Annotated in this window: 200 protein-coding genes, 6 tRNA genes, 6 pseudogenes and 2 riboswitches (2 of these 214 running past the window's edge); of the genes and pseudogenes, 114 read left to right on the forward strand and 98 right to left on the reverse strand. The window is 70.9% G+C overall.

Features of this window, described 5'->3' with window-relative positions; all coding sequences use genetic code 11:
- Positions 1–524: the 5' portion of an isochorismatase family protein gene (locus tag ACFVYL_RS06140; RefSeq protein WP_389713207.1), read on the reverse strand. Its footprint begins 61 nt before the window's first position; only the first 524 of its 585 coding nucleotides appear in the window; it begins with the start codon at positions 522–524; its stop codon lies off the left edge, out of view.
- Between the two features lie 136 nt (positions 525–660).
- Entirely contained in the window at positions 661–1,989 is a 1,329-nt protein-coding gene (locus tag ACFVYL_RS06145; protein ID WP_389713208.1) for a nicotinate phosphoribosyltransferase, read from the reverse strand.
- A gap of 91 nt (positions 1,990–2,080) precedes the next feature.
- On the opposite strand from ACFVYL_RS06145, the gene clpS reads away from it, so the two are divergent.
- The 10 genes from clpS (at position 2,081) to ACFVYL_RS06195 (ending at position 10,182) form a co-directional block, all read left to right on the forward strand.
- On the forward strand, positions 2,081–2,395 hold the full coding sequence (gene clpS / locus ACFVYL_RS06150) for an ATP-dependent Clp protease adapter ClpS (RefSeq protein ID WP_389713210.1): 315 nt from the start codon (positions 2,081–2,083) through the stop codon (positions 2,393–2,395).
- 43 nt (positions 2,396–2,438) lie between these two features.
- On the forward strand, positions 2,439–3,041 hold the full coding sequence (locus ACFVYL_RS06155; protein WP_389713211.1) for a DUF2017 domain-containing protein: 603 nt from the start codon (positions 2,439–2,441) through the stop codon (positions 3,039–3,041).
- 371 nt (positions 3,042–3,412) lie between these two features.
- Complete coding sequence (locus ACFVYL_RS06160) at positions 3,413–4,894, forward strand: amino acid permease (RefSeq protein WP_389713212.1); 1,482 nt, start codon at positions 3,413–3,415, stop codon at positions 4,892–4,894.
- Positions 4,895–4,999: 105 nt separating this feature from the next.
- Positions 5,000–5,422 carry a Mov34/MPN/PAD-1 family protein gene (locus tag ACFVYL_RS06165; RefSeq protein ID WP_389713213.1) on the forward strand — a complete coding sequence of 141 codons (423 nt, stop codon included), beginning with the start codon at positions 5,000–5,002 and terminating at the stop codon, positions 5,420–5,422.
- A riboswitch (cobalamin riboswitch) is annotated at positions 5,386–5,562 on the forward strand. Its footprint overlaps the gene before it by 37 nt.
- Before the next feature lie 43 nt (positions 5,563–5,605).
- Positions 5,606–6,607, forward strand: a complete 1,002-nt coding sequence (locus ACFVYL_RS06170) for an ABC transporter substrate-binding protein (RefSeq protein WP_389713214.1) — start codon at positions 5,606–5,608, stop codon at positions 6,605–6,607.
- A gap of 182 nt (positions 6,608–6,789) precedes the next feature.
- Entirely contained in the window at positions 6,790–7,800 is a 1,011-nt protein-coding gene (locus tag ACFVYL_RS06175) for a FecCD family ABC transporter permease (RefSeq protein ID WP_389713499.1), read from the forward strand.
- A gap of 41 nt (positions 7,801–7,841) precedes the next feature.
- A complete protein-coding gene (locus ACFVYL_RS06180) occupies positions 7,842–8,639 on the forward strand; it encodes an ABC transporter ATP-binding protein (RefSeq protein WP_389713216.1) in 798 nt (265 codons plus the stop codon).
- A 66-nt stretch (positions 8,640–8,705) separates the two neighbouring features.
- Positions 8,706–8,807, forward strand: a complete 102-nt coding sequence (locus tag ACFVYL_RS06185; RefSeq protein WP_389713218.1) for a putative leader peptide — start codon at positions 8,706–8,708, stop codon at positions 8,805–8,807.
- 130 nt (positions 8,808–8,937) lie between these two features.
- On the forward strand, positions 8,938–9,216 hold the full coding sequence (locus ACFVYL_RS06190; RefSeq protein ID WP_389713219.1) for a MoaD/ThiS family protein: 279 nt from the start codon (positions 8,938–8,940) through the stop codon (positions 9,214–9,216).
- A gap of 12 nt (positions 9,217–9,228) precedes the next feature.
- Positions 9,229–10,182 carry a PLP-dependent cysteine synthase family protein gene (locus ACFVYL_RS06195; RefSeq protein WP_389713220.1) on the forward strand — a complete coding sequence of 318 codons (954 nt, stop codon included), beginning with the start codon at positions 9,229–9,231 and terminating at the stop codon, positions 10,180–10,182.
- 212 nt (positions 10,183–10,394) lie between these two features.
- Here the strand turns inward: ACFVYL_RS06195 and ACFVYL_RS06200 are convergent, their stop codons facing one another.
- Positions 10,395–10,856: a type II toxin-antitoxin system PemK/MazF family toxin gene (locus tag ACFVYL_RS06200; RefSeq protein ID WP_389713222.1), complete on the reverse strand. Its 462-nt coding sequence runs from the start codon at positions 10,854–10,856 to the stop codon at positions 10,395–10,397.
- A gap of 199 nt (positions 10,857–11,055) precedes the next feature.
- On the opposite strand from ACFVYL_RS06200, the gene ACFVYL_RS06205 reads away from it, so the two are divergent.
- Positions 11,056–11,808, forward strand: coding sequence for an MBL fold metallo-hydrolase (locus tag ACFVYL_RS06205; protein ID WP_389713223.1), 753 nt, complete (start codon positions 11,056–11,058; stop codon positions 11,806–11,808).
- 3 nt (positions 11,809–11,811) lie between these two features.
- Here the strand turns inward: ACFVYL_RS06205 and ACFVYL_RS06210 are convergent, their stop codons facing one another.
- The 3 genes from ACFVYL_RS06210 to ACFVYL_RS06220 form a co-directional block, all read right to left on the reverse strand.
- A complete protein-coding gene (locus tag ACFVYL_RS06210; RefSeq protein WP_389713225.1) occupies positions 11,812–12,729 on the reverse strand; it encodes a hypothetical protein in 918 nt (305 codons plus the stop codon).
- Between the two features lie 87 nt (positions 12,730–12,816).
- Positions 12,817–14,094 (reverse strand): PTS transporter subunit EIIC, encoded by a 1,278-nt coding sequence (locus ACFVYL_RS06215; protein WP_389713227.1) that lies wholly within the window; start codon positions 14,092–14,094, stop codon positions 12,817–12,819.
- A 256-nt stretch (positions 14,095–14,350) separates the two neighbouring features.
- A complete protein-coding gene (locus tag ACFVYL_RS06220; protein ID WP_389713228.1) occupies positions 14,351–15,664 on the reverse strand; it encodes a PTS transporter subunit EIIC in 1,314 nt (437 codons plus the stop codon).
- 143 nt (positions 15,665–15,807) lie between these two features.
- Here ACFVYL_RS06220 and ACFVYL_RS06225 point away from each other — a divergent pair, with 143 nt between their 5' ends.
- The 4 genes from ACFVYL_RS06225 to rdgB all read left to right on the forward strand — a co-directional run bounded on the left by ACFVYL_RS06225 (position 15,808) and on the right by rdgB (position 18,366).
- Positions 15,808–16,164, forward strand: coding sequence for a glucose PTS transporter subunit EIIB (locus ACFVYL_RS06225; protein WP_389713229.1), 357 nt, complete (start codon positions 15,808–15,810; stop codon positions 16,162–16,164).
- A 317-nt stretch (positions 16,165–16,481) separates the two neighbouring features.
- Positions 16,482–17,222 (forward strand): ribonuclease PH, encoded by a 741-nt coding sequence (gene rph, locus ACFVYL_RS06230; protein WP_389713231.1) that lies wholly within the window; start codon positions 16,482–16,484, stop codon positions 17,220–17,222.
- A 108-nt stretch (positions 17,223–17,330) separates the two neighbouring features.
- Positions 17,331–17,726: a hypothetical protein gene (locus ACFVYL_RS06235; protein ID WP_389713232.1), complete on the forward strand. Its 396-nt coding sequence runs from the start codon at positions 17,331–17,333 to the stop codon at positions 17,724–17,726.
- A gap of 37 nt (positions 17,727–17,763) precedes the next feature.
- Positions 17,764–18,366, forward strand: a complete 603-nt coding sequence (rdgB, locus tag ACFVYL_RS06240) for an RdgB/HAM1 family non-canonical purine NTP pyrophosphatase (RefSeq protein WP_389713234.1) — start codon at positions 17,764–17,766, stop codon at positions 18,364–18,366.
- Between the two features lie 46 nt (positions 18,367–18,412).
- Here rdgB and ACFVYL_RS06245 read toward each other — a convergent pair.
- The 5 genes from ACFVYL_RS06245 to bcp form a co-directional block, all read right to left on the reverse strand.
- Positions 18,413–18,499 (reverse strand) — tRNA-Leu (locus tag ACFVYL_RS06245).
- A gap of 52 nt (positions 18,500–18,551) precedes the next feature.
- Complete coding sequence (locus ACFVYL_RS06250) at positions 18,552–19,136, reverse strand: HNH endonuclease signature motif containing protein (RefSeq protein WP_389713235.1); 585 nt, start codon at positions 19,134–19,136, stop codon at positions 18,552–18,554.
- Positions 19,073–19,717 carry an HNH endonuclease gene (locus ACFVYL_RS06255; protein WP_389713236.1) on the reverse strand — a complete coding sequence of 215 codons (645 nt, stop codon included), beginning with the start codon at positions 19,715–19,717 and terminating at the stop codon, positions 19,073–19,075. The genes ACFVYL_RS06250 and ACFVYL_RS06255 overlap by 64 nt, the downstream gene beginning before the upstream one ends.
- Before the next feature lie 164 nt (positions 19,718–19,881).
- A complete protein-coding gene (proP, locus tag ACFVYL_RS06260) occupies positions 19,882–21,378 on the reverse strand; it encodes a glycine betaine/L-proline transporter ProP (protein ID WP_389713237.1) in 1,497 nt (498 codons plus the stop codon).
- Positions 21,379–21,505: 127 nt separating this feature from the next.
- Positions 21,506–21,973 (reverse strand): thioredoxin-dependent thiol peroxidase, encoded by a 468-nt coding sequence (gene bcp / locus ACFVYL_RS06265; RefSeq protein ID WP_389713239.1) that lies wholly within the window; start codon positions 21,971–21,973, stop codon positions 21,506–21,508.
- Positions 21,974–22,174: 201 nt separating this feature from the next.
- On the opposite strand from bcp, the gene ACFVYL_RS06270 reads away from it, so the two are divergent.
- The 3 genes from ACFVYL_RS06270 to ACFVYL_RS06280 all read left to right on the forward strand — a co-directional run bounded on the left by ACFVYL_RS06270 (position 22,175) and on the right by ACFVYL_RS06280 (position 23,462).
- Positions 22,175–22,495: a DUF3618 domain-containing protein gene (locus tag ACFVYL_RS06270; RefSeq protein WP_389713240.1), complete on the forward strand. Its 321-nt coding sequence runs from the start codon at positions 22,175–22,177 to the stop codon at positions 22,493–22,495.
- A 66-nt stretch (positions 22,496–22,561) separates the two neighbouring features.
- Positions 22,562–22,906 carry a GroES family chaperonin gene (locus ACFVYL_RS06275; protein ID WP_389713242.1) on the forward strand — a complete coding sequence of 115 codons (345 nt, stop codon included), beginning with the start codon at positions 22,562–22,564 and terminating at the stop codon, positions 22,904–22,906.
- Between the two features lie 123 nt (positions 22,907–23,029).
- Positions 23,030–23,095: riboswitch (guanidine-III (ykkC-III) riboswitch) on the forward strand.
- A 46-nt stretch (positions 23,096–23,141) separates the two neighbouring features.
- Positions 23,142–23,462, forward strand: coding sequence for a DMT family transporter (locus ACFVYL_RS06280; protein WP_389713243.1), 321 nt, complete (start codon positions 23,142–23,144; stop codon positions 23,460–23,462).
- A 25-nt stretch (positions 23,463–23,487) separates the two neighbouring features.
- Here ACFVYL_RS06280 and ACFVYL_RS06285 read toward each other — a convergent pair whose 3' ends face one another.
- Positions 23,488–25,995 (reverse strand): transglycosylase domain-containing protein, encoded by a 2,508-nt coding sequence (locus ACFVYL_RS06285; protein WP_389713245.1) that lies wholly within the window; start codon positions 25,993–25,995, stop codon positions 23,488–23,490.
- A gap of 197 nt (positions 25,996–26,192) precedes the next feature.
- Between ACFVYL_RS06285 and ACFVYL_RS06290 the strand changes: the two genes are divergently transcribed.
- Genes ACFVYL_RS06290 through ACFVYL_RS06305 form a run of 4 tightly spaced genes read left to right on the forward strand, consistent with a single transcriptional unit; the run spans position 26,193 to position 29,508 of the window.
- Positions 26,193–27,014, forward strand: a complete 822-nt coding sequence (locus ACFVYL_RS06290) for an ABC transporter permease (RefSeq protein WP_389713246.1) — start codon at positions 26,193–26,195, stop codon at positions 27,012–27,014.
- Positions 27,007–27,846 (forward strand): ABC transporter permease, encoded by an 840-nt coding sequence (locus ACFVYL_RS06295; RefSeq protein WP_389713247.1) that lies wholly within the window; start codon positions 27,007–27,009, stop codon positions 27,844–27,846. The genes ACFVYL_RS06290 and ACFVYL_RS06295 overlap by 8 nt, the downstream gene beginning before the upstream one ends.
- 6 nt (positions 27,847–27,852) lie before the next feature.
- The gene (locus tag ACFVYL_RS06300) at positions 27,853–28,818 is read left to right on the forward strand and encodes an ATP-binding cassette domain-containing protein (RefSeq protein ID WP_389713248.1); all 966 of its coding nucleotides are present in this window, start codon (positions 27,853–27,855) and stop codon (positions 28,816–28,818) included.
- 9 nt (positions 28,819–28,827) lie between these two features.
- Entirely contained in the window at positions 28,828–29,508 is a 681-nt protein-coding gene (locus ACFVYL_RS06305) for a DUF1707 domain-containing protein (RefSeq protein WP_389713249.1), read from the forward strand.
- 57 nt (positions 29,509–29,565) lie between these two features.
- Here the strand turns inward: ACFVYL_RS06305 and ACFVYL_RS06310 are convergent, their stop codons facing one another.
- Positions 29,566–30,885 carry an SGNH/GDSL hydrolase family protein gene (locus tag ACFVYL_RS06310; protein WP_389713250.1) on the reverse strand — a complete coding sequence of 440 codons (1,320 nt, stop codon included), beginning with the start codon at positions 30,883–30,885 and terminating at the stop codon, positions 29,566–29,568.
- A gap of 326 nt (positions 30,886–31,211) precedes the next feature.
- On the opposite strand from ACFVYL_RS06310, the gene ACFVYL_RS06315 reads away from it, so the two are divergent.
- The 3 genes from ACFVYL_RS06315 to ACFVYL_RS06325 all read left to right on the forward strand — a co-directional run bounded on the left by ACFVYL_RS06315 (position 31,212) and on the right by ACFVYL_RS06325 (position 35,220).
- A complete protein-coding gene (locus tag ACFVYL_RS06315; RefSeq protein WP_389713501.1) occupies positions 31,212–32,579 on the forward strand; it encodes a DUF445 domain-containing protein in 1,368 nt (455 codons plus the stop codon).
- 167 nt (positions 32,580–32,746) lie between these two features.
- On the forward strand, positions 32,747–34,213 hold the full coding sequence (locus tag ACFVYL_RS06320; RefSeq protein WP_389713251.1) for an MFS transporter: 1,467 nt from the start codon (positions 32,747–32,749) through the stop codon (positions 34,211–34,213).
- A 20-nt stretch (positions 34,214–34,233) separates the two neighbouring features.
- Complete coding sequence (locus ACFVYL_RS06325) at positions 34,234–35,220, forward strand: GlxA family transcriptional regulator (protein WP_389713252.1); 987 nt, start codon at positions 34,234–34,236, stop codon at positions 35,218–35,220.
- A gap of 80 nt (positions 35,221–35,300) precedes the next feature.
- Here the strand turns inward: ACFVYL_RS06325 and ACFVYL_RS06330 are convergent, their stop codons facing one another.
- The 4 genes from ACFVYL_RS06330 to ACFVYL_RS06345 form a co-directional block, all read right to left on the reverse strand.
- Positions 35,301–35,603 carry a hypothetical protein gene (locus ACFVYL_RS06330; protein ID WP_384253772.1) on the reverse strand — a complete coding sequence of 101 codons (303 nt, stop codon included), beginning with the start codon at positions 35,601–35,603 and terminating at the stop codon, positions 35,301–35,303.
- 108 nt (positions 35,604–35,711) lie between these two features.
- Positions 35,712–36,224 (reverse strand): nucleoside deaminase, encoded by a 513-nt coding sequence (locus ACFVYL_RS06335; protein ID WP_389713253.1) that lies wholly within the window; start codon positions 36,222–36,224, stop codon positions 35,712–35,714.
- Positions 36,225–36,348: 124 nt separating this feature from the next.
- The gene (locus ACFVYL_RS06340; protein ID WP_389713254.1) at positions 36,349–36,552 is read right to left on the reverse strand and encodes a DUF397 domain-containing protein; all 204 of its coding nucleotides are present in this window, start codon (positions 36,550–36,552) and stop codon (positions 36,349–36,351) included.
- Positions 36,552–37,397: a helix-turn-helix domain-containing protein gene (locus ACFVYL_RS06345; protein WP_384253778.1), complete on the reverse strand. Its 846-nt coding sequence runs from the start codon at positions 37,395–37,397 to the stop codon at positions 36,552–36,554. Before ACFVYL_RS06345 ends, ACFVYL_RS06340 begins: the two co-directional genes overlap by 1 nt.
- 215 nt (positions 37,398–37,612) lie before the next feature.
- On the opposite strand from ACFVYL_RS06345, the gene ACFVYL_RS06350 reads away from it, so the two are divergent.
- Complete coding sequence (locus tag ACFVYL_RS06350; RefSeq protein WP_389713255.1) at positions 37,613–38,245, forward strand: ATP-binding protein; 633 nt, start codon at positions 37,613–37,615, stop codon at positions 38,243–38,245.
- A 28-nt stretch (positions 38,246–38,273) separates the two neighbouring features.
- Here the strand turns inward: ACFVYL_RS06350 and ACFVYL_RS06355 are convergent, their stop codons facing one another.
- Positions 38,274–39,077, reverse strand: coding sequence for a helix-turn-helix domain-containing protein (locus ACFVYL_RS06355; RefSeq protein ID WP_389713257.1), 804 nt, complete (start codon positions 39,075–39,077; stop codon positions 38,274–38,276).
- A gap of 243 nt (positions 39,078–39,320) precedes the next feature.
- Here ACFVYL_RS06355 and ACFVYL_RS06360 point away from each other — a divergent pair, with 243 nt between their 5' ends.
- The 3 genes from ACFVYL_RS06360 (at position 39,321) to ACFVYL_RS06370 (ending at position 43,347) form a co-directional block, all read left to right on the forward strand.
- Entirely contained in the window at positions 39,321–40,004 is a 684-nt protein-coding gene (locus ACFVYL_RS06360) for a hypothetical protein (RefSeq protein ID WP_389713259.1), read from the forward strand.
- A gap of 104 nt (positions 40,005–40,108) precedes the next feature.
- Positions 40,109–41,524: a transcriptional regulator gene (locus ACFVYL_RS06365; RefSeq protein ID WP_389713260.1), complete on the forward strand. Its 1,416-nt coding sequence runs from the start codon at positions 40,109–40,111 to the stop codon at positions 41,522–41,524.
- Positions 41,521–43,347, forward strand: coding sequence for a DEAD/DEAH box helicase (locus ACFVYL_RS06370; RefSeq protein ID WP_389713262.1), 1,827 nt, complete (start codon positions 41,521–41,523; stop codon positions 43,345–43,347). The genes ACFVYL_RS06365 and ACFVYL_RS06370 overlap by 4 nt, the downstream gene beginning before the upstream one ends.
- 112 nt (positions 43,348–43,459) lie before the next feature.
- Here the strand turns inward: ACFVYL_RS06370 and ACFVYL_RS06375 are convergent.
- Positions 43,460–44,416, reverse strand: a pseudogene (locus ACFVYL_RS06375) (DNA cytosine methyltransferase); the annotation flags it as partial.
- Between the two features lie 86 nt (positions 44,417–44,502).
- On the opposite strand from ACFVYL_RS06375, the gene ACFVYL_RS06380 reads away from it, so the two are divergent.
- The gene (locus ACFVYL_RS06380; protein WP_384253793.1) at positions 44,503–45,207 is read left to right on the forward strand and encodes an HNH endonuclease; all 705 of its coding nucleotides are present in this window, start codon (positions 44,503–44,505) and stop codon (positions 45,205–45,207) included.
- A gap of 88 nt (positions 45,208–45,295) precedes the next feature.
- Positions 45,296–46,435 carry a DNA cytosine methyltransferase gene (locus ACFVYL_RS06385; RefSeq protein ID WP_384253797.1) on the forward strand — a complete coding sequence of 380 codons (1,140 nt, stop codon included), beginning with the start codon at positions 45,296–45,298 and terminating at the stop codon, positions 46,433–46,435.
- Here ACFVYL_RS06385 and ACFVYL_RS06390 read toward each other — a convergent pair.
- From ACFVYL_RS06390 to ACFVYL_RS06400, 3 genes are all read right to left on the reverse strand, one after another.
- Positions 46,412–46,816, reverse strand: coding sequence for a very short patch repair endonuclease (locus tag ACFVYL_RS06390; RefSeq protein WP_384253799.1), 405 nt, complete (start codon positions 46,814–46,816; stop codon positions 46,412–46,414). The genes ACFVYL_RS06385 and ACFVYL_RS06390 overlap by 24 nt on opposite strands.
- A gap of 73 nt (positions 46,817–46,889) precedes the next feature.
- A complete protein-coding gene (locus ACFVYL_RS06395) occupies positions 46,890–47,684 on the reverse strand; it encodes an HNH endonuclease (RefSeq protein ID WP_389713264.1) in 795 nt (264 codons plus the stop codon).
- A gap of 199 nt (positions 47,685–47,883) precedes the next feature.
- Entirely contained in the window at positions 47,884–48,912 is a 1,029-nt protein-coding gene (locus ACFVYL_RS06400) for an SEC-C metal-binding domain-containing protein (protein WP_389713265.1), read from the reverse strand.
- Positions 48,913–49,119: 207 nt separating this feature from the next.
- On the opposite strand from ACFVYL_RS06400, the gene ACFVYL_RS06405 reads away from it, so the two are divergent.
- From ACFVYL_RS06405 to ACFVYL_RS06415, 3 genes are read left to right on the forward strand one after another with little or no spacing between them, the layout of a single operon-like run.
- Positions 49,120–49,950: a class E sortase gene (locus ACFVYL_RS06405; RefSeq protein ID WP_389713267.1), complete on the forward strand. Its 831-nt coding sequence runs from the start codon at positions 49,120–49,122 to the stop codon at positions 49,948–49,950.
- A 40-nt stretch (positions 49,951–49,990) separates the two neighbouring features.
- Positions 49,991–50,200, forward strand: a complete 210-nt coding sequence (locus tag ACFVYL_RS06410) for a DUF3311 domain-containing protein (protein ID WP_389713269.1) — start codon at positions 49,991–49,993, stop codon at positions 50,198–50,200.
- On the forward strand, positions 50,197–51,732 hold the full coding sequence (locus ACFVYL_RS06415; RefSeq protein WP_389713270.1) for a sodium:solute symporter: 1,536 nt from the start codon (positions 50,197–50,199) through the stop codon (positions 51,730–51,732). The genes ACFVYL_RS06410 and ACFVYL_RS06415 overlap by 4 nt, the downstream gene beginning before the upstream one ends.
- Here the strand turns inward: ACFVYL_RS06415 and ACFVYL_RS06420 are convergent.
- Positions 51,698–53,155, reverse strand: coding sequence for an MFS transporter (locus tag ACFVYL_RS06420; protein ID WP_389713272.1), 1,458 nt, complete (start codon positions 53,153–53,155; stop codon positions 51,698–51,700). The two genes, ACFVYL_RS06415 and ACFVYL_RS06420, sit on opposite strands and share 35 nt — an antisense overlap.
- A 108-nt stretch (positions 53,156–53,263) precedes the next feature.
- On the opposite strand from ACFVYL_RS06420, the gene ACFVYL_RS06425 reads away from it, so the two are divergent.
- The 4 genes from ACFVYL_RS06425 (at position 53,264) to ACFVYL_RS06440 (ending at position 56,255) form a co-directional block, all read left to right on the forward strand.
- Positions 53,264–53,794 (forward strand): winged helix-turn-helix transcriptional regulator, encoded by a 531-nt coding sequence (locus tag ACFVYL_RS06425; RefSeq protein ID WP_389713273.1) that lies wholly within the window; start codon positions 53,264–53,266, stop codon positions 53,792–53,794.
- Between the two features lie 98 nt (positions 53,795–53,892).
- Complete coding sequence (locus tag ACFVYL_RS06430) at positions 53,893–54,252, forward strand: DUF6412 domain-containing protein (RefSeq protein WP_389713274.1); 360 nt, start codon at positions 53,893–53,895, stop codon at positions 54,250–54,252.
- Positions 54,253–54,456: 204 nt separating this feature from the next.
- Positions 54,457–55,224: a YidC/Oxa1 family membrane protein insertase gene (locus ACFVYL_RS06435; RefSeq protein ID WP_389713276.1), complete on the forward strand. Its 768-nt coding sequence runs from the start codon at positions 54,457–54,459 to the stop codon at positions 55,222–55,224.
- Positions 55,225–55,397: 173 nt separating this feature from the next.
- The gene (locus ACFVYL_RS06440; protein ID WP_389713278.1) at positions 55,398–56,255 is read left to right on the forward strand and encodes a fumarylacetoacetate hydrolase family protein; all 858 of its coding nucleotides are present in this window, start codon (positions 55,398–55,400) and stop codon (positions 56,253–56,255) included.
- Positions 56,256–56,478: 223 nt separating this feature from the next.
- On the opposite strand, the gene ACFVYL_RS06445 is transcribed toward ACFVYL_RS06440, so the two are convergent.
- Together ACFVYL_RS06445 and ACFVYL_RS06450 are read right to left on the reverse strand one after the other, a co-directional pair.
- Positions 56,479–56,946, reverse strand: a complete 468-nt coding sequence (locus ACFVYL_RS06445) for a heme-degrading domain-containing protein (protein WP_389713280.1) — start codon at positions 56,944–56,946, stop codon at positions 56,479–56,481.
- A 20-nt stretch (positions 56,947–56,966) separates the two neighbouring features.
- Positions 56,967–58,058, reverse strand: coding sequence for a Gfo/Idh/MocA family oxidoreductase (locus ACFVYL_RS06450; protein ID WP_389713281.1), 1,092 nt, complete (start codon positions 58,056–58,058; stop codon positions 56,967–56,969).
- Positions 58,059–58,114: 56 nt separating this feature from the next.
- Here ACFVYL_RS06450 and ACFVYL_RS06455 point away from each other — a divergent pair, with 56 nt between their 5' ends.
- Complete coding sequence (locus ACFVYL_RS06455) at positions 58,115–59,260, forward strand: ROK family protein (RefSeq protein WP_389713283.1); 1,146 nt, start codon at positions 58,115–58,117, stop codon at positions 59,258–59,260.
- On the opposite strand, the gene ACFVYL_RS06460 is transcribed toward ACFVYL_RS06455, so the two are convergent.
- The gene (locus tag ACFVYL_RS06460; protein WP_389713285.1) at positions 59,220–59,672 is read right to left on the reverse strand and encodes an Lrp/AsnC family transcriptional regulator; all 453 of its coding nucleotides are present in this window, start codon (positions 59,670–59,672) and stop codon (positions 59,220–59,222) included. The genes ACFVYL_RS06455 and ACFVYL_RS06460 overlap by 41 nt on opposite strands.
- Positions 59,673–59,807: 135 nt before the next feature.
- Between ACFVYL_RS06460 and ACFVYL_RS06465 the strand changes: the two genes are divergently transcribed.
- On the forward strand, positions 59,808–60,470 hold the full coding sequence (locus tag ACFVYL_RS06465) for a LysE family translocator (protein ID WP_389713286.1): 663 nt from the start codon (positions 59,808–59,810) through the stop codon (positions 60,468–60,470).
- A 65-nt stretch (positions 60,471–60,535) separates the two neighbouring features.
- Here ACFVYL_RS06465 and ACFVYL_RS06470 read toward each other — a convergent pair whose 3' ends face one another.
- On the reverse strand, positions 60,536–60,712 hold the full coding sequence (locus ACFVYL_RS06470) for a TetR/AcrR family transcriptional regulator C-terminal ligand-binding domain-containing protein (RefSeq protein ID WP_389713288.1): 177 nt from the start codon (positions 60,710–60,712) through the stop codon (positions 60,536–60,538).
- 39 nt (positions 60,713–60,751) lie between these two features.
- Here ACFVYL_RS06470 and ACFVYL_RS06475 point away from each other — a divergent pair, with 39 nt between their 5' ends.
- The 12 genes from ACFVYL_RS06475 to ACFVYL_RS06530 all read left to right on the forward strand — a co-directional run bounded on the left by ACFVYL_RS06475 (position 60,752) and on the right by ACFVYL_RS06530 (position 71,020).
- A complete protein-coding gene (locus tag ACFVYL_RS06475; RefSeq protein ID WP_389713290.1) occupies positions 60,752–61,012 on the forward strand; it encodes a hypothetical protein in 261 nt (86 codons plus the stop codon).
- 287 nt (positions 61,013–61,299) lie between these two features.
- Positions 61,300–62,094 carry a hypothetical protein gene (locus tag ACFVYL_RS06480; RefSeq protein ID WP_389713292.1) on the forward strand — a complete coding sequence of 265 codons (795 nt, stop codon included), beginning with the start codon at positions 61,300–61,302 and terminating at the stop codon, positions 62,092–62,094.
- A 190-nt stretch (positions 62,095–62,284) separates the two neighbouring features.
- Positions 62,285–63,031 carry a GntR family transcriptional regulator gene (locus tag ACFVYL_RS06485; RefSeq protein WP_389713502.1) on the forward strand — a complete coding sequence of 249 codons (747 nt, stop codon included), beginning with the start codon at positions 62,285–62,287 and terminating at the stop codon, positions 63,029–63,031.
- 132 nt (positions 63,032–63,163) lie between these two features.
- Positions 63,164–64,288: a TIGR03364 family FAD-dependent oxidoreductase gene (locus ACFVYL_RS06490; protein WP_389713293.1), complete on the forward strand. Its 1,125-nt coding sequence runs from the start codon at positions 63,164–63,166 to the stop codon at positions 64,286–64,288.
- Entirely contained in the window at positions 64,282–65,013 is a 732-nt protein-coding gene (locus tag ACFVYL_RS06495) for an HAD family hydrolase (protein ID WP_389713295.1), read from the forward strand. The genes ACFVYL_RS06490 and ACFVYL_RS06495 overlap by 7 nt, the downstream gene beginning before the upstream one ends.
- The gene (locus tag ACFVYL_RS06500; RefSeq protein WP_389713297.1) at positions 65,013–66,065 is read left to right on the forward strand and encodes an ABC transporter ATP-binding protein; all 1,053 of its coding nucleotides are present in this window, start codon (positions 65,013–65,015) and stop codon (positions 66,063–66,065) included. Before ACFVYL_RS06495 ends, ACFVYL_RS06500 begins: the two co-directional genes overlap by 1 nt.
- Positions 66,058–66,909, forward strand: coding sequence for a 2-aminoethylphosphonate ABC transporter permease subunit (locus ACFVYL_RS06505; RefSeq protein ID WP_389713299.1), 852 nt, complete (start codon positions 66,058–66,060; stop codon positions 66,907–66,909). Before ACFVYL_RS06500 ends, ACFVYL_RS06505 begins: the two co-directional genes overlap by 8 nt.
- A complete protein-coding gene (locus tag ACFVYL_RS06510) occupies positions 66,896–67,693 on the forward strand; it encodes an ABC transporter permease (protein ID WP_389713300.1) in 798 nt (265 codons plus the stop codon). Before ACFVYL_RS06505 ends, ACFVYL_RS06510 begins: the two co-directional genes overlap by 14 nt.
- Positions 67,694–67,714: 21 nt before the next feature.
- Positions 67,715–68,803, forward strand: coding sequence for a 2-aminoethylphosphonate ABC transporter substrate-binding protein (locus tag ACFVYL_RS06515; RefSeq protein WP_389713302.1), 1,089 nt, complete (start codon positions 67,715–67,717; stop codon positions 68,801–68,803).
- A 103-nt stretch (positions 68,804–68,906) separates the two neighbouring features.
- Positions 68,907–69,686, forward strand: a complete 780-nt coding sequence (locus ACFVYL_RS06520; protein ID WP_389713303.1) for an HAD-IIA family hydrolase — start codon at positions 68,907–68,909, stop codon at positions 69,684–69,686.
- A 94-nt stretch (positions 69,687–69,780) separates the two neighbouring features.
- A complete protein-coding gene (locus tag ACFVYL_RS06525) occupies positions 69,781–70,341 on the forward strand; it encodes a hypothetical protein (protein WP_389713305.1) in 561 nt (186 codons plus the stop codon).
- A 16-nt stretch (positions 70,342–70,357) separates the two neighbouring features.
- Positions 70,358–71,020 (forward strand): class F sortase, encoded by a 663-nt coding sequence (locus ACFVYL_RS06530; RefSeq protein WP_389713307.1) that lies wholly within the window; start codon positions 70,358–70,360, stop codon positions 71,018–71,020.
- A gap of 295 nt (positions 71,021–71,315) precedes the next feature.
- Here the strand turns inward: ACFVYL_RS06530 and ACFVYL_RS06535 are convergent, their stop codons facing one another.
- A complete protein-coding gene (locus ACFVYL_RS06535; protein ID WP_389713308.1) occupies positions 71,316–72,068 on the reverse strand; it encodes an ANTAR domain-containing protein in 753 nt (250 codons plus the stop codon).
- A 157-nt stretch (positions 72,069–72,225) separates the two neighbouring features.
- On the opposite strand from ACFVYL_RS06535, the gene ACFVYL_RS06540 reads away from it, so the two are divergent.
- Positions 72,226–73,257, forward strand: coding sequence for a glycoside hydrolase family 6 protein (locus ACFVYL_RS06540; RefSeq protein WP_389713309.1), 1,032 nt, complete (start codon positions 72,226–72,228; stop codon positions 73,255–73,257).
- A 137-nt stretch (positions 73,258–73,394) separates the two neighbouring features.
- On the opposite strand, the gene ACFVYL_RS06545 is transcribed toward ACFVYL_RS06540, so the two are convergent.
- From ACFVYL_RS06545 to ACFVYL_RS06560, 4 genes are all read right to left on the reverse strand, one after another.
- Positions 73,395–75,332: a galactose oxidase-like domain-containing protein gene (locus ACFVYL_RS06545; RefSeq protein WP_389713311.1), complete on the reverse strand. Its 1,938-nt coding sequence runs from the start codon at positions 75,330–75,332 to the stop codon at positions 73,395–73,397.
- Entirely contained in the window at positions 75,329–77,284 is a 1,956-nt protein-coding gene (locus tag ACFVYL_RS06550; RefSeq protein WP_389713312.1) for a glycosyltransferase family 2 protein, read from the reverse strand. Before ACFVYL_RS06550 ends, ACFVYL_RS06545 begins: the two co-directional genes overlap by 4 nt.
- 299 nt (positions 77,285–77,583) lie before the next feature.
- Entirely contained in the window at positions 77,584–78,297 is a 714-nt protein-coding gene (locus ACFVYL_RS06555; RefSeq protein ID WP_389713313.1) for a FadR/GntR family transcriptional regulator, read from the reverse strand.
- Between the two features lie 136 nt (positions 78,298–78,433).
- Positions 78,434–78,507, reverse strand: a tRNA-Lys gene (locus ACFVYL_RS06560).
- A 206-nt stretch (positions 78,508–78,713) separates the two neighbouring features.
- Between ACFVYL_RS06560 and ACFVYL_RS06565 the strand changes: the two genes are divergently transcribed.
- From ACFVYL_RS06565 to ACFVYL_RS06590, 6 genes are all read left to right on the forward strand, one after another.
- Positions 78,714–80,045, forward strand: coding sequence for a peptidoglycan-binding protein (locus ACFVYL_RS06565; RefSeq protein WP_389713315.1), 1,332 nt, complete (start codon positions 78,714–78,716; stop codon positions 80,043–80,045).
- A gap of 97 nt (positions 80,046–80,142) precedes the next feature.
- Positions 80,143–81,327, forward strand: a complete 1,185-nt coding sequence (locus ACFVYL_RS06570) for an SPFH domain-containing protein (RefSeq protein ID WP_389713316.1) — start codon at positions 80,143–80,145, stop codon at positions 81,325–81,327.
- On the forward strand, positions 81,311–81,979 hold the full coding sequence (locus ACFVYL_RS06575) for a nucleoside/nucleotide kinase family protein (protein WP_389713318.1): 669 nt from the start codon (positions 81,311–81,313) through the stop codon (positions 81,977–81,979). Before ACFVYL_RS06570 ends, ACFVYL_RS06575 begins: the two co-directional genes overlap by 17 nt.
- Positions 81,980–82,058: 79 nt before the next feature.
- Positions 82,059–82,661 carry a lytic polysaccharide monooxygenase gene (locus tag ACFVYL_RS06580; protein ID WP_389713319.1) on the forward strand — a complete coding sequence of 201 codons (603 nt, stop codon included), beginning with the start codon at positions 82,059–82,061 and terminating at the stop codon, positions 82,659–82,661.
- Positions 82,662–82,798: 137 nt separating this feature from the next.
- Positions 82,799–84,460 (forward strand): AMP-binding protein, encoded by a 1,662-nt coding sequence (locus ACFVYL_RS06585; protein WP_389713321.1) that lies wholly within the window; start codon positions 82,799–82,801, stop codon positions 84,458–84,460.
- Between the two features lie 93 nt (positions 84,461–84,553).
- Positions 84,554–84,874 (forward strand): hypothetical protein, encoded by a 321-nt coding sequence (locus tag ACFVYL_RS06590; protein WP_389713322.1) that lies wholly within the window; start codon positions 84,554–84,556, stop codon positions 84,872–84,874.
- 35 nt (positions 84,875–84,909) lie between these two features.
- Here the strand turns inward: ACFVYL_RS06590 and ACFVYL_RS06595 are convergent, their stop codons facing one another.
- From ACFVYL_RS06595 to ehuB, 9 genes are all read right to left on the reverse strand, one after another.
- Positions 84,910–85,560, reverse strand: a complete 651-nt coding sequence (locus ACFVYL_RS06595; RefSeq protein ID WP_389713323.1) for a response regulator — start codon at positions 85,558–85,560, stop codon at positions 84,910–84,912.
- Positions 85,551–86,693, reverse strand: coding sequence for a sensor histidine kinase (locus ACFVYL_RS06600; protein ID WP_389713324.1), 1,143 nt, complete (start codon positions 86,691–86,693; stop codon positions 85,551–85,553). The genes ACFVYL_RS06595 and ACFVYL_RS06600 overlap by 10 nt, the downstream gene beginning before the upstream one ends.
- Positions 86,694–86,900: 207 nt before the next feature.
- Entirely contained in the window at positions 86,901–87,581 is a 681-nt protein-coding gene (locus ACFVYL_RS06605) for a DedA family protein (RefSeq protein ID WP_389713325.1), read from the reverse strand.
- 142 nt (positions 87,582–87,723) lie between these two features.
- Positions 87,724–87,797, reverse strand: a tRNA-Lys gene (locus ACFVYL_RS06610).
- A gap of 106 nt (positions 87,798–87,903) precedes the next feature.
- Entirely contained in the window at positions 87,904–88,671 is a 768-nt protein-coding gene (locus tag ACFVYL_RS06615) for an IclR family transcriptional regulator (protein ID WP_389713327.1), read from the reverse strand.
- Positions 88,672–88,835: 164 nt separating this feature from the next.
- Positions 88,836–89,651 carry an ectoine/hydroxyectoine ABC transporter ATP-binding protein EhuA gene (gene ehuA / locus ACFVYL_RS06620; RefSeq protein ID WP_389713329.1) on the reverse strand — a complete coding sequence of 272 codons (816 nt, stop codon included), beginning with the start codon at positions 89,649–89,651 and terminating at the stop codon, positions 88,836–88,838.
- Complete coding sequence (gene ehuD, locus ACFVYL_RS06625; protein ID WP_389713330.1) at positions 89,641–90,288, reverse strand: ectoine/hydroxyectoine ABC transporter permease subunit EhuD; 648 nt, start codon at positions 90,286–90,288, stop codon at positions 89,641–89,643. The genes ehuA and ehuD overlap by 11 nt, the downstream gene beginning before the upstream one ends.
- Positions 90,285–91,019, reverse strand: coding sequence for an ectoine/hydroxyectoine ABC transporter permease subunit EhuC (ehuC, locus tag ACFVYL_RS06630; protein ID WP_389713332.1), 735 nt, complete (start codon positions 91,017–91,019; stop codon positions 90,285–90,287). The genes ehuD and ehuC overlap by 4 nt, the downstream gene beginning before the upstream one ends.
- Positions 91,016–91,948, reverse strand: coding sequence for an ectoine/hydroxyectoine ABC transporter substrate-binding protein EhuB (ehuB, locus tag ACFVYL_RS06635; RefSeq protein WP_389713334.1), 933 nt, complete (start codon positions 91,946–91,948; stop codon positions 91,016–91,018). The genes ehuC and ehuB overlap by 4 nt, the downstream gene beginning before the upstream one ends.
- 97 nt (positions 91,949–92,045) lie before the next feature.
- On the opposite strand from ehuB, the gene ACFVYL_RS06640 reads away from it, so the two are divergent.
- The gene (locus tag ACFVYL_RS06640; protein ID WP_389713335.1) at positions 92,046–92,546 is read left to right on the forward strand and encodes a DUF3830 family protein; all 501 of its coding nucleotides are present in this window, start codon (positions 92,046–92,048) and stop codon (positions 92,544–92,546) included.
- Between the two features lie 13 nt (positions 92,547–92,559).
- Here ACFVYL_RS06640 and ACFVYL_RS06645 read toward each other — a convergent pair whose 3' ends face one another.
- Positions 92,560–93,969 carry an amidase gene (locus ACFVYL_RS06645; RefSeq protein ID WP_389713337.1) on the reverse strand — a complete coding sequence of 470 codons (1,410 nt, stop codon included), beginning with the start codon at positions 93,967–93,969 and terminating at the stop codon, positions 92,560–92,562.
- Positions 93,970–94,029: 60 nt separating this feature from the next.
- Positions 94,030–95,007, reverse strand: a complete 978-nt coding sequence (locus ACFVYL_RS06650; protein ID WP_389713339.1) for a D-2-hydroxyacid dehydrogenase — start codon at positions 95,005–95,007, stop codon at positions 94,030–94,032.
- A gap of 287 nt (positions 95,008–95,294) precedes the next feature.
- On the opposite strand from ACFVYL_RS06650, the gene ACFVYL_RS06655 reads away from it, so the two are divergent.
- On the forward strand, positions 95,295–96,125 hold the full coding sequence (locus tag ACFVYL_RS06655; RefSeq protein ID WP_389713341.1) for a decarboxylase: 831 nt from the start codon (positions 95,295–95,297) through the stop codon (positions 96,123–96,125).
- Complete coding sequence (locus ACFVYL_RS06660) at positions 96,122–96,859, forward strand: decarboxylase (protein ID WP_389713342.1); 738 nt, start codon at positions 96,122–96,124, stop codon at positions 96,857–96,859. The genes ACFVYL_RS06655 and ACFVYL_RS06660 overlap by 4 nt, the downstream gene beginning before the upstream one ends.
- On the opposite strand, the gene ACFVYL_RS06665 is transcribed toward ACFVYL_RS06660, so the two are convergent.
- Both ACFVYL_RS06665 and ACFVYL_RS06670 read right to left on the reverse strand, forming a co-directional pair.
- The gene (locus ACFVYL_RS06665) at positions 96,849–97,040 is read right to left on the reverse strand and encodes a hypothetical protein (RefSeq protein WP_389713504.1); all 192 of its coding nucleotides are present in this window, start codon (positions 97,038–97,040) and stop codon (positions 96,849–96,851) included. The two genes, ACFVYL_RS06660 and ACFVYL_RS06665, sit on opposite strands and share 11 nt — an antisense overlap.
- 65 nt (positions 97,041–97,105) lie before the next feature.
- Positions 97,106–97,354 carry a hypothetical protein gene (locus ACFVYL_RS06670; RefSeq protein ID WP_389713343.1) on the reverse strand — a complete coding sequence of 83 codons (249 nt, stop codon included), beginning with the start codon at positions 97,352–97,354 and terminating at the stop codon, positions 97,106–97,108.
- A gap of 141 nt (positions 97,355–97,495) precedes the next feature.
- On the opposite strand from ACFVYL_RS06670, the gene ACFVYL_RS06675 reads away from it, so the two are divergent.
- Complete coding sequence (locus tag ACFVYL_RS06675) at positions 97,496–98,593, forward strand: LLM class flavin-dependent oxidoreductase (RefSeq protein WP_389713344.1); 1,098 nt, start codon at positions 97,496–97,498, stop codon at positions 98,591–98,593.
- A 580-nt stretch (positions 98,594–99,173) separates the two neighbouring features.
- Here the strand turns inward: ACFVYL_RS06675 and ACFVYL_RS06680 are convergent.
- Positions 99,174–101,018 carry a putative bifunctional diguanylate cyclase/phosphodiesterase gene (locus tag ACFVYL_RS06680; protein ID WP_389713346.1) on the reverse strand — a complete coding sequence of 615 codons (1,845 nt, stop codon included), beginning with the start codon at positions 101,016–101,018 and terminating at the stop codon, positions 99,174–99,176.
- A gap of 338 nt (positions 101,019–101,356) precedes the next feature.
- Between ACFVYL_RS06680 and ACFVYL_RS06685 the strand changes: the two genes are divergently transcribed.
- Complete coding sequence (locus tag ACFVYL_RS06685) at positions 101,357–102,628, forward strand: M6 family metalloprotease domain-containing protein (protein ID WP_389713505.1); 1,272 nt, start codon at positions 101,357–101,359, stop codon at positions 102,626–102,628.
- A gap of 93 nt (positions 102,629–102,721) precedes the next feature.
- Here the strand turns inward: ACFVYL_RS06685 and ACFVYL_RS06690 are convergent.
- The 7 genes from ACFVYL_RS06690 to ACFVYL_RS06720 form a co-directional block, all read right to left on the reverse strand.
- Positions 102,722–102,795 (reverse strand) — tRNA-Lys (locus ACFVYL_RS06690).
- The gene (locus ACFVYL_RS06695; protein WP_389713347.1) at positions 102,786–103,379 is read right to left on the reverse strand and encodes a bifunctional DNA primase/polymerase; all 594 of its coding nucleotides are present in this window, start codon (positions 103,377–103,379) and stop codon (positions 102,786–102,788) included. Before ACFVYL_RS06695 ends, ACFVYL_RS06690 begins: the two co-directional genes overlap by 10 nt.
- 240 nt (positions 103,380–103,619) lie before the next feature.
- Positions 103,620–103,970, reverse strand: a complete 351-nt coding sequence (locus ACFVYL_RS06700; RefSeq protein WP_389713348.1) for a hypothetical protein — start codon at positions 103,968–103,970, stop codon at positions 103,620–103,622.
- 343 nt (positions 103,971–104,313) lie between these two features.
- Complete coding sequence (locus tag ACFVYL_RS06705) at positions 104,314–105,675, reverse strand: AAA domain-containing protein (RefSeq protein ID WP_389713349.1); 1,362 nt, start codon at positions 105,673–105,675, stop codon at positions 104,314–104,316.
- Positions 105,675–107,270 (reverse strand): hypothetical protein, encoded by a 1,596-nt coding sequence (locus tag ACFVYL_RS06710; RefSeq protein ID WP_389713351.1) that lies wholly within the window; start codon positions 107,268–107,270, stop codon positions 105,675–105,677. The genes ACFVYL_RS06705 and ACFVYL_RS06710 overlap by 1 nt, the downstream gene beginning before the upstream one ends.
- 127 nt (positions 107,271–107,397) lie before the next feature.
- On the reverse strand, positions 107,398–108,555 hold the full coding sequence (locus ACFVYL_RS06715) for a hypothetical protein (RefSeq protein WP_389713352.1): 1,158 nt from the start codon (positions 108,553–108,555) through the stop codon (positions 107,398–107,400).
- On the reverse strand, positions 108,488–109,459 hold the full coding sequence (locus tag ACFVYL_RS06720; RefSeq protein ID WP_389713353.1) for a phosphatase PAP2 family protein: 972 nt from the start codon (positions 109,457–109,459) through the stop codon (positions 108,488–108,490). The genes ACFVYL_RS06715 and ACFVYL_RS06720 overlap by 68 nt, the downstream gene beginning before the upstream one ends.
- A gap of 274 nt (positions 109,460–109,733) precedes the next feature.
- Between ACFVYL_RS06720 and ACFVYL_RS06725 the strand changes: the two genes are divergently transcribed.
- Positions 109,734–110,327 carry a histidine phosphatase family protein gene (locus ACFVYL_RS06725; protein ID WP_389713354.1) on the forward strand — a complete coding sequence of 198 codons (594 nt, stop codon included), beginning with the start codon at positions 109,734–109,736 and terminating at the stop codon, positions 110,325–110,327.
- 199 nt (positions 110,328–110,526) lie between these two features.
- On the opposite strand, the gene ACFVYL_RS06730 is transcribed toward ACFVYL_RS06725, so the two are convergent.
- A complete protein-coding gene (locus tag ACFVYL_RS06730) occupies positions 110,527–112,023 on the reverse strand; it encodes a tetratricopeptide repeat protein (RefSeq protein WP_389713355.1) in 1,497 nt (498 codons plus the stop codon).
- 380 nt (positions 112,024–112,403) lie between these two features.
- Between ACFVYL_RS06730 and ACFVYL_RS06735 the strand changes: the two genes are divergently transcribed.
- Both ACFVYL_RS06735 and ACFVYL_RS06740 read left to right on the forward strand, forming a co-directional pair.
- A complete protein-coding gene (locus ACFVYL_RS06735; RefSeq protein WP_389713506.1) occupies positions 112,404–112,856 on the forward strand; it encodes a hypothetical protein in 453 nt (150 codons plus the stop codon).
- 57 nt (positions 112,857–112,913) lie between these two features.
- Complete coding sequence (locus ACFVYL_RS06740; protein ID WP_389713356.1) at positions 112,914–113,774, forward strand: spermidine synthase; 861 nt, start codon at positions 112,914–112,916, stop codon at positions 113,772–113,774.
- A 21-nt stretch (positions 113,775–113,795) separates the two neighbouring features.
- Here ACFVYL_RS06740 and ACFVYL_RS06745 read toward each other — a convergent pair whose 3' ends face one another.
- Positions 113,796–114,338, reverse strand: a complete 543-nt coding sequence (locus ACFVYL_RS06745; RefSeq protein WP_389713357.1) for a hypothetical protein — start codon at positions 114,336–114,338, stop codon at positions 113,796–113,798.
- 121 nt (positions 114,339–114,459) lie between these two features.
- Between ACFVYL_RS06745 and ACFVYL_RS06750 the strand changes: the two genes are divergently transcribed.
- Positions 114,460–115,164 carry a response regulator transcription factor gene (locus tag ACFVYL_RS06750; RefSeq protein ID WP_389713358.1) on the forward strand — a complete coding sequence of 235 codons (705 nt, stop codon included), beginning with the start codon at positions 114,460–114,462 and terminating at the stop codon, positions 115,162–115,164.
- A complete protein-coding gene (locus ACFVYL_RS06755; RefSeq protein ID WP_389713359.1) occupies positions 115,161–116,549 on the forward strand; it encodes a sensor histidine kinase in 1,389 nt (462 codons plus the stop codon). The genes ACFVYL_RS06750 and ACFVYL_RS06755 overlap by 4 nt, the downstream gene beginning before the upstream one ends.
- Positions 116,550–116,612: 63 nt before the next feature.
- On the opposite strand, the gene ACFVYL_RS06760 is transcribed toward ACFVYL_RS06755, so the two are convergent.
- Positions 116,613–117,119: a CAP domain-containing protein gene (locus ACFVYL_RS06760; protein ID WP_389713360.1), complete on the reverse strand. Its 507-nt coding sequence runs from the start codon at positions 117,117–117,119 to the stop codon at positions 116,613–116,615.
- Positions 117,120–117,413: 294 nt separating this feature from the next.
- Between ACFVYL_RS06760 and ACFVYL_RS06765 the strand changes: the two are divergent.
- Positions 117,414–118,367: pseudogene (locus ACFVYL_RS06765) on the forward strand (chitinase); the annotation flags it as partial.
- 51 nt (positions 118,368–118,418) lie between these two features.
- On the opposite strand, the gene ACFVYL_RS06770 reads toward ACFVYL_RS06765, so the two are convergent.
- From ACFVYL_RS06770 to ACFVYL_RS06785, 4 genes are all read right to left on the reverse strand, one after another.
- Entirely contained in the window at positions 118,419–119,894 is a 1,476-nt protein-coding gene (locus ACFVYL_RS06770) for a GH1 family beta-glucosidase (RefSeq protein WP_389713361.1), read from the reverse strand.
- Positions 119,895–119,959: 65 nt separating this feature from the next.
- Positions 119,960–120,877 (reverse strand): carbohydrate ABC transporter permease, encoded by a 918-nt coding sequence (locus ACFVYL_RS06775; RefSeq protein WP_389713363.1) that lies wholly within the window; start codon positions 120,875–120,877, stop codon positions 119,960–119,962.
- A 9-nt stretch (positions 120,878–120,886) separates the two neighbouring features.
- Positions 120,887–121,906, reverse strand: coding sequence for a carbohydrate ABC transporter permease (locus tag ACFVYL_RS06780; protein WP_389713507.1), 1,020 nt, complete (start codon positions 121,904–121,906; stop codon positions 120,887–120,889).
- A 5-nt stretch (positions 121,907–121,911) separates the two neighbouring features.
- Positions 121,912–123,246 (reverse strand): ABC transporter substrate-binding protein, encoded by a 1,335-nt coding sequence (locus tag ACFVYL_RS06785; RefSeq protein WP_389713364.1) that lies wholly within the window; start codon positions 123,244–123,246, stop codon positions 121,912–121,914.
- Between the two features lie 288 nt (positions 123,247–123,534).
- Between ACFVYL_RS06785 and ACFVYL_RS06790 the strand changes: the two genes are divergently transcribed.
- Positions 123,535–124,650, forward strand: a complete 1,116-nt coding sequence (locus tag ACFVYL_RS06790; RefSeq protein ID WP_389713366.1) for a LacI family DNA-binding transcriptional regulator — start codon at positions 123,535–123,537, stop codon at positions 124,648–124,650.
- A gap of 82 nt (positions 124,651–124,732) precedes the next feature.
- On the opposite strand, the gene ACFVYL_RS06795 is transcribed toward ACFVYL_RS06790, so the two are convergent.
- Positions 124,733–124,978, reverse strand: a complete 246-nt coding sequence (locus ACFVYL_RS06795) for a chaplin (protein ID WP_389713368.1) — start codon at positions 124,976–124,978, stop codon at positions 124,733–124,735.
- 118 nt (positions 124,979–125,096) lie between these two features.
- On the opposite strand from ACFVYL_RS06795, the gene ACFVYL_RS06800 reads away from it, so the two are divergent.
- The 3 genes from ACFVYL_RS06800 to ACFVYL_RS06810 all read left to right on the forward strand — a co-directional run bounded on the left by ACFVYL_RS06800 (position 125,097) and on the right by ACFVYL_RS06810 (position 127,587).
- Positions 125,097–125,327 (forward strand): hypothetical protein, encoded by a 231-nt coding sequence (locus ACFVYL_RS06800; RefSeq protein WP_389713369.1) that lies wholly within the window; start codon positions 125,097–125,099, stop codon positions 125,325–125,327.
- A 223-nt stretch (positions 125,328–125,550) separates the two neighbouring features.
- Complete coding sequence (locus tag ACFVYL_RS06805) at positions 125,551–126,129, forward strand: hypothetical protein (protein WP_389713370.1); 579 nt, start codon at positions 125,551–125,553, stop codon at positions 126,127–126,129.
- 207 nt (positions 126,130–126,336) lie between these two features.
- Positions 126,337–127,587, forward strand: a complete 1,251-nt coding sequence (locus ACFVYL_RS06810) for a hypothetical protein (RefSeq protein ID WP_389713372.1) — start codon at positions 126,337–126,339, stop codon at positions 127,585–127,587.
- An 86-nt stretch (positions 127,588–127,673) separates the two neighbouring features.
- On the opposite strand, the gene ACFVYL_RS06815 is transcribed toward ACFVYL_RS06810, so the two are convergent.
- From ACFVYL_RS06815 to ACFVYL_RS06830, 4 genes are all read right to left on the reverse strand, one after another.
- Positions 127,674–127,746: transfer RNA gene (locus tag ACFVYL_RS06815), tRNA-His, on the reverse strand.
- Between the two features lie 111 nt (positions 127,747–127,857).
- The gene (gene orn / locus ACFVYL_RS06820; RefSeq protein WP_389713374.1) at positions 127,858–128,460 is read right to left on the reverse strand and encodes an oligoribonuclease; all 603 of its coding nucleotides are present in this window, start codon (positions 128,458–128,460) and stop codon (positions 127,858–127,860) included.
- Positions 128,461–128,470: 10 nt separating this feature from the next.
- Positions 128,471–129,700, reverse strand: a complete 1,230-nt coding sequence (locus ACFVYL_RS06825; RefSeq protein WP_389713376.1) for a helix-turn-helix domain-containing protein — start codon at positions 129,698–129,700, stop codon at positions 128,471–128,473.
- Between the two features lie 414 nt (positions 129,701–130,114).
- Positions 130,115–130,438, reverse strand: coding sequence for a hypothetical protein (locus ACFVYL_RS06830; protein WP_389713508.1), 324 nt, complete (start codon positions 130,436–130,438; stop codon positions 130,115–130,117).
- 527 nt (positions 130,439–130,965) lie between these two features.
- Between ACFVYL_RS06830 and ACFVYL_RS06835 the strand changes: the two genes are divergently transcribed.
- Positions 130,966–131,490, forward strand: coding sequence for a universal stress protein (locus ACFVYL_RS06835; protein WP_389713377.1), 525 nt, complete (start codon positions 130,966–130,968; stop codon positions 131,488–131,490).
- Between the two features lie 327 nt (positions 131,491–131,817).
- Here the strand turns inward: ACFVYL_RS06835 and glmS are convergent, their stop codons facing one another.
- The 3 genes from glmS to ACFVYL_RS06850 all read right to left on the reverse strand — a co-directional run bounded on the left by glmS (position 131,818) and on the right by ACFVYL_RS06850 (position 134,901).
- Entirely contained in the window at positions 131,818–133,635 is a 1,818-nt protein-coding gene (gene glmS, locus ACFVYL_RS06840) for a glutamine--fructose-6-phosphate transaminase (isomerizing) (protein WP_389713378.1), read from the reverse strand.
- A gap of 10 nt (positions 133,636–133,645) precedes the next feature.
- The gene (locus ACFVYL_RS06845; RefSeq protein WP_055551860.1) at positions 133,646–133,903 is read right to left on the reverse strand and encodes a hypothetical protein; all 258 of its coding nucleotides are present in this window, start codon (positions 133,901–133,903) and stop codon (positions 133,646–133,648) included.
- Positions 133,904–134,013: 110 nt separating this feature from the next.
- A complete protein-coding gene (locus ACFVYL_RS06850; protein ID WP_389713379.1) occupies positions 134,014–134,901 on the reverse strand; it encodes a DUF4429 domain-containing protein in 888 nt (295 codons plus the stop codon).
- A gap of 178 nt (positions 134,902–135,079) precedes the next feature.
- Here ACFVYL_RS06850 and ACFVYL_RS06855 point away from each other — a divergent pair, with 178 nt between their 5' ends.
- Positions 135,080–136,693, forward strand: coding sequence for a beta-N-acetylhexosaminidase (locus ACFVYL_RS06855; protein WP_389713380.1), 1,614 nt, complete (start codon positions 135,080–135,082; stop codon positions 136,691–136,693).
- Between the two features lie 119 nt (positions 136,694–136,812).
- Here ACFVYL_RS06855 and ACFVYL_RS06860 read toward each other — a convergent pair whose 3' ends face one another.
- The 5 genes from ACFVYL_RS06860 to ACFVYL_RS06880 all read right to left on the reverse strand — a co-directional run bounded on the left by ACFVYL_RS06860 (position 136,813) and on the right by ACFVYL_RS06880 (position 143,776).
- The gene (locus ACFVYL_RS06860) at positions 136,813–137,859 is read right to left on the reverse strand and encodes an ABC transporter substrate-binding protein (RefSeq protein WP_389713381.1); all 1,047 of its coding nucleotides are present in this window, start codon (positions 137,857–137,859) and stop codon (positions 136,813–136,815) included.
- Between the two features lie 118 nt (positions 137,860–137,977).
- Entirely contained in the window at positions 137,978–139,132 is a 1,155-nt protein-coding gene (locus ACFVYL_RS06865; protein ID WP_389713382.1) for an acyl-CoA dehydrogenase family protein, read from the reverse strand.
- Positions 139,133–139,138: 6 nt separating this feature from the next.
- On the reverse strand, positions 139,139–140,173 hold the full coding sequence (locus ACFVYL_RS06870; protein WP_389713384.1) for a hydroxymethylglutaryl-CoA lyase: 1,035 nt from the start codon (positions 140,171–140,173) through the stop codon (positions 139,139–139,141).
- Positions 140,170–142,107 (reverse strand): biotin carboxylase N-terminal domain-containing protein, encoded by a 1,938-nt coding sequence (locus ACFVYL_RS06875; RefSeq protein WP_389713385.1) that lies wholly within the window; start codon positions 142,105–142,107, stop codon positions 140,170–140,172. The genes ACFVYL_RS06870 and ACFVYL_RS06875 overlap by 4 nt, the downstream gene beginning before the upstream one ends.
- 52 nt (positions 142,108–142,159) lie before the next feature.
- Positions 142,160–143,776, reverse strand: coding sequence for a carboxyl transferase domain-containing protein (locus ACFVYL_RS06880; RefSeq protein ID WP_389713387.1), 1,617 nt, complete (start codon positions 143,774–143,776; stop codon positions 142,160–142,162).
- Between the two features lie 133 nt (positions 143,777–143,909).
- Here ACFVYL_RS06880 and ACFVYL_RS06885 point away from each other — a divergent pair, with 133 nt between their 5' ends.
- From ACFVYL_RS06885 to ACFVYL_RS06900, 4 genes are all read left to right on the forward strand, one after another.
- On the forward strand, positions 143,910–144,500 hold the full coding sequence (locus ACFVYL_RS06885; RefSeq protein WP_389713389.1) for a TetR/AcrR family transcriptional regulator: 591 nt from the start codon (positions 143,910–143,912) through the stop codon (positions 144,498–144,500).
- A gap of 95 nt (positions 144,501–144,595) precedes the next feature.
- On the forward strand, positions 144,596–145,753 hold the full coding sequence (locus ACFVYL_RS06890; protein ID WP_389713390.1) for an acyl-CoA dehydrogenase family protein: 1,158 nt from the start codon (positions 144,596–144,598) through the stop codon (positions 145,751–145,753).
- A 10-nt stretch (positions 145,754–145,763) separates the two neighbouring features.
- Positions 145,764–146,663, forward strand: a complete 900-nt coding sequence (locus ACFVYL_RS06895) for an acyl-CoA thioesterase (protein ID WP_389713392.1) — start codon at positions 145,764–145,766, stop codon at positions 146,661–146,663.
- Between the two features lie 46 nt (positions 146,664–146,709).
- Complete coding sequence (locus ACFVYL_RS06900) at positions 146,710–147,780, forward strand: cation diffusion facilitator family transporter (RefSeq protein ID WP_389713393.1); 1,071 nt, start codon at positions 146,710–146,712, stop codon at positions 147,778–147,780.
- On the opposite strand, the gene ACFVYL_RS06905 is transcribed toward ACFVYL_RS06900, so the two are convergent.
- Positions 147,741–148,529: a phosphatase gene (locus ACFVYL_RS06905; RefSeq protein WP_389713394.1), complete on the reverse strand. Its 789-nt coding sequence runs from the start codon at positions 148,527–148,529 to the stop codon at positions 147,741–147,743. The genes ACFVYL_RS06900 and ACFVYL_RS06905 overlap by 40 nt on opposite strands.
- A gap of 318 nt (positions 148,530–148,847) precedes the next feature.
- Positions 148,848–150,377 (reverse strand): PucR family transcriptional regulator, encoded by a 1,530-nt coding sequence (locus tag ACFVYL_RS06910; protein ID WP_389713395.1) that lies wholly within the window; start codon positions 150,375–150,377, stop codon positions 148,848–148,850.
- Between the two features lie 182 nt (positions 150,378–150,559).
- Here ACFVYL_RS06910 and ACFVYL_RS06915 point away from each other — a divergent pair, with 182 nt between their 5' ends.
- The 7 genes from ACFVYL_RS06915 to ACFVYL_RS06945 all read left to right on the forward strand — a co-directional run bounded on the left by ACFVYL_RS06915 (position 150,560) and on the right by ACFVYL_RS06945 (position 161,967).
- On the forward strand, positions 150,560–152,029 hold the full coding sequence (locus ACFVYL_RS06915) for a sodium:solute symporter (RefSeq protein WP_389713397.1): 1,470 nt from the start codon (positions 150,560–150,562) through the stop codon (positions 152,027–152,029).
- 51 nt (positions 152,030–152,080) lie between these two features.
- A complete protein-coding gene (gene speB / locus ACFVYL_RS06920) occupies positions 152,081–153,067 on the forward strand; it encodes an agmatinase (protein ID WP_389713398.1) in 987 nt (328 codons plus the stop codon).
- Positions 153,068–153,187: 120 nt separating this feature from the next.
- The gene (locus ACFVYL_RS06925) at positions 153,188–154,876 is read left to right on the forward strand and encodes a thiamine pyrophosphate-binding protein (protein ID WP_389713400.1); all 1,689 of its coding nucleotides are present in this window, start codon (positions 153,188–153,190) and stop codon (positions 154,874–154,876) included.
- A gap of 141 nt (positions 154,877–155,017) precedes the next feature.
- Complete coding sequence (locus ACFVYL_RS06930; RefSeq protein ID WP_389713401.1) at positions 155,018–155,962, forward strand: serine hydrolase; 945 nt, start codon at positions 155,018–155,020, stop codon at positions 155,960–155,962.
- A 167-nt stretch (positions 155,963–156,129) separates the two neighbouring features.
- A complete protein-coding gene (locus tag ACFVYL_RS06935; RefSeq protein ID WP_389713403.1) occupies positions 156,130–159,882 on the forward strand; it encodes an ABC transporter ATP-binding protein in 3,753 nt (1,250 codons plus the stop codon).
- A 133-nt stretch (positions 159,883–160,015) separates the two neighbouring features.
- Positions 160,016–160,423 (forward strand): hypothetical protein, encoded by a 408-nt coding sequence (locus tag ACFVYL_RS06940; RefSeq protein WP_389713405.1) that lies wholly within the window; start codon positions 160,016–160,018, stop codon positions 160,421–160,423.
- 110 nt (positions 160,424–160,533) lie between these two features.
- Entirely contained in the window at positions 160,534–161,967 is a 1,434-nt protein-coding gene (locus tag ACFVYL_RS06945; RefSeq protein ID WP_389713407.1) for an aminopeptidase, read from the forward strand.
- 132 nt (positions 161,968–162,099) lie between these two features.
- Here the strand turns inward: ACFVYL_RS06945 and ACFVYL_RS06950 are convergent, their stop codons facing one another.
- Both ACFVYL_RS06950 and ACFVYL_RS06955 read right to left on the reverse strand, forming a co-directional pair.
- On the reverse strand, positions 162,100–163,914 hold the full coding sequence (locus tag ACFVYL_RS06950; protein ID WP_389713509.1) for a glycoside hydrolase family 3 protein: 1,815 nt from the start codon (positions 163,912–163,914) through the stop codon (positions 162,100–162,102).
- A gap of 295 nt (positions 163,915–164,209) precedes the next feature.
- Entirely contained in the window at positions 164,210–165,175 is a 966-nt protein-coding gene (locus ACFVYL_RS06955; RefSeq protein WP_389713408.1) for a LysR family transcriptional regulator, read from the reverse strand.
- Positions 165,176–165,265: 90 nt separating this feature from the next.
- On the opposite strand from ACFVYL_RS06955, the gene ACFVYL_RS06960 reads away from it, so the two are divergent.
- On the forward strand, positions 165,266–166,258 hold the full coding sequence (locus ACFVYL_RS06960) for an EamA family transporter (RefSeq protein ID WP_389713409.1): 993 nt from the start codon (positions 165,266–165,268) through the stop codon (positions 166,256–166,258).
- On the opposite strand, the pseudogene ACFVYL_RS06965 reads toward ACFVYL_RS06960, so the two are convergent.
- From ACFVYL_RS06965 to ACFVYL_RS06975, 3 genes and pseudogenes are all read right to left on the reverse strand, one after another.
- Positions 166,254–166,925: pseudogene (locus ACFVYL_RS06965) on the reverse strand (sugar phosphate isomerase/epimerase family protein); the annotation flags it as partial. The gene ACFVYL_RS06960 and the pseudogene ACFVYL_RS06965 sit on opposite strands and share 5 nt — an antisense overlap.
- Positions 166,922–167,947: a GNAT family N-acetyltransferase gene (locus ACFVYL_RS06970; RefSeq protein WP_389713410.1), complete on the reverse strand. Its 1,026-nt coding sequence runs from the start codon at positions 167,945–167,947 to the stop codon at positions 166,922–166,924. The pseudogene ACFVYL_RS06965 and the gene ACFVYL_RS06970, both read right to left, overlap by 4 nt.
- A 55-nt stretch (positions 167,948–168,002) precedes the next feature.
- Positions 168,003–168,602 carry a LysE family translocator gene (locus ACFVYL_RS06975; protein ID WP_389713411.1) on the reverse strand — a complete coding sequence of 200 codons (600 nt, stop codon included), beginning with the start codon at positions 168,600–168,602 and terminating at the stop codon, positions 168,003–168,005.
- Between the two features lie 28 nt (positions 168,603–168,630).
- Here ACFVYL_RS06975 and ACFVYL_RS06980 point away from each other — a divergent pair, with 28 nt between their 5' ends.
- Entirely contained in the window at positions 168,631–170,148 is a 1,518-nt protein-coding gene (locus tag ACFVYL_RS06980) for a PLP-dependent aminotransferase family protein (RefSeq protein WP_389713412.1), read from the forward strand.
- On the opposite strand, the gene ACFVYL_RS06985 is transcribed toward ACFVYL_RS06980, so the two are convergent.
- The gene (locus ACFVYL_RS06985) at positions 170,141–171,202 is read right to left on the reverse strand and encodes a LacI family DNA-binding transcriptional regulator (RefSeq protein WP_389713414.1); all 1,062 of its coding nucleotides are present in this window, start codon (positions 171,200–171,202) and stop codon (positions 170,141–170,143) included. The two genes, ACFVYL_RS06980 and ACFVYL_RS06985, sit on opposite strands and share 8 nt — an antisense overlap.
- A gap of 163 nt (positions 171,203–171,365) precedes the next feature.
- Here ACFVYL_RS06985 and ACFVYL_RS06990 point away from each other — a divergent pair, with 163 nt between their 5' ends.
- The 3 genes from ACFVYL_RS06990 to ACFVYL_RS07000 are packed head-to-tail and all read left to right on the forward strand — an operon-like array spanning position 171,366 to position 174,549.
- Positions 171,366–172,526, forward strand: a complete 1,161-nt coding sequence (locus ACFVYL_RS06990; RefSeq protein ID WP_389713415.1) for a Gfo/Idh/MocA family protein — start codon at positions 171,366–171,368, stop codon at positions 172,524–172,526.
- A complete protein-coding gene (locus ACFVYL_RS06995; protein ID WP_389713416.1) occupies positions 172,523–173,686 on the forward strand; it encodes a dihydrodipicolinate synthase family protein in 1,164 nt (387 codons plus the stop codon). The genes ACFVYL_RS06990 and ACFVYL_RS06995 overlap by 4 nt, the downstream gene beginning before the upstream one ends.
- On the forward strand, positions 173,683–174,549 hold the full coding sequence (locus ACFVYL_RS07000) for a sugar phosphate isomerase/epimerase family protein (RefSeq protein WP_389713417.1): 867 nt from the start codon (positions 173,683–173,685) through the stop codon (positions 174,547–174,549). The genes ACFVYL_RS06995 and ACFVYL_RS07000 overlap by 4 nt, the downstream gene beginning before the upstream one ends.
- Before the next feature lie 52 nt (positions 174,550–174,601).
- Here ACFVYL_RS07000 and ACFVYL_RS07005 read toward each other — a convergent pair whose 3' ends face one another.
- Entirely contained in the window at positions 174,602–175,138 is a 537-nt protein-coding gene (locus tag ACFVYL_RS07005; RefSeq protein WP_389713418.1) for a DUF937 domain-containing protein, read from the reverse strand.
- A gap of 271 nt (positions 175,139–175,409) precedes the next feature.
- On the opposite strand from ACFVYL_RS07005, the gene ACFVYL_RS07010 reads away from it, so the two are divergent.
- Positions 175,410–177,647 carry an ATP-dependent RecD-like DNA helicase gene (locus ACFVYL_RS07010; RefSeq protein ID WP_389713419.1) on the forward strand — a complete coding sequence of 746 codons (2,238 nt, stop codon included), beginning with the start codon at positions 175,410–175,412 and terminating at the stop codon, positions 177,645–177,647.
- A gap of 202 nt (positions 177,648–177,849) precedes the next feature.
- Positions 177,850–179,148 (forward strand): citrate synthase, encoded by a 1,299-nt coding sequence (locus ACFVYL_RS07015; protein ID WP_190415400.1) that lies wholly within the window; start codon positions 177,850–177,852, stop codon positions 179,146–179,148.
- Between the two features lie 467 nt (positions 179,149–179,615).
- Here the strand turns inward: ACFVYL_RS07015 and ACFVYL_RS07020 are convergent, their stop codons facing one another.
- The 4 genes from ACFVYL_RS07020 to ACFVYL_RS07035 all read right to left on the reverse strand — a co-directional run bounded on the left by ACFVYL_RS07020 (position 179,616) and on the right by ACFVYL_RS07035 (position 183,886).
- Positions 179,616–181,898, reverse strand: a complete 2,283-nt coding sequence (locus ACFVYL_RS07020; RefSeq protein WP_389713420.1) for a heavy metal translocating P-type ATPase — start codon at positions 181,896–181,898, stop codon at positions 179,616–179,618.
- A 127-nt stretch (positions 181,899–182,025) separates the two neighbouring features.
- Positions 182,026–182,346, reverse strand: coding sequence for a heavy-metal-associated domain-containing protein (locus ACFVYL_RS07025; protein ID WP_389713422.1), 321 nt, complete (start codon positions 182,344–182,346; stop codon positions 182,026–182,028).
- 145 nt (positions 182,347–182,491) lie between these two features.
- A complete protein-coding gene (locus ACFVYL_RS07030; RefSeq protein WP_384259324.1) occupies positions 182,492–182,689 on the reverse strand; it encodes a MerR family transcriptional regulator in 198 nt (65 codons plus the stop codon).
- A gap of 297 nt (positions 182,690–182,986) precedes the next feature.
- On the reverse strand, positions 182,987–183,886 hold the full coding sequence (locus ACFVYL_RS07035) for a sugar phosphate isomerase/epimerase family protein (RefSeq protein WP_389713423.1): 900 nt from the start codon (positions 183,884–183,886) through the stop codon (positions 182,987–182,989).
- A gap of 130 nt (positions 183,887–184,016) precedes the next feature.
- Here ACFVYL_RS07035 and iolC point away from each other — a divergent pair, with 130 nt between their 5' ends.
- From iolC to ACFVYL_RS07080, 9 genes are all read left to right on the forward strand, one after another.
- Positions 184,017–184,973, forward strand: a complete 957-nt coding sequence (gene iolC, locus ACFVYL_RS07040) for a 5-dehydro-2-deoxygluconokinase (RefSeq protein ID WP_389713425.1) — start codon at positions 184,017–184,019, stop codon at positions 184,971–184,973.
- Positions 184,974–185,133: 160 nt separating this feature from the next.
- Positions 185,134–186,039 (forward strand): deoxyribose-phosphate aldolase, encoded by a 906-nt coding sequence (locus ACFVYL_RS07045; RefSeq protein WP_389713427.1) that lies wholly within the window; start codon positions 185,134–185,136, stop codon positions 186,037–186,039.
- Positions 186,040–186,085: 46 nt separating this feature from the next.
- Positions 186,086–186,898: a 5-deoxy-glucuronate isomerase gene (iolB, locus tag ACFVYL_RS07050; protein WP_389713429.1), complete on the forward strand. Its 813-nt coding sequence runs from the start codon at positions 186,086–186,088 to the stop codon at positions 186,896–186,898.
- Positions 186,895–188,817, forward strand: coding sequence for a 3D-(3,5/4)-trihydroxycyclohexane-1,2-dione acylhydrolase (decyclizing) (gene iolD / locus ACFVYL_RS07055; RefSeq protein WP_389713431.1), 1,923 nt, complete (start codon positions 186,895–186,897; stop codon positions 188,815–188,817). Before iolB ends, iolD begins: the two co-directional genes overlap by 4 nt.
- Before the next feature lie 17 nt (positions 188,818–188,834).
- Positions 188,835–190,346 (forward strand): CoA-acylating methylmalonate-semialdehyde dehydrogenase, encoded by a 1,512-nt coding sequence (gene mmsA / locus ACFVYL_RS07060; RefSeq protein ID WP_389713433.1) that lies wholly within the window; start codon positions 188,835–188,837, stop codon positions 190,344–190,346.
- 116 nt (positions 190,347–190,462) lie between these two features.
- Positions 190,463–190,807 (forward strand): 5-carboxymethyl-2-hydroxymuconate Delta-isomerase, encoded by a 345-nt coding sequence (locus ACFVYL_RS07065; RefSeq protein ID WP_389713510.1) that lies wholly within the window; start codon positions 190,463–190,465, stop codon positions 190,805–190,807.
- A 386-nt stretch (positions 190,808–191,193) separates the two neighbouring features.
- Positions 191,194–192,621 (forward strand): APC family permease, encoded by a 1,428-nt coding sequence (locus ACFVYL_RS07070; RefSeq protein ID WP_389713434.1) that lies wholly within the window; start codon positions 191,194–191,196, stop codon positions 192,619–192,621.
- Between the two features lie 144 nt (positions 192,622–192,765).
- Entirely contained in the window at positions 192,766–195,423 is a 2,658-nt protein-coding gene (locus ACFVYL_RS07075) for an alpha/beta fold hydrolase (protein WP_389713435.1), read from the forward strand.
- Positions 195,420–196,286: an ABC transporter permease gene (locus ACFVYL_RS07080; protein WP_389713437.1), complete on the forward strand. Its 867-nt coding sequence runs from the start codon at positions 195,420–195,422 to the stop codon at positions 196,284–196,286. Before ACFVYL_RS07075 ends, ACFVYL_RS07080 begins: the two co-directional genes overlap by 4 nt.
- A 72-nt stretch (positions 196,287–196,358) precedes the next feature.
- Here ACFVYL_RS07080 and ACFVYL_RS07085 read toward each other — a convergent pair whose 3' ends face one another.
- From ACFVYL_RS07085 to ACFVYL_RS07100, 4 genes are all read right to left on the reverse strand, one after another.
- Positions 196,359–199,559: a glycoside hydrolase family 2 TIM barrel-domain containing protein gene (locus ACFVYL_RS07085; protein ID WP_389713439.1), complete on the reverse strand. Its 3,201-nt coding sequence runs from the start codon at positions 199,557–199,559 to the stop codon at positions 196,359–196,361.
- 133 nt (positions 199,560–199,692) lie between these two features.
- Positions 199,693–201,438: a hypothetical protein gene (locus ACFVYL_RS07090; protein WP_389713441.1), complete on the reverse strand. Its 1,746-nt coding sequence runs from the start codon at positions 201,436–201,438 to the stop codon at positions 199,693–199,695.
- Between the two features lie 81 nt (positions 201,439–201,519).
- Positions 201,520–202,737, reverse strand: a complete 1,218-nt coding sequence (locus tag ACFVYL_RS07095) for an acyl-CoA dehydrogenase family protein (protein ID WP_389713442.1) — start codon at positions 202,735–202,737, stop codon at positions 201,520–201,522.
- A 10-nt stretch (positions 202,738–202,747) separates the two neighbouring features.
- Positions 202,748–203,218 carry an SCP2 sterol-binding domain-containing protein gene (locus ACFVYL_RS07100; RefSeq protein ID WP_389713444.1) on the reverse strand — a complete coding sequence of 157 codons (471 nt, stop codon included), beginning with the start codon at positions 203,216–203,218 and terminating at the stop codon, positions 202,748–202,750.
- Between the two features lie 78 nt (positions 203,219–203,296).
- Between ACFVYL_RS07100 and ACFVYL_RS07105 the strand changes: the two genes are divergently transcribed.
- A complete protein-coding gene (locus tag ACFVYL_RS07105) occupies positions 203,297–203,959 on the forward strand; it encodes a TetR/AcrR family transcriptional regulator (protein ID WP_389713511.1) in 663 nt (220 codons plus the stop codon).
- A 276-nt stretch (positions 203,960–204,235) separates the two neighbouring features.
- Entirely contained in the window at positions 204,236–206,158 is a 1,923-nt protein-coding gene (locus ACFVYL_RS07110) for an AMP-dependent synthetase/ligase (RefSeq protein ID WP_389713445.1), read from the forward strand.
- Positions 206,159–206,412: 254 nt separating this feature from the next.
- Here the strand turns inward: ACFVYL_RS07110 and ACFVYL_RS07115 are convergent, their stop codons facing one another.
- On the reverse strand, positions 206,413–206,898 hold the full coding sequence (locus ACFVYL_RS07115) for a MarR family winged helix-turn-helix transcriptional regulator (protein WP_389713446.1): 486 nt from the start codon (positions 206,896–206,898) through the stop codon (positions 206,413–206,415).
- A gap of 109 nt (positions 206,899–207,007) precedes the next feature.
- Positions 207,008–207,301: pseudogene (locus tag ACFVYL_RS07120) on the reverse strand (DUF1062 domain-containing protein); the annotation flags it as partial.
- 387 nt (positions 207,302–207,688) lie between these two features.
- On the opposite strand from ACFVYL_RS07120, the gene ACFVYL_RS07125 reads away from it, so the two are divergent.
- Positions 207,689–208,288 (forward strand): hypothetical protein, encoded by a 600-nt coding sequence (locus tag ACFVYL_RS07125; protein WP_389713448.1) that lies wholly within the window; start codon positions 207,689–207,691, stop codon positions 208,286–208,288.
- 133 nt (positions 208,289–208,421) lie between these two features.
- Positions 208,422–210,590, forward strand: a complete 2,169-nt coding sequence (locus ACFVYL_RS07130) for an ATP-binding protein (protein WP_389713450.1) — start codon at positions 208,422–208,424, stop codon at positions 210,588–210,590.
- An 80-nt stretch (positions 210,591–210,670) separates the two neighbouring features.
- Here ACFVYL_RS07130 and ACFVYL_RS07135 read toward each other — a convergent pair whose 3' ends face one another.
- Both ACFVYL_RS07135 and ACFVYL_RS07140 read right to left on the reverse strand, forming a co-directional pair.
- Positions 210,671–211,918, reverse strand: a complete 1,248-nt coding sequence (locus ACFVYL_RS07135; RefSeq protein WP_389713452.1) for a hypothetical protein — start codon at positions 211,916–211,918, stop codon at positions 210,671–210,673.
- Positions 211,919–212,821: 903 nt separating this feature from the next.
- Positions 212,822–212,894 (reverse strand) — tRNA-Arg (locus tag ACFVYL_RS07140).
- Positions 212,895–213,202: 308 nt separating this feature from the next.
- On the opposite strand from ACFVYL_RS07140, the gene ACFVYL_RS07145 reads away from it, so the two are divergent.
- The 6 genes from ACFVYL_RS07145 to ACFVYL_RS07170 all read left to right on the forward strand — a co-directional run bounded on the left by ACFVYL_RS07145 (position 213,203) and on the right by ACFVYL_RS07170 (position 224,008).
- Entirely contained in the window at positions 213,203–214,852 is a 1,650-nt protein-coding gene (locus tag ACFVYL_RS07145) for a dynamin family protein (protein WP_389713453.1), read from the forward strand.
- A 5-nt stretch (positions 214,853–214,857) separates the two neighbouring features.
- Positions 214,858–216,684 (forward strand): GTPase, encoded by a 1,827-nt coding sequence (locus ACFVYL_RS07150; protein ID WP_389713455.1) that lies wholly within the window; start codon positions 214,858–214,860, stop codon positions 216,682–216,684.
- A gap of 157 nt (positions 216,685–216,841) precedes the next feature.
- Positions 216,842–217,285: a single-stranded DNA-binding protein gene (locus tag ACFVYL_RS07155; RefSeq protein WP_389713457.1), complete on the forward strand. Its 444-nt coding sequence runs from the start codon at positions 216,842–216,844 to the stop codon at positions 217,283–217,285.
- A 359-nt stretch (positions 217,286–217,644) separates the two neighbouring features.
- Complete coding sequence (locus ACFVYL_RS07160; RefSeq protein WP_389713512.1) at positions 217,645–218,997, forward strand: LAETG motif-containing sortase-dependent surface protein; 1,353 nt, start codon at positions 217,645–217,647, stop codon at positions 218,995–218,997.
- A gap of 10 nt (positions 218,998–219,007) precedes the next feature.
- Positions 219,008–220,288, forward strand: a complete 1,281-nt coding sequence (locus ACFVYL_RS07165) for a HEAT repeat domain-containing protein (protein ID WP_389713459.1) — start codon at positions 219,008–219,010, stop codon at positions 220,286–220,288.
- Between the two features lie 690 nt (positions 220,289–220,978).
- On the forward strand, positions 220,979–224,008 hold the full coding sequence (locus ACFVYL_RS07170) for an NACHT domain-containing protein (protein ID WP_389713460.1): 3,030 nt from the start codon (positions 220,979–220,981) through the stop codon (positions 224,006–224,008).
- A gap of 113 nt (positions 224,009–224,121) precedes the next feature.
- On the opposite strand, the gene ACFVYL_RS07175 is transcribed toward ACFVYL_RS07170, so the two are convergent.
- From ACFVYL_RS07175 to ACFVYL_RS07185, 3 genes and pseudogenes are all read right to left on the reverse strand, one after another.
- Positions 224,122–224,445, reverse strand: coding sequence for a hypothetical protein (locus ACFVYL_RS07175; RefSeq protein ID WP_389713462.1), 324 nt, complete (start codon positions 224,443–224,445; stop codon positions 224,122–224,124).
- Positions 224,414–224,809, reverse strand: a complete 396-nt coding sequence (locus tag ACFVYL_RS07180; protein WP_389713463.1) for a UTRA domain-containing protein — start codon at positions 224,807–224,809, stop codon at positions 224,414–224,416. Before ACFVYL_RS07180 ends, ACFVYL_RS07175 begins: the two co-directional genes overlap by 32 nt.
- A 331-nt stretch (positions 224,810–225,140) precedes the next feature.
- A pseudogene (locus ACFVYL_RS07185) lies at positions 225,141–225,338 on the reverse strand (hypothetical protein); the annotation flags it as partial.
- 16 nt (positions 225,339–225,354) lie between these two features.
- Here ACFVYL_RS07185 and ACFVYL_RS07190 point away from each other — a divergent pair.
- Positions 225,355–226,098, forward strand: a pseudogene (locus ACFVYL_RS07190) (GntR family transcriptional regulator).
- A 90-nt stretch (positions 226,099–226,188) separates the two neighbouring features.
- Here ACFVYL_RS07190 and ACFVYL_RS07195 read toward each other — a convergent pair.
- Positions 226,189–226,361, reverse strand: partial view of a hypothetical protein gene (locus tag ACFVYL_RS07195; protein WP_389713465.1) — the 3' portion only. 277 nt of this gene lie beyond the right edge of the window; the window shows 173 of its 450 coding nt (coding positions 278–450); the start codon falls outside the window, past its right edge; the stop codon is at positions 226,189–226,191.

A 226,361-nucleotide genomic window follows, 5' to 3' on the forward strand; every position in this document is an offset into this window, starting at 1 on the left:
TCCGTGGTCGCCCCGCCGACCCCCGCGGTGAGATCCAGCAGGACAGTGGTCCGGAATCCCTCACGCACCGCATCCAGCGCGGTGGCCCGCACGCAGTGGTCCGTGGCGATGCCCACCACGTCGACCGCGGTGATCTCCCGCTCCCGCAGCCACTGCGCCAAGGAGAGCCCGTTCTCGTCGACGCCCTCGAAGCCGCTGTACGCCGCTGTGTAGGCCCCCTTCGAGAACACCGCGTCGATCGCGCCGGAGGCGACCGCGGGCGCGAAGTTCGGGTGGAAGCCGACGCCCTCCGTGCCGGCCACGCAGTGCGGCGGCCAGGAGTCCACGTAGTCGGGGTGGTCGCCGAAGTGGGCGCCGGGGTCGATGTGGTGATCGCGGGTGGCCACCACGTGGCGGTAGCCCGCCGGGGCCTGGCCGATCAGCTCGGTGATGCCGGCGGCCACATCCGCGCCGCCGGCCACCGCGAGGCTGCCGCCTTCGCAGAAGTCGTTCTGCACGTCTACGACGATCAGTGCGCGGCGCATGAGGGGTGTCCTTCGGCTCGGCAGGCGGGGGCAGCGGGGACTCGGCCGGATGAACCGAGCGTAGAGACTTGACGTCCGTTGCGGGAGGGGGCATGTGCCCGGCGGCCCGGTGCGCGCCCCGCTCCCTCGCCGGATGTCAGACGTACTCCGTCGGGATGACCGCCTCGCCGCGCGACAGCTGCGTCGCGGAGAGGGGCAGCCCGCCGCGCGCGGCGGCGTGCCGGTCGCGGACGGTGTCCAGCGGCTCGCGGGCCACCACCTCGCCGCCCTTGACCAGCTCGACCAGGAGCTGGCGGTCGGCCAGCGCCGTCGGCACCGGCCCGGTGCCGACGACCTCGGCCTCGGCCACCCCGTACGCGTCGTTCCTGCGCGCCGCCCACTTGCGGCCGCCGAGCGAGGACTTGGCGCCGAGCGACTTCTTCGCCACCGGCTCCAGCGGGGCCTTCGGGTCCGCCGAGTGGGCGCGGGCCACCAGTTTGTAGACCATCGAGCAGGTGGGGTGCCCCGAGCCGGTGACGAGCTGGGTGCCCACGCCGTACGCGTCCACGGGCGCCGCGGCGAGCGAGGCGATGGCGTACTCGTCGAGGTCGGAGGTGACGACGATCTTCGTCTTGGTCGCGCCGAGCTCGTCCAGTTGCTGACGCACCCGGTGGGCGACGAGCAGCAGGTCGCCGGAGTCGATGCGGACGGCGCCGAGCTCGGGCCCGGCGACCTCGACGGCGGTGCGGACCGCCTCGGTCACGTCGTACGTGTCGACGAGCAGCGTGGTGCCGGGGCCGAGCGAGTCGACCTGGGCCTGGAAGGCGTCGCGTTCGTTGTCGTGCAGCAGGGTGAAGGCGTGGGCGCTGGTGCCGACGGTCGGGATGTCGTAGCGGAAGCCCGCGGCCAGGTCGGAGGTGGTCGCGAAGCCGCCGACGTACGCGGCGCGGGACGCGGCCACGGCGGCCAGCTCGTGGGTGCGGCGGGCGCCCATCTCGATCAGCGGGCGGTCGCCTGCGGCGGAGGACATCCGGGAGGCGGCGGCCGCGATGGCCGAGTCGTGGTTGAGGATGGAGAGGATCACGGTCTCCAGGAGCACGCACTCGGCGAAGGAGCCCTCGACCCGCAGGATCGGCGAGCCGGGGAAGTAGACCTCGCCCTCGGGGTAGCCCCAGATGTCGCCGCTGAAGCGGTATCCGGCCAGCCATTCGAGGGTCGCCTCGTCGACGATGCCGCGCTCGCGCAGGAAGCCGAGGACGTCGGCGTCGAAGCGGAAGTTCTCCACGGCGTCCAGGACCCGGCCGGTGCCGGCCACCACGCCGTAGCGCCGGCCCTCGGGGAGTCTGCGGGTGAAGACCTCGAAGACCGAACGCCGGTCGCCGGTCCCCGCCTTCAGCGCGGCCTGCAACATCGTCAGCTCGTACTGGTCCGTGAAGAGCGCTGTCGAGGGAACGTCCACCGGCAGGCCAAGGTCCGCTGTGTTCATACGAAGGATGCTACCCCCTATCTCGTCACTCTGACGATTTCACGAGGCGCGCGGCAGGCCGTTTGTGCGAGGCGCTCCGCGGGGTGGCAGCATGGGCGGGGTGAGTACGGCTCCCGCAGAAATCACCCGCCCGGATTCGGACGAAGAGGCACTCGTCGTCCCCGAGCCGGACGTCCCCTGGATCACGCTCGTGCACAACGACCCGGTCAATCTGATGAGTTACGTGACGTATGTCTTCCAGACGTACTTCGGGTACTCGAAGGACAAGGCCACCAAGTTGATGATGGACGTGCACCAGAAGGGGCGCGCCGTCGTCTCCAGCGGCACCCGTGAGGAGATGGAGCGCGACGTGCAGGCCATGCACGGCTACGGCCTCTGGGCCACCCTTCAGCAGGACCGCAAGTAGCGGCCCGCCCGCAGCGTACGGACCGGAAGCAGCGACGCATCTGATGCCAGGACAATTCGAACCGATCCCGGGAGGCGGCGCCGCCGTCGCGCTCGACGACGTCGAGATCTCGATCATCCGTTCCCTTGCCGTGCAGCTCCTCGAGCTGATCGGCCCGGGGCCGGGCGGCGAGGTCTCCGACGACCCCCTCGCGGAGCTCTTCGCCGAGGGGCCCAGCGAGCCGCCCGCCGATCCGGTGATGAAGCGCCTGCTGCCCGACGCGTACGGCGGTCCGGGGAGTGAGCAGGGGCCGGGCGACCCCGACGAGACGCGGGCGTATTCGGCGGAGTTCCGCCGGTTCACCGAGAACGACCTGCGGGCCAAGAAGCGTGACGACGCGCTGGTCGTGATCCGTTCGCTGGACACGATGATCGCGTCGGGCGACGGCGGAGCTGTCCTGAAACTGTCGGTCGAGGAGTCCCAGCACTGGCTGGGAGCCCTCAACGACCTCCGGCTCGCGATCGGCACGCGCCTGGAGGTCACCGACGAGGAGGACGCCGATCTGCTCTACCGCCTCCCCGACACCGACCCCCGCAAGCCGATGGTGATGGCCTACCTCTGGCTGGGCGGACTGCAGGAAACGCTGGTCGGGACGTTGCTGGACTGATTCCGGGCGAAAACCGGTGCAGAAGGCAGCGAAATTTGTTGTAGTAGACAGGTTCTGTTCACCGGGCGGGCCGTTCGCTCAGCGGATGCTCAAATCCGGATAACGATCGCGTCAAGGCGTTGCCCCTCTTTGCGGTATCAAGGGCGCTTTGTCCGCTTCTTCCTGTGGTGTGCGCCACAGGTGGCTCATTCCCTCACTGTTGCCACCGTGATAAATCTTCACGACCGCTCGGTGACGCCACCCATGTCGCCGAGGGCGCTCCAGCCGGCAGACCGCCGGTAGCACTCCATCCATATCCGGGGGGATCAGGACCTGATCCGCAGCCAAACGCAGATGAGCGGGCGCGGATCAGCATGGAGAAAGGCGTCACCATGACCTCAGTGCAGGTCGAAGAGCATCACGACGAGCACGGCGGCAGTGGGGTCGTGCAGGGCTCGTCCGGCGAGGGCGAGGGGTATCAGCGCGGGCTCGGGGCCCGGCAGATCCAGATGATCGCGATCGGCGGTGCCATCGGCACCGGCCTGTTCCTCGGCGCGGGCAAGGCCATCCACAAGGCCGGCCCCAGCCTCATCCTGGCGTACGCCATCGCGGGCCTCGTCATCTTCTTCATCATGCGGGCGCTCGGCGAGCTCCTCATGTACCGGCCCGTGTCCGGCTCCTTCTCGGAGTACGCACGCGAGTTCATGGGCCCGTTCTTCGGATTCGTGACCGGCTGGACGTACTGGCTCTTCTGGGTCGTCACCGGCATCACCGAAGTGACCGCGGCCGCCCAGTACATGCAGTACTGGACACACGACTCATTCCCACAATGGGCCTACGCGCTGGTCTTCACGGTCATCCTGTACGGCGCGAACCTCATCTCCGTGAAGCTCTTCGGCGAGCTGGAGTTCTGGTTCTCGATGGTCAAGGTCACCGCCATCATCGGCATGATCCTGATCTGCGTCGGCATCCTCACCATCGGCTTCTCCGACGCCGGTGACACCGCGTCCATGACCCACCTGTGGGACGAGGGCGGGTTCTTCCCCAACGGCATCGGCTCCACGCTGATGACCCTGCAGATCGTGATGTTCGCCTTCCTCGCCGTCGAGCTCGTCGGCGTCACCGCGGGCGAGTCCAAGGACCCCAAGACCGTCCTGCCCAAGGCGATCAACACCGTGCCGTGGCGCATCGCCGTCTTCTACGTCGGCGCGCTGATCATGATCCTGTCCGTCGTGCCGTGGACGACGTTCAAGCCCGACGTGTCGCCCTTCGTCGCGGCCTTCGAGAAGATGGGCCTCGGCATCGGCGCCGCGATCGTGAACTTCGTGGTCCTCACCGCCGCGCTCTCCTCCTGCAACTCCGGCATGTACTCCACCGGCCGCATGCTGCGCGACCTGGCGCTCAACGGCCAGGGCCCGAAGTTCTTCACCAAGCTCACGAAGAACGGCCTGCCGTTGGTCGGTACCACCGCCTCCGCCGCGTGCATGCTGGTCGGCGTCTGGATCAACTACCAGTGGCCCGGCAAGGCGTTCACCTACGTCGTCTCCTTCGCCACCATCTCCGGCATGTGGGCCTGGATCATGATCCTGGCCTGCCAGATCCGCTACCGCCGCAAGGCCGACCGCGGCGAGCTGCCGCAGTCCACCTTCCGGGCGCCGGGAGCCCCGTACACCAGCTGGTTCGCGCTGCTCTTCATCGGCATGGTCATCGTGATGATGGGCATCGACAAGGACAACCGCGTCTCGCTCTACGCCGCTCCGGTCTGGATCGCGATCCTCACGGTCTCCTACCTGGTCCTCAAGAGCCGCAACCCGCAGGCTGCGGCCTTCAATCGGCAGAAGGTCGGCGTCTCCGACTCCGTCGCGAAGGACTGACCCTCATCCGGAAGGACTGAGGCTCTCCAAGGCCCCTGTCCAGCATTCGGGCCCGCCCGTACCACACTTCGGTACGGTGCGGGCCCTCTGCTTATCCTGACTCCCATGCTGACCCTCACCCAGGCCCTCCACGACCAGATCGTCGCGCACGCGCGCCAGGACCACCCCGACGAGGCCTGCGGTGTGGTCGCGGGCCCGGCGGGCACCGGCCGCCCCGAGCGCTTCATCCCGATGCTGAACGCGGCCCGCTCGCCCACGTTCTACGAGTTCGACTCGGGCGACCTCCTCAAGCTCTACCGCGACATGGACGACCGCGACGAGGAGCCGGTGATCGTCTACCACTCGCACACCGCGACCGAGGCCTACCCCTCGCGCACCGACATCACCTACGCCAACGAGCCCGGCGCGCACTACGTCCTGGTCTCCACGGCGGACACCGACGACGCGGGCCCCTTCCAGTTCCGCTCCTACCGGATCGTGGACGGCGTGGTCACCGAGGAAGAGGTGCAGGTCGTCGAGGCATACTGACCCCGACCACCCATTGAGGCGGCAGGAGCCAGGAAGCCGGTGCGAACCCGGCACGGTCCCGCCACTGTGACCCCGTCCCCCCGGCAAGCACCGGCCGGGGGCGGGGGAGTCAGGAACTGACCTGCCGCCTTTCTCCACGCAACGCAGGGGACGCGGAAATCCCCTGGAGGAGGCAGCTCAGCCATGTCCCGCCGCCACACCGGCATACGCGCGCTCGCCGCGGCCGCCCTGCTCGTCCCGCTCGCCGCGTGCTCCTCGTCCGACTCGGGCGGTGCCACCGGGCCCGCCGCCAAGGCCGCCGGATTCCCGTACACCGTCACCAACTGCGGCGTGCGGACCACGTACGACGCACCCCCGAAGCGCGCCGTCACCATGAACCAGCACGCCACCGAGGTGATGCTCGAACTCGGCCTCGGCGACAGGCTCGTGGGCACCGCCTACCTCGATGACAAGGTCCTGCCCGAGTACGAGAAGGCGTACAAGTCGATCCCGGTGCTCGCCAAGGAGTACCCCTCCTACGAGAAGCTGCTCTCCGCCGACCCCGACTACGTGTACGGCGGCTACGCGAGCGCCTTCCTCGCCGGCGACGGCCGCAGCCGCTCGGCCCTCGCCAAGTCCGGCATCCACAGCCGCCTCAACGTCGAGGGCTGCGCCGGGCACCCCGTCTCCATGGACGACGTCTACCGCGAGGTCCGCGAGGTCGGCGCCACGTTCGGGGTGCGGGCCCGCGCCGACCGGTGGATCGGCGACGCCCGCCGCGAACTGGCCGCCACCGCCGCCAAGTCCAAGTCCCAGGGCAAGCCCCAGGGCAAGTCCCAGGGCAAGAAGGCCCGCTCCGTCTTCGTCTACGACAACGGCGACAAGTCCGCGTTCACGGCGGGCGGCCGGGGCATCGGCAACGACATCATCGAACGGGCGGGCGGCCACAACGTCTTCGCCGACGTGAACAAGTCCTTCAGCGACGCGTCCTGGGAGAAGGTCGTCGAGCGCGGGCCCCAGACCATCCTGATCCTCGACTACGGCGCCACGTCCGTCGCCCAGAAGAAGAAGCGCCTCCTCGACGACCCGGCCCTCCAGGACGTCCCGGCCATCAGGAACAAGAGCTTCGCGGTCCTGCCCCTGTCGGACGTGGTCACCGGCGTACGAGCACCGGAGGCGGTGAGGAAGCTGGCGGCGCAGCTGTGAGGCCTGTTCAGCCGGTGCGGCGGCGGATCTTTCAGCCCGTCGGGTGGCTCATTCAACCCGTGGGGCGGATCTTTCACCCCGCCCGGTGGCTTATCCAGCCCGTGGGGCGGATCTTTCAGCCCGTCCGGCGTTTGAGGACGAGCCCGCAGGGCGACAGACGGGACGCGGGGGGACGGCGCCTAATCGTCCTGACGGTACTCACAGCCGCCCTGGCGGGATCGGTACTCGCCGGGCTGGCCCTCGGCTCCGTCCGCATCCCCCCGAGCCAGGTCATAGAGATCCTCACGGGAAGAGCGGAACCCTCCCCCTTCCGCACCATCGTCCTCGACGTAAGACTCCCCAGGGTCATCCTCGGAGCCACCGTCGGGGCGGGCCTCGCCGTCATCGGCACCGTCCTCCAGGCCCTCGTCCGCAACCCCCTCGCCGACCCGTTCCTGCTCGGCGTCTCCTCGGGCGCCTCCGTCGGCGCGGTCTGCGCCATCGTGCTCGGCAGCGTCTTCGGGCTCGGCGCCGCCCTGTCGACCACCGTCACGATCCCGGCCGCCTCCTTCGCGGGCGCCCTGATCTCGCTGGTCCTCGTCTACGCCCTGGCCAGAAGCGGCGGCGGCGGCTTCGCCACCGGCCGCCTGATCCTCGCGGGCGTCGCCGTCTCGTACGTCCTGTCCGCGCTGACCAGCCTCATCCTGGTCACCGCCGACAGCGCGGACCACCTCAAGGACGTCCTGTACTGGACGCTCGGCGGCCTCGGCAGCGCCCGCTGGGACATGCTCGCCCTGCCCTGCGCCACGCTGATCGTCGGCACGGCCCTCCTGGTGGCCATGGCCCGCCCCCTCGACCTGCTCCTCGCCGGTGAGGAGGGCGCCACCGTCCTCGGCCTGGACGCCGCCCGCTTCCGCGTCGGCGTCTTCGTGCTCGCCTCGCTCCTCACCGGCGTCCTCGTCGCCTACAGCGGGGCCATCGGCTTCGTCGGCCTGATGGTGCCGCACGCCGCCCGCATGCTGGTCGGCGCCGCCCACCGCGCGCTGCTGCCGGTCGTCGCGCTGATGGGCGCGGTCTTCCTGGTCGTCGCCGACCTCGCCGCGCGCACCGTCGCCGCGCCGCAGGACATCCCGGTGGGCGTGCTCACCGCGCTCACCGGCGGCCCGTTCTTCCTGTGGCTGCTGCGGCGGCGCAACGAAGGAGTACAGGTATGACCCGACCGCCTATGACCCGACCGCCTATGACCCAACGGCCTATGACCCACCCGCCCCGGCCCGCCGGTGCACTGCGCACCGAAACACTCTCGTACGAGGTGGCCGGGCGCCTCCTCCTCGACGCCGTCGACCTCACCGCCGCCCCCGGCGAGACCGTCGGCGTCGTCGGCCCCAACGGCAGCGGCAAGACGACCCTGCTGCGCTGCGTGTACGGCACCCTGCGCCCCACCGGCGGCCGCGCCCTCCTCGACGGCGACGACCTGCACGCGCTCACCCCGAAGGCGCGCGCCCGCCGCCTCGCCACGGTCCCGCAGGACGGGCAGGCGGCGTTCGAGCTGACCGTCCGGCAGGTGGTCGCCATGGGCCGCTCCCCGCACAAGCGGTTCTGGGAGGCGGACACGGCGGCCGACGAGGAACTCGTCACGGCGGCGCTCGCCCGGGTCGGCGTCGAGGAGCTGGCCCACCGCACCTTCCCCTCGCTCTCCGGCGGCGAGCGCCAGCGTGCCCTGGTGGCCCGCGCCCTCGTGCAGCAGCCCACCCTCGTCGTCCTCGACGAGCCCACCAACCACCTGGACATCCGCTACCAGCTCGACATCCTCTCCTTCGTACGGGGCCTGGGCACGACGAACCTCCTGGCCCTGCACGACCTGAACCTCGCCGCGTACTACTGCGACCGCCTCTACGTCCTGGACGGCGGCCGCCTCGTCGCCTCCGGGACGCCGAAGGAGGTCCTCACCGCCGAGCTGCTCGCCGCCGTCTACGGCGTGAGCGCCGAGGTCGGCATCCATCCGCTGACCGGCGCCCCGACCGTCGTCTATCTGCCTCCGCCCGCATCCTGAACAGATTCCGTCCAGCAGTTGAGATCACATTCCGGGATCCGGACCGGGAATCGATACGATGACCGCATGGTTTCCCACGACGTGAGCGAAAAGACGCCGGGCGCACTGCTCGTTGCGCGGCTGCACGTCGATCTGTGCCGCCTCGCCAGCGCGATCTGTACCCGCTGAACCGTGCCGCCGCAGGCCGTGGGCCGCGGCGCCGCGCCCCGTACACCCACGTACCACCGGGCACCCCGCCAGCGCAGCGCCGCCGCGCGCCCACCACCCGCACTTCTCGACCCCCGACAGGAGCCCCAGCATGGCCATCGAGGTCCGCATCCCGACCATCCTCCGCACCTACACCGACGGCGAGAAGGCCGTCCAGGGCAGCGGAGACACCCTCGCCGAGCTCTTCGCCGACCTCGACTCGCGCCACCAGGGCATCGCCGAGCGCATCGTCGACGGCGGCAAGCTGCGCCGCTTCGTGAACGTGTACCTCAACGACGAGGACGTCCGCTTCCTCGACGGCATCTCCACGAAGCTCGCCGACGGCGACAACGTCACGATCCTGCCGGCCGTCGCCGGCGGCATGGTCTAGGCCCGAACCCGGATGCCTCGCTACGACTCCCCGCTCGCCGCGGTCGGCAACACGCCGCTCGTCCGCCTGCCGCGGCTCTCTCCCGCGGACGACGTCCGCATCTGGGCCAAGCTGGAGGACCGCAACCCGACCGGTTCCATCAAGGACCGGCCGGCCCTCCACATGGTCGAACGGGCCGAGAAGGACGGCCGGTTGACGCCCGGCTGCACGATCCTGGAGCCGACCTCCGGCAACACCGGCATCTCGCTCGCCATGGCGGCCAGGCTCAAGGGCTACCGCATCGTGTGCGTCATGCCGGAGAACACCTCCCAGGAGCGGCGCGACCTGCTCGCCATGTGGGGCGCCGAGATCATCTCCTCCCCGGCGGCCGGCGGCTCCAACACCGCCGTCCGCGTCGCCAAGGAGCTCTCCGCCGAGCACCCGGACTGGGTGATGCTCTACCAGTACGGCAACCCGGACAACGCGGGCGCCCACTACGCGACGACGGGACCGGAGATCCTCACCGACCTCCCGTCCATCACCCACTTCGTGGCCGGTCTCGGCACCACCGGCACGCTCATGGGCGCCGGCCGCTACCTGCGCGAGCACAAGCCCGACGTCAAGATCGTCGCCGCCGAGCCGCGCTACGACGACCTCGTCTACGGCCTGCGCAACCTCGACGAGGGCTTCGTCCCCGAGCTGTACGACGCCTCGGTCCTGACCACCCGCTTCTCCGTCGGCTCCGCCGACGCCGTCACCCGGACCCGGGAGCTCCTGCAGCAGGAGGGCATCTTCGCGGGCGTCTCCACGGGGGCCGCGCTGCACGCGGCGATCGGGGTCGGCAAGAAGGCGGTCAAGGCGGGGGAGTCCGCCGACATCGTCTTCGTCGTCGCCGACGGCGGGTGGAAATACCTGTCGACGGGGGTCTACACCGCGGCCACCACGGAAGAGGCGATCGAGACGCTGCAGGGTCAGCTGTGGGCTTAGCCGCCCCGGGGCTCGGTCTTTCACCGGCTCCGCCGCGTTCGTCCTCAAACGCCGGACGGGCTTCATACGAGCGCCGCCGAGTTCGTCCTCAAACGCCGGACGGGCTCAGTGAGCTCCGACGAGCTTCGGATGTAGGCGCCTGACGGGCTGAGAACGACACCGGCTGCCCGGGTTGGGGACGTCCCCCGACCCGGGCAGCCGCATTCCGGTTCTCAGCCCGCCAAGTACCTCACCTGATCCCACACCACCGGATCCACCACCCCGGCCCGGCGCCGGAACTCCGCCAGCGGGACGTCCCGCAGTTCGTCCGTCTCCAGAAAGCTCGGGCGGCCCCGGGCGTCGCCCACCGCGCCGGGCGGCAGCGTGATCACGCCCGCCCGTTCGTCGTGGTACTTGCTGGTGATCTTGGCGACGCGGGCGCTCCTGCCGTGCACGGACAGGACCAGGCAGGGCCGGTCCTTGCCGCCGGGGCCGTCCTCGTACGGGACCCGCGCCCACCAGATCTCCGCAGGCCGGGGCGCGGGCAGCCGACGGCGGGGGCCCCGCGGCGGGCGGGTCTCGCCCGGTGGCCGGGAGCTGGGCACCCGAGGTCCGCGCCCCCAGCCGTCCACCAGTGTGACGACGAGTGCGAGTACCACCACGGCGGCCAGCGCCAGCCACCAGGACGTGTCCATGGGGTCGACGGTACCGGCGCGCACGCCCCGCCGCCCGCCGCGCCCCGAGCGCCCCAAGAGCCCCCCGAACCGGTGACAGTGCAGGTGAGTTCGCCCACAACGGCCCGCGACGGAGGAGCGACCAGGGCTTTTGCGCCTTACGCTCGACGGACCGCACACCACCCCCCAGCTCTCCTGCCAGCGCGGAGGTTCCAGCTTCATGAAGCTCACCGTCGTCGGCTGCTCGGGGTCGTTTCCGTCCGCGGAATCGGCCTGCTCGAGCTACCTCGTCGAGGCCGACGGCTTCCGGTTGCTGCTCGACATGGGCAACGGCGCCCTCGGCGAGCTGCAGCGCCACATCGGTCTGTACGACCTCGACGCGATCTTCCTCAGCCACCTGCACGCCGATCACTGCATCGACATGTGCGCGTACTTCGTCGCGCGCTACTACCGGCACGAGGGCGGCCGCTGCGCCCCCCTCCCGGTCTTCGGCCCCGAGGGCACCGAGCAGCGTCTGACCACCGCGTACGCCGACACGCCCTCCGCCTCCTCGATGAGCGAGGTCTTCGACTTCCACACGGTCAAGCCCGCCTCGTTCGACATCGGGCCGTTCGCCGTGCGCACCGAGAAGATGTGCCACCCCGTCGAGGCGTACGCCATCCGCGTCGAGCACGCCGGGAAGTCCCTCACGTACTCCGGGGACACCGGCCCCTGCGCCGCCCTGGACGAACTCGCCGCGGGCAGCGACTTCTTCCTGTGCGAGGCCGCCTTCACGCACGGCAAGGAGAACATCCCTGACCTGCACCTGAACGGCCGCGAGGCGGGCGAGTCCGCCCGGCGCGCCGGTGCGGGAAGGCTGCTGCTCACGCACATCCCGCCGTGGACCGACCCCCAGGCGAACCTCGCCGACGCCCGCGCCGTCTACGCGGGCCCGACCGGCCTCGCGGCGCCCGGCGCGACGTACGAGATCTGAGGGTCAAGCCCTGCGGTGCCCGCGGCCGCCCAGCGCCATCCGGTTCCACGTGTGGCGGCGGCCGCGGATCGCCACCGAGTAGTCGTACATGACCTCCGGATCGCACATCCCCGGCAGGAACGAGTCCCCGAAGTGGTGGGCGTCGACGCCCACCTCCTTGGCCGTCAGGGCGAGTTGGGGCACCACGTTCGCGTGACTGCCCTCCTGGCTCGTGCCGATCGCGCCCATCACCACCGCCCCCGCGTCCTGCACCGCCGCCACCGCCCGCGCGGCCAGCTCCTTGGTGACGCCCGGCAGCGTGCCGGGCAGGGGCATGACGACGCCGTCGGCCCCCGCGTCCACCAGTGACGTCAGGCGGTCCACCGTGAGCCGCTCCGGATGGCCCGCGTGGTGCATCTTGCCGCTCCACAGCGCCACGTCGTCGCCGAGCCCGGCGCGCAGCTCCTCGGTGACCCGCGCCAGACCTTCGTACGAGCCGCCCGTGCCCGGGTTCGCCGTCAGACAGAGCATCGCCGCGCCCATGTCGACCAGCCGCCTGGCGTACTCGGGCTTCGCGCGGCGGATCTCGGGGACGTCGCCGGGCTCCAGGTTGACGCCGACGGGGCGGCCGATGTACGCGGCGAGGTCGGCGATGGAAGTGAACGTGCCGAGGCCCGGCAGGTCGAGGCGCTCGCCGTCCCAGGCGCGCTCGATGAGGTTCAGTACGACGATGTCGGCGCCGAAGGCCGCGACGAGCTCGGCGTTGTGCACGCCCGGCATGCCCGGCACCGGGATCAGGGCGGCGCGGTCGGCGAAGACCTCGGCGACCATGGTGCGGCCCTCGGCGGCGGCCACGGAGGCGGTCAGGGCGCGGCCGCGCAGGGCGGCGAGGTGCTCGCGGTCGAGGTCGAGGATGCGGGGGGTCTGCTGCTCGTCGCTCATGCCTCGACCGTATGCCGCCGGCACGACGAAGCCCCTCGCCGTTGGTACCGATGGCGAGGGGCTTATGTCACTCAGGTGCGGCGGAGGCTACTTGCCCTCGGCCTTCTGGAGCTCGGCGAGCTCCTCGTCGGACTCGCGGCCCGGCGTCGGGAGGTTGAACTTGGTGATCGCGAAGCGGAAGACCACGTAGTAGACCGCCGCGAAGCAGAGGCCGACAAGGGCCAGGCCCCACGGGTTCTTCGCGATGCCGAGGTTCAACAGGAAGTCGACCGCGCCGGCCGAGAAGCCGAAGCCGTCCTTCATGCCGAGCGCCCAGGTCAGCGCCATGGAGACACCGGTGAGCACCGCGTGGATCGCGTACAGGACCGGCGCGATGAACATGAAGGTGAACTCGATCGGCTCGGTCACACCGGTCACGAACGCGGTGGCCGCGAGGGAGAACATCATGCCGCCGACGACCTTGCGGCGCTCGGGACGGGCGCAGTGCACGATCGCGAGGCAGGCGGCCGGGAGGGCGAACATCATGATCGGGAAGAAGCCGGTCATGAACTGGCCCGCGCTCGGGTCGTGGTGCAGGAAGCGCGCGATGTCGCCGTGGTAGTCCACGCCGCCGTCGGTGTGCGTGCCCGCCTGGAACCACGGGAAGGAGTTCAGGAGGTGGTGCATGCCGACGGGGATCAGCGCGCGGTTGGCGACACCGAAGACACCCGCGCCGACGGCGCCCGAACCGACCAGCCACTCACTGAAGTTGTGGATGCCGGTGCCGAGGACCGGCCAGATCAGACCGAAGACGATGCCCGCGACCAGACCCGCGAAGGCGGACAGGATCGGGACGAGACGGCGGCCGCCGAAGAAGCCGGCCCAGTCGGGCAGCTTGGTCCGGTAGAACTTCTGGTAGAGCAGGGCGACGATGATGCCCATGACCACGCCGCCGAGCACACCGGCGTTCACCGGCGCCTCGTTCATGACTATCTTGCCGTCCACGACGGAGGCGACCTTCGGCAGGTTCTTGTCCGTGAAGGTGGCGAGCACCTTCTGGAAGACCAGGTAGCCGGTCACGGCCGCGAGGGCCGTCGAGCCGTCCGACTTCTTCGCGAAGCCGATCGCGATGCCGACGCAGAACAGCAGCGCCATGTTGTCGAGCAGCGCGCCGCCGCCCGCCGCCATGTAGCTCGCGAGCTTGTTGATGAAGGTCGGGAAGGACTCCTTGCCGAGCATGTCGTCCTGGCCGAAACGGACCAGGAGGGCTGCGGCGGGCAGCACGGCGACCGGCAGCATGAGGCTGCGGCCGATGCGCTGCATGACAGCCATCACGCCGGCGCCCTTCTTCTTGTCGGCCGCAGGAGCGGAACTGGCCGTGGACACAACTTCCTCCAGTGGGCAAGGCGCCGCCTGGGGACAGGTAAGTGGGGGACGGCGGCGTCTCCGGGGGACGCGGCGAGAAGGCCGCGTGGTCTACACCAATTAGTGGTGTAGACCTGTTGTAGCACGGTGAAGGTGACGTAAGGAACCCGCGATTCCTGTGGGCTCGGCCATATCCGGATATGACAGACCAAAGACCCCCGGACCGAGGGTCCGAGGGCCGGTAAGCGGAACGCGAGGAGCCTCCTCGCTCCGGAAGTTACGCCTTCGTCTGCTCCCTGTCCAAGGCCTCTGCCTCCTCCTCCGGTTCACGTCCCGGGGTGTGCAGATCGAACTTCGTGATGACGAAGCGGAATAGCGCGTAGTACACGACGGCGAAGCACAGCCCGATCGGGATGATCAGCCATGGCTTGGTCGCGAGACTCCAGTTGATGACGTAGTCGATCAGCCCCGCGGAGAAGCTGAAGCCGTCCTTCACGCCCAGCGCCCACGTCACCGCCATCGACACGCCGGTGAGCACCGCGTGGAGCGCGTACAGCAGGGGCGCGATGAAGAGGAACGAGTACTCGATCGGCTCGGTGATGCCCGTGACGAACGACGTCAGGCCGACCGAGAGCATCAGGCCGCCGACCACCTTGCGGCGCTCCGGGCGCGCGCAGTGCGTGATCGCGAGGGCCGCCGCGGGCAGCGCGAACATCATGATCGGGAAGAAACCCGAGGTGAACTGGCCCGCCGTCGGGTCGCCCGCGAGGAACCGGTTGATGTCGCCGTGCACCATCGTGCCGTCCGGCTTCGTGTAGTCGCCGAACTGGAACCAGACGAACGTGTTCAGGAACTGGTGCAGGCCGACCGTGAGCAGTGCGCGGTTGGCGACGCCGAAGATGCCCGAGCCCAGCCAGCCGAGGTCGACGAGCCACTTGGAGAAGCTGGTCAGCGCGTCACCGATGGGCGGCCAGATCCACACGCAGAGACCCGCGAAGACCAGGCCGACGAAGGCCATGATGATCGGCACGAGGCGGCGGCCGTTGAAGAAGCCGAGCCAGTCCACCAGCTTCACCCGGTGGTAGCGCTGCCAGAACCAGGCGGCGAGCAGGCCCATCACGATGCCGCCGAAGACCCCCGGATTCTGGTACGCGGCCTGCGCGACCGTCCCGTCCTCGGCCACGCACACCCCGCTCCACATGCCCGCGGCGCCGAACGTGGTGTCCTGCGGGCAGTCCTCGGGGAAGGCGCGGAGCACCGCGTAGTAGACGAGGAAGCCCGTGACCGCCGCGAGCGCGGTGGAGCCGTCCGCCTTCTTCGCCATGCCGATCGCGACGCCGATGCAGAACAGCAGCGGCAGGCCAAGGGTGGAGTCGAGCAGCGAACCGCCCGCCGCCGCGAAGACCTTGGCCACGTTCGTCCAGCCGAGACCGTCGTCGCCGAACACGTCGGGCTGGCCGAGGCGGTTCAGGATGCCCGCGGCGGGGAGGACCGCGATGGGCAGCTGAAGGCTGCGGCCCATCTTCTGCAGCCCCTGGAACAGGCCGTTCCACCACTTCTTCTGCGGCACCGCTGCGGCTGGGGAACTCATCGGCGTCCCTCCCGGAACAAGCCAGGTTTGGCGGTCGTTGAAAACTGGTGTAGACCAGTTGCGGAACGGTGGGAGTGCCGTCCGGTGAGGGGCGGCACCTTGATCGTCATCATTGGGTACGACTGCCGTAACCGCCCGCGAAGATGGTCCAACCGTGCGTTACCGTGACAAAGCGGACCGACGTTGGGTCGAACGCCGCGTCCTATGGCTGCACCCCCGGGAGCGACCCCGGACCTCACAGCCGCGAGAACAACAGGGAGAACACCATGGCCAGCAAGGCTGAGAAGATCGTTGCCGGGCTCGGCGGCATCGACAACATCGAAGAGGTCGAGGGCTGCATCACCCGCCTCCGCACCGAGGTCAAGGACCCCGCCCTGGTCGACGACGCCGCGCTGAAGGCCGCCGGCGCCCACGGCGTCGTCAAGATGGGCACCGCGATCCAGGTCGTCATCGGCACCGACGCCGACCCGATCGCCGCCGACATCGAAGACATGATGTGAGTTCCTGAACTCACGGCCGAGGGGTGCCGGGCCAACCCCTTGGGCGGGCCCCCAGGGGGGGACGGAACCCGGGCGGCGGGGGCAGACCAAGCCCGGCCGGGTTTTGTGGGGGGGGGGCAGAGGGGACAAAGGGGGGGGGGGGGGGGGCCCCCCCACAGCAGTGGACGGGACCCCTCGTGCGCTCCTCAGCCGGTCCGGCGCGCGCTCCTCAGCCCGTCCGGCGTTTGAGGACGAGCGCGAAGCGCGACAAAGGGGGGCTGGGGGCGCAGCCCCACGTGCGGCGGAATCCGGCCCCGCGCAAAGGCTAGGCTCAACGCATGTCCTCAACGCCCCGCATCGACGGCCGCACCCCCGAACAGCTCCGCCCCGTCACCATCGAACGCGGCTGGAGCAAGCACGCCGAGGGCTCCGTCCTCATCTCCTTCGGCGACACCAAAGTCTTCTGCACCGCCTCCGTCACCGAAGGCGTCCCGCGCTGGCGCAAGGGCAGCGGCGAAGGCTGGGTCACCGCCGAGTACTCGATGCTGCCCCGCTCCACCAACACCCGCGGCGACCGCGAAGCCGTCCGCGGCAAGATCGGCGGCCGCACCCACGAGATCAGCCGCCTCATCGGCCGCTCACTCCGCGCCGTCGTCGACCACAAGGCACTCGGAGAGAACACCATCGTCCTGGACTGCGACGTCCTCCAGGCCGACGGCGGCACCCGCACCGCCGCCATCACCGGTGCCTACGTCGCCCTCGCCGACGCCGTCACCTGGGCCCAGGGCAAGAAGCTGATCAAGCACGGCCGCCAGCCCCTCACCGGCACCGTCAGCGCCGTCTCCGTCGGCATCGTCGGCGGCGTGCCGCTCCTCGACCTCTGCTACGAGGAGGACGTCAGGGCCGACACCGACATGAACGTCGTCTGCACCGGCGACGGCCGCTTCGTCGAGGTCCAGGGCACCGCCGAAGCCGAGCCCTTCGCCCGCAAGGAACTGAGCGCCCTCCTCGACCTCGCCGTCGGCGGCTGCGAGGACCTCGCCGCCTTCCAGCGCGAGGCGCTCGAAGCGACGCGCTGACCAACTGGGGTACGGCAGGCAACCAACCACCCCTCGACGGACGTTATTAGGAGTACGGGCGCACGGGCAGAACCGCGCGTCCGTACGTACCCGGGGAGGGACCGAACCATGGCCGCGCGCCACCGTCGTATCGCCACCGCCGTCGTCACGGCACTGATCGTCATCCCGGCCGGCGCCGGCCTCGTCGGCTGCGACGCGGTCTCCAAGGCCCTGGACTGCGTCCAGACCGCGGACACCATCGCCGACAGCGTCACCGACCTCCAGCAGGCCGTCGAGAACGCCGGCGACAACCCCGCCGAGGCGGACCGCGCGCTCGACGACATCGGCAAGAACCTCGACAAGATCGGTGAGAAGACCGACGACACCGACGTGAACAAGGCCGTCGACGACCTCGACGAAGCCGTCGACAACGTCCGCCGGTCCATCAAGAACGGGGACTCCACCCCCGACGTCGGCCCGGTCACCGACGCGGCGGGCGAACTCACCAAGGTCTGCACGCCGTGATGACGGGCGCGGTCGGCTCCCCGGGATACTGGGGGGCATGACCCGCCTCATCCTCGCCACCCGTAACGCCGGCAAGATCACGGAACTGCGGGCGATCCTCGCCGACGCGGGCCTCGCCCACGAGCTCGTCGGCGCGGACGCGTATCCCGAGATCCCCGACGTCAAGGAAACCGGCGTCACCTTCGCCGAGAACGCCCTCCTCAAGGCCCACGCCCTCGCCAAGGCCACCGGCCTGCCCGCCGTCGCCGACGACTCCGGCCTCTGCGTCGACGTCCTCGGCGGCGCCCCCGGCATCTTCTCCGCCCGCTGGGCAGGCCGCCACGGCGACGACCGCGCCAACCTGGACCTGCTCCTGGCCCAGCTGGGCGACATCGCCCCCGAACACCGCGGCGCCCGCTTCGCCTGCGCGGCGGCACTGGCCCTGCCGGACGGCACGGAACGGGTGGTGGAGGGCCAACTCCGCGGCACCCTGCGCTCCGCCCCCTCGGGCACGGGCGGCTTCGGCTACGACCCGGTCCTCCAGCCGGAGGGCGAGTCGCGCACGTGCGCGGAGCTGAGTCCTGCGGAGAAGAACGCGATCAGCCATCGCGGGGAGGCGTTCCGGGGGTTGGTGCCGGTGGTGCGGGAGTTGCTGGGCTGAGCAGCACTGAAGGGTGCCTCGCCGATGGACGAGGCACCCTTCTGGCTGGTGCGGCCGGTGGGACTCGAACCCACATGGGATTTCTCCCACGACATCCTAAGTGTCGCGCTTATACCAATTCAGCAACGGCCGCCGACTGGAAGTCATCGTATCCGTCTGGCGTCCGGGGCGAAACGCGCCGGGTATCAGGGGCTACCGCCCTGTCCGGCTCTGCGACCGCCCCGGCACCAAGTGGTCGTCACCGCGTGGCAGTTGGGGCACAGCAGCCGCAGGTTCTCGCGTCGATCGTCGCTCCAGTCACCGTTGATGTGATCGATTTCCAGCGTCATGGGATTTCCGGCCCACTCGGGAGGGGTCCCGCACTCGTCGCAGTTCTCGGGGACGCCGACCTCGCGCAGGGCGCGGCGCAGCAGGACTGTTCTCGTGCGGTGTGGCCTCCCGTGTTTGATGAGTACATCCGCAGCTGTTCTTACGGGCGTCGGACCGGGTCTGCCTCGCTGATGGGCCTGGCCAAGGAAGTGGGCCGTGTCGAGCCCGTCCTCCTCGACCCACTGACGTAGCAGGGCTCGCAGTCGACCATTCTCCGGTTTGCCCAGAGAACGCAGCGTTCCCGCGACCGTAACGTTCTCGGCGACCGCTCGCCGCAGCTCGGTGGCCGCCGGTTTTGGATACGGCCCACCGCGACGGCGACGTGGCATGGGCCCGTTCATGGCCGACGCCCTTTGCCGCGGCCCCGATAGGTGTCCGTGGCCGAGTGGCAGTTGGGGCATAGCAAGCGCAGGTTCTCGATGCGGTTGTCGCGCCAATTGCCGTCGATGTGGTCCACCTCAAGCGGCAGTGGGCGTCCACGCCACAGCGGCTCGGTTCCGCACAACACGCACCGCTCGGCCACGCCGAGTTCGGTCAGGGCCCACTTGAGCCGCGTGCTGGGCGTGCGCCTGTCCGAGTTCTCGACCAGGATCTCTGCAGGTGTGCGTCTGCGGCGGTTGTCGCGCATGGTGTCCCCCGTGCGCGCAGGGGGTGCGAAGTGCGAAGTGTCGATCCCATACGCCTTGATCCGGCGGGTGATGTTCGTGTGGTGCCCACCCACGATCTCGATCCCCAGGTGCCGCAGCACGTCGTTCACGCTCAAGGACGCTGCTACGGCTGGTTCAAGGACTTCCTTGGTCCACCTCGTCCCCTCCCGCTCGAAGTGCGACGTATCGACGCCCAGCTTCTTCAGCCGTGCACGGAGGTATTTCCGTGTCGGGCACTTGGGGTCCACCCCCAGCTTCCTCAGTGCCTCGGACAGCGTCCGCGACGAACTGGCAGCCTCCGCCAGCCGCTCCCTGGTGTACGGACTCACCGGCATCGTTCCCCCTCCGCATCCGGCCACCCGTTCGCAGCCTCGTACGGAGTAACGAACCGACAATCGGACCGTCACGCCCGATATGCGGAACGGCCCGCCTCACTTGGAGTGGGGCGGGCCGTTCCCGGAACGGAAGGGAGACGGAAGGGAGACGGGAGGGAGGGGAGTCAGAACTTCGGAGCCGCGGCCTGGGCCTCGACCATCTCCGCCGCCTCCTCCTTCGTCTCCACCGACGGCGGCGAGCCGGACAGCGGCTTCTGGGCCGTCTCCTTCATGCAGGCCACCGCGATGACGCCGACGACCGCCGCGGCCATCGAGTAGTACGCCGGGACCATGTCCGTGCCCGTGATGCTGATCAGGGACGTGATGACCAGGGGCGCGGTGCCGCCGAAGAGGGAGGCGGAGAGGTTGTAGCCGACGGAGAGGGAGCCGTAGCGGACGGAGGTGGGGAAGAGGGCGGGCAGGGTCGCCGACATCGTGCCGAGGAGGCAGACCAGGGAGAGACCGAGCAGGAGCATGCCGGCCGAGACCGCGATCAGGCTGCCCTGCTTGATCAGGAGGAAGGCCGGGATCGAGACGACAAGGAAGCCGACCATGCCGCTCATCAGGAGCGGCTTGCGGCCGAAGCGGTCGGAGAGCTTGCCGACCTGGGTGATGATCAGCATCAGGACGACCATCGTGCCGATGAGGATCAGCAGCCCGTGGGAGTCGTCGTAGCCTAGCTCGTCGGAGAGGTAGGTCGGCATGTACGACAGCAGCATGTAGTCGGTGACGTTGTACGCGCCGACCAGGGCGATGCAGAGGACCAGCGTGGGCCAGTGGTCGCGGAAGATCTTCGCCAGGTCGCCCTTGGCCGTCGACTCCACCGTCGAGGCGCCCTCGGACGCCGAGTGGAAGGTGGCGTCCTCCATCTTCTGGAACGCGGGGGTCTCGTCGAGCTTGAGCCGCAGGTAGAGGCCGACGAGGCCGAGCGGGCCCGCGACGAGGAACGGCAGGCGCCAGCCCCAGGAGTCCATGGTGTCCGAGCCGAGGGCCGAGTTGAGGATGAGCACCAGGCCCGCCGCGCCGGTGTAGCCGGCGAGGGTGCCCATCTCCAGGAAGCTGCCGAAGTAGCCGCGCCGCTTGTCGGGGGCGTATTCGGCGATGAAGGTGGAGGCGCCGCCGTACTCACCGCCCGTGGAGAAGCCCTGGACGAGACGGAAGAAGATCAGCAGGACCGGGGCCCAGAAGCCGATGCTGTCGTAGGACGGGATCAGGCCGATGGCGAGGGTGCCGATGGCCATCATGATCATCGTCAGCGCGAGGACCTTCTTGCGGCCGATCTTGTCGCCCATTGGGCCGAACACCATGCCGCCGATGGGCCGGACCAGGAAGGAGACCGCGAAGGTGGCGAAGGAGGAGATCAGCTGCGCCGTGTCGTTCCCGGACGGGAAGAAGACGTGGCCGATGGTGACGGCCAGATAGCTGTAGATGCCGAAGTCGAACCATTCCATGGCGTTGCCGAGCGAGGCCGCTTTGACGGCTCGCTTGACCGCGGCTTCGTCCGTGACGGTGATGTCGGTGCGGCGCAGGGGCGGGTTCCTGCGGCGCTGCACGGCCCGGAACAGGGTCCGGTGGCGTTTTACCGCCTCGGTATCCGTCTCGGTCTCATCGTGGGCCGCCATGGAGTTGATCCTTTCGTTCTTCGTACATACCCCCTGGGATCACTTGCTCCAACATCGCCGACGCAAACGGAAGCCCCCCGTGAGGGGGGCTTCGTCACAGTGCGCGGAGGGTGTGGCGCGGGGTGGCTCAGACGCCGAGATCCCGGATGATCTTCGCCACGTGGCCCGTCGCCTTGACGTTGTAGAACGCGTGCTCGACCTTGCCCTGCTCGTCCACGACCACGGTCGAGCGGATCACGCCGGTCACCGTCTTGCCGTAGAGCTTCTTCTCGCCGAAGGCGCCGTACGCCGCGAGGGTCTCCTTGGCGGGGTCGCCGACCAGCGTGACCTTGAGGTTCTCCTGCTCGCGGAACTTCGCGAGCTTCTCGGGCTTGTCCGGCGACACGCCGATGACGTCGTACCCGGCGGCGGCCAGCGCGTCGAGGTTGTCCGTGAAGTCGCAGGCCTGCTTGGTGCAGCCGGGGGTGAGGGCGGCCGGGTAGAAGTACACGATGACCTTGCGGCCCTTGTGGTCGGCCAGCGAGACGTCCTTGCCGTCCGCGTCGGGCAGGGTGAAGGCGGGGGCGGTGTCGCCGGGCTGCAGTCGCTCGCTCATGGTCGGTCTCCTCGCGCGGGTGCTTCGCCGGAGCGGGTGCTTCGGGAAGGGGTGTGGTGACGGAGTCGAGCGTAATAGGGGTGCCGTGGGGTGCGGTGAGCGCGAAGCTGACAGACTGTGGGGTACAGCGGTAGAGCTCCACGTATCACCGGTTCGGTTATCACCGGTTCAGTTATCAGCTACGACCACGGAGGCAGCGCGGTGTCGGATGCCAGGACCCCTGCGCAGATCGAGGCGGACATCAAGCGCCGGCGCGACCAGTTGGCCGAGACCCTCGACGAGATCGGGGTGCGCGTCCACCCGAAGACGATCGTCGGCGACGCGAAGGCGAAGGTCGTGTCGAGCGTGGACAACACGCTCGGCCGGGCCTATGTCGGGGCGAACCGCTTCGTCTCGGACATGCGCGGACAGCTGGTCACCGAGGACGGAGCGCCGCGCATCGAGCGCATCGTGCCGGTGGCCCTGGTGGCCGTGGGCCTCGTGGGGCTCCTCGTGGTGAGCTCGCGGCGGCGCGGCGACTGAGGCCGCGGTGGGTGAGCGCCGACCCGGGACACCACGGCGGCGGCCGGGACAGGTAGGTTCTGGGGCGTGAGCGAGAAGAACCCCCACGACGACAAGCTGCCCATCCGGATGCTGCACGACCGGGTGCTCGTGCGGCAGGACACCAGCGAGGGCGAGCGGCGCTCCGGCGGCGGCATCCTGATCCCGGCGACCGCGGCCGTGGGCCGGCGGCTCGCCTGGGCCGAGGTGGTGGCCGTCGGGCAGAACGTGCGTACGGTCGAGCCGGGCGACCGGGTCCTGTACGACCCGGAGGACCGCGCCGAGGTGGAGGTGCGGGGCGTGGCCTACGTCCTGATGCGGGAGCGCGATCTGCACGCCGTGGCCGCCGACCGGTTCGAGGGCTCCGAGGACTCGACGGGGCTGTACCTGTAGCCGGGGCCTGTACCTGTAGCCGAGGGACCGTACCTGTAGCCGCGGTCCCGTACCTGTAGCCGCAGACCCGCGACAACGCTTCGAAGGGGCTGGTGACCATCGTCACCAGCCCCTTTTGTGCGGCCTTTGCTACCTTGGAAGCACCCCGACGAGACGCGCCGTACCGGGATTCTGCAAAGACGACGCACCCCATCAAGTAACGCGTTCTCGCGTTCCGCTCGTCGGAGGTGCTGTCATGGCCTGGGTTCTGCTGATCGTCGCCGGTCTGCTCGAAGTGGGCTGGTCGATCGGGATGAAGTACACGGACGGTTTCACCCGCCTGTGGCCGAGCCTGTTCACGGGGGCCGGCATCGTGGCCAGCATGATGCTGCTGTCGCAGGCCGCCAAGACGCTGCCGATCGGTACGGCCTACGGGGTGTGGGTCGGCATCGGCGCCGCCGGTGCGGCGGTGCTCGGCATGGTGATTCTGGGTGAGCCGGTCACCGCCGCCCGGATCTTCTTCGTCTGTCTGCTCCTTGTCGCCGTGGTCGGCCTGAAGGCGACCTCCGGCCACTGAGCCACGGCCGCCCGCCGCCCGGCCGCTACCCGTCCGTGAGGCCCCCGAGGGCGCCACCGTCGTCGGTGCCGCCGTCGGTGGGCCCTCCCGTAGCGGTGCCGCCGTCGGTCGGCCCGCCCTGGGCACCGCCGTCGGTGGGCCCGCCGGTGTCGGTGCCGCCGTCCGTGGGGCCGCCGTCGGCCGTTCCGCCGTCCTGGCCGCCCGTCTGGCCCCCGGTCTGCCCGCCGGTGTCGGGGCCACCCGTCTGGCCGCCGTTCTGGCCCCCGGTGTCCGGGCCGCCGTTCGTGGTGCCGCCCGTGTCCTGGTTGCCGCCGGTGTCGGGGCCGCCGTCCGTGCCGCCGCCGGTCTCCGGGTCTCCGTCGCCGCCGGTCGCGGTGGCGGGCGGCGGCAGCGGTTCATCGGCGCCCTGTTCGAGCTCCAGGTCGAAGTCCGTGACCGGCTTGCCCTCCAGGGCCGCCTTGGTGAACTGCGCCCAGACGCGTGCCGGGTAGGCGCCGCCGTTGATGCGGGGCTCGCCGAGCGCTCCGTAGAGCGGGGTGTGGGCGCCGGTGTCCGGGTTCTGGCCCATCACCGCGACCACCGTCGCCAGTTCGGGGGTGTAGCCGGCGAACCAGGCGGCCGTGTCGTTCTCGGCGGTGCCGGTCTTGCCCGCGGCCGGGCGGCCCGCGCCCTGCGCCGCCGTGCCGGTGCCGCCCTCGACGACGCTCTGCAGGATGGCGGTGGTGGTGTCGGCGGCCTCGCGGGTCACGGCCTGCTGGGTCTTCTGCTCCGGCAGTTCGACCTCGTCGCCGTCCTTGGTGATCTTCTCGACGAGCGAGTACGTGCCGTGCTTGCCGTGGTTGGCCAGCGTCGCGTAGGCCTCGGTCATGTCGAGGACGCTCGCGGTGGACGGGCCGAGCGCGATGGAGGGGGACGCGGTCAGGTCCGGGGTGTTCTCCGGGACGCCGAGGTCGATCGCGGTGTCCCTGACCTTGTCGGAGCCGACGTCGACGGCCATCTGCGCGTACACCGAGTTCACGGACTTGTCGGTGGCGGTGCGCACGGAGATGTCGCCGTAGTCGACGTTGTCCTCGTTCTCGGGGGCGTACGTGCCGCCGCTCCAGCCCTGTACGGGGCGCTTGTTGGTGCCGTCGTAGACGGTGTTCGGGGTGATCGGGCGGCCGTCCTGGGTGACCGAGCCGTTCTCCACCGCGGAGGTGAAGACGAACGGCTTGAACGTGGAGCCCACCTGGTAGTCACGCCGCGTCGCGTTGTTGACGTACTGCTTGGTGTAGTCGATGCCGCCGTACATCGCGACGACCTTGCCGGACTCCGGGTCGATGGAGGCGCCGCCCGCGCGGACGTTGCGGTCGGCCTTGCGGCCGTCCTTGTCGACCTTGGACATCACCTGTTCGTCGACGGCCTTCTTGAAGGCGTCCTGACGGTCCTTCTGCAGGGTCGTGGTGATGCGGTAGCCGCCCTTGGCGAGGGTGTCCTCTTCGATGATCTTGTTGCTGGTGAGGTAGTCCTCGACGGCCTTGACGACATAGCCGCGCTGCCCGGACAGGCCCGCCGCGCCCTTGGCCTCGTCGGGCACCGGGAACTTCGTCTTCGCCCGGTCGGCCTTGCTGAGCCAGCCCTCCTTGACCATGCCGTCCAGGACGTAGTTCCAGCGGCCCGCCGCGCGCGGCTTGTTCTCGGGGTGCGTGGCGACGTCGTACGCGTTGGGGGAGTTGAGGAGGGTGGCGAGGTAGGCGCCCTGGGCGGCGGAGAGGTCCTGGACGTTCTCGCCGTAGTACGCCTGGGCGGCGGCCTGGATGCCGTACGCGTTGCGGCCGAAGTAGCTGGTGTTCAGATAGCCCTCGAGGATGTCGTCCTTGCTCACCTCGCGGTCCAGCTTGATGGAGATGAAGAACTCCTTCACCTTGCGGGTGACCGTCTGCTCCTGGCCCAGGTAGTAGTTCTTCACGTACTGCTGGGTGATCGTGGAGCCGGACTGCTTGCCCTTGCCGGTGACGGTGTTCCAGGCCGCGCGGAGCATCGCCTTCGGGTCGACCGCGGACTCGCCGTAGAAGTCGCGGTCCTCGGCGGCGAGCGCGGCGTGCTGGACGACGAGCGGGATCTGCTTGAGCGGCACCTTCTCGCGGTTGACCTCGCCGTCGCGGGCGATCTGGGTGCCGTCGGAGTACAGGTAGACGTTGCTCTGCTTGGTGGCCGCGGAGTTCGCCGCGGGAATGTCGACGAGCATGTAGCCCGCCATGAAGCCGCCGACGACCAGCAGGACCAGCAGGATGAAGCCGCCGAGGACCATGCGCCAGGTCGGGAAGATCCGCCGCCAGCCCTTGCGCTTGGGGCGCTTGGGGCGCTTGGGCTTCTTGGCCTTGGCCGCCCCGGCTCCCGTCCCGGCTCCCGCCCCCTCGCCGCCCTGACCGGCCCCGGCCGCCGCCGTCTGTCCGGGTGTGTCCGCCGGTGCGCCGGCGGGCGTGTCCTGCGGCTCCCTGGGCGCCCAGCCCCGGCGCCCGGCAGAACCCTGCTGCTGCGGCTCGTCACTCATGTCTCGCGGAACTCCCGGTTAGCGTCGTACGTCCAGTACGCCTCGTAAACCCCATTGCCACCCCATTGCACACCGTGGCCACACGCGTTCGTGACCAGGCCGCGCCCTCGCGCCGAAAATGCCTGGCACGAGCGCCCCCGATCGCACTAGGCTCCAGCGCTTTGGCCCGATCCGGGACGGAGCTCACGGTGAAAGGGATGCATGTGCGTACAGGACGGTTCCGTTTGTACGCGGCCGTCGCCGGGGGAAGCTTCCGCAGATACGCCACGTACCGGGTGGCGACCGCGGCCGGAGTGTTCACCAACTCCGTCTTCGGTCTCATTCTCGCGTACACCTATCTGGCCCTGTGGGACGAGCGGCCGGGACTGGGCGGCTACGACCAGTCCCAGGCGCTCACCTACGTCTGGCTGGGCCAGGGCCTGCTGACCACGATGGCACTGATGGGCGGCGGATTCGAGAACGAGCTGATCGAGCGGATCCGCACCGGGGACATCGCCGTCGACCTCTACCGGCCCGCCGACCTGCAGCTCTGGTGGCTGGCGGCCGACCTCGGCCGGGGCGCCTTCCAGCTGCTGGGCCGCGGCGTACTGCCGATGGTCTTCGGCGCCCTCGTCTTCGATCTGACGCTGCCTCCGGACGCGCTGCGCTGGTCGGCGTTCCTGGTGGCCGTCGTCCTCGGCGCGGTCGTCGGCTTCGCGCTCCGCTACCTGGTGGCGCTCTCCGCGTTCTGGCTCCTCGACGGCGCGGGCACCCTTCAGGTGGCGATGCTCGCGGGCACCTTCTTCTCCGGGATGCTGCTCCCGCTGAACGTCTTCCCCGGCGCGCTCGGCGAGGTGGCCCGCGCGCTGCCCTGGTCGGCGCTCCTCCAGCTGCCCGCCGACGTGTTCCTCGGCGAGCACTCCGGCACCGGACTGCTGCGCCTCTACGCCTTCCAGCTCGGCTGGGCGGCGGCGCTGCTCACGGCCGGGCGGCTGCTGCAGGCCGCGGCGACGCGACGGGTGGTGGTCCAGGGTGGCTGAGCCGCGACGGCTGCGGCGGCTGGGGCAGGCGCGGGAGGGGCTGCGCGCCTACCGGCTGATCTCCGCCATGTGGATCCGCTCCCTCATGGCCTACCGCGTCTCCTTCGCGCTGACCGCGTTCGGCAACTTCGCGGTGACCGCCTTCGACTTCCTGGCCATCCTGCTGATGTTCTCGCAGGTGGACCGGCTCGGCGGCTACGCGCTGCCCGAGATCGCCTTCCTCTACGGCATCTCGTGCACCGCGTTCGGACTCGCCGACCTCGTCATCGGCTCCATGGACCGTCTTGGCAGACGGGTGCGCGACGGCACGCTCGACACGCTCCTGGTGCGGCCCGCCCCGGTCCTCGCGCAGGTCGCCGCCGACCGCTTCGGGCTGCACCGGGTCGGCCGCCTCACCCAGGGGGTGCTCGTCATCGGGTACGCGCTCGTGGTCCTGGACATCGGCTGGACCCCGCTGAAGGTCCTGATGGTGCCGGGGATGCTGGTGTGCGGCGCGGGCATCTTCGGGGCCGTGTTCGTGCTGGGCGGCGCCTTCCAGTTCGTGGCGCAGGACGCGGCCGAGGTGCAGAACGCGTTCACGTACGGCGGCACCACCCTGCTGCAGTACCCGCCGACCGTCTTCGCCAAGGACCTGCTGCGCGGCGTCACCTTCGTCCTGCCGCTCGCCTTCGTCAACTGGCTGCCCGCCCTTTACGTGCTCGGCCGGCCCTACCCCCTCGACCTGCCGACGTGGGTGGCGTTCGCGCCGCCGGTGGTGGCCGTCGGGTGTCTCGCCCTGGCCGGTCTCGCCTGGCGCGCCGGCCTCCGTTCGTACCGCAGCACCGGGAGCTGAACCGCCGTGGAAACAGACCTCATTGAGCTGACCGGTGTCGAGAAGGTCTTCGACGTCCGCAGGAAGACCGGCTTCCTGCGGCGCGAACGGCACCAGGTGCGGGCCGTCGACGGGATCTCCTTCACCGTGCCGCGCGGCGAGATGGTCGGCTACATCGGGCCCAACGGTGCGGGCAAGTCGACGACGATCAAGATGCTGACGGGGATTCTCACCCCCAGCGGCGGGCGCCTGCGCGTGGCGGGCATCGACCCCTCCCGCGAGCGCACCCGCCTCGCCCGGCGCATCGGTGTCGTCTTCGGCCAGCGCACCACGCTCTGGTGGGACCTGCCGCTGATCGACTCCTACCGCCTGATGCACCGGATGTACCGCGTCCCGGACAAGCGGTTCGCCGAGAACCTCGACCGGTGCGTGGAACTCCTCGAACTCGCCGACCTGTTGGACGTCCCCGTGCGCCAGCTCTCGCTCGGCCAGCGGATGCGCGGCGACATCGCGGCGGCGCTCCTGCACGACCCCGAGGTGCTGTACCTGGACGAGCCGACGATCGGCCTCGATGTGATCAGCAAGGCCAAGGTGCGGGGTTTCCTGCGGGACTTGAACGAGGAGTCCGGCACGACCGTGCTCCTGACCACGCACGACCTGACCGACATCGAGCAGCTCTGCAAGCGCGTGATGGTCATCGACCACGGGCGCCTGATGTACGACGGTCCGCTGGCCGGGCTGCACGAGGTGGGCGAGAGCGAGCGCACCCTGGTCGTCGACCTGGAGCGCGAACTCCCCGCCATCGAGGACGAGTCGGCGCGGGTGGTCAGGGTGGCGGGGCCGCGGCAGTGGCTCGCCTTCCCCGCGTCCCAGTCGGCCGCTCCGCTCGTCGCGCGGATCGCGGCCCGTTACCCGCTGGCCGATCTCTCGGTCAGGGAACCGGACATCGAGGCGGTCATCGCCAAGATGTACGCACAGAGGCCGACCTCGTAGGCTGCCGGCATGAGTGACGAACTTCCTGATCTGCGGGCCTCGGACAGCGACCGCGAGCAGGTCGCCGAGCAGCTCCGCGACGCGCTGGCCGAGGGGCGCCTGGACATGTCGGAGTTCGAGGAGCGCCTCGACGCGACGTACAAGGCACGCACGTACGGAGAGCTTGCGCCCCTCACCCGCGACCTCCCGTCGCACGGCGCCAAGGTGTCCATGGTGAAGCGGCCGGTGAGTGACGACCCGGCCGCCATCGACTGGAGCGAGCGGATGGTGAGCGGCGAGCCGTCCTCCACCCTCGGCTTCGCCTTCTGGAGCGGGTTCAACCGCAAGGGCGGCTGGGTGGTCGGCCGGCGGTTCAACGGGTTCGCGATGTGGGGCGGCGGCGAGATCGACCTGCGCGAGGCGCGGTTCACCGAGCGCGACGTCGAGATCCGCTGCTTCACCATCATGGGCGGCATGCAGGTCACCGTGCCGCCGGACATGACCGTCCTGGTCAAGGGCTTCGGCATCATGGGCGGCTTCGACGACAAGGCGACGGGCGAGGGCACGCCCGGCTCGCCCCGCGTGGTCGTCAAGGGTTTCGCCCTGATGGGCGGCGTCGGGGTGGAGCGCAAGATCCGCAGGATGGAGCGGCTGCGCCTGAAGGAGGAGCGGCGCCGGGAGGGGCTTGAACGCCGCGATCAGCGGGACTGAGCCGTGCGTCCGCGCCGGGGGAGGGGCGCGGACGCGGGTGGCGCGGGCGGCCGGGGGTCAGAGCGCGGCCGCCGCCGTGCCCCTCAGGTGCGCGAGGTTGAACGTCTGCGCCATCCGGCGGTAGCCCGCGTCGGACGGGTGCAGGTGGTCGCCCGAGTCGTACTGCCCGCGCAGCTTGCGGGGGTCGTACGGGTCCTGGAGGGCGCGGTCGAAGTCCACGAACTCGTCGAAGACGCTGCCCGAGCGGATCTGCGCGTTCACCGCCTGGCGGACGTTCTCCAGGGCGGGCTCGTAGCCCCGGTGGCCGCCGAACGGCATCAGCGTCGCGCCGACGACGCGCAGGCCGCGGGTGTGTGCCTGGCGGGTCAGCTCGCGCAGGCCCTCGATGATGCGGTCGGGGTTGTTCTGGTGCGGGTTGCGCAGGATGTCGTTGACGCCGAGGGCTATCACGACGGCCTTGACGCCGGTGCGGTCGAGGACGTCGCGGTCGAAGCGGGAGAGGCCGCTCGGGTTGACCGCGGGGTTGCCGCGGCCGTCGGAGAGGATGCGGTTGCCGCTGATGCCCTGGTTCACCACGCCGTAGTGGGGCGCGCCCGACTCGTCGCGCAGCCGGTCGGCGAGGACGTCGGTCCAGCGGCGGTTGGCGCCCATCGTGGACGAGATGCCGTCGGTGATGGAGTCGCCGAAGACGACGACGGTGCCCTCGGTCTCGTTGCTGAGCACGTCCACCGCGGTGAGGTAGCGCCAGTACGGGCTCTGCTCGGTGTACGCGTCGCCCAGCTGGTCCTCGGTGCGGTCACCTTCGGCGACGTAGCTGATCTGGCGTGCGTGCGGGTGGTAGGTCACCGGGCCCGAGGGGGTCGGGGAGTACGTGGTGACCAGCAGGTCCGAGTCGTGCGGGACGCGCAGCCGGGCGGCGTCGCTCATCACCTGCTGCCCCGGCGGGATCACCACCGAGGTGTTGCCGCCGAAGGTGAGCCTGCGCAGCGTGCCGGCCGCGGCGGCGGGGTTGTTCGTCGCGGAGGCCAGGGCGATCGAGGCGTGCGTGACGCTCAGCGGCGTACGCCCGTACAGGTTGGAGAGGGTGATGCGGGCGCTGGTGCCGCCGACGCTGGTGTGCACGACGTTGCGCAGGGAGCGGCCGGCGAACCCCTTCTGCTCCGTGCCCGGTTCGGCCCCCGCGGGGGAGGCGGACCAGGAGCCGACCCAGCTGCCGGAGGAGGCGGGATCGGCGGAGTTACGAGGGTTGCGCGCACCGGCGCTGATGGTGTCCTGCGAGCCGTCGTCGGTCGCGACGCCGACGTATATGGCGGCGGAAATCACCACGATGACCGCGATGACCGCGGCGAGAAGGGCATAACCGTGTCGCTTGGTCATGCGGGCTCTTTCTCCTCGGGCAGGGGGAGCCCCGAGGCTCCGGTGTGATCACCCCATGATGCGGCATGGGCCGTGAGGCGGCCGACACTGCCCCCCTCCGTCCTGTGAGACGCCGGGAACTTGTCGTCCGTTCCAGGAGTCGGTCAGGAAGGGGCGTATGCCACACGGCACGGGGACAATCGGGACACGAGACGTGGCACGGCGAGGAAACCATGCGGACGAGGACGAAGCGAACGGGCCAGGTGGAGTGAGTGGAACGCACAAACGCGGAGGAAGCGTCCGAATCGGCCAAGCGGGGTGACACGAGGGGCGCCGAGCGGGGTGACATGCGGGGCGCCCAGAGGGGTGAAGGGGAGCATGCCCGCGAAGCCCGCCCCTCAAGCGGCTCCTTTGCGGGAGTGAGCGGTGCCCCGGCCGGAGCAGGGCCGGGCGGCTTCACCTACAGCCCCGCCGACGAGGAGAAGCGGCGCGGCGTCCGCCGGATGAAGATCACGGCGACGGGACTGCTCGTCCTCGTCGCCGTCGTCTACGTACTGGCGAAGTGGGCGCAGCACTCCGGCGCGGGCCCCTGGGCGGGGTACGTCGCGGCGGCCGCCGAGGCGGGCATGGTCGGCGCGCTCGCCGACTGGTTCGCGGTCACGGCGCTCTTCCGTCACCCCCTCGGCCTGCCCATCCCGCACACCGCGATCATCCCGAACAAGAAGGACCAGCTGGGCGCGTCCCTCGGCGACTTCGTGGGGGAGAACTTCCTCTCCGCCGACGTCGTGCGGGGCCGCCTGCACGCCGTCGGCATCGGCAAGCGCCTCGGCACCTGGCTCGCCGAGCCCGCGCACGCCGACCGGGTGACCGCCGAACTCGCCACGGCGCTGCGCGGCGCCCTCACCGTGCTGCGCGACTCCGATGTGCAGGCCGTCGTCGGCGAGGCCATCACGCGCCGCGCCGACGCCCAGGAGATCGCCCCCGGCATGGGCAAGATGCTGGAGAAGGTCGTCGCGGACGGCGGCCACAAGCGGGTCGTCGACCTGGTCTGCGTCCGCGCCCACGACTGGCTCGTCGAGCACGCCGACTCCGTGATGGACGCGGTGCAGGGCGGCGCCCCCGGCTGGACCCCGCGCTTCGTCGACAAGCGGGTGGGCGAGCGTGTCTACAAGGAACTGCTCCGCTTCGTCACCGAGATGCGGGACATGCCCGGGCACCCCGCGCGCGGCGCCGTCGACCGCTTCCTCGCCGACTTCGCCGCGGACCTGCAGTCCGATACGGACACGCGCGAACGCGTGGAACGGCTGAAGCGGGAGGTGCTCGGGCGCGACGAGGTCCAGGACCTCATCGCCTCCGCCTGGTCGGCCGTACGCGCCATGATCGTGGCCGCCGCCGAGGACGAGCGCAGCGAACTGCGCCTGCGCGTGCGGGCCTCGCTCCTCTCGCTCGGCAGCCGGATGGCGAAGGACGGCCGGCTGCAGCGGAAGGTCGACGGGTGGGTGGAGGGCGCGGCGGTGTACGTCGTGACGACGTACCGCGACGAGATCACCTCGCTCATCACGGACACGGTCGCGGGCTGGGACGCGGAGCACACCTCGAAGAAGATCGAGGCGCACATCGGCCGTGACCTGCAGTTCATTCGGATCAACGGCACGGTGGTGGGCTCGTTGGCGGGGCTTGCGATCTATGCGGTGTCGCGGCTGCTGGGGGCGTAGGGCGGGGCGTACGGAACCTGGCGGGGCACGGGGAGGGGGCGCACGGAACCCGGCGGCGCGCCGCCCGTATGACGGCTGTACGGCCCTCCCCACCGCGCGTGAGACCGCGTTTGCCGGGCACTCTGGAGGAGCCCCCGGGAAGAGCCACGGGGCGCCCGGGAGGTGCCATGACCGCAGCCCACGACACGTCGACCGTCACCACGGCCGTGCCCGCCCGGCTCGACCGGCTGCCCTGGTCCCGCTGGCACTGGATGATCGTCATCGGCCTCGGCACCGTCTGGATCCTGGACGGTCTTGAGGTCACCACCGTCGGCAACATCGCGAGCCGCCTCTCCGAGGAGGGCAGCGGCCTGGCCATCTCCTCGGCCCAGGTCACCGGCATCGCGGCCGCCCTCTACGTGGCGGGGGCCTGCGCCGGAGCGCTCTTCTTCGGATGGCTCACCGACAAGTACGGCCGGAAAAAGCTGTTCATGGTCACCCTCGTGGTGTACCTCTCCGCCACCGCCCTGACGGCGCTCTCCTTCGACGCCTGGTGGTTCTTCCTCTTCCGCTTCCTGACCGGCTTCGGCATCGGCGGGGAGTACGCGGCCATCAACTCGGCGATCGACGAACTGATCCCGTCCAAGTACCGCGGCCGCGTCGATCTGATCATCAACGGCAGCTACTGGCTCGGCGCGATCGGCGGCTCGCTGCTCTCGGTCCTCATGCTCAACACCGGCATCTTCCCCAAGGACATCGGCTGGCGGCTCACCTTCGCCCTCGGCGTCATCCTCGGCCTGGTGATCCTGCTCGTGCGCCGGCACGTCCCGGAGAGCCCGCGCTGGCAGTTCATCCACGGCCGCGGTGAGGAGGCGGACGCCCTCGTCACGTCGGTGGAGCGGGAGATCGAGGAGGAGAAGGGCGAACGCCTGCCGCGCCCCGACCGCGAGATCACCATCCACCAGCGCAGGAGCATCGGCTTCGGCCTCATCGCCAGGACGGTCTTCCGCGACTACCCCAAGCGCGCGGTCCTCGGCCTGTCCCTCTTCATCGGCCAGGCGTTCCTCTACAACGCGATCACGTTCGGCTTCGGCGCGATCCTGACGACGTTCTTCGACGTCCCCTCCGGCAGTACGGGTTACTACTTCGCCGTCATCGCGGCGGGCAACTTCCTGGGCCCGCTCTTCCTCGGCAAGCTCTTCGACACGGTCGGCCGCCGCATCATGATCTCCTCGACGTACCTCCTCTCCGGCCTCCTCCTCTTCGCCACGGCCTGGCTCTTCGACCGCGGCTCGCTCAGCGCCATGACACTCACGGCCTGCTGGTGCGTGGTCCTGTTCTTCGCGTCGGCGGGCGCGAGCAGCGCGTACCTCACGGTCTCCGAGATCTTCCCGATGGAGACCCGCGCCATGGCGATCGCCTTCTTCTACGCGGTCGGCACGGCGGCGGGCGGCATCAGCGGCCCGCTCATGTTCGCCAAGCTGACCGAGTCGGGCGTGGTCGGGGACACGGTGCTGGCCTTCCAGGTCGGCGCGGGCCTGATGTGCGCGGCGGGCCTGGTGGCGGCGGTGTTCGCGGTCAAGGCGGAGCAGCGCTCGCTGGAGGACATCGCGACGCCGCTGTCGTCGGCGGCGTCGACGGCGGCGACGAAGTGAGGGGCCGCTAGGTTCTGCCCATGGCCATGAGTTCCGGGACACACAGGGTGGCGGTGCTCGTACGGGACGGCGTACTGCCGATGGAACTGGGCCTGGTGCACCAGCTGTTCGGCGGCGCGCGGGGCCCGGCGGGGGAGCGGCTGTACGAGGTGCGGACGTGCGCGGTGACGGGCCCGGGCATGATCCGCACCGACGCGGACTTCCCGATCGGCGCACCGCACGGCCCCGAGGCGCTGACGTGGGCGGACACGGTGATGATCCCCGCCTCGCACGAGGAGGACGAGTCGCTGACCCCGGACGCCCTGCCGGCGCACCTGGCACGGGCACTGGAAGCCGCCGCCGGGGCGCGGCTGGCATCGATCTGCACGGGAGCGTTCGTCCTGGCGGCGGCGGGCCTGCTCGACGGCCGCAGAGCGACGACGCACTGGCTGTCGACGGACCTGTTCGCCCGCACGTTCCCTTCCGTGACCGTCGACCCCGACGTCCTGTACGTCGACGAGGGCCGCATCCTGACCTCGGCGGGGGAGGCGGCGGGAGTGGACCTGTGCCTGCACCTGATCCGCCGGGACCACGGCGCGGCGGTGGCGGCGGACGTGGCACGCCGCACGGTGGTGCCGCCGCACCGGGAGGGCGGGCAGGCCCAGTACATCCAACGCCCGGTGGCGAAGGAGAAGGCGACGTCGACGGGCAGGGCGAGGGCCTGGGCTCTGGCGAACCTGCACGAGCCCCTGACCCTGCGGGAGATGGCCGACCGGGCGTCGATGAGCGTCCGCACCTTCAGCCGCCGCTTCCGCGAGGAGACGGCCCTGACGCCGATGCAGTGGCTGACACAGCGCAGGGTGGACCGGGCGCGAGAACTCCTCGAATCCACGGACCACACGGTGGACCGGGTGGCGACGGAGGCGGGCTTCGGCACGGCGGCGTCGCTGAGGCAGCACTTCGTGGCGGGGGTGGGGGTGTCGCCGGGGGCGTACAGGGCGACGTTCAGAGGCACACCGACCAGCTAGAGAACCCCCGCACTCTCCGCCGCGCGCCCTACCCCCTCCCGAGACCCTCAAGAGAGCCCCACGAGCGGGATTCACTCACATCAGGCGCGACGATCGGCCAAGGCCCAAGAGGCCGCGGCCACGCCCCCAGCCACGGCGAACACCGCGGGCCAGGCCCCGACCTTCTTGGCGAGCGGATGCGACCCGGCGAACCCGGCGACGTACGCGGCGGTGAGCGCGGCGGCCGTCTTGGCACCGGCGGCCTCCCGCCACTGCCGAGCGGCCACGGTCCCGGCCGCGGCGAGCACGGCTCCGCCGAGGGGACGCTTCTTGGTGGCCCGCGCGGTGGCGTAGCCCCCGACCAGCCCGCTCGCGGCCACGACTGCCGTGGGAATCCTCACCATGATCGATCCGCCTCTCGCTGATACATCCAGGTTGTCTATGTTGCCCATGTTGCCCATGTTGCTATGGGGTGAGGCTAACGCGCAGCAACGAGGCGTCGGCCGGCACCCTCAGAGCTTCGGCTCGACGGGGCCGGGCTGCTCGGCGGCCCACTCGGCGAGAACCCCGACCGCGGCGGCCCGGACCTCCCCCTCGACGGGCACCTCGTCCAACAGCTGCCGCTCCCCGTTGGGCAGCGCGAGCTCCCGGTAGAACTGCAGGTCCGGGTGCCCGTTGCGGGCGGCGTCGTGCCGGTCGGCGGCATAGACGAGGCGGCTGATCCCTGCCCAGTAGCAGGCGGTGAGACACATCGGACAGGGCTCACAGCTGGAGTAAAGGGTGCCGCCCTCAATGAGGAAGTTCCCGAGCCGCCGCCCCGCGTCCCGCAGCGCCACGACCTCGGCATGCGCGGTCGGATCACACGACTCGACGACGGAGTTGCTCCCCGACCCCACGACTTCCCCATCCATGACGACGACGGCACCGAAGGGCTTCTTGCTGCCGGGGTCGAGGGCGTGGCGGGAGAGGGCGATGGCTTGGTCGAGGAACGTGCGGTCCTGGTCGTGTTCGGGGGCGTAAGGCAAGGGGTTCTCCTCCTCGTACGTCGCGGCGTGCCGCCCATGGGTACAGGGTTTACGGCTGAGCCGGTCTCACACATGACCGTGCTTCACGGAGGCGGAGAACCGCGTCACCGCCACGTACCGACCTTCAGAGCCGGTCGGCGGCGTCCGCGACGAACCGGGCCCACGCTGTGGAAGAGACCAGAAGGAGAGGCCCGTCGGCTCGCTTGGAGTCGCGTATGAGGACACCGCGAGGCAGGAAAGCAGCCTCCACACACTCGGTGGTGTTGCCCCCGCTGTACGAGGACTTGAACCACGAGATGGCTGAGGGGGAGGGAGGCACAACAGGCATTACAGCTCCTTGCGGACGCGTTGAATCATGGAGGAGGAGGCTTCCATGTCCAACGCTTGTGCGCGGAGGTAGTCGAACGCAAGCCGGTATCGGTTCAGTTCCTCGTCCTTCTCAAGGAAGAGCGAACCGGTGTGGAGGTCGACGTACACGACGTCCAGCGCTGGTTCCGTGCCACCGATAATCACGAAGCTGCCGAGGGCAGCGGAGTGGGCCCCCTTGGAGAACGGCAGAATTTGCAGCGTGATGCCGGGTGACTCGTTCGCTTCGAGGAGCCGGCCGAGTTGTTCCTTCATGTCAGCCGGGGAGCCCACGACGCGACGGATGACGGACTCGTCGAGAATCGCCCACAGCCGAGGGGGAGTCGGCCGGGTGAGAACCTCCTGCCGCTTCATGCGGATGTCCACGAGGCGTTCGATCTCGGCCGGGGCGAGGCGCACTTCGTTGGCTTGCTGGACCGCGGTGCTGTAAGCCCGCGTCTGCAGCAGTCCAGGGACGTAGACGCAGGAGAAGTGGTCTTCACGTACGGCCTCGTCTTCCAGCGTGAGCAAGAGGTTCATGCTCTCGGGAATCGAGTCGGTGAACGAACTCCACCATCCTTGCTGCTTGGCGTCTTTGGCGAGGGCCACAACGGCGCGGCGCTCGGCCTCGGTTGCCGCGTACTCACGGCAGAGAGCATCAACCACGAGCCACTTGACCGGACCGGCTTGCGTTTCGTACCTGCTCACCGTCGCCTTGGACACCCCGACGAGGGTGCCGGCTTCCTCAAGAGTCATGCCCTTGCGGGCGCGCAGCTTCCGCATCATGGCGCCTAGCTGGCGTCGGCGAGTGGTGTTCCGTACTGACATGCGGCTCCTCCCCAGCGGCCGGGCGCCCGGCCTGAGGTCGCGCTCAGGCTATGTGTCCAACTGGTTGGCCCTCCAGCAGGTTCACTCGAAGGATTCGCGTGAGAAGTTACATAGCGAGAGTTCTCTGTGCCATCCTCGCCAATAGTTCACTACGCGGTGTAGCCGTACGGATACGGCGGGCGCAGCTCTGCGTGGTCTGGGAGGAGGGAGCCTCCATGTCCATTCATGACGAGGGGGAACGGCGGCTGCGCTGTGTCCTGCCATTCGAGGCGGCGCCGGCGGAACTTCAGCTGCTGCGCAAGTCGGTGAGACGCCACCTGAAGCTATGGGGTGCGCTGGACGTCAATGACGAAGTGGAGCTGGTCACGACCGAGTTGGCGACCAATGTCATCAAGCATGTTGGCGAAGGGACGGCAGCGACGCTGGTCCTTGAACCACGCGGCGATCGTCTGCGCGTGGAGGTCCACGACAAGAGCCGCATCGCGCCGGCTCTAAGCGCTGTGTGCGGGGAAGCGGAGTGCGGGCGTGGCCTTCACTTGCTGGCGTCCCTGAGTGAGGAGTGGGGCACGCTGCTCACTGCAACTGGAAAGGCCGTCTGGTGCGAACTCTCCCTCGAACCGGCCCGCCACTGTATGCGGGTTCGGCGAGCCGCGCAGGTACTTGACGAGTACCGACGGGTGGCCGGTGTGAATTCCGCCCTGGCGCCGTCCTTCGCGGTCCTCGAAGAGTCGGTCACCGACGTAATCGCCGATCTGCTCCACTGGCTGGTCGCGCAAGGAGGAGACCCGGGCGAGGCGCTAGAACGGGCACAGATGCACTTCGAGGCGGAGGCCGACGCAGCGGCGTAGGTGGCCCGCCGGCGAGGGCGGGGGCGGGCTACTCATCCGTGCGGATGGCCGCCAATATGGCGCGTGCGTCGTCTACTTGACCCTCATCAATCAGTGCGGCGGTGATGTTGACGGAAGCCTGGATGTCGTCACGGTTCGCGGCGGCGTTGAGCATGGCTTCCGCCCCGTCCTCCGCTCCGGCGTCTCGGTAGGCGGCTACGGCGCGAGGGAACTCTCGTGAGGCGAGGTTGTGTCCCTTCGCCCAGACGTTGAATTGCGCATCCCGATATCGGCCCGCCGCTACGTGGCCGAGGTAATCCGCGATGTCGGCGGCATGCGCGTTGTCGGCAAGGTGCCGGTCCCCCTCTTGAAGGGGGACCGGCACCTCTGTCCGTGCCGACGGGTCCGCAAGTCTGCGGCGAGCGAGCCGAATCCGCTTCATGCGGCGCTGGTTGTGGAACGTTGCGTAGGCCGGCTGCTGAGCGGGGCGAGTTGTGGTGGCCGCCATAGCGGCGTTCGCCGCTGAGGGCGCGATGCGCTGAGCGCGAGCGGCGTCACGGAGCTGGAGCAGATAGGGCAGCGTGTGCGGCAAGGCCTTCGCCGAAGTCCGCTGGGCCTCGTCTTCCAGGACCTTGTAGATCCTCTCCAGCTTCCCTGCGTCCGGCACTCGCCTGCCCGTGTTGTAACAGGACAGGCTGGACTGGCTGACGCCTGCCCGCCTGGCGATCGTTCCCTGGGTGAGGCCCACTGCGGTCAGTACAGCTCGCAGGGCCTCCAGGAACGCCTCTCTGGGTAAGGGCAGAAGAGCGTTGTCATCCTGCTGGGGAAGGACCCCCGCGGATCTCGTCGCCATATATGGGCCAGCCTCTCCGTATGGCGCGGTCGCCTGAGTGGACCTTCCATACTGCTGGAGCAACTGGCCTCATGAGTAGGCGCTACGGCTATTGCGGACGTGCAATTTATGGCGCCAGTGCAATTCCCGGTTGGCACTGGATTTCGCACCCTTGCCTGAGCAAGGCTCCTGGTGTCGCGGACCGGCGGGTCTCCCCGCCGTTCGCGGCCCAAGTAGACCCAGCACAAGGATGAGGGGTACGAGGTGGACATGCCGTCATGGACTGACCCGAAGCTCGGCACCATGAAGCGCGCTGCCCTGTGGTTGGTGGACGTGGTGGGCGAAGGGAACATCTTCACCAAGGAAGCAGTGAAGGAAGCCTTCCCGGGGGTCAGCCAGGCTGATCGCCGAGTACGTGACCTGAGGGACCACGGCTGGCAGATCAACACCAACCGTGAGGACGCCTCCCTCGGCCAGCACGAGCAGCGCTTCGTGAAGCAGGGTGAGCCGGTGTGGCAGCCGGGCAAGGGCACGCGCCCCGGCACTTCGATCACTCAGACCCGACGGCGCGAAGTGCTCAGGCGGGACGGGCACTTCTGTCGGTCGTGCGGTATCACGCCGGGGGAGGTCTATGCCGGCACTCATGAATCCGCCCAGATCGATATCGCTCGCCGAGTTGTGCGACAGCCGAATGGCGCTGAGAAGACGGAGCTCGTAGCCGAGTGCAACCGCTGCAGGGTGGGAGGGCGTGGCGCCGTGGTGGATCTGGGCGAGATGCTGAAGCGCGCCGAGGGCCTGAGCGGCTTGGAACGCAGGGTGCTCTCGGGCTGGATGGACCAGGACCGGCGCGAGTTCAGCGCGGCGGAGGCGTTCTGGGCCGACTACCGGACGCTTCCCGAGGAGTCGAGGGTGAAGATCCGCGAAGCCCTGAAGCCGGCGGGTGAGTAGGCGCCACCAACCCTTGATAGTCCGGAGGCTACGCCTCCCTCCCTCGGGTGGGAGGCGGCCCCCACGTAGCAGTACTAAATCTGATGCTCTTGAGGAGATTACTAGTGGACAAGGAATTCGGCCGACCGCCGCTGGCGGAAGAGAACAAGGCGCGAGTCGAAGAACGACTGAAGGAAATCGCCGGCGGGAACGTCGTCCGGGAGACGCTCACCATCGAGTGGCGTACACAACCGCTCTCCGTCGAGGTCATTGACATGCCGGTGGAGACGCTCTACTACAACCCGGGAACACACCGTATCCGCGCCCAGCGGGATCACAAGCCTGAGCGCGACGAACTGCTTAAGCAGGAGCCCTGGGCGCCGGACAGCCAGGACTACCTGCACTACCTGCTGCAGATGCTGCCGGCCGACCCCTCGAAGAAGGACCCTGACTTCGACGTCCTGATGGAGAGTCTCCGCTCTTACCGTCAGAACGAGCCCGGTCTCATCACGCGGGACGGCATTCTGGTCAACGGCAACACCCGGCGTGCGGCCCTCAAGGAACTGGGCATCACGAACATCCGGGTGGGTGTGCTGCCGGAGTCATGTACTTGGGATGACATCAACGCTGTAGAGCTGTCGCTCCAGCTCCGGCCGGACCAGCGTCGTGAGTACTCGTACATCAACCGGCTGCTGGCCATGGAGGAGCAACAGCTTCTGGGCCGGCCACTGGCCGATGTGGCGCGGGAGTTCCGTATCCGTGCCAACACCTGCGAGCAGGACCTGTGGATTCTCTCCTGCCTTCGCGACCTGATCGAGCGGTCAGGCGACGGAGGTGCTCAGCTTCGGCTGCTGGACTTCGAGCAGCACCAGGAGAAGCTCCGTGAGTTGCACCGGCGGTACGCCAAGGAGTCGACGGCGAGCAAGGACAACGCGGAGGTCCTGAAAGAGACGCGACTCACGGCCATTGTCCTTGGGTTCTCCAAGACGGACGTACGGCTGATCGAGCCCGACTTCAGGGACCGGTACCTGGACAAGCGGTTGCCGGACGCGCTGAAGACGGAGCCCGAGGCTCCGGCGGCGGTGGCCATTCCAGGGCTTAACCGGACCATGAAGCCGTCCGCGCCGAAGGTCGCTCAGGCCAAGGCTCTGACGGACACCATTCTGAAAGCGAAGGCAGTGGTGACCGCAGAGGACGGCCTCCTCACCGAACGCAGTAAGTCCGCGACAGCGACGTTCGCCGCCGCGCACAAGGCGGTTGAGGACGCTTTGGAGCCGGCAGGCAAGGACGCTCGGGTGCGCAAGCGTAAGCAGGCAGCACAGGACCGCATCACCGATGCCTGCCAGGACATCGAGCAGTGCATTACCGACCTCACGCTAGCCAAGGCTTCCGGAAGTCTCGACGAGGAGGCATTTGATGAGGCGGTGCTGACGCTCCGCGAGACCCTGACGAAGCTGGCTGTGGCGACCCAGCGCAGTATCAAGGCGCCAGGTGACGGCGTCTCCTGGCTTCGCGAATCGGTCAGGCAGGAGGGCATGTGACCGCCGTCGCCGAACCGTCTCTGCGGATTTCCTCTGACGTCACGCGGACGCGCGCTGTCCTGCGAGCGGCTCCGGGGCGTGAAGGAGACTTCGCGAAGCTGGCGGCACGTTTCCCCGCAGGCGGACAGCGCACGCTGCTGTCCGTGGAGGTCGACCTGGATGACTTTCTCACTGGGCTTGATGCGCTGGCTATTTGGCCATCTGCGGACGTTGAGTGGGAAGGGGAGCTGGCAACCCTCGTCGGTGGCGTACTCGACGACGCTGAGCGTGCCGAGCAATGGCTGGAGGACTCCGGATCGGCCGCCGCCGTATCACCGGACACAGTCCTGGAGCGGCTCGGTCCAGAGTGGCGCGCGGACCTGACTGACTTCCAGCGACGAGACATCGCTCGTCTTCTGTCTTTGCAGCACGGGGCGAACTTCTCCGTACCGGGGGCCGGCAAGACGCGTGTCGGTCTGGCGGTATTCGCCGCGATGCGGGAACAGGGGAGCGTGCGCAGGCTGCTCGTCGTGAGCCCTAAGTCCGCGTACGAGTCGTGGGATTACGAGAGCGAGGTGTGCTTCAGAGAGCCGCTCACCGCGCGGGTTATGGAGCGCACACCCAGCCCGGGTACGGATGTCCTGATCGTCAACTACGAGCGCCTCGATCGGTCACTCGCCGCACTCGCGACCTGGCTGCGTGGCGCACCCTCGATGCTCATCCTCGATGAGGCCCACCGCATGAAGCTCGGGGCGCGCGGCATCTACGGAAGTGCCTGCATGGCACTAGGGCCGTTGGCCCGTCGGCGCCTCATCCTGACCGGAACGCCGGCTCCCAACGGCGCTCGCGACCTGGAGAATCTCCTGTCCTTCGTCTGGCCTGGTCACGGCCGCCGGGTTGTGACCAATGCCGTGGCCGGCGGTGATCTCGCCCATGCCAGTACGGTGCTGCGCCCGCTCTTCACCCGGACCACCAAGAACGAACTGGGCCTCCCCCCCTTCGAGACACGCATCCGTTACGTCGAGCTCCCGCCGCTGCACCGCGAGGTGTACGACGCGCTTGTCGGCCGCTACACCGCTCGCGCTGAGGCCGGGCGGGAGGACTTCGACGCCCTGGGCAAGGCGATGCTGCGCCTGCTCATGGCGGGTACGAGCCCGGCCCTGCTGATGGAGGGAGAGAGCCGGTACGCACCGCTTGACTACCGGGTCCCGCCCTTGGAGGTGCCACGGACGGATTCCCTGTACTCACTGCTCAAACAGCTGCCTCAATACGAACTCTCTCCGAAATACAAGGAAGCGCTGAGCATCGTCGCCGAGAACGCGGCCATGGGGCGGAAGACCCTGGTGTGGACGACCTTCGTGCGCAGTCTGACCACCATGGAGCGACTCTTCTCCGCCTACCAACCAGCCGTGGTGCATGGAGGCACACCTGATCGCCAGGAGCAGCTCAGGCGGTTCAGAGAAGACCCTGACTGCCATGTGCTTCTCTCCAATCCCGCGACCCTGGGAGAGGGCATCAGCCTCCACCAGGTCTGTCACGACGCCGTCTATGTGGACCGTGACTTCATGGCAGGCAGGTTTCTCCAGAGCCTTGACCGCATTCATCGGCTGGGGCTCGAACCTGATACCGAGACGCGGGTCACGGTTCTCGCCGCAGAAGAGACGATCGACGAAGTGGTAGCTCTCCGGTTGGAGGACAAGCTTCAGTTCATGGGGCAGATCCTCGATGATCCGTCGGTGCAGCAGCTCGCGGACTTGCAGGAAGAACCGTCACTTGCCGCGGGGATGGACATGGCCGATGTCCGTGCGCTGCTTCGTCACCTTGATTCTCATGGTGACCGGTAAGGGGCTGCCTGGTGTTGCCTCCGGCTGCACTGTCCGCATGATCGAAGGCCTCTATCACCGTACGGCCGACTGCTTGCGCCACCGGTGGTGGAAACGCATTACCCACTTGCCGGTAAGTGGACGTCTTGCAGCCCTCGAACTTCCACTCTGGGGGAAAGCCCTGCAATAGAGCCATCTGCGCAACGGTCAGTCTCACCGGAAGCACGTCGCCTGGGCCGGGTGGCATGTCAGCCACACTTGAGCCGTTGACTCCGATTTCTGCCCAGGCCTGCCGTGCTCGTGTGGGTCCAAGATCTGGGCCGCCGTGTTTCCGCGAGCCGCCGCATAGCGTGGGGGCGACCTTCTGGGCCTGTTGAGCCCAGGGATCGGCCAGTTCCCATCCGCGGGACGCCATTGACTCGCGAAGAACATTCCCTACGAGTGCGGCCTCGACGGGAGCGGAGGTGGTCTCATCCGGCCATCGGAAGTGCTCGAAGACGTGGTGCTCAAGGGCTACGAGGACGGCGCGCGGCCGGAGCTGGGGGACCCCGAAGTCCCGCGCGTACAGAAGTCTCCACTCCGCGGTGTACCCAAGGGCCGAGAGAGCTTGGATAATTTTGAACCGATAGGCGGAGAACTTGCTCTGAAGGAGTCCTTTCACATTTTCGATGAGGACGGCTCGCGGCCTGACCGTCGAGGCCAGCGATAAGACGTACGGGAAGAGGTCGCGCTCGTCATCGGAACCCAGCTGCTGGCCGGCGAGTGAGAAGGGCGGACACGGTACTCCCGCTGCGAGGAGGTCATGACGTCGCACGTCGGTGAAGGAATCCGCATTCAGCGTCCGGAGATCTGCCTGAAGAACATTCCAGTCTGGCCGGTTGCCGCGGAGAGTGCGGCATGCGTCAGGGTCCAATTCCACCAGTATTTCGTGCTGGAACCCGGCCCTCTCCAGGCCGAGCGCTTGCCCTCCCGCACCTGCGCAGAGTTCGAGGCATGAGCGACGGGGGGTGACCTTGGTCGATAGCTGTGTCACGAGGGGTGCCCTTCGGGGCTGTTGTTCCGACGAGTGTCCCGAGCAGCTTGCCGCCACTTGCCGCGGCAAGTGGCGGCAAGCTAAGGTTTCGACGCGAACGAAGGACTATGCGAACCGGTGTTCTGACGTGTGGAGGGGTTGTCATGGGAAGCAGGCCCGACTGGCGAGATGAGGCGCTCGGCACCCGCGTGAGGGTGGCTCTGTGGCTGAGGGATGAAGTCGGCGAAGGGCGGACCTTCAAGAAGCAGGCCCTGCGGGCCGCCATCCCAGGCTCTGAGCAGGTGGACCGCCGCATGAGAGACCTGCGGCCGGCGGGCTGGGATATCAAGACCTACCGCGACAAGCCCAGCTTGCAGGCCGATGAGCTGTACCTGGAGAAGATCGGCCACCCGGTCTGGGAGAGGGAGCACCGCGCTGCGGGGTTGAGGCAGATCAGCGCGAAGACTCGGCGGTTCGTCTTCGAGCGCGATGGCCATATGTGCCGTCGCTGTGGTGTGGCCGCGGGTGAGGAGTACGCGGGTGAGCGTGGCTCCCACGCTCGATTGACGCTGGGGCACGTGAACCCGCACAAGTCCGGCAGTGGGGCGAACTCCGAAGACTTGATCACCGAGTGCGCTCGCTGCAACGAGACGGTGAAGCACCTGACTGGTGCGCAGATGACACGTGAGCAGGTGTGGGACAGGATCAAGGAACTGCCGGTGCGGTTCAAGAAGGACTTGTTGGTATGGATGGCTGCCGACGCGCGGCCACTGAGCGGCGCTGAACGCGCGTGGGGGATGTACCGGCAGCTGCCAGCGGAGTTGCGGGATGAGGTCAGGCGGGACCTCGAAGCTCTGCTCAAGAGCTGACGCATACCGGGAGAGCTGCGACGCGGGCGAGTTCCGGTGCTGTGGATGCGACACTAGCGTGTCGTAGCTACACCACCGGGAGGGTTGGATGAGTTCCAGCTACCAGCCGCTGACCTCGATTGAGATCTGCGCGGGAGCTGGAGGCCAGGCAGTTGGCCTCCATGGGGCGGGGTTCCGTCACCGTGCACTCGTCGAGATCGACAAGTTTGCGGCCGAGACGCTCAAGCTCAACGTGGTGGAGCGCAAGGTCTGGGGAGAGGAAGAGGCTGCTCAGTGCGAAATCCTTCCCATGGACGTCAAGGACTTCAAGCCGACAGTAAAAGATCTCGATCTACTCGCCGGCGGGGTCCCTTGCCCCCCTTTCTCTGTCGCCGGGAAGCAACTCGGTCAGGATGACGAGCGTGATCTCTTCCCGGAGATGCTGAGACTGGTAGGAGAACTGACTCCTCGCGCGGTAATGATCGAAAATGTTGCCGGTCTCGTTAAACCTTTCGATAAGTTCTTCCGTTATCGAGAAGATATCAAGCGCGAGCTTCGCGACATGGAATATGTTGTGTGTGGGTGGCGTCTCCTGGAGGCCGCCGACTACGGCGTTCCTCAGCTTCGGCCTCGTGCGATTCTGGTGGCGATCCGAAAGGACTGTTACCGCGGATTTGACTGGCCGAAGCCGACAGATGAGCTTAAGACAGTGGCGCAGGCGTTGAGGGACACGATGGAGCGCCGTTTCACCGATGCCGGCAGGCCTGACGGTTTTGAGAAGTGGCTCAAGGAGGCTTCTGAAGCCGGAACGGTGGCCCCCACCCTTGTGGGCGGCTCCAAGAAGCATGGTGGCGCTGACCTCGGGCCGACCCGAGCGAAGAATGCCTGGCGGGCCCTCGGGGTGAACGGGATGGGTGTCGCTAACGACGAGAAGGAACCCAACCTCGAAAGGGACTTGGGCAACAAGGACTTGGCGATCGATGTGCCGGAGGAGAAGCGCGTCGGCCCCATGCTCACTGTCGAACAGGCGGCGATTATTCAGGGATTCCCTACGGACTGGGTTTTCGCTGGGCGCAAGACCGCCCAATACCGGCAGGTGGGCAATGCGTTCCCTCCGCCCGTCGCCAAGGCTGTCGGGTTGGCCATCAAGGACGCGCTGGAGCGCACGGGGGATCTGATGGAACCTCCTGTGGGAGACCGTGAGCTGGACGGCACTACTAGCGCTTCAGTCCGGGACACCCTCATCTGATGTGCGGTTCCGCCGCTCCGAGACCAGCCGTGTAATCTCAGCTGCCGACTCTTCGGCGGACGTGTGTTCCCAGAAGCGCAGAACAAGCCAGCCAGCTTCTGTTAGCTGCTGGTCGGTGTCCCGGTCCCGTTCCATATTCCGTTTGACCTTGTCCGACCAGTAGCCTGGATTGGTCTTTGGCGACACATAGTGTTCGGGGCATCCGTGCCAATAGCAACCGTCGATGAATACGGCGACCTTTGCTGGCCGAAAGACCATGTCTGCGGTTCGGCGAAGGCCGGGCAGCGGGCGTGTCGAGACTCGATAACGTAGGCCGTTGGCATGGACGAGCCGCCTGATCAGTCGTTCAGGTTTGGTGTCCCGGCTCCGGATCGCCTGCATGTTGCGTCGCCTCGCGGCAGACGATGCCCATGAGCCTTCTGGCGGAGACCAGGGCTGCGGATCACTCACTGCTCTACTCCTGCGAGCTGTTCCCGGCTGCGTCTGTCGCCGAACGCTTCGCTCTCTGGCGCGTCCACTCAAGCTTGGCAATCGCGGCTTGCGGGCCTCCCGGGGGCCAAGGCTCCCAGTGTTCCAGGCGATAGAACGAGAGGACGCGCCGCCCCTTCCTGCGCTGAGTGTTCTCGATGATCCAGCCGAGGGATCTGAGCTCACGCATTCGCTTGGTCGGATCGCCGTGGTTCTCTTCCCGGGCAACGAGAACAATAAGCTCCTTTGGGACGTTCTCGCCTGCCATAGCCTTCAGTAGTTCGCCGATCCGCAGATGGACCTCGGGGAGTGCCAGCGACTTTCGCAGGGCAGCGGCGTTCTCTTGATGGTCGGCGAAGAGAGACTGCTTGTCATGGTTGTCCTCCTCGCAGAGCAGCTGGAGGTTTTCCTGTTCGTTGGTTCCGCCTAGGTCAAGTGGGACCATGTGATCGATGACCAGCTTCACCTGGTCGTCTTTGGGCGTGCGGCCACAAGCGGCACAGCGGTTGCCATATGTGTGGTGGACCATGGCGCGTACTGAGCCGCGGATGTTCTTCCGCGCCGTTCGCTTGCCGAAATGAGGATTCCAGCCGAGCAGCGGATAGACGAAGAGGTTCTTCTCCCCCGGTATGCGCTGTGCGGGCACGTCGAAGTGGGTGCGCAGCGAGCGAAGCCGCCGGTCCATCTGCAAGTTGGCCTTGCCGGTGACGAGGCTGACGCGCTCCCTGATGGCAGGCATGGCCAGTGGCTCTTCCTGCGACTGGTAGAGCACTTGGTACACGGCCCGTGTCTCGGAGTCAGGGACCAGGTCCTGCAACTCCTTGCTATTCGGCGCAGGGAGAGGGCGTGGCTCGTTCGTCTCTGGCATGTGGTCCTGAAGTTTCGCTCGATGCCGGTGATCGGACGGTGGTTCGGAAGTGGGCGAGGACTAGGCCGGACTTCGGTAGCTCAGGGAGGGGGACGAGTCGAGGGTCCCGCTGTCAATCGCTGCCGTGGCACGTCCCATAGGCCACGCCCGACCCGCACCAACACTCCCCGTCCCCCTCAGGAGGCCAAGCCACCGCCCGCCCCCGCGCCGCCAGCGTCGTCGCGTACTGGGGGAGGAGTGACGGGTCCTCGGGGGAGGACGCCTCCGATGCCGCGAAGGCCTCGTAGGACGGGACCGTGCCCGTGACGATGCCCAGGTTCGGGGTTCCGGAGGCGGAGAGTTCGCGGAGGGACGACTCTATGGTCGACAGGTGCGCCTCGTGGGACGGGTACTCCGAGGACAGGGACGGGTACGCCGTCAGGAGTTCCGTCAGTTCCGGCGCGGGCCAGTGGAGCACCGCCACCGGGAACGGGCGGGACAGCGCCTCGCGGTACGAGCCCAACTCCGCCTGGATGCGGGCGATTTCCGCCCGCAGCTCCGCCGGGTTCTCCGAGCCGAGGGACCAGACCCGCTTGGGGTCGTGGAGTTCGTCCAGGGAGACCGGCGCCGTGGAGACCCGGTCCGCCAGGGTGTCCCACTCGTCGTGGTCCGCGCCCAGGAGGCGGCGTACGCGGTGGCGGCCGAAGAGGAGCGGATGCGTCGCGTACGGGGGCTCCGGCGTCCGCGCCGGAAGCAGCAGCGCCGCCGCCTCCGTGAACGTCTCGTGCGCCTGCTCCAGCTCGTCGTGCGACTCCAGGGACTCCGCCACGATCACCCACGGCGCCGGGTCCCGCGGCGCCGCCGCGCGCACGCCGTCGATGATCGCCCTCGCCTCCGCCTCGTGCCCGTACTCCCAGAGGTTCGAGGCCTTCAGGGCGCGGATGAGGAGAGGCGAGCCCGCGGGCGTCTCCGCGGAGAGCAGGCGGTCGTAGAGCGTCGTCGCGCGGTCACGGGCGCCGGCGAGTTCCAGGTGGGCCGCGGCTTGGAGGAGGAGCTGTTCGGCGTCCTCCGGGTACAGGCCGGCCGTGCGTTCCAGGCGCGCGGCTTCGGCGATGTGGTCGACGTCGACGTGGTCGGCAGCAGCAGGCTTGTCGGGGCGCATACGGGACACGGTACTGCCGAGGGGGCCTCCAGCAGGAGGGGCGGTTCGGCTGCTGCCTCGCCCGGCCATGGATTGTTGGCGGAGCAACGCCTATCCTCCCGGCGGCCGGGAGGGCCGAGGGCCCGAGCGGATGGAGCGGTAGCGGTTCGAGGAGCCCGGGAAGCCAGGGAAGCCCGGGGGGCCAGGGGAGCTCAAGGAGGAGGCCTCGTGCGCGAGCGGGTTCCGGTGGTCCAGCACGGGCGCACCCGGCGCCGCACCCCCGTCGTGCGCGCCCTGTGGGGCGGGGCCGAGATCGCCGTCACCCTCGGACTCGTCCTCCTCCTGCTCGTCGCCCATCAGCTGTGGTGGACCAACCGCCAAGCCCGCGCCGCCGCCGAGCGGAAGGTCCAGGCCCTTGAGGAGGAGTGGGGCAGGGGTGAGGGTGGGGCGTCCGGTCCCGGGGGCGGTTCGGGCGACGGGGCCGGTTCCAGTTCCGGGTCCGGTTCTCGTTCCGGGGCAGAGGGCCGCTCCACCAGCCCGTCCCCGGACAGCGACCGCCCCCGTACAGAGAGCAGTGGAACCGAAAGCCGTCCCCCCACCCCCCGCTGGGACCAGGCCTACGCCGTCCTCCGCATCCCCCGCATCGGCATCCGCGTCCCCGTCGCCCAGGGCGTGAGCAAAGGGGCCGTGCTCAATCAGGGGTACGCCGGCCACTATCCCCGTACCGCCCAGCCCGGCCGGGCCGGGAACTTCGCGCTCGCCGGGCACCGCAACACCCACGGGGAGCCGTTCCGCCACATCGACCGGCTGCGGCGCGGGGACGAGGTCACCGTCGAGACCGCGCACGCCACCTATACGTACGTCGTCGACAAGACGCTGGCGCGGACCTCCGCTCGCGACGGCGGAGTGATCCGTGCGGTGCCGCGCAGCGATGTGCGCAGGGGGTACGGGTACCGCGAGCCCGGGTACTACGTCACGCTCACCACCTGCACCCCCGAGTACACCTCCAAGTACCGGCTCGTCGTGTGGGGCAAGCTGCGCTCGATGCGGCCGCGATAGCCGAAGGGGCGCGGCCCGGCCCCGGATAGGGTCAGGCCTCGTGATCGCTCGACGTCCCCATCTCCTCTGGCTGCTCGGCCCCTTCGTGCTGTACCTCGGGGCCCTGCCGTTCGCCAATCGCGTGCGGCCCGTCGTCCTCGGGCTGCCCTTTCTGTTCTTCTGGCTGTTGGGCGCGACGCTGCTCACGCCGCTCTGCGTGTGGATGGCCCACCGAGGGGACCGGAAGAGGACGGAGCGTGCGTCGTCATGAGTGACGGAGCCGTTGCCACCGCCGTCTTCGGCGTCTTCATGGTGGGGACCGTCGCGCTCGGTCTCGCCGCCGTCCGCGGGCGGGGCAAGCAGGGCGGGATCGCCGAGTGGTCCGTGGGCGGGCGCAGCCTCGGCGCCGTGTTCATCTGGGTGCTGATGGCGGGCGAGGGCTACACCAGTTTCAGCTATCTGGGGGCCGCGGGCTGGGGGTACAACTACGGGGCTCCGGTCCTTTACGTCGTCGCGTACATGTCCTGCGGATACGCGGTGGGTTACGTCGTCGGGCCGATGCTCTGGGCCTACGCCCGGCGCCACGGGCTCGTCAGCATCTCGGACATGGTCGCCCACCGGTACGGGCGGCCCTGGCTCGGCGCGGGCGTCGCGCTGCTCGTCACCGTCTTCCTGCTGCCGTACATCCAGCTGCAGATCACCGGCATGGGCGTCGTCGTCTCGACCATTTCCTACGGCGCGATCAGCCTCAACTGGGCCTACTTCATCGGCTTCGCCGTCACCACCGGCTTCGTGGTGGTGAGCGGGCTGCGCGGGAGCGCCTGGGTCTCCGTGCTCAAGGACGTGCTCGTGGTCGGGACCCTCGCCTTCCTCGCCGTCTACGTACCCCTGCACTACTTCGACGGATACGGGCAGTTCCTCGACCGGATCGTGCACGAGAAGAGCGACTGGCTCACGCTGCCGGGGAGCGGCGCCAGCCCCTACGGAGAGGCGTGGTTCGCCACGACGTCGCTGCTCAACGCGGTGACCGTGGTCATCTTCCCGACCACCGTCGCCGGTTATCTGGGCGCGCGCAGCGCGGACGGGCTGCGGCGCAACGCCATCTGGCTGCCCGCCTACAACGTGCTGCTCTTCGTGCCGATGCTGCTCGGCATGGCCGCGGTTTTCGTCGTGCCGGGACTCGTCGGCGCCGAGTCCAACCTCGCGCTCTTCAAGCTGGTGGTGGACTCGCTGCCCGCGTGGGCCGTCGGCGTCATCGGGGTCGCGGCGGCGCTCTCCTCCATCGTGCCCATGGCCGTGTTCATGCTGGTCATCGGGACGATGTGGGGCAGCAGCGTGCTGTCGCTGCTGCCCCGTTGGCGCACCCCGCAGCGGCAGAAGCTCGCCTCGCAGGGCGTGGTCGTCGTCGCGGGAGGCCTCGCGCTCGCGATGACGTACGGGGCGCCGAACACCCTCGTACGGCTCTCCCTCATCTCGTACGAGGGGATGGCGCAGCTCGTACCGGTCCTGCTGCTCGGCCTCGCGTGGCGGAAACTGACCCTCGCCGGGGCGCTGAGCGGGCTCGTCGTGGGCGTCGGGGTCGTGTGCGCGCTCGTCTTCAGCGACCACGACCCCGTCGCCGGGGTCAACGCGGGCATCGTCGCCCTCGCCCTCAACCTGGCCGTGGCGCTCGCCGTCACGTACGCGGGACCGGCCGACCGCGCGGACTCCCGGCCGGACGAGGAGGTCCTCGCGAGCGATCCCCTCGAAGGGCCGGACGAGGATGAGCTCAGCTCCGCCGCTCCTTCAGGAACAGCACGCTGACCGCGGCGAGAACGGCAAGGCCCGCCGAGACGATCACGGCCACGTCCGTGCCGCGCCCCAGGTCCCCGGAGGACGTGGACACCGCGATCATCAGCGCGACCCCCGCGGCCGAACCGATGTACCGCGCCGTGTTGTTGGCGCCCGAGCCCATCGCGGCGCGCTCGGGCGGCACGGACTCGACCGCGAGCAGCGGGAGCGCGGCGTTCAGCAGGCCGCTGCCCACGCCGGAGACGACGAGTCCGGGCAGCAGGCGGGGCCAGGAGCCCGCGGACGCCGCGCCCAGCATGGTCAGGACGGCGACGGCGTGCAGGGCGAAGCCAACGACCAGCTGGTGGCGCGCGGAGACCCGGCCGACCAGGCGCCTGGCCTGCAGGGCCACGGCGAACGAGACACCGGACCAGAGGAAGATCAGCCACGCGGCGTTCATCGCGGACAGGCCGAGGGTGTGCTGGAGCAGCGTCGGCAGGTAGCTGAGCAGCGCGATCACGGAGAAGCCGGTGAACAGGGCGCCCGCGGTGGCCGCGAGGAACGGCGGACGGCGCAGCAGGCCGAGGTCGAGCAGCGGCGCCGCCGCCCGCCGTTCGACCAGGACGAACGCCGCGGTGAGGACGGCGGCGGCGACGAGCAGCGCGCCCACCGGCGTACGGAGCCAGCCGTCCCGGCCCAGCGTGAGCGCGGCCACCAGCGCGATGAGCGCGAGGCCGAGCGTGAGGGCGCCCGCCAGGTCGGGGCGGCCGCCGCGCGGGGCGCGGGACTCCGTCAACGTACGCGGGACGAAGGCGGCGACGACGAGGGAGGCCAGGCCCATGACGGCGTAGGCCAAGCGCCAGTCGGCCTGCGCGAGGCCGCCCGCGACGAGCGGACCGACGGCGATCCCCGCGCTCACGCACGCGCCCCAGATCCCGGTCGCCCTGACCCGGCCGGGACCCGCGGGGAAGGCCTGGACGAGCAGGCCCAGGCTGGTCGCGAGGATCGCCGCACTGGCCGCGCCCTGCGCGACACGGGCCAGCGTGAACAGCCAGGTGGAGGTGGCGAGGGCGCCGAGCGCCGTGGTGAGGCCGAGCCCGATGGTCCCGGCGAGGAAGACCCGTCGGCGGCCATGGTCGTCGGCGAGGCTGCCGGCGACCAGCAGGAACGCGGCGAGGCCGAGCGGGGTGCCGTTGAGCAGCCAGGCCTGGGCGGTGAGCGAGGTGCCGAGGGAGGCCGCGGTGTCGGGCAGGATCACGGCGGGCGCGGTGTACGTCATCAGGGCCACGGCGGTGGCGGAGCTGGTGACGGCCAGGGTGGCGGCGGGGCGGTGGGGGGTGCGGGGGGCGCGGGGGGTGTGGAGGCCGCTGCGTGGGGACGTATTCGCCGGATTCGGATGCGGATGCGGATTCGTATGCGGAGTCCGGGGCGGCGGCGCGGGGGTCGGGCGGGGCATGGGTCTGCCTCTCCTAGGTTCAGTGAATGAACTTCGCAGGTGTGGATCACCGTAGCAGCCAAAGTTCGTTCACTGAACCTGTGGCGGGGAAAGGATTAGGGTGGGCGCATGGCTCTCGGCAAGGACTACGTCTCGCAGCAGTGCTCGGTCGCCCGTGCGCTAGAGATCGTCGGGGAGCGCTGGACCTTCCTCGTCGTCCGAGACGCGATCTACGGAGTGCGGCGCTACAACGACTTCCTCGTCCACCTCGGCATCCCGCGCGCCGTCCTGGCCCAGCGCCTCCAGACGCTCACCGGCGCCGGAGTGCTGGAGAAGCGGTCCTGCGCGAACTCTCCGTCCCGCCACGAGTACGTCGTCACGGAGCGCGGCCTCGAACTCTGGCCGGCCCTGTGCGTGCTCGGCGCCTGGGGGCGCGACCACTTCACCGACGGCGAGACGTGCCGCGTCTTCCGGCACGCCGCGTGCGGTACGGAGCTGGGGGCGGTCGGGAACTGTCCGGCCTGCGGGGCCCTCGTCCCGGTCGCGGACGTCGAGATGCTGCCGGGCCCCGGGATCGATCCGGACCCGAAGGATCCGGTCAGCCGCGCCCTTGCCCGCCCCCGCAGGCTCCTTCAGGTCGTCGAAGTCGATCCTGTATAACGGCAGTACGCCCGATACGGGACAGCAGTACGACCCGCACGGGACGGCAGTACGACCGGCACGGGACACGTGACACGGACAGGGGAAGGAGGGTGGACATGGCTGAGCCGCACGGAGTCGCCGACCTGCGCGGAACGCTGCGCAACGCGATCCGCGGCGGGAAAGCGGCCGCACGTCCCGCCCTGCTCCTGCTGTTCCTGCTCGTCGAGGTCGTCCTCGTCGACACCGGCAGCCTCACCGCCGCCGTCGCGCTCGCCGCGACCGCCGCTGCGGGCTCCGCGCTCGCCGTCTGCTCCGTGATCGCCGCGCGCTGCGCGCCCGCCGTGCCCCGCACCAGAGTGCGCACGGCCATCCGCGACCGCGAGATGCGTACCGCCTTCCTGCCTCAACGCGACCCCGACGCCAAGGGCCGCAGGCGCCCTCGAGCGCCCGGACGCGCCCTCCCGACGACCGCGTAGGGGCGTTCGCGAGGCAGCACCGGCAGACCAATTGCCGTATCGGCAGGCCAGTGCCGTATCGGCAGACCACTGCCACCTCACCCATCAGTATCACCGCTACCGCGCCCCTTCGCGGCTCGTCACGCCGACGCGACGTCTCCCGTCGCCATCTCCCGCGGAACCACCGTTTCCCTCGGCACGACGAGTCCCTCGGAGGGCTACTCCATGTCCAGTTTCATGTCCGTCTTCGCCAGTCTGGTCGAGCACATCGCCGACCTGCTCGACCCGCTCTTCCACGGCTCGGCGACCGCCGCCGCGATCGTGCTGTTCACCGCCTGCGTACGTCTCCTCGTGCACCCCTTGTCGCGTGCGTCGGCCCGCGGGCAGCGGGCGCGCGCCAAGCTCTCGCCGCAGATCGCGGAGCTCCGCAAGAAGCACGGCAAGAACCCGGAGAAGCTGCAGAAGGCCGTCCTGGAGCTGCACCGCAAGGAGAAGGTGTCGCCGCTCTCCGGGTGCCTGCCCAGCCTGTTCCAGCTGCCGGCGTTCTTCCTCCTGTACCACCTCTTCTCCAACTCCAGCATCGGCGGCGACGCGAACACGCTGCTCGACCACACCCTCTTCGCCGCGCCGCTCGGCGGCCGCTGGAAGGACGCGCTGGCCGACGGCGGGGTGTTCGGCGCGCAGGGCCTGGTCTACCTGGCGCTGTTCGCGATCGTCGCTGCCGTCGCCACCTTCAACTTCCGGCGCACCAAGCTCCAGATGGCGGCCAACCCGCTGCCGCAGGCCGGGGCCGGTGACCAGCAGGTGCCGGGCATGGGCGCGATCACGAAGGTCATGCCGCTGATGTCGTTCATGACTCTGTTCACGGTGGCCGTGGTACCGCTGGCCGCCGCGCTGTACGTGGTGACCAGCACGACGTGGAGCGCGGTCGAGCGGGCGGTGCTGTACCGGGACATGCCGGGCAGTGCCGGGGCGCTGGCCGCCGCTGTCTGAGGCCTGGGCTACTGCCCGGTAAAGGTCCAGTACGTGAACGGGGTCTTGCGGACCGGACAGTGAGCTTGGACGATCGACCAAACCAAACCTCCGAGGCCGTAACCCGTCCCCTGCCTCGAACCAACTCGGCTGGGGAGACCCCATTGCCGGGCCACCGAGAATGGAGTCTGACCATGAAGCTGCTGCGAGTCGGTACGGCAGGGGCGGAGCGCCCGGCGCTTCTCGGCGCCGACGGCACCCTCCGTGACCTGTCGGGCATCGTCGCCGACATCGACGGCGAGGTGCTCGCCGACGCCGCCGCGCTCGGCCGGATACGGGCCGCCGCCGACGCCGGTGACCTGCCCGTTCTCGCCGCCGAGGGGCTGCGTGTGGGGCCGCCGGTCGGGCGGATCGGCAAGGTCGTCTGCATCGGGCTCAACTACCACGACCACGCCCGCGAGACGGGCGCCGAGCCGCCCGCCGAGCCGGTCATCTTCTTCAAGGCGGCCGACACGGTGGTCGGCCCGGAGGACACCGTCCTGGTGCCGCGCGGCTCGGTGAAGACGGACTGGGAGGTCGAGCTCGCCGTGGTCATCGGACGTACGGCGCGCTATCTGGAGTCGCACGAGGAGGCGCTCGCGCACGTCGCGGGGTACGCGGTGGCGCACGACGTCTCCGAGCGGGAGTTCCAGATCGAGCGGGGCGGCACCTGGGACAAGGGCAAGAACTGCGAGACGTTCAACCCGCTGGGTCCCTGGCTGGTCACCGCCGACGAGGTGGCGGACCCGCAGGCGCTCTCCCTGAAGCTTTGGGTCAACGGCGAGCTGAAGCAGGACGGCACGACCGCCGAGCAGATCTTCCCGGTCGCGGAAGTGGTGCGGTACGTCAGCCAGTTCATGACGCTCTACCCGGGCGACGTGATCAACACGGGGACGCCCGCGGGCGTGGCGATGGGACAGCCCGAACCGAAGCCGTATCTGCGGGCGGGCGATGTGGTGGAGCTGGAGATCGAGGGGCTCGGACGGCAGCGGCAGGAGTTGAAGGGGGCGTAACCCGACCGGTATCGGTGCCGTGGGTCGGCGTGCCTGTCCGGCGCGCCGTCCGGGCTCGGTCCGGCGTGCGGGCCCCGCCTCGGCCCGGAATGCGGGACCGGCCGCCCCGGCCCGATGCGTCTACCCGGCTGCCCTGGCTGCCACGGCCGTCCCGGCCCGCCCAATCGCCCGCAAGCCGACGCGGCGTTCCCGTACATGTGCGGTCACGCTCGTTCGCTCGCCTTCAGGCGCCGATGAAACGCTCCAGCGCCTCCACCACCAACGCATGATCCTCGACCTGCGGCAAACCGGACACCACCACCGTGCCGATCACCCCCGCCCCCTCGACCGCGATCGGAAACGCGCCGCCGTGCGCCGCGTACACGTCGGGGTCGAGGCGGGAGGAGGCCTCGAACGTCGTGCCCTTGGCGCGGAAGCGCGTGCCGACGAGGAGGGACGAGCAGCCGTACCGTTCGACGACCCGGCGCTTGCGGTCGATCCACGCGTCGTTGTCCGGGGTCGAGCCCGGCAGCGCCGCGTGGAAGAGCTGCTGGCCGCCGCGGCGGATGTCGATCGCCACCGGGGCGCGGCGCTCGCGGGCCAGCTCCACCAGGAGCGTGCCGAGCGACCAGGCGTCGTCATGGGTGAAGCGGGGGAGGACCAGGCGGGCCTCCTGGGCGGTCAGTTCGTCGATGGTGGGTGTCTCGTTCACCGTGCTCCTTGCCGCGTTGCTCACAGCGTCACCGTCACGCCGTCGCGTGCCGAGCGGCGGGCGGCCTCAAGGACGTCCAGGGCCGCGGCCGCCTCGTGCGCGGTGACGGGGTTCTCGCCGTTTCCGCGCAGCGCCTCGGCGACCGCCGCGTAGTACGCGGGGTAGTCGCCCGGCAGGGTCCGGAGCGGACGGCCGCCGCCGGTCAGCGGGGACTCGCCGGAGCCGACCCGGCCCCACATCGACTCGCACTCCACGCCCCACGGGGTGTGCGTGGCGGGGCGCTTGCCTTCGCGCAGCGCGGCCTCCTGCGGGTCCAGGCCGTACTTCACATAGCCCGCCTGGGAGCCGAGGACCCGGAAGCGCGGGCCGAGCTGCGCGGTGGTGGCCGAGACGTAGAGGTGCGTGCGGACGCCGTTCGCGTGCGTGAGCGCGAGGAACGTGTCGTCGTCGGCCTCCGCGCCGGGGCGGCGGACGTCGGACTCCGCGTACACGCTCGTCACCGGGCCGAAGAGCACCAGGGCCTGGTCGACGACGTGGCTGCCCAGGTCGTAGAGGAGACCGCCGATCTCCTCGGGGTTCCCGGACTCGCGCCAGCCGCCCTTCGGCTGCGGCCGCCACCGCTCGAAGCGGGACTCGAAGCGCCATACGTCGCCGAGCTCGCCGTCGGACAGGAGCCGGCGCAGCGTGCGGAAGTCGTTGTCCCAGCGGCGGTTCTGGAAGACGGACAGGAGCAGCCCGCGCTCGTCGGCGAAGGAGGCCAGCTCACGCGCCTCGGCCGCGGTGCCCGCGATCGGCTTGTCGACGACGGCCGGCAGGCCCGCCTTCAGGGCGGCGGTGGCGAGCGACACGTGCGTCTTGTTCGGGGACGCGATGACGATCAGGTCGAGCTCGTCCGCGCGCTCCCACAGCTCGTCGGCCGACGCGGCGCAGCGCAGCTCGTCGCCGAACTCGGCGCGGGCCTGAGCCTGCCGCTCGGGGTTCGACGTGACGACCGTGTCGAGGACGAGGCCCTCGGTGGCGGCGATCAGCGGGGCGTGGAAGACGGAGCCCGCCAGGCCGTACCCGACGAGGCCGACGCGGAGTGAAGAGCGTGAAGAGCCTGTGCCAGTCATGCCTTCCACTTAAGCAACGGTGTTGCCAAAGTGCAAGCGGGCGGGACAATGGGTCCGTGAAGTCGTACGTGAACTGGGCGAACCCCGGAGTGAACCTGTCGGCGCTGCGCGGGCACAACGCCGCGCTCGTGCTCGATCTGCTGCGCGCGGCGGGCGAGGCGGGCATCAGCCGCCTGGAGCTCGCCGAGCGGACCGGGCTCACCCCGCAGGCCGTCAGCAAGATCACCGCGAGGCTGCGCGCCGAGGGGCTGGCCGCGGAGGCGGGACGCCGCGCCTCCACGGGCGGCAAGCCCCGCACCGTGCTGCGGCTTGTCCCGGCCGCGGGTCACGCGGTCGGCCTCCACCTGGACCGCGACGAGCTGACGGCGGTCCTCGTCGACCTGACCGGCACGGTGGTCGCCGAACGCCGCGCCCCGCTCGCCTTCGGCGCGGGCGCGTGGGCGGTGGTCGAGGTGGCGGCGGGTGAGGTGCGGGAGCTGCTGGAAGGCGGCGAGGGGCGGGGGCGCCCGGTCTCCGGGGTCGGCGTCGCGCTGCCCGGGCCGCTCGATCACGCCGAAGGGGTGCTGCACCGCGTCACCGGGTTCCCGGAGTGGGACGGGTTCGCGCTGCGGGACGCGCTGGGGGCGCGGCTCGGGCTGCCGGTCGCCGTCGACAAGGACACCAACGCCGCCGCCCTCGGCCTGGCCCTCGCGGGCGCCGCCGACTCCTTCGCCTACCTCCACCTCGGCACCGGGCTCGGCGCCGGCCTCGTCCTCGGCGGCGCCCTCTACCGGGGCGCCCGCACCGGCGCCGGTGAATTCGGCCACCAGGTGCTGCGGTTGGACGGCCCGCGCTGCGAGTGCGGGGACCGGGGCTGCGTCGAGGCGCTCTGCCTCGCGGCGGTCGCCCGGGGCGAGCTCGACGAGGCGGCACGGGTGCTCGGCACGGCCGCCGGGAACCTCGTCGGCCTGCTCGACATCGACCGCGTGCTGCTCGGCGGCCGGACCGTCTTCGCCGCGGAGGACCTTTTCGTACGGGGGGTGGGCGCGGTCGTCGCCGAGCGCGTGCGGCGCGGGGGCGACACCGCCGCACAGGTGCCGGTGAGTCTCGCCCCCGGCGGGGAGCGCGGGGTCGCCGAGGGGGCGGCCCAGCTGGTCCTCGCGCCGCTGTTCGGGCGGGCGGCTATTCAGGCAGTGGTCTGTCCTGGACGACGTTCTTCATGACGAGGGTGGACGTCAGGCGCTGGACGCCGGGGAGCCGGGCGAGCTGCTGGTCGTAGAGCTGCTGGAACGCGGCCAGGTCGGTGGTCGCGACCCGCAGGAGGTAGTCAGGCTCGCCGAACAGGCGCTGCGCCTGCAGCACGTGCGGGACGGCTGCCACGGCCTCTTCGAAGGAGGTGACGGTGTCGGGGGTCTCCCAGCGCAGCGTGGCGAAGACGAGGGCCTCGAAGTGCAGGCCGACGGCCGCGGGGTCGACGACGGCCCGGTAGCCGCAGATGGCGCCCTCGCGTTCGAGGTCGCGCAGCCGGCGGTGACAGGGCGAGACGCTGAGCTGCACGCGCGCGGCCAGCTCGGTGACCGTCAGACGGCCGTCCAGCTGCAGCTCGGTAAGAATTTTCCGGTCCAAGGCGTCCATGGAGAAGAGTTTCCCCCACATCCCGAGATCATGGGGTAAAGACGCAAACACTTTCGGGCATATCCGACCTAGCCTTCCCTCCGGAGCACGACGTACAACACGTACAAGCACGTACAAGAGGGAACGGAACGATCGATGGATACGACGACGCTGGCGGCCTTCCTGGCGGTGGACCTGCTGCTGGTGTTCACGCCGGGCGCGGACTGGGCCTACGCGATCTCGGCCGGACTGCGGGGGCGCTCGGTCGTACCGGCCGTCACCGGGCTGATCGCCGGGCACGCGGCCTATGCGCTGGTGGCCGTCGCGGGCCTGGCGATGCTCGTGGCGAACTCCCCGGCCACCCTCACCGTCCTGACCGTGGCGGGCGCGGGTTACCTGCTGTGGCTGGGCTGGGGAGTCCTGCGACAGTCGGCCGCTCCGGCGGCGGCGGGCGAGAGTGCGGCGGCGGGCGAGGGTGTGGCCGCGGGCGAAAGTGGCGAGCGTACGGACGCCTCCCGCGTGCGGGTCATGCTGAAGGGGGTGGGGATCAGCGGGCTCAATCCGAAGGCGCTGCTGCTGTACTTCTCGCTGTTCCCGCAGTTCATCGACCCTGCCACGGGCTGGCCGCCCGCCGCCCAGACCGGGCTGCTCAGCACGGTGCACCTGACCGCGTGCGCCGTCGTCTATCTCGCCGTCGGCGTCCTGGCCCGCACGGTCCTGAGCACCCGGCCTTCGGCCGCCCGGATCGTCACCCGCGTCAGCGGCACCATGATGATCGCCATCGGCGCCTTGCTGCTGGTGGAGAGCCTGATCGGCTGAGAGGGTGAGAGCCTGATCGGCTGAGAGGCTGATCGGCTGAGAGCCTGACCGGCTCTGAGGCTCGGTCAGTCTCCTTGCGCGCGGGGTCGGAGCAGGTCGTCCACGAGGGTGTCCACCAAGCCGCGAGGGATGCTCGCACCCGTCAGCGCGCGGTAGACGATCGGGCCGACGAGCGCGTCGACCGTGGCGTCGGCGCCGAGCTCCGGGGAGATCTCGCCCGCGTCGATCGCGCGCATGAGCATGGCGCGTTCCTGCGCGCGGCGCGGGCGGAGGTAGCGCTCGTGGAGGACGGTTACGAGCTGTACAAGGCGAGCAAGGCCGCGCTCAACCAGCTGATGCGCAGTTACGCCACCCGCCATGCCGACGACGGACACACCAAGCTGCTCATCGACCCCGGCCACAACCGGACCCGGCTCGTCGGCCCCGGCGCGCCCCTTGCGCCGCACGAGAGCATCCCGGCCGTCGTCGACGTACTCGAAGCGCAGGCGGGCGCTTCCGGGCTGCGGTTCCTGGACCGGCACGGCGAGCCCGTGCCCTGGTAGGACCCAAAGCCTGGTAGGACCCAAACCCGGTGAGGACCCAAACCCGGTCCGGCGGAATCTCGCCTGATCGAGGGGGATCGGGGTGGCCGATCGGTCCTATCGGGCGGTGGCAGGGCGGCGCGCCCGCGCGTGCGTGGCAAGGTCGCGAGCCATGCCGGTAGGCGCGGCCCGCAACCCGCAACCTGCAACCCGCACCCCCAGCCCGCGCCTGCCGCCGCCCGCGTCCGCTCGGCTCCCCGCCCTCCCCGGCTCCCCGGCGTCCCGCTCAGCAAAGGTCCTCCATGCGCTTGTGCAGTTCTCTCGCCCTCGGCATCACCGTCGCAGCCGCCGCTCTCGTGCCCGCAGTGGCCGGGGCGCCCGCGGCGGCGGACGGGAGCAGTGCCCGGGGCGGGCAAGTGTGCGCGGCGGCCGCGCCGTTGGGGGTGGCGGTCGGCGGGGCGCCCTGTGCCGGGGGCCCTTCTGTGCACCGGCCCACCTGCGCCCTCGACGACAGCGCCGACTTCCCCATCGACACCCGTATCCACCGCGGGCCCGACGCCTACCGGACGGGGGACGGCTATCAGGAGTGGACGGTCGACCTCACCAACACCACCGACGAGACCTGCGGCCGGGTCCACCCCATCCTCGTCCTCGTCGACCGGGCGCGGACGCTGAAGCCCGAGCAGATCCAGCTGGAGTTCGACGACGGGACGCGGCGGCGGCCCGTGCCCTTCGAGAGGACCGGTCAGGGCGAGAACATCGGCGTCTTCGACGGTGCCGGTTTCGGGGGGTTCAGGGTCGCGCCGGGCCGGACCGTCAGCGTCGGGGTCCGGCTCACCTTCACCTCCGACACCGGGGCGAACCACGTCGTGGCATCCGCCGCGCTCGTGCAGCGCAGGGACGACGACGGGGACTGGGTCGGCGACTCCAACGACTACCCGTTCGACGTCGTGACCGAAGGGCCCGCGACGCCGACCGCCGAACAGCTCGCGCAGACGGGCCCGGGCACCCCGCTCGCGACGGGCATCGCCGCGGGCGCCGTCCTCCTCGGCGCCGGAGCCGCCGTCGTGGGCGCCCGGCGCTTGCGGGCCAGGCGCCGCTGAAGCAGCTGGGCGCCGCTGAGGCAGCTGGGCGCCGCTGAGGCAGCTGGGCACTACTGAACCGGCCGGGCGACACCCCACGTTCACCCGGGTGTTCACGTACGTCTGCGAACATCCCCGAGTGGACAACCCGAACCCCGCGCACCTCCCCGCAGACACCCCCGCACACACCCCCGCGCACGCCCCCGCACACCTGCTCGACCAGGCGCCGGGCGCCCCCGTCCGCTCCGGCATCCCCGAGCACGGCCGCATCCCGAAGTACTACGCGGTGAAGGCCAGGATCGCCGCGCTCATAGCGGAGTTGGGGGAGGGGCAGCCGCTGCCCACCGAGCGGGACCTCGCCGAGCGGTACGAGGTGGCGCGCGAGACCGTGCGTCAGGCGCTGCGCGAACTGCTCCTGGAGGGGCGGCTGCGCAGGCAGGGCCGCGGCACCGTCGTCGCGGGCCCCAAGCTGGAGCAGCCGCTGTCGCTGGCGAGTTACACCGAGGGGGTGCGCAGGCAGGGTCGCACGCCCGGCCGCAACCTCATCTCCCTCGACCGCTTCCCCTGCCCCGGCGCGCTCGCCGCCGAGATCGGTGCCGCGCCGGGCGAACCCGTCTGGCACATGGAGCGGGTGCTGCTCGCCGACGACGAGCGGGTCGGTCTGGAGAGCACGTACGTCTCCGTGGCGCGGGTGCCGCGGCTCGACGCGGACTTCGAGCCCGACTCGTCGTTCTACGCGTATCTGCGCGACCGCCTCGGCGTCTCCTTCGGGGACGCCGACGAACGGATCGAGACGGTCCTCGCCACCCCGCGCGAGGCGCTGCTCATCGGGACGCCGCCCGCCCTGCCCATGCTGTTGATCCACCGGCTGTCGCGGGACACGGCGGGCCGCCCGCTGGAGCGGGTGCGCACGCTGTACCGGGGGGACCGGTTCTCGTTCACCACGCGTCTCGGCTGAACCGGCCCGAACCGGAGGCCGACGCTCAGGTCACGTGAACATAACGGGTCTAGGCCAAGCTTGGGTGGCCGTTCACCGTCCCGTCGCCGACCGGTCCCGTGCGGGTCACCGGCCCCCAGGAGCGTTGCCGCCGTGAGAGTCATCGTCGTAGGAGCCGGCGTGGTGGGAACCATGCACGCCTGGCACGCAGTGGAGCGCGGCCACGAGGTCGTACAGATCGAGCGCGAGAGCGAGGCCCGCGGAGCGTCGCTGCGCAACTTCGGGCAGATATGGGTGAGCGGCCGGGCGGGCGGCGAGGAACTCGACACCGCCCTGCGCGCCCGCGAACTGTGGGAGGACATCGGGGAGCGCGTGCCGGGCCTCGGGTTCCGGGCCATCGGCTCGCTGACCCTGGTGCGGAGCGAGCGCGAGCGGGCCGTCGCCGAGGCGGCGCTCGCCCGCCCGGACGCGGCGGCCCGCGGCTACAAGCTGCTCACCGCCGCGGAGGCGCGCGACCTGAACCCTGCCCTGCGGGGCGAGTTCAGTGCCGCCCTGTGGTGCGAGCGGGACGCGGCCGTGGAGCCGCGCACCGCCCAACTGAGGCTGCGCGAAGCCCTGTTGGAGTCCCCGCGCTACACCTTCCTGCCGGGCCGCGAGGTCCGCGAGGTCGTCGGTGCGGGCAGCGTCCGTGACGACCACGGCGACGTGCACACCGGCGACGCCGTCGTGCTCGCCACCGGCGCCTGGCTCGGCGGCCTCGTGCGCGAACTGGCCGGACCCGGCCTGCCCGTACGGCGCGTGCGGCTGCAGATGATGCAGACCGAACCGCTGGGCGAGGCGCTCACCACGTCCGTCGCCGACGCCGACAGCTTCCGCTACTACCCGGCGTACAAGTCGCCCGCGCTCGACGAGCTCAACTCCGGGCAGGCCCAGCCGCCGACCGCCGCCGCGCACAGGATGCAGCTGCTCATGGTGCAGCGCGCGGACGGCGGCCTGACCATCGGCGACACCCACGAGTACGAGCACCCCTTCGCCTTCGACACCCTCGAAGACCCCTACGACCACCTCACCGAGGTCGTCGAGGGCTTCCTCGGCCGCCCGCTGCCGAAGATCAGGCGGCGCTGGGCCGGGGTGTACGCGCAGTGCGTCGACACCGGCCGGGTCGTGCACCGGCAGGAGCTGCGCCCGGGCGTGTGGCTGGTCACCGGGCCCGGGGGCCGCGGCATGACCTGCTCGCCCGCCATCGCCGAGCAGACCGCGGACCAGCTGGGATGGTGAACGAATTGAGCACGCACCGCACGCACCGCACGGACGGCACGCGCCGCACGGACCTCGTCGTGCTGGACATGGCGGGGACCACCGTCGCCGACGGGGGCCTCGTCGAACAGGCCTTCGCCGCCGCCGCACGGGAGGTCGGCGTCGAGCCGGACTCCGCCGGCCACGCCGCGAAGCTGGAGTACGTCCGCGCCACGATGGGCGAGTCCAAGATCTCCGTCTTCCGGCACCTCTTCGGCGAGGAGAGCCTCGCCCAGCAGGCGAACACCGCCTTCGAGAAGGCGTACGGGACGCTCGTCGACGCGGGCCGCATCGCACCGGTGCCCGGGGCGCGCGAGGCCATCGAGGAGCTCAAGCAGGACGGCAGGACCGTCGTCCTGACCACCGGATTCGCCCGGGTCACCCAGGACGCCATCCTCGACGCGCTTGGCTGGCGGGACCTGGTCGGGCTGACGCTGTGCCCCGCCGACGCGGGCGGCCGCGGGCGCCCCTACCCGGACATGGTGCTCGCCGCCTTCCTGCGGACCGGAGCCGCGGACGGCGTCCGGAACGTGGCGGTCGCGGGCGACACGGCGTACGACGTGCTCAGCGGCGTACGGGCGGGCGCCTCCGTCGTCGCCGGGGTGCTCACCGGCGCCCACGGTGACGCGGCGCTGCGCGAGGCAGGGGCCACCCACGTCCTCGGCTCCGTCGCCGAACTCCCCGCGATACTCAGGGGACTCGGCTGATGGGCAGCGGCATCCGCTTCGAGCAGGTGTCCGTCGCCTACGGCGGCAACACCGTCCTCGACTCCCTCGACCTGACCGTCGAGCCCGGCGAGGTCATGGCGCTGCTCGGGCCCTCGGGCTCCGGCAAGACCACCGCGCTGCGCGCCGTCGCGGGGTTCGTGCGGCCCGCGTCGGGGCGGGTGTTCATCGGGGAGCGCGACGTCACGGACCTTCCTGCGCACCGGCGCGGCATCGGCATGGTCGTCCAGCAGTACGCGCTCTTCCCGCACATGCGCGTCGCGGACAACGTCGCCTTCGGCATGAAGGCGCGGAAGGTGGCGAGGAGCGAGATCCCGGGCCGGGTCGCCGAGGCCCTGGAGATGACGGGGATGGCCGCGTACGCCGAGCGGTATCCGCGCGAGCTGTCCGGCGGGCAGCAGCAGCGGGTCGCCATCGCGCGGGCGCTCGCCGTCCGGCCCGGGGTGTTGCTCCTCGACGAGCCGCTGTCCGCGCTCGACGCGCAGCTGCGGTCGGGGATGCTGGCGGAACTCGCCAGGCTGCACCGGGAGTTGCCCGACGTATCCCTTCTGTACGTCACCCATGACCAGGTGGAGGCGCTGACCCTGGCGGATCGCATCGCCGTCATGGACCGGGCGCGGCTCCAGGACTGCGGGACGCCGCAGGAGCTGTACCGGGCGCCTCGGACGGAGTTCACGGCGTCGTTCGTGGGCAACGCGAATCTCCTCGCGGTGACGGTGGGTTCGGGGCGTGTTTCCTTCGGCGGGACCGAGATCGAGGTCGATACGGGCGGCGTGGCTGCCGGGGTGACTGCCACGCTGTGCGTGCGGCCGCATCTGGTGGGGCTCGGGGAAGGGCCCAACTCCCTGATGGGGAACGTCGTCGAGGTCCAATGGCGGGGCGCCACACATCGGTTGTACGTGGAGGTCGCCGGGGAGCGGGTGAAGGCGGACGTCCGGGAACTCCGTACGCCGCCCGAGATCGGGGCCTGCGTGACCCTGCACTTCGCGCCCGAGGACGCGGTGCTCCTGGCTGGAGGGGTGACCGGTGGGTAGTCCTACCGAGCGCCTCCGGAGCCGGAAAGTGCCCGCCTTCGTCTGGGCGCTGCCGCCCGTCGCCCTGCTCGGGCTCGTCTTCCTCTATCCCCTCGGGCTCGTCGTGCGGCAGTCCCTGCAGCCCGATACCGGAGGGACCTCCCTCCAGCCCTACGCCGACGTGTTCGCCTCCGAGGCGTTCCGGGAGGCGCTCGGGACCACCGTGTGGCTTGCGGTCGGGGCGACCGTGGGGTGCCTCGCGCTCGGGTTCGCGCTCGCGCTGGTCATCGCCTTCGTGCCGTTCCCCGGCGGGAAGGCCGTCTCGCGGTTCATCGACGTCTTCCTCTCCTTCCCGTCCTTCCTGATCACCCTCGCCCTGCTGTTCATCTACGGGACGAAGGGCATGGCCAACGGGGTGTGGACGGACGCGACCGGCGCCGCTGAGGGGCCGTTCCAGTTCCTCACCACCCCGTGGGGCGTGCTGCTCGCCGAGATCACGTACTTCACGCCGTTCGTGATGCGGCCGCTGCTCGCCGCGTTCTCGCAGATCGACACGGCACAGCTGGAGGTCGCGTCCAGCCTGGGCGCGAAGCCCGCGCGGATCGTGCGCCGGGTGATCCTGCCCGAGGCGCTGCCCGCGCTCGCCGCCGGCGGCAGCCTCGTCCTCGTCCTGTGCCTGAACGAGTTCGGGATCGTGCTCTTCACCGGCGCGAAGGGCGTCACGACGCTGCCGATGCTCGTCTACAGCAAGGCGATCCTGGAGTCCGACTACCCGGCGGCGTGCGTCGTCGCCGTCGTCAACATCGCGATCTCCGTGGGCCTCTACGGCCTCTACCGGGTGGTGAGCCGTCGTGCTGGTGCATAGCCGCAGGGCGAGGTGGGCCACCTGGGCCCTCTTCCTCGTCCTCTTCCTTCCCCTCTTCGCGCTGCCGCTGCTCGTGATCCTCGCGGCGTCGCTCGCGGAGCACTGGTCGGGGGCCTTCCCGTCCGGCTTCACCGGCGAGCACTACGCCTCGGCCACCCGCGGGGAGTCGCTGCGGGCCCTCACCACCAGCCTGGTCACCGCGGTCAGCGCCAGCCTGCTCGCGCTGACCGTCGGGGCGTGGGCCGCGCTCGCCGCCGCCTCGCTGAAGAAGGGCGGCAAGAGGGTGCTCGACGCGCTGTTCATGCTGCCCGTCGCCGTGCCGTCCGTGGTCGTCGGGCTCGCCGTCCTCGTCGCGTTCTCGAAGCCGCCGATGATCCTCAACGGCACGCGGTGGATCGTGATCCTCGCGCACGCCATCCTCGTCACGGCGTTCGCCCACCAGTCGGTCGCGGCCGCGCTCGTACGTCTCGACCCGGCGTACGAGCAGGCCGCCGCGTCGCTCGGCGCCCGGCCCTCGTACGTCCTGTGGAAGGTGAAGCTGCCGCTGCTCCTGCCGTCCCTGACGGCGGCCGCCGGGCTCTGCTTCGCGCTCTCCATGGGCGAGTTGAGCGCCACGATGATGCTCTACCCGCCGGACTGGCTGCCGCTGCCCGTGCGGATCTACGCGGCCACCGACCGGGGCTCCACGTTCACAGGGGCCGCCGTCGCGGTGGTCCTGATGGCCGCCACGCTGCTCGTCCTCTTCGCCGTCTCCCGCATCCGCACCCGCGCCTCCTACCGCTGAAGCCAAGGAGTACCGAACGTCATGTCCCGCCTCAGCCCCCTCTCCCGCGTCCCGCGCGTCCGCACGGCCGCCGCCGTCACCGGCAGCCTCGTCCTGGCCGGCTCCCTCACCGCGTGCGGCGGCAACTCCGCAGCGTCCGACGAGAAGACCGTCACCGTCTACAGCGCCGACGGCCTCAAGGGCGAGAACGGCGACGGCTGGTACGACCGGGTCTTCGAGGACTTCGAGAAGAAGACCGGCATCAAGGTGAACTACGTCGAGGGCGGCTCGGGGGAGATGGTGCAGCGCGCCGTACGCGAGAAGTCCAACACGCAGGCCGACGTCCTGATCACTCTGCCGCCGTTCATCCAGCAGGCCGACGAGAAGGGGCTGTTGCAGGCGTACAAGCCCAAGGGGTCGGAGCAGGTCGGGGCCGCGGGCAAGGACGCCGACGGCAAGTGGACCTCCGTGGTGAACAACTACTTCGGCTTCGTCTACAACAAGAAGGAGCTGTCCGGCGGCAAGGCGCCCAAGACCTGGGAGGACCTCACCGAAGGCGCGTACAAGAACAAGGTGCAGTACTCCACGCCCGGTGTCGCGGGCGACGGCACCGCCGTGCTCATCAAGGCGATGCACGACTTCGGCGGCAAGGAACCGGCGATGGAGTACCTGAAGAAGCTCCAGAGCAACAACGTCGGCCCGTCCGCCTCCACCGGCAAGCTCGCGCCCAAGGTCGACAAGGGCGAGCTCCTGGCCGCCAACGGCGACGTCCAGATGAACTACGCGCAGTCCAAGGACATGCCCAACCTCGGCATCTGGTTCCCCGCCGGGCAGGGCGGCAGGCCGACCACCTTCGCCCTCCCGTACGCGGCCGGGCTCGTCAGCAAGGCCCCGCATGGCGCCAACGCCAGGAAGTTCCTCGACTACCTGCTCAGCAGGAAGGCGCAGCAGCAGGTCAGCGAGATCGGCGGTGGCTTCGCGGTCCGCGAGGACATCGAGGCCGCCGACGCCGACGCGGTCGCCCTGGGCAGGATCGTGGACGGCGTCGAGGTCTTCGAGCCCGACTGGGCGGACGTCTCGAAGAACCTCAAGGAGTACGTGGAGGACTGGAAGTCGGCGACCGGCAGCTGAGAATTCCACGGCCCTGAGAGTTCACCGCCGACGTAGGCTGGGGGCGTCGGCACAGCGCTGTCCCGGCGCCCCAGGCAACCCGTACACCGCAGGAGTGCACCCCATGGCAGAGCGCAAGCCCATCGAATCGTGGCTCACCGACATGGACGGCGTGCTCATCCACGAGGGGGTGCCGATCCCCGGCGCCGACTCCTTCATCAAGAAGCTGCGCGAGTCCGGCAAGCCGTTCCTGGTCCTGACGAACAACTCCATCTACACCGCGCGCGACCTCCAGGCCCGGCTGACCCGCATGGGCCTCGAAGTGCCCGTCGAGAACATCTGGACCTCCGCGCTCGCCACCGCCAAGTTCCTCGACGACCAGCGCCCCGGCGGCACCGCGTACGTCATCGGCGAGGCGGGCCTGACCACCGCCCTGCACGACATCGGGTACGTCCTCACCGACCACGACCCGGACTACGTGGTCCTCGGCGAGACCCGCACGTACTCCTTCGAGGCCATGACCAAGGCCGTCCGCCTCATCAACGGCGGCGCCCGCTTCATCTGCACCAACCCCGACGAGACCGGCCCCTCCACGGAGGGCCCGCTGCCCGCCACCGGGGCCGTCGCCGCGCTGATCACCAAGGCGACCGGCAAGACCCCGTACTTCGCGGGCAAGCCGAATCCGCTGATGATGCGGACCGGACTGAACGCGATCGGGGCGCACTCCGAGACCAGCGCCATGATCGGGGACCGCATGGACACCGACGTCCTGGCCGGTCTGGAAGCGGGGATGGAGACGTTCCTGGTGCTCACCGGGCTGACGAGCCGGGCCGACATCGAGAAGTACCCCTTCACGCCCTCCAACGTCGTGAACTCCATCGCGGACCTCGTAGACCGCATCTGACCTGCGACGGAGCCGCCCACGCGCCGCTCGGGAGGCCTGTCCCGAGATGCGAAGCGGCGCATGGCGCGTGAACCTCGTACTCAGGAGGTTCACGATGCGTATATGTTCGCTTGCTGTCCGTGGGGCCGGGGTGGCCCTCGCCCTGGCGGTCGCGCTGCCCGCCACCGCCGCCCAGGCCCACGACAACGGCTCCGTGCGGGCCACCGTCACCCCGTCCAGCGCCGCGCCCGGTGCCACCGTGGAGGTGAGCGTCACGGGCTGCGGGGGCACGACAGGGACGGCCGGCTCGGGCGCCTTCGAGGGGGACGCCCAGCTCACCGGCCGCGACGGCGACAAGTACGCCCTGAACGGCAGCGCCAGGATCCGGCACGGCATCTCCGGCTCGTACGACGTCACCGTCACCTGTGACGGCCACCCGCACCAGGGCATCGGCACGGTCCGGGTCCTCGGGCACCACCAGGAGCGGCACCACCAGGAGCCGGTCTCCCCGGTGCGGGCCGGTGGTGGCGGCGCCGCGCAGCACGTGACCACGGCCTCCTCCAGGGCCCAGGAAGCGGGCCCCGGCACCCTGCACGCCGTGATCGGCCTGATCCTCGCCGGGGTCGCGGCCGTCGCCGTCGCGATCCGCAGCGTCCGCCGGCGCCGCTCCGAGTGACGGGCGGGAGACGACCGTGTCCAGCGGTGCACACTCCGGCTCGGGACGCCTGCTCACCGGCGTCGCCTGGGCCGTCCTCATGGCCGGGCTCTGCCTCTGGGGCAGCGACGTCGCCGGTCTGCGCGGCGGACTCTCCGGGCCCGCCACGGGCGACGTGGCCGCGGTCGGCCGCCCCCTCGACGTCGAACTCCCCTCCGCGCACGAGCCGTTGGCGCCCGCGCGCCCGCTGCGCGTCGAGGTGCCCGCGCTGAAGGTGCGGGCCCCGGTGTCGGCCCGCGGCCTGGACGCCGACGGAGCGATAGACCCGCCGTCCTTCGCGGAGTCGGACACCGTCGGCTGGTACGGCGGCGGCACCCGCCCCGGCGCCGCGGGCGCCGCCCTCCTCGTCGGCCACGTCGACACCGAGACCGAACCCGCCGTCTTCTACGACCTCAGCACCCTGCACCCCGGCGAGGAGATCGAGGTGACCCGCGACGACGGCACGGTCGCCCGGTTCACGGTGGACGACGTCCGGGTCGTCACCCGCGCCCGCTTCGACGCGAAGAAGGCGTACGGCCAGTACCGCAAGGGCCGCGCCGAGCTGCGCCTCATCACCTGTGGCGGCACCTTCGACAAGAGCGCCCGCGCCTACACGGCCAACGTCATCGTCTCGGCGTACCTCACGGGGGTCGAGCGGTGATCCGCGTGTGCCGCACGGCCTCCTGGCACCTGGCCCGGTCGGCGGCCCGCTCCCCCCGGAGCCGCCGACCGGACTGGTCCTCGACCGCGCGCGCACGGGTCGCGGGAGAAACCCGGCGTCGACGCGGGAGGTAAGGGACCATCCCGGAATCACGGAATGGCAGGGGCCGGGGGCTCGGGCCGTGCAACCGACTGTAGAACGAACACGCGCGCGGGCCTAGGCCCTGTCGTCAATCTCGCGTCGTTCGCCCGGAGGGCGGCCTCCTCCGTGATCGCCGCAGGTGGCGCGGGATTTCTCAGCACGGCCCGGACTTTCCGTGCTGCAGCGCGGTGTCGCTGATCGAGCCCTTGATCACCTGGACGGCCACCTGGTCTATGGCCTGCTGCTCGTGGCGCGCGTAATGCCGCAGCGCCTCGAACGCCTCGTCGACGCCGGTGCCCCACCGCTCGGCCAGGGCGCCTTTGGCCTGTTCGACGCGGATGCGGCTGTCCAGCGCGGTCTGGAGCTGCTCCGAGAGGGTCCGGCACTCGGCGTGCGCACGCTGATTGGCGAGGCCCACCGCCGCGCCGTGCGCCAGGACCGACGCGATCCGGAACTCCCGTTCACAGGCGCCGGATCGACGCGTCACCGGAACGAACACATTGAGTACGCCGAGAGTGGAGTCCTGCCGCCGCATCGGCACCGCGTACGTCTTCGCGACGCCGTACCTGACGGCCCGCGCGGCGAACGCGGGCCAGCGGGCCTTCGCGTCGTCGAGGCGAACCGGCGGCACGGGCCGCCCGGTGCCGAAGCTCTCCACGCACGGACCGCCGCGGTGCTGCACCGCCAACAGGTCCCGGACGCGGATCGGTTGGCCGCTGGAGGAAATGAGTCGCACCCCGCCCTTCCCGCCCGTGTACATGACTCCGGCACTCTGGCCGTCGAGCAGTTCCACGCAGCGGTCCGCGAGCCACTGCAGGTACCTCTCGACGTCGAAGTCGTCGGTGAGGGTGTCCGCGGTCCTCACCAGGACGTCCGCAAGCCGCAATTCACTGTCGCGGTCCCGCATGACCCTTCCTCCTCAATTCCCCGCGCACTGCGCCTACCCGGCGCCGCGTCGCTGTAACAGCTCTCCTACAGGTCTCCGGACGGGCCTGACGAACCTCGTGGGCGAGCGGGCGCGTATGTCAGGATTGAGCCCGGACAGTGCACCCGAGGGGGAGTGGATGTACCGCAAGAACACCGGTCGCGGGCACGGTTTCGCGGCCAGGGGGGTGCGGGCGGGAGCGGCACTCGCGGGGGCGGCACTGCTGCTTGCCGGATGCTCCTCCTCCGACGGTGACTCGGGCGGGTCGTCGAGTTCGCCGGTCGGGCAGCGGCCCAAGGACAAGGACCCCTACTGGGTCAATCCGGACGGCAACGCGGCCAAGCAGGTCACCTCGTACGCCGAGGACGGCAAGAAGGACGACGCCGCGCTGATCCGGAAGATCGCCGAGCAGCCCGTCGCCGAGTGGCTCGTCCCGGAGAACGCGGAGGACCAGGCGCGCGGCTTCACCGAGGCCGCCGAGAAGGCCGACCGGAACGCCCTGCTCGTCCTTTACAACATCCCGCACCGCGACTGCGGCCAGTACTCGGGCGGCGGCGCGGCGGACGGCAACGCGTACCGCGCGTTCATCGACCAGGTCGCCAAGGGCATCGGCGATCGGCACGCCACGGTGATCCTGGAGCCCGACGCGGTGCTCCACATGGTCGACGAGTGCACGCCGCAGCAGTTCCACGAGGAGCGGTACGACCTGCTCAAGGGCGCCATCGGAAAGCTCAAGTCCCTGAAGGACACCAAGGTGTACCTGGACGCGGGCAACGCGGGCTGGAAGAACCCCGACTCGCTCTGGGAGCCCCTGAAGCGCTCCGGCGTCGAGCAGGCCGACGGCTTCTCGGTGAACGTCTCCAACTTCCAGACCACCGAGGTCAGCACGGAGTTCGGCAAGAAGCTCTCGGCGAAGATCGGCGGAAAGCCGTTCGTCATCGACACGGGCCGCAACGGCAACGGGCCGTACGCCAAGGGCAAGGACCCCTGGTGCAACCCGCCCGGCCGGGCGCTCGGCGAGACGCCCACGACGAAGACGTCCGACCCGCTCGTCGACGCGTACCTCTGGGTGAAGCGGCCGGGGGAGTCCGACGGGACCTGCCGGGGCGGTCCCAAGGCCGGGGAATGGTGGCCCGAATACGCGTCGGGCCTCGCGAGGAACGCCCCTTAAGGGGCGCGGGGAACTGCGCGAGCAACCACAAAAGAGCCGCAGTCGCGTCCGCTCGGTAACTCGGCAGACGCGACTGCGGCTTTTCGCGGGCTGAGCGCGCAGTTCCCCGCGCCTCTGAGACGCCCCTTCGGGGCGGTCTAGGGCACGTGGACCCACTGCGCCTTGCTCGGCGTGCCCTGGTCGTCCGTCACGAACAGCATGTACCAGCCCGACTCCACCAGCGACCGGTTCTTCGGGACCGTCACGGAGACCGAGTCCCCGTTCTTCTTCAGGCCGAGGGCGATCGACGTCTGGTCGATGTCGGTCACGTGCGTGGACGCGCTCGGCTTGATCAGGCGGGCCGTCCTGATGGACGAGGCGTGCTTGGCCGGGAACGTCCCCGTGCCGCCCCGCCTGATCGTCTCCGGGCCCTTGCCGAGCGCCGGCTGCGAGCCGTGGTACAGGTACGGCGGCGTGTAGATCTCGATGCGCTGCTCGAAGACGCCCGGCTTGGTGTTGGCCGCGTCGGCGTAGAGCGAGTCGGAGCCGAAGAACATGACGCGGCCGTCGGGCAGCAGGATCGAACCCGAGTGGTAGTTGCGGCCCACCTCGGGGTCGGCCACCCGCTTCATCTCACCCGTCTTCGCATCGTAGATCCGCGCCTGGTGGATGTTGGAGGCGCCGCGTCCGCGGTAGTCCTCGGAGCCGCCGGAGATCAGCACGGTGTCGTCGGGCAGCGTGGAGATCTGCGGGTAGCGCGTGCCCTTCTCCAGCTCGGGCCCGTCCGCGAACATCGGCTTCTCGGCCTTCAGGTCCACGATGCGGGTCTTCTTGCTTGACTCATCGGACTCGCCGACGCCACCGCCGCCGACCACCATGTACTTCTGGTCCTGGGCGGGCGGCAGTTCGACCGTGCCGGAGGTCTCCATGAGCTTGCTGTCGCTCAGGCCCGGGATGCCCTTCCACTTGTTGGTCTCCAGGTCCCAGACGCCGGGCTTGCGGCCGACGTCGTCCGGGCCGTAGCCGGCGTTGGAACCGGAGTAGAAGAGCTTGCCGTTGGCCAGCTGGAAGATCGCCGGGTATGTCGGGAACTGCCGGATGCCCTTGGTGTACGTCCACTTCCTGGTCGACGGGTCGTACACCTCGTTCTTGCCCGGGACCAGCTGGCCGATCTCGTCGAGGCCGGAGGTGGAGAGGATCTTTCCGTCGGTGAGCGTGGTCAGCGTGGGGTACCAGCGCGCCTCGTTCATCGGGTCGACCTTGATGTACCGCTCGGCGACCGGGTCGAACTCGAAGGTGTCCTTGATCCCCTGGAAGTCCTTCTTGTCCAGGGCGAGCTTCTGCGCCATGCCGTAGACGTTGCGGGTGTCGGAGCCCTTCAGGCCCTGGATGCGGTAGTTGTCCTGGGTGCCCGTCTCGTGCTTGGCGCCGCTGCGCTGCGCCTCGACGTAGACCCGGCCGAGGCCCGGTTCGGTGCGCAGGAACGCGCCGGTCTGCTTGTCGAAGACCTTCTTGGCCTTCTCGACGAGGATGTTGTCCTTGGAGACGAACGTCTTGCCGTTCTTCTTGCCGGTGAACCGGGTGCCCGCGGGGATCGTCTTCGGCTCGTCCGGGTCCTCGTTGTGGACGATCATCAGGCCGCCGGCCTTGGTGATGTCGCCCTTCAGCTTCTCGTAGCGCTGGGTGCCGCCCGCGATCAGCAGATTGCCGTTGCCCAGCTGGGTGTGGCCGGTGCAGAACAGGTCGGTGGGCGTCGGGATCTTCTTGATGGTGTTCTTGACCGGGTCCCACAGCCGGGTGTCGAACTTCTTCTTGTCGAAGTTCTTCTGGTTGTTGCCGGACCCGGCCACGAGCAGGACCTTGCCGGTGTGCAGCAGGGCCGCGTGGATGGTGTTCTGGCGGTACTCCTCGGGGAAGTTCACGACCTCCCAGTGGCCGTTGGCCGCCTTGTACTCCGGCTTGTTGATCTTGTAGTCGTGGTACTTCTCGGAGCCCACGCGCCACAGCCACGGTCCGTTCATCCCCGCCAGCGCGAGGACGACCGCCGCGCCTATCGCGATGCGGCGGGCGCGGCGGCGGCTGGAACGGTCTTTCATTTCTTACGTCCCCCAAGGGAAATCTGCATGGTCTGGTCGGGTGCGGCCCAGGTGGGCTTCTGCTGCGGGGCGTGCGGCAGGGGCGCCGTGGCATCGCGCTGCTGCGGGAGCGCCGTCTGCGGCCCCTGCGGCGGACCGTAACTCCCGTCCTCCGCCGGGGGCTTGGGCTTCTTCCTGTCCTGCCGCATGCCCCAGCGCCACGCGAAGATCGGGGCCGCCGTGACCAGCAGGGCGAACGTGGCCCAGGTGATCATCGCGGGGTGGGAGTGCCCGTACACGAAGGACGCGGCCATCGAGCCGCCGAAGACCAGGATGAAGAACAGGTGGATGCGGAAGGTCCCGAACAGCGTGTCCGGGCTTGCCGAGTCGCCCTTGGGGGTCACCACGAACTTGCTCTTGCGGCGCAGGGCGGCGTCCAGGAGCGAGCGGGCGTAGACCGGCGCGGAGAGGGCCGACATCACCATGCCCGCCACGCCGCCGGAGCCCTCGGGTTCGTGCGGGGAGACGTTGTGCCTGCGGTTCCAGATGTAGAGGCCGATCTGCAGCGCCGATGCGTTGCCGTACAGCATCAGCCAGATGGTCGGGTCGATGTTCACGCCGGACGCGCCGAGACCCAGGAAAAGGGCGCAACTCAGCGCGGCCAGGATCCAGTTCATGGCGGACATCGGATAGAAGATGACCATCATCGTGTAGTTGAAGAGCCGGCCGGGGGGCAGCGAGAACGGCGCCTTCCAGAACTGCTTGAGGATCGTCTCGTACGTCCCGCGCGACCAGCGCAGCTGCTGCGTGAAGAAGTCCGTCCAGGCGTTGGGGCCCTCGCCGACCGCGAGCACGTCCGGGGTGTAGACCGACTTCCACTTCTTGCCGGTGCCGGGGTTGGTGGCCCGGTGGATCTCGAAGCCGGTCGCCATGTCCTCGGTGATCGAGTCGTACAGGCCGCCGATCTGCTTCAGGGTCTTGATGCGCACCGCGTTGGAGGTGCCGACGAACATCGGGGAGCCGTACGCGTTGCCCGCGCGCTGGATCAGCGCGTGGAAGAGGAACTGCTGCGACTCGGCGGCCTTGGTGACGAAGTTGTCGTAGTTGCCGTAGACCTGCGGGCCGATGACGAAGCCGACGTTCTCGTCGCGGAAGAAGCCGAGCATCCGCTCCAGGTAGTTCGGCATCGGGACGTGGTCGGTGTCGACCGAGGCGAAGAAGTCGTAGTCGTCGCCGTGCGCGTCGAGCCAGGCGTTGTAGTTGCCGTGCTTGGTCTTGGCGCGGTGCGGGCCCTTGGCCATGTTCCACTTGGCCACGCCCTTGCGGGAGAAGTGGTGCACGCCGAGCCGCCGGCAGACCTCCTTGACCTCCGGGTCGTCACCCTCGTCGAGGAGCCATACGTGCATCAGGCCGCGGTGTCGGATCCTGACCGCGGCCTCCAGCGTCTTCGTCACCATCTCGATCGGCTCCTTGCCGGGCACGAACGAGGTGAGGAAGGCGACTCTGGTGCCGGACTCGGGCACCACCGGGACCGGGTCGCGGGCGACGAGCGTCGCGTGCGCGTTGGAGAGCACGTTCATGCAGCGGAAGAACTCGATCAGGCCGATCGATATGAGCATGACGATGTCGAGCGCCGGCAGCCAGTCGTTGGCGACGTAGTCCCGCTTCGTCCAGTGCTCGGGCTGCAGCAGCCAGCCGAGCAGCACCAGCGAGAGCAGCGGCGCGGCGCCGAGCATCAGCGCGGCGCGCACCTTGTGCGGCTCCTGCGAGAGCAGCGAGCGGTACCTCACTTTGTACGGCTTGTTCGGGTCGGGCTGGGTGAGCGGTCCGGCGAGGCGGCTGTAGTGCTCGTAGTCGTACCGCGGCAGGGTCTTCTTGATTCTGCGGAAGCCACCCGTCCGGTGCGAAACGGCCCTGAGCTGGGTCGTCTCTGACGGGTCGTTCTGGCGTCCGCCCGTCGGCGTCGACGTCATGAGTCATCCCCCCGCACGCGGTTCCCCCGCGTGTTCGTAGGTCTTTCCGTCCGCTCAGGTCCCCCTCGACCGTCGCGAACACATCAGAGGAAGGCCACCGTCTCCTTAGACATAGAACGGCGACCTTCCGGTTGCATGATGCCCCCCTCGGCACCGCTTCACGAACGGGACCCCCGCCCCTGCCCCGCCGCGGCCGTCCCGGGCCCCCAACTGCCCCGTATCGTCCGCCTCATGAGAACCGATGGCTCCCGAACAGGGTTCTACGCCCTACGGCGTGATCGCAAGGGTGAAACGAGGAGTTAACGGTCAAACGAGCGGATTGGGGCATCTGTTGGGACGGGTGAGCTCAGACGGGTGCGAATATTGCCGAAGTGCTCCCGTATGGCCCGCTCGGCCCGGAGCGCGTCGCCCGAGCGCACCGCCGCCAGGATCTCCCGGTGCTGGCGGCAGGTGACCGAGGGGTCCTGCGGCACGTCCACCAGATCGGTCCGCACCTTGTGGAAGGCGTCCCAGAAGGCCTCAAGGACCTCGCCGAGGAGCAGGTTGCCGAGGCCCCGGTAGAGCGTGGCGTGGAAGGCGCGGTCGGTCTCGGCGCGCACGGCGGCCTCCGGGGACGCCGCCTCGGACTCCATCCGTTCCACCAAGGCGTCGAGTTCGGCCAGGTCACCGGCGGGCACCCGGCCCGCGAGGCGCGCGATGAGCCCGGTCTCCACGGCCTCGCGCAGCTCCAGGAGCTGGAGCAGGCTGTCCTCGCCGCGGTAGTGGCCCGCGACCGTGCGGAAGGTGAGGCCCTCGATCATCGGCGCGACCGACATCGGCCCGACATACGTCCCGAAACCGTGCCGGATCTCCACGATCCCCATGGCCTGGAGCGCCTTGAGGGCCTCCCGGACGGAGTTCCTGCTGACACCCAGGCGCTCCATCAGCTCGGGTTCGGTCGGCAGCGAGGCCCCGGAGGGCAGCCTCGAGTCGATGATGAGCTTCTTGATCCGCTCCTGGATGTCGCGCGCCATGGCGCAACGGTAGCGGTACGGATACGGGGACCGGCCCCGCGCGGACACGAGCGGGGGCACGCGGCGGAGCACGAGCGGGGACGCGAGGCGGACACGCCGAAGGCCCTCCGCGTGAACGGAGGGCCTTCGCTGTCTGTGCGCCGCCAGGGACTCGAACCCCGGACCCGCTGATTAAGAGTCAGCTGCTCTAACCAACTGAGCTAGCGGCGCCTGCTGACCTGGATAACTCTACCGGACGTCGAGGGATGCTCCCGACCACCCGGCGCCCGCCCGCCCGGGCCGGGGGCCTTCGGGGGAGTGCCGGGCGGGGCCGCTCCATCATTCGGACCGTCAACATGCGGTATCCCGGGACAGTTGAGAAACTGACGGACGTGCAGATGCGCGTACATTCTTTTCCGGGGTGTGAGGGGAATCGCATGGAGGCCGCTCCGCTGTTCGAGGAATTCCTTCCCGAGAGCGACTGCGATTGTCCCGGCTGTATTCACTGGCGCCGCACGGCGCACGTCCTGCCACCGCGGCTCGGCGGCCATCGTGCCGCGCACGGCGCGCGCCGCGCCCTCGTGCTCGCCGCGGCGGCCGGCACGGTGCTCGGTGGCCAGACCCTGCCCGCGGTGGCATCGGCCGAGGTGGGGACCCATCCGGCGGTACCGGGCGCGGCCCCCGCCGACGACGGCTCCGACGACGGCACGGGCAACCCGCAGGGCGGCGTGGGCCCGCTGCACGGCGGCGCGGCCACCTCGACGCCGGGGGCGCCGGGGGCGGCGACCTATGGGGCGATCACCCGGGCGGAGATCATCGAACGGGCCCAGAAGTGGGTCGCGGCGAAGGTGCCGTACGACATGGAGAAGTACTGGCCCGACGGCTATCGGCAGGACTGCTCGGGCTTTGTCTCGATGGCCTGGAATCTGGGCGGCAACGAATGGACGGGCAGCCTCGGCAGCTATGCCGTGCGTATTGCCAAGGAACAGCTGCAGCCCGGCGACATTCTGCTTTTCCACAATCCGGCGAACCCGACGAAGGGCTCGCACGTGACGATCTTCGGGGGCTGGACGGACAACGCGCGCACGCATTACACCGCGTACGAACAAACGCGCCCGCACGCCAGGAAGCAAGCCACCCCTTATGCCTACTGGACCAACGGGGACCGCTATCTGGCCTATCGCTACAAGGGCGTGAGCGACGGCGCGCCGGGCGGCTCGGGCTCCGCCAGGACGCCGTACCCCGGCGCGCGCTCCTTCGGCCCCGGCGCGCACAACCCGTACGTGACGCAGCTCGGCAAGGCGCTGGTCGCCCGGGGCGGCAAGCGCTTCTACCGGTCGGGCCCGGGGCCGCGCTGGAGCGAGGCGGACCGCAGGGCGACGCAGGCGTTCCAGCTGGCGCAGGGCTGGCGGGGCGGGGCCGCGGACGGGCTGCCCGGGCCGACGACGTGGTCGTACCTGATGAAGGGCAAGGGGCGGAACATCCCCGCCGCGGGCGCGGACGGGCCGGTGACCGGCAGCGGTGCGGGCGCGCCCGCCTACCCCGGCCGCTCCGTCTTCCGCCCGGGCCGGAGCGACCCGGCGATCGAGCGGCTCGGCAGGCAGCTGGTGAAGAAGGGCTTCGGCAGGCACTACGCCCGGGGCCCGGGACCGTCCTGGAGCGAGAGCGACCGGCGCAATGTGGAGGCGTTCCAGCGGGCCCAGGGCTGGCGGGGCGCGGCGGCCGACGGCTATCCGGGGCCGGAGACGTGGCGGCGGTTGTTCCGGTGAGCGGGGCGGGGACGCGGTGCGGGGCAGGCCAGGGGCCCGGACGCGGAGGCGGCCCGGGCACGAACGAGAACGAGGCACGAATGAGTCGGAGGCACCGATGAGTGCGACGGCGGCTTCCCAGCCGGAGTCCCCCCAGGAACCGGTCGCGCAGCCCGGCGGGGCGCCCGAGCCGGGCCTCGCGCGAGGGCCACGGGTGATCCAGAGCGAGGCCACCACCGAGATCCCCGTGCACCTCCTCTTCCGCGACGACCCGGACGACGCGACGGGCGTACCGCTCTCGCCCGCCGTGGTCCGGCGCAGGCAGGGGACCGGGGAGCAGCCGCGCACGGCCCGGCGGCCCGCGCCGCCCGCGGCCGCGTCGCCGGTGCGGCCCGTGCCCGACGTCGACCCCGCGCTCGGGGAGCGGCGGGCGTGGGTGCTGCCCGGCCTCGCCGGGGTGCTCGGCGGCTGCGCGGGGATCGCCGGCGGCGCGCTCTCGCTGTGGTGGGCGGGGGTGCTGCCGGAGCCCGCGCTGCGGGTGACGGGGCTGCCGGGGTACGAGGGGGCCGGGCTCGGGGCCGCGCAGTGGGCGTCGCTCGCCGGGTCCGGGACGCTCGGCCTCTTCGGCTTCGGCGGCCTGGCCCGCGGGCGGGTCGGCAGGGCCTGGGTGCTCAGCCTCTTCGGCCGCTACCGGGGCACCGTCCGCCGCACCGGGCTGATGTGGGTGAACCCGCTGCTCCTTCGCCGCCGGGTCGACGTACGGCTGCGGCACTGGCGGAGCGAGCCGATGCCGGCCGTGGACCGCGGCGGCGTCGCCCTGCGCGTCGTCGTCCTCGTCGTGTGGCGGGTGAAGGACCCCGCGCGGGCGACGCTCGCGATCGAGGACCACCAGGAGTATCTGCGGGAGTGCGTGGAGGCGGCCACCGCCCGGGTCCTCTCGCGGCTGCCCGCCGACGCCTTCCACGACGAGGCCCCCACGCTGCGCGACGCCGAGGCCGTCGGCGCGGCGCTGACCCGGGCGCTCGCCGCGGACACCGGGGCGGTCGGCGTGGAGATCTTCTCGGTCCGGCCGACCCGTATCGAGTACGCCCCCGAGGTCGCCGCCGTGATGCAGCGCCGCCGGGTCGCCGCGCTCGACGCGCGCCACCGCGACACCGTCCTGACCTCGGTGGTCGACTCGGTCGAGGACACGGTGACGCGGCTGACCACCCGGGGCCTCGTGGATCTCGACGACTACGAGCGCAAGGCTTTGGTGAAGGACCTGACGGTGGCGTTCTATACGGGCCATGGAGAACACCGATGACCGCCGCCCCGGCCCCGCCGCCTCCCTCGCCCGCCTCGCCGCCGACGCCTGGCGGCTGACCGAAGGCGCCCCGCGCGCGGTCCTCGGGATCGCGGGCCCGCCCGGCACCGGCAAGTCCACCCTCGCGCGGGCTCTGGTCGAACGGATCGGGGAGGGCGCCGCCTATCTGCCCCTTGACGGCTTCCACCTCTCCAACGACCAGCTGGCGCGGCTCGGCCTCACCGGCCGCAAGGGTTCGGAGCCGAGCTTCGACGTGGCGGGGTACGTCGCGCTGCTGCGCCGGGTGCTCGACGACCCGGCGCACGACATCTACGTACCCGATTACGACCGCACGCTCCACGAGCCGATCGCCGCCCGCCACCGCGTCGCGCCCGCCGCCCGGCTCGTGATCACCGAGGGGAACTATCTCGCCTGCGACCTGCCCGGCTGGCGCGTGGCGCGCGCCCTGATGGGGGAGTGCTGGTACGTCGACTCACCGGCTGAGGTGCGTCAACAGCGCCTGGTGGCGCGGCAATTGGCTGGTGGCAGGTCGCCGGAGGAGGCTGCGGGCTGGGTCGCGGCGAATGACACGCCCAACGGTGAACTGGTCGCCGCGTCCCGCGGACGATGCGGACGGATCCTCTCCACGATTGGTATGGACATGTTCAACTAACGCCAATAATCTGAGACTTGGTCTAGACCGCAGTGCGCGCACGTCCCACGGAACTCCCCACGTTCGGCAGGAGCGGCACATGCGAAACAAGAAGATGTACGCGGCCCTGGTCGGCCTCGGTACGGCCGGTGCGTTCGCGCTCTCCGCCAGTGGCGCCAGCAGCCACGGCTACACCGATCTGCCCGCCAGTCGCCAGATCAACTGCGCCAAGGGCGTGGTGGCCAACTGCGGTTCCATCCAGTACGAGCCGCAGAGCGTCGAGGGCCCCAAGGGCTTCCCGGCGGGCGGACCGGCCGACGGCAGGATCTGTTCGGCGGGCGTAGCCGGTTTCAGTCAGCTCGACTCGCCCAGGACGCCAGGGGGCGGGGCCTGGCCGACGACCAAGGTGAGCGGCGGGCAGAACTACACCTTCCGCTGGCAGTTCACCGCGCGCCACCGCACCACCGATTTCAAGTACTACATCACCAAGCAGGGCTGGGACGACAGCAAGGCGGTGACCAGGTCTGCCCTGGACGCCACGCCGTTCCTCAGCGTCCCGTACAACAGCCAGCAGCCGCCCGCGACCCTGTCGCACAGTGGCGCCATCCCGAGCGGCCGCAGTGGTCACCACGTGATCGTCGCCGTCTGGACGGTCGCGGACACGTCGAACGCGTTCTACGCCTGCTCGGACGTCCAGTTCTGACCGCCGCCTGAGGGCGACTTCCCCACACCCCACACCCCACAGGCCACACCCCACAGGCGGGTCCTGCGCACGCCGTGCCGACCTCACGGCGTGCGCAGGGTCCACATCTGACGGTACGTCAATTATGGTGCGCGGTCATGGAGAGCACCGGAACCACCGTCGCGGAACTCGTACGGGCGCGGTGGGGCGACCACCGCACCGGACTGCGCCACCCGGGCGGCGAGCTGACCCACCACCAGCTGGCGGCGGGCGCCGCGGCGCGGGCCGCCCTGCTCACCGACCTCCTGACGCCGCGCGGCGAACCCCACATCGGCGTCCTGCTCGACAACACCCCCGAATACCCCCTCTGGCTGAGCGCGGCGGCGCTCGCGGGCGCGGCGGTGGCGGGCATCAACCCCACCCGGCGCGGCGCGGAACTGGCCCGCGACATCCTGCACACCGACTGCAAGGTCCTGGTGACGCAGCGAGTGCACTTACCCCTGCTCGACGGCCTCCGGCTCCCGGGCGTCCGCATCCTGGTGACCGATACGGCGGCCTACCGCGAACTGCTCGCCCCCTACGCCGACGCGAAGCCGGACATCGCCCGGACGGTGGGCCCCGGCAGCCGCATGCTGCTCTACTTCACCTCCGGCTCGACCGGCGCCCCCAAGGCCGCGATCTGCAGCCAGGGCCGCCTCGCGGCCGCGGGCCGCTCCCTGGCCGCGCACTTCCAGATCCGCCCCTCGGACACCCACTACATCTGCATGCCCATGTTCCACGGCAACGCGGTGATCGCGGACTGGGCGCCGGCGCTGGCCGCGGGGGCGGGCGTCGCGCTCCGCGACCGCTTCTCGGCGTCCCGGTTCCTGCCGGACGTACGGCGGTTCGGGGCCACGTACTTCACCTACGTGGGCCGCGCGGTCCAGTACGTCCTGGCCACGCCCGAACGCCCCGACGACCGGGACAACCCCCTGAGGGTCGGCTTCGGGACCGAGGCCGGCGCGGTGGACGCGGCACGCTTCGAGGAACGGTTCGGGGTGCGGCTCGTCGAGGGGTACGGGTCCTCCGAGGGCGGCGCGGCGATCCAGCGCACCCCGGACACGCCGGCCGGGGCGATCGGCCGCGCCGCACCCGGCGACGACCTCGCGGTGGTCGACCCCGGGACGCGGCGGGAGTGCGCGGCGGCCCGGTTCTCCGCGGACGGCCGCCTGCTGAACGGGCGCGCCGCGATAGGGGAGTTGGTGAACCGCGGGCCGAACCCCTTCGAGGGGTACTGGCGCAACGAGGAGGCCCAGGCGGAACGGGTCCGGGACGGCTGGTACTGGACGGGCGACCTCTTCTACCGCGACGCCGACGGCTACCTCTACTTCGCGGGGCGCCAGGACGACCGGCTGCGGGTGGACAGCGAGAACCTGGCGGCGGCGATGATCGAGAACATCCTCGCGCGGTACGGCGGTGCGGCGGCGGTGGCGGTCTACGCGGTGCCGGACCCGGTCGCAGGGGACCAGGTCATGGCGGCGCTCACCCCGGCCCCCGGCGCCCCTTTCGACCCGCTCGCCTTCGCCGAATTCCTGCTCTCCCAGCCGGATCTGGGGACGAAGATGGCGCCGCGCTTCGTGCGGGTGGTGCCCCGGATGCCGGTGACCGCGACGAACAAGGTCGCCCGCGGCGAGCTGCGCCGCGAGGGCTTCCGGTGCCAGGACCCCGTCTGGTGGCGCCCGCCGGGCTCGTCCGCCTACCGCCCGCTCACGCCTCCCGACGTGACGGAACTGATCTCGCGGTACGAGGCGCGGGGGCGCGGGGCCCTCCTGGACCCCTGAGGCCTGCCCCCCCCGAGACGGAGGGTGAGGGATCCGTGGGGAAGGGACACAACTAGGTAAAACCGCTCGCCTGACCGATTACGATCCACGTCCATGAGCGCGCCAGAACAGACCGAAACCGGCCCCGAGCAAGACGAGATGCCCCTGACCCCGCAGGGACCCACCCCCGCGGCCCGCGCCCGCCGCGCCCGCATCGCCGCGGCCTCGGTGCTGATGGCCGCGGCGGCGGTGGTCCTCGCGCTGCGCCTCGCGAGCCGGTCGTCCGTCCTGGTCGTCGGCGTCTACGGCCTGCTGCTCATCCTCTGCGGCGGAGTCATCGAACTGAGCCGCCGCGGCCGGACGAGGCTCGGCACCTGGCTCCTCGCGGCGGGGCTCGCGGCGGCACTGTTCATGGACGGCTTCGTCCTGTCGTAACCCGAGCGGTCAACTCCCTCAGGGCCCCGGGCACTTCAGGACTCCAGATACCGCAGCACCGCAAGGACCCGGCGGCTGTAACCCTCCGCGCGGGACAGGCCCAGCTTGTCGAAGATCGCGTTCAGGTTCTTCTCGACCGCGCTCAGCGAGATGTGCAGCTTCTGCCCGATCGCCGCGTTCGTGTGGCCCTCCGCCAGGGCTTCGAGCACGGTGCGCTCCCGCGGCGTGAGCCGGGTCAGCGGGTCGACGTGCGTGGTGCGGATGAGCAACTGCCGTACGACTTCGGGGTCGATGGCGGCGCCCCCGGCGTGCACCCGCTCAAGCGCGTCGAGGAACTCCTCGACCTGGGCGACCCGGTCCTTGAGGAGATAGCCGACCCGCTCGGCGCTCGAAGTGAGCAGCTGCGCCGCGTAGTTGCGCTCCACGTACTGGGACAGCACGAGGACGCCGATCTCGGGGCGCAGTTCGCGGATCCGCACCGCGGCGCGCAGGCCCTCGTCGGTGTGGTCCGGCGGCATCCGGATGTCGGTGACGACGACATCGACGTCGGGGGTGTGCGCCCCGACCTCGCGCAGCAGCGCGTCGGCGTCGCCCACGGCGGCGAGGACCTCGTGGCCCTCCTCGGCGAGCAGCCGGACCAGGCCCTCCCGCAGCAGGGTCGAGTCCTCGGCGAGGATTACGCGCACGGCAGCTCCGCGGTGATCGTGGTGGGCCCTCCGGGAGGGCTGTCGACATGGAGTGTGCCGTCGAGCGCGGCGACCCGGCTGCGCAGCCCGGTGAGCCCGCTGCCCGCGGGATCGGCGCCACCGGCCCCGGTGTCGCGGACCAGGACGGTGAGCGTGGGGCCCTCCCGGTGGACCCGCACGAAGACCTCCTCGGCCGCCGCGTGCTTGGCGGCGTTGGTCACGGCCTCCGACACGACGAAGTAGGCGGCCGTCTCGACGGGAGAGGGCAGCGGCTGCGGCACGTCGTACTCGATGCGTACGGGCAGCGCGCACCGCTCCGACACCCCGCCGAGCGCCTCGCGCAGGCCCACGCTGTCGAGCGCGGTGGGGTAGATCCGCCAGGCCACCTCGCGCAGTTCCGTGAGGACTTCCCGCGCCTCCTTGTGGGCCTGTTCGAGCAGGGCGTCGGCCCGCTCCGGGGTGCGGCCGCGGCGGGCCCGGCCGAGCAGCATGGCGAGGGCGACGAGGCGCTGCTGGACGCCGTCGTGCAGATCACGCTCGACGCGGCGCCGCTCCACGTCGACGGCCCGGACGACCGCGGCACGGCTGGTGGCCAGTTCGTCGATGCGGCGCCGCAGGAGTTCGCGCTCGGAGGGGCCGAAGCACTCGCGGGCCAGGCGTGCGTCCTGGTCGGTGAGGGCGCGCAGACCCTGTACGGCGAGGAAGAGCAGGGTGCCGCCGAGGACGACCTGGCTGAGCAGGTCCACCCAGGTCATCGAGGAGCGGGTGATCGACACGGCGAAGATCCCGGCGAGCACGGCACCGAAGTCGACGAGTGCGACCACGACCGCGCACAGCAGCCCGGAGTACGTACGGGCCGCGAGGTAGCGCAGGACCTGCTGGTCGGATGCGCGGTGCTCGGGGAAGACGTCGTGGAAGAAGAGGGAGCGGCGCCACCGTTCCAGGGCGGTGAGCCGGCGGGCGCCCGCCGCCAGGAGGGCGTGGGCGTGGGCGCGGGTGCGCGGCCAGAGCAGGAAGGCGCCGAGGCCCGCGCCGGCGCCGGCGAAGTACAGCAGGCCGAGCAGGGCGGTGAGGCAGCCGACGAGCACACCGCAGACCCGCAGGACGAACGGGGCGGCGACGGGCTCCTTCACATCGCCCGACACTAGCCGAGCCCCGGGAGGGCTAGGCCCTGTCGTCGAACTCGCGTCTGCCTCGCGGCGTCTGGCACGCACGCTCGCCGCGTTGTCGGGCTCATCCCGGTACGCCCAGTACCGGGATGACCCTCCGCCTTGCGATCGCACGCACCAGACGCCGCGAGGCCGCCCTCCGGGCGAACGACGCGAGTTTGACGACAGGGCCTAGTCCGCACGGCGGTGGCGGGGCCCGGCCCCCGGCCTGCTCCGGTCGCGGGACCGCACGCGCACCACCACGTACACCGCGACCGCGAGGAGGACGAGGACCAGGACCGCCTTGGAGAGGAGGCCGACGTACGTCTCGACCGCGTCCCACTGGTCGCCCAGCCAGTAGCCCGCCATGACGAGGACGGTGTTCCAGACCAGGCTGCCCAGCGTGGTCAGGGCGAGGAAGACCGGAAGGCGCATGCGTTCCACTCCGGCCGGTACGGAGATCAGGCTGCGGAAGATCGGCACCATCCGGCCCAGGAGCACGGCCTTGGTGCCGTGCTGGGCGAACCACGCCTCGGTCCGCTCCAGGTCGGAGGTCTTCACCAGCGGCAGCTTCGCCCACAGGGCGTGCAGGCGCTCCCGTCCGAAGAGCACCCCGATCCAGTAGAGGGCGGCGGCGCCGGTCACGGAGCCGAGCGTGGTCCAGAACAGCGCGGAGAACAGGCTGATCACGCCCTGTCCCGCGGCGAAGCCGGTGAGCGGCAGGATCACCTCGCTGGGCAGCGGCGGGAACAGGTTCTCCAGGGCGATGGCGAGCCCGGCGCCCGGTCCGCCGAGCACGTCCACGAGGTCGGCGGCCCAGCCCGCGATGCCTCCCGCGGGTTCCTGGGGGAGGGCGAGCGTCATGAGGTCCATGGAGGTAACGCTAGAAAGCGCAGGTCAGCGGCGGTATGAGGGTTGCCGTCGAGTCAGGGTGCGGGAAACCGCACCCTGAGGACACGAGCCAACGCGAAAGGGCGTCCCCGGAGACCGGGAACGCCCTTTCGGCATTCGCAAGTGCGCCGCCAGGGACTCGAACCCCGGACCCGCTGATTAAGAGTCAGCTGCTCTAACCAACTGAGCTAGCGGCGCCTGCTGACTCATAAATAGTACCTGGTGCGCGGGGGTGCCTCTGACCATGGCGACCCGAAGGGGCGCGGGGAACCGCACGACCCGGCCCCCACCGGCCTGCGGCTGCCTAGATGGCCAGGGACAGCAGCACCGGCGCCGCCCCGCGGTTCAAGGTGTCCGCGGCCTCCCGCAGCCGATGCGCGTGCTCGACCGGCAGCGAGAGCGCCAGGCACCCCACCGCAGAGCCCGCAGTGATGGGGACGGCCGCGCAGACCGTGCCGACCGCGTACTCCTGGAGGTCGAGGACGGGGACCGTGGCGGGTTGGGCGGCGAGGCGGTTCAGGAGCACCCGCTCGTTCGTGATCGTCCGGGAGGTGAGGCGGGCCATCTTGTGTCGGGAGAGGTGGTCCCTGCGGCCGTCCACGTCGAGCTGGGTGAGCAGGCTCTTGCCGACGGCGCTGGCGTGGGCGGAGGAGCGGAAGTCCACCCATTCGTTGACCGCGGGGGCGCGGGGGCCCGCGGCGAAGTCGGTGACGCGGACCTCGCCGTCCACGTAACGGCTGATGTAGACGGCGGCGCCGATGGAGTCGCGCAGTCCGTCGAGGGTCTTCTGGAGCTTCTCGCGCAGCGCCTCGGCGTGGTGGTGGGCCGAGCCGAGGCGGCTGAGGGTCTCCCCGGTCACGTACGCACCGGCGCTCTCGCCGGTGAGCTGCTCGACGTACCCCTCACCGCGCAGCATGCCGAGCAGGGGGACCAACTGGGCGAGGGGCAGACCGGTGTCCCTGGCGATGCGGGCCGCGGTCACGCCGGTACCGTGCCGTGCGACGGTCTCCAGGACCCGCAGGGCGCTCTGGACGGAGCGGTGCGGCGTGGTCGCCTCGTGCTTCAACGCCACGGCTTCCCCCTGCGTGGAACGGTTCCGGACAGCTGGGCTCGGTCCCACGATAGCCGTCAAGTGGCGCATTCGGAGCGACGGTTGAGGAGATTGGTGGCGCGCTCCCGCCTGATCGGCGGGAACGCACCGCTTTGGCATATGCCCATGTCAAGCCCGGTACGGGCTCACAGCACCGCGCTGAGGAATTCGCGGGTCCGCTCGTGCTCCGGCTCCGTGAAGATCTTCTCCGGGGTCCCCGACTCGATGACCCGGCCCGAGTCGAACATGAGCACCTGGTCCGAGATGTCCCGGGCGAAGTTCATCTCGTGCGTCACGCACAGCATCGTGATGTCCGTGGTGTGCGCGATGTCGCGGAGCACGTCGAGGACGCCCGCCACCAGCTCCGGGTCGAGCGCCGACGTCACCTCGTCGAGCAGCAGGACCTGGGGCCGCATGGCCAGGGCGCGCGCGATGGCGACGCGCTGCTGCTGGCCGCCGGAGAGCTGGGTCGGATAGGCGTCGCAGCGGTCGCCGAGCCCGACCAGGTCGAGCAGCTCGCGGGCCCGTACGTCGGCCTCGTCCTTGGACATGCCGAGGACGCTGACGGGTGCCTCGGTGATGTTCCTGAGCACCTTCATGTTCGGGAAGAGGTTGAACTGCTGGAAGACCATCCCGATGTTCTTGCGGACCTCGCGGACGTGCTTCTCGCCGGCGGGGACGAGCTTGCCGTTCTTCTCCTCGTGGGTGAGGTACTTGCCACCCACCTTGATGGTGCCCTGCTCCGGCTTCACCAGGGTCATCAGGAGCCGCAGGATCGTGGTCTTGCCGGAGCCGGACGGGCCGATCAGCGTCACGTGCTTGCCGGAGGCGACGGAGAAGTCCAGCTCGTCGAGGACGGTGTTCGCGCCGTAGCGCTTGACGACCTTGTCGAAGCGGATCAGCTCGCTGCCGTCGACGGCTGGGTTGGGGATTTCCTGGGAAGTGCTGCTGTCAGCGGACAAGGCGACGCTCCAAAACTCGCAGAAGAAGAGAGGCCGGGTAGGCGATGACGATGAAGGCGACACCGACCACGCTGATCGCCTCGTAGGTGAAGGTCGTCTGGCTGTAGCCCTGGGCCTGGCCCAGCATGTCGAGCGCGCCGATGGCGGACATCTGCGGCGACTCCTTCAGCATGACGATCACGTAGTTGCCGAGCGCGGGGATCACCCGGCGCACCGCCTGCGGCAGGATCACGGACGTCCAGGTGCGGCGCTTGGAGAGGCTGAGCGCGGTCGCCGCCTCCCACTGGCCGGCCGGTACGCCGTCGATGCCGGCGCGGTAGACCTCCGACGTGTACGTCGAGTAGTGCAGCCCGAGCCCGACGATGCCCGTGGTGAGCGGGGACATCGAGGGTCCCCACTCCGGCACCACGTAGAACAGGAAGAACAGCTGCACCAGGAGCGGGGTGTTCCGGATGAACTCGGTGACGACCGTGACCGGCCAGCGGATCCACTTCTTCGGCGAGCGCTGCGCGACGGCCCAGACCAGGCCGAGGGAGAAGGCGATCAGGGTGCCGAAGAGCAGCGCCTTGAGGGTGAGCTCCACGCCGTCCCAGAAGAGCGGCATGAAGTCGTCGACGTGATCCCAGTTCCAGTTCACTTGGCACCCCCCGTGCCGGTGACGGCATCGATCGTCGACTTGGAGCGCATCCCGCCGAACAGGCTCGTCTTCTCGGGCGTCTGCCCCACCCGCTTCTTGGCGTGCCGCTCCAGGAGCCGCATGCCGCGCGTGAGGACGAAGGCGAAGACGAAGTACAGGGCGAGCAGCAGCGTGTAGATCGGCGCGCTCTCGCTCTTCACGAGCCGCAGCAGGTCACCGGCGAAGGTCATGTCGGCCACCGCGATGAGGGACACCAGCGAGGTGCCCTTCAGGAGCTCGATGAGCAGGTTGTTGAACGGCGGGATCATCTCCGGCCAGGCCTGCGGCAGTTCGATGCGGCGCAGCCGCTGCGTGGGGGTGAAGTTCAGGGCGATGCCCGCCTCGCGCTGCGCGGGCGGCACCGCGGCGAGCGCGCCGCGCACGATCTCGGAGGCGTACGCCCCGTAGGTGATGCCGAGGGCGAGGATGCCCGCGAACATCGGCTGGAAGCTGATGTTGAAGACCGGCGGCACCGTGAACGCGATCCAGAACATGAAGACCAGCGACGAGGTGCTGCGGAAGATCTCGAAGTAGGCCCCGGCGAGGAACCGCACGATCCAGAGCCGGTTCGTGCGCAGCACGCCGATCGGGAAGGCGATCACGAAGGCGAGGGCCGCGCTGAGGAAGGTGACCTGGACGGTGATCCAGACGCCCGGCAGGAACCAGTTCCCGAAGAACTCCGACGACATCATGACGAGGCGCCCTTCGCCGGGGGACAGAGCCTGGCCACGGTGAGGTTGGTCATCTCGGCCTCGGTGAAGCCGAACTCCTTGACGATGCGCAGGAGTTCACCGCTCTTCTTGAGCTTGTGCAGCTCCCTGTTGAAGGCGTCCCGCAGGTTCTTCTCGGAGAGCCGGAAGGCGAAGCCGCCGGCGCCGTAGGCCGGCTTGCCGTCGACGACGGGCTGGAAGGGCTTCGTCGCCTCGACGCGCGGGTTGTTCTTGATCACCGTGCGGACGGTGACGTTGGTGCCGGCGAAGGCGTCCACCCGGCCCTGGGACACGGCGTCCATCCCCGCCACCTGGTCGGGCAGGACGAGCACGGACTTCACGCCCGCCGCCTTGGCGTAGTCGATCTCCGCGTAGGCCGTGCCGCTCGCCAGCTTCAGACCCTTCTTGGCTATGTCCTCGTACCCCTTGATGCCGTGCGGGTTGCCCTTCTTCACGATGAAGGAGTCGAGCATGAGGTAGTCGGGGTCGGAGAAGAGGACCTGCTCGCACCGCGTCGGGTTGATGTACATGCCCGCCGAGACCACGTCGAACTGCCGCGCCTGCGTCAGGCCGGGGATCAGGGCGCCGAACTTCGTGGGCACCGCCTTGACCTTGGGCACGCCAAGGCGCGGGAAGATGACCTTGGCGATCGCCGGTGCCTCCCCGGTGACCTCGCCGTTCTCGTCGATGTACCCGAACGGGACCTCGCCCGCGACACCGATCCTGACCGTACCGCTGTCGCGCAACCTGTCCAGCAGATCGCCCCCCTCAACCTTCCCCTCGTCGGGTACCCGGCTGCATGCCGAGACCCCGAAAGCGCCCAGGGCCGCCCCGCCCGCTCCGGTGAGCAGGGCGCGGCGGCGGACCGCTCTGCCGGTGAATCCCTCGTTGTTCCCAAGTGGTGGAGCCATGGGCGCGCGGCTACCCGGCTCGACGCGAGATATGCCGATGAATTCCGGCCCCTGATGCAATCGTTGTCCTCTTGACCCAAGGAGGAGCATGGGACACATGCCAGAGCGATTCATCGAAGTCTCCCTCGCCAAGCGGGGAGTTCAGTGCACGGCAAAGCTGCTCGACGACCGGGCCCCGGTGACCTGCGCGGCGGTGTGGGAGGCGCTGCCACTCGGCTCGGACGTCTATCACGCGAAGTACGCGCGCAACGAGATCTACGCCCTCTTCCCGGCCTTCGCGGACCGGGAGCCGCCCCTGGAGAACCCGACCGTCACTCCCATCCCGGGAGATCTCTGCTATTTCTCCTTCTCGGGCACGGAACTGGGCACCCAGGCGTACGGCTACGAGGCGGAGGCCGACGTGCGGGCGGGCACCACGGTCGTCGACCTCGCCCTGTTCTACGAGCGGAACAACCTGCTCCTGAACGGCGATGTCGGCTGGGTCCCCGGCATCGTCTGGGGCCAGATCGTCGAAGGCCTCGACCGGATGGCCGAGGCCTGCAACGACCTGTGGCGCGCGGGCGCACAGGGAGAAACGCTGAACTTCAAACGCGCCTGAGCGCCCCCGCCGTTCAGCTCACCACCGGCGCGGGCGGCGCGAGATCCGCGCTGCCCGCCTCGTACAGGGCGTGCGCGGCCCGGAGCACCACCGTGTCGGCGTGGCGCGCGCCCACCAACTGAACGCCGATGGGCAACCCGTCGTCATCAGCCCCGCAGGGCACCGTCGCGGCGGGCTGCTGGGTGAGGTTGAAGGGGTACGTGAACGGGGTCCAGCCCGTCCAGCGCCGGTGCCCGGAGCCCCGCGGTGCCTCGACCCCGGCCTCGAACGCCGTGATCGGCAGCGTCGGCGTGACCAGCAGGTCGTACGTCGAGTGGAAGCTGCCCATGCGGCGTCCGAGGTCCATGCGCACGTCGACGGCGGCCAGATAGTCCAGCGCGCTGTAGCGGGCACCCTGCCCGCAGACCTCCCGCAGCGCCGGTTCGAGCAACTCCCGCTGAGCGGGCGCCAGATGCTGCACGACGCGCGCCGCTCCGCTGAACCACAGGGTGTGGAAGGCATCCACCGGCTCGGAGAAGTCGGGGTCGGCCTCCTCGACGTACGCGCCCTGCGCCGCGAGGGACTCCACCGCCCGCCGCACCGCCGCCGCGACCGCGGGCCGCACCGCGACCTGGCCGCCGAGCGAGGGGGAGTAGGCGACGCGCAGGCCGCGCACCCCGCCGTCGAGGCCCGCGCGGAAACCGCCCGCCACCGCGCCGAGCTGGGACCAGTCACGGGCGTCGGGACCGGTGATGACCTCCATCATCAGCGCCGCATCCGCCGCGTCCCGCGTCATCGGGCCCACGTGGGCGAGCGTCCCGAACGGGCTCGCGGGATACAGCGGCACGCGCCCGTACGTCGGCTTCATCGCGAAGATCCCGCAGAACGCCGCCGGGATCCGCACCGAACCCCCGCCGTCCGTGCCGAGCGACAGCGGGCCCGCGCCGACCGCCACGGCGACCGCGCTGCCGCCGCTGGAGCCGCCCGAGGTGCGCGACGTGTCGTACGGATTGCGGGTGATGCCGCTCTGGGCACTGTCCGTGACGCCCTTCCACCCGAACTCCGGGGTCGTGGTGCGGCCGATGAACACCGCGCCGTGCTCGCGCAGGCGGGCGACCGAGGGGGCGTCCTCGTTCCACTTCCCCTCCGGACTCACGGTCATCGAACCGCGCAGGGTCGGCCCGCCGCGCATCAGGAGCAGGTCCTTCACCGACACCGGAACGCCGTCCACCAGCCCCTGCGGCTCGCCCCGCCGCCACCGCCGCGCACTGGCCTCTGCCTGCGCCAACGCCGTCTCCGGCTCGATCCGCACGAACGCGTTCACCGCCGGCTGGGTCTCCTCGGCCCTGCGCAGCGTGGCACGGGCCGCGTCGACCGGGCTGAATTCACCCTTGCGGTAGCCGTCCACGAGTTGTACGGCGGTGAGATCCGTGAGGTCGGTCATGCACGCTCCTCAGAAGACAGACGGGGGTGGGGGTGCCGTGGGGGTGGGGGTGAGGCGTGATCAATGCCCTGGGACATACCCACGTTTCTTGTCGACCACGTTCGCCAGCGGCCGCCCCGCCTCCCACGCCTCGTACAACTCGACGAACTGAGCGCCCAGTTCGTCTCGCCAGCCGATCGTGTCGCCGCTCATGTGGGGGGAGACGAGCAGTCCGGGAGCCGTCCACAGGGGGCTGTCCGCGGGCAGCGGCTCGTGCGCGAAGACGTCGAGGGCCGCGCCCGCGATCCACCGCTTGGCCAGCGCCGCCACCAGGTCGTCCTCGACGACGAGCGGGCCGCGGCCGATGTTGACGAACCGCGCGGAGGGCTGCATGACGCCGAAGCGCCGCGCGTCGAACATGCCGCGCGTGTCGTCCGTGAGCGGCGCCGCGCACACCACCCAGTCGGCGCGCGCGAGCAGCCGGTCGAGGTCCTCGGGCCCGTGCACGCCGGGCCGGGACGTGCGGCCCACCAGCGCCGTGGTGATGCCCAGCGCCTTCAGGGTGTGCGCGATCGCCCGCCCGATGGGCCCCGAGCCGACGACGCACGCGCGCGTGCCCGCGATCCGCCGCGTCTCGCGGTGCTGCCAGGAGCGCTCGCGCTGCAGCTCCAGGGTGTGCGGCAGATCCTTGGCCATGGCGAGTACGAGCGCCGCTACGTACTCCGCGATGGGCTGGTCGAAGACGCCGCGCGCATTGGTCACCACCGCCTCGGACGCGGCGAGTTCGGGGCACATCAGGTGGTCCACGCCCGCGCTCGCGGTGTGCACCCAGCGAGGTCGCGGCCCCTCGCCCGGCCAGGCGCGGCGCACCGCGTCCGAGGAGAAGTCCCATACGAGCAGCACGTCGGCGAGCGGCAGCCGCTCGGCCAGCGTGGCCCCGTCGGCGTGCAGGACGCGGGCGCGTCCGGTCAGGCTGCCGAGCCGCGGCGGGGGCGTCGGGGGTGCGGCGTCAAGGACAAGAACGGTCGTTTCGGACGACGAGGGGAAACCGTTTCGCAATGAGGTTCCGCTTCCCGGTCAGAGGTACGGCCACGCCGCGTCAGAAACTCGACTCGGCCGTCTGAGATGTGCGGATTGACCACGCTCGCACCCGAACCTACCTTCGTCAACAGAGGCACTGCTGTACCGGCAGTGCGGCGAGCCAGTACTCTCCGTGCAGCCGTTCACACACTCTGTGCGGTCCGTCCGCGCAGCATCCCCGTCCCGCCGTCCCGGCGCGTCGCCGGCATCGCTCGTCCCGGCCCCCGGCCGGTCCCTGAACACACGCACGAACTTGGGGACTGTTCATGGACGTCTCTTTCCTCGGCGGACCGCACCCTCAACGAGGTGTAGGTGTCGTTGCCCCTTTCGACTTCGTCCTCGACCGCGAACTGTGGCGGTGGATCCCGGACGAGATCTCGCTCCATCTGACCCGCACGCCGTACGTGCCCGTCGAGGTCAGCCTCGACCTCGCGCGCCTGGTCAGCGAGCACGAGACGCTCGCCGAGGCGGTCCGCGCGCTGACCGCCGCCGAGCCCGAAGTTCTCGCGTACGCCTGCACTTCGGGCAGTTTCGTCGGTGGCATCGCGGGCGAGCGCGCGATGTGCGAAGCCATGACACGGGAGGGCGCGGTCGCCTCGGTGACCACCTCCGGCGCCCTCCTGGAAGCCCTCGACGAACTGGGCGCGCGGCGCATCGCGCTGGTCACGCCCTACACCTGGTCGGTGACCCAGTCCCTGGAGGAGTACCTGGGCGAGGCCGACGTCACCGTCGCCGCGCGCGCCTACCTCGGACTCACCCGGCACATCTGGAAGGTGCCCTACCGCGACGTGGCGGACATGGCGCGCCGCGCGATTCGGAGCCGGGGCGGTGACGTCGACGCCCTGTTCATCAGCTGCACGAACCTCCCGACGTACGACGTCATCCCGCAGCTGGAAGCGGAACTGCGGATGCCGGTGATCTCCGCGAACCAGGTGACGATGTGGTCCGCCCTGCGTCGGCTGGGTACGCGTGCGGTAGGGCCCTATCAGGCGCTGATCGATCCGACGGCACGACCGGGCGCGATCCCGTTCGAGCCGCCGGCCCCGCGGCAGGGCCTGCCCGAAGTACCACCCGCAGAAGGAGGAGGCTGGACGTGACGGCACTCGGATTTCTCTACCCGGGGCACTCGGCCGAGGACGACTATCCCCGCATGGAGCAGATGCTCGGCAGCGATGTCCGGCTGCAGGTCGTCCACACGGACATCGGCGAGGACGCGCACCGGGTCGACGCGCTCCTCGAAATGGGCGCGGCCCCGCGGCTCGCCGCGGGCGTCGAGGAGCTGCGGCTCTCCGGCGCGGAGGCGGTGGTCTGGGCGTGCACCAGTGCCAGCTTCGTCTTCGGCTGGGAGGGCGCCCACGACCAGGTGCGCGAGCTGGCTCGGGCGGCGGGGCTGCCCGCCTCGTCGACCTCGTTCGCCTTCGCGCACGCCGTGCGCGAGGTGGGCGCGGTCCGCGTCGCGGTCGCGGCGACCTATCCGGAGGACGTGGCGGCACACTTCTCGGCGTTCCTGAAGGCGTCGGGGGTGGAGGTCGTCTCGACGCGGGGCAGCGGCATCGTCACGGCGGCCGAGGTCGGCACGTGGGGCCGCGACGAGGTCCTCGCCCTTGCCCGCGACGGCGACCACCCGGACGCCCAGGCGGTGCTGTTGCCGGACACGGCGCTGCACACGGCGGCCTACGTCGCCGATCTGGAGTCCGAGCTCGGCAAGCCGGTCCTGACGGCCAACCAGGTCACGGTCTGGGAGGCCCTGCGGCTGGCCGGGCGCCGGGTCAACGCGCCGTCCCTCGGGCACCTCTTCACGAAGGAGCCGCTGGTCCAGGTCAAGGGCTGAGGATCAGTCTGACCACCGTTAACGTCTGGACCGATCCGGAGACGTAATAGAGGACGATGGCGCCGTCGACCGTCGCCTCGCGGCGGTCGGGGTCGTCCCGTACGGGTGTGGAGCCGTGGCCGTACGGGTCCCGGCCCAGGGTCCGGCTCAGCGTGGCGCGGAAGGCGTCGGCGTCGCCCATCTTGGCGAGGGTGTCGTCGGCGGGCGGCGCGTAGGTGACGCGGTGTGTCCTGCGGTGGCGAGGGCTCACGACGTGCCCCGCCTCTCCGCCTCGTCGGAAGCGAGCCGGGCGAGGCGGGCCTCGGCGTCGGGATCGGGCACGGCCTCAAGCATCCAGTGCCGCATCACGGCGTGGATCTCGTCGACCCCGGCCTCGTTGATGGCCCGGTCGAACTCGGTGCGCCGTCCTTCGGGCAGGGCGGCGCGGATGTCCGGGATGGTGTTGGGCACTTCGACCTCGACTCCGTCGACGAGGGTCTTCAGGGGATCAGCCATGGTCGGCACGGTAGTGGGACGGCGGCGGTGGCGCGCCCGTCGGCGCCGCCGGGAATAAAACGGAGTGAGCCTCCTGTTCTGGGTCCCGTAGCCACGAGAGCCACGACACGACGTACGTACGCAGTGCAGGAGGCACCCCAAGTGACAGTGGACCCGACCAGCGACGGCATCCGCGGCGAGCGGCACGGCACCGCGCCCGTGCCCCTGTCCGTGCTCGACCTCGTCACCGTCGGGGCGGGGCGCACCGCCACCGACGCGCTGCGCACCAGCGTGGAGATCGCCAAGCTGGCCGAGGCCCGCGGCTACCACCGCTACTGGGTCGCCGAGCACCACTCCATGCCGGGCGTCGCCTCGTCCTCCCCGGCCGTGATCCTCGCCCACCTGGCCGCCCACACCGGCCGCATCCGGCTCGGCTCGGGCGGCGTCATGCTGCCCAACCACGCGCCGCTCGTCATCGCCGAACAGTTCGGCACGCTGGAGGCGATGGCCCCCGGCCGCGTCGACCTGGGCCTCGGCCGCGCGCCCGGCACGGACGGCGCGACCGCCGCGGCGCTGCGCCGCACGGACCGCCTGGGCGAAGGCGCCGACGACTTCCCCCAGCAGCTCGCCGAGCTCACCCGTTTCCTGGACGACGACTTCCCCGACGGCCACCCCTACCGGCGCATCCACGCCGTCCCCGGGCCCATCCAGGCGACCTCGCCCGGCGGCGTCCAGTCCACGCACCGCCCGCCCCTCTGGCTGCTCGGCTCCTCCGGCTTCAGCGCGCGCCTCGCCGGGGCGCTCGGCCTGCCGTTCGCCTTCGCGCACCACTTCTCGGCGCAGAACACGATTCCGGCGCTCGACCTCTACCGCGAGTCGTTCAAGCCCTCCGCGCTCCTGAACGCCCCGTACGCCCTCATCGGCGTCTCGGCGCTCGCGACCGACGACGAGAACGAGGCCCGCCGCCAGGTCATGGCGGCCGCCCTGAACATGGTCCGCCTGCGCACCGGCCGCCCTGGCCTGGTCCCCACCCCCGAGGAGGCGGCGGCGCACGAATTCACCGAGATGGAGCGGGAGTTCGTCCACTCCTGGAACGCCAACGTCATCCACGGCACCGCGGACCAGGTCCGCACGGGCCTGGACGACCTCGCGAAGCGCACGGGGGCGGATGAGCTGATGATCACGGGTAACGCGCACGGGGGCGACGTGCGGCTGCGCTCGTACGAACTCATCGCCGACGCGTACGGGTTGCCCCGGTAGGGGGCGGGTGCGGGGCGCGGCGCTGCGGGTGCGGGTCGATGTGGGCTGGTCGCGCAGTTCCTCGCGCCCCTTGGGGGTGATCTCGCCGCTGACGGGCGCGGGTCGTTCGTGGTTGCTCGCGCAGTTCCTCGCGCCCCTTTGCGGGGGGGGCGTCTTTAGGGGCGCGGGGAACTGCGCGCTCAGCCCTCTGTGTGCCGCACAGGCCGATCCGCGGAACCACGCAGACGCGTCTGCCTGCGGCGCTGTGTGGGCGGGTGCGGGGAGCTGTGGGCTGGTCGCGCAGTTCCTCGCGCCCCTTGGGGGTGGTCTCGTCGCTGATGGGTGCGGGTTGTTTTGGGTTGCTCGCGCAGTTCCTCGCGCCCCTTGGGGGTGGTCTCGTCGCTGATGGGTGCGGGTCGTTTTGGGCTAGTCGCGCGGTTCCTCGCGCCCCTTACGGGGGGCCGGGGGTGTTTTTAGGGGCGCGGGGAACTGCGCGAGCAACCCACAGCGACCCGCACCGGCCGATCCGCGGAGCCACGCAGACGCGTCAGGCCGCCCGCAGGGCCACACGCAGGTCGGCCAGGGCGTGCCGCGAGCCGCCCTACGACGCCCCCCGTAGCAGTACGGAGATACGATCCGCCGCAACGGGGCGGGAGTACAGCCACCCCTGCCCCGTATCGCACCCGATCTTCCGAAGCCGCGCAGCCTGAGACGCAGTCTCCACGCACTCCGCCACCACCGTGAGCCCCAGCCGATGCGCGAGCTGGACCATCGCCTCCACGATGACCTCGTCGGCGCGATTGGTGTGCGCCTCCCCCTCCTCGTACTGGAAACCCCGCACGAAGGACCCGTCCAGCTTCAGTACGGACACCGGGAGCCGGCTCAGGTACGCCAGGTTCGAGTAGCCCGTCCCGAAGTCGTCGATGGCGATCCGTACCCCCATGTCGCTGAGCGCCTGCAGGGCCTGCAGCGGCCGCCCCGCCGAGCCCATGACGGCGGACTCGGTGAGCTCCAACTGCAGCAGACGCGCGGGGAGTCCGGTCTCGGCGAGGATCTCCGCGACGTCCGCGACCAGGTCGGAGTCCCACACCTGCCGCACCGCCACGTTGACGCTGACGAACACGGGCTCCCGCTCAGGATGCTCCAGCTGCCAGGACCGCGCCTGCCGGCAGGCACTGCGCAGCACCCAGCGCCCCAGCTGCACGATCGACCCGTCCTCCTCCGCCAGTCCGATGAACCGATTCGGCGTCAGGAGTCCGAACTGCGGATGCTGCCACCGCACCAGCGCCTCGACCCCGTGCACGCCCTCGTCGTCGAGCCCCACCAGCGGCTGGTAGTCCAGGACGAACTCGCCCCGCTCGACGGCGGGCCGCAGTGAGCTGGCGAGCGCCTGACGGGTCATGCGGTGGGCGTTGCGTTCGGGGTCGAAGAGGGTCCAGCGGGCCTTGCCGTCCGTCTTCGCCCAGTACAGCGTGGTGTCGGCGGCCTGCATGAGCCCTGTCGTGGTGGTGCCCGCGGCGCGGCGCTCCACGACGCCGATGGACGCGGAGACGGCGAGCCGCTGCCCGGACAGGTCGAACGGCTCCTGCAGCGCCGCCAGCGCCGTGTCGGCGAGGTCCACCAGCTGGTCCGTGCCGGTCGAGTCCTCGACGAGCAGCGCGAACTCGTCGCCGCCCAGGCGTGCGACCAGCGGCGCCGCCGGCCTGCCGTACCCGGCCCGGTCGGCGCAGCGGGTGAGCCGCTCCGCGACGGCGGCGAGCAGCCGGTCGCCGACCCGGTGGCCGAGGGTGTCGTTGACCGCCTTGAACCCGTCGAGGTCGAGATAGCAGAGCCCGATCCGGCCGGTGCTCGTGTCGTCGTACGTACCCGCTTCGAGCGCCGAGGCGAGCCGCTCGAAGAAGAGGTTGCGGTTGGGCAGCCGGGTCACCGGGTCGTGCATCTGCACATGGCGCAGCCGGGCCTGCAGCTCGCGGCGCGCGCTGATGTCGGTGGCGGCGAGGAGAGCGGCCCCGCCCGCATCGCGGCCGACGGTCCCGCCCTCACCGCGCCCCGCGGGCTCCGGCATCGGCATCGGCGAGACCGTGATCTGGACCCACAGCGAGTGCCCGTCGGGGTGCTTCAGGCGCCGGGTGCAGCGCAGCCTGGCCTGCCGCCCGCGCAGCACCTCGCGGTACGCGTGCCAGGTGCGGGCGTCGGAGGTCAGGTCGATCAGCTCGGCGACGACGCTCCCGGTGAGTGCCCCGGGGGCCGTGCCGAAGAGGGCGGCCAGGGCGTCGTTGGCACTGAGGACGAGACCCTCGCTGTCGACGACGGCGAGGGGCAGGGGCGCGGCCGCGAAGGCGGCGCGGTAGTCGGACTCCCTCGTGCGGCGACGCTCCGTGACGCCGGCCCGGAATCCGGGCGCCGTGACCGTCGTGGGGATGGGCCCTTCGGACGTTCCGTTCACCGCTTGCTCCCGCAGTGCAGGTTGTTCTCGAACAGGTCTCGTCGGGCGCCCGGCTGAGGGCGGGCGGTGGTGTGGAGGCCGGGCCCGCGCAGGGAAAGTGTGCCGATCATAGAGGTCGGCCGACGGCCCCTTCCAGCCGTATCACCGGGTCGAGTGGGGCCCACGGCCATCGGCAGATCGTTTCTGCTCGGCCCTGAACTGGTTGCGTTGCGACCCGATCGCTTGTGACGTTCCGTGAGCGCTCGGGGTGTCGCACTCGTGCCTCTCCCTCACTCGGAAGGGCCAGACAAACAGGGCGTACTTCAACAAAACATCACAAGGTGGGTGGGGTGTCCCGCATTCCGCACCCGGAGGTCGACGTGCCGCGTCAGCTCCCCCCTTGGGGACTCACCCGTGGAGGGGAGAACTCCCGTCTGCGCAGCACCGCCGCCCTGCTCACCTCGCTGGCCGCCCTTGCCGCCACCTCCCTGGTCGCGGGCCCCGCCATCGCCGAGCCCACCGCGGGTCCGTGCGCTCTGCGCCGCACCACCGCGCACCACTCGGAGGGCCTCGACACCTGGAACACCGCCTACCCGCGCCCGGTCAGGAACCTGAACGCGGTGATGGTGTTCCTCTCCTTCCCGGACTCCCCGCCCCTCTCCACCCCCGGGGAACTGGCCGCCGACTACTTCCCGGCCACCAGCCAGTTCTTCGAACGCGCCTCGTACGGAAAGTTCCGGCTGACCCCGCATCCGCAGCGCGAGTGGGTCCAGATGCCGCACGGCTCCCTCTCGTACGCCATACAGCGCGACTGGAACGCCAAGCGCCGTGCCGCCTATCTGCGCGACGCGGTGGCCGCCGCCGATCCGCAGGTCGATTTCTCGCGGTTCGACGTCGTCTACTTCGTGGCCGACCCGGACGCGCCGGGCGTCGACTCGGACGCCACGAAGGTGGTCAACTTCGACCGGCCGATGCGGGCCGACGGCACGGACATCCGGCGCATCGTCACCGTCTTCGAGCGGCACCCGCCGGACCGCAACGTCCTGGCCCACGAGACGGGCCACGTCTTCGACCTGCCCGACCTGTACCACCGGCCGACCGACGGCAAGGGCGACTGGGACACCTACGTCGGCGACTGGGACGTCATGGGCAGCCAGTTCGGGCTCGCCCCCGACCTCTTCGGCTGGCACAAGTGGAAGCTGGGCTGGCTGGAGCGGCGGCAGGTGCGGTGCCTGGCGGCGGGGACGGAGCGGCTGACCCTGGACCCGCTGGCGGCGCCGCAGGCGCCCGGCGCCCTCGGCGGCACCCGGCTCGCCGTGCTCCGCACGGGCCGGGGCTCGGCGCTCGTCCTGGAGGCGCGCGGCTCTCTCGGTAACGACCACGCGACGTGCACGGAAGGCGTCCTCCTCTACGAGGTGCGGAACGAGGCGGCGTCGGGCGGCGGCCCCGTCGAGGTGGTCGACGCCCACCCGGACTCCGGTGCCTGCTGGGGCCAATCGGTGTACCCGCAGCTGGCGGACGCCCCGGTGCGGGCGGGGGAGAGCTTCACGGTGCCCGGCGAGGACGTACGCGTGGAGGTGGCGGGGCGGACGGCTTCCGGAGCCTGGACGGTGCGGGTCACGACGGGCTGAACCGGTCGGTCACGGGACGGCAGCTGCCCGCACACGCAGCTGCCCGCACACGCAAGAAGCCCCTCGCTCTCGCGAAGGGCTTCTCACCGTCTGTGCGCCGCCAGGGACTCGAACCCCGGACCCGCTGATTAAGAGTCAGCTGCTCTAACCAACTGAGCTAGCGGCGCCTGCTGACGTCGTAGACCTTAGCACTCTGATCGCCGCCAGGAAAAATCGATATGCGCACGGCGGAGGAGGTCGCCGACCGGGCCGCCCGGACACAGGCCCAGAGCATTACCTCGGGCCCCGGGAGCCAGGGGTGACGGGTGTCGGGGGCGACCAGCCAGCGGGATCCGAGGTGCCTGCCGGACGCGGGATCCGAGGCGTCGGCGGCCGTGAGCGGCGGCACGGTGACCGCGTCGCCGGTGCCGTGGCAGAGGACGGACGGGACGGCGGGACCCCACTCCTCCCACTCCAGGAGGGCGGGCAGGCGCTGGGCGGTGCCGGGGGCGGCGAAGAGCAGGACGCGGCCGCGGTGGGCGGCGACCGGACCCGAGCCGGGCCCCTCCGCCCATAACCGGTCGAGCATCCGCCGCCCGAAGACCGCGGGGACGCTCACGACGTCGAAGGCGGAGCCGCAGGGGAGCACGGCGGGGGCGGCGGGCGCGCTCCGCCAGAGGGCGAGGGCGCTGCGCGGATACGTCTCCGCGGAGACGAGCCAGGCGGCCCCTTCGGCGGTGACGGCGGAGGCGTGGAGGGAAGCACTGCTCATGACAGGAAGGTGTACCGGCAGTGAAGGTTCCCGTTCCGGGAGTTACGGGAAACCGGGACAGCGGGGGGCGGGTTGGAGTACCTTGCCCTACTGGCATATGCCAGAAAACCCCCTCATGGCCGCCGTTTCACCACATCCGCGGCTACGGCATCCTTTCGCTACGGCGCTACGGCGCTACGGCGCTACGGCGCTACGGCGCTACGGCGCTACGGCGCTACGGCGCTACGGCGCTACGGCGCTCTACGGCTTCTCGATGCCGCCGCGCAGCAGTTCCCGGCCGAACTCGACCATCTTCCGCGCGTAGTCCTCGGTCCACTCCGCGCGCTCCGCGATGCTCGCGAGCGTCAGCCGGTCGAACCGGCGCGGGTCGGCGAGCTGGGCGGCCGCGATGGCCTGGAACTCGATCGACCGGTCCGTCGCGGCCCGGAACGCGTGGGTCAGCTCGGTCGCGCGGTCGAGGAGCTCGCGCGGGTCCTCCATCGACTCCAGGTCGAAGAAGTGCTCGGGGTCGCCGGTGGCTTCCGCGGGTTCGAAGAGCAGCGGCGCGGGGCGCATGCGCTGCTCGGTCCGGGGCCGCTCGGGCTCCGCCATGGTGGGTCCTCCTCTTGTACGGGCTGTCCGTCCGGTGCCCGGCCGACTCTCATTCTCCCTTGCCGCACAAGGGGGCGGGGGGCTGTGCGCCCCGCGTAACGGATGTCCGCGGCCGCGTCTGCCGGGTCCCGCGCGTCCGCGTCCGCGGCTTCTCGTGGGTTGCTCGCGCAGTTCCCCGCGCCCCTGACAGGGGCGCGGGGAACTGCGCGACCGACCACGTCCGGACCGCAGACGCCCCAGGCGCGACCCCCGCAGACGCATAGGCGGCTTCTCCAGGGGCGCGGGGAACTGCGCGAGCAACCACAGCGCACCCGCAGACACACCGCACCCGAGCGCCCCGCGCTCAACGCGCCCACGACACCCGGTGCTCCGCCAGCCGCGCAAGCACCGCATGGTTCGCCTCCCAGCCGTCCGGAAACTTCACCGTGACCCCCAGCTGGACCGGCTCCGTCGACGGATGGTCGTCCAGGAGGGCGTCCACACCGGCGCGGCAGACCACGACGCACGCGTGCCGGTGCCGGGAGGTCAGGACGCAGAGGCGGCCCGTCTCCAGGTGGAAGGCGGTCGCGTCGGGGCGGCCCGACAGCGGGTGCAGGACGACCGTCACGTCGTACTCACGGCCCTGGAGACGGTTCGCCGTGTCCACCGTGACATCGCTGACGCCCAGCTCCGCGAGGGCCGCACGGACCGCCGCCGCCTGGTCCCGGTGAGCGGTGCCGACGGCGATGCGGTCGGCCGTGAGCGGCGCGGGGTCCGGGCCGCGCTCCGACGTGGCGGCCCCGCCCCGGTCCAGGAGGCGGCGGACGACCTGGGCCAGCGCGCGCACCGCCTCGGGATCCGTGCGCGGCGTATTGCGCGCGGGCAGCTCCAGCAGGCCCCAGCCCGACAACGCCGCCTCGTCGATCACCCGGTCGGGGGCCGACCCGTCCGACGGCACCGCGAAACTCAGCGCACGGTCCCCGTGCCCCGTGCCGCTGCGGAACGGCGTGTACGGGTAGAACGCGTCGGAGACGAGGGGCGCGGCCGAGGCGGGCAGCCGCCAGGACACCGGCAGGCGGTGCTGCGGCAGCTCGGGATTGTGGGCGAGCAGCGTCGTCACGGCGGACGCCGAGGGGTCGTACGAGAGGCCGGCCCACTGCTCCGCGCCGACGATGGAGAACGGGTCCAACTGTCCCGGGTCGCCCACGAAGAGCGCCCGCTCGAAGAGCCCGGCCACGGCGAGCAGCGCGTCCGAACGCATCTGGTACGCCTCGTCGACGATGGCGTGGCCCCACGGCGCGTCCAGCTGGTCGGTCTTGACGTGCGCCCACTTCGCGGCCGTCGAGATGACGACGTCCAGGCCCGCGAGGTCGCCCGCCTTGGTGGACTTGCGGACGTTCGGAAGGTCGTCGAGCGCCTTGTCGTACGGGTCGGGGTCGCTGCTGTGGAGGCGGCCCACCGGAAGCTCGGGGTCCTTCTCGGCGAGGCGCAGGACCAGGTCGTCCACCTGCGCGTTCGTCTGCGCGATGATCATCAGCGGGCGTCCTGCCGCGGCCAGTTCACGGGCCGCGCGGACCACGAGCGTCGACTTCCCCGCACCGGGCGGCGAGTCGACCACGACGCCGCGGTGCGTGCCGTGCAGCGTGTCGTGGAGGATCGCCTCCGTGGCGCGCGCGGCCTCGGCGCCGGGGTCGAAGGTGCTGCCCGCGGGCGGGCCCAGCTGCATCACAGGGTGTCCTCCGCGGTCACGGGGTCGGGGCGCTCGGCGCTGCCCGCGGGGTCGGCGGGCGGCCCGCCGTGCGTCCACGGAGTGGCCTCGGAGTCGGGCAGCTGGGGGCCGCCGCGCTGCTCGTGCTCGAAGAGGGTCCAGCAGATCCGGTCGCCCTTCGCGGGCACGGACCCCGGCTCGGGCTCCTTGCCGCGGCCCATCTTGTCGGTGAGGCGCAGCACGACGACGCCCTCGCTCTCGTACGCCACGAACTCCGCCGTCTGCGGCTTGCCCGCCAGGGAGCGGAACACCTTCGTGCGCTCGCCGAGATGCGGCCGGTCGTCCGTGCGGACGGTGACCAGGGGGCGCGGTCGCGGGCTCTTGGCCTCGTTGTACGCCATGACGACCTCCGTCACCTCGCCGGCGAAGGCCTCGCCCGCGAGCCGGCGGCCGGCCATCACCAGGGGGTCGTCGAGGGCCTCCTGGGCGTCCAGGCGGGCCTGTTCGCGCTCGCGCGTCGCCAGCTTGTTGGCCGCAGTGACCGCGTCGTCGACGCGGGGCTGCGGCGGCTCGCCCGCCGTCACGCGGTCGCGGTGACCCGTGAACGACCAGCGGTCGCGGGTCCACCGGTCGGCGGCGCGCGGAGCCTCGGGGAGTGTGCACAGGGCGTCGAGGCCGCGCCACACGGCGTCCCAGGTGGGCCGGGTCCTGCTGTCGATCAGAGCGTGGATCTCCCGCTCGGCGCGGGTCAGCCCGGCGAGGCGCTCGTCGGCCGCGACGCCGTCCTCGGCGGCGGCCAGGGCGGTGCGCGCGCGGTCGTAGCGCTCGATGGCCGGGGCCAGCAGGTCGTTGTCGAACGCCGGGTCGGTGGCCGGGCCCGCGGGCGGGCACAGCAGCTGGCCGTCCCCGTCCCGGGCCAGCTCGGCGCGGAGCGCGGCCTCGGCCCCCGAAGTGCCCTCCGGGGCCTCGATCCAGGCGAGCAGCGCCCCCAGGTGCTGGTCCTCCAGGCTGGACTGGCCGGTCGCCCAGTGCCGGGAGAGCAGCTCGGTCATGGCGACGAGCAGCGACGAGCCCGGGACGCGGGCACGCTCCCCGAAGTGCGTCAGCCAGCGCCCGAGGAGGGGCACGCGGGGCGGCGCCGGATAGGGCGCCTCGGGATCCTGCTCGGCGGTGCGGCGAAAACGCATGGAGCGGCCGAGGAGCCGCACGAACTCGATGCCCGCGCGGCTCGGGACGATCAGCTGCGGGGCGTCCGCGCAGAGTTCGACCTCGACCTTGACGCGCTTGCCGGTCTCCGGGTCGGTCTCGTTCCGCTCGGCCGCCTCGACGTCCTGCGCGAAGCTGTCGACGTACGGCAGGACGATCTCGGCGAGCTCCGCGAGGAACGCGAAGCGCAGGTCGCGGTCGCGGGGCTGCGGGACGGTCAGCAGGCGGGGGGAGGTGCGCTCGGTCCCGACGAGGGCGCCGAGCGGCGCACCGGTCTCGCCCGCGGTGGTGAGCGGCACGAGGACGAGGGGCCGCTGCGCGACGTGCCGGTGCCGCACGGTCGCCCGAGGCTGGGCCCGCCCGGTACGCACCGCTTCGAGCCGCCCGAGACTGTCGATCAACGACACGGACACACCTCCGGGGAAGGGGAAAAGGGCGGGTGGGTGGGAACATCCCGCCGCGAAGCGGCAGGGCAGTCCGCCGCATCACAACAGAAGCCCCACCCGGCCGGAGCACCGCGCAGCGCGGCACAGCTCAGCACGAGCCACCCCCCAAGGCGCCCACGCCGGCAACCGCCTCGCGCCGCAACCCCGCCGCCCTGCGCAGCGCCGCCACCGCCGGGTCCGCCGGATCGCCGGCCGTCCCCGCGGCCGCCGCGAGAACCTCCCCGATGGTCGTCAGACCGCCCAGCTCACCGCGGATCGAGCGCCCCAGGGACGTCACGTCGCCCTGCTCGCGGGCCCGGTCCCGGCAGTGGAAGGCCAGCTCGCAGGCGGCCAGGCACTCGGGCGCGTACGTCGCGGGGACCGACTCGACCGCCGCGGTCAGCTCGTCCGTGGAGCGCCGCACGTCGAACGTGGTGCCCTCAGGGAGCTCCGCCGCGATGTCCTCGACGCGCGCCAGGCGGTCCAGCTGGCGGCGGGTCACCGACAGCTGCTTGCGGACGTCGATCGCGGACGCCGTCGGGAGGTTCGAGAAGTCCTTGGGGCAGACCAGGAGGACGTGGTCCCGGACGCGGGGGGCCGGGTCCATGCGCGCGGCGACGCGCTCCAGCGCCAGTGCGTACACCGCGGCCTGACGCGCGGCCGCGCCCACCTTCGCCGCGTCCGCGGAACCGTCGATCATCGGGAAGGACTTGATCTCGACGACCGTCCAGGTGCCGTCCGGCTGGACCACCACGGCGTCCGGCTCCAGGAAGGCGGGCGTCCCCGCCACGTCCAGGGCCAGCATGGGATGGTCAAGGAGCGTCCAGCCCCCGGACCCGGTGGCCTCCCGCAGCGCGAGCGCGGTGCGGGCCGCGCGGCCCTCGGGGCCCGCCGCCGACAGGTCGGGCACGGCGGACTCGCCGGGCACCGGCTCGGGGCCGCCGCCCAGGCGCCCGTGGGTCAGCCGCAGCAGTTCGGCGCCGCCGTCGGCCTTGACCCGCGCCTCGAAGGCGTTGCCCCGGACGAACGCGAACTGGGACTGGCCGAAGCCCGAGGGCGAGCCGAGCGACTGCGCGAGCGCCGTCTTGTCCACGCCCGCGCCGTCGAGCAGCGCCCGCCGTCTGCACCCGGGGTTGGCCGCGAGCGCGGCCAGGGCACGGGCGTCCAGCGGCCGCGGGGGAAGGTCCGCGCCGCGCAGCTCAGTGAGCCGGTGCCGCAGCGCCGTCCCCGGCGTCGGCCGGTCGGCCGGCGTCGGCGGACCGGGCACTCGGCTCGGCTCCGGCGGCGGCACTCTGCTTGCGCTGTCGGGGAATTCGCTCACCCGTCGAAGTCTGGCACCCGGCACTGACAAGTGAGGACTCCGTGGCGGACGAGACCGGGGAGGACCGCAGGAAGCGTGCCCGCAGCCGGTCCGTCACGGGCTCCGCGAGGCGCTGCACGGGCCGTACGAGCAGCAGTCCGACACCCATCACGGCGCAGCCCGCGACCGCGTCGAGGAAGTAGTGGTTGGCGGTGCCCATCACCACGATCGTCGTGATGAGCGGGTAGGCGACGGCGGCCGCCCTGGTCAGCGGCGAGCGTCCGTAGCGCCACAGCATCACGCCGCACCACAGGGCCCACCCCACGTGCAGGCTGGGCATGGCCGCGTACTGGTTCGTCATCCCGCCCAGGCCGCGCGGCGCGCTCGCCTCACCGCCCCACCAGCCGAAGTCGCTGTACTGCGCCATGGAGTCGACGAAGCCGTGGCCCTTGCTCAGCAGCCGGGGAGGGCAGGTCGGCAGGAGCGTGAAGCCGACCAGGCCGATCATGGTGGAGATCATCAGCCAGGCGCGTGCGGCGCGGTAGTGGACCGCGCGGCTGCGGAACAGCCAGATCAGGACGGCCGGCGTGACGAGATAGTGCAGCGAGGCGTACCAGAAGTCCGCGGGGACGCCGATCCAGGAGTTGGCCGTGAAGAGACGGTTCAGCGGGCTCTCCGCGTTGATCCGCAGGAACCGCTCCACCCGGAGAATGCCCAGGCCGTGGTCGACCGCGCTGGCGACGTCACCCCGGACGACCAGCCGGCCGGCCGAGTACGCGGCGTACACCAGCACGATCAGCGGCAGCTCGGTCCACCAGCGAAGCCGGTGGACGGATATGCCCGTGGTGCCCGGCACGTCGGTCTTCGGCATCCGGTCGGTCCCCCATCGTCTCTGTTCATGCGGCGTCCACCGCGTTCATGCGGCGTATACCGCGGCCTCACTTTACGGCGTGCGCACAAGCCGCCGAGGCGTCCCCCGGCCGACTAAGACGCACAGATCGGCAGGTGGGTTGCCAGGCCGGGCGGGCGGGTGTTTCCGGGTGGGTGATGATGGAGGGGACAGGCACTCGCTGTCCGTAAAAGGCATCAAAAGTCCCGTCGGCGCAGGTGGCCGTGCGGGCACGCGTACGACTTGGAGAGGTCCCATGGCACCCCGCATCCTGCTGGCCCGGCACGGACAGACGGAATGGTCACTGTCCGGGAAGCACACCGGCAGGACCGACATCCCCCTCCTGGAGGAGGGCCGCCGCGGCGCCAAGCTCCTGGGCGAGCGACTGCACCGCGCGCCCTACGAGGGCCTGCCGGACGTCGAGGTGCGCACCAGCCCGCTCTCCCGCGCGCGGGAGACCTGTGAGATCGCCGGCTTCGGCGACCGCGCCACCACCTGGGACGCGCTCATGGAGTTCGACTACGGCGCGTACGACGGGATGACGCCCGCCGACATCCAGGCGGTCCGCCCCGGCTGGTTCATCTGGCGCGACGGCGTTCCCGGGGGAGAGACGCTGGAGCAGGTCGCCGCGCGCGCGGACGAGGTGGTCGAGTGGGCCAGGAGCGCCGACCGCGACGTGCTGGTCTTCGCGCACGGCCACATCCTGCGCGTCATCGGCGCCCGCTGGCTGGGGCTCGGCATCGAGTTCGCCGCCCGCGTCCGCCTCAGCCCGACGTCCCTCTCGACCCTGGGCTGGGCCTACGGAGAGCCCGCCGTCGAGTCGTGGAACGAGACGGGACACCTGTCCTAGGACGTCGCCCTGTCGGAAGAGCTCTAGGTCCTGTCGTCAAACTCCCGTCTGCCTCGCGGCGTCTGGCACGCACGCTCGCCGCGTTGTCGGGCTCATCCCGGTACGCCCAGTACCGGGATGACCCTCCGCCTTGCGACCGCACGCACCAGACGCCGCGAGGCCGCCCTCCGGGCGAACGACGCGAGTTTGACGACAGGGCCTAGACGGCGCGCGGCAGACAGGCGTGCCCCTCGAGGAACTCGCTCACCTCGGCGCTGCTGCGGTGCGGCAGGAGCACCCGCGCCGTCGTGGCCAGCATCGACTGGATGCGGGTGGACTGCACCTCGCCGAGGAGCGCGAGGACCCGGAGCCCCGCCGCCGCGGCCTCGTCGGGGTGGCCCGCGCGGGCCAGGTCGTCGGCGAGCTCGGCGGTGTAGAGGGCGATGTTCCGGGTGAACTGCGGGGTCTGCGCCGAGGCGACGTCCGCGGCGCGGCGCGCGTGTCCGGCGGCCCGCGCCCACTCGCCGAGGGCCGACCAGCACTGCGCCTCCAGACCCGCGAGTTCGGCCGCGCCGAAGAAGGTCATCCACTCCGGGTCGGCCTCGGCGGTCCCGCGGTCGAAGAGCGCGTGGGCGCGCGCGAGCGCCTGCTCGCAGTTGGAGCGGTCGCCGAGCCCGGCCCAGCCCCCGGCCTCCCGCAGCGCGATGAGCGAGAGCAGCCGGTGGGAGCCGAGCCGCCGGGCGGCGTGCGTGGCCGCCTGCGCCGCCCGCACCGACTCCCGGGGGCGTCCCGCGTCCCGCGCGAGGAAGGCCGTGTTGCAGAAGGCGTGCGCCTCCAGGGCGGCGTTCGAGGAGACCCGGGCGGTCGCGAGGGCCTCGGCGTAGTGCGAGCGGGCGTCGTCGAAGCGGCCCGAGTCGTGGGCCAGCCAGCCCACCGAGATGGCCAGCTCACCGGCGCCCGCGTACAGCCGGTCGGAGGTGGGCTGCCGGGTGGTGGTCCCCGCGTCGAGCAGGGTGTAGGCGGTGCGCAGGGGCGCGGCCGCCCGCCGGTAGAGGCCGGCGGCGCCGTGCCGGTCGTCGAGCAGCCTGATCTTGCGGACGGCCGCCTCGACCGCCCCGGCCTCGGCGTCGCCGACCCTGCGCCCGCGCAGGGCGGCCGCCTCTGCCGGGCCGCCCAGGGTGAGCCCGATGGGTCCGAGGGCCGCGGCCACGGTGGCTGTGGAGCCGGTCATGAATGCGCGACGCTGCACGTCGCTCTCCTCGTGGGTCTGGACCGCGTACGGATCGCAGGCGTGAGGGTCGGACCCGGACGGATGGGACTCGTACGAGTGGATCGTGGTCGGTGGCGGGTGGATCGTGGTCGGTGGCCGGCTCGTGGGGCCGGTCTCGCTCGTGCGGTGGACCGCAGGCGCGTCGGAGTCGGTGCGCACCCCCCTTCCGCGCACCAGGGCGCGGGGGGCGAATCCCAGGTCCGTCAGCGTCCGGCCCGGGAACATGTGCAGGAACACACGTTCGTAGGCGTAGTTGGGGCAGCGGATCTCGCCCGCCTCCACCCGCCCGACGTAGCGGGCGTCGCAGCTGACCCGCTCGCCGATCTCGCGTGCGGCCCGCCGCACCGCCGCGGCGAACTCGCCCGGCGAGCGCTGTCCGCGGAGTCTGCGGAAGGCGAGGTTGGGTCGTGGGGACTGAGTTGACGATGCCATCGGTGAGGACGCCATGGCCGGACCCTCTCGTGCGGATCGTGCCGGACGGTGCCCACGCTCGCGCACCGGGGCGCCGCGCCCGCACGCTGGTTACCGGCGGCGCTGCCCCTGTCCGGCAGGGCACGAACGTACCCGCTGTGACGGGGTCACCACGCCCAGTTCGCCTACAAACCGGATATCTCACCCCTGATCCGCCATGAACTGCCATCCTTTGCGGCGGCGTGCCGCAGTGCCTGTTGACGCCGCCGCGCGTTGAACCACGAGGAGCGGGAGCCAGGCGGAGCCCGCACTGGCGAGGAGGGGTCCCCTTGTTGGAGATCGGCACGGCGAACAGCGACTCCCGTACGAAGAGCGGCGCACCCCCGGCACCGGCGCACGACGCGTCCCCGGCATCCCTGACGACCGCACGGCACCGGCCAACCCAGGACAGCAGCGCCCCGCCAGGACCCGCCCCCTGCGACGACGAGTGCTGCGACCTCGTCACGGTCCCGGCAAGACAGGGTCTCGAAGCGGTCGACATCCTGCGCCGCGGCGCGGGCGACACCGTCGGCCCCGTCCTGCACGACGGGAGCTGCGACACCCTCGGCTTCCTGGTGCCGCCCGGCACCGCCGACGGCTGGGACCTGCCGGGCAGCGCCTGCACCCAGACCTTCGGACGCGGCATGAGCGTGTACGCGGAGCAGGCACCGGGCCCCAGCGGCCCCGTCGTCCCCGAGCCGCCGGTCGCGGGCACCGGCTGGCTGCTCCCGCCGGACGGCGAGACGGACCCGGTCACCGACCCGGCCGTCCTGCGGGCCGCGCTCGGCCAGGCCGCCCGCACCATCGAGGCCGCCGACAACTGCCGCTGAGCACCCTGCGCCACCGGCCGCCGGGCCGCCGGGCCCGCGTCAGCCGATAATGGCCGGATGGCAAGGAACAAGCGGTCGCGGGAAGCGCGGGAGGCCGTCGTCGAGAACGTCGACGGTGGACTCGCCGAGCTCATACCCGACCGGGACAGACCGCGCGCGTGGACCCTGCTCGTGGACGGCGCCCCGCAGTCGCACGTCGACCTCGACGACCCCGCGCACCTCGCCTTCGAGTACCAGCGCAGGCTCGGCCACATCGCCGACCTCGTCGCCCCGCCCGGCAAGCCGGTCCACGCCCTGCACCTCGGCGGCGGCGCCTTCACCCTCGCCCGCTACATAGCCGTGACCCGCCCCCGCTCCACCCAGCAGGTCGTCGAGCGCGACGCCGCGCTCGTCCGGCTGGTCCGCCGCGAACTGCCGCTCGACGCCCAGGCCCGCATACGGGTGCGCGGCGCCGACGCCCGCGAGGGCCTCGCCAGGATCGCCGACGGCTGGGCGGACCTCGTCGTCGCGGACGTCTTCAGCGGGGCACGCACCCCCGCGCACCTCACCAGCACGGAATTCCTCACCGACGTACGCAGGGTCCTGAAGCCCGGCGGCTACTACGCCGCCAACCTCGCCGACGGCCCGCCGCTCGCGCACCTGCGCGGCCAGATAGCCACCGCCGCCGCACTCTTCCCCGAACTTGCCCTCGTCGCCGACCCGGCGGTGCTGCGCGGCAAGCGCTTCGGCAACGCCGTGCTGGTCGGCTGCGACCGGGCGCTGCCCGTCGCCGAGCTGACCCGCCGCTGCGCGGGCGACCCGCACCCGGCCAGGGTCGAACACGGCCGTGGGCTCACGGACTTCAGCGGTGGGGCCGCGGCGGTCACGGACGCCGGCGCGGTCGCCTCGCCCGCGCCGCCCCCGTCGGTCTTCCGCTGACGGCGGCCCGGTCCGTACGTATCAGTACGTGTCGACATCCACCCGCGGCGCCGTGTCGTGCCAGGTGCAGAAGACCGAGACGTGGGCCGCGCCCCCGGTGAACTCCACCCGGATCCACTTGTCCTGCTTCCACGTCTGCACCGACCAGCCCGCCGCCGGAGTCGCCGAGACGAGCGTCGCGGAGTCCTTGGCGAGGTCGAAGACGACCCGCCCGCCATCGGTGTTGTAGCTCTTCACCGTGCCGGTGCTGGAACTCGTGGGCGGGGGCGAGGGCGGCTTGCCGGTGTGTTTCCGGGAGGGTCCGGGCGATTCCGGCAACTTCGAAGACTTGTGCGGCTTCGGGGACTTCGAGGGCTTCTCCGTGGGTGACGACGCCGGGCGGTGCGTCGAGGAGGCCAGCGGATCCGCGCGGTCCGCGCCGCCGTCGTCGCCCGCCAGCGGCAGGGCACGCGGCGGGTCGTAGGCGGTGCCCGCCATCACCGTGTGGACGCCCCACCAGGACAGCGTGACCGCCGCGCCGGTGGCGAACGACCACGCGATCGTGTGTACGAGACCTCTGTGCATCGCGGGCCATACTGCACCACGCGGCGACGCCGTGTCCCGTACGGTATTCGCTCTGGCGTCCGCAGGGGGACGGATGATCCAGGGAGGACCGCGTTCCTCCGTATGGCGTACGGTGCCGCCCATGGCAAGTGTGCTCGTCGTCGAGGATGACCAGTTCGTACGCTCCGCCCTCATCCGGCATCTGACCGAGGCATCGCACACCGTGCGCAGCGTCGGCACCGCCCTGGAGGCGCTGCGGGAGGTCGCCCATTTCCGTTTTGACGTGGTGATCCTGGATCTCGGCCTGCCCGACCTCGACGGGTCGGAGGCGCTGAAGATGCTGCGCGGCATCACGGACGTCCCGGTGATCATCGCGACCGCGCGGGACGACGAGACGGAGATCGTGCGCCTCCTGAACGACGGCGCGGACGACTACCTCACCAAGCCGTTCTCCGTGGAACACCTCTCGGCGCGCATGGCCGCCGTGCTGCGCCGCGCGCGCGTCCCCGCGGGCGAGGGGCCGCCGAGCGGCATCCTCCAGGTCGGCGGGCTCTCCATCGACCCGCTGCGGCGCCAGGCCGAACTGGACGGCGGACGGCTCGACCTGACCCGCCGCGAGTTCGACCTGCTCGCCTTCCTCGCCGGTCGGCCCGGTGTCGTCGTCCCGCGCAAGGAGCTGCTCGCCGAGGTCTGGCAGCAGAGTTACGGCGACGACCAGACCATCGACGTACATCTGTCGTGGCTGCGGCGGAAGTTGGGCGAAACGGCCGCCAGCCCGCGCTACCTCCACACCCTGCGGGGCGTCGGCGTCAAGCTGGAGCCGCCGCTGCCGGAGCCACCGCTGTGAGGTGGGCCCTCGTCAAGGTGTGTCTGGCCGTCACGACGATGGTCGTGGTCGCCTTCGCGGTGCCGCTCGGCCTCGTGGTCAAGGAGATGGCCAGGGACCGGGCCATCTCCAACGCGGAACGGCACGGCGCGGGCATGGGCCCCACGCTCTCCATCACCACCGACCGCGGGGAGCTCAACCGGGCCGTCGCCTCCTCCGAGGCGGGCGGCGAGGGACGGATGGCCGTGTACGTACCGGCCGTCGACGGTGCCCCCGCCTTCGAGGTCGGCGACCCGAGGGCCGAGGCGCGGGCCGTCGAGGCGACCCGCAAGGAAGGCCGGGCCAGGACGACCGAGGTCCCCGGCGGCTTCGTGGTCCTCCAGCCGACCGCGCTCAGTTCGGGCACGGCCGTCGTGGAGATCTACGTGCCCGAGGCCGAGGTCAGCAACGGCGTGACCACGGCGTGGGTGGTGCTCGCGGGCGTCGGCATCGCGCTCGTCATCGGCTCGGTGGCGGTCGCGGACCGGCTCGGCGTCCGCATGGTCCAGCCCGCCAGGCGCCTGGTGGGCGCCGCGCACGACCTCGGCGAGGGCAAGCTGGGGGCGCGGGTGCCGGAGGAGGGCCCGACCGAACTGCGGCTGGCCGCGGTGGCGTTCAACTCGATGGCCGACCAGGTGGTCCAACTCCTCGCCAACGAACGGGAGCTGGCGGCCGACCTCTCCCACCGGCTGCGTACGCCGCTGACCGTCCTGCGGCTCAACGCGGCCTCGCTCGGCGAAGGGCCCGCGGCCGAACAGACCCGCACCGCGGTCGAGACGCTGGAGCGCGAGGTCGACACGATCATCCGCACCGCGCGCGAGGCCAAACCGCAGACGGCGACGGTAGGACCCGGCACGGGCTGCGACGCGGCCGAGGTGATCAGGGAGCGGATGGCCTTCTGGTCGGCGCTCGCCGAGGACGAGGGGCGCGAGGTCCGGGTGGCGGGCGTCGACCGCCCGGTCCGGATACCCGTGGCCCGCCCCGAACTCATCGCCGCGCTCGACGCGTTGCTCGGCAACGTCTTCCGGCACACGGGCGAAGGCACCGCCTTCTCGGTGGACCTCCACAGCGGCGAGGACGCGGTGATCGTCCTGGTCTCCGACGCGGGGCCCGGCATCGCCGATCCCGAGGCCGCGCTGGCCCGGGGCGCGGGCTCCGGCGAGGACGGCTCCACGGGCCTCGGCCTCGACATCGTGCGCCGCCTCGCCGAGTCGACGGGCGGCGACGTGCGCGTCGGCAGCTCGGTCCTCGGCGGTACGGAGGTCCGCATCTGGATCCAGCTGGGCGCGCGCCGCCCGGGCGAGGCCCGGCGGGGACACCGCGGAGCCGCGGTACGCCGCCGCAAGCGCACGGCCGCCCCGAGCTGACGGCCACGGGCCCCGCCGCCCGCCACCATGGAAACCACGCACCATCATGGAAACCACGCGGCGTCAGTCGCCCGCGGCCAGGTCCAGGGTCCACCACGGCCCGCCGGAGCCGTCCACGACGCCGACGCCCGCGTGCGTGTAGGCGCAGTTGAGGACGACGGTGCGGTGGGAGGGGCTGTCCACCCACAGGTCGACGGCGGCGTTCGGCGTGCGGGCCCCGGACGCGATGACCTCGCCGGCCATCCGGGGGCGGTATCCGGCGTCCCGCACCCGGTCGATCGGCCGGCTGCCGTCCGCGCCCGTATGGGTGAGCCGCTCGCGCCGGGCCATCTCGGCGCTGTGCTCGCGGGCGGCCCGGCTGAGGGAGTCCAGGAGATGGACGGGTGAGCATCCGGCCCTGGCACGGTGCCGGTTGATCTCCTCGACCACGTCGGCGGCCGGGCCTGCCCGGTGTCGGTGTGCGGGCGGGGTGGACGGAAGCGGTGCGGCCCAGGCGGTCGACGGGCAGGCCAGCAGGGCGGCGAGGAGGACGACCCCTCTGCCAAGCGTTTCTCTGCGCGCTCGGGTCATTTTTCCCTTTCTCTCCTTTCCTGTGATGCGCTTTTGTGTGATGCGCCTTTGCCTGACGGGATCTTTAATCGGTCCCGATCCCTTCCTTAAGCGCACCCTAAGATCCTCGGCCCGGGTCCCGCATGCCCGGTTTGTCCGTTCTCGCGCGGCTAGCGTGCTGCCGCACCCCCACCCCCGTACAGCGAAGGCAGGCACGCGATGAGCAGCACGCACCGGCGCACGGTGAGCACCCGTTCCAAGGTCATAGGGGGGCTCGTCGCCGCGTCGCTCGTCGGCGGCGGGGCCTTCCTCTTCTCCGGGACGGCCCTCGCGACCAAGGCACCGGCCCCGGCGAAGAAGGCCCCCGCCGCCAAGGCCGCGGCCAAGTTCGCCCCTTTCGTGGACACCTCCCTCACCCCCGCCCACGACCTCGTGGACACCGCCACGAAGACCGGCGTCAAGGAGTTCAACCTCGCCTTCATCACCTCCGGCGGCAGCTGTGAGCCGCTCTGGGGCGGCACCGGAGCTCTCGGCGACGACAAGGTGGCCTCGCAGATCGGCGCCCTGCGCGCCAAGGGAGGCGACGTCCGCGTCTCTTTCGGCGGCGCGGCGGGCTCCGAGCTGGGCCTGAAGTGCGACAGCGCCGCCTCGCTCGCCAAGGCGTACGGCAAGGTCGTCGACGCGTACAAGCTGACGAAGGTCGACTTCGACATCGAGGGCGCCGCCCTGCCGGACACCGCGGCCAACACGCGGCGCGCCCAGGCGATCGCCCGGATCCAGAAGCAACACCCCGGCCTGGACGTCTCGTTCACGCTCCCCGTGATGCCCGAGGGCCTCACCCAGCCCGGTGTCGAGCTGCTCGCCAACGCGAAGAAGAACGGCGTCAAGACCGCCACCGTCAACATCATGGCCATGGACTACGGCCCCTCCTACAGCGGCGACATGGGCACGTACGCCGTGCGGGCCGCCACCGCCACGCAGAAGCAGGTCAAGACCGCGCTCGGGCTCTCCGACGCGGCCGCGTGGAAGGCCGTCGCGGTCACGCCGATGATCGGCGTCAACGACGTCGCGGCCGAGGTGTTCAAGGTCGAGGACGCCGGTCAGCTCGTGAAGTTCGCCGAGGATAAGGGGCTCGGCGGCCTTTCGATGTGGTCCTCGACGCGCGACAAGGCGTGCCCGGGCGGCGCCGCCAACTCCGCGCAGCCGACGTGCAGTTCGGTCGAGCAGGCGCCACTGGCGTTCACGAAGGCGTTCGCCGCGTACAAGTAGGGCCCCGCGCGCCGCATGGGCGCGGCTGGTCGTCGCCGGCGCCGCCCTCGCTCACTCCAGGTCGGTGCCCGGGGGCAGCTCGCCGGACGCGACGACCTTCGCGTACCAGTGGGCGCTGGACTTCGGGGTGCGGGCCAGCGTGGCGTAGTCGACGTGCACCGCACCGAAGCGCTTGCTGTAGCCGTACGCCCACTCGAAGTTGTCGAGCAGCGACCAGAGGTAGTAGCCACGCACGTCCGCGCCCTCCGCGACCGCCTCGTGCACCGCGGCGAGGTGGCCGTGCAGGTAGCGGATGCGCTCGGGGTCGTGGACCGTGCCGCCCGCGTCGGGCTCGTCGTCGTAGGCCGCCCCGTTCTCCGTCACGTAGAGCGGAAGCCCCGGGGCCTGAGCGGTGTACTCAAGGAGGAGGTCCTTCAGGCCGGTCGGGTCCACCGGCCAGCCCATGGCGGTGAGTTCACCGGGCGCCCGGTGGAAGGAGACGTGCTCGTCGGCGCCCGGCCAGGGGGAGTGGCTGCTCGCGCCGTGACCGTCGGGGCGCGGCCCGACGGCGGCGTCGGCGGGGGCGGCCGACACGACAGAGGGGGCGTAGTAGTTGATGCCGAGGAAATCGAGTGGGTGGTGGGCGGTGCGCAGGTCGTTGTCCCGGACGAACGACCAGTCCGTGACGCCCGCGGTGTCCGCCAGCAGGTCGTCGTCGTACCTGCCGTGCAGCATGGGCCCGGTGAAGACGCGGTTGGCCAGCGCGTCGATGCGGCGCCGTGCGTCCTGGTCGGCGGCCGACGCGGTGAGCGGACGCACCGCGCTCGGGTTGAGGCTGACGCCGATCCGGGCGCGGCGCGGCAGCCCGTCGCGCAGCGCCTGTGCGCCCAGGCCGTGCGCGAGGTTGAGGTGGTGAGCCGCGCGCAGGGCGGCGGCGGGGTCGGTGCGGCCCGGGGCGTGCACCCCCGAGCCGTAGCCGAGGAAGGCGCTGCACCACGGCTCGTTGAGCGTCGACCACATCTCCACCCGGTCCCCGAGCGCGCCGGCGACGATCCCCGCGTACTCCGCGAAGCGGTAGGCGGTGTCCCGCTCCGGCCAGCCGCCGCCCGCCGCCGAGCCGCTGGGGAAGGCGTCCTCCAGCTCCTGCGGCAGGTCCCAGTGGTAGAGGGTCACCATCGGCTGGATGCCGTGCGCGAGCAGTTCGTCGACGAGCGAGCGGTAGAAGTCCAGGCCGCGCTGGACGGCGGGCCCGCGCCCGGTGGGCTGCACCCGCGACCACGACACCGAGAAGCGGTAGGCGGACAGGCCCAGGTCCGCCATGAGCCGCACGTCCTCGCGCCACCGGTGGTAGTGGTCGACGGCGACGTCCCCGGTGTCGCCGCCCAGCACCTTGCCCGGCGTATGGCTGAACGTGTCCCAGATGGAGGGCGTGCGGCCGTCCTCCCGCACGGCCCCCTCGATCTGGTAAGCGGCGGTCGCGGCGCCCCACAGGAAGCCGGGCGGAAAGGCGGCCTTCGCGGGGGTCGGGTTCGCGGAGGTCAGAGACATAGGAGCGCTCCCATGAGTCGTGCGGAAAGGGGGAGTTGACGAGTCGTCCTGGCGGGGGAGCGGGCTCAGCCCTTGACCGCGCCCTGCATGATCCCGCCCACGATCTGCTTGCCGAACAGCACGAAAGCGAGCAGCAGCGGCAACGTGCCGAGCAGCGCGCCCGCCATGATCACGGACTGGTCGGGGATGGTGCCGCGGCCGAGCCCGGCGAGTGCCACCTGCACGGTCGGCTCGCCCTCCTGGGTCAGGGCGATGATCGGCCAGAAGAAGTCGTTCCACGCCATGACGAAGGTGAGCATGGCGAGGACCGCCATCGCGGGACGCGCGGCCGGGAAGACCACGTGCCAGATCACGCGCCAGCTGCTCGCGCCGTCCATCCGGGCCGCTTCGATCAGTTCGGTGGGCAGCGCCTGCGAGAGGTACTGCCGCATGAAGAACACCCCGAAGGCGCTGACCAGGGTGGGCAGGACGACGGACTGCAGCTGGTCGGTCCAGCCGAGGTCCGCCACGACCATGAACAGCGGCACGACGCTGAGCTGGGGCGGCACCATCATCGTGCCGATCACGAGCAGCAGCAGGAGGCCACGGAAGCGGAAGCGGAGCTTGGCGAAGGCGAAGCCCGCGAGCGTCGAGAAGAGCACGGTGCCGACGGTGATGGAGCCGGCCACCACCAGCGTGTTGAGGAGGGCCGTGCCCATGTTGGCGTCGGTCCAGGCGATCTCCAGGTTCTTGAAGAGATTGCCGCCGAACCAGAAGGGAGGAGGGGTCTGGGCGAGCCGGGTGTTGTCGCGCGAGGCCGCGATCGCGGTCCACACCAGCGGAAAGAGCGAGCCGACGGTGAACAGGATCAGCACGGCGTAGGTCACCTTGCCGCCGTGCAGCTGGCGCCCGGCGCCGCGCTTGCCCGTGCGGCCCGCGCCCCGCGTGCGCTCGGTGCCCTTCGCGGCCGGCTCGCGGGATCCGGTGGACAGAGTGGTGGTCACGTCATCCCCTCACGCGTTCTTGCGGAGCCGGCGGCCGATGGCCCAGTTGACGAGGCCGATCAGCACGAGAATCAGGAACATCGTCCAGGCGATCGCCGAGGACCGGCCCAGGTGCTGGTTGAACCAGCCCTGCTCGTAGAGGTAGAGGCCGAGCGTCTGGAACTGGTGGTCGGAGCCGCCGGTGGGGCTCGCGCCCTGGCTGAACAGCAGCGGCTCACCGAAGAGCTGGGTCGCCCCGATCGTCGAGACGACACAGGTGAACAGGATCGTCGGCCGCAGCGAGGGGATCGTGACGTGCCGGAACTGCTGCCACCGGCTCGCGCCGTCCAGCGCCGCGGACTCGTACAGGTCGTGCGAGATGGCCTGCATCGCGGCCAGATAGATGAGCGCGTTGTAGCCCGTCCACCGCCAGATCACGATGGAGGAGACGGCGAACTGCGCGGTCCAGTCGCCGTTCTGCCAGTCGACCGCGTCGATGCCGGCCAGGCCGAGCCCCCAGTTGATCATTCCGTGGTCGGTGCGGCTGAACATCAGCACGAAGACCAGCGTCGCCGCGGCCACCGACGTGGCGTACGGCGTGAGGATCGCGACCCGGAAGAACATCGAGCCGCGCAGCCGGTAGTTGAGGAGGTGGGCCAGGCCCAGCGCCATCAGGAGCTGGGGCACGGTCGAGAGGAGACCGATGGTGAAGGTGTTGCGCAGCGCGTTCCAGAAGAACTCGTCGTCCCAGAGCCGGGTGAAGTTGCGCAGCCCCACCCACTCCATGTCGGTGGGCGCGCCGAGCTCCACGCGGTGCAGCGAGGCCCATCCCGTATAGAGCAGCGGGAAGAGCCCGAAGGCGAGGAAGAAGAGGAAGAAGGGGGCGATGAGGGCGTAGGGACTCCACTTGACGTCCCAGCGGTAGCGGCGGCTGCGCCGTGCCCGGCGGCGCTCCTCGGCGGGGTCCGCCGACCGGGTGGGCGCCCCGGCGCGGGGGGCCGCGCCCTCCTCTCCCGGGGAGGGCACGGCGGTGGTGGCGTCGCTCGTCATCCCGGTCACTGGTCCAAAGCGTTGTCGATCGTCCGCACGGCCTTGTCCCAGGCCTTGTCGGGAGCGGTTCCCTTCTGGTCGACGCCGAGCATCCCGGTGTCGGCCAGGTACTGGGAGATGATTCCGTCCTTGGGGCCGATGGGCTGGAGCGGCACGCCCTCGGCGGCCTTGGAGAAGATCTTTCCTACGGGCGCGTTGCCGAAGTAGGGGTTCTTGGCGTCCTTCACCTCGGGCAGGTCGTACGCGGCGTCGGCGCTCGGGAAGCTGGCCCGCTCGTCGAAGAGCGTGGCGAGCTGCTTGGGCTCGGTCAGCCAGGCGGCGAGCTTGGCGGCCTCCTCCTTGTTCTTGCCCGCCTCGGGGACGGTGAGGAAGGAGCCGCCCCAGTTGCCGGGCCGGGGGGAGGGGGCGACGTCCCACTTGTCCTCGCCCTTGTCGCCCGCCTTGTCCTTGATGTAGCCGAGCATCCAGGGCGGGCAGGTGAGGGTGGCGAAGGAGCCGTTGGAGATGGCCTGGTCCCAACTGGGCTGGAACTGCTGGAGCTTGGCGGTCAGCCCGGCCTCGGCGAACTCGGCCGCGAGGTCCCAGCCCTCCTTCACCGCGGGGCTGTCCTTGTAGATGAGCTCCCCGTCCTTGTCGTAGAACTTCTCCTTGCCCGAGGCGTGCACGGCCGCCATCACGCCCGTCGCGCCGTCCACGAAGGAGGTGCCCTCGGGGGCCTTGGCCTGGTAACGCTTGCCCGCCGCGAGGTACTTGTCCCAGTCACCGGCCCAGAGCTTGCCGACCTCCTCGCGGTCGGCCGGCAGTCCGGCCTTCTTGAAGAGGTCCTTGCGGTAGCAGATGCCGGTCGGGCCGATGTCGGTGCCGAGCCCGATCGTCTTGCCGTCCTTGCTGGTGCCCTGCTGCCACTTCCAGTCCAGGAAATCGTTCTTGTCCACGCCGCCGGCCTTGCCGAGGTCCATCAGCTTGCCGGAGTGCGTGGTGGTCAGTTCGGCGATGTTGCCGACCTCGACGGCCTGGATGTCGGAGAGGCCGCTGCCGCTGCTGAGGTGGGTGAGCAGCGCGGGCCAGTAGTTCTCGTTGCGCTGCACGGAGTTCTGCTTGATCTTGATGTCCGGGTGGAGCTTCTCGTACTCCTTGTACAGACCGGCCTCCTGGAGGCCGAAGGCTCCGAAGACGCCGATCGTGAGCGTCGTCCTGCCCTTGCCGCCTCCTCCACCGCCGCCCGAGGAGCCTCCCGGCTCGTCGCCGTCGTCGGCGCAGCCGACCAGCAGGCCGGCCGCGAGGGCGGTGACGGCCGCTAGAACGGTCACCTTGCGGTACGTACGGGTCCTGTGGCGCATGACGTCCTCCTCATGCCCTGACGTGCCGACCGCCCTCGGCCAACCGGGAAGCCGCGACGGCGAGTTGGCCCTGTCGGAGGTGGGCGGGGAACGTGCGGGTCGTGTAAGAGCCAGGTACGGTGGGAGCGCTCCCATGTGTGATGTCTTGAAGAGTCGCGGCTCTCCGCGGGGGTGTCAAGGCGACGGACGCCAAGAGTTGAAGGCAGTCGGCGGGCGGTGCCCGGGGCGGGCCAGGACCGGCGGCCGGCCGCGGACCGGCTGTTACATTCGCGTCGTTGGGAGGCACAGATGGGGACTGGTCAGCCCAGGGGCCGGGGCGGGGGGCGGCCCACGCTCGAGGAGGTCGCGGCCCGCGCGGGAGTCGGCCGGGGCACCGTGTCCCGGGTGATCAACGGCTCGCCGCGGGTGAGTGAACGCACCCGGGCGGCCGTCGAGGAGGCGGTGGCCGAACTCGGCTATGTTCCGAACACGGCGGCGCGCGCGCTCGCCGCCAATCGCACGGACTCGATCGCCGTCGTCGTGCCCGAGCCGGAGTCGCGCTTCTTCGCCGAGCCGTACTTCTCGGACATCATCCACGGCGTGGGCCAGGCCCTCGCCGACACCGACATGCAGCTCCTGCTCACCTTCGCGGGCGGCGACCGGGAGCGCAGGCGGCTCGCCCAGTACCTGGCCGCGCACCGGGTGGACGGCGTCCTGCTCGTCTCCGCGCACGCCGACGACCCGCTGCCCGACCTCCTGGAGCAGCTGGAGATCCCCGCGGTGATCAGCGGCCGCAGATCGGCGGACGAGACGCTGGCCTCGGTGGACTCGGACAACTTCGCGGGGGCGCGGGCGGCCGTCGACCACCTCGTGGCCCGCGGCCGCCGCACCATAGCGACGATCACGGGACGCCTCGACGTGTACGGCGCCCAGCGCCGCCTGGACGGTTACCGGGACGCCCTGGAGCGCGCGGGGCGACCGGCCGACGAGGCGTTGATCGTGCAGGGCGACTTCACGGAGGAGGGCGGTCGCCGTGCGATGGCCGAACTCCTGGCACGTGCCCCGGCCCTGGACGCGGTCTTCGCGGGCTCGGACGTGATGGCGGCGGGCGCGCGTCAGGTGCTGCGCACGGCGGGCCGTCGCATACCGCAGGACGTGGCGCTGATCGGCTTCGACGACTCGGCGATCGCCCGCCACATGGACCCCCCGCTGACGAGCGTGCGGCAGCCGATCACGGAGATGGGCCGCGCGATGACGGAGCTCCTGCTCGCGGAGATCGCATCGGTCGCGGAGGACGGCGGCAGCGCTCCGGCGGGCGGCGGCGCAGCTCGGGCGGGCGGCGGTGGAACTCGGGCGGGCGGCCGTCACGGGCGCCGTCCGCAGATCGTGCTGCCCACGGAGCTGGTGGAGCGGGCGTCGTCCTGAGCCGCGACGGCGGCGGCCGCTGTGCCCCGTAGGTGAGCCCCCGACTCGCGGTCGAGTCGGGGGCTTCGCGCTGCGACCGGTCTCAGTTGTGGTCGTTGGTGCAGGTGCTGTTGGAGGCCGGGTTCAGCAGCGCGAGGATGTCCACGGTGTCGCCACAGGCGTTGATCGGGACGGTGACCGGCACCTGGATGTTGTCGCCGGAGAGGATGCCGGGGCTGTCGCCGGTCTGGGCGGTCGGCCCGTCGTCGGCCAGTGCCTGCCCGGCACCTCCCATGACGGCCAGACCGGACAGCAGCACAGCGGCGGTGAGAACACGGGCACGACGCATGGAGGACCTCCAAGGGTTCGGGGACGCGTGCGAATTCAGCTCATCGCAGCCCCGGCCCTTCCGCGACCGGTGACGGCCATACGGACCAAGGCCCGTATCGGGGGGTACTCGGGGAACCATGAATCTGTCGAAGCCGGTGAAGACCGCATTGACCGTCGTGGTGATGTACGCCATCTGTGTACCGCTCCTGCACTACCGGCGCGACGGCATGGACTGGGGCTCCGCGCTGCTCGTCGGGGTCGTGGTCACGCCGTTGGCCCTGATGCTCACCTGGGTCAGGGATCGGCTGAACGGCAAGGCGCAGCGAGCGGGGCTGCGGTGGCGGGAGCGACGGCAGAGCGGTGGCTGACCTGCCGCTTGTGGGGGTCCGGTGGTCTCGGCGATGCAGCCGGGCCCGGACCGGCGCTGTCCGCTTCATGGCTGGAAGCGCATCGCGCGAGTTTTCGCCAGGTTTGTCAATCGGGTCGCGGTAATGAGCTGAATTGCCAAGATGACTGCTGTCCCGCCCGGCTCCGGTGAGGGGCTGCCGGACGGGCGTCGGTACGCAGCGTCGTCCACGAAGGAGAAGTTCGATGGCGAACGAGCTCAAGTACGGCGACCAGATCCACCTGCAGAACGGCTACAACGGCTGGCAGGGCGGCTACCTCGACACCAACGGGCACAGCAGCGCCGCGGGCGGCAAGTACCAGGTGTCGACCACCGACACCCCCTCCCGGGGCAAGGGCACCGGCACCTGGGAGATCCTCTCCGCGTCCGGCAAGTCGACGGGCCAGCCCGTGGTCAGCGGGGACGTGGTGTACCTGCGCAACCAGTACGGCGGCGACGGCGGTTACCTCGACACCAACGGCCACGCGAGCGACGTGCAGAAGACCGCGGGCGCCAAGTACGACGTGTCCACCTCGGAGGCCCGCGACCGCGCGACGGGCACCGGCCGCTGGCGGATCTTCGCCCGCACCTCCAGCCCGGCCGACCAGAACGTCCGGGCGGGCGACGTCGTCCACTTGTGGAACCTCTACGGCGACAACGGAGGCTTCCTGGAGACCAACAACACGACGACGGCCGTCGGCGGCAAGTACGACCTGTGCACCAACGCGTACTTCAACCGCAGTTCCGACGTCGGCGACTGGAAGATCCACAAGGCCCAGGGCTGACCGGTACGGACCCACAAGGGCCGACCCGCCTGCGCGGGTCGGCCCTCGCGCTGTTCCCCCGCGTCCGCGCTCCGGTCCCGCGTCCGCAGCGGTCGCGCACGTCCCGCCGGACGGCTTCTCCAGTGGCGAGGCGAAAGAAGCGTGCATAGAACGGGATACACGCTCACATGCGGGGCGAGGACGTCCCGCTGAAATGGAGAAGTGAAAATGGCCGCTGAGTCCTTCTCTGCCGCCGGGGATACGTCCGGGGCCGGCGAACCTCTGGTTTCGACGTCGCTTCACTGGGGCACCGCGCAGCTCGGCGCCCCACCCCATGCCGAGCCCACCCCGTGGCCACAGACAGCCGACCACGAGCCCGACGTCACCCCTGGCCAGGACACAGTCCGGGAAACCGGCGCACCCACCGGCCGGGAAACCGGCCCCGGCACGGCCCACGGCCCCGGCGCCGCACCCCCGGAGCGCCCGCCGCACGACCCCGTCGAACAGCCCCCTGAACCGGCGGCCCAGGGCGACGAGGACGACGCGGTGGACGAGCTCATACGCGTCGCCGTGGTCTCAAGGCCCCTGGACGACGTCGTCGACCTCGTCACCCTCCTGGAGCAGTCGCCCGCCGACATGCCGACGGCCGCGTCCGTCCTCCGGCTGGCAGCCGTGGCCCGCTCGGTCGACGACGTCACCCGCCTGGTCGAACTCCTCGGACCGCCGGAACGTCCCGCCGGGCACATGGACGAGGCCATCCGGCACGCCGCCGAGGAACGGCCCATCCCGGAGGTGAGCCGCCTCGTCCACCTGCTCTCCCGGCCGCCGCACGACCCGCACACCGGCGCCGAGGCGGTGCACGCCGCCGGCACGAGCAGGTCTGTCGAGGATCTGATGCAGCTGATCGGCAGCCTGCGGGACCACAAGGCCTCCGACAGCGTCGAGGCCAGGACCGCGGCCGTGCCCGCGGCGCCGGTCGCGCCGCCCACCGGGACCGTTCGCCCCGCGCCCGCCCCGGCCGCCGACGCCGCCGAGGCCGCGCGCGCCCAGGGCAGTACGCCTCTGGTGTGGATGCGCAGGGTGGCGGGCGTCCTGCTCCTGCTCTGCGGGGCGGCCCATGTCCCGCTGCGCTGGTCGGGCGCGCCCACCGCCGGTCTCTCCGCCGCGGTCGCCGTCTCGGTCATCTGCGCGGCGGCGGGCGTGGCCCTGTTCCTGAGCAGGTCGCCGGTGGTGGCCGTGGCGAGCACCTTGGTGGCGGGGGCGCTGACCGTCGGCCACCTCGTGGACGACCGGGTCCACTCCGCGACGCTCGCCTACGTCCTGCGGCCCGACGGGGTGGCGGCACCGCTCCCGGCCCTGTCGGCGGTGGCCGCGACGCTGGCCGCACTGCTGGTCGTGGCGCTCACGGTCGCCGGCCTGAGGGGCGCGGCCAACCGTGCCCCGGGCAACGGCCGGGGCAACGGCCGGCCTGCCGCGTAGGCACGTCGCGCAGATTCCGGGCAGCAGATCCCGGGCACACGAAGAAGGGCCGGTCCGCTTTCGCGGACCGGCCCTTCTTCGATCAGGGTGAGTGACGGGACTTGAACCCGCGGCCACCTGGACCACAACCAGGTGCTCTACCAACTGAGCTACACCCACCATGTCCGGTCTTTTGTCGTTCTTCCGACCGGCCGAGAAAAAGTGTACAGGGTCCGAAGGGGTGCTCGCGCACACGTTTTCCGGACCCCGTACACGGGGCTCTCGCCTGGGCTATTCCGCAGGCAGGACGTGCTTGGCCGCGATCGTCCTCGCGGTGTCCGAGTCAGGACCGGGCTGCGGGACGAAGATCGCCTCGCGGTAGTAGCGCAGCTCGGCGATGGACTCACGGATGTCGGCGAGCGCGCGGTGGTTGCCGCTCTTGTCCGGGCTGTTGAAGTACGCCCGGGGATACCAGCGCCGCGCCAGCTCCTTGATCGAGGAGACGTCGACGATGCGGTAGTGGAGGTACTCCTCCAGTGTCCGCATGTCCCGCAGCAGGAAGCCGCGGTCGGTGCCGACCGAGTTTCCGCACAGCGGAGCCTTGCGGGGCTCCTTGACGTGCTCACGTACGTACGCCAGGACCTGCTCCTCGGCGTCGGCCAGCGTCGTGCCGCCGGCCAGTTCGTCGAGGAGCCCCGAGGTGGTGTGCATGGTGCGCACCACCTCGGGCATGGTCTCCAGCGCCGCGTCCGGCGGGCGGATCACGATGTCCACACCTTCGCCGAGCACGTTCAGTTCCGAGTCGGTGACCAGTGCGGCCACCTCGATAAGTGCGTCGTCCGTCAACGAGAGCCCGGTCATCTCGCAGTCGATCCACACCATGCGATCGTTCATGCGTCTTACCCTACGGCGCGCTCCTCTGGCCGGGCAGGGGAGCACGTCCTGGCGCGTAGACGTCCGAGTTCGGCTTGCCGGGGTCGGTGGGCACCGAAGCCGACGGGCCGAGCGCGCTGGCGGCCGCCGTGCGCCGGGTCTGGGACGGCACCGGGCCCGCCTCCACGAGGGTGGGCACGGCCTGCGCCGTCGCCGGCACGGACTCCAGCGCCCGCTCGCCCTGTGGCCTGCGGGCACGGTAGGCGGCCCGGTAGGCGGCGGGGGACGAGCCCAGCTGGCGCCGGAAGTGACCCCGCAGCGCCACCGGCGAGCGGAAGCCGCAGCGGCCCGCGACCTCATCGACGGAGTAGTCGGAGGTCTCCAGGAGTCGCTGTGCCTGGAGCACCCGCTGGGTGATCAGCCACTGCAGCGGCGCGCTGCCGGTCAGCGAGCGGAACCTGCGGTCGAAGGTCCGCCTGCTCATGTACGCGCGCGCGGCCAGGGTCTCCACGTCGAACTGCTCGTGGAGGTGTTCCAGGGCCCACGCGACGACCTCGGCGAGCGGGTCCGCGCCGATCTCCTCGGGTAAAGACCTGTCGAGATAGCGCTCCTGGCCGCCGGCCCGGCGCGGTGGCACCACGAGCCGACGGGCGAGCGCGCCCGCCGCTTCGTTGCCGTGGTCCGTGCGCACGATGTGCAGACAGAGATCAATTCCGGCCGCGGTGCCGGCGCTCGTCAGGACGTCCCCGTCGTCGACGAACAGCTCGCGCGGATCCACGTGGACGGACGGATAACGCTTCGCGAGCGTCGGCGCGTACATCCAGTGGGTGGTCGCCGGGCGCCCGTCGAGCAGTCCCGCCGCGGCGAGCACGAACGCACCGGTGCACAGCCCGACGATGCGGGCGCCCTCCTCGTGCGCGCGCCGCAGTGCGTCCAGCGCCTCCGGTGGTGGCGGCGATGTGATCGACCGCCAGGCCGGTACGACGACGGTGCCTGCCCGTCCGATCGCCTCCAGGCCGTGTGGCGCGGTGAGTTCGAGCCCACCAGTGGTCCGCAGCGGTCCCTCCTCGCCGGCGCACACAAGGAGCCGGTAGCGGGGGACGCCGGCGTCCTGCCGGTCGATGCCGAACACGGAGAGCGGTATGGAACTCTCGAAGATGGGACCGCCGCTGAAGAGCAGCACCGCTACGATCTCCCGGCGGCGCCGCCCCGAGAGTTTCCGAGCCGCGGCCTCCGGCGCGGCAATGGAGTCGTGGCTCATGGTGCTAAACCCCCCTCGGTCGTCGCGGCTCCCCGTTCTTGACGTGCCTGACGTGCTTGACGCGCTTGCCTGGCTTGTCGCTCCTGCACGTTTCCCCTCGGTCCTCCACCAGTCCCCCGCCGTAATACAGTCAAGATCGAATCTACTGCGTCCCGTGCTGCCGGAGTGACCAGTTCATCACTCGGCAGATTGTCGACATGGCAACTTGGCGTGAAGCATTCGATCACGAAGCGTTGCACTCGCACGGCCCGCTGGGAAGTGCGCCTTGGCTCCATGGCCGGTCCCCGTAGGGTGCAGACGGCCCGAGAGCACCTTTCAGCCCTGGTCGGACGGGGGTTGAGGGGGCGTTCGGCCAGGGAATCGCCGAGCCCCGGAAGTTGGCTGAAAAGCTACGGGCGCGTGTGTGTGAATCAGTCAGTCCACCGGCGCACTGTCGGCACTTTGACGAGTGCCCCTGTGCGCCCCTGAAGTGGTCCTGCCGTGCCGTCCCCGGGGCCCGCTGTTCTGTTCTGCAAGCAGTCGCGCGGCGCCCCGTTCGGACTGCCGCAGGAGCAGTCGGCAGACTCCGGTGACGGCCACCAGGCCGAGCGCCGAGCCCGCGGCGCCGGCCAGCGACGTGCCGTATCCCACGAGGACGACGGGGACGAGGACGCAGCTGAACGCGGCCCAGCGGACCACGTCGCTCACCGCATCCTGCGCGGGGGTGTCCTGCGGCTCCCGGGTGCGCGGCGCGGCCACCCCGTCGGGCCTGCGCTCGTGCGCCCCTTCGGGGGACCGTCGGCGGCCGTGCGCCGGGCCGTGTCCGCCCTGTTGGGCTCGCTGGCTCCGCTGGGCCCGCTCGGTCTCGGGGCCTTGCTCGGGTGAACCCGGGAAGCGCGTGGAGGGTGGGGGCGCGGTCGAGAATCCAGGCACGGCGTGCTCCCTGTGGCGGTGAGGTACGGAGGTTCAACGTCCGGCCACCCGGTGGGTCACTGGGGACGGCGCCGGGTGGCGCCGGACGGGTGGGCAAACCGCCTGTAGGAGGCAGCAACCATTGCCATACGGGCGAGGCTCGTGCATGCTCCGGTGAACGCCGGGGGGCCTGTGCAGGCCCCGGCGGGGCTCCGTGCGGGGCCTGCACAGGCTCTGGGCAGGAGAGGAGTGTCGCCGTACCCTTGGGGGTATGGGGTTGGGAAGATGATTCCCGGACGACCTTCCAGGTCCTGAACGTTTGCATCACCTGAAAAAGCCGACCCTCCCACAGAGGATCCTTCGCCGAGACGCCCATGGCCGGTCACGAATTCTCCGAACCCGCGGACCGCGAGAGGCAGGTCGCCGATCCGACGGCGACTCCCCGAGCGGCGGAAGAACCACGCCACTCCTGCGATCCCGCCTTCCAGCACGGCGTCGTCGTCGGCTTCGACGGCTCGACCTCCAGTGAGCGAGCCCTCGCGTACGCGATCGGAATGGCCCACCGCTCGGGATCGGGTCTGATCATCGTCCACGTCGCCAACCGGCTGCCCACCACCGTGTGGGCCGGCTGCGAGCCGCCGGTCTTCGTGGACGTGCCGGATCACCGCACCGAAGTGCTCGGCCTCGAACTGGCCTGTGCGGAGTACCTCACCGAGGTGCCGTGGATCCTCGTCGAGCGCGGCGGCGACATCTGCCACGAGCTGGAGGAGGTCGGCCGCGAGTACAGCGCGGACGCGATCGTCGTGGGCTCCACGCACGGCATCGTCGGCCGCATCTTCGGCTCCGTCGCGGGCCGCCTCGCCCGCCGCGCGCAGCGGCCCGTCGTCGTCATCCCGTAACGTCCCGCGGCCACCGGCGAGTTGACCGGTAGCACGGTCAACTCCCGCGGTGGGAAAGTTTTGTGGACAGATAAATCTACTCATGCGTAGAGGTGGTTTGTGCCCTTGTGAAGGGTACCTAAGGGGCACTGCGCCGAGTGGCCCACGGTTCTGCCGGGGCGCCCCGCGGGCCGGGGGTGACGGTCACCGGCCGAGGCGGGCGCGGGTCGGGGTAATGGGCGACCCCGGCCCTTCGAGGAACGACCCCCTGTGTGCTGGTGGCACGCACAGGGGGTCGTTCATGTCCCGTTCGTACGGCGGTCCCGGTGCGCCGCCGTCCCGGAGGTCCTACTCGACCGTCACGGACTTCGCGAGGTTGCGCGGCTTGTCGATGTCCCGGCCAAGGGCCAGCGCCGTGTGGTAGGCGAGGAGTTGGAGCGGGATGCCCATCAGGATCGGGTCCAGCTCGTCCTCGTTCTTCGGGACGACGATCGTCTGGTCGGCCTTCTCCTGCTCCTGGTGCGCGACCGCGAGGATCTTGCCGCTGCGGGCCTTGATCTCCTCCAGGGCGGCGCGGTTCTTCTCCAGGAGGTCGTCGTCCGGGACGATCGCGACCGTCGGGAGCGCGGGCTCGATGAGGGCGAGCGGGCCGTGCTTGAGCTCGGAGGCGGGGTACGCCTCGGCGTGGATGTACGAGACCTCCTTGAGCTTGAGCGAGGCCTCGCGGGCGACGGGGTAGCCGCGTACGCGCCCGATGAAGAGCATCGAGCGGGCGTCCGCGTACTGCTTGGCGATCTTCTTGATCTCGTCCTCCTGCTTGAGGATCTCCGAGATCTGTCCCGGCAGCTTGCGCAGGCCTTCGATGATCCGCTTGCCGTCGGAGACCGACAGGTCGCGGATGCGGCCCAGGTGCAGCGCGAGCAGGCCGAAGGCGACCGTGGTGTTCGTGAAGCACTTGGTGGAGACGACGCAGACCTCCGGGCCCGCGTGGACGTACACGCCCGCGTCGGCCTCACGGGCGATCGCGGAGCCGACGACGTTCACGACACCGAGGACGCGGGCGCCCTTGCGCTTGAGCTCCTGGACGGCGGCCAGCACGTCGTACGTCTCGCCGGACTGGGAGACGGCGATGTAGAGCGTGTCGGGGTCCACCACCGGGTTGCGGTAGCGGAACTCGCTCGCCGGCTCCGCGTCGGCGGGGATGCGGGCCAGCTCCTCGATCATCTGGGCGCCGATCATGCCCGCGTGGTACGAGGTGCCGCAGCCGAGGATCTTGACGCGGCGCACCTTGCGGGCGTCGTGCGCGTCGAGGTTCAGGCCGCCGAGGTGCACGGTGGAGAAGCGGTCGTCGATACGGCCGCGCAGGACGCGGTCCACCGCGTCGGGCTGCTCGAAGATCTCCTTGTGCATGTACGTGTCGTGGCCGCCCATGTCGTACGACTCGGCCTCCCACTCCACGGTGGTCGGCGAGGCGGTCGTACGCGAGCCCTCGGTCGTGTACGTGCGGTAGTCGTCGGCCTTGATGGTGGCCATCTCGCCGTCGTCGAGGGTGACGACCTGGCGGGTGTGCGAGACGAGCGCGGCGACGTCCGAGGCGACGAACATCTCCTTCTCGCCGATGCCGAGGACGACGGGGGAGCCGTTGCGGGCGACGACGATGCGGTCGTTGAAGTCGGCGTGCAGGACGGCGATGCCGTACGTGCCCTCGACGTGGCGCAGGGCCTCGCGCACCTTCTCTTCGAGGGTGTCCGCCTGGGCGCGGGCGACGAGGTGGGTGAGGACCTCGGTGTCCGTCTCGGAGAGGAACTCGACGCCGTCGGCGCTGAGCTTGGCGCGCAGCTCGGAGGCGTTGTCGATGATGCCGTTGTGGACGACGGCGACCTTGTTGTCGCCCGACATGTGCGGGTGGGCGTTCTCGTCGGAAGGGGCGCCGTGGGTGGCCCAGCGGGTGTGGGCGATGCCGGTGGTGCCCTTGAAGCGGGCGGGGACCTTCGCCTCCAGGTCGCGGACGCGGCCCTTCGCCTTGACCATCTTCAGGCCGGTGGCCTTGGGGCCGGTGATGACGACGCCCGCGGAGTCGTAGCCGCGGTACTCCAGGCGCTGCAGGCCTTCGAGGAGGAGGGGGGCTACGTCACGCTTGCCGATGTATCCGACGATTCCGCACATGGAGGGATTCCTAGCCGTAGACGATGCGGCGCAGCTGCCTGAGCGTGAGCTCCGGCGGCGCGACCGCGCGGTATTCGAGATCCGCCGAGATCTGCTGGAAGATCGCCGCGTTGAGCAGGCCCTGACCCTGCAGCTCGCGGTGGCGGCGACGGACGAACGCTTCGGTCGTCTCGTCGAAGTAGGCGAGCACGTCCTGGATGACCCGCAGAGCTTCGCCCCGCTGGAGCGGGGTGCTGCGGGTGAGGTGGTCCACCAGGTCGTCGTGCATTCGTTGATCCTGGGGTATCGCATGCCCATTCGCAAGAATCCTGCCCGGAATCGGGCAGGGTCGTGTCGGAACGGGCCAGGAAGTGGCGGAAAGGGCGTCGGCGAGGACGCTTACATGCGGCGGAGGACCGCCTGCTTGGCCGTCGCGAACTCCTCCGCGGTGAGGATCCCGGCCTGGTGGAGCTCGCCGAGCTCGCGCAGCCTGCGCAGCAGGGCGTCGTGGTCGTCGGCCGGGGACTGCGGCGCCGGGACCGCCGTCTGTGCGGGCGTGGCCGCGAGCGTCTTCGGGGCGGCGGGGGCCGCGGGGTGCGGCAGGCGGACCTGGACGGCGGCCGCCACCAGTGCCATCAGCGGGTCCTTCTTGAAGCCCCACAGCTCGACGGAGTTCGGGTCGTACTTCGCCGGGGCCTCGGTCGGGGCGTTCTTCACGGTGAACCGGAGGTGGCCGTTCTCCAGGCCGACCGCGGGCAGCCACTCCACGGCCGCGACGTCGGCGAGCGCCAGCGACCGCGTGCCGGTCGCCGCCTTCGCCTCCTCCGTCTTCCAGTTCCACTCCAGGCGGACCCTCTCCCCGTCGAAGCTCGCCGTGGCGTCCCCGGCGGAGACGGACAGCGGCACGGAAGGGCCGGTGAGGAGGTACGCGTCGCAGGGCGTGGCCGGCACCTGTTCGATCAGATGGGCGCCCCGGACCTCGTCGACCAGATACTCCGCGACGCCGTACCGGTCGGGATCGACGTGCAGCTGGTACGGGTCCGCCGAGTCCGTCAGCTTCCCGCCCGCCGCCTGGAGCAGCGGATCGGCGCCGTCCCGCAGGCGCAGCCGCAACCGGCCCGACTTCTTGCCCTGTTCGAAGGCGATGCCCGCCAACGCCCGCAAAGGCACCGTCACTTCGCCCAGTGTCCTGCGCAGCAGGGAGACATTCTTGTCGTGGCCCGGCACCAGGCGCAGCATCTCTCCGTCGAAGGTCCACGTGCCGTCCCGCTGGATGATTTCCGCCATGCGGGGATTCTCGCACCGCCCCATCGGATACCTGGTCTACACCCCTTGACCCTTCGTGGGGCCCGAGCTTCCAATGAGGACCGTTCGATTGCGATGCACCACAGATGCGCCACGCGCCACCACAGACGCGCCGCACACGTGCCCCACCGCGGCGCCGGCCCGTCGGAGGGAACCGCTTGTGAGATCGCAGACAAGATCGACACGACTACTCGGTGCGCTGCTGCTGGTGGCGGCCGCCGGAATCTCCTCGTTCGCCGCCGCGCCCGCCCCCGAGCAGGCGGAGCCGCCCGTCACCCCGCTCGGCCAGGTCGTGCCCGCGCCCCTGAAGGCCGATGCGGGCGGGTCCGGGTACGAGATCACCGCCAGAACCCGGATCCTCGTCGGCAAAGGCAACACGGCGGAACGGCGCGCCGGCGAGTACCTCGCCAAGGTGCTGCGCCCCTCCACCGGCTACCGGCTCCCGGTCACCACCGGCAAGGGCGGCGACGGCATCCGGCTGCGCATCAGCGCCGAGCCGGCGAACAAGGCGCTCGGCGACGAGGGGTACCGCGTCGTCTCCGCACGCGGCTCCCTCACCATCACCTCCTGGACGGGCGCCGGGCTCTTCCACGGCGTCCAGACGGTGCGCCAGCAACTGCCCGCCGCCGCGGAACGGACGACCCGGCAGCCCGGCCCGTGGCGGATCGCGGGCGGCACCATCAAGGACATGCCGCGCTACGGCTACCGCTCCACCATGCTCGACGTCTCACGGCACTTCTTCACCGTCGACCAGGTCAAGCGCTACATCGACCAGGCCGCCCTCTACAAGATGAACAAGCTGCACCTGCACCTGAGCGACGACCAGGGCTGGCGCATCGCCATCGACTCCTGGCCGAGGCTCACGACGTACGGCGGGTCCACGCAGGTCGGTGGCGGCAGGGGCGGCTTCTACACGAAGGCGCAGTACAAGGAGATCGTCGACTACGCCGCGTCGCGGTACCTGGAGGTCGTCCCCGAGATAGACATGCCGGGCCACACCAACGCCGCGCTCGCCTCGTACGCCGAACTGAACTGCGACGGCGTCGCCCCGCCGCTCTACACCGGCACCGAGGTCGGCTTCAGCTCGCTGTGCGTGAAGAAGGACGTCACGTACGACTTCGTGGACGACGTCATCAGTGAGCTCGCCGCGATGACGCCCGGCAAGTACCTCCACATCGGCGGCGACGAGGCGCACTCCACCAGCCACGAGGACTTCGTGGCGTTCATGGAGAAGGTGCAGCCGGTGGTCGCCAAGTACGGCAAGACGGTGGTGGGCTGGCACCAGCTGACCGGCGCCAAGCCCGCCGCGGGCGCCGTCGCGCAGTACTGGGGCTACGACAGGACGGGCGCCGCCGAGCGTGAGCAGGTCGTGAACGCCGCGAAGAACGGCACCAAGCTGGTCCTCTCGCCGGCCGACCGCGCCTACCTCGACCACAAGTACACCAAGGACACCCCGCTCGGTCTCTCCTGGGCGGGCTATGTCGAGGTGCGGCGGTCCTACGACTGGGACCCGGGAACGTACCTGGCGGGCGCTCCGGCGGACTCGGTCATGGGTGTCGAGGCGCCGCTGTGGTCGGAGACCCTCTCCACCTCCGCGCACCTCGACTACATGGCGTTCCCGCGGCTGCCCGGCATCGCCGAGCTGGGCTGGTCGCCCGCGGCCACGCACGACTGGGACACGTACAAGGTGCGGCTCGCCGCGCAGTCCCCGCGCTGGGACGCCCTCGGCATCGGCTACTACCGGTCGCCGCAGGTGCCCTGGCCCGCGAAGTGACGACGGGAGTTCAAAGACAGGCTCTGAGGACGTGACAGGGACGGGCGCCCCGGAGGACCGTCTCCGGGGCGCCCGTCGGCACGCAGGGGGCAGCCGGGTGAACCGTGGGCGTGGAGGCCCTACTTGAGCTTCTTGGCCTTCTCGATCGCGTCGGCGAGGTCCTCAAGAATCGGCGCGCACTTGTCGTACGAGAAGATGGGCTCGGCGACGCGCGGGATGACCTGCCCCGCCTTGACCGCGGGGAGCTTGCGCCAGGTCGGCTTCGACTTGTCGAGCTCGGCGGGCTGGAGTGCGGAGGAGCGGTTGTCCATCATGATGACGTCCGCGTCGTACTGGTCGACGTTCTCCCAGCTGAGGTTCTCGAACCAGCCGCCGGACGCCTTCTTCGCCTTCTCCGGCGGCTCGACGAGGTTCACGCCGAGCGCCTTGAAGTACTCCAGGTCGACGGAGAGGTTCGAGCCGGAGACGTAGAACAGGTCCTGGCTTCCGGAGCCCACGAGGACCTTGATGTCCTTGCGCGCCTTGGCGGCCTTGCGCAGCCGCTCGGACGCGTCCTCGAAGCGCTTCTTCGCCTTGACGACCTTGTCGGACCTCACGTCCGCGCCGAGCGACTCGGCGAGCGCCTGGATGCGCTGCAGCGGCTGGGTCAGCTGGCGGTCGTAGACGCTGATGCCGACGCTGGGGGCGAACTTGAGGATCTTGTCCTTGCTCTCCTCGGGTACGTACCAGAGGGTGCCCTTGTCGTCGAACATGGTGGAGATCAGCACGTCCGGGGCGAGGCTCGCGTACTTCTCGATGTTGAACTGGCCCCATGTGTTGCCGATGACCGTCAGCTTGCTGACGTCCATGTCGCCGGCCTGGACGTCGGGCTTGCCCTCCTTGGTCTTGGTCGGGCCGAAAACGCCCTTGACCTCGATGCCGTAGTCGAACAGGGCGGCGGCGACACCGGTGAACGCCACGATGTTCTTCGGCGTCGCGTCGCGCTTCGCGGTCGTGCCGCGGTCGTCCTTGAAGCTCCAGGGGCCGGTCTTGCCGCCGCCCTCGGCCTTGCCGGACCCGTCCTTCTTCTCGGTGCCGCAGGCCGCCAGGGCGGCGGTGAGGCCGAGGGCGCCACCGGCGGCGAGGATCCCGCGACGGGAGGGCTGGGGGAAGCGGGCCTGGGGCATGAGGGTCTCTGCTTTCGTGGACGTACGGCGACGGGGCCGCTGGCCGGAACTAGAGCTTAGGCTAACCTAAGCTAACTTCGGATCCAGTGGCCCCTCGCGTCACGTCCGCCGCACGGCCTCAGCCCGCGAAGCCCAGCTCCCTGGCGATCAGCATGCGCTGCACCTCGCTCGTGCCCTCGCCGATCTCCAGGATCTTGGAGTCCCGCCACATGCGCGCCACCGGGTACTCGTTCATGAAGCCGTACCCGCCGTGGATCTGCGTGGCCTCACGGGCGTTGTCCACCGCCACCGTCGAGGAGTAGAGCTTGGCGATGGCCGCCTGCTTCTTGAAGGGCTCGCCCGCGACCAGGCGCGACGCCGCGTCGTGCCAGCCGACCCGGGCCATGTGCGCCCGCGTCTCCATGTCGGCGATCTTGAACTGGATGGCCTGGTTCGCGCCGATCGGCCTGCCGAAGGCGTGCCGCTCCTTGGCGTACTTCACGGACTCGTCCACACAGCCCTGGGCGAGCCCGGTGGCGAGCGCGGAGATCGCGACGCGGCCCTCGTCGAGGATGTGCAGGAACTGGGCGTACCCGCGGCCCTCCTGGCCCAGCAGGTTCGCGGCAGGCACCCGGACGTCGGAGAAGGACAGCTCACGGGTGTCCGACGCGTTCCACCCCACCTTCGAGTAGGGCGCGGCCACCGTGAAGCCGGGCGTCCCGGACGGCACGATGATCGAGGAGATCAGCGGGCGGCCGTCCTCCTTGCGGCCGGTGACGGCGGTGACCGTGACCAGGCCCGTGATGTCCGTACCGGAGTTGGTGATGAAGCACTTGGAGCCGTTGATCACCCAGTCGTCGCCGTCGCGCACCGCCGTCGTGCGCGTGCCGCCCGCGTCCGAGCCGCACTCCGGCTCGGTCAGGCCGAACGCGCCGAGGAGCTCGCCCGAGCAGAGCCGCGGCAGCCACGCGCGCTTCTGCTCCTCCGTGCCGAAGAGGTGGATCGGCATGGCGCCGAGCGAGACGCCCGCCTCCAGGGTGATCGCCACGGAGGAGTCGACGCGGGCGAGCTCCTCCAGCGCGATGCCGAGCGCGAAGTAGTCACCGCCCATCCCGCCGTACTCCTCCGGGAAGGGCAGGCCGAACAGGCCCATGCGGCCCATCTCGCGGACGATCTCGTAGGGGAACTCGTGCCGCTCGTAGAAGTCGCCGATCTTGGGGGCGACGACGTCGTGGGCGAACGCCTCGACCGTGCGGCGCAGTTCCTCGTGCTCGGGGCTCAGACGGTGGTCCATCGTTCTTCACTGCTCCTGGTGGGAGGCGGTCTGCTCGGAGTCGGTCCGCTCGTCGTGGGAGCGGGCCGTGAGGGCACGGACGGTGCGGGACGGGCTGGGCCGGCCCAGCTGGTCGGCCATCCACGCGCTGGTGGCGCTGAGGCGGACGAGGTCGACCCCGGTGTCGATGCCGAGGCCGTGCAGCATCCAGACGAGGTCTTCGGTGGCGAGGTTCCCGGTGGCGCTCTTCGCGTACGGGCAGCCGCCGAGGCCGCCCGCGGACGCGTCCACCGTGGTCACGCCGTGCTGCAGCGCGGCGAGGGTGTTGGTGAGCGCCTGGCCGTACGTGTCGTGGAAGTGGACGCCGATGCGCTCGGTCGGCACCTGCACCGCGTTGAGCGCGGCGAGCATCGCGGAGACATGGCCCGGCGTGGCCACCCCGATGGTGTCGCCGAGGCTCAGCTCGTCGCAGCCCATGTCGAGCAGCGCGCGGCAGACGCGGACGACCCTGGAGATCGGCACGGCGCCCTCCCAGGGGTCGCCGAAGCACATCGAGAGATAGCCGCGGACGTGCACTCCCTGCTCGCGGGCGCGGGCGACCACCGGGGCGAACATCGCGAGGGCCTCGTCCACCGTGCGGTTGAGGTTGGCCTTGGCGAAGGACTCGGTGGCGCTGGCGAAGACGCCGACCCGGTGCGCGCCGAGCGCGAGGGCGCGGTCCAGGCCGCGTTCGTTCGGCACGAGGACCGGCAGGTGCACGCCCTGGAGGTCGCTCAGGAGCGGGAACAGCTGCTCGGCGTCGGCCAGTTGGGGCACCCACTTGGGGTGCACGAAGCTGGTCGCCTCGACGGTGGTGAGGCCCGCGTCGGCGAGGCGGTGGATGAACTCCGCCTTGATCTCGGTGGGCAGAGCCGTCTTCTCGTTCTGCAGGCCGTCGCGGGCGCCGACCTCGTGGATGCGGACACGGGCGGGCAGGCCCCGGGTCGGCACGACCATGGGGAGCGGCGCGGAGGCCAGTTCGAGCGGCTCGTCCTGCGCGGCCGTCGGGTCGGTGCCGGTCATTCCTGCTCCTCCTCGGGGGTGACGACGGCGAGGATCTGGTCCATGGCGACGGTCGTGCCCGGGGTGACGTCGAGCTCGGTGACGGTGCCCGCGTGCGGGGCGGAGATGACGTGCTCCATCTTCATCGCCTCGACGACCAGCAGGCTCTGTCCGGCGGCCACCCGGTCGCCGGGGGAGACCTTGACGACGGTGACGGTGCCGGGCATGGGGGCGGTGAGGGCGTCGGCCCCCGCGTGCGCGGCGCCGGTGAGGGAGGCGGCCACCGGGTCGTGGTCCTGGATGTGCCAGGCGTCGCCGTCGCGGCCGAGCCAGTCGCCCGCGCGGTGGAAGGTGTGCAGGGTGCCGTCGACGGTGACGCGCACGCGGTCGGGGGTCACGGTGTGACCGGTGTCCCGGAGGCGGTGCGCGACGGGTTCGAGGCCCGCGGCCTTGAGCCAGTGCGTCACGGGCGCCGGGGTGCCGCCGAGCCGCCAGCCGCTCGGCACGGAGAACGGGTCGGTCCAGCCGTCGCCGGTGGGCCCGAGGGCGTCCTCGCGCACCGCTGCCGCCGCCTCGTACACCTCGTCGGGCACGCCGTCCGGGACCAGCCCGTCCGCCTCGCGCTCCACCAGGCCGGTGTCCAACTCGCCCGCCACGACCGCGGGGTGGGCGAGGAGCCTGCGCAAGAAGCCCGCGTTCGTCGGCACGCCGAGGGTGACCGTGTCCGCGAGGGCGGCGCGCAGCTTGCGCAGGGCGGTGGCGCGGTCGGGGCCGTACGCGATGACCTTCGACAGCATCGGGTCGTAGAGACTGCCGACCTCGGTGCCCTCGCTCAGGCCGGAGTCGGTGCGCACGCCGTCGCCCTGCGGCTCGTGCAGCGAGAGGACCGTGCCGCCCGAGGGGAGGAACCCGCGCGCGGGGTCCTCGGCGCAGATACGGGCCTCCACCGCGTGCCCGGTGAGGGTGATGTCGTCCTGGGTGAAGGGCAGCGGCTCGCCCGCCGCCACGCGCAACTGCCACTCCACGAGATCGAGGCCGGTGATGAGCTCCGTGACGGGGTGCTCCACCTGGAGACGGGTGTTCATCTCCATGAAGTAGTACGACGAGGGGTCGCCGCCGGGGACGATGAACTCCACGGTGCCCGCGCCCGCGTACCCGCACGAGCGGGCCGCCTGCACCGCGGCTTCGCCCATCGCCGCGCGCGTGGCCTCGTCGAGAAGCACGCTCGGCGCCTCTTCGATGATCTTCTGGTGGCGGCGCTGGAGGGAGCACTCGCGCTCGCCGAGGTGCACCACGCTCCCGTGGCCGTCCGCGAGGACCTGGATCTCGATGTGCCGGGGGCGGTCGACCCAGCGCTCCACGAGCAGCGTGTCGTCGCCGAAGGAGGCGCGGGCCTCACGGCGGGCCGCCGCGATCTCGTCGGCGAGGAGCGCCTCGTCACGGACCAGGCGCATGCCCTTGCCGCCGCCGCCCGCGCTCGGCTTGAGCAGCACCGGGGTGCCGATCTCGCGTGCCGCGTCGGCGAGCTGGGCGTCGGTCAGGCCGCTGCCCGAGGAGCCGGGCACGACCGGCACGCCGGCCGCCCGCACGGTCGCCTTGGCGCGGATCTTGTCGCCCATGAGGGAGATGGCCCCGGCGGGCGGGCCGATGAAGGTCAGGCCCGCGTCCGCGCACGCCTGCGCGAAGTCCGCGTTCTCCGCGAGGAAGCCGTACCCCGGGTGGACCGCCTGGGCGCCGGACTTCGCCGCCGCCCGGAGGAGGCGCTCCGCGGACAGATAGCTCTCGGTGGCCGGTGCCGGGCCGATCCGCACCGCGGTGTCGGCCTCGCGCACATGCCGGGCGTCCGCGTCCGCGTCGCTGAACACGGCGACCGAGCGGACGCCGAGCTGCCGCAGCGTGCGGATGACGCGGACCGCGATCTCGCCGCGGTTGGCGACGAGCACCGTGTCGAACATGGTCCCTCTCCCCGGGGTGGTCCCTTGCTGGAAGTCGCTCATCGTCCGCCCCTCACATCCGGAAGACGCCGAAGCCGGGCTCGCCCAGGGGGGCGCCGGCGCAGGCGGTCAGGGCGAGGCCGAGGACCTGCCGGGTCTCCATCGGGTCGATCACACCGTCGTCCCAGAGGCGGGCCGTCGCGTAATAGGCGCTGCCCTGCTCGTCGTACTGCGCGCGGATGGGGTCCTTGAAGGCCTCCTCGTCCTCGGCGGGCCACTGCTCGCCGCGGGCCTCCAGCTGGTCGCGCTTGACCGTGGCGAGGACGGAGGCGGCCTGCTCGCCGCCCATCACGGAGATCTTGGCGTTCGGCCACATCCACAGGAAGCGGGGGCTGTAGGCGCGGCCGCACATCGAGTAGTTGCCCGCCCCGTACGAACCGCCGACGACGACCGTCAGCTTCGGCACGCGCGTGCAGGCCACCGCCGTCACCATCTTCGCGCCGTGCTTGGCGATGCCACCCGCCTCGTAGTCCCGGCCGACCATGAAGCCGGAGATGTTCTGCAGGAAGACCAGGGGGATGCCGCGCTGGTCGCACAGCTCGATGAAGTGGGCGCCCTTCTGGGCGGATTCGGAGAACAGGATGCCGTTGTTCGCGACGATCCCGACCGGGTGGCCGTGGATGTGGGCGAAGCCGGTCACCAGCGTCGTGCCGTACTCCGCCTTGAACTCGGCGAAGCGGGAGCCGTCGACCACGCGCGCGATGACCTCGCGGACGTCGTAGGGGGTACGGGAGTCGGTGGGCACCGCGCCGTAAAGACCCAGGGGGTCGACCTTCGGCTCCTCCACCGGCCGCACCGGCCAGGGCAGTTCGCCGCGCTCGGGGAGCGTCGCCACGATGGTGCGCATGATGCGCAGCGCGTGCGCGTCGTCCTCGGCGAGGTGGTCGGTCACCCCGGAGGTCCGGGAGTGCACCTCGCCGCCGCCCAGCTCCTCGGCGGTGACGACCTCGCCGGTCGCGGCCTTCACCAGGGGCGGGCCGCCCAGGAAGATCGTGCCCTGGTCGCGGACGATGATCGCTTCGTCGCTCATCGCCGGTACGTACGCCCCGCCGGCGGTGCAGGAGCCGAGGACGGCGGCGATCTGCGGGATGCCGGCGCCGGACATCCGGGCCTGGTTGTAGAAGATCCGCCCGAAGTGCTCGCGGTCGGGGAAGACGTCGTCCTGCATCGGCAGGAAGGCGCCGCCCGAGTCGACCAGGTAGAGACACGGGAGGCGGTTCTCCAGGGCCACCTCCTGGGCGCGCAGGTGCTTCTTGACGGTCATGGGGTAGTACGTGCCGCCCTTGACCGTCGCGTCGTTCGCCACGATCACGCACTCGCGGCCCGAGACGCGGCCGATACCGGCGATGACACCGGCCGCCGGCGCGCCCCCGTCGTACAGCCCGTCGGCCGCGAGGGGGGCCAGCTCCAGGAACGGGGAGCCGGGGTCCAGGAGCGTGTCCACGCGGTCGCGGGGCAGCAGCTTGCCGCGTGCCACATGGCGGGCCCGCGCCCGCTCCCCGCCGCCGAGCCTGGCCGCCGCGAGCTTGGCCCGCAGCTCCTCGGCGAGGGCGGTGTGCGCCGCCTCGTTCGCCCGCCATGCCTCGGACGCGGGGTCAGCCGCGCTCGCCAGCACTGGTGCCTGCCGCATCAGTCGAGCCCCCTTGCTCGGTCCGGACGGTCGCTCCCCGGGTCCGGCGGATCGACGCCCGCACCGGTTAATGACCGTTAACGCGTTTCCTTTAGGTTAACGACCGCTAACCGGCCTGTCTAGAATCAATTCCATGGCCACCAGAACCGACGCGCCCACCCGGCGCGAGCAGATCCTCAAGGAGGCCGCCCGGCTCTTCGCCGAGCGCGGCTTCCACGGAGTGGGAGTGGATGAGATAGGGGCCGCCGTCGGCATCAGCGGACCCGGCCTCTACCGCCACTTCGCGGGCAAGGACGCGATGCTCGCCGAGCTCCTCGTGGGCATCAGCGGGCAGCTCCTGACGGGCGGCAGGCGGTGCGCGGCCGACGTGGGCGGCCCGCCCGGGCAGGTCCTCGACGCGCTCATCCAGGGGCACATTGACTTCGCGCTCGACGACCGCTCCCTGATCACCCTGCACGACCGCGAGCTGGACCGCCTGCGGGACAGCGACCGCAAGCTGGTCCGCCAGCTCCAGCGGCAGTACGTGGAGATCTGGGTCGACGTGGTGCGCAAGGTCTACCCGGACCTCGCCGAGAACGCGGCGCGGGTGGCCGTGCACGCGGTCTTCGGGCTGCTGAACTCCACGCCGCACCTGAGCCGCCGCGACGCGCTGCCCAGCCGGACGGCCATGGCGGAACTCCTGCACCGTCTGGCGCGCGGAGCCTTCGAGGCCGCCGCCGAGTGACACGGATCTCTGGACGCTCTGGTGACCGCCGGGTAACCTGGCTCTGAGCAAGCGCTTAGTCGCCGTCGGCATGATGTAGGCAGAGGGAGTTCTCCGTGCGCCGTACCGTTTTCAATGAGGACCACGAGGCGTTCCGGGAGACCCTGCGCGCCTTCATCGAGGCCGAGGTCGTCCCGGTCCACGACGAGTGGTTCGCCGCGGGTCAGGTGCCGCGCGAGTTCTACTACAAGCTCGCCGAGCTCGGTCTCTTCGGCATCAACGTGCCCGAGGAGTTCGGCGGCGCGGGCATGGACACGCACAAGTTCGAGGCCATCCAGTACGAGGAGACCGCCCGCGCGGGCGTCACCTTCGGCGGCTCCGGCGTGCACGTGCTGCTCGCCCTGCCCTACATCAAGGCGCTCGCCACCGACGAGCAGAAGAAGCGCTACCTGGAGAAGTTCGTCTCCGCCGAGGAGATGTGGGCCCTCGCGATGACCGAGCCGGGCACCGGCTCCGACCTCGCGGGCATGAAGAGCACGGCCAAGCTCTCCGAGGACGGCACGCACTACGTCCTCAACGGCTCCAAGACCTTCATCACCGGCGGCGTGCACGCCGACCGCGTGATCGTCTGCGCCCGCACCTCCGCGCCCACCGCCGAGGACCGCCGCTACGGCATCTCCCTCTTCGCCGTCGACACCAAGTCCGAGGGCTACTCCATCGGCCGCAAGCTCGACAAGCTCGGCCTGAAGACCTCCGACACCGCCGAGCTGGCCTTCGTCGACGTCAAGGTCCCCGTCGAGGACCTCCTCGGCGAGGAGAACAAGGGCTTCTACTACCTCGGCAGCAACCTCCCCTCCGAGCGCTGGGGCATCGCCTACGGCGCGTACGCGCAGGCGAAGGCCGCCGTCCGGTTCGCCAAGGAGTACGTCCAGGACCGCACGGTCTTCGGCAAGACGGTCGCCTCCTTCCAGAACACCAAGTTCGAGCTGGCCGCCTGCCAGGCCGAGGTGGACGCCGCAGAGGCCGTCGCCGACCGCGCCCTGGAGGCCCTGGACGCCGGCGAGCTCACCGCCGCCGAGGCCGCCTCCGCGAAGCTCTTCACCACCGAGGTCGCGCACCGCGTCATCGACAAGTGCCTCCAGCTGCACGGCGGCTACGGCTTCATGAACGAGTACCCCATCGCCCGCCTGTACGCGGACAACCGCGTCAACCGCATCTACGGCGGCACGAGCGAGGTCATGAAGATGATCATCGCGAAGAACATGGGTCTGTAGAACCACCTTCATGAACCAGGCACTTGAGGACCTCCTCGATCTGCTCGACCTGGAGCGGATCGAGGAGGACATCTTCCGGGGCGTGAGCCGCTCGGCGCTCGTGCCCCGCGTCTTCGGAGGCCAGGTCGCCGCGCAGGCCCTGGTCGCCGCCGGACGGACCGTCCCCGACGACAGTTCCCCGAGCTCTCGGCTGCGCTCGAGCGGGGGAGGCCCCAACGCCCACTCCCTGCACGCCTACTTCCTGCGCCCGGGGGACCCCGGCGCCCCCATCGTGTACTCCGTGGACCGGATCCGCGACGGCCGCTCCTTCACCACGCGCCGCGTCGTCGCCGTCCAGCACGGGCAGCCGATCTTCCACCTCTCCGCGTCCTTCCAGACGTACGAGGAAGGCCTGGAGCACCAGGCGGAGATGCCGCCCGCCGCCGACCCGGAGACGCTGCCCACCGCCGCAGAGACGCTCCCGCGCCACCTGCCGCCCGAGGTCGCCGACCGGCTTCTGGAGACCCGCGCCGCCGTCGACCTGCGCTACGTCGACGAGCCGCCCTGGGCCACCGTCGGACAGCCGCGCGAACCCCGCTCCCAGGTGTGGTTCCGCGCCAACGGCAAGCTGGCGGACGACTCCCTGCTGCACGTCTGCCTCGCCACGTACGTCTCCGACATGACGCTCCTGGACTCCGTGCTGCTCGCGCACGGCCGCGGCGGCTGGGCCGTCGGCGACGTCGTCGGCGCCTCGCTCGACCACGCCATGTGGTTCCACCGGCCCTTCCGCGCGGACGAATGGCTGCTGTACGACCAGGAGTCGCCGTCGTCCTCCGGCGGGCGCGGCCTCGGCCAGGCGCGGATCTGGACGCAGGACGGGCGCCTCGCCGTCACCGTCATCCAGGAGGGCCTGATCCGGGTCCCGCGGTGAACCCCGGGGTTCGCGTTCCCCGCTGATCGGACATACCGTCCGATACATGTCGGAGCAACCGGAACACCAGGAGTCGGAGCGGCCGGAACATCAGGAGTCGGAGCGGGCGGAACATCAGGAGCCGGAGCGGGCGGAACAGCAGGAGCCGGAGCGGGCGGAACAGCAGGAGAACGGCGAGAGTACCTTCACCGTCCTCGTCGCCGCCGTCGCCAACCTCGGGATCGCGCTGGCCAAGGCCGTCGCCGGAGTCATCAGCGGGTCCAGCGCCATGCTCTCCGAAGCGGCGCACTCCGTCGCCGACACCGTCACCGAGCTGATGCTGCTCGTCTCCCTGAAGGCGAGCGACAAGCCCGCCGACGAGGAGCACCCGCTCGGCTACGGAGGCGCCCGCTACATCTGGGCGCTGCTCGCCTCCGTGGCCACCTTCGTCGGCGGCGGCGTCTTCGCCGTCTACGACGGCATCCACACCCTCACGCACGGCGAGGACCCCGGCGACCCGCTCATCTCGTACATCGTGCTCGCCGTCGCCTTCCTCCTGGAGGGCTACTCGCTGCGCACCGGCCTCAAGCAAGCGCGCGGCGAAGCCGACCGCTTCGGAGTGCACATCAAGCGCTATCTGCGCCACACCCCCGACACGGCGGTCAAGGCCGTCGTGATGGAGGACTCGGCGGCGCTCGTGGGTCTCGTGCTCGCCGCCGCCGGACTGCTCGGCGGGCAGCTCACCGGGTCCGGCGCGTGGGACGGTGTCGCCTCGCTCTGCATCGGCGTGCTGCTCGTGTACGTCGCATGGGTGCTCGGACACGCCAACTCCGAGCTGCTCATCGGGCGTCCGCTCCCGCCCGAGATGCGGGCCGTGGTCCGCGCCGAATTGCTCGCCGACCCGCACGTCGTGGACGTCATCGAACTGACCACGCTGCTCCAGGGGCCCAAGGAGGCGCTGGTCGCCGCGAAGGTCGACTTCCGCGACATGTCGAGCGCCGCGGACATCGAGCGCGCCTGCGACCGGATGGCACGCCGCCTCCAGGAGCGCTTCCCAGCGATCCGGCGGGTGTACCTGGACCCGACGCCGGGCCCCGCTCAGGACTCGGGCGTCAGCCCCGCGGCGTCGAGCAGGTAGGCCGTCATCGGGTCGTAGTGGCGCGGGCTCGTGACGTGGTCGTCGAGCGGCACGGTCACCTGTACGGTGCCCTCGGCCTCGCCGATGAACAGCGCCGGGTCGTTGCAGTCCGCGTACCCCAGGGAGTCCAGGCCGCGCTGGCCCGCGCGCCCCGCCCAGCCGTGGTCGGCGACGACGAGGTCGGGCTGTGGGCGGCCCTCGCGCTCCAGGCCGTCCAGGATGGCGTTCATCGGCTCGGGGGAGTGGGTGTGCCACAGCGTCGCGCCGCGTTCCAGGACCGCGACGTCCGCGAACTGGAAGACCATGCCCTCGTCGGCCGTCAGGCCCTCGGGGATCACCACGATCTCGCAGCCCGCCGCGCGCAGGGCGGCGGCCGTCGCGCGGTGCACGTCGAGCAGGCCGCCGGGGTGGCCGGTCGCGAAAAGGACCCTCTCCTTGTCGGCGGCCGCCTTGCGCAGGCGGGCCGCCATCCGCTCCAGGGCGTCGACCGTCAGCTCCGGGTCGATGGTGTCCTGACCGTGCCGGAACTGCGGGTCGTCGATGACGCCGCACCGCTCCGCCATCACCGCGAGGACGTCCTGCTCGTCGGTCCAGCGGTCGCCGAGCTCCAGACCCAGCCAGTAGTGACGGTCGCCGTTCGCGAGCTTCCTGTAGTGGCTGAGGTTGTTCTCGCGGGGTGTGGCGACGTCGCCCGCGATGCGGGTGCGGACGAGGTGGTCGACCAGTGCGGGGCGGGTGGGTATTGGCATGGGTGGCATGGTCCCCATTGTGCCGTCGCTTGGGCCGCGGGGCCGGGGCGGTGGGGTTGTTCCTTGGGCACGGCGCGGGTCCGTGGGGGCTCGTTGCGCAGTTCCCCGCGCCCCTTGTGGGGTGGTCGTCGGTTCTTCGGGTGCGGGTGGGGTGTGGCTGAGCGCGCAGTTCCCCGCGCCCCTGGGCCTGCGGCCCTCGCCCCGCCTTCTGGGCCTGCGGCCCTCGCCCCGCCCTTTGGGCCTGCGGCCCTTGCCCCGCGTCCCTGGGCCTGCGCCCCTTGCCCCGCGGCCCTCGCCCCGCCCTCCCCCCAGGGCCGTCTAACCCACGCGGCTCAGAGCGAACCAGAGTTCCATCCTCGTGTCCGGGTCGTTCAAGTCCATGGCCAGGAGGGACTCGCAGCGGGCGATGCGTTGGCGGACCGTGTTGCGGTGGATCGTCAGGGCCATCGCCGTGCGGTCCCAACTGCCGTGCAGGGAGAGCCAGGTGCGCAGGGTTGTCGTCAGGGGCTCGTTGTTGGTCAGGGGGGCCAGGAGCGTGCGTGCGTGGGTGTCGGCCTCCTCGGGGGCCATCAGGGACGCGATGCCGTTCTCCTGGTGTCTGACCAGGGGGCGGCGGGTGGCCTCCGCGCGGCGCAGGGCGCGGGATGCCTGGGTGTCGGCGGCCGCCAGTCCGCCGGGCGGCGCCGCCGCGGAGACGCCCAGGGTCCAGCCGTCGGTGGGGGAGATCTCGCGGTCGGCGGGGACGAGGAGGCGTACCGCGTCCCCGGGGCCGCGCGGGTCCACGAGCGCGCTGCCCAGGGCCGCGGCGAGCGCGGACGCGGCCAGCGGACCGGGGGTCCCGCGCGCGTGCACCACGGTCCAGTGGCCGCTCCCCAGGAGAGGGGCGGTCTCCTCCACGGGGGCCCCGACGAGGAGCCGTACGAGCGCCGCCGAGCGGGCCGCTTCGGAGGCGCCCTGGTGTTCGCCGGTGAGCAGCGAGAGCAGAACGACCGCGGCGCCGGCGATGGTGTGGTCGCCCGGTTCGCGGCGGTCCGTGGCGAGACCGAGGGCGAAGCCGCGGCCGCCGCCCAGGGCGTAGGCGGCGAGGTGGGTGGCACCCGCCGTGTCGGCGGCGGACGCGGGGGCGGTGGGGGTGCGGCGGCGGACGATCCCGGTCAGCTCCCGCAGCGCTTCCCCCACGCCCTCGCCCTCGCCTTCGCCCTTGGCCAGGCCCGCCGCCTGCAGCTCCGCCCCGTCAGGGCCGTAGAGCACCGCGAGGCCGCCGAGCCGGGCCGCCAGCTGGCGCAGGACGGCCGGGACGGGGTCGGGGCGGGCCGCCGCGGTGGCGAGGCCCTGCTGGGCCTCCGTGACGCGGCGCAGCTCCGCGTGCCGGGCCTCGGCCATCAGCCGCCACACGGCGCGGGCGACCCCGCTGAAGGTGGTGCGGGGCGGGACCTCCAGGAGCGGCAGGCCGTAGCGCTCGCAGGCCGCGGCGAGGGCGCGCGGCACCGTGTCGTGCACGGGCGCGACGCCGAAGCCGAGCGCCGCGCCGCCCGCCGCGACGATGCGGGCCACGTAGTCGTCCAGGGAGCCGCCCGCGCCCGTCGGGTCCGTGATGTGCACGCCCGCGGTCAGCAGCAGCTCGCCGCCGAGCAGGTACGGGTACGGGTCCGCCATCTCCGAGGTGTGCACCCACTGCACGGCCGTGCCCGCGGCCCGCGCGTCGGGTCCCGCGATCTGCCGCAGGCCCAGGTCCTCGCGGGCGAGCAGCGCGGCGAGCGGTACGGGTGGGGTCGGTGGGGTGTGTGGAGTCGGTGGGGCCGCCGGGGCGGTGGGCGACGGTGTGCCGGGGGGTGCGGGGTCGGCCATGGTGGACGTTCCCTCCATAGGAGTCGCGGAGAGTAGAGGAAACGTACACTTCAGCGTCGCTTTCCGGCCACCTAAGGTCGTGCCGACCACAGGCAGCGGGTACGGGCGGATGTCCCCGCGGCCGGTCGCCACCACTGCATCTGCACGACACGCCACCGAGGTGCGCGAAGGAGGCCCCCCTTATGGCCGTCGACTACACAGTGATCGTCGTCTATCTCGCCGGGATGCTGGCCATGGGCTGGTGGGGCATGCGCCGTGCCAAGTCGAAGAGCGAGTTCCTCGTCGCCGGGCGCCGCCTCGGACCCTGGATGTACTCCGGGACCATGGCCGCGATCGTCCTCGGCGGTGCCTCCACCATCGGCGGCGTCGGCCTCGGCTACCAGTACGGGCTCTCCGGCGCCTGGATGGTCGTCACCATCGGCCTCGGGATCCTCGCGCTGAGCGTGTTCTTCTCGGCCCGTATCGCGCGGCTGAGGGTCTACACCGTCTCCGAGATGCTCGACCTGCGCTACGGAGGGCGCGCGGGCGTCATCTCCGGAGTCGTCATGTGGGCCTACACGCTGATGCTCGCGGTCACCTCGACCATCGCTTACGCCACGATCTTCGACGTCATCTTCGACATGAACCGCACCCTGGCGATCATCCTCGGCGGCTCGATCGTCGTCGCGTACTCGACGCTCGGCGGCATGTGGTCCATCACGCTCACCGACATGGTGCAGTTCGTGGTGAAGACGATCGGCGTGCTGCTCCTGCTCCTTCCCATCGCGGTCGTCAAGGCCGGTGGCTTCGGCGAGATGAAGGCCGAGCTGCCCACCGCGTACTTCGACCCGCTCGGCATCGGCGGCGAGACGATCTTCACGTACGTGCTGATCTATACGTTCGGCATGCTCATCGGGCAGGACATCTGGCAGCGCGTGTTCACGGCGCGCAGCGACAAGGTCGCCCGCTACGGAGGCACCGTCGCCGGCACGTACTGCCTCCTCTACGCCGTCGCGGGCGCCGTGATCGGCACCGCGGCCAAGGTCATGTACCCGAAGCTGCCCAGCGCCGACGCGGCCTTCGCGACCATCGTCAAGGACGAACTGCCCATGGGCGTACGGGGTCTCGTGCTCGCCGCGGCGCTCGCCGCCGTGATGTCCACGTCCTCCGGAGCGCTCATCGCCTGCGCGACCGTCGCCAACAACGACATCTGGTCGCGGCTGCGGGGAGCTGTGAAGGCTGACGGAGCGGGCGACGGGCCGCACGACGAGGTGCGGGGCAACCGCCTGTTCATCCTGATCATGGGCGTCGCCGTCGTCTGCGTCGCCATCGCACTCAATGACGTCGTCCAGGCGCTGACCGTCGCCTACAACCTGCTCGTCGCCGGTCTTCTCGTGCCGATCCTCGGCGGGCTGCTGTGGAAGCGCGGCACGGCCGAGGGCGCGCTCGCGGCCGTCGCGGCCGGCGGGCTCTCGGTCATCGGGCTCATGTGGGGCTACGGAATCCTCGCCAACGAGCCCATCTACTACGGCCTGTTGATCTGCCTCGGCGTGTACGTCGTGGTCTCCCTCGCCACCAAGCCCACCGACGCGGCCGTGCTCGCCGCCTGGCGCGAGCGCCTGGCCGGACGGGGCGCGGAGCCCCAGGCGGAACCGGCCCCCGTACCTCAGTAGAGTCAGAAAGCGCCCACAAGGCGCATCGAAGCGTAAAAAGGAAGGCACTCCATGAGCAGCAACGAGACGCCCCGCGGCCCTGTCGACTCCTCCCGCATCCCGCGCTACGCGGGCCCGGCGACGTACGCCCGGCTGCCCCGCCTCGACGAGGTCGGCGGCAAGGCGGACGTCGCGGTGGTCGGCGTGCCCTTCGACTCCGGCGTCTCGTACCGCCCCGGCGCCCGCTTCGGCGGCAACGCGATCCGCGAGGCCTCCCGGCTGCTCCGCCCGTACAACCCCGCCCAGGACGCCTCGCCCTTCGCGCTGGCGCAGGTGGCCGACGCGGGCGACATCGCCGCCAACCCGTTCAACATCAACGAGGCCGTGGAGACCATCGAGGCCGCCGCCGACGACCTCCTCGGCTCCGGCGCCCGCATGATGACCCTCGGCGGCGACCACACCATCGCGCTGCCGCTGCTCCGCTCGGTCGCCAAGAAGCACGGCCCGGTCGCGCTCCTTCACTTCGACGCGCACCTGGACACCTGGGACACCTACTTCGGCGCCGAGTACACGCACGGCACGCCGTTCCGCCGCGCCGTCGAGGAGGGCATCCTCGACACCGAGGCGCTCTCCCACGTCGGCACGCGCGGCCCGCTGTACGGCAAGAAGGACCTCACCGACGACGAGAAGATGGGCTTCGGCATCGTCACCTCGGCGGACATCTACCGCCGCGGCGCCGACGAGGTCGCCGACCAGCTCCGCCAGCGCATCGGCGACCGCCCCCTCTACATCTCCATCGACATCGACTGCCTCGACCCGGCCCACGCGCCCGGCACCGGCACCCCCGAGGCCGGCGGCATGACCTCCCGCGAGCTCCTGGAGATCCTGCGCGGCCTCGCCTCCTGCAACCTCGTCTCGGCCGACGTCGTCGAGGTCGCCCCCGCCTACGACCACGCGGAGATCACGGCCGTCGCGGCCTCCCACACGGCGTACGAACTGACGACGATCATGAGCAGGCAGATCGCCGCCGCCCGCGGCGCGGAGCAGAACACGAAGTGACCACGGCCGCGAGGCTGTTGGGCGCCCGTGCACGCCGGGCCGTACGCGGCCCGGCGGCCGGAGCGCCTGCCGGGCTAGGACCCTTTTGCCCCAGCCCGGACGAGACGGAGGAGACGCCGCATGACCCACGACCACGACCTGGTACTGCGCCCCACGCCGCGCCAGACCGAGGCCGCCCTGAACCCGCCCCCCGGGCGCAACGGCGGCGACCTCGTCGTCGAGACCCTCGCCGGTCTCGGCGCGACCACCGTCTTCGGGCTGCCCGGCCAGCACGCGCTCGGCATGTTCGACGCGCTGCGGCGCTCCTCGCTCTCGTACGTGGGCTTCCGCGTCGAGAACAACACGGGCTTCGCGGCCGACGCGTACGGCCGGGTCACCGGCGAGGTCGCTCCGCTGCTGCTCTCCACCGGCCCCGGCGCCCTGACCTCGCTCGCCGCGCTCCAGGAGGCGGCGGCGGGGTCGTCCCCGGTCCTCGCCATCGGCAGCCAGGTGCCGGTGGCCGGGCTCGGCGGCGGCCGCCACGGCTATCTGCACGAACTGCGCGACCAGCAGGCCTCGTTCCGTGACGTGGTCAAGTCCGTCCACACCGTCCGCACGGCCTCGCAGATCCCGTCCGCCATCGCGGCGGCCTGGGAGTCGGCGCTCACCGCGCCGCACGGCCCGGTGTGGGTGGAGATCCCGCAGGACGTGCTGCTCGCGGAGACGACGCTGCCGGTCGTCACCGCGATGGACGCGACGCCCGAGGACGTCGTGCCGCGCCCCGAGCTGACCGCGGTCGCCGCCGACCTGCTCTCCCGTGCCGAGCGCCCGGCGATCATCGCGGGCGGCGGCGTCGTACGGTCCGACGCGAGCGGCAAGCTGCGGGCGCTCGCCGAGCTCGTGAACGCCCCCGTCGTCACCACCTTCGGCGGCAAGGGCGCCTTCCCCTGGGAGCACCCGCTCTCGCTCCAGTCGTGGCTTGAGGACCGGCACACCACGGACTTCCTCGAGGACGCGGACGTCCTGCTCGTGGTCGGCTCCGGACTCGGCGAACTGTCGTCGAACTACCACACGTTCACGCCCCGCGGCCGGGTGATCCAGATCGAGGCGGACGCCGGGAAGCTGGAGTCCAACCACGCCGGGCTCGGCATCCACGCGGACGCGCGGATCGCCCTTTCGGCGCTCCTGGAGACCATCGAGACGCCTCGCGAGGACGTCGAGGCCCCCAAAAGGGCGGCTGCTCTCCTCGCGAAGGTCCGCGCGCGCATCGACGCCCAGGACCTCACCCTGGAGCAGCGGATCCTCACGGCCGTCCGCGAGGCCCTGCCGGACGCGTCACCGTCCTTCTGGGACATGACGATCCTGGCGTACTGGGCGTGGTCGGCGTTCGACGCGCGGCGCCCCAACACCATGCACTCGGCGCAGGGCGCGGGCGGCCTCGGCTACGGCTTCCCGGCGGCGCTCGGCGCGGCCGTCGCGGACCCCTCCCACCCGGTCCTCGCCGTGTCGGGCGACGGCGGCGCGATGTACTCGATCGCCGAGCTGGCCACGGCGAAGCAGTACGGACTGAACGTGACCTGGCTGATCGTCGACGACGGCGGCTACGGCATCCTGCGCGAGTACATGTCCGACGCCTTCGGCGAGGCGACCGGCACGGAGCTGGCGCGGCCCGACTTCGTGGCGCTCGCGGAGTCCTTCGGGGTGCCCGGCGTCCGGACGACCCCGGAGACCCTCCGCGACGTCCTCGCGAAGGCGCTGGCCGAGCCGGGGCCCTCGGTGGTCGTGCTGCCCGCGCTCCTGCGGATGTTCGCGCCGACGCATCTGGGCTGAGCCGCGCCGCCGCGAGATCGGCGCATCGCGAGATTTCGTCCACATTTTCTATTTTCCTGCAACCTTTCACCACCGTTGGTGAGTCATGTGAGGCGAGTGCGCCGGGGGGCGCACTTGTCGCACCAGGGGATGGGAAGCTCCATGACTCACCGGACATCCGGTATATCCAGCCGTGCCCGCGTACTCTCGGCGGGCATCGCCGCCGGAGTACTCGTGCCGCTCGCCGCGGCCGCCACGCCTGCCGCCGCCGCCACGCCCGCCGCCGCCACGCCGCAGGTCAGCTGCAGCTCCGCGCAGGCCGGGCTGGCCGGGAAGCTCAAGAAGGACATCACCGCGGCCCTGAAGAACCGCAAGGGCACGGTGGCCATCGGCCTGCACGACCGCACCACCAACACCACCTGCACCCTGCGTGCGGGCACCTCGTTCGACTCGGCGAGCGTCGTCAAGGCGACCGTCCTCGCGACGCTGCTGTGGGACGCGAAGAAGTCCGACCGGTACCTGACGGACCGCGAGTCGGACCTCGCGTACGCCATGATCACCAAGTCGGACAACGCGGCCACCAGCACCCTCTGGCGCCAGCTCGGCACCGGAAAGATCAAGGCGTTCCTCAAGGAAGCCAAGATGACCAAGACCGTGCCCGGGTCCGGCGGCTACTGGGGCCTGACCCGGATCAATGCGGCCGACGAGCAGAAGCTCCTCGCCCTGATCACCGCCAAGAACACCGTCCTGAGCGACAACGCGCGCGCGTACATCCTCAAGCTCATGGGCAAGGTGATCCCCTCGCAGCGCTGGGGCACCCCCGCGGGCGCGCCCTCCGGCGTCTCCATCCACGTCAAGAACGGCTGGCTGCAGCGGGCGACCCAAGGCTGGCGCGTGCACAGCATCGGCGCGTTCAAGGGCGGCGGCCACGACTACACGATCTCCGTGCTCACGCACGGCAACAGCACGATGAACTACGGCGTCGCGACCATCCAGGGCGTGGCCAAGGCCATCCACAAGGACCTGACGCCCAGGGCCTCGGCGGCGCAGCGCTACGCCCCGACCGACGCGCCGAAGGAGGCGTTCGTGGCGGTGCCCAGCTCCTGAGGCCGTTGCGCAGCCGCGGCTCGTCGCGGCTTGTCGCACCCACGCGGCGGAGCCGCACCTGTCACAGTCCCGCGCCCCTTCGGGGGCGCGGTTTTGTTGCGGCGGGATGAAATCCGCCTCCCGCCGTGTTGGATCTCTCGGCAGGTCAGGTCGACGGGAGGCAGCACGTGGCGGAGCAACGGGGTGGAGCCGAGCGGGAGAAATCCGGCTGGGCCAAACGGCTCACCGGATACGCGTGGCGGTATCCGAAGGACGTCGTGCTCGCGCTCGGGTCCTCGCTCGGCGGCATGGCCGTCATGGCGCTCGTACCGCTGATCACCAAGGTGATCATCGACGACGTCATCGGGCAGGACGGGGAGGGCGGCGGCCGCTCCATGGGCCCCTGGGCCGGCGCGCTGATCGCCGCCGCCGTCATCGTCTACGTCTTCACCTACATACGCCGCTACTACGGCGGCCGGCTCGCCCTCGACGTCCAGCACGACCTGCGGACCGAGATGTACGGGACGATCACCAAGCTCGACGGGCGGCGCCAGGACGAGCTGTCCACCGGGCAGGTCGTCGGGCGCGCGACCAGCGACCTGCAGCTGATCCAGGGTCTCCTCTTCATGCTGCCGATGACCATCGGCAACATTCTGCTCTTCGTGATCTCTCTCGTGATCATGGCGTGGCTCTCCCTGCCGCTCACCCTCGTCGCCCTCGCCGTCGCCCCCGCCCTCTGGTTCATCGCCCGCCGCTCCCGCTCCCGCCTGCACCCCGCCACCTGGTACGCGCAGGCCCAGGCCGCCGCCGTCGCCGGAGTGGTCGACGGCGCCGTCAGCGGTGTGCGCGTGGTGAAGGGCTTCGGGCAGGAGGAGCAGGAGACCGGCAAGCTCAGGGAGGTGGGACGCAAGCTCTACGCGGGGCGCCTTCGCACCATCCGTCTCAACTCCCGCTACACCCCCGCACTCCAGGCCGTCCCCATGCTCGGCCAGGTCGCCATGCTGGCCCTCGGCGGCTGGCTCGCGGTGCGCGGGGAGATCACGCTCGGCACCTTCGTCGCGTTCTCCACCTATCTCGCGCAGCTCGTCGGCCCGGTGCGGATGCTCGCCATGGTCCTCACCGTGGGGCAGCAGGCCCGCGCCGGCGTCGAGCGCGTACTCGAACTCATCGACACCGAGCCGAGCCTGCGGGACGGGACCAAGGAGCTGCCCGCCGACGCTCCTGCCACCGTCGAGTTCGACGGCGTCGGCTTCGCCTACGAGGACGACAGGCCCGTCCTCGACGGCCTCTCCTTCGACATACGCCCCGGCGAGACCCTCGCCGTCGTCGGCTCGTCCGGCAGCGGCAAGTCCACCGTCTCGCTGCTCATGCCGCGCTTCTACGACGTCACGCACGGCGCCGTCCTCATCGGCGGCCACGACGTGCGCGAGCTGACCCTCGACTCCCTGCGCTCCGCCATCGGGCTCGTCCCCGAGGACTCCTTCCTCTTCTCCGAGACCGTGGGCGCCAACATCGCCTACGGCCACCCGGAGGCCACCCGCGAGGAGATCGAGACCGCCGCCCGCGCCGCCCAGGCCCACGGGTTCATCTCCGAGCTGCCCGAGGGGTACGACACCAAGGTCGGCGAGCAGGGCCTGACCCTCTCCGGCGGCCAGCGCCAGCGCATCGCGCTCGCCCGCGCCATCCTCACCGACCCCCGCCTCCTCGTCCTCGACGACGCGACCTCGGCGGTCGACGCGCGCGTGGAGCACGAGATCCACGAGGCCCTCAAGCAGGTCATGGCGGGCCGCACCACACTCCTCATCGCCCACCGCCGCTCCACCCTCGGCCTCGCCGACCGCATCGCCGTCCTCGACGAAGGGCGCCTCGCCGACCTCGGCACGCACGACGATCTGGAGCGGCGCTCCGCCCTCTACCGGCGGCTGCTCACCGACCCCGACGAGCTGGGCGGCGTCTCGCCCGGCCACGCGCTCCCCGCCGACCTCCCCGAGGACACCTCCGTACGCGCGGAGCTCGACGCCGAGTTCGACGCGGAGCGCGGCATCACGCCCGCCCTGTGGACCGGTGACAGGGAGCCGAAGGACACCGCGCTCTCCGGGATGCCGTCCACGCCCGAACTCCTCGCCCAGGTCGACGCGCTGCCCCCGGCCGACGACACCCCCGGCATCGACGAGGCGCGGGCCGTCACTCCGGAGGAGTCGTACGGACTGCGGCGGCTGCTCGGCGGGTTCGGGGTGCCGCTGCTGTTCAGCCTGCTGCTCGTCGCCGTCGACGCGGGCATGGGGCTGCTCCTTCCCGTCCTGATCCGGCACGGCATCGACGAGGGCGTCAGTCAGCTCGCGCTCGGCGCCGTCTGGGCCGCCGCCGGGCTCGCCCTCGCCGCGGTCGCCGTGCAGTGGGCGGCGCAGACCGGCGAGACGCGGATGACCGGACGCACCGGCGAGCGGGTCCTCTACTCGCTGCGGCTGAAGATCTTCTCGCAGCTCCAGCGGCTCGGGCTCGACTACTACGAGCGGGAGCTGACCGGGCGCATCATGACCCGGATGACGACCGACGTGGACGCCCTGTCGACCTTCCTGCAGACCGGGCTCGTCACCGCGTTCGTCTCCGTCGTCACCTTCTTCGGCATCATGGCCGCGCTCCTTGTCATCGACGTGGAGCTGGCGCTCGTCGTCTTCGCGACGCTGCCCTTGCTGATCGTCGGCACGTACTTCTTCCGCAAGTCCAGCGTGAAGGCGTACGAGCTGGCGCGTGAGCGGGTCTCCGTCGTCAACGCCGACCTCCAGGAGTCCGTCGCCGGGCTGCGCATCGTGCAGGCCTTCCGGCGCGAGCGCTCCGGCGCCGAGCGGTTCTCGGAGAACAGCGACAGCTACCGCCAGGCCCGCATCCGCGGTCAGTGGCTGATCTCCGTGTACTTCCCGTTCGTGCAGCTGCTGTCCTCCGTCGCCGTCGTGGCCGTCCTGGTCGTGGGCGCCGGACGGGTCGAGGCGGGCACGCTGACCACCGGCGCGCTCGTCGCGTACCTCCTCTACATCGACCTGTTCTTCGCCCCCGTGCAACAGCTCTCCCAGGTCTTCGACGGCTACCAGCAGGCCACCGTCTCGCTCGGCCGCATCCAGGAGCTGCTGCGGGAGCCGACGTCGACGAAGGCCGCACAGGAGCCGACGGAGGTGCTCTCGCTGCGCGGCGAGATCGCCTTCGAGGACGTCGACTTCGCCTACGCGGCCACCGGCGACGGCGCGCCCGAGGAGGCGCTCAGCGACGTGCGCCTGCGGATACCCGCGGGCCAGACCGTCGCCTTCGTCGGGGAGACCGGCGCGGGCAAGTCGACGCTCGTGAAGCTCGTCGCGCGCTTCTACGACCCCACGGGCGGCCGGGTGACGGTCGACGGCACCGATCTGCGCACCCTCGACCTCACCTCGTACCGGCACCGCCTCGGGGTGGTCCCGCAGGAGGCGTACCTCTTCGCGGGCACGGTCCGCGACGCCATCGCCTACGGCCGCCCCGCCGCCACCGACGCCCAGGTCGAGGCGGCGGCGCGGGCGGTCGGCGCGCACGACATGATCGCCACGCTGGACGGCGGCTACCTCCACGAGGTGGCCGAGCGGGGCCGCAACCTCTCCGCCGGGCAGCGCCAGCTGATCGCGCTGGCCCGCGCCGAACTGGTCGATCCCGACATCCTGCTCCTCGACGAGGCGACGGCCGCCCTCGATCTCGCCACGGAGGCGCAGGTCAACCAGGCCACCGACCGCATCGCGGGCAAGCGCACGACGCTGGTCGTCGCCCACCGCCTGACCACGGCGGCCCGCGCCGACCGCGTCGTCGTGATGGACCACGGCCGGGTCGCCGAGGACGGCACGCACGAGGAGCTCCTCGCGCTGGACGGGCGGTACGCGCGGCTGTGGCGGACGTTCGTGGGGGAGCCGGTCGAAGCGGTCTGAGGGAGCGGCGAGGGTTGGGCGGGGCGCGGCCGGGGAGGCGCGGGCAGAAAAGGCCGGAGATTGCGCAACCGTGCGGGCCGCGGTCGGCGTCCGTACATCAGTACGTGAGGCAGGCGTGGCGGGAGGGACAACTGTGAGCAGTGATCGCGGCAGTGGTCGGATACGACGGCGGCTGACGCTCGGCACCGCCGTGCTCACCGCCGCCGTACTGCTCGCCCTCGCGGGCCCCGGCGCCGCCTCCGCGGACAGCGCCGCCGGCCGCTGCGCGGGCCGCAAGGTCCGCACGCTCCCCTTCAGCACCGGCCGGGTCGACGTCTTCAAGAGCCGCGGCTACGTCTGCGCCGTGGTCATCGCCAAGAGGCCCGGCGCCCGCAAGGTCATGTCCGTCAGCGTCAAGGCGCGCGGCGGGCGGCCGGCCCGCGACAAGGGCCGCTACACCCATCACGCGGGCCCGGTGGCCGTCCACGCCGGGCACCGCTGCGTATGGGTGACGGGGAAGATCAGCGGGCGCGGGGTCAGTTCGGGCTGGATTCTCTGCTGATGTCCGCTTTTGTGCCACGCTCCCGCGACGCGGCCGCGCAAACCCCCCTGGTGCGGACCCAGTTGCTCCGTTAGGTTCCGGGGCATTGCTGTGTCAACAGGGGAGGGTGCATGCGCAAGGCGCTCAGATGGCTGCTGTCGCTCGTGGTGCTGATAGGCACGGTGGGCGTGGCCGGAGCGACGTCCGGGGCGGCCACCGCCGCCGAACCGGGCACGACCACCGGTGCCAGGAGCACCGACATCAAGGACAGGCTGCTCGCCGTACCCGGCATGAGCCTGATCGAGGAGAAGCCGTACCCGGGCTACCGCTACTTCGTCCTCGACTACACCCAGCCGGTGGACCACCGGCACCCGTCCAAGGGCACCTTCAAGCAGCGGCTGACCGTGCTGCACAAGGACACGAGCCGCCCCACGATCTTCCACACCAGCGGGTACAGCGTCTCCACGCGCCCCAGCCGCAGTGAGCCGGCGCAGATCGTCGACGGCAACCAGGTCTCCATGGAGTACCGCTTCTTCACGCCCTCGCGGCCCGACCCCGCCGACTGGTCCAAGCTCGACATCTGGCAGGCGGCCTCGGACCAGCACCGCATCTACCGGGCGCTCAAGCCGGTCTACGGCAAGAAGTGGCTGGCCACCGGCGCCTCCAAGGGCGGCATGACGGCGACGTACTACGAGCGCTTCTACCCGCGCGACATGGCGGGCGTCGTCTCCTACGTGGCCCCCAACGACGTCGTCAACAAGGAGGACTCGGCCTACGACGAGTTCCTCGCGGGCGTCGGTCCCAAGGAGTGCCGCGAGAAGATCCAGGCGGTGCAGCGCGAGGCGCTGGTGCGCAGGGAACCGCTGTCGGCGAAGCTCGCCGCGTACGCCGCGGCGGAGGGGTACACCTTCAAGACCGTCGGCAACCTCGACAAGGGCTTCGAGGCCGTCGTCATGGACCTGGTGTGGGGCTTCTGGCAGTACCAGCCCGCCGCCACCGCCTGCGGGAAGGTCCCGGACGCGGCCACCGCGAGCGACCAGGCCATCTTCGACTACGTCGGCTCGGTGGGCGACTGGTCCTCCTACACCGACCAGGGCCTCACCCCCTACACGCCGTACTACTACCAGGCGGGCACCGAACTCGGCTCGCCCGACATCGCGCAGCCCTGGCTCGGCGACCTGAGCCGCTACGGCTACCAGCCGCCGCGGAACTTCGTGCCGCGCGACATCCCCATGACGTTCAAGCCGAACGCCATGCGGGACGTGGACCGCTGGGTGCGGCACAACGCGCACCGGATGATGTACGTGTACGGCGAGTTCGACCCGTGGGGCGCCGAGCAGTTCCGGCCCGCCCGCGGCGCCAAGCACGACTCGTACGTCTTCACGGCGCCCGGCGCCAACCACGGGGCGAACGTCGCGCAGCTCGTCGCGGACGAGAAGGCGAAGGCGACGCAGCGGATCCAGGCGTGGGCCGGAGTGTCCACGACCTCGGCCAAGCCGCTGGCCCCGTACGACAGGAAGCTCGACCGGCGCGACGTGCGCAAGGAGTCGACGCTGCGGCCGTGACGCGGTGAAGCGGTGACGGCGTGCTGCCGTCGGCAAGGACCCGAGGGGCCGGAGCAGTGCTTCGGCCCCTCGGCGCTGTCCCGCTGCATCCGTACGGCGCACCCGACGGTCGCCCGCGGTGCGGCGTGCGGGTCAGTACGTCAGCCCGTGTCCGATCGGGTACAGCACCTGCGCCGGGTCGTCCGCCCGCCGCACCGGCACCGGCAGCCGGCCCTGGGGCACGGCCCGGCCCGCGATCACCCGGGCCGCCGCGCGCAGTTCGACGTCCGTCCAGGAGTAGGAGGCGAGGGCGGCGTCGACCGGGGGCAGATGGGCGACGTCGTACGGATTGCGGATCGCGAGGGTGACGACCGGGATGCCGGTGGCCTTGAGGGCACTCACCAGGGCGATCTGGCCGTCGTCGGCGGCGTCGGCGTCGGCGGCCTGGGGGTGGGTGTCCGTGGCCTGGTGAGCGCGGGCGAACGCGGCGGGGGCGGCCCTGTCCAGCGCGGTGTTCGCCGCCTGGGTGTGGTCCTTCGTGGCCGCGTGGGTGGTGACGTTGTACGTCGCCACCACGACGGCGTCCTGTCCCCGCGCGGCCGCCACGGCCCTCTCGATCAGCGCCTCGTCGGGTGCCGTCCCGGTGGGCAGGGCCACGGCACGGAAGCCCACGCTGTTGAGCGCGCCCGCGAGGACGGTGGTCGGCGGGCCCGTGGTGCCGGACGGGGAGCGGGGGTCGGCGCCGACCACGAGGATGCCGGGGTGGGTGGCGGGCGACAGCGGCAGGAGCCCGTCGGTGTTGACCAGCAGGGTGGTGGTGGCGTCGGCGATGCGGTCGGCGGCGACCAGATGGGCGGGGGTGCCCACGGTGGCGTCGACCGCTTCGGGGCCGGGGAGCGCGCTCGTCCCGGTGCCCAGCTGGGCGTCGAGGAGGCCCACGTCCGCCTTCATGCGGAGCACGCGGAGCACCGACGCGTCGATGCGGTCCTCCGTCAGCTCGCCCGCCGCGACCGCCTGGATCACCGCCTTCCAGGCGACCTCCGGGCTCGGCGGGTTCAGGAGCTGGTCGGCGCCCGCCTTGAGCGCGAGGACGGCCACCCGGTCGTCGCCGTACTTCGTCCGTACGCCGCGCATGGCGAGCGAGTCCGTGGAGATCACCCCGTCGAAGCCGAGCTCCTCGCGCAGGATGCCGGTCAGGATCGGGTGGGAGAGCGTCGCGGGGTCGCCGGAAGGGTCGAGGGCGGGCACCACGATGTGCGCGGTCATGACGGAGTCGACGCCCGCGGCGATCGCGGCCCGGAACGGCGGCGCGTCGTGGCGGTCCCACTCCTCGCGGGTGTGGTGGATGTGCGGCAGCTCGGTGTGGCTGTCGTCCCTCGTGTCGCCGTGCCCCGGGAAGTGCTTGGCCGCCGTCGCGATGCCCGCGCTCCGGTAGCCCTCGACCTGCGCGGCCACGAAACCGGCGACCGCTTCGGGGTCGGCGCCGAAGGAACGTACGCCGATGACCGGGTTGGCGGGGTCGACGTTGACGTCGGCGTCCGGGGCGTGGTCCTGGCGGATGCCGAGGGCGCGGAGTTCGGCGCCGGCGATGCGGGCGGCCTCGCGGGCGTGCTCGTGCGAGCCGGACGCGCCGAGCGCCATGGCGCCGGGGAGCAGGGTGGCGGGGGCGCCGATCCGGGCGACGGCGCCGTGCTCCTGGTCGACGGAGATCAGGACGGGCAGGGTGTGGGGCGCCGCCGCTTCCTGGATGCCGCGGGAGAGCTCGGCGATCTGGTGCGGGGAGCGGGTGTTGTGGGCCCAGCCGAAGTAGATGATGCCGCCGAGGCGGTAGCGGGCGATCAGCTCGGCGGCGTCGCGGACGCCGCTCTCGCGGAGGTTGGCGTCGACGTCGGCCCGGTCGGGGTCGGCGGCGGTGTGCCCGTACACGTGCATCACGAAGAGCTGGCCGACCTTGTCCTCCAGGGACATCGCCGCGATGAGCTCGCGGAGCCTGCGGTCGCGGGCGTCGGGATGGGACACGTGGGCTCCTGCGGGCCGGAAGGAAACTTTCAGGAGCTACGGATATCCCGAAGATTTCTGCCGGTCAAGGGAGGGCCGCCACCGGCGCTGTGGAGGGGGCGCACCGGTGACGGCGAGCTGCCGGACCGCAGGCGGCGGAGAGGGTGGTCAGCGTTCGCAGCCAGCAGCGATGCCGACACCGCCGTGCGTGGACTCACCGGCAGCGTGCCGATGGGACGAGCGGGAGAGCGACGGGGTTCCCGACTCACCGCCGATTTCCGGAAGTTGGGGCGAGGGTGTCGTGGTGGTCGTCGTGAGGCGCGGCCACGGGAGTGTGCGGGGCCCAGTGCGCCCGCAGCGCGCGCACCGTCTCCGCGATCGCGGGGCGGCGCGACGCCCCCGTGCGCCACAGGGCGTAGAGGCGCCGGACGGGCACGGGCTCCAGGGAGACGGTGACCGCGTCGGCGGGCACGGGGCCGCGGCCGAGGCGGGGGATGAGCGCGATGCCGAGCCCCGCCGCGACCAGCGCGACCAGCGTGGGGTTCTCCTCGGCCTGGTGGGCGATGTCGGGCTCGCAGCCCGCTTCGCGCAGGGTGCGGACGAGCCACTCGTGGCAGACGAGCCCCGGCGGCTGGGTGATCCAGCGTTCGGACCTCAGCTCCTCGCGACGCACGGAAGCCCGCCCGGCGAGCCGGTGGCCGCGCGGTACGACCAGATCGCAGAGGTCGTCGCCGATGACCGCCTGTTCGACGCCCGGCGGGGTCGGCAGCGGGGCGATGTCCCAGTCGTGGACGACGGCCACGTCGACCGCGCCCTTGGCCACCAGGTCGATGGAGAGGTGCGGGTCGATCTCCGTCATGCGGGCGTCGAGCGCCGGGTGGCGGCGGGCCAGGTCCGCGAGGACCCCGGGCAGCAGCCCGCGCGCCGCCGAGGCGAACGCGGCGATCGTCAGGCGCCCGGCCGGCAGCCCGCGCCGTTCTTCGAGTTCGGTCTCCGCGCGCTCCACGATGGCCATCAACTGGCGTGCCGTCTCGGCCAGATGGAGCGCCTCCTCGGTGAGCGCGACGCCCCTGCCGCGGCGCTCAAGGAGGGTCGTGCGGGTCTCGCGTTCGAGCTTGGCTATCTGCTGGGAGACGGCGGACGGCGTGTAGCCGAGCGCGGTGGCGGCCGCGCCCACGGTGCCGTGCACGGAGACGGCGTGCAGGGCGCGGAGCCGGGCGAGATCGAGCACGGTGGGCCCCCGTTTCGTAAGCGTTGCTTCATCCCATCATGCAGAGATCCGCGCTGGTCCTGCATGGTCGCGCCAGGTGATCCTCGACGCATGCGACCTGCACATGTCTGCCTGGCAGTCCTCGTTGCCGCTGTCTGGGGCGTCAACTTCGTGGTGATCGAGGTGGGCCTCGACCACTTCCCGCCGCTGCTCTTCTCAGCGTTGCGCTTCCTCGTCGCGGCGCTGCCCGCCGTCTTCTTCGTGGGGCGGCCGAAGGTGGCGTGGAAATGGGTGGTGGGGGTGGGGCTCGTCCTCGGAGTGGCCAAGTTCGGGCTGCTGTTCATCGGGATGGACGCCGGGATGCCCGCCGGCCTGTCCTCCCTCGTCCTGCAGATCCAGGCCGTCTTCACCGCCTTGTTCGCCGCGCTCGCACTCGGCGAACGCCCGGGCCGCGTCAGGGTGTGGGGCATGTGCGTCGCCCTCGCGGGGATCGCGGTCGCGGCCGTCGACGAGGGGGAGGGCGGCCCGCTCACCGCCTTCGTGCTGCTGATCGGCGCCGCCGCCTGCTGGGGCGTCTCCAACGTCCTCACCCGCAAGGCGGCCCCGCCCGACCCGCTGAACTTCATGGTGTGGGTGAGCACGGTCCCGGTCCTGCCCCTGCTCGGCCTCTCCCTGCTCTTCGAGGGGCCCTCCCGGGACCTGGCCGCCCTGCGCTCCCTCGACGGGCCGGGCGTGGGCATCGTCGTCTACGTCGCCTGGGTCACGACCGTCTTCGGCTTCGGCGCCTGGGGCTACCTGCTGCGCCGCCACCCCGCGTCCACCGTCGCGCCGTTCTCGCTGCTCGTGCCGGTCTTCGGGATGTCGTCCGCCGCTCTCGTCCTGGACGAGTCGGTGAGCGCGTTGCGGTGGTGTGCCGCGGCCCTGCTGGTGGGTGGCGTGGCGCTGACCTCGTTCGCGAGGACGGGCGGCGTCAGCCGGAGCGGGTCACGAGGCGGGACAGCAGCTCACGGCCGGGGCCCAGCAGATCCGCGAGCGGTGCCGCCTCCTCGTACCAGCGCTTCTCGTACTCCCAGCACAGCCACCCCTCCCACTGCTCCGCGCTGAGCAGCGCCACGCACTCGGCGAGCGGCAGGGTCCCGGCCCCGAGCGGCAGCGGAGTCGTGTCGTCCGCCGACGCGATGTCCTTCACCTGGACGTAGCCGAGGTGGGGCGAGAGCGCCGCGTACGTGTCGGTGACGGACTCGCCGCCGAGCCAGGTGTGCATCAGGTCCCACAGCGCGCCGACCTGGCGGTGGCCGACGGCGCCGAGGACGCGGATGGCGTCGGCGCCCGTGCGGTGCGAGTCGTGGGTCTCCAGGAGGATGCGTACGCCGGCGTCCGCGGCGTACCGGGCGGCGGTGCCGAGCCGCCGCGCGGCCGTCGCGTCGGCCTCGGCCGCGCTCTGTTCGGTGCCGCCGCCGGGGAAGACGCGGACGAAGGGGGCGCCGAGGTCGCGGGCGAGGGCGACGAGGGAACGCAGCTCTTCGAGTACGGGTTCGTCGTCGCCCGGCGCCGCCACGCGCGCGTACCCCGCGACACCGAGGATCTCGATGCCCGCCGCCTTGAACTCGGCCGCCACGTCCGCCCGTTCGACGATCCCGAGCCCGGGGTGCACCGGCTCCTCGGGGTGCGCGCGCAGCTCGACGCCGTGGTAGCCGTGGGCGCTGGCGAGCCGCAGCACGTCGGGGACGGGGAGGCCGGGCACGCCGAGGGTGGAGAAGGCGAATTTCATGGTCCCGACAGTAGGCGGCCATCGGGCCCGGTCAACCCCGCCGCGACGGCTCGGCCGGGCCGTCCGTCCAGCACGAGCCGCCAGTCCTGCCCCATGAGGTCCACGCCGAAGGAGAGGTGCGGCTTCTCCGCGACGAGGGTGAAGCCGTGGCGCCGGTAGAGGCCGCGCGCCGACTTCAGTACGTCAACGGTCCACAGGACCAGCTCCCGGTAGCGGGCCTCGCGGGCGAACTCGACACAGGCCGTGACCAGTTGATCCCCGATGCCGTGTCCACGCGCCTCCGGTTCAACGATCAGCATGCGCAGCCGCGCGGTCCTCGGCGCCGCGTCCCGTACGCACATCACGCACCCCACGGGCCGCCCGTCGAGCTCGGCGATCCAGACGCGTTCCAGACTGGGGTCATGGTCCTGGGCGTACTCCGCGACGATGCGGGCGACGAGGGCCTCGTACGCCGTGCCCCAGCCGAACTCGGCCGCGCACAAGGCGGCGTTGCGCTGCACCATCCAACCGAGATCGCCCGCGCCGGGAGGTCTCAGCAGGGCGGCATCGCGGGCGCGGGGGCGGCGGCCGGAGGCGGGGGTGAGGATCTCCTGGACCGTACGCAGCGCCGTACCGAGCCGGGCGCGGTCGGTGGCGGACACATCGGCGAGCAGCGATCCGACGGCGGCGTGCGAGCGTTCGTCGAGCAGTTTCGCGGCGCCGTGCCCTTGTGCGGTGAGCGTGACGCGCTGGCGTCGCGAGTCGTCCGCGGACGGCTCGCGCTCGACCAGCCCGGCCCGCTCGAACTTGGCGAGCATCCGGCTCAAATACCCTGCGTCCATGTCGAGTTCGGCCCGCAGGTCGGCCGCGTCGGCGTGCGGCACGCGCACCAGTTCGTACAGGACGCGGGACTCGGTGAGGGTGTACGGGACGTACAGGTGCCGACTGTAGTCGAGCGCGCCGATGAGGTTCGTGTAGAAGCGGTTGAAGGCGCGCATCTCGTGGACGGTCGTCGTGCGGGAGGCGTGGGACGGCTTCGTCATGGCGGCTCACTCCGTCGATACCGTTGACTGAGTCAAAGGTACAGTCGGTGGTCGCTCAGAGGAACGCCAGCCGTGCCCCCAGCGCGGCGAACGCCACCGCGAAGCCGCGCCGCATCCAACCGACCACTGCCGGCCGCGAGATGACGTGACTGCGCATCGCCGACGCGAACCTTCCGTACGCCGCGAAGACCACGAACGTGATCAGCATGAAGTACGCGCTGAGCTCCGTCATGCGCAGGAAGGAGTGCGGCTCGCCGGTGCTCACGAACTGCGGCAGGAACGCGAAGAAGAACAGCGTCAGCTTGGGGTTGAGGATGTTGATCAGCACGCCCGTCAGGATCGTGCGGCCCGCCGAACGCGGCTCGCTCTCCCGCTCCGCGGTGAGCTCGCTCCTGTCCCGCCAGGTGCTCCACGCCATGTACAGCAGGTAGGCCACGCCCAGGTACTTGAGCGTCTGGAAGGCGACGGCGCTGGTGTTCAGGAGCGCCGCGAGGCCGGTGATCGCGGCGGCCATGTGCGGGACGACGCCCAGCGTGCAGCCGACGGCCGCGGTCAGCGCGGCGCGGGTGCCGCGCGAGAGTCCGGCCGCGATCGTGAACAGGACGCCGGTGCCGGGCGTCACGCAGACGACGAGGGAGGTGAGGAAGAATTCCATGCCCCGACCCTGGCGCCACAATGGCTCCATGAACAGGTCCATTGGATCTCCTGCCGACCGGTCCATAACTACGGACGCCACCTCGGACTTCCTCCAGCTCGACCCCGGAGAGGCGCCCTCGGGCGGCCTCTCCGACTGGCTGACGGCCCGGATCAGAACCGCCCTGGCGGACGGCCGCCTCCCGATCGGCACGAGGCTCCCCGCCACCCGCACCCTCGCAGCCGACCTGCACGTCTCCCGAGGCGTGGTCACGGAGGCGTACCGGCGCCTGACCGAGGACGGGCATGTGGTGGGGCGGGGGAGGGGCGGGACGGTGGTGGTGGCTGTGCCGCAGGTGGGGGCGGGGGAGAGGAAGGAGGAGCGCGGGGCGTCAACTGTGGGGCAGGAGAGGGACCACGACGACCTCTTCGCCACCCCTCCCGGCCTCGGCGTCTTCGACGCCATCCGTGCCGCGCCCGCCCGTATCGACCTGTCGCCCGGCCTGCCCGACCTCTCCGCCTTCCCGCGCGCGGCCTGGCTGCGGGCCGAGCGCGCCGTGCTCGACGGGCTCACGCCGCCGGACTTCGGCTACGGGGATCCGCGCGGCACCCCCGCCCTGCGGGGCGCCGTCGCACGCTGGCTCTCCCGCAACCGGGGGGTCCCCGCCGACCCGGACGACGTGATGATCGTGAACGGCACGGCTCAGGCGCTGCGGCTGCTCGTCGACGTGCTGCGCGCCGACGGGATCTCACAAGTGGCGGTCGAGGACCCGGGTTCGCTCGGCGTGCGACAACACCTGCGTCCGCTCGGCACCCCGCCCGTACCGGTCGACGCCCACGGCGTCCGCGTCGACGCCCTGCGCGCGACCGGGGCCCCGGCCGTCCTGCTCACGCCCGCCCACCAGTTCCCCACGGGCGTCGTCCTCGGCGGCGAGCGACGCCGCGAACTGATGGACTGGGCCCGCGACGGCGGCCTGATCATCGAGGACGACTACGACGCCGAACACCGTTACGACCGCCCCGCCGTACCCGCGCTGCGCTCCCTGCTGCCGGACCACGTCTGCTACGCGGGCAGCGTCTCGAAACTCCTGGCCCCCGCCCTGCGCCTCGGCTGGCTCCTCGCCCCGCCCGCCCACCGCGACGCCCTCGTGGACGCCAAACGCCTCACCGACCTCGGCAGCGCGGCCCTGCCCCAACTCGTCCTCGCCCACCTCATGGACTCCGGCGCCCTCGAACGCCACCTGCGCCTCATCCGCAAGCATCACCGCAGGCGCAGGGACGCGATGATCGCGGCGCTGCGGACGCACCTGCCGGGAGCGGTGGTGCACGGCGCGGCGGCGGGCCTGCACCTGATGATCACCCTCGACGCGTACGCCCCCGAGGGCGGCGACACCGCTCTCGCGACCACCGCCCTGCGCCACGGCGTCAAGACCCACCCCCTGACCTGGCACACCCAACTCCCGCACCCCCCGGGCCTGGTCCTCGGCTACGCGGCCAGCACCACGGCGGAGATCGCGGAGGGGGTGGGGCTGTTGGGGCGGCTGATGCGTGCGGGGGACGTCACGTGACCGACGACCCCTCCCGCGGCCCCGCCGTGGACCCCCGCACCATCAACTCCCCATGCACCGTCGCCACCCCGCCCGGCGGCGGCTTCTCCTTGTTCATGGCGATGCGGCCTGCTCGCGCGCCCGCCTCGTGGAGGGGCAGGCGGACCGTCGTGAGGGCGGGGACCGCGTCGATGCTGAAGGGGAGGTCGTCGAAGCCCGCCACCGAGACGTCGTCGGGGATGCGCAGGCCCTTGTCGCGCAGGGCCGCGCAGGCGCCGAGCGCCACCGTGTCGTTGGCGGCGACGACGGCCGTCAGGTCGGGGGCGCGGCGCAGGAGTTCGTCCGTGGCGTCGTAGCCGGAGCGGCGGTCGTAGGGGCCGTGGACCGTCAGGGCGGGGTCGTCCGCGATGCCGCGCGCGGCGAGGGCGGCGCGGTGGCCCTCCAGACGGTGCCGGGTGGTCGTGCGCTCCTCGGGGCCCGCGATGTAGCCGATGCGCCGGTGGCCGAGGCTCAGCAGGTGTTCCGTCAGCTGCTGCCCGCCGCCCCGGTTGTCGAAGGTGAGCGCCACCGCCTCGGTCTCCGGCGACGGCGGCCGGCCGCAGAGCACCACCCGTGAGCCCGCCTCCGCGAGCCGCTGCAGCTTGCCCGCGATGGCGGCCGCGTGGCCGGGGTCCTCGACGGCGCCGCCGGTGAGGACGACCGCGGCGGCGCGCTGGCGCTGCAGGAGCGTGAGGTAGGTCAGTTCGCGTTCGGGGGAGCCGCCGGTGTTGCAGACGACGGCCAGCCGCTCGCCGCCCGCCCGCCCGCCGGGCCCGCCGATCTCGGACTGCACGGCCCCGGCCATGATCCCGAAGAAGGGGTCGGCGATGTCGTTGACGAGGATGCCGACCAGGTCGGAGGTGGCCGCGGCGAGCGCGCTCGCGGGGCCGTTGAGGACGTAGTCGAGGTCGTCCACGGCGCGCAGGACGCGTTCGCGCGTGGCGGCGGCGACGGGATAGTTGCCGTTGAGCACGCGCGAGACGGTGGCGGGGGAGACCTGCGCGCGGGCCGCCACGTCCGCCAGGGTCACCGTCATGCGGCCACGTCCGCCAGGGTCACAGTCATCTCGTCGTCCTCCGGTCACCCGTCTCGTCGACTTCCGCCACGCCCTCGGCCGAAAGCCCTTGTCCAACCCTGTCCGGCAGGCTAGCTTGCCCTTGGATAGAAAGCGCTTGCTACGCTCCTACGGAGGGACTTTCGTGACACGCAAGACGGTGCGCATCGCCATGAACGGCGTCACCGGACGCATGGGCCACCGCCAGCACCTGGTCCGCTCGATCCTCGCCCTCCGCGAGCAGGGCGGCCTCGACCTGGGCGACGGCACCGTGCTGTGGCCCGAGCCCGTCCTGGTCGGCCGCAGGGAGCACGCGCTGCGGGCACTCGCCGCTCAGCACGGCCTGGAGCACTTCTCGACCGATCTCGACGCGGTCCTCGCCGACCCGGCCGTCGACATCTACTTCGACGCACAGGTCACCTCCGCCCGCGAGGACGCCCTCAAGCGGGCCATCGCCGCGGGCAAGCACGTCTACACGGAGAAGCCGAGCGCCACCGGGCTCGACGCCGCCCTCGGGCTCGCCCGCCTCGCCGAGGAAGCGGGCATCAAACACGGCGTCGTCCAGGACAAGCTCTTTCTGCCGGGCCTGCTCAAGCTCAAGCGGCTGATCGACAGCGGCTTCTTCGGCCGGATCCTGTCCGTGCGCGGCGAGTTCGGCTACTGGGTCTTCGAGGGCGACGGACAGCCCGCCCAGCGCCCCTCCTGGAACTACCGCGCCGAGGACGGCGGCGGCATCGTCGTCGACATGTTCCCGCACTGGGAGTACGTCCTGCACGAACTGTTCGGCCGGGTGCGCAGCGTCCAGGCCCTCACCGCCACCCACATCCCGCAGCGCTGGGACGAGCGCGGCAAGCCCTACGAAGCCACCGCCGACGACGCCGCGTACGGCATCTTCGAACTGGAGGGCGGCGCCGTCGCGCAGATCAACTCCTCCTGGACGGTCCGCGTCAACCGCGACGAGCTCGTGGAGTTCCAGGTCGACGGCGTCGAGGGCTCGGCGGTCGCGGGGCTGCGCGACTGCCGCGTACAGCACCGCGGCACGACCCCGAAGCCGGTGTGGAACCCCGACCTGCCCGCCGCCCACTCCTTCCGCGACCAGTGGCAGGAGGTCCCCGACAACCAGGGCCCCGAGGGGTTCGACAACGGCTTCAAGGCGCAGTGGGAGCTCTTCCTCAAGCACGTGTACGCCGACGCGCCCTACCGCTGGGACCTCCTCGCGGGCGCGCGCGGCGTGCAACTCGCCGAGCTGGGCCTGCGGTCCTGCGCCCAGGGCCGCCGCATCGACGTACCGGAGATCGCGCTGTGAACACCCGCGTCCTGCTCCCCGCCGCGGACGGCGCCACGCGCGCGTACACCCCCCGCGGCGAGCCGCTGCCCGCGCCGGCGGGCGGCCCGCCGCTCGCCTCCCGCACCGTCTTCGCCGCCGCCCACGTGGTCGCCGACCCGCGCGCGGACGTCACACCGGACGGCCCCGCGGCCGTCGACTGGGACGCCACGCTCGCCTTCCGCCGCCACCTCTGGTCGCACGGCCTGGGCGTCGCCGAGGCCATGGACACCGCCCAGCGCGGCATGGGCCTGGACTGGCCGGGAGCCGCCGAGCTCATCCGCAGGTCGGCCGCCGAGGCGACGGCGGCGGGCGGACGGATCGCCTGCGGCGTCGGCACCGACCAACTGACCCTGCCCGCAGGGCTTCCGCGGGTCAGGGCCGCCTACGAGGAGCAGCTCGCCCTCGTCGAGTCGGTGGGCGCCCGCGCGGTCCTCATGGCGTCACGCGCCCTCGCCGCCGCGGCCGCCTCGCCTGACGACTACCTGGAGACGTACGGCCATCTCCTGCGTCAGGCCCGCGAGCCGGTGATCCTGCACTGGCTCGGCCCGATGTTCGACCCCGCCCTGGAGGGCTACTGGGGCTCGGCCGACCTGGACGCGGCCACGGACACCTTCCTCCAGGTCATCGCCGCCCACCCCGGCAAGGTCGACGGCATCAAGGTCTCGCTCCTGGACGCCGGGCGCGAGACCGCCCTGCGCCGCCGCCTGCCCCAGGGCGTGCGCTGCTACACCGGCGACGACTTCAACTACCCCGAGCTGATCGCGGGGGACGAGCAGGGCTTCAGCCACGCCCTGCTCGGCGTCTTCGACCCGCTGGGCCCGCTCGCCGCGACGGCCGTGCGGGCCCTGGACACCGGGGACGTACAGAAGTTCCGTGAACTCCTCGACCCCACCGTCGCGCTGTCCCGCCACCTCTTCCAGCCGCCGACCCGCTACTACAAGACGGGCGTCGTCCTCCTCGCCTGGCTCGCGGGTCACCAGTCGCACTTCACCATGGTCGGCGGCCTGCAGTCCGCCCGCTCGCTGCCCCACCTGGCCCGCGCCTACGAACTGGCCGACGGCCTCGGCCTCTTCCCCGACCCGGCCCTCGCGGCCGCCCGTATGCGCTCCCTGCTCACCGTCCACGGAGTCCCCCAATGAACGTCGCCCCCAGCGCCCCGCCGAGCCCCGAGGCGCCCCTGCCGCTCTCCCGGCTGAGCATCAACCAGGAGACCGTCAAGCAGTGGTCGCTCCCCGAACTCGCCGAGGGCTGCGTTAAGGAGGGCGTCTCCGGGGTCGGCCTGTGGCGCGCCCCGGTCCAGGAGTACGGGGTCGAGCGCACCGCCCGCCTGATGCGCGACGCCGGACTCACGGTGACGAGCCTGTGCCGGGGCGGCTTCTTCACGGACGGCGAAGAGGCGGCACGCGCGCGTGCCCTCGACGACAACCGCGCGGCGGTCGACGAGGCGGCGGCCCTCGGAACGGACACCTTGGTCCTGGTCTCGGGCGGTCTGCCGCCCGGCAGCAGGGACCTGGCCGGTGCGCGCGAGCGCGTCGCCGACGCGCTCGCCGTCCTCGGGCCGTACGCGCGGGAGCGGGGCGTGCGCCTCGCCATCGAGCCGCTGCACCCGATGTTCGCCGCGGACCGCTGTGTGGTCTCCACCCTCGGCCAGGCACTCGACCTCGCGGAACGCTTCCCCGCCGACCAGGTCGGGGTGGTGGTGGACACGTACCACGTCTGGTGGGACGACCGGGCGCCCGAGCAGATCGCGCGGGCGGGCGCGGGCGAGCGCCTGTACGCCTTCCAACTGGCGGACTGGATCACGCCGTTGCCCGCGGGCGTGCTGCTCGGGCGGGGCCAGCTGGGTGACGGCAGCGTCGACTTCAGGGCGCTGCGCGCACTCGTCGACGCCGCCGGGTACCGCGGCCGGATCGAGGTGGAGATCTTCAACGAGGCCCTGTGGGCGCGGGACGGGGGCGAGGTGCTGAGGGAGACGGCGGACCGCTTCCGCGCGCACGCGTGAGGCGCGCACGCGCCTGCTTCTTCCGGTGGCCGCAGGCGGCTACTTCTTGCCGCTAATTCCTGCCGCCCAGGATCTGACCCAGCAGATCGCCGAGGCCGCCGGAGGCCGCGGAACCCTTCGGTCCCGCCCAGCCGGGGGCCTTCGTGCCCGCAGCCCGCTTGGAGAGCACCGCGAGCACCACGGGGATGAGCATCTCGATCACGCGCGTGACCGTCGGCGCGGGGATGCCGGTCTTCTTGGCGACCGCGTTCGCCACCGGCCTGCTCATCTTGGCGAGCACGCCGGACATCATCCCGCCGGCCGCCAGGCCGCCCAACCCGCCGAAGGCCGCCACCCCTTGGAGGGGCGCGTCGCCGGGCGCGGGCGCGTCGCCGACCTCGGCGACGGCCTGACGCACTTCCTCGGCCTCCGCGGGGTCGTCCGCGGCCGCCTTGTCCTGGAGGTTGCCGGAGAGCGCGGACACCGTGGTGCCCACGACGTCCTGGGCGCCGGACGCGTCCGTACCGAGCAGACCGGCGATCTCGTGGAGCCTGTCGTCGCCGAGCTCGTTCAGGACGTCCTGTTCGAAGGACCGGGGTTCATCGCTCATGCGTCAAACGCTACGTCTGCCCCGCTTTGCCAGCATCTGGAAGACGGTCAAAAAAATATTCACCACACCGTGCAACCCTTCGGCCACCACGCGTGTCGTACTGGGCGTCAAGGCTTCTGGGGGGAAACCAGGATCTGGGGGGATCCGGGGGATCCGGGGGGATCGCGAGGTCTTGGCAGGGGAGGGGAACCCGAAGGGGCCTGGTCCATGGGATCAGGCCCCTTCGAAGGTCCGGACACCTGCTGTCGGTGCCGGGCGGTAGCGTCGGATCATGACGAGTCCAGCTGCGGCGACGGCGGTGCTCGAGGGGGTCCTCGAACGCATCACGTACGCGAACGAGGAGACCGGGTACACGGTCGCGCGCGTCGACACCGGCCGCGGCGCCGGCGACCTGCTCACCGTGGTCGGCGCGCTGCTCGGCGCCCAGGTCGGCGAGAGCCTGCGGATGCAGGGCCGCTGGGGCTCCCACCCGCAGTACGGCAAGCAGTTCACCGTCGAGAACTACACGACGGTGCTGCCCGCCACCATCCAGGGCATCCGCCGCTATCTCGGCTCCGGCCTCATCAAGGGCATCGGTCCCGTGATGGCCGACCGCATCACCACCCACTTCGGCGTGGACACCCTCGACATCATCGAGACCGAGCCGAAGCGCCTGGTGGAAGTGCCCGGGCTCGGCCCCAAGCGGACCAAAATGATCGCCGCCGCCTGGGAGGAGCAGAAGGCCATCAAGGAGGTCATGGTCTTCCTCCAGGGAGTCGGGGTCTCCACCTCCATCGCCGTGCGCATCTACAAGAAGTACGGAGACGCCTCCATCTCCGTCGTGAAGAACGAGCCCTACCGCCTCGCCGCCGACGTCTGGGGCATCGGCTTCCTCACCGCCGACCGCATCGCCCAGTCCGTCGGCATCCCGCACGACAGCCCCGAGCGCGTCAAGGCAGGCCTGCAGTACGCCCTTTCGCAATCCACCGACCAGGGCAACTGCTACCTCCCCGAGGAGCGCCTCATCGCCGACGCGGTGAAGCTGCTCCAGGTCGACACGGGCCTGGTCATCGACTGCCTCGCCGACCTGGCGGGCGAGGAGGAGGGTGTCGTACGGGAGACGGTGCCGGGCCCGGACGGGGGCCAGGACGTCACCGCGGTCTATCTCGTCCCCTTCCACCGCGCCGAACTCTCCCTGGCGGGGCAGCTGTTGCGCCTGCTGAAGACCGGCGACGACCGCATGCCCGCCTTCCGGGGCGTCGCCTGGGACAAGGCGCTGGCCTGGCTCGCCGCCCGCACCGGCGCCGAGCTCGCGCCCGAGCAGGAGGAGGCGGTCCGGCTCGCGCTGACCCAGAAGGTCGCCGTCCTGACCGGCGGACCCGGCTGCGGCAAGTCCTTCACGGTCCGCTCCGTCGTCGAGCTGGCCCGCGCCAAGAAGGCCAAGGTCGTCCTCGCCGCCCCCACCGGTCGCGCCGCCAAGCGGCTCGCCGAGCTCACCGGGGCCGAGGCCTCCACCGTGCACCGTTTGCTCGAACTGCGGCCCGGGGGAGACGCGGCGTACGACAAGGAGCGGCCGCTCGACGCCGATCTGGTCGTCGTCGACGAGGCCTCGATGCTCGATCTGCTGCTCGCCAACAAGCTGGTGAAGGCCGTGCCGCCCGGCGCCCACCTGCTCTTCGTCGGCGATGTGGACCAGTTGCCCAGTGTCGGCGCCGGCGAGGTGCTGCGGGACCTGCTCAGCGAGGGCAGCCCGGTCCCCGCCGTCCGCCTCACCCGCATCTTCCGGCAGGCCCAGGAGTCGGGTGTCGTCACCAACGCCCACCGCATCAACTCCGGTGTCCCGCCCCTCACCCAGGGCCTGAAGGACTTCTTCCTCTTCGTCGAGGAGGAGACCGAGGACGCGGGCCGCGTGACGGTGGACGTCGCCGCGCGCCGCATCCCCCAGAAGTTCGGCCTCGATCCGCGCCGTGACGTGCAGGTCCTCGCGCCCATGCACCGCGGCCCCGCGGGCGCCGGGAACCTCAACGGCCTCCTCCAGCAGGCCATCACGCCCGCCAGGCCCGACCTGCCCGAGAAGCGGTTCGGCGGCCGGGTGTTCCGCGTCGGCGACAAGGTCACCCAGATCCGCAACAACTACGAGAAGGGGCAGAACGGCGTCTTCAACGGCACGGTGGGCGTCGTCACCGCCCTCGACCCCGACGAGCAGCGGCTCACCGTCCGCACGGACGAGGACGAGGAAGTCCCGTACGACTTCGACGAGCTGGACGAGCTGGCGCACGCCTATGCCGTGACGATCCACCGCTCCCAGGGAAGCGAGTATCCGGCCGTGGTGATCCCGGTCACCACCGGGGCGTGGATGATGCTGCAGCGGAATCTGCTCTACACGGCCGTGACGCGCGCCAAGAAGCTGGTGGTCCTGGTCGGTTCGCGCAAGGCTCTGGGGCAGGCAGTGCGCACGGTCTCCGCGGGCCGGCGCTGTACGGCCCTGGATTTCCGGCTCTCGGGGCGCCGCGGAGCAGGCCCCGGCTGATTTGATCGATCAAACGAGTCGGAAACGTCACACAGCACTTCCGGAACCGGGGCGAAGGGGGCAGGATGAGCAGGTTGGCGGCACTGAGTGCCGCCAATAGGCCCAATGGTCGACCCCGAGTGCACTCTCCAGGGCCAAATGGGGGATGGTAGAGACAGTCAGGGCACCTCGAAGAAGAGGCACAACGTCGGTGAGGGATGACGTGAGCGAGAACGCTAACAACGGTGTAGTACTGCGGTACGGCGACGACGAGTACACCTACCCGGTGATCGAGTCGACCGTCGGCGACAAGGGCTTCGACATCGGGAAGCTCCGCGCCCAGACCGGTCTGGTGACCCTGGACAGCGGCTACGGCAACACCGCCGCCTATAAATCCGCCATCACCTATCTCGACGGTGAGCAGGGCATCCTCCGGTACCGCGGCTACCCGATCGAGCAGCTGGCCGAGCGCTCCACCTTCACCGAGGTGGCGTACCTCCTGATCAACGGCGAACTGCCGAAGGTCGACGAGCTGGCCACGTTCAAGAACGAGATCACGCAGCACACGCTGCTGCACGAGGACGTCAAGCGCTTCTACGACGGCTTCCCGCGTGACGCCCACCCGATGGCGATGCTGTCGTCCGTGGTCAGCGCGCTGTCGACGTTCTACCAGGACAGCCACAACCCGTTCGACGAGAAGCAGCGTCACCTCTCGACGATCCGCCTTCTCGCCAAGCTTCCGACGATCGCGGCCTACGCGTACAAGAAGTCGCAGGGCCACCCGGTCGTCTACCCGCGCAACGACCTCGGCTACGTCGAGAACTTCCTGCGCATGACGTTCTCGGTGCCCGCCGCCGAGTACGAGCTCGACCCGGTCGTGGTCAACGCGCTCGACAAGCTCCTGATCCTGCACGCGGACCACGAGCAGAACTGTTCGACCTCCACCGTGCGTCTGGTCGGCTCCTCGCAGGCGAACATGTTCGCCTCGATCTCGGCCGGCATCTCGGCCCTGTGGGGCCCGCTGCACGGTGGCGCCAACCAGTCGGTCCTGGAGATGCTGGAAGGCATCCAGGCCTCCGGCGGCGACGTCGACACCTTCATCCGCAAGGTGAAGAACAAGGAAGACGGCGTGAAGCTCATGGGCTTCGGGCACCGCGTCTACAAGAACTTCGACCCCCGGGCGAAGATCATCAAGGCGGCGGCGCACGACGTCCTCTCGGCGCTCGGCAAGTCCGACGAGCTGCTCGACATCGCGCTGAAGCTGGAAGAGCACGCGCTGGCCGACGACTACTTCGTCGAGCGCAAGCTCTACCCGAACGTGGACTTCTACACGGGCCTCATCTACCGCGCGATGGGCTTCCCGACCGAGATGTTCACCGTGCTGTTTGCGCTCGGTCGGCTGCCCGGCTGGATCGCCCAGTGGCACGAGATGATCAAGGAGCCCGGTTCGCGCATCGGCCGTCCGCGCCAGATCTACACCGGTGAGGTTCTTCGGGACTTCGTCCCGGTCGAGGGTCGCTGACCTTCTCGGGTATCTGCGGGCCCGCTTCGGCTGGTCGCGCAGTTCCCCGCGCCCCTTAGCGGGCACAAAGCGGAAAGCGCCCCGCCGCCGATCCCCCCACGGGTCGACGGTCGGGGCGCTTCCCTTTTTCCCGGTGCGGATTCCCCCCACGGGATCCGGCCGGGCGTCTGTGGCTGCCCTGCGGTCTGCCGGGACGCGTACGACGGGAGGGCCGCTCAAAGCTCCCCGGTGCACGTGCCCCGGCAACGCAATTTACGAGGAACATCCCCCAAGATGTCCTCCGATGTCGGAAGGCGTCCCCCAAGACATCTTCCTGCATCGCACCATTAGACTCGCGACTTCCCCCAATGGTTACGTTCGGATCACTGTGATCTGCGTCTCTTGCATATGTCCAGTACATGCACAAGGGCCCTGATATGGGGATTCTGTGACCGGGGTGAGGATGCTGAAACGACCTTGTGAAGGGGTTATGTGAACGTCCGCAGCCGGAGACTGTTCGTCACCACGAAGACCGAGGAGAACGCCATCGCGGCGCCCGCGATCATCGGATTGAGCAGACCGGCGGCGGCGAGCGGCAGCGCGGCGACGTTGTAGCCGAAGGCCCAGAAGAGGTTGCCCTTGATGGTGGAGAGGGTTTTCCGGGAGAGCCTGATGGCGTCGGCCGCCACCCGCAAGTCCCCGCGCACCAGTGTCAGGTCGCTCGCCTCGATCGCCGCGTCCGTGCCCGTGCCCATCGCCAGGCCCAGATCGGCGGTGGCCAGCGCCGCCGCGTCGTTCACACCGTCCCCGACCATCGCCACGACCTTGCCCTCGCCCTGCAGCCGCCGTACGACATCGACCTTGTCCTGGGGCAGGACCTCGGCGTGGACGTCGTCCGGCGCGATGCCCACGGCGCGCGCGACCGTCTCGGCGACGGCCCGGTTGTCCCCGGTCAGCAGCACCGGCGTCAGGCCGAGCGCGCGCAGCTCGCGCACCGCTTCGGGGCTGGTCTCCTTGAGCGCGTCCGCGACGGCGAGGACACCGCGTGCGACGCCGTCCCAGGCGACCAGGACGGCCGTGCGCCCCGCGGCCTCCGCGTCGTCCCGCAGCCGGGCCACCGCGTCCAGGCCCGTCACGCCCGCCTCCGCGAGGAGCCGCTCGCGTCCGGCGAGCACCTCGTGGCCGTCCACCGTGCCGCGCACCCCGGCCCCGGCGACGCTCTCGAACCGCTCCGGCGCCGGCAGCTCCCCGACGGTGGTCCCGAGGCGGTCGGCGGCGCCCGCTGCGACGGCCCGCGCCACCGGGTGCTCCGAGGCGTGCTCCAGGGCGCCCGCGAGGCGGAGCAGCTCCGCCTCCTCGGTGTCCCCGGCGAGGCGCACGTCCGTCAGCTCCATGCGCCCGGTCGTCACCGTGCCCGTCTTGTCCAGGACGACGGTGTCGACGCGGCGCGTGGACTCCAGGACCTCGGGGCCCTTGATGAGGATGCCGAGCTGGGCGCCCCGGCCGGTGCCGACCATCAGGGCCGTCGGCGTCGCGAGACCGAGTGCGCAGGGGCAGGCGATGATCAGGACGGCGACGGCGGCGGTGAACGCGGCGGTCACGTCGCCCGTGGCGCCGAGCCAGCCGCCGAGCGTGCCGATCGCGATGAGCAGGACCACCGGCACGAAGATCCCGGCGATCCGGTCGGCGAGGCGCTGCACCTGGGCCTTGCCGGTCTGCGCGTCCTCGACGAGCCGCGCCATCCGCGCCAGTGAGGTGTCGGAGCCGACGCGCGTCGTCCGCACCACGAGGCGCCCCGCGACGTTGACGGTGCCCCCGGTCACGGCCGCGCCCGCGGCCACGTCGACCGGCACGGACTCGCCGGTCAGCATCGAGGCGTCGACCGCGGACGCGCCGTCGACGACGGTGCCGTCGGTCGCGACGGTCTCCCCGGGGCGTACGACGAAGCGGTCCCCGACGGTGAGCCGCCCGACCGGTACCCGCACCTCGGCGCCGTCCCGCAGCACCGCCACGTCCTTGGCGCCGAGTTCGAGCAGGGCGCGCAGCGCCGAACCGGCCTTCCGCTTGGAGCGGGCCTCCAGCCAGCGCCCGAGCAGGATGAACGTGATGACGCCCGCGGCCACTTCGAGGTAGATGGTCGAGGCGCCGTCGCCGGGCGCGACGGTGAGGTCGAAGCCGTGCCGCATGCCCGGCATCCCGGCGTCCCCCACGAACAGCGCCCACAGCGACCAGCCGAAGGCGGCGAGCGTGCCGACGGAGACGAGGGTGTCCATGGTGGCGGCGGCGTGCCGGAGGTTGGTGAACGCCGCCCGGTGGAAGGGGAGCCCGCCCCAGACGACGACGGGCGCGGCCAGCGTCAGCGAGAGCCACTGCCAGTAGTCGAACTGCAGGGCCGGGACCATGGCGAGCAGGACGACGGGCAGCGCGAGGACCGCGGAGACGATCAGGCGCTGCCGCAGGATGTCGGGCTCGGTGATGTCGGCGGTGGTGGGGGCCGCGGCGCCGTCCCCGGGGTCCGGCGCTGGCGGGACGATCTCCTCGGCCGTGTACCCCAGCTTCTCGACCAGGGCGACGAGCCGGCCGACCTCGACCCCGTCGGCGTAGGCGACCTTCGCCTTCTGTGTCGCGAGGTTGACCGTGGCGGTCACGCCCTCCACGCGGTTCAGCTTCTTCTCGATGCGGGACGAGCAGGAGGCGCAGGTCATTCCGCCGACGGCGAGTTCGACCTCGCGGACCTCGGCCTCGGTCGCGGCGCTTGAGACTTCCGTCATGGCTCTTCCGTACTGCTTTCCGGGTGCGGCTTTCCGGGGTGGCTCTTCCGGGGTGGTGGGACGGCTCCGGGCCCTGTGGTGCCGGTTCTCGGCGGCACAGGGCCCGGGGTACCCGGCAGGCCGCCGGTCAGGCCTTGGCGCCGACGAGCTCGTAGCCCGCCTCGTCGACGGCGGCGCGCACGGCGGCCTCGTCGAGGGGGGCCTCGGAGACCACGGTCACCTGGCCCGTGGACGCGACGGCCTTGACGGAGCTGACGCCCGCGATCTCCGAGATCTCCGCGGAGACCGCGCCCTCGCAGTGCCCGCAGGTCATCCCCGTCACCTCGTACACGGTGGTGACGGCGCCCTGCGGCGCCTCGGCGGCGTCGGAGTGGCAGGAACCGCTGGGGGAGCAGCAGGAGCCGGTCGACTCGGACGCGGCCTGCGGGAGCTCGGTCTGGGCGCTCATGTCGTTCTCCTCGGGGAGGGATGTGTACGTGTGCGGCGTAGCGTGCGGGAGGGGCCCCGGGGTCCCGGGGGCCTCCTGACCCACTCGACACTATACCCCTAGGGGGTATTTCTCAACGAGGTGGGCCCGCGGTGGGGCCGTGGTCTCAGCCTCTGCGGCCCCGGTTGCCGGGCCGGGCCGCGACCCAGGCGCGGATGGTGTCCGCGTACCAGTAGGGCTTGCCGCCCTCCACGTGGTCGGGATCCGGCAGCAGACCGTGCTTGCGGTAGGAGCGCACGGTGTCGGGCTGCACACGGATGTGCGCGGCGATCTCCTTGTACGACCAAAGCCTGCGGTCGGTCATCAGTGGCACCTCCCTGCGCGCGCCCAGGGCGGCCCGAAAGGGCCGACGGGGGAGCTGGGCGCGGCGCGTGGCGATCACTCAGCCTGTGCCCGGTGAACGACGCTGAGTGACCGCAGGGGAGCGCCTGTAGACCGCCTGTGACGCAAGACCCGCGTACGCGAGACATGTGTGACAGGAAGGGGGTGTTTGTGACAGAAGAGACGCATGCGGAGGGCGCGTTGCCCCGGCGTGCGGGAAGCGCGCGCTGAGCGTGCGTGCCGGGCGTCGGGGCGCGGGCGGCGGTTCAAAGACAGGCTCTCAGGCCCCGCACGACCGCAGGAAGGAGCGGGTGCGGCGGGCGACCGGCAGGGGCCTGTCCGGCTCGCACGGGTACATGTCCTGCTCCACGATCGCGAAGAGCTCGACGCCCAGCTCCTGTGCGGCGGCCAGGACGGGTTCCAGGGCGGGCACCCCGGCGGGCGGCTCGCACATCACGCCGCGCGCCACCGCGGGCCCGAACGGCATCTCCTGGGCCCGCACTTCGGCGAGGACCGCCGGGTCGACCTGCTTGAGGTGCAGATAGCCGATGCGCTCGCCGTACGTCTCGATGAGCTTGACGCTGTCGCCGCCGCAGTACGCGTAGTGGCCGGTGTCCAGGCAGAGCGAGACGAGGCCGGGGTCGGTGGCGTCGAGGAAGCGGGTGACGTTCTCCTCGGTGTCGATGTGGGTGTCCGCGTGCGGGTGGACGACGACGCGCAGGCCGTACCGCTCGCGGACCTCGTGGGCCAGGCGCTCGGTCTGGGTGGTCAGTTCGCGCCATTGTGCGGGCGTGAGGACGCGGTCCTCCAGGACCTCGCCGGTCTTGTCGTCGCGCCAGAAGGAGGGGATGACGACGAGGTGCTCCGCCCCCATGGCCTGCGCGAGCGCGGCGTTGTCCGCGACCCGCGCCCAGGTCCTCTCCCAGACCGCGGGGCCGTGGTGCAGGTTCGTGAAGACCGTGCCCGCGGACACCTTGAGGCCGCGGCGGGCGGTCTCCTCGGTCAGTTCGGCCGGGTCGGTGGGCAGATAGCCGTACGGGCCGAGCTCGATCCACTCGTATCCGGAGTCCGCGACCTCGTCGAGGAAGCGGCGCCAGGGGACCTGCCGCGGGTCCTCGGGGAACCACACGCCCCACGAGTCGGGCGCCGAACCGATCCGGATGCGAGACAGCGTCGTCATGTCAGCCAGACTCCAGGCCGCCTCGGAAGAGTGTCAAGCAGTGGTCCGAATGTAAGGACAAAATGTTGACAGGGTTCCTGGGGCGGGATTAGACCTGGGGGCACACGAACGCGATGAAGGGGCGTGCAGGGTGTCCGATCCGTACGACGTCATCACGATGGGCCGGATCGGGGTGGACCTGTATCCCCTGCAGTCGGGGGTGCCCCTGGCCGAGGTGACCGCGTTCGGGAAGTTCCTCGGCGGCTCGGCCGGCAACGTCGCGGTCGCCGCGGCCCGCCTCGGGCGCCGCGCCGCCGTCATCACCCGCACCGGCGAGGACCCCTTCGGGGAGTATCTGCACCGAGCGCTGCGGGAGTTCGGGGTCGACGACCGCTGGGTGAGCGCGGTCGCCGGGCTGCCGACGCCGGTGACCTTCTGCGAGATCTTCCCGCCGGACCACTTCCCGCTGTACTTCTACCGGCTGCCGAAAGCGCCCGACCTGGAGATGTACGAGGACGAGTTCGACCTCGACGCGATCGCGGCGGCGCGGATCTTCTGGATGACCGGGACGGGACTGTGCGCGGAGCCGAGCCGCACGGCCACGCTGGCGGCGCTCGCCCGCCGCGCGCGGTCCCGGACCACCGTCTTCGACCTGGACTGGCGGCCGATGTTCTGGGCGGACTCCGGTCAGGCGCGGCCGTACTACGAGGCGGCCCTCGCGCACGCCACCGTCGCCGTCGGCAACCTCGACGAGGTGGAGATCGCCACGGGGGAGCGCGAACCTCGCGCGGCGGCACGGGCGTTGCTCGACGCGGGCGTCGAACTGGCCGTCGTCAAGCAGGGGCCCGGGGGAGTGCTCGCGATGAACCGCGCGGGGGAGGCGGCGCAGGTGCCGCCCCTGCCGGTCGAGGTCCTCAACGGGCTCGGGGCGGGGGACGCGTTCGGCGGGGCGCTGTGTCACGGGCTCCTCGCGGGGTGGGAGCTCGAACGGATCATGCGGTACGCGAATGCGGCGGGGGCGATCGTGGCTTCCCGGCTGGAGTGTTCTTCGGCCATGCCGTTTGCTGGCGAGGTCGCCTTGGCGGTGGAGAAGGGTGCCGTCACGTGACAGTTGCTGCCCTACGGGGGCGCCGCACGCGGGGCTCTGCCCCGGACCCCGCTCCTCAATCGCCGGAGGGGCTGAATTGTGCGCCGGAGCCGCTGGAATGTGTGCCGGAGCCGCTGGAATGTGTGCCGGACCCCGCTCCTCAATCGCCGGAGGGGCTGACATGTGTGAGAGGGCGACGGTCGTGGGCTCTGTAGACGTCGGGGCGCTCGTGCGTACGCGTGCTCGGTATCCCGGAGCCATCGCCGAAGCCGCCGGCCGGCGCGCGCGGCGGGAACTGCTCGGGGAGAGCGGGCGGCTCATGATCGTTGCCGCCGATCATCCCGCCCGCGGCTCCCTCGGCGTCGGTGGGGCGCCCTTCGCCATGGCCAACCGGCAGGACCTGCTCGAACGGCTCTGTCTCGCGTTGTCGCGGCCCGGTGTCGACGGGGTTCTCGCCAGTGCCGACGTCCTGGAGGACCTGCTGCTCCTCGGCGCCCTCGACGGCAAGGTCGTCATGGGGTCGATGAACCGGGGCGGGCTTGCCGGGGCCGTCTTCGAGATGGACGACCGGTTCACCGGGTACCGGCCCGAGGACATCGAACGGCTCGGCTTCGACGCGGGCAAGCTGTTGCTGCGCGTCGACTACGACGATCCGGGGTCGCTGCGGACCCTGCACTCCGCCGCGCGCGTCGTCGACGCGATGGCGGAGCGTGGCCTTCCGGTCTTCGTCGAGCCGTTTCTGACCTGCCGCGACGGCCCGGGGCCGGCCCGCAACGACCTGAGCGCCGAGGCCGTCACGCGGTCCATTGCCATCGCCTCCGGCCTCGGCGGCACCTCCGCGTACACCTGGCTGAAGGTCCCGGTCACCGAGAACCCCGACGACATGGCCCGCGTCATGGAGACCTCGACGCTGCCCGCCGTACTCCTCGGCGGCGACATCGGGGGCGATCAGGACGCCGCGTACGAGAAGTGGCGCGGCGCCTTGCAACTGCCCACCGTGCAGGGTCTCGTCGTGGGCAGGGCGCTGCTGTATCCGCCCGACGGCGACGTGGCGGGGGCGGTCGACACCGCCGTGGGGCTGCTCTAGCGGGGCAGGCTGGGCAGGTGGGGCGGGAAGAGGCTGGGAGGCCCATATGACGTACGTACCGAAAGGGAGTGCGGCCGACGGGCCGTATGCCCTCTCCATCGACCCCGAGCGGGCCGGCTGGACCTACTCGCAGCTGCGCGTCGTCGAGATCGGGCCGGGCGGGCGGCACTCCTTCGCCACCGGCGGGAGTGAATGGATCGTGCTCCCGCTGACCGGCGGCTGTACGGTGCAGACAGCAGACGGGATCATCGAACTGCTGGGCCGCGAGAGCGTGTTCAGCGGAGTCTCCGACTTCGCTTACGTGCCGCGTGATGCCCGGATCCAGATCGCCTCCGGCGCGGGAGGCCGCTTCGCCCTGGCAGGAGCGAAGTGCGAGCGTCGACTCCCCGCCCGCTACGGCTCCGCGCCGGAGGTACCCGTCGAGAGCCGCGGCGCCGGCGGCTGCACGCGGGAGGTGCGCAACTTCGCCTCCGCGGACGCCTTCGCGTGCGACCGCCTGATCGCCGTCGAGGTGATCACGCCCGGCGGCAACTGGTCCTCGTACCCCCCGCACAAGCACGACGAGCACCGCCCCGGCATCGAGGCGGAGCTGGAGGAGATCTACTACTTCGAGATCGAGGCACGAGGCGGCCGTGAAGGAATCGGATACCAGCGCGTCTTCCCGTCCCGTGCGGGCGGCACCGACGTCCTCGCCGAGGTCCGCTCCGGCGACGCCGTCCTCGTGCCGGACGGCTGGCACGGTCCGTCCGTCGCCCAGCCGGGACACGCGATGTACTACCTGAATGTGATGGCGGGCCCGGGCGAGGAGAGGGAGTGGCGGATCTGCTTCCACCCGGACCACACGGAGGGATATCGATGACGGGGACCCCGAAAGGCAGCGTCAGGCTTACCACCGCGCAGGCGCTGGTGCGCTTCCTGACCCGGCAGTTCACCGAACGGGACGGCGTCAGACAGCGGCTGATCGGCGCGACCTGGGGCATCTTCGGGCACGGCAACGTGGCCGGGATCGGGCAGGCGCTCGTGGAGCACGCCACCGTGCCGTCCGGGCAGACACCCCCCGGGCATCCCGTCATGCCCTTCCACCAGGGGCGCAACGAGCAGGCCATGGTGCACGCCGCCGTCGGGTACGCCCGCCAGTGCGGCCGGCTCTCCGCACACGCCGTCACCACGTCCATCGGGCCCGGCGCCACCAACCTCGTCACCGGCGCCGCGCTCGCCACTGTCAACCGGCTGCCCGTCCTGCTGCTGCCCGGCGACACCTTCGCGGCCCGGCCCGCCGATCCGGTCCTCCAGCAGCTCGAAGTCCCGTACGCGGGCGATGTGTCGGTCAACGACTGTCTGCGGCCCGTGTCGAAGTACTTCGACCGCGTGAGCCGCCCCGAGGCGCTGATCCCCGCGGCGCTCGCCGCGATGCGGGTGCTCACCGACCCCGCGGAGACCGGCGCGGTCACGCTCGCCCTGCCGCAGGACGTGCAGGTGGAGGCGTACGACTGGCCGCAGGAGTTCTTCGCCGAGCGGGTGTGGGGTGTGCGCAGGCCGGCTCCCGACCCCCGCGAACTGGCCGCCGCCGCGGCCGCGGTGCGCGAGGCCCGGCGCCCCCTGGTCGTCGCGGGCGGCGGCGTCCACCACAGCGCCGCCGAGGACGCCCTGCGGGAGTTCGCCGAAGCGACCCGGATCCCGGTCGCCTCCACCCAGGCGGGCAAGGGCTCCCTGCGCCACGACCACCCGGCGGACGTCGGCGGCATCGGGCACACCGGCACGGCCACCGCCGACGAACTGGCCCGCACCGCCGACCTGGTGATCGGCGTCGGCACCCGCTACAGCGACTTCACCACCGCGTCCGGCACCCTCTTCGAGGCGTCCGGGGTGCGCTTCCTCAACCTCAACATCGCGCCCTTCGACGGCCACAAGATGGCGGGCGCCACCCTGATCGCCGACGCGCGCGCCGGGCTCGAAGCGCTGACGGGGGCGCTGCGCGGGCACCGCGTCGAGCCCGCGTACGCCGTCGAGTACGGCGACGACAAGGAGCGCTGGGAGCAGCGCGTCGACGCCGCGTACCAGACGGACGAGCCGGACGTGCGCCCCACGCAGACCCAAGTCCTCGGCGTGCTCGACGAGTTGGTGACCGACGAGGACATCGTCATCAACGCCGCCGGTTCGCTCCCCGGCGATCTGCACAAGCTGTGGAGGGCCCGCTCGCCGCGCCAGTACCACGTCGAGTACGGCTACTCCTGCATGGGATACGAGATCCCCGCGTCCATCGGCGTCGCCCTCGCCGCGCCCGGGCGGCCCGTGTGGGCGCTGGTCGGCGACGGCACGTATCTGATGAATCCGACGGAGCTCGTCACCGCCGTCCAGGAGAACATCCCCATCAAGGTCGTCATCCTGCAGAACCACGGCTACGCCTCCATCGGCGGCCTCTCGGAGTCCGTGGGCGGCGAGCGGTTCGGCACCGCGTACCGCTTCCGGGCGCCGGACGGCACGTACACCGAGGGCCCGCTGCCCGTCGATCTCGCCGCGAACGCGGCCTCGCTCGGGGTGCGGGTCCTGCGCGCCAAGACCATCCGTGACCTGCGCGCGGCGCTGCGCGAGGCGCGTGGGGCAGACCGTCCCACATGTGTCTATGTGGAGACGGAAACGGCAGACACAGTGTCGGGCCCGCCCCCGGCACAGGCGTGGTGGGATGTGCCCGTGGCCGAGACCGCGACCCGGGAGTCCGCGGTCAGGGCCAGAAAAGAGTACGACCGGCACGTCGCTGCCCGACGCCGCCACCTGTGAGAGTAGGGATGCTTGTCATGACGAAGACCGTCAATCACTGGATCGGTGGAAAGCCCGTCGAGAGGGCTGAGGGCGCGTCCGGTACGTACGGCCCGGTCACCGACCCGGCGACCGGTGCCGTCACGACGCAGGTCGCGTTCGCGTCGGTGGATGAGGTGGATGCCGCCGTCGCCGCCGCCCGCGAGGCCTTCGCGACCTGGGGCACGTCCTCGCTCGCCAAGCGCACCGCGATCCTCTTCAAGTTCCGCGCGCTGCTCGACGCCCACCGCGACGAGATCGCCGAGCGGATCGTCGCCGAGCACGGCAAGGTGCACTCGGACGCGCTCGGCGAGGTCGCCCGCGGCCTGGAGATCGTGGACCTGGCCTGCGGCATCACCGTGCAGCTGAAGGGCGAGCTGTCGACGGAGGTGGCCTCGCGCGTGGACGTCTCCTCCATCCGCCAGCCGCTCGGCGTGGTCGCGGGCATCACGCCCTTCAACTTCCCCGCCATGGTGCCGATGTGGATGTTCCCGCTGGCCATCGCGTGCGGCAACACCTTCGTGCTCAAGCCGAGCGAGAAGGACCCGTCCGCCTCGATGAGGATCGCGGAGCTGCTGAGCGAGGCCGGTCTGCCCGACGGCGTCTTCAACGTCGTGCACGGTGACAAGGTGGCCGTGGACCGCCTCCTTGAGCACCCGGACGTCGCGGCCGTCTCCTTCGTCGGCTCCACCCCCATCGCCCGGCACATCCACGCCACCGCCTCCGCCAACGGCAAGCGAGTCCAGGCCCTCGGCGGCGCCAAGAACCACATGCTGGTGCTGCCGGACGCCGACCTGGACGCGGCCGCCGACGCCGCCGTCTCCGCCGCCTACGGCTCGGCGGGCGAGCGCTGCATGGCGATCTCGGCCGTCGTCGCGGTCGGCGCGGTCGGCGACGAGCTCGTCGCGAAGATCAAGGAGCGCGCCGAGAAGATCAAGATCGGTCCCGGCAACGACCCGGCGTCCGAGATGGGCCCGCTCATCACCGCCGCCCACCGCGACAAGGTCGCCTCGTACGTCACGGGCGCCGCGGCCGAGGGCTGCGAGGTCGTCCTCGACGGCACCGGCTACACGGTCGAGGGCCACGAGAACGGGCACTGGATCGGCCTCTCGCTGCTCGACCGCGTCCCGACGACCGCCAAGGCCTACCGGGACGAGATCTTCGGCCCGGTCCTGTGCGTGCTGCGCGTCGACACCTACGAGGAGGGCGTGGCGCTCATGAACGCCTCGCCGTTCGGCAACGGCACCGCGATCTTCACCCGGGACGGCGGCGCGGCCCGCCGCTTCCAGCTGGAGATCGAGGCGGGCATGGTCGGCGTGAACGTGCCGATCCCGGTGCCGGTGGGCTACCACTCCTTCGGTGGCTGGAAGGACTCGCTCTTCGGCGACCACCACATCTACGGCAACGACGGCACGCACTTCTACACGCGCGGCAAGGTCGTCACCACCCGCTGGCCGGACCCGTCGGACGCCCCGGCAGGCGTGGACCTCGGGTTCCCGCGCAACCACTGAGCCCGCCCCCGAGCCGCCCCCGTCCACCGGCTCCAGAGCCCCTGGCCCCCGGCCGGGGGCTCCGCCGTTGGTTCACCGTTCTACGATGTGTGTGCACTACATGGAAGGCCGTGAGCATGCCGCACATCGACATCGACTACGCCGACGCCCTGTCCGGCGTCCTGGATCTGCCCGCCCTCGTGGCGGAGCTGCATCCCCTGGTCGTGGAGCGGGTGGACTCGGTCGGGGTGGGCAAGACCTTCTGCCGCCCGGCGCCCGCCTTCGTGGACGGCCGGCCGGGAGCGCCCTTCCTGCACGTCTCCGTGGGTCTCCTCGCGGGGCGCACGAGCGGTGTGAAAGCGGCCCTCTCCGAGGACGTGCTGATGCTGCTCGGCAAGCACCTGTCCGGGGTCGAGGGCGCGACGTACTCGGTGGAGGTCCGCGACCTCGACCCTTCGTACCGGCTGTACCCGACGCACTGACGGGAGCCGGGGCGTCACCGAGTGTGGAGCAGGGCCGTCCGGATTCCGGACGGTCCTGATTCTTTTTTGACGCCGTTCTTGCGGTTCCCGTGTACAGGGCGCAATTCGGGCACCTAATGCCTTCGCGTTCATACGCCTGCAATATCAAGGTCATTCTTGACACAGGCATGTTCATTGCGGCCCATCGGGGCAAACTCTTGGGAAAGTGAGGCGACTTGGGGATCTTCGAGGCTGCGGATTCCGTAGGTAAATGACCGTTGACGTTCCGGTTGCCGCCGGGGTTCGATGACGCGCCGGGAGCCACCGAAACACCAGCTCAACAGCCTTCGGAGGCGATAGCGCTCCCGCCGTACTCCTGCCGCACGAGTCGATCGGAACCGCGCTCCATGACCGATACGCTCCGCCCGCTCCAGTCCGCCGCCACCGGGGAGCCCCCGGCGCCGGTGGCCGTCCCGGGGGACCCCCAGAAGCTCAAGCGCTCCATCGGCGTCGTCGGCGGCACCCTGCTCACGCTGTCGTGCGTGACGCCCGCCTCCACCCTCTTCGTCGTCGTCCCCGACCTCTTCTCCTCGCTCGGCACCGCCACCGCGCTCACCATCGCGATCGGCTCGCTGATCTGCGTCGGCGTCGCGTTCTGCTACTCGGAGCTCGGCACCCTCATCCCCAGCGCGGGCGGCGAGTACGCGATGGTCTCGACGATGGCGGGACGCCTCGCCGGCTGGCTGGTCTTCGTCCTCTCCCTGCTGGTCGTGATGATCGTGCCGCCGGTGATCGCCATGGGCACGGCCGACTACCTCACCCCGGTCATCCACCTCGATCCCGCCTACGCGGGCGCGGGCGTCATGATCCTGGCCACCCTCGCGGGCCTGCTCGACCTGCGCGCCAACGCCTGGATCACCGGCATCTTCCTGGTCCTTGAGGTCATCGCGGCGGGCGTCGTCGCCGTCCTCGGCTTCACCCACGCCGAGCGGGGCGCGGGCAGCCTGACGGACCTCTCCGTGGCGGGCTCGGGCCCCGGCGGCGTCGACACGGTCACCGCCATGCTGATCGTCTCCGGCCTCGCCATCGCCCTCTTCGTCACGCAGGGCTTCTCCACGGCCGTCTACCTCTCCGAGGAGCTGGAAAACCCGCGCCGCAACGTCGCGCGCACCGTCCTCGCCACCCTCGCCATCTCCACCGTGATCATCCTGGTGCCGGTCGTCGCGATCACCATGGGCGCCGAGAGCCTGTCCGCCCTGACCGAGGGCGACATCAGCGCCATGGTGACGGCCTGGTCCAACTCGGCGGTCGGCACGTTCGTCAGCCTCTGCGTCGCCCTCGCGATCATCAACGCGGGCATCGTCATGGTCATCCAGAACTCCCGCGTCCTGTTCGCATCGGCACGGGACAAGGCGTGGCCCTCGCCGGTGAACAAGGGCCTGGCGAAGCTCGGCGCGTCCGGCGCCCCCTGGGTGGCCACGCTCCTGGTGGGCGTCCCCGGCGCGCTCCTGTGCTTCGTCAACCTGGACACGCTGTACGGTGTGACCGGCGTCTCCGTGACCGGCATGTACCTGCTCGTGGCGGTCGCCGCACTGCTCGGCCGTCGCGGCTCGCACCGGCACGGCTCGGCCTGGCGGATGCCGCTGTGGCCCGCGGTGCCGGTGGTCCTGATCGCGGTGCTCGCGTACGTACTGAGCCGGCAGGAGACGCAGTACCTCGTCTGGACCGGCGGCATCGTGGTGGCCGCGACCCTGTACTGGGCGTTCTACCTGCGCCCGCGGCGGGAGACGCGGTGGCTGGTGACGGTGCCGTCCGAAGGGGCGGACGGGGCCTGAGCCGCACCCGCGCACGCGGCCCGGCCGGCTGCCCGCGTACCACCGGCGCGGTACGCGGGCCGCGGAGTCTACTCCCCGGGGAGGCGGGCGGGTTCAGACCGGCGGCTGCCCCGGTTGCCGGAGCGCGCCCGTACCTTTGACGGCATGGATCTACGACTGCCCAGGCCCAGGTTCCCCCGGCCGCGCGGTCCGCGCAGGCTGCTCGCCGCCGCGGCCGCCGTCGCGGTGCTCGCCGGTGTGGGCACCTGGTCGGCGGCCGCGTCGGACGACGCCCCGGCCGTGCACCGCTCGGACCGCATGATCGACACCGGCGGCGCCCGGATCGACACCTCGTACTTCACGGCCGGTGATCCGGACACCAAGCGCCCCGCCGTCCTCATCGGGCACGGCTTCGGCGGCAGCAAGGCCGATGTGCGCCTCCAGGCAGAGGACCTGGCCGCGCACGGGTACGCCGTACTGACCTGGTCCGCGCGCAGCTTCGGCAAGTCCACCGGCAAGATCGGGCTGAACGACCCCAAGGGCGAGGTCGCCGACGCCTCCAAGCTGATCGACTGGCTGGCCACCCGCCCCGAGGTGCAACTGGACGAGAAGGGCGACCCGCGCGTGGGCATGACGGGCGCCTCGTACGCGGGGGCGGTCTCGCTGCTCACCGCCGGGTACGACCGGCGGGTGGACGCGATCGCCCCGCAGATCACGTACTGGAACCTCGCGGACGCGCTGTTCCCCGACGGCGTCTTCAAGAAGCTGTGGGCCGGCCTCTTCATCAACACCGGTGGCGGCTGCGACCGGTTCGAGAAGAAGCTGTGCGCCATGTACGAGCGGGTCGCCGAGGCGGGCAAACCGGACGCCGCGGCGCGCGAGCTGCTCACCGAGCGCAGCCCCGTCGCCGTCGGCGACCGCATCAAGGTGCCGACGTTCCTCGCCCAGGGCCAGACCGACTCGCTCTTCCCGCTCACCCAGGGCGATGCCATCGCCAGGAAGATCCGCGCGAACCACGCCCCCGTGTCCGTCGACTGGATCGCGGGCGGCCACGACGGCGGCGACCGCGAGAAGAGCCGCGTGGAGGGGCGCGTCAACGACTGGTTCGACCGCTACCTCAAGGACGACAAGAACGCCGACACCGGCCCGGCCTTCCGGGTCACCCGCACCGGAGGCCTCGACTCCACCGACGGCGCGGCCCGCAAGCGGGGCGCAAGCGGTGACGCGTATCCGGGTCTGGAGAGCGGCCCGCGCGCGGTGCGACTGCGCGGGGACGAGCAGAGCTTCGACAACCCGGCGGGCGCGAACCCGCCCGCCATCTCCGGGCTCCCCGGCGCCGGCGGCGGCCGCCTCTCCCAGTTCGCCTCGCTCGGCGTCGGCGTCTCCGTGGACTTCCCCGGCCAGCACGCGCGGTTCGACTCGGCGCCGCTCCACAAGGACATACGGATCACCGGCACGCCGACGGTCCGCGCGCACGTGAAGTCCTCCACCGACGACGCGGTCCTCTTCGCGAAGGTGTACGACGTCGGCCCCGGTGGCAAGCAGCAGGTACTGCCCTCCCAACTCGTCTCTCCCGTACGGGTGACGGGCGCCGAGCAGGGCAAGGACGTCGACCTGCGGATGCCCGCCGTCGACCACAAGGTCCAGAAGGGCCACCGCCTGCGCCTCGTCGTCGCCTCCACCGACCTCGGCTTCGCGTCACCGGCCGAGCCCGCCCGGTACACCGTCTCCCTCAAGGGCGACCTGAAGGTGCCGACGGCGCCCGGCGTGGAGACCGCCGCCGCGCCGCTGCCCTCCTGGGTGTGGTGGCTGCCCGCCACCGGCGCCCTGCTCGCCCTCGGCCTGCTCGTCACCGCGCGCAGGCGCACCGCGGCACCCGCACCCGACCCGGCCCTCGCCGAAGTGCCGCTCCACATCACCGACTTGAGCAAGCGGTACGCCAGGTCCGCCGACCGGTACGCGGTACGTGACGTCTCCTTCACCGTCGAGAAGGGCCAGGTCCTCGGCCTCCTGGGGCCGAACGGCGCGGGCAAGACGACCACCCTGCGCATGCTCATGGGCCTGATCCGGCCCGACGCGGGCGAGATCCGCGTCTTCGGCCAGGCCATCCGGCCGGGCGCGCCCGTCCTCTCCCGGGTCGGCGCGTTCGTCGAGGGCGCGGGCTTCCTGCCGCACCTCTCCGGCCGCGAGAACCTGGAGCTCTACTGGAAGGCGACCGGCCGCCCGGCCGAGGACGCCCACCTGGAGGAGGCCCTTGAGATCGCCGGGCTCGGCGACGCGCTGGCCCGCGCCGTGCGGACGTACTCGCAGGGCATGCGGCAACGCCTGGCCATCGCCCAGGCCATGCTCGGCCTCCCGGACCTGCTGATCCTCGACGAACCGACGAACGGCCTCGACCCGCCGCAGATCCGCGAGATGCGCGAGGTCATGATCCGGTACGCGCGCGCGGGGCGCACGGTCATCGTCTCCAGCCACCTCCTCGCCGAGGTCGAGCAGTCCTGCACGCACCTGGTGGTCATGGACCGCGGGCGGCTCGTCCAGGCGGGTCCGGTCGCCGACATCGTCGGCTCCGGGGACACCCTCCTCGTCGGCCTCGCGTCCGGCATCCCCGACCCGCTGGTCGAGAAGGTCGCCGCCCTGCCCGGCGTCGCGTCGGCGGTGCGCGCGGACGGCGGCCTGCTCGTCCGCCTCGACGGCACGGAGCAGGCGAGCGCCGTCCGCCTGCTGCCCGAACTGGTGCGTCTCGACGTGCCCGTGGAATCCATGGGGCCGCACCGCCGCCTCGAAGACGCGTTCCTGACCCTGATCGGAGGCACCGCATGAGCGCCCCCACCCTGGAGCGCCCCACCGCGCCCGGCTACCGCGCGCGGCGGACCCTTCCCCTGCGGGTCGAGGCGGTCCGCCAGCTCAAGCGGCGCCGCACGCTCGTGATGGGCGCCATCATGGCGCTCCTGCCGGTCGTGCTCGTCATCGCGTTCGCCGTCGCGGGCGGCTCGCCGGGCTCCCGCAACGGCAACGTGACACTGATGGGCACGGCCACGGCGTCCGGCGCGAACTTCGCCGCGACCTGCCTGTTCGTATCGGCGGGCTTCCTGCTGGTCATCCCCGTGGCCCTGTTCTTCGGAGACACCGTCGCCTCGGAGGCGAGCTGGTCCTCGCTGCGCTATCTGCTCGCCGCGCCGGTGCCGCGGGCCCGGCTGCTCTGGTCCAAGATGGCCGTCGCACTCGGCCTGAGCGCCGCGGCGATGGTCCTGCTGCCGCTGGTGGCCCTCGCCATCGGCACGGTGGCGTACGGCTGGGGCCCCTTGGAGATCCCGACCGGCGGCGAGCTCCCCGCGGGCACGGCGGCCCAGCGCCTCGTGATCGTCGTCGCGTACATCTTCGTCTCCCAACTGGTCACCGGTGGCCTGGCGTTCTGGCTCTCGACGAAGACGGACGCTCCGCTGGGAGCGGTCGGCGGCGCGGTGGGCCTGACGATCGTGGGCAACGTCCTGGACGCCGTGACGGCACTCGGCGACTGGCGCGACTTCCTCCCCGCCCACTGGCAGTTCGCCTGGGCCGACGCGATCCAGGCCCAGCCGGAGTGGGCCGGCATGATCCAGGGCTCGGCGGTCTCGGTGACGTACGCGATGGTGCTGTTCGCGCTGGCGTTCCGGGTGTTCGCCCGGAAGGATGTGGTGAGCTGAGGGGGCTCCTGGAGGGCCCCGGAGCCGCCACAGTCACCGCAGCCGCCCCGGGGTGGGATCCGTCCCTAGGGTTTAGGCCGTGTCCGCCCGCAGCCGGTACGCGTACGTGTACGTGCGCCCCGCATGCAGCAGATACCGCTCCAGTGGCGGCGCGCCCCACGAGTCGTTGCCGCCCACGCCCATCTGTCGGTGGTTGATTCCGAGGACCGTCTCCTCGCGCCGCTTCACCTCGTGCGGGTGCCGTGGCCCGTCCAGGTCGAACGGCGTGTGGTGCAGGGCGCTGACCTCCAGGAACGGCTCGCCGTCCGCCGGGTCGGCCAGCACGGTGAGGGCGTCGCCCGACCGGTCGGCGAGCGCGACGCGGCGCACGTCGGTCATGTTGCCGGTCTGCTGCGGCCGGACGTACGGGGCGACCTGCTCGTCCACGGTCGAGCGGTAACGCCCCACGAACGCGGCGGACTTGCGGTCCGCGTAGTTCTCGTGCGGCCCGCGCCCGTACCAGTCGAGGCGCTCGAATCCGGCGGGCACGGTCAGCAGCGCGCCCACCAGGGGGATGTCGGGGAGCCCGGCGGCCGCCTTCAGAGTGTGCCGGATCCGTATCTCGCCGTCGCCGCGCACCGTGAACACCGTGCGCCACGCGGAGGGAGCGGGGGAGGTCGGCAGCGTGGCGCTCACCTCGACGGTGACCTCGCCGGGGGACGGCTGGGCCGTCGCGATGCCGGTGACCTTCGCCTTGGGGCCCGCGTCGCGCCAAGTGGCGGCCTGCCGGTGGTAGTCGCGGCCGATGTCGTTGTCGGTGGGCCCGCGCCAGAAGTTGGGCACGGGGCCTTGGGCGAGCAGCAGCCGCCCCTTCACCTTGTACGAGGAGAGGGTCCCGGTCGCCTTGGACAGGACGACCTCGACGTCCCGCCCGGTGACCCGCACTTCCTTCGCGTCCTCGGTCAGGTCCAGGCGGGGCAGCGTACCGGGGGCGGGGTCGGCCGGGGCGGGCGTGTGCCAGTCGAGGGCGAGCTGTTCGGCGGCGACGGTGTGCCCGGCCGCCGCCCAGCTGGTCTTCTTCCGCAGGACGAGATCGAGGCCGAGCCAGTACTCGGCGCCGGGCGCGGGACGTGCGGGCTTCTCGTACGGAATGCGTACGCGGCCCGTGCCGCCGGGCGCCACGTCCGGCGCGGGCAGCGTCCCGTGCTGGATCTGCGTCCCGTCGCGGGTGACGGTCCACCGCAGCTCGTAGGCGTCCAGCGTGCTGAAGAGGTGCTTGTTGGCGACCCGCACGGAGCCGGCCCCGAGGTCGTCCGCGGTGAAGGACACCGGCTGGTAGACCTTCTTGATCTCCAGGAGGCCCGGGTGGAGGGCGCGGGTCGAGGCGACGAGACCGTTGCAGCTGAAGTTGCCGTCGGTGGGGTAGCCGGGCTTCCAGTCGCCGCCGTACGACAGGTAGGTGTGCCTCCTGTCGCCGGGGACCGGCCGCCGGATGTTCTGGTCGACCCAGTCCCAGACGAAGCCGCCGTGCAGGTTCGGGTACTTCTCGAAGATCTCCCAGTACTCCGGCAGGTTCCCGTTGCTGTTGCCCATCGCGTGCGTGTACTCGCACAGCAGATACGGCTTGGGGTGGCCCGACTTCCCGTACTTCTCGACGTCGGCGGGCTTGGTGTACATCTCGCTGTGCACGTCGGCGACGGAGTTCATGCCCTCGTAGTGCACGGGCCGGGAGTCGTCGCGGGCGTGTACCCAGTCCGCCATGGCCTTGAAGTTGGCGCCCTCCCCGGCTTCGTTGCCGAGCGACCAGAGGACGACGCTCGGGTGGTTCTTGTCCCGCTCGACCATGGACTTGATCCGGTCCACGCAGGCGTCGGTCCACTCGGGCAGTGACCCGGGCAGCCGGTCCCGCACGCCGTGCGTCTCCAGGTTCGTCTCGTCGACGGCGTACAGGCCGTACTCGTCGCAGAGTTCGAGCCAGCGCGGGTGGTTGGGGTAGTGCGAGGTGCGGACGGCGTTGATGTTGTGCCGCTTCATCAGCAGCACGTCCTGGAGCATCACCGACTCCGGGACGGCCTGCCCGTGGTCGGGGTGGGACTCGTGGCGGTTGGTGCCGCGCAGCATGACGGGCTCGCCGTTGACGGTGAACCTGCCGGGCCCGACGTCGACCTGCCGGAATCCGACCCGGGTGCGGTGCACGTCCACCGCCCTGCCGGAGCCGTCCCGCAGGGTGACGACGAGGGTGTAGAGGTGCGGCTGTTCGGCGGACCAGAGCGCGGGCCGTTCGACGGTGGCCTTGAGGGTGAGGGGGCGGTCGGGGACGGGCACGCCGGTCAGCCTCGCGCCGGGCACGGGCCGCCCGTCGGCGTCGTGCAGCACGGCCTCGATCCGGAGCTCGCCGGCCGCGGTCCTCGCGCCGCGCTCGCGTACGACCGTCGTCACGGACAGGACCGCGTCCCGGAAGGCACCGTCCAGATCCGTCCGCACCCCGAGGTCGTGCAGATGCGTCCCGGGGACCGAGTACACGTACACGTCCCGGAAGATCCCGGACAGGTCGATCATGTCCTGGTCCTCCAGCCAGCTGCCGTCGGACCACCGGTACACCTCTACGGAGAGGGTGTTCTCGCCCGGCCTCAGGTGCTCGGTGACGTCGAACTCCGCCGGTGTGTAGCTGTCCTCGCTGTAGCCGGCCTTCTGGCCGTTGACCCAGACGAAGAAGGCGGACTTCACGCCCTGGAAGGAGAGCAGCGTGCGGCGGCCGCGCCAGCCGCGCGGCACGGTGAAGGTGCGGCGGTAGGAGCCGACGGGGTTGAAGTCCTTGGGCACGTCGGGGAAGTCGGGCTTCTCGTACCCCTCCCACGGGTACCTGATGTTGAGGTAGATCGGCTCCGGGTACCCCTCGATCTCCCAGTTGGACGGCACGGTGATCCGGTCCCAGCCGCTCACGTCGTACGCGTCCGCCTCGAAGCCGGTCGGCCGCTGCTCCGGATTGCGGGACCAGTGGAAGGCCCACCGTCCGTTGAGGGAGCGGTAGTAGGGCGACTTGGTGAAGTCACCGCGCAGGGCGTCGGCGGCGGAGGCGTACGGGACGAGCCGGGTACGGGCGGGCTCTCTGTTGACCTGGAAGACGCGGGGGGAGGCGTCCCACTCGGGGGACCCGGCCCCGCCGCCGCGTCTGCCCCCGCCCGCTGCGAAGGCCTGCTTCTGCGCGGCGAAGGCGGCCCATCCCGCCAGTGCGGTGCCGGTGGCGAGGAAGGCCCGGCGGCTGGTGCGCCTGGGGCGGCTCGGACGGCTCATGCGGCAACTCCGAACGTAAGGCAACAAGAACCGTCAGCATCCGACGCGACCACTCAAGGCGCAAGAGGCCCGTACGCGCCGGGAGTTGACTTCGAGCCGGTCGCCCCCGTCGTCGCCCGCGGTCACCTCCTGCTCAACGTCGCGGCCCGCACAACTCCCTTTCCGCCCGCACCGGATCGTTGGCGAAGCGGAACGAGGTGCGGCCCACGGCCCCCGTCAGGTTCCGCCAGAACCGCCCCGCCGTCATCGGCGCCCGCGTCGCCGCCCGCAGCTCCGCGAGCGGCCCGCAGCGCAGGGCCCGGCGCGCCGCGTCGACCCGGGCGGGGTCGAGCTTCTCGTCCGCGGCGCCCCGGGCCGTGCCGCGGTCGGCGACGATCCACTCGTCGGGCAGGCGCTTGTCGTGGCCGACGCGGCCGGGGAAGGACTCGGAGTGGGCGGCCAGCGGATAGGCGAGGCCGATCTGGTCGAGCGCGGCACCGTCGAGGGGGACGACGGTGCCGTTCATGCCGAGGACGTTGTAGACGCCGGTGACGGAGGGCGACTTGGCGGGGGTCGGCCGCCAGGCGATCAGCAGGGTGTGCTTGCCGGAGCGTGCCGCCGCACGCACCTCGCGCAGGTAGGCCGCGTTGCCGCGGGAGCCGGTGAAGCCGTGGTGGAGGGGGTGCGGGGCGGCGTTCTGGAGGACGTACACGCCTCGCTCGTCCGCGATCCCGGCCGGCCCGATCTTCCCCTCGTACGGGATCCGCAGCGCACTCGCGCACACCACGGCCCACACTCCGACGGCCACGGCGGCGACGCCCCACGCGCGCGTGAGCGGCACGAGGAAGACGGGCAGCAGCATCAGGAGCAGTCCGGGCAGGAACATCCGCCCGTGCATGAAGTCGCCGCCCACCTTGATGACGTACACCCAGCACAGCGCGCCCGCGACGACGGGGGCGAGCGCCGGGACGTTCATCCGGGGCCGCCCGGGGGAGGGGGCGAAGTCGCAGGTCGCGGCGGAGAGGGCGGCCAGGACGCCGACGGCGATCGTCAGCAGGGGCAGCCACAGCCAGTACGGGCCCGCGAAGTCCCGGAGATAGTCGGCCCCCCGGCCCCACAGGCTCCGAGAAGCCTCCTTCGTCACGCCGGGCAGCGGCACCAGATGCCCGTAGTAGCCCATGCGGAAGATCTCGTACGCGACGGGCAGCGCACCCGCGACACCGGCGCCCGCGAGCGCCCCGCGCCACGACGGCCGGACCACGATCCACTGCGCGGCGAGGAAGACCACCGACACGAGGGCCAGATCGGGCCGGACGAGCGGCCCGAGGCCCAGGAGCGCGCAGGTGGTCAGCGCCCTCGGCCGCGCGAGGAGCGCGAGCCAGGCCCCGGCGATCCAGCAGGTGGCGAGCCCCGTCTCCAGGCCGGACGTGGCGAAGTCCCAGACGGGCGGCAGCGCGAGCAGCACCAGTGCGCCGCACGGCAGCACGTACCCGGACCCGCCCCACACGCGCAGGGCCCCGGCCCCGGCGAGCGCGAACCCGGCGGCGGTGCACAGCAGCCCCCCGTACATCGCCACCGTCGCCACATCGAACCCCGGCGCCCCAGCGGTCACGAGCAGCCACTGCCACAAGGTGCCGGTGGACGACTCGGCGCGCTCCCCGGCGTTGAAGACGGGCCCGTTCCCCGCGAGGATCTGCCGGACGGTACGCACGTAGATGTGCCCGTCGTCGGACATCCACCGTCGCTGGAACCCGGCGAGGGCGACGACGAGAGCGGGCAGCAGACAGGCGCCGGCCCGGACGTGGCCCCGCCATCGCCCGGCCCGGCCCCCGGGCGCGTCCGGCCGCCCCCCGGCGACGGCTTCGGCACCACGAACGGAGGAGTACGCAGAGGTCGTCATGACCGCTACATCGGCGCAGCTCAACCACCCCTTGAGCCCCGCCGCCCGCACACGGCGGGAGCACGGGCCCAAAGACAGGCTCTATGGAATGTGCCGCCCCGAGATCGCCCGAGCGATCACGAGCCGCTGTATCTCGCTGGTCCCCTCGAAGATCGTGTAGATCTTCGCGTCCCGGTACATCCGCTCCACCGGGTGCTCGCGGCTGTACCCCGCGCCGCCGAGGACCTGCACGGCCTTCTCGCTCGCCGACACCGCCAGCTCCCCGGCCCGCAGTTTGGCCATCGAGCCCTGGCCCGCGTCGAACACCTTGTCGTTGCGGGCCATCCACGCGGCCTGCCAGATCAGCAGCCGCACGGCCTCGATCTCGGTGCGCAGGTCGGCGAGGGCGAACGCGATGGACTGGTTGTCGATGATGGGCCGCCCGAAGGCGACGCGGCCGGCGGCGTACTCCAGGGCGTACTCGTACGCGGCCCGCGCGATGCCCAGCGCCTGCGCGCCCACCGTGGGCCTGCTGACCTCGAACGTGGCCATGGCCGCCTGCCCGCGCCCCTCGCGCCCGCCCCCTTCCCGCGCTCGCGCCAGCCGCGCGTCGAGCCGTTCCTTGCCGCCCAGCAGGCAGTGCCCCGGCACGCGTACGGCGTCCAGGAACACGTCCGCGGTGTGCGAGGCCCGCAGGCCCAGCTTCCTTATCTTCCGGCCGCCTTCGAGGCCGCGCGTCCCCGGCGGCACGACGAACGCCGCCTGCCCGCGCGCGCCCAGCGAGGGGTCCACGGACGCCACCACGACGTGCACGTTCGCGATGCCGCCGTTGGTGATCCACGCCTTCTGGCCGGACAGCGTCCACGCGTCGCGCGCCGCGTCGTACGTCGCGCGGGTGCGCAGCGCGGAGACGTCCGAGCCCGCCTGGGGCTCGGAGACGCAGAAGGCCGCCACCGCGGGCGCGTCCTCGTCCCCGAAGCACTGCGGCACCCACTCCGCCAGCTGGTCCGGCGTGCCCGCGGAGAAGATCCCGGCGACCGCGAGGGACGTGCCGAAGAGGGCCATCCCGATGCCCGCGTCGCCCCAGAACAGCTCTTCGTTGGCGATCTGCAGGGAGATCCCCGAGGGGTCGCCGAAGAGGTCGGCCAGCGACTCGAATCCGTAGAGCCCGATCTTCGCCGCCTCCTGGATGACGGGCCACGGGGTCTCCTCGCGCTCGTCCCACTCGGCGGCGGCCGGGCGCACCACGCCGGACGCGAAGCCGTGCACCCAGTCGCGCAGGTCCCGTTGCTCCTCGGTCAGTTCGAGGGAGTAGGCCATGGCGGGCTCCTCAGGCCTTCGGGATGTCGAAGTACCGGGTGAGCCCGGCCGCGAGGGCCACATCGCCCGCGATCTTGACCTTGCGCATCATGAACAGCGTGACGGGGCTGGCGTTTCCGGAGACGAGCCGGAGGAACTCGGGGTCGGCCATGACGAGCGTGACCCGCGGCTCGGCGTCCGAGCGCCCCTCGCGCACGGCGCAGGTGCCGTCGGCGATGTCCGTCTCGTAGACGGCTTCCCCGTTGTCGCCACTGCCCGTGATCTTCCACCGGATGAGAGCCTTCAGCGAGCCGGCCGCGTCCGGCTTGAACTGCCGCTCCATCCGTCCGAAGACCTCGTCGAGCACGCGGGCGCGCAGGGCGCCGTCGCGGGCGATCTCCGCGATCTCCTTGCCGGAGAGGCCCTTCACGATCCGGGCGAACTCCTCGGGCGTGACACTGGCGAAGTCGAGGTCGGCGATCCCGCTGAGGTCGTCAGCCATCGCAATCTCCTTACTCTGGAGTAAACTTACTAAAGAGTAAGGTAAGTCGGAACCAGGAGGCTGACAAGGGTGAGCGACATGTCCGAGGGTGCGCCGGGGCCGCGCAGGCGCCGGGTCCCGCGCCGCGAGCGCGAGCGGCAGATCGTCGACGTGGCGGTCCAGGTCTTCGCCAAGCGTGGCTACCACGGGGCCTCGGTGGACGAGATCGCCGAACTCGCCGGAATCTCCAAGCCGATGGTGTATCTGTACCTGGAGTCCAAGGAGGGCCTCTTCCTCGCCTGCCTGCGCCGCGAGGCGGACCGCCTGGTCGGCGCGTTCCAGGGCGCTGCGGCGGCGAGCGGCGCGGCGCCCGAACTGCGGCTGTACGCGGGCCTCCTGGCGTTCTTCACCTTCGTCGCCGAGCACCGTGACAGCTGGGTGGTGCTGCACCGGCAGGCCTCGGAGCTGAGCGAGGCCATCGCGGCGGCCGTCGCGCAGGCGCGCCGCGCGGTGATGGCCGAGGTGGCGGGCCTGGTGTGGGCGGGCATCGCGGAACGCGGCCCCGGCGTACAACTCTCCGACGAGGACGCGGACTTCGTGGCGCACGCCCTGGTGGGCGCGGCGGACTCGCTGACGGACTGGATGGCGGCCCACCCCGGCCAGTCCCCGGAGGGCGTCACCCTCCGCCTCATGAACATGGTGTGGGCGGGGATGGGCCGGGTCCTGGAGGGGGAGGTCTGGCGGCCTGCGGCGACGGGTTGAGGGGAGGTCCGACGTTCCAGCTGGGGGAGACCTGATGTCTCCGGCTGAGGGGAGACCCGCCGCCTCGGGCTGAGGCGAGGCCCGCCGACTCCTGCTCAGGGGCGACCCACCGCCTCCTGCTCAGGAGAGACCCGCCGCCTCCTGCTCAGGGGAGTCGCGGGCCCTTTGTCGTCCGCCCCATTGAATTTTCCTTACGTGTGAGTAAGTTGACCCCCGAGTAAGTACGCGCACCGATCGCCTGCACATCAGCTGGGAACCGGAAGCCGGGGAGCCGTCATGGGCGTACGCAAGGATCTGAAAAGGGCGCAACGCCACCGGGGCCTGGCCGACCGTGCCCAGGTCGACCTCGTCAGGGACGAGCACGGCACCGTGCGCGAGGTCCGCGCCGCGCCACTCGTCGCCCGCGCCACCACCGGAAGCACCGCCGACATCCCCTTCACCAACGCCGCCGAGGCCCCCGACGCCGTGGTCCTGCGCCGCAAGCAGGACGGCCGGTGGCGGCCCGTCACCGCCGCCGCATTCGCGCGCGAGATCACCGAGATCGCCAAGGGCCTCATCGCGGACGGCCTCGAACCCGGCGGCCGGGTCGCACTGATGTCCCGCACCCGCTACGAGTGGGCGGTCCTGGACTTCGCCATCTGGGCCGCGGGCGGGCAGAGCGTGCCCGTCTACGCCACCTCGTCGGCGGAGCAGATCGAGTGGATCGTCAGGGACTCCGGCGCCCGCCTGCTCATCGCGGAGACCGCGGAGAACGCCGCGACGGCCGAGGAAGCCGTGCGCGAGCACGCCGCCCCGCCGCGCGTGCGGCACCTCGACGGCGGCGCGATGGCCGAACTCACCGCGCTCGGGCGCGACCTCTCGGACGAGGAGGTGACCAAGCGCCGGTCCGCGCTCACCCCGGACTCCATCGCCACCCTCTGCTACACCTCGGGCACCACGGGCCGCCCCAAGGGTTGCGTCCTCACCCACGGCAACCTGCACGCGGAGGCGGCGAACACCGTCGACCTGCTGCACCCGATCTTCAAGGAGATCACCGGACAGGTCGCCGCCACGCTCCTCTTCCTGCCGCTCGCCCACGTCCTGGGCCGCACCATCCAGATCGCCTGCCTGCTCGCCCGCATCGAGCTCGGCCACTGCCCCAGCATCAAACCCGACGAACTCCGCCCGGAACTGCGCTCGTTCAAGCCGACGTTCGTCGTCGGCGTGCCCTACCTCTTCGAGAAGATCCACGACACCGGGCGGGCCACCGCCGAGAAGATCGGCCGCGGTGCCTCCTTCGACCGCGCGGAGCGGATCGCGGTGCGCTTCGGCGAGGCGTACCTGAACAAGTTCCTGGACAGGAGCGGTCCCGGGCCCTCCCTCGGCCTCTACGCCGGCTGGGCGCTGTACGAACTCCTCGTCTACCGCCGCATCCGCAAGGAGGTCGGCGGCCGCCTGCGCTACGCGATCAGCGGCGGCTCCCCCCTGGACCGCGACCTCAACCTCTTCTTCTACGCCGCCGGAATCGTCATCTACGAGGGCTACGGCCTGACCGAGACCTCGGCCGCCGCCACCGTCACCCCGCCGCTGCGGCCGCGCCCCGGCACGGTCGGGCTGCCCGTGCCCGGCACGTCCGTGCGCATCGCGGACGACGGGGAGGTGCTGATCAAGGGCGGCATCGTCTTCGGCTCGTACTGGAACAACCCGGCCGCGACGGACGCCGTCCTCACCAACGGCTGGTTCGCCACCGGCGACCTCGGCGCCCTGGACGCCGACGGCTACCTCACCATCACCGGCCGCAAGAAGGACATCCTCGTCACCTCGGGCGGCAAGAACGTCTCGCCCGCCGTCCTGGAGGACCGGCTGCGCAGCCGCGCGCCGGTCGGCCAGTGCATCGTCGTCGGGGACAACCGCTCGTACGTCGCCGCGCTGGTCACCCTGGACCCCGAGGCCGTGGCGCACTGGCTCGCCGTACGCAAGCGCCCGAAGGACACACCGCTCGCCGAACTCGCCCGCGACCCGGAGCTGACCGCGGAGATCCAGAAGGCCGTGGACTACGCCAACGCGGCGGTGTCCAGGGCCGAGTCGATCCGCAGGTTCGCCGTCGTCGGCGGCGAGTTCACGGAGGACAACGGCCTGCTCACCCCGTCCCTGAAGATCAAACGACATGCGGTGACCGCCGTCTACGCAAGCGAGATCGAGGCGCTTTACGGGGAGTGAGGGCCGACTGGTGAGGCCGGTGGCGCCGCCGGCATCACCCGTTCAACGCCCGGGCGGGCAGGCGGAGTTCCCTGGCGGGCAGCGGAAGTTCCCCGGCGGGACGAAGGCCTCCCGGCGGCGCCGGACGAGCACGGCCGCGGCCCGCCTCCGCGCCGGGCCCGCCTCCACGCCAGGCCCGCCTCTGCGCCGGGCACGACACCGCGCCCGGCACAGAGCCGCGCCGGGCACGACACCGCTTCGTAAGAACCGGGCGGTCAGCTGCCGTGCGTCTCCGGAGAGGCCGGTTCGCCTCCCGCGATGTTGAACGCGGTCAGCGCCTCGACGAGCGAGGAGCGCTGTTCCGGGGCGAGACGCTCGACGATCGCGGCGATCTCGGCGTGGCGCCGGGCCGTGACCTCCGCGACGGTGCGCCGGCCTTCGTCAGTGAGCCTGAGCCGCGTCTCGCGGCGGTTGCCGGGGTTGGCCTGCCGGTCGGCGAGACCGGTGGCGATCAGCCGGTCGACCATTCGCATCGCGGTGGAGGGCGCGACGTGGAGCAGCTCGGCCAGGGCCACCAGCTTGGTGTCGCCCCGGGTGGAGAGGACGGCCAGCATCCGGAACTGCGGCAGCGTCACTCGGTCCTCGACCGCGGAGAGGCACCGGGCGGACAGCGCCGTCAGGAGCCGCGACGCGGTCAACACCGCGTCTGTCACCGCATCGACATCATCCACGTCCCCGCGCGGGGGCTCAGGCTCGGCCATGTCCCCTTTCTACCGCCCGCACATCCACCAGGGGCCCGCCCGGCAGAACCCACCGGATGGCCCCCACACTCCACACCCTCTAAACCAACCTCCAACTCCAAGCTCCAATCCGGCGTCGCACGACCGGATCCTGGAGCAGCTCGGCCGCCAGGCCGGGATCGTTGTCGTGCAGTCGGTCCAGCAGTTCGGGCCGTACGGAGCGCACGTTCGTCCGCTCCAGGACCGTGAGCCTCGCGGTCTCCCCGCACGCGGTACAGAGCACGAGGAGCCAGGCGTCGAGGAGTTTGTGATGGGCGTTGACACGGAATTTGCCGTTCGCCCGGAAGTGCTTGGCCGCGCACGAGTGGCAACGGCGCAGGACGAGCGGCAGGCAGGTGGGCATGACCACCCAGTTCTGGAGCACAGGAGTACACCGGTTTCAGTGAGAAGTCCGCAGCAAAGAGCAGCGCGGCGCACGGGTGCGACACGCGACGGTTCAGCTCTCGGGGGGTCTCACACGGTGTACAAGGGCCACGTCCTCGACTGGACAACTCGGGTCGGCGGCACGGTAGTCGCGCGCCATGGCGCTGTTCCAGTGATTTTCGCAGGCACGGGAGCGGGACCTCACGACGCGATCACTGTCATGTCACGAACGTGTCCTGAGCACGATCAAGACGCAACTGGGCCGGCCACACCGACCATCTGTCAGAACAGAAAGCCACCCGGGCGAACAACCGCCCGACTCAACCGCCCAGCTCACCGCCCACCCGCTCCTCACGAGCGGCCCCCCATGCAGAGGACAGAGACCACCATGCGCACTCACACCCGCCCCCACGCCCGCACGCGGAAGATCTCGGTACTGACCATGACCGCGGTGGCCCTCGGCCTCTCGCTGACGGCATGCAACAGCGACGGCTCCGACAACGCGTCCTCGTCCTCGGGCGGCTCCTCGTCGGAGTCCACGACCACCCCGAAGTCCGACTCTTCGAAGTCCGACCCCTCGAAGTCCGACACCACGAACGACAAGCCGGCGGGCACACCGGCCAAGTCCGGCCAGAAGTGCACGGACCAGATCAACTACGCGGGCGACCCGCGCTCGAACGCCGAGATCAACTCGATCGGCGAGAAGACGGGCACCTGCCCGCCGGTCAAGAAGTCGTCCTCCGACATGAAGTGCACCGACCAGCTCAACTACGCGGGCGACTCGCGCTCGAACGCCGAGATCAACTCGATCGGCGAGAAGACGGGCACGTGCCCCCAGCCGCAGAAGTCCGACAAGCCGGCGGGCACGCCGAAGGACCCCAACAAGAAGTGCACGGACCAGGTCAACTACGCGGGCGACTCGCGCTCGAACGCCGAGATCAACTCGATCGGCGAGGACACGGGCACGTGCCCGCCGGTCAAGAAGTAGTGAACCTTCCCTGACCTGCGTGGATTACGCGTCCCGGGGGCCTTCCCACAAAGGGGACTTGACGAGAGCTCAAAGGTTTCCGCGCGCCGTAGCCGTGGCGATACAGTCCGGCAGGGACAAGGGAGGGGGCGACGTGCTGGAGACTGTCGCGCTGAGCGCGCTGACCGCTTTTCTCACGGCCGCGTGGAACGGCGCCGCGGGAGAGATAGGCAAGCAGACGCTCCTGTCGGCCGGGGCGTTGGCGAGAAGGACCTTGGGGAGGGAAACGCCGCTGCCGACAGGACCGGAGGAGTGGCAGACCCTGGCGGGTCAGGTTCACGCCCGTCTGGGTCATGATCCCCAGCAGGCGGGCGAGTGGGCGCTCCTCGTACGCGGCTTCCCCGGACAGACGATGGCGCTGACCCCGACGGCCGGACTTCCGCCGGCGTCGAGGGACTTCACCAATCGCCAGAAGGTCCTCAAACAGCTGAAGAGGGAAGTGACGCGCCTGGCCGCGGGGCGGCCGCGCGTCGCGCTGCTCCACGGGCCGCCGGGGATCGGCACCACCGCGGTGGCCCTGCACCTGGGCGCAGCGCTCCACGCCCAGTTCCCCGACGGGCAGTTCTACGTCGACCTGCGGGATACCTCGGGCGGCCACGGCCCGGAGCCCGCCGCTGTGCTGCTGCGTCTGCTGCGGCAGATGGGCGCCCCGCCGGAGCGGATGCCCCCCACCGCCTCGGGGCGCGAACAGCTCTATCGTCAGCTCATCGCAGGTCGCAGGGCCCTGGTGGTGGTCGATCACGCATCCTCAGCCGCCCAGGTCCGCAGCCTTGTCCCGGCTACTCCTGATGTCTTCCTCCTGGTGATCGTCTCCGGCCGCCCCTTTGCGCTGGAGGCCGAGCGCGTCTCCGTTCCTCCCCTGAGCGACCGGTACGCGGTGCAGATGGTGAGGAAGGTGGCCGGGGCGGAGAAGGTCGCGCGCGCCAAGGCCCGGATGCCGCACCTGCTCGCACGGTGTGAGGGAAACGCTTTCGCACTGAAGGCCGAAGCGCTGCGCCTCCAGACGGAGGAGACGGAGGAGACGGAGGAGACGGAGGAGACCGTGCAGTCCGAGCCGGGTGCTCCGGAGCCAAGGGCCGGAAGGCCGGGGCGTGATCCGATGCGAGACGCCGTCCAGACCGCCTGTGCCCGCCTCCGGCCGGAGACGGCGCGGCTCATCAGGTTGACGGCGCTGGGCGGCTGGCCCTCCATCGACGCACGCCTCGCTGCCACGGCCGCGGACACGACGCCCGAAGGTGCGGCTCGGATGCTGGTTGAGGCATCGGAGGCCCAGCTCCTTGACCCGGTGGGGGACGAGCGCTACCGCTTCCGTCCCGAGGTGCGGCGCTGCCTGGCCGACACCGCGGGGATCGAGCACGGCATCCCCGAGTGCTCCGCCGCCGTGGAGCGCGCGCTCGACTCCCTGCTCAACCGCGCCCTGCACGCGGCCCATGCCGCACTGCCGCAGAGTTGGCGCACGGAACCCGCGCCGGAGGACGGGGACGCGTACCGTGACGAAGCGGAGGGTGTAGCGGCGCTGGTGGCGGAGGCCGGCAACGTGGTCCGAGCGGTATCCGTGGCCGTGGAGTACCAGCACTTCACGACAGCGCTGCGGCTGGCCCGGGCCCTTTGGCCACTCCAGCTCAAGGCCGGCTACTGGGACGAGGTACTGCCCGCGCTGCGCGTGGCGGCCAGGTGCGCCGACGAACGCACGCCGCACTCCCGCACGGCGGCCGGGCTCCACTTCCAGCTCGGCCACTGCCTGGGAGAACTCCAGCAGTGGGAGGAAGCCGCGCGTGAGGCACGCGCTGCCATCGCGTGTGAGCGCGCAGAAGGGCACGTACGAGGCGAGGCTTCGTCCGTCGAGCTGCTGGGGCTCTTGTACCTCTACCAATGGCGTTACGAGGCCGCCTTCGAGCGGTTCGACGAGGCCGAGCGCATCTACCGGAGGATCGCCCCTGGACAGGAGGGGGCGCGGGACGTGGCGCGCGCCCTCGCCCTGATCGAACGTCACCAGGGGCGCGCCCTGCGAGGAATGGGGCGGCTGACGGAGTCGCAACGCCGGCTGCAGTCGGCGACGGACTTCTTCAAGGACCAGGGGGAGAGCTACAACCGCGCACGTGCTCTCACGGACCTGGCCGAGACCCTCCTTGACGCGGGCGAGAAGGCCGAAGCGCTGACGAAGATCACGGAGGCGGAGGATCTGCTCACACCGGCGGCCGCTCCGCACCTGCGGTACCTCGCCGGGCTCCGGCTGCGCTGCGAGGGTGACGACAGGGCCTAGGGTCCTTCTGACGGATTTCCCCCGCACGCCGATCGTGCCTGCCGGGCGTCGCGATCCCGCGAAGATCCGTCAGAAGGGCCCTAGCGGGCCGTCACGGCCACCGGGTGCACACCCCCGGCGACATGCACCCGGAGCGTGACGGCGCCTTCGCACGGAACGCTGCCACCGCCGGCCAGCCACGCGTACAACGCTGAGGCATACGCCGCCGGATCAGCATCCGCCCCCGGGCGCGCGGACAGGTGGAGCAGGCCGTGTTCCCGGCTGCGCACGGTGCAGGCGTCCGGGCCGCTCACGTACGCGGCGACCGTGCAGTGCGCGTGCCGCGCCAGGGCCTCGCCCGTCCACACCTCCGGGCCGCCGAGGCGCGGGTCGTCCGCCGACTCGTCCCGCACGATCACGTCGGCCAGCTCCAGGCAGCCTGGATCCCTGGATTCCTCGTGCACCGCCAGATGCACGTCACCGTCGGCGTCATAGGGGTGCTCGGTGGCTCGCTCGACCACGATGTCGGTGCCGGCGACGCGCGTGAGCACGCGGAGCGGAACGGTCCGCCGTGGTGGGTCGTAGGGAGGCAGGGGCAACGGTTCCAGCAGAGCGGGGGCAGCGGGCTCAGGAAGGCCCAACAGGGCATAGAAATGCTGCCGCAGCAGCGCCGCCGAGGCGCCCGGCGCCGAGGTGACGAACTCCCCGGGATCAGCGGCCGAGCGGTGCTCGGCCACCAGCCGCTCCACCTGGGGACGCAGCGGGCCGTACGGATCGAGCCGCGGTGCGTCCCGGACGAACGAGGCGAGCGGCGACTCGGGGTCCAGCCGGTCCTGACCTCCGGCCGCCATCAGCACCGGGAGGCCCAGAGCGGACGCGTAGTAGGAGACCGCGCCGAAGTCACCGACGACGGCATCGGCTGCCAGCAGAGCCTGCCGCCAGGCGTGCGCGGGGTCGATGAGAGTCAGCCCGCTGCGCAGGGCCTGATCCAGCCAGGCGCGGACCTGGCCGGGGCCGTGTCCGTACCAGATGTTCGGATGCAGCACCGCCGCGAGCCGGTAATCGTCGGCAGGCAACTCCGCGGCGAGCCGGGGGAGAAGGCCCGGAAGGACGTCTTGACCGCCGCCGCTGCCGAAGAAACCTTCGGGGTTCCAAGTGGAGTTGAGCACGACGAGCCGCTGGCCCCTTCGCACGCCCAGGGCCCGCCGGAAGCGGTCGCGGTACGGGCGCGCGGCGAGCATCCGGTCGAAGCAGGGATCGCCGGCGAGCACGGAGACGTCCACGGCCTCCGGACACGCGCGACGCAACCGGTCCAGTTGTTCTGGATGCGACAGTACGAGGCCGTCCATGACCGGCTTGCCGTCCGCCAGTAGCCACTCGGGAGACAGCCCGAACGTCGGCTCCCGGCTCCCGGCTCCCGGCTCCCGGCTCCCGGCTCCCGGCTCCCGGCTCCCGGCTCCCGGCTCCCGGCTCCCGGCTCCCGGCTCCCGGCTAGTTTCTTAGTGTATCCAACTCCATGCGAAATAATAGATAGTTTGCCCGGAATAGACGAGATCTGTCCGCCAAAGCTCGCAGACACCGCAAGATCTACGGGTGTCGAAAGTGCTTGTTCCCAAGGCAGTACGGGAAGGCCCAAGCCGGCGGAGAGCTCCTCGATTCCGCCCTGAAAAGCAGAGGACCCCGTAGACGTGATGAGCAGCTGCACGCGGAAGTCGTCATGGAAAAGCGGCAACACGTCCATGAGGCGGCCGGCGGAAGTGACGTTGTGAATCACCAGCAGAACCCGACGGAGAGCTGTACGGCTGGTCCAACGTTCCGACTCGGGCCCGACCGGCACGCGTATCGGCAGCGGGTCAGCCCGCACTTGTGCCCTCCTGAGCGTGTGTGGCGCTATCGCGCGATCACTTTAGCCGTGTTGCGATTCGGCCAGGCCCTTCGTGCTGATCCTGCACAGTGTCCCCGGCTGCGAGCCTGAGGGCTGGTATGAGGCTGAGGGCTGGTATCCGGAGTACGCCCCGCCAGAGCGGCACCTTCTCCCGGCTGAACAGGCGTGGTCCAGCCTCATGGACCCACGCGCCGCTGCCCAGGGACCGGACGATGGGCGATAGCCAGGCATCCGTTGGCGCGAACTGCAACCCGGTGTCGGGGCAGGTGTCCACGATCGTGGACAGGCAAGGCGCTTGGTCTCAGAGCGATGTGCATCCGGACATGAAAGAGCCCCTCACGCGTTTCCGCAGGTGAGAGGCTGTGTGCGCCCCCGGCAGGACTCGAACCTGCGGCCAAGCGCTTAGAAGGCGCCTGCTCTATCCACTGAGCTACGGGGGCCGGGTGTGGCCGGGTGGCACGGGGCCGGATGTGGGGGTGATCCGTGACCTTGCCGCAGACAAGGATAGGGCTCCCGGGTCCCTGTCCCTGATGCTTCGCCTCCGCGCCGTGATGTGGAGGTTCGGTGAAGCGGTCCTGATAATCGCAGGCAGGTGCGAATCTCGCATCGCTTTTGGCGTCTCACGCCCCGGGTGTTGTGCACTCGTTATGCCTGCGCCCCAGTCGCCCCTTCCATCCCCTGTGTCCGATCGGCGCGCAGGGACCGCCATATGCTTCAGAAAGCCGCCAAAATTGGGCATTCTTCGCATGTGGTGACCTTGGACGTACGGCCTCAGTTGCTTGACGCACTCTCCGCCCTGCGCGAGCGTGTCGCCGCCGCACGCTTTCCGCTCCCCCTGCCGGGGGCGCCACGCGCGCGTGCCAACCGGGACGAGTTGCTGGCACAGCTCGATGACTATCTGGTTCCCCGCCTCAAGGCGCCCGAAGCGCCGCTTCTGGCCGTCGTCGGCGGATCCACGGGGGCGGGCAAGTCCACCCTCGTGAACTCCCTCGTGGGGCAGCAGGTCAGCGAGGCGGGTGTGCTGCGGCCCACCACGCGTACGCCGGTGCTCGTCTGCCACCCCGACGATCACCACTGGTTCTCGGGGATGCGCGTTCTGCCCGACCTCACGCGCGTATGGGTGCCCCGGCACGAGACTTCGGAGGAGGGTAACGACGGCGGCAGGGGCGACGAGCTGGACGCGCGGGCCATGATGGGCGAGGAGGAGCGCGCCCTGCGGATCGAGACCGCACAGAGCCTGCCCCGCGGACTCGCCCTCCTGGACGCACCCGACATCGACTCGCTCATCTGCGACAACCGCGTCCTGGCCGCCGAGCTGATCTCCGCGGCCGACATCTGGGTCATGGTCACCACCGCCTCGCGGTACGCCGACGCCGTCCCCTGGCACCTCCTGCGTACCGCCAAGGAGCACGACGCCACCCTCGTCACCGTCCTGGACCGGGTGCCCCACCAAGTGGTGACCGAGGTGTCACGGCAGTACGGGGCGCTGCTCGCGAAGGCGGGCCTCGGCGACGTGCCGCGCTTCACCGTGCCGGAACTGCCCGAGTCCGCGGGCGGCGGCGGTCTGCTCCCCACCACCGCCGTGGCCCCGTTGCGGGCCTGGCTCACCCACCGCGTCCAGGAACCCGCCGCCCGCGCCCAGGCCGTGGCCCGCACCGCGTACGGAGTCATCGGTTCCCTCGACGCCCGGATGCCGGAGCTCGCGGGAGCCGTCGCCGCCCAGTACGCGGCCGCGCTGCGGCTCACCTCCGCCGTGGACGAGGCGTACGAGCACGAGCACGCGCGCGTGCAGGGGCGATTGCGGGCGGGGGGAGTACTGGCCGGCGGGGCCCTCAAACGGTGGCGCAGCTACCCGCTCGACTGCGGCCCCGGCGAACTGCTCGACGCCATCGCCGAGAGCCTGGAGGCGCTGCTGCTGTGCGCCGTCACCGCCGCAGACGAGCGCATCGACGACGCCTGGCGGCGCGAACCCGCCGCGGGCGCCCCCGGCCTCGCCGACCGTGACCCCGAAGTGGAGAGCGCCGAGCACCGCATCGGGATGGCCGTCCGCAGATGGCGGCGCGTCCTCGAGGAGTACGCCGAGGACGAGGTGCGCGGCATCGAACGGATCGACAAGAACCCGCTCCCCGACCCCGAGGTCGTCGCCGCGCTGCTCGCCACCGCCCTGCTCGGCGGGCGCCGGGCGCGGTCGGCGGGGGAGACCCTCGCCGAACGGATCGGCGCCCAGAGCGCGGTCCGGCTGCGCGACCGGGGAACACGCCTGCTGGGCGAGTACCTGGAGAAGGTCCTCACCGCCGAGCGGGAACGGCGCCTGGCCCCGCTGTACGCCCTAGAGGTGCATCCCGAACCCCAGGCCGAGCTGATCGCCGCCCTGTCCGTACTGCAGAAGGAGAGGTGACCGCGGTGACCGCCGTCACTGATCACGCCGACCGCGCCGACCACGGCGACGGGAGCGAGCCCGACGGGACCGACGAGCACCCCGGCAGCGGCGCCGAGCGGGCCTGGGACGACGGGCTCATCGCCCGGCGCGTCGCGGGCGGGACCCGGGGCGCTGACCCGGACGCCGACTCCGTAGTGCGCTCGTACGCCCCCTCGGGGGACCCCACCACACAGGGGAGCCCCACCACGTACGAAGGGCCGCTGCGCGCGCGGCTCGACGCGCTGCGCGAACTCGTCGGGCTCTCCCGTACCCGCCTCGACAGCGGCACGCTCGCCGAGGCGGGCCGGGTCCTCGACGAGGCCGCAGCCCGGCGCAGGCTCTCCGAACGGCACACCGTCGTCGCCGTCGCGGGCGCCACCGGAAGCGGCAAGTCGACGCTCTTCAACTCCCTCGCCGGAGTGATGATCTCGGACACCGGCGTGCGCAGGCCGACCACCGCCGCGCCCATCGGATGCAGCTGGACGGACGGCGCGGCGGGCCTCCTCGACCGGCTCGGGATCCCGGGTCGACTGCGCCGCAGGCCGCTGCAGGGGCCGGGCGCCGACGAGCTGCAGGGACTCGTGCTGATCGACCTGCCCGACCACGACTCGGCGGTCGGCGAACACCGCGAGCACGTCGACCGGATCCTGGCCCTCGTCGACGCCGTCATCTGGGTCGTCGACCCCGAGAAGTACGCCGACGCGATGCTCCACGAACGCTATCTGCGGCCCATGGCCGGCCACGCGGAGGTCACCTTCGTCGTGCTCAACCAGATCGACCGGCTCCCCGGGGACGCCGCCGACCAGGTCCTCGACGATCTGCGGCGGCTCCTCGACGAGGACGGTGTCGCGCTCGGCGAGCACGGCGAGCCGGGCGCGACGGTCCTCGCGATCTCCGCGCTGACCGGCGAGGGGGTCGGGGAACTGCGCGAGGCGCTCGGCCAGTTCACCCAGGAGCGGGGCGCCGCGGCCCGCCGGATCTCCGCGGACCTGGACGCCGCCACGGACCGGCTGCGTCCGGTGTACGTCGCCGGGGCGCACGCGGGGCGCAACCGCGGTCGGATCGGGCTCAGCGAGGAGGCGCGCGAGGAGTTCGCCGACCGGCTCGCGGACGCCGTGGGCGCGACCGCGGCCGGAGACGCCGCCGAGCGGGCCTGGCGCAGGAACGCGGGCAAGGCGTGCGGCGATCCCTGGCTCAGGCTGTGGCGGTGGTACGAGGCCAAGCGCTCCTCGCAGGGCCCTCCGACGCCGACCGCGCTGGCACCCATCGACGAGGAGGCGACGGCGCGCCAGCGCGTGGAGCACGCCGTGCGCACGGTGGCCGACGAGGCGGCGTCGGGGCTGCCCGCGCCCTGGGGGCAGGCCGTGCGGGAGGCCGCGGTGCGCGGTGCCGAAGGGCTGCCCGAGGTGCTCGACGAGCTGGCGGTGACGGTGGGCGTGCCGGTCGGGCGCCCGCCGCGGCCCGGCTGGTGGCCGGCCGCCGTTCTCGCGCAGGCCGCGATGACGCTGCTCCAAGTGGTGGGCGGCATCTGGCTGGTGGGCCAGATCATCGGGGTCGTCACACCGAACCTGGGCGTGCCGGTGCTGCTGATGCTGGCGGGCATCGTGGGCGGCCCGTGCGTGGAGTGGGCGAGCCGGATGGCGGCGCGGGGGCCCGCGCGCAGGTACGGGTACGAGGCGGAACGGCGACTGCGCGAGGCGGCCGCGGGGTGCGGTCGGGCGCGGGTCCTCGATCCGGTGGCGGCGGAGCTGCTGCGCTATCGGGAGGTCAGGGAGCAGTACGTGCGGGTGTCGGGGGCGCCGGTGGGGTGAGCTGCCCGGCGTCCCGCCCCTTTCGGGTGACGGAGTTTTCCACAACCGGGCGGTGGTCCACAGGGCTCAGCGGGATCGGGCCCGCCGGTGCAGTCTGGGATCGCGGTCGCGGAGGGCGCGGCGGCAGGAGCGGACGATGCGGGGGAGGGGTTCGGCGATGAACGAGACCTTGGTGACGGTGGTGGGAAATGTCGCGACGACGCCGGTGTACCGGGAGCTGCCGTCGGGACCGGTGGCGCGGTTCCGGCTCGCGGTGACTTCGCGGTACTTCGACGCGGCGCAGAACACGTGGAACGACGGGCACACCAATTTCTTCACGGTCTGGGCCTGGCGGGCGCTCGGGACGAACGTGCAGGGCTCGGTGTCCGTGGGCGAACCGGTCATCGTGCAGGGCCGGTTGAAGGTGCGCGACGAGGAGCGGGGCGGGCAGCACTGGACATCGGCGGACATCGAGGCACTGGCCGTCGGACACGATCTGTCGCGCGGCACGGCGGCCTTCCGGCGGGTGGTGAAGGGCAATCCGGCGCTGACGGCGCCGGCGGCGGACCGTGAGGCGGAGATCGCCGGGGCGAGGGGAAAGGAGCCGACGCCGGTTGGTTGACGGGCCGTCAGTGATGGCGCGGGGTGGCGACCGATGTGCGGCATATCAGCGAATGAGGTCGGTTGATTTGTCGATAAGCCCAGCTCGGAGCGGGTGTTGGGGGATAACGATTACGAGTCGGATCCGTCGCCCGATGGGATGCGTGGGGCTCGTGATCCACCGTTTCCTTAGGATGCCGGACGTAGCTCACGGGGCAGTCGGCAGGTGATGCCACCCAGGTGGCAGGTGAACCTGCCCCATTCAGTCTGCTGGCGGGACCACCCCCCAACGTTGTGAACGGGTCCCGCCCGGAGGGGAATTCTGTGTTTTCTGCGTTGTCCATACGTAGCCGAGGCGCCGCGCGCCTCGCCGCAGTGACCATGGCGGCGGGGCTGGCCGTGGCGGGCGGGATGACCGCTGCCACCGCGGCCGTCGCGGAAGAGGCGCCGCAGCACCAGGGTGGCGCGACCGCGACGCTGGGCGGGCTGCAGACGTACGACCAGGCCGTCGTCCGTGACAACGGCAGCTCCCAGCAGGTGCCCGCGGGGCTCTTCGAGATGAACGTGGAGGGCGGCGGCACCCTGCAGACGTACTGCGTCGACATCCTCAACCCCACGCAGAAGGACGCCAAGTACCAGGAGACCCCCTGGAGCGGCACCTCGCTGAACGCCAACCGCGACGCGGGCAAGATCCGCTGGATCCTGCAGCACTCCTATCCGCAGGTGAACGACCTCGCGGCGCTGGCCAGGAAGGCAGGCGTGCGCTCCCTCACCGAGCAGACCGCCGCCGCGGGCACACAGGTGGCGATCTGGCGGTACTCCGACGGCGCGAAGGTCGACGCCGTCGACCCGAAGGCCGAGAAGCTCGCCGACTACCTGTTCCACACCGCGCGCGACAGCGCCGAGCCGAAGGCGTCGCTGACGCTCGACCCGCCCGCCGTGTCGGGGCGCGCGGGGGAGCGGCTCGGCCCGGTGACCGTGCGGACCGACGCCGACTCGGTGACGGTGACCCCGCCCGCGGACTCCGTGGCGAGCGGCGTGAAGGTCGTCGGCAAGAACGGCAAGGCCGTGAAGTCCGCGCGCAACGGCAGCCGCCTCTACTTCGACGTGCCGAAGGACTCCCCGGACGGTTCGGCCGCGCTGTCCCTGCAGGCCTCCATGACCGTGCCGGTCGGCCGGGCCTTCGCGTCCGAGACCAGGAGCCAGACGCAGATACTCGCGGGCTCCAGCGAGTCGACGGTCTCGGCGACGGCGACGGCCAACTGGGCCGAGAAGGGAGCGGTGCCGGCGCTCTCGGCGGAGAAGAACTGCGCGAAGAGCGGCATCGACATCACCGCGGACAACAAGGGCGACGAGCCGTTCACCTTCCGGCTGATGGGCTTCGAGCACACCATCAAGGCGGGCACGTCACGGACCGTGACGATACCGCTGCAGGAGGACCAGCCCTACGACTTCACGATCAAGGGCCCGGACGGCTTCGAGAAGCGTTTCAAGGGCGTGCTCGACTGCCGTACCGAGGGCGCCGCGATCGACAACAAGGCCCAGCCCGTCTCCGAGCCCAGCCCCGCCTCGGCGGGCGGCACCTCCGGCGGCGGCGACCTGGCCGAGACCGGCAGCTCCAGCAACACGCCGCTCATCGCCGGTATCGCGGTGGCGTTCGTCGTCCTCGGCGGCGCGGCGGTCTTCTTCCTCCGCAGGAAGGACGACCCGACGGAGACTTCCGGCGAGGAGTGAGCACGGCGCGATGACGGGTGCGGGCAGGCACAGGGGTGAGGACCCACTCATCGCCGCGGTGCGCGGCGGGGACGTCGAGACCGTGTCGGCGCTCCTTGCGGCAGGTGCCGACCCCGACGCCGTGGACGAGCACGGCACGCCGGCTCTGTGCCTGGCCGTGGACGCCTTCGATCTTCCGGTGATCGAAGAGCTGCGGATGGCGGACCGGCCGGTCCGGCTGAACTGCGTCGACGCCGATGGCCGTACGCCTCTGCTGCGGGCGGTCGACCGGGGCGCCTGCGAGATCACGTCCGTGCTCGTCAGCGCCGGGGCGGACCTGTGGCGCGCGGACCCGGAGGGCCGTGACGCCCTGGCGCTGGCGCGGCACTGGCATCTCGCGGGTGCCGAAGCCGAGCTGCGCCGCAGGACCGGTGCGTCGGAGCCGGTCGTGCGCAGAGCGGTCCTGGACGGATGGGGGGACGCCTGCGAGGAACTGTCGCTCGGTGGCCTGACCGTCCGCAACGGGCACAGCGCGATCCTCACCGAGCTGGAACCCAAGTACGGCATCACGCCGTCTTTCGAGGAGCTGATGGCTCGCGCGCTGGTCGAGCCGGATGTCGACCAGCCGGTATGGGTGGCGACAACGCTGGTGCTCCAAGCTCGTCCTGCTCCCGCCGTCTGGGCGGAGGCCGCCGCTCTGCGCGACCGTGCGGACCCCTTGGAGCGGTACTGCGGTGCCGAGGTGCTCCGTCTCATCAATCTCTTCGCCGAGAGCGACGACAGCGCCGACACCGCCGACGGCCCCTTCGACAAGCCGCTCGTCGACCTCTTCCTCCCCTGGGCGGCGCGCGAGGAGGACGCACGGGTGATGCGGGCGCTCACCGCGGGCCTGGCCGGAGCCATGGACCCGCGAGCGGAGCGGCCGCTGCCGCAGCTCACCCGGCACCACGACCCGGAGGTCCGCCGCTGGGCGCTCTCCGGCCTCCACCGGGCCGTCACGACAGGGGACCCCGAGGCGCTGGCCATCCTCGTGACGTGCACCCGGGATGCGGACGCACGCGTACGCGCAGAGGCGTGCAGGGTGCTCGGCGAGGCGCCCAAGGACTCCGCAGTCCCGCCGGACGCACTGGCCGCCTGCCTGAACGACGAGGACGAGGCGGTACGGGTCGCGGCGGCCATCCCCCTGTTCCTGCGTGATGACCCACGCGGCGACCAGGTGCTCCGTGACCTCGGCCCCGTCGAAGAGGACTCGCCCCACTTCGCGGCCTTCCACGCCGTCTGGTACCACCATCGGGCGCTGCACCCGGCTTAGGGACGCTGCGGCGCTGCTCAGCAGGGCCGACGATGACGTTCGGTGTCGGGTCGACTACCCAGGCGGCCGGTGAACGTCCAGCTCACGGCCTCCGTCCATACTGGTTTTCGCCGGGGCTGGCTGTCAGGCAAGATGGGGTGTTTTTGCCGAGCCCGAGCATGCGAATGGCCCCTGACCAGCGGGGGAACCGCTAGCCAGGGGCCGGAGCTGGGCCGTGGGCCGTCGGTGGGCCGTCAGGCCGCTGAGGCGACGACCAGAGCGGGCTTCACAGTGGCAGCGTACCGATCAGGCAGCCCCGCGCGAACAGCGAACATGCGTTTCTCGGGCCAGGGATGGATCAGCTGGGGCTCAGGCTCGGGAGCTTGGCCGATTGGGCGTGGCACGGGTTCGACCTGAAAACTCTATCGTCGACCGCAGCGTTGAACAGCGACGACACCGAGTCGTAAATGGAACGGCGGTACGCATAGCCGCTCCGCTGACCTCTTTCGTCACCAACCCTTGCCCTCCTCCCCCGGGGTGCCGAGACTGGTTGGATGGTGACCTCATCCACCAACAGAGCTACACCCTGGCAAGGTGTTCTCAGAGTTCCCCAAAAGGAACCTCTCGAAGCGGCATAGATTCTATGCTGGGCGGTCCACTCGGAGTGCAGTGAGTACCCAGCTGCCCGGCAGACAGGTCAGGAGTCACTCGATGGTCACTGGAGCAGAGGTAGCTCTTCTGTCAAGCCTGAAGCCAGTCATCGAGAAGGCAGCCGGCACAGCTCTGGGGAAGGCCCTCATGAGTCCTGTCAGCACGGCCCAGGCCAGAATGCGTAACAAGGCAACGCGTAAGCGCCTGCACCTGGACCCTGGCGTATCAGTGAACATCGTCGAGACGACGCCAGATTTTTCCCGCGAACTGCAGTATTATTTGGATTCACCTGAGTTCACTTCTCTTGCTATGTCTGTTGCTGTGCACGAATTTACGCAGACAAGCAAGAGGCAGCAGATCAAGGAACTCGACGACGCGAAATCGAATCTGCACGTATCGATTGCCGCCCTCTCCGGATCTGATTCTGCGAATATTGATGCCATCGTCAACGAAATTTGGCATTCTCTCACCGCATCTATCATTGAGCGTGTGGAGCAGATTTACGCATCTAATTCACTTCCGCCAGAAAGTCGTGCGGCGGTCGTGCGTATGGCAGCTAATTATGCTCGGGCCGATATTCAGCGAAGCACTTTCATGCATAGTGTCGGCCGCCTTGCCAAATACCTTGACTTCGAAAGCTCCTTCAAGGAGCAAGTGAAGAGCGTTCATGCGACAATGAAACTTCCTCACGCAGGGACGACGAAGCGTGTGGCATATAGTCGGCTCTTCGTTGAGCCGCGTTTCGTCCGCCGCGAGGAATCAAGCAAGCAACATCATTCTCGTGATCCAGGCGTAGATCTCAACGAGGTCATTTCTTCCTCTCATCGGGTTGTAATTCTCGGCGACCCGGGGGGTGGGAAGTCCACTCTGTCGCTGAAGTTGGCCTTCGACATCGCGCGAAATGGTTTTCCAGGATCCTCGGCAGTCACTCCATTCCTGGTAGTGTTGCGCGATTACACAAGAGAATTTGAAGCCGGTAAAGCAACAATGCTTCAGTATCTTGAGGATCTTTGCAAATCTCCGTACAACGTGGAGCCAGAGAGCGGATTTGTGGAGTATGCGCTCTCATCGGGGCGTGCTTTTATCATTTTTGATGGACTCGATGAACTAATTGATACCGCCCTTCGCCGTAGAGTCGTCGAACTCGTCGAATCGTTCGCATATAAGTACCCTATGACACCCATCCTCGTAACAACCCGCAAAGTTGGATATGAGGAGGCCCCTCTCGACGAAGCACTGTTCACTCCAGTGCAACTCGCTCAGCTCAATGAAGCAGACGTACAGTCGTACGCGGACAAGTGGTTTTCGCTGGATAGTACTATCGAGAAGAATCGGCGGGAGGAGCTATCCCGAAGCTTTTATACGGACAGTAGGTTCGTTGCCGACTTAACCAGGAACCCGTTGATGCTTTCTCTTATGTGCGGCATCTACGCTAGCGAAAATTACATCCCCGCCAACCGTCCTGACGTTTACAAGAAGTGCGCAGAACTTCTATTTGATAAATGGGATAAGCAGCGTGGGATTGTTACACCCTTGCCCTTTGATGCGCATGTAAAGCATGCCATAAATTCTCTCGCGTACTCGATCTACAGCAATCCCGAGAAGCAGTCTGGGCTCACTCGTGACCAGCTTATCCGGTTCGTCACCGGCTTCCTTCTCGAAAAAAGGTTCGAAGATGAAGATGAAGCTGAGGCGGCCGCATCCCAGTTCGTCGATTTCTGTACGGGTCGCGCGTGGGTTCTTTCAAATGTCGGATCTGATGCTGCTCAGGAGCTTTACGGGTTTACCCATAGGACATTCCTGGAGTACTTTGCGGCAAATCAGCTAGTTAGGCTCAATCCTACAGCGGCGCAATTGTTCACTAAGTTGCGCCGCAGAATCGCGCGTGCTGAGTGGGACGTAGTTTCTCAATTGTCGTTGCAGATTGTAGGAAATAATACAGAAGATGGTATCGACGATTTCCTAGAGAGGATCCTTCAAGCTGCCGAATCGGCTACGCTGGACGAGGAGGTTAATCTACTCTCTTTCGCGGCGCGGTCGCTTGCTTTTGCGGTACCGCGGCCACAACTCCTGAGGCAAATCTGCCGCGCAAACGTGGAACTCGCACTGAAGGCTGGTTCCGTCACGCGACATGCCTCTGGCCGCACTTCAGAGCGGACCTCGTCGCTCTTCTATCTGCGTGGCATCGGGGCACTTCTTCATGCAAACTGGGAAAACCTGCCGACAGTCGCCAGGAATATCCGATACGAATTGACGCCGGCCAATTTTCAAGATGACCCGTGTGAGGCAAATCTCGAGATCAGGCTCGCGCTCTCCTTGTGCATCTCTCTAATTCCCCACACGACACTCGATGACACGTTCTACATGGATCGGAAAGTGTCGGAATTCTGGGACAAATTCGAAGCCGAGAGTTTCAGTTTGCTGGAATCGGAAATCGTGTCTTTCTCTTCGACTCGGCAGTGGGTTGCCGTCGCTGCTGCCATGGCAGGCATTATTCCTATGGCTCAAGTTGTCGAGAAGTATGGGCCCGCCGCGTTGTTTCAGTACCACATGGGGCCACTCATTTTGCGAGCCCCATTCATTCTTCGGCTGCCAACCGACCGGGTCGACGGTGTGTGCTTCCGCTGCGACTCGGCCGTTCAACGCAATCTAGAGGAACTTTCTGAGATCCTGCCTGCATGTAGTACTCCATGGTTCACGGAACGGTATGACTATATCCCTATTGGGGGGCTTCGTTCCTTCGATGGCGTACTTTCGAAGGCCTTCTCTCGGACTCCTGTTCGACAGAAAGACGCTTTGGCGCTAATGGGCGCGGCGTGGTGTGAGCTATCAGGAGAGGACCAAAAATGGCCCACGGTGGAGGGAGCCGGAGACAAGCGAATCATACAGCTCGTACTGAAATGGAACGCTGCCCGGCTTAACCCCATCTACCGTGGCAGTGCTTTGCGTTCCATTCGAGCATGTCATCTCAAGCCCGAGACAATCGATTTACTAGCTGGGTGGGTAGAAGGGAAGGTGCAGTTCTCTTCCATCCCGAGCATGCGGGAGTCGAAGAGGCGGGTGGACGTGACAGCTCTTCCAGAGAATTAGCCTGACTAAAATAAGCGATCCAGATTCATTGTCTGTCAGCTTGGGGCCGCTGCCAGCAGGTACCCGCCGATGACTTTGCATGACGGGATGCCCATGTGTCCTGGTTGTCCCCATCAATGTGCAATTACCGCGAAGAGATGGACACGACTAGTCGCTACGCGAATTGTATCCCGCAAGGCCTCCGTCAGGTCTGTCGTTAGGAGGCGCAATGCCTCCATGTCCGTATCCGCGTCTCCCAGCACCTCTAGTGCTTGCTCCAGCAGCTCGGCCGCCATGCCGAGCTGTACCGCCTCCATGTTGTTGGCCAGGCGGGACATGTGGCCGTCGTTGTCTCCAGTGCTGAGGTGGCAGGGCTTGCCCTCCGGTCCCGTCCGTGGGAGGAGCCGCAGCTCTCGTTTCGGTAGGTCATCTTTCCGTCTGTCCCTCGTTGATCGCATGGTTGGTGATGAAGACCGCATCTGCGCGGCCCCCTCGGAGCACGAGGAGTGCGGCCTCGACCACGCGCCCGGTGACGTCGTCGGCTGTCACGCGTGTGATTGCAAGAATTGCCAGGGCAGAGCTGATTCGAAGCATTGAGGCTTCTTCTGGCGTTGGGAGGCGGGCGTTAACTGTCTCTCGTACCTCTGCTGAGGCCGGGTGCAGTGCTGTGAATCTCGCCGAGGCTTCCTCGTTCGGCCGGGGTTCGTTGAGCACGGCGGCCGACGCCAGGTCGTGAGGGATGTATATGCAGGCCAGGCTGGGCGGTGCCTCTGCCTCGTAGCTGAGGCAGAGGAATTCCGTCAGCGGGCTACCGGCCGACACTCGCAGTAGAGCTGTCAGATGGCCATGCGCCCGGATCTTGGTGGTGCGGACCGTGATGTGCAGGGCCGTGTCAGGGGCGGGGGCTGGTCTCCTGCTCTCCCGCCGCCGACGTACGTGATCCTGTGTATTGAGCGGCGAACGAAGTTCCCCGAGGCGAGCTACCAACTCAAAACCAGCTCACTAGATGGATGGCATCAGGAGGCACCCGCCAGAACACACCGGGTGTCATTGGGTGTGGGGCAAGGCGTGGTGGTCGGGTGCTGTCGTGTGCGCCGTTCCTCGCAGATCAGTAAGAGGCACGTTCGATCCGGATAAGCACGCTGCTCAGCTGCTATTGCTGATCGGTTGGTCCGGCGACGTCGTCCGTCGTCGGGACCTCCTTGCGTACGACCGCCCAGATGGTGCGGCGGCCCAAGCTGGTGGCGAGTAGCCCGTATCGGTTGGCTATCGCCACCACTTCCAAGGCCTCCCGCCATGACTCGGCGGAGAGAGACTCCGGTACCTCCGCTTCGATCGATGTGTCTCGGTCGTGACTAAATTTTTATATACCTGAGCAGCCGCCTTATCTCCGCATCGCCGACGAGCTCCGGCAGCGGGTCGCGGAGTGCGAGTGGACGCCCGGAGATCGGCTCCCTTCCCGCGCTCAGATCGCCCGGGAATGCGACGTGGGCGACAACGTGGTGCGCCGGGCCCAGGAGCTTCTGATCTCCCAGGGGGTTGCTGAAGGGCCGTGCCGGTTCTGGCACCTACGTTGCCGAGCCGCGGAAGCGTGTGCGCGTTGTGCGTTCGGCGGCGCGTGAGCGGCCCCGTTCCGTGCGGACATGAAGGCCGCGGGTAGGCAAGGTGACTGGGAGACTCGGACAGACGCCAAGGTTCCGGCGCCGGCTGAGGTCGCCACGCGTCTTGGGATTGCCGAGGGTGATCTGTGCGTCCGTACCGCTTACGAGTTCCTCGCCGATGACAAGCCGGTTCAGGTGTCGAAGAGTTGGGAGCCGTAAGAGATCACCGGCGGCACTCTCGTCGTCCTCCCGGAGGGCCCGCACGCTGGGAGGGGTGTCGTGAACCGCATGGCCGAGATTGGCATCACCGTCAGCCACGCCGTGGAACAGCCGGAGCCGCGGCAAGCGACTGTCGAGGAGGCATCGCTCCTGGGTATCCGGAAGGCGGCGCTGGTCACTCACATCCGTCGGCCGTACTACAGCGACGAGGGGCAGCCCGTGGAGACGGCGGACATCGTGGTGCCCGCTGCGCTGTGCGAGATCGTCTACGAGGTTCCGATCGGCCATTAACGGGCATCGCCACACCTGCGCCGCTGGCCGGTGCAGGAACTGCCCATAGAGCACGGGAGTCGCCCAGGCGCAGAGCGTCAGTTCCAAGCGCTAGCGCAGGGAGTCCAGGTCGGTTTTCATGACGATGGTGAGTGCCGCTCGTGCCTCGTTGAAGGCGTCCCAGGTAGGCCGCCACTCGGCGTCACTGTCGTTCACTCCCTCGATCACGGCATCTCTATACGCGGTCAAGCGTCTGACGATCTCGTAAGCCAGCTCATCTATCG

Source organism: Streptomyces sp. NPDC058308, assembly GCF_042880275.1.
GTDB lineage: Bacteria > Actinomycetota > Actinomycetes > Streptomycetales > Streptomycetaceae > Streptomyces.

Coding starts and splice junctions, on each gene's coding strand:
- ACFVYL_RS06220 (WP_389713228.1), bottom strand. CDS start 15,664: ATGAGTTCCCCAGCCGCAGCGGTGCCGCAGAAGAAGTGGTGGAACGGC.
- ACFVYL_RS06355 (WP_389713257.1), bottom strand. CDS start 39,077: ATGGCGACGAGATCCGCGGGGGTCCTTCCCCAGCAGGATGACAACGCT.
- ACFVYL_RS06430 (WP_389713274.1), top strand. CDS start 53,893: ATGGCTGAGCCGCACGGAGTCGCCGACCTGCGCGGAACGCTGCGCAAC.
- ACFVYL_RS06380 (WP_384253793.1), top strand. CDS start 44,503: ATGGGAAGCAGGCCCGACTGGCGAGATGAGGCGCTCGGCACCCGCGTG.
- ACFVYL_RS06870 (WP_389713384.1), bottom strand. CDS start 140,173: ATGACCGGCACCGACCCGACGGCCGCGCAGGACGAGCCGCTCGAACTG.
- ACFVYL_RS06700 (WP_389713348.1), bottom strand. CDS start 103,970: ATGGCGGAGCCCGAGCGGCCCCGGACCGAGCAGCGCATGCGCCCCGCG.
- ACFVYL_RS06605 (WP_389713325.1), bottom strand. CDS start 87,581: ATGGACCTCATGACGCTCGCCCTCCCCCAGGAACCCGCGGGAGGCATC.
- ACFVYL_RS06705 (WP_389713349.1), bottom strand. CDS start 105,675: ATGCAGCTGGGCCCGCCCGCGGGCAGCACCTTCGACCCCGGCGCCGAG.
- ACFVYL_RS07080 (WP_389713437.1), top strand. CDS start 195,420: ATGAGCGCCCCCACCCTGGAGCGCCCCACCGCGCCCGGCTACCGCGCG.
- ACFVYL_RS06280 (WP_389713243.1), top strand. CDS start 23,142: ATGGCCTGGGTTCTGCTGATCGTCGCCGGTCTGCTCGAAGTGGGCTGG.
- ACFVYL_RS06555 (WP_389713313.1), bottom strand. CDS start 78,297: ATGGCGCGCGACATCCAGGAGCGGATCAAGAAGCTCATCATCGACTCG.
- ACFVYL_RS07070 (WP_389713434.1), top strand. CDS start 191,194: ATGACCGATACGCTCCGCCCGCTCCAGTCCGCCGCCACCGGGGAGCCC.
- ACFVYL_RS06585 (WP_389713321.1), top strand. CDS start 82,799: ATGGAGAGCACCGGAACCACCGTCGCGGAACTCGTACGGGCGCGGTGG.
- ACFVYL_RS06390 (WP_384253799.1), bottom strand. CDS start 46,816: ATGCAGGCGATCCGGAGCCGGGACACCAAACCTGAACGACTGATCAGG.
- ACFVYL_RS06720 (WP_389713353.1), bottom strand. CDS start 109,459: ATGCCGAAGACCGACGTGCCGGGCACCACGGGCATATCCGTCCACCGG.
- ACFVYL_RS06580 (WP_389713319.1), top strand. CDS start 82,059: ATGCGAAACAAGAAGATGTACGCGGCCCTGGTCGGCCTCGGTACGGCC.
- proP (WP_389713237.1), bottom strand. CDS start 21,378: ATGGCGGCCCACGATGAGACCGAGACGGATACCGAGGCGGTAAAACGC.
- ACFVYL_RS06860 (WP_389713381.1), bottom strand. CDS start 137,859: ATGCCCCAGGCCCGCTTCCCCCAGCCCTCCCGTCGCGGGATCCTCGCC.
- ACFVYL_RS07110 (WP_389713445.1), top strand. CDS start 204,236: ATGGGCGTACGCAAGGATCTGAAAAGGGCGCAACGCCACCGGGGCCTG.
- ACFVYL_RS06165 (WP_389713213.1), top strand. CDS start 5,000: ATGCTGACCCTCACCCAGGCCCTCCACGACCAGATCGTCGCGCACGCG.
- ACFVYL_RS06915 (WP_389713397.1), top strand. CDS start 150,560: ATGGCCGTCGACTACACAGTGATCGTCGTCTATCTCGCCGGGATGCTG.
- ACFVYL_RS06565 (WP_389713315.1), top strand. CDS start 78,714: ATGGAGGCCGCTCCGCTGTTCGAGGAATTCCTTCCCGAGAGCGACTGC.
- iolD (WP_389713431.1), top strand. CDS start 186,895: ATGACGGGGACCCCGAAAGGCAGCGTCAGGCTTACCACCGCGCAGGCG.
- ACFVYL_RS06330 (WP_384253772.1), bottom strand. CDS start 35,603: ATGGTGAGGATTCCCACGGCAGTCGTGGCCGCGAGCGGGCTGGTCGGG.
- ACFVYL_RS06570 (WP_389713316.1), top strand. CDS start 80,143: ATGAGTGCGACGGCGGCTTCCCAGCCGGAGTCCCCCCAGGAACCGGTC.
- ACFVYL_RS06535 (WP_389713308.1), bottom strand. CDS start 72,068: ATGCGGGACCGCGACAGTGAATTGCGGCTTGCGGACGTCCTGGTGAGG.
- ACFVYL_RS06210 (WP_389713225.1), bottom strand. CDS start 12,729: ATGAGCGACGAGCAGCAGACCCCCCGCATCCTCGACCTCGACCGCGAG.
- ACFVYL_RS06235 (WP_389713232.1), top strand. CDS start 17,331: ATGGCCGCGCGCCACCGTCGTATCGCCACCGCCGTCGTCACGGCACTG.
- ACFVYL_RS07105 (WP_389713511.1), top strand. CDS start 203,297: ATGTCCGAGGGTGCGCCGGGGCCGCGCAGGCGCCGGGTCCCGCGCCGC.
- ACFVYL_RS06385 (WP_384253797.1), top strand. CDS start 45,296: ATGAGTTCCAGCTACCAGCCGCTGACCTCGATTGAGATCTGCGCGGGA.
- mmsA (WP_389713433.1), top strand. CDS start 188,835: ATGACGAAGACCGTCAATCACTGGATCGGTGGAAAGCCCGTCGAGAGG.
- ACFVYL_RS06520 (WP_389713303.1), top strand. CDS start 68,907: ATGGCAGAGCGCAAGCCCATCGAATCGTGGCTCACCGACATGGACGGC.
- ACFVYL_RS07170 (WP_389713460.1), top strand. CDS start 220,979: ATGGTCACTGGAGCAGAGGTAGCTCTTCTGTCAAGCCTGAAGCCAGTC.
- ACFVYL_RS06195 (WP_389713220.1), top strand. CDS start 9,229: ATGCCTCGCTACGACTCCCCGCTCGCCGCGGTCGGCAACACGCCGCTC.
- ACFVYL_RS06155 (WP_389713211.1), top strand. CDS start 2,439: ATGCCAGGACAATTCGAACCGATCCCGGGAGGCGGCGCCGCCGTCGCG.
- ACFVYL_RS06285 (WP_389713245.1), bottom strand. CDS start 25,995: ATGAGTGACGAGCCGCAGCAGCAGGGTTCTGCCGGGCGCCGGGGCTGG.
- ACFVYL_RS07125 (WP_389713448.1), top strand. CDS start 207,689: ATGCGCACTCACACCCGCCCCCACGCCCGCACGCGGAAGATCTCGGTA.
- ACFVYL_RS06590 (WP_389713322.1), top strand. CDS start 84,554: ATGAGCGCGCCAGAACAGACCGAAACCGGCCCCGAGCAAGACGAGATG.
- ACFVYL_RS06975 (WP_389713411.1), bottom strand. CDS start 168,602: ATGGAATTCTTCCTCACCTCCCTCGTCGTCTGCGTGACGCCCGGCACC.
- ACFVYL_RS06345 (WP_384253778.1), bottom strand. CDS start 37,397: ATGTCAGTACGGAACACCACTCGCCGACGCCAGCTAGGCGCCATGATG.
- orn (WP_389713374.1), bottom strand. CDS start 128,460: ATGAACGATCGCATGGTGTGGATCGACTGCGAGATGACCGGGCTCTCG.
- ACFVYL_RS06825 (WP_389713376.1), bottom strand. CDS start 129,700: ATGAGCCACGACTCCATTGCCGCGCCGGAGGCCGCGGCTCGGAAACTC.
- ACFVYL_RS06850 (WP_389713379.1), bottom strand. CDS start 134,901: ATGGCGGAAATCATCCAGCGGGACGGCACGTGGACCTTCGACGGAGAG.
- ACFVYL_RS07035 (WP_389713423.1), bottom strand. CDS start 183,886: ATGACGACGCTGTCTCGCATCCGGATCGGTTCGGCGCCCGACTCGTGG.
- ACFVYL_RS06545 (WP_389713311.1), bottom strand. CDS start 75,332: ATGAAAGACCGTTCCAGCCGCCGCCGCGCCCGCCGCATCGCGATAGGC.
- ACFVYL_RS06905 (WP_389713394.1), bottom strand. CDS start 148,529: ATGCCAATACCCACCCGCCCCGCACTGGTCGACCACCTCGTCCGCACC.
- ACFVYL_RS06930 (WP_389713401.1), top strand. CDS start 155,018: ATGACTCACCGGACATCCGGTATATCCAGCCGTGCCCGCGTACTCTCG.
- ACFVYL_RS06790 (WP_389713366.1), top strand. CDS start 123,535: ATGGGGACTGGTCAGCCCAGGGGCCGGGGCGGGGGGCGGCCCACGCTC.
- ACFVYL_RS06250 (WP_389713235.1), bottom strand. CDS start 19,136: ATGCCCCAACTGCCACTCGGCCACGGACACCTATCGGGGCCGCGGCAA.
- ACFVYL_RS06785 (WP_389713364.1), bottom strand. CDS start 123,246: ATGCGCCACAGGACCCGTACGTACCGCAAGGTGACCGTTCTAGCGGCC.
- ACFVYL_RS06515 (WP_389713302.1), top strand. CDS start 67,715: ATGTCCCGCCTCAGCCCCCTCTCCCGCGTCCCGCGCGTCCGCACGGCC.
- ACFVYL_RS07165 (WP_389713459.1), top strand. CDS start 219,008: ATGACGGGTGCGGGCAGGCACAGGGGTGAGGACCCACTCATCGCCGCG.
- ACFVYL_RS07155 (WP_389713457.1), top strand. CDS start 216,842: ATGAACGAGACCTTGGTGACGGTGGTGGGAAATGTCGCGACGACGCCG.
- ACFVYL_RS06420 (WP_389713272.1), bottom strand. CDS start 53,155: ATGCCCCGCCCGACCCCCGCGCCGCCGCCCCGGACTCCGCATACGAAT.
- ACFVYL_RS06970 (WP_389713410.1), bottom strand. CDS start 167,947: ATGACGAAGCCGTCCCACGCCTCCCGCACGACGACCGTCCACGAGATG.
- ACFVYL_RS07010 (WP_389713419.1), top strand. CDS start 175,410: ATGACGAGTCCAGCTGCGGCGACGGCGGTGCTCGAGGGGGTCCTCGAA.
- ACFVYL_RS07030 (WP_384259324.1), bottom strand. CDS start 182,689: ATGACCGACCGCAGGCTTTGGTCGTACAAGGAGATCGCCGCGCACATC.
- ACFVYL_RS07085 (WP_389713439.1), bottom strand. CDS start 199,559: ATGAGCCGTCCGAGCCGCCCCAGGCGCACCAGCCGCCGGGCCTTCCTC.
- ACFVYL_RS06740 (WP_389713356.1), top strand. CDS start 112,914: ATGGCAAGGAACAAGCGGTCGCGGGAAGCGCGGGAGGCCGTCGTCGAG.
- ACFVYL_RS06695 (WP_389713347.1), bottom strand. CDS start 103,379: ATGAGCAGTGCTTCCCTCCACGCCTCCGCCGTCACCGCCGAAGGGGCC.
- ACFVYL_RS07135 (WP_389713452.1), bottom strand. CDS start 211,918: ATGGACGGCCTCGTACTGTCGCATCCAGAACAACTGGACCGGTTGCGT.
- ACFVYL_RS06655 (WP_389713341.1), top strand. CDS start 95,295: ATGGACGTCTCTTTCCTCGGCGGACCGCACCCTCAACGAGGTGTAGGT.
- ACFVYL_RS06315 (WP_389713501.1), top strand. CDS start 31,212: ATGCGGGGCGCCCAGAGGGGTGAAGGGGAGCATGCCCGCGAAGCCCGC.
- ACFVYL_RS06325 (WP_389713252.1), top strand. CDS start 34,234: ATGGCCATGAGTTCCGGGACACACAGGGTGGCGGTGCTCGTACGGGAC.
- ACFVYL_RS06745 (WP_389713357.1), bottom strand. CDS start 114,338: ATGCACAGAGGTCTCGTACACACGATCGCGTGGTCGTTCGCCACCGGC.
- clpS (WP_389713210.1), top strand. CDS start 2,081: ATGGGCGGGGTGAGTACGGCTCCCGCAGAAATCACCCGCCCGGATTCG.
- ACFVYL_RS06170 (WP_389713214.1), top strand. CDS start 5,606: ATGTCCCGCCGCCACACCGGCATACGCGCGCTCGCCGCGGCCGCCCTG.
- ACFVYL_RS06910 (WP_389713395.1), bottom strand. CDS start 150,377: ATGGCCGACCCCGCACCCCCCGGCACACCGTCGCCCACCGCCCCGGCG.
- ACFVYL_RS06945 (WP_389713407.1), top strand. CDS start 160,534: ATGCGCAAGGCGCTCAGATGGCTGCTGTCGCTCGTGGTGCTGATAGGC.
- ACFVYL_RS06160 (WP_389713212.1), top strand. CDS start 3,413: ATGACCTCAGTGCAGGTCGAAGAGCATCACGACGAGCACGGCGGCAGT.
- ACFVYL_RS06550 (WP_389713312.1), bottom strand. CDS start 77,284: ATGACGTCGACGCCGACGGGCGGACGCCAGAACGACCCGTCAGAGACG.
- ACFVYL_RS06540 (WP_389713309.1), top strand. CDS start 72,226: ATGTACCGCAAGAACACCGGTCGCGGGCACGGTTTCGCGGCCAGGGGG.
- iolB (WP_389713429.1), top strand. CDS start 186,086: ATGACGTACGTACCGAAAGGGAGTGCGGCCGACGGGCCGTATGCCCTC.
- ACFVYL_RS06810 (WP_389713372.1), top strand. CDS start 126,337: ATGGCCGCTGAGTCCTTCTCTGCCGCCGGGGATACGTCCGGGGCCGGC.
- rph (WP_389713231.1), top strand. CDS start 16,482: ATGTCCTCAACGCCCCGCATCGACGGCCGCACCCCCGAACAGCTCCGC.
- bcp (WP_389713239.1), bottom strand. CDS start 21,973: ATGAGCGAGCGACTGCAGCCCGGCGACACCGCCCCCGCCTTCACCCTG.
- ACFVYL_RS06450 (WP_389713281.1), bottom strand. CDS start 58,058: ATGACTGGCACAGGCTCTTCACGCTCTTCACTCCGCGTCGGCCTCGTC.
- ACFVYL_RS06665 (WP_389713504.1), bottom strand. CDS start 97,040: ATGGGCGACGCCGACGCCTTCCGCGCCACGCTGAGCCGGACCCTGGGC.
- ACFVYL_RS06350 (WP_389713255.1), top strand. CDS start 37,613: ATGTCCATTCATGACGAGGGGGAACGGCGGCTGCGCTGTGTCCTGCCA.
- ACFVYL_RS06770 (WP_389713361.1), bottom strand. CDS start 119,894: ATGTCTCTGACCTCCGCGAACCCGACCCCCGCGAAGGCCGCCTTTCCG.
- ACFVYL_RS06440 (WP_389713278.1), top strand. CDS start 55,398: ATGAAGCTGCTGCGAGTCGGTACGGCAGGGGCGGAGCGCCCGGCGCTT.
- ACFVYL_RS06750 (WP_389713358.1), top strand. CDS start 114,460: ATGGCAAGTGTGCTCGTCGTCGAGGATGACCAGTTCGTACGCTCCGCC.
- ACFVYL_RS06780 (WP_389713507.1), bottom strand. CDS start 121,906: ATGACGAGCGACGCCACCACCGCCGTGCCCTCCCCGGGAGAGGAGGGC.
- ACFVYL_RS06950 (WP_389713509.1), bottom strand. CDS start 163,914: ATGTCCCTGGAGGACAAGGTCGGCCAGCTCTTCGTGATGCACGTGTAC.
- ACFVYL_RS06465 (WP_389713286.1), top strand. CDS start 59,808: ATGGATACGACGACGCTGGCGGCCTTCCTGGCGGTGGACCTGCTGCTG.
- ACFVYL_RS06645 (WP_389713337.1), bottom strand. CDS start 93,969: ATGACCGACCTCACGGATCTCACCGCCGTACAACTCGTGGACGGCTAC.
- ACFVYL_RS07025 (WP_389713422.1), bottom strand. CDS start 182,346: ATGAGCGCCCAGACCGAGCTCCCGCAGGCCGCGTCCGAGTCGACCGGC.
- ACFVYL_RS06880 (WP_389713387.1), bottom strand. CDS start 143,776: ATGCGGCAGGCACCAGTGCTGGCGAGCGCGGCTGACCCCGCGTCCGAG.
- ACFVYL_RS07065 (WP_389713510.1), top strand. CDS start 190,463: ATGCCGCACATCGACATCGACTACGCCGACGCCCTGTCCGGCGTCCTG.
- ACFVYL_RS06435 (WP_389713276.1), top strand. CDS start 54,457: ATGTCCAGTTTCATGTCCGTCTTCGCCAGTCTGGTCGAGCACATCGCC.
- rdgB (WP_389713234.1), top strand. CDS start 17,764: ATGACCCGCCTCATCCTCGCCACCCGTAACGCCGGCAAGATCACGGAA.
- ACFVYL_RS06875 (WP_389713385.1), bottom strand. CDS start 142,107: ATGTTCGACACGGTGCTCGTCGCCAACCGCGGCGAGATCGCGGTCCGC.
- ACFVYL_RS07045 (WP_389713427.1), top strand. CDS start 185,134: ATGTGTGAGAGGGCGACGGTCGTGGGCTCTGTAGACGTCGGGGCGCTC.
- ACFVYL_RS06310 (WP_389713250.1), bottom strand. CDS start 30,885: ATGACCAAGCGACACGGTTATGCCCTTCTCGCCGCGGTCATCGCGGTC.
- ACFVYL_RS06845 (WP_055551860.1), bottom strand. CDS start 133,903: ATGCACGACGACCTGGTGGACCACCTCACCCGCAGCACCCCGCTCCAG.
- ACFVYL_RS06500 (WP_389713297.1), top strand. CDS start 65,013: ATGGGCAGCGGCATCCGCTTCGAGCAGGTGTCCGTCGCCTACGGCGGC.
- ACFVYL_RS07000 (WP_389713417.1), top strand. CDS start 173,683: ATGAACGTCGCCCCCAGCGCCCCGCCGAGCCCCGAGGCGCCCCTGCCG.
- ACFVYL_RS06205 (WP_389713223.1), top strand. CDS start 11,056: ATGAAGCTCACCGTCGTCGGCTGCTCGGGGTCGTTTCCGTCCGCGGAA.
- ACFVYL_RS07100 (WP_389713444.1), bottom strand. CDS start 203,218: ATGGCTGACGACCTCAGCGGGATCGCCGACCTCGACTTCGCCAGTGTC.
- ACFVYL_RS06470 (WP_389713288.1), bottom strand. CDS start 60,712: ATGCTCATGCGCGCGATCGACGCGGGCGAGATCTCCCCGGAGCTCGGC.
- ACFVYL_RS06725 (WP_389713354.1), top strand. CDS start 109,734: ATGGCACCCCGCATCCTGCTGGCCCGGCACGGACAGACGGAATGGTCA.
- ACFVYL_RS06835 (WP_389713377.1), top strand. CDS start 130,966: ATGGCCGGTCACGAATTCTCCGAACCCGCGGACCGCGAGAGGCAGGTC.
- ACFVYL_RS07115 (WP_389713446.1), bottom strand. CDS start 206,898: ATGGCCGAGCCTGAGCCCCCGCGCGGGGACGTGGATGATGTCGATGCG.
- ACFVYL_RS06425 (WP_389713273.1), top strand. CDS start 53,264: ATGGCTCTCGGCAAGGACTACGTCTCGCAGCAGTGCTCGGTCGCCCGT.
- ACFVYL_RS06640 (WP_389713335.1), top strand. CDS start 92,046: ATGCCAGAGCGATTCATCGAAGTCTCCCTCGCCAAGCGGGGAGTTCAG.
- ACFVYL_RS06255 (WP_389713236.1), bottom strand. CDS start 19,717: ATGCCGGTGAGTCCGTACACCAGGGAGCGGCTGGCGGAGGCTGCCAGT.
- ACFVYL_RS06190 (WP_389713219.1), top strand. CDS start 8,938: ATGGCCATCGAGGTCCGCATCCCGACCATCCTCCGCACCTACACCGAC.
- ACFVYL_RS07090 (WP_389713441.1), bottom strand. CDS start 201,438: ATGACGACCTCTGCGTACTCCTCCGTTCGTGGTGCCGAAGCCGTCGCC.
- ACFVYL_RS06415 (WP_389713270.1), top strand. CDS start 50,197: ATGAGTGACGGAGCCGTTGCCACCGCCGTCTTCGGCGTCTTCATGGTG.
- ACFVYL_RS06525 (WP_389713305.1), top strand. CDS start 69,781: ATGCGTATATGTTCGCTTGCTGTCCGTGGGGCCGGGGTGGCCCTCGCC.
- ACFVYL_RS07005 (WP_389713418.1), bottom strand. CDS start 175,138: ATGAGCGATGAACCCCGGTCCTTCGAACAGGACGTCCTGAACGAGCTC.
- ACFVYL_RS06145 (WP_389713208.1), bottom strand. CDS start 1,989: ATGAACACAGCGGACCTTGGCCTGCCGGTGGACGTTCCCTCGACAGCG.
- ACFVYL_RS06925 (WP_389713400.1), top strand. CDS start 153,188: ATGACCCACGACCACGACCTGGTACTGCGCCCCACGCCGCGCCAGACC.
- ACFVYL_RS06670 (WP_389713343.1), bottom strand. CDS start 97,354: ATGGCTGATCCCCTGAAGACCCTCGTCGACGGAGTCGAGGTCGAAGTG.
- ACFVYL_RS07075 (WP_389713435.1), top strand. CDS start 192,766: ATGGATCTACGACTGCCCAGGCCCAGGTTCCCCCGGCCGCGCGGTCCG.
- ACFVYL_RS06180 (WP_389713216.1), top strand. CDS start 7,842: ATGACCCACCCGCCCCGGCCCGCCGGTGCACTGCGCACCGAAACACTC.
- ACFVYL_RS06985 (WP_389713414.1), bottom strand. CDS start 171,202: ATGACGGTGACCCTGGCGGACGTGGCGGCCCGCGCGCAGGTCTCCCCC.
- ACFVYL_RS06795 (WP_389713368.1), bottom strand. CDS start 124,978: ATGCGTCGTGCCCGTGTTCTCACCGCCGCTGTGCTGCTGTCCGGTCTG.
- ACFVYL_RS06495 (WP_389713295.1), top strand. CDS start 64,282: ATGGTGAACGAATTGAGCACGCACCGCACGCACCGCACGGACGGCACG.
- ACFVYL_RS06290 (WP_389713246.1), top strand. CDS start 26,193: ATGCATGTGCGTACAGGACGGTTCCGTTTGTACGCGGCCGTCGCCGGG.
- ACFVYL_RS06200 (WP_389713222.1), bottom strand. CDS start 10,856: ATGGACACGTCCTGGTGGCTGGCGCTGGCCGCCGTGGTGGTACTCGCA.
- ACFVYL_RS07020 (WP_389713420.1), bottom strand. CDS start 181,898: ATGACGGAAGTCTCAAGCGCCGCGACCGAGGCCGAGGTCCGCGAGGTC.
- ACFVYL_RS06980 (WP_389713412.1), top strand. CDS start 168,631: ATGAACAGGTCCATTGGATCTCCTGCCGACCGGTCCATAACTACGGAC.
- glmS (WP_389713378.1), bottom strand. CDS start 133,635: ATGTGCGGAATCGTCGGATACATCGGCAAGCGTGACGTAGCCCCCCTC.
- ehuB (WP_389713334.1), bottom strand. CDS start 91,948: ATGGCTCCACCACTTGGGAACAACGAGGGATTCACCGGCAGAGCGGTC.
- ACFVYL_RS06800 (WP_389713369.1), top strand. CDS start 125,097: ATGAATCTGTCGAAGCCGGTGAAGACCGCATTGACCGTCGTGGTGATG.
- ACFVYL_RS06340 (WP_389713254.1), bottom strand. CDS start 36,552: ATGCCTGTTGTGCCTCCCTCCCCCTCAGCCATCTCGTGGTTCAAGTCC.
- ACFVYL_RS06805 (WP_389713370.1), top strand. CDS start 125,551: ATGGCGAACGAGCTCAAGTACGGCGACCAGATCCACCTGCAGAACGGC.
- ACFVYL_RS06305 (WP_389713249.1), top strand. CDS start 28,828: ATGAGTGACGAACTTCCTGATCTGCGGGCCTCGGACAGCGACCGCGAG.
- ACFVYL_RS07160 (WP_389713512.1), top strand. CDS start 217,645: ATGGCGGCGGGGCTGGCCGTGGCGGGCGGGATGACCGCTGCCACCGCG.
- ACFVYL_RS06960 (WP_389713409.1), top strand. CDS start 165,266: ATGCGACCTGCACATGTCTGCCTGGCAGTCCTCGTTGCCGCTGTCTGG.
- ACFVYL_RS06185 (WP_389713218.1), top strand. CDS start 8,706: ATGGTTTCCCACGACGTGAGCGAAAAGACGCCGGGCGCACTGCTCGTT.
- ACFVYL_RS06895 (WP_389713392.1), top strand. CDS start 145,764: ATGAACCAGGCACTTGAGGACCTCCTCGATCTGCTCGACCTGGAGCGG.
- ACFVYL_RS06460 (WP_389713285.1), bottom strand. CDS start 59,672: ATGGACGCCTTGGACCGGAAAATTCTTACCGAGCTGCAGCTGGACGGC.
- ACFVYL_RS06885 (WP_389713389.1), top strand. CDS start 143,910: ATGGCCACCAGAACCGACGCGCCCACCCGGCGCGAGCAGATCCTCAAG.
- ACFVYL_RS07175 (WP_389713462.1), bottom strand. CDS start 224,445: ATGCGATCAACGAGGGACAGACGGAAAGATGACCTACCGAAACGAGAG.
- ACFVYL_RS06575 (WP_389713318.1), top strand. CDS start 81,311: ATGGAGAACACCGATGACCGCCGCCCCGGCCCCGCCGCCTCCCTCGCC.
- ehuC (WP_389713332.1), bottom strand. CDS start 91,019: ATGATGTCGTCGGAGTTCTTCGGGAACTGGTTCCTGCCGGGCGTCTGG.
- ACFVYL_RS06320 (WP_389713251.1), top strand. CDS start 32,747: ATGACCGCAGCCCACGACACGTCGACCGTCACCACGGCCGTGCCCGCC.
- ACFVYL_RS06730 (WP_389713355.1), bottom strand. CDS start 112,023: ATGGCGTCCTCACCGATGGCATCGTCAACTCAGTCCCCACGACCCAAC.
- ACFVYL_RS07095 (WP_389713442.1), bottom strand. CDS start 202,737: ATGGCCTACTCCCTCGAACTGACCGAGGAGCAACGGGACCTGCGCGAC.
- ACFVYL_RS06900 (WP_389713393.1), top strand. CDS start 146,710: ATGTCGGAGCAACCGGAACACCAGGAGTCGGAGCGGCCGGAACATCAG.
- ACFVYL_RS06400 (WP_389713265.1), bottom strand. CDS start 48,912: ATGCGCCCCGACAAGCCTGCTGCTGCCGACCACGTCGACGTCGACCAC.
- ACFVYL_RS06865 (WP_389713382.1), bottom strand. CDS start 139,132: ATGGACCACCGTCTGAGCCCCGAGCACGAGGAACTGCGCCGCACGGTC.
- ACFVYL_RS06225 (WP_389713229.1), top strand. CDS start 15,808: ATGGTCCAACCGTGCGTTACCGTGACAAAGCGGACCGACGTTGGGTCG.
- ACFVYL_RS06760 (WP_389713360.1), bottom strand. CDS start 117,119: ATGACCCGAGCGCGCAGAGAAACGCTTGGCAGAGGGGTCGTCCTCCTC.
- speB (WP_389713398.1), top strand. CDS start 152,081: ATGAGCAGCAACGAGACGCCCCGCGGCCCTGTCGACTCCTCCCGCATC.